Annotated in this window: 209 protein-coding genes, 1 tRNA gene and 2 riboswitches; of the genes, 96 read left to right on the top strand and 114 right to left on the bottom strand. The window is 61.1% G+C overall.

Features of this window, described 5'->3' with window-relative positions; translation table 11 throughout:
- The first annotated feature begins 334 nt into the window (after positions 1-334).
- Positions 335-1,099 carry a hypothetical protein gene (locus J3456_RS13015; protein WP_349580604.1) on the top strand — a complete coding sequence of 255 codons (765 nt, stop codon included), beginning with the start codon at positions 335-337 and terminating at the stop codon, positions 1,097-1,099.
- Positions 1,100-1,474: 375 nt separating this feature from the next.
- On the opposite strand, the gene J3456_RS13010 is transcribed toward J3456_RS13015, so the two are convergent.
- The 11 genes from J3456_RS13010 to cysQ all read right to left on the bottom strand — a co-directional run bounded on the left by J3456_RS13010 (position 1,475) and on the right by cysQ (position 14,775).
- Positions 1,475-3,664 (bottom strand): NADP-dependent isocitrate dehydrogenase, encoded by a 2,190-nt coding sequence (locus J3456_RS13010; RefSeq protein ID WP_349580603.1) that lies wholly within the window; start codon positions 3,662-3,664, stop codon positions 1,475-1,477.
- Between the two features lie 172 nt (positions 3,665-3,836).
- Complete coding sequence (gene yczE / locus J3456_RS13005) at positions 3,837-4,493, bottom strand: membrane protein YczE (protein WP_349580602.1); 657 nt, start codon at positions 4,491-4,493, stop codon at positions 3,837-3,839.
- Positions 4,494-4,578: 85 nt separating this feature from the next.
- Positions 4,579-6,006 (bottom strand): nodulation protein NodH, encoded by a 1,428-nt coding sequence (locus J3456_RS13000; RefSeq protein WP_349580601.1) that lies wholly within the window; start codon positions 6,004-6,006, stop codon positions 4,579-4,581.
- Between the two features lie 3 nt (positions 6,007-6,009).
- Complete coding sequence (locus J3456_RS12995; protein WP_349580600.1) at positions 6,010-7,707, bottom strand: DUF5927 domain-containing protein; 1,698 nt, start codon at positions 7,705-7,707, stop codon at positions 6,010-6,012.
- Entirely contained in the window at positions 7,704-8,690 is a 987-nt protein-coding gene (locus J3456_RS12990) for a glycosyltransferase family 2 protein (protein ID WP_349580599.1), read from the bottom strand. The genes J3456_RS12995 and J3456_RS12990 overlap by 4 nt, the downstream gene beginning before the upstream one ends.
- Positions 8,691-8,758: 68 nt before the next feature.
- Positions 8,759-9,955 (bottom strand): glycosyltransferase family 4 protein, encoded by a 1,197-nt coding sequence (locus tag J3456_RS12985; protein ID WP_349580598.1) that lies wholly within the window; start codon positions 9,953-9,955, stop codon positions 8,759-8,761.
- A complete protein-coding gene (gene galE / locus J3456_RS12980) occupies positions 9,948-10,931 on the bottom strand; it encodes a UDP-glucose 4-epimerase GalE (protein WP_349580597.1) in 984 nt (327 codons plus the stop codon). The genes J3456_RS12985 and galE overlap by 8 nt, the downstream gene beginning before the upstream one ends.
- A 17-nt stretch (positions 10,932-10,948) precedes the next feature.
- A complete protein-coding gene (gene galU / locus J3456_RS12975) occupies positions 10,949-11,842 on the bottom strand; it encodes a UTP--glucose-1-phosphate uridylyltransferase GalU (RefSeq protein WP_349580596.1) in 894 nt (297 codons plus the stop codon).
- A 61-nt stretch (positions 11,843-11,903) separates the two neighbouring features.
- On the bottom strand, positions 11,904-13,181 hold the full coding sequence (locus tag J3456_RS12970) for a glycosyltransferase family 2 protein (protein ID WP_349580595.1): 1,278 nt from the start codon (positions 13,179-13,181) through the stop codon (positions 11,904-11,906).
- Positions 13,178-13,978, bottom strand: coding sequence for a 3-deoxy-manno-octulosonate cytidylyltransferase (locus J3456_RS12965; protein ID WP_349580594.1), 801 nt, complete (start codon positions 13,976-13,978; stop codon positions 13,178-13,180). Before J3456_RS12965 ends, J3456_RS12970 begins: the two co-directional genes overlap by 4 nt.
- A complete protein-coding gene (gene cysQ, locus J3456_RS12960; protein WP_349580593.1) occupies positions 13,978-14,775 on the bottom strand; it encodes a 3'(2'),5'-bisphosphate nucleotidase CysQ in 798 nt (265 codons plus the stop codon). The genes J3456_RS12965 and cysQ overlap by 1 nt, the downstream gene beginning before the upstream one ends.
- A gap of 116 nt (positions 14,776-14,891) precedes the next feature.
- Here cysQ and J3456_RS12955 point away from each other — a divergent pair, with 116 nt between their 5' ends.
- Together J3456_RS12955 and J3456_RS12950 are read left to right on the top strand one after the other, a co-directional pair.
- Complete coding sequence (locus J3456_RS12955; protein WP_120349760.1) at positions 14,892-15,716, top strand: ABC transporter permease; 825 nt, start codon at positions 14,892-14,894, stop codon at positions 15,714-15,716.
- On the top strand, positions 15,713-16,321 hold the full coding sequence (locus tag J3456_RS12950; protein ID WP_349580592.1) for a COG3650 family protein: 609 nt from the start codon (positions 15,713-15,715) through the stop codon (positions 16,319-16,321). The genes J3456_RS12955 and J3456_RS12950 overlap by 4 nt, the downstream gene beginning before the upstream one ends.
- A gap of 51 nt (positions 16,322-16,372) precedes the next feature.
- On the opposite strand, the gene J3456_RS12945 is transcribed toward J3456_RS12950, so the two are convergent.
- Positions 16,373-16,975: an alpha-ketoglutarate-dependent dioxygenase AlkB family protein gene (locus J3456_RS12945; protein ID WP_349580591.1), complete on the bottom strand. Its 603-nt coding sequence runs from the start codon at positions 16,973-16,975 to the stop codon at positions 16,373-16,375.
- Between the two features lie 206 nt (positions 16,976-17,181).
- Here J3456_RS12945 and dnaK point away from each other — a divergent pair, with 206 nt between their 5' ends.
- The 3 genes from dnaK to radC all read left to right on the top strand — a co-directional run bounded on the left by dnaK (position 17,182) and on the right by radC (position 21,209).
- Entirely contained in the window at positions 17,182-19,101 is a 1,920-nt protein-coding gene (gene dnaK, locus J3456_RS12940; protein WP_067627843.1) for a molecular chaperone DnaK, read from the top strand.
- Between the two features lie 80 nt (positions 19,102-19,181).
- The gene (gene dnaJ / locus J3456_RS12935; protein ID WP_132443934.1) at positions 19,182-20,330 is read left to right on the top strand and encodes a molecular chaperone DnaJ; all 1,149 of its coding nucleotides are present in this window, start codon (positions 19,182-19,184) and stop codon (positions 20,328-20,330) included.
- A 165-nt stretch (positions 20,331-20,495) separates the two neighbouring features.
- Positions 20,496-21,209, top strand: coding sequence for a RadC family protein (gene radC / locus J3456_RS12930; protein ID WP_349580609.1), 714 nt, complete (start codon positions 20,496-20,498; stop codon positions 21,207-21,209).
- 12 nt (positions 21,210-21,221) lie between these two features.
- Here radC and J3456_RS12925 read toward each other — a convergent pair whose 3' ends face one another.
- From J3456_RS12925 to secA, 3 genes are all read right to left on the bottom strand, one after another.
- Complete coding sequence (locus J3456_RS12925) at positions 21,222-22,781, bottom strand: phosphate ABC transporter substrate-binding/OmpA family protein (protein WP_349580590.1); 1,560 nt, start codon at positions 22,779-22,781, stop codon at positions 21,222-21,224.
- Positions 22,782-22,800: 19 nt separating this feature from the next.
- Positions 22,801-23,772 (bottom strand): hypothetical protein, encoded by a 972-nt coding sequence (locus J3456_RS12920; protein WP_349580589.1) that lies wholly within the window; start codon positions 23,770-23,772, stop codon positions 22,801-22,803.
- Between the two features lie 102 nt (positions 23,773-23,874).
- Positions 23,875-26,577 carry a preprotein translocase subunit SecA gene (gene secA / locus J3456_RS12915; protein WP_349580588.1) on the bottom strand — a complete coding sequence of 901 codons (2,703 nt, stop codon included), beginning with the start codon at positions 26,575-26,577 and terminating at the stop codon, positions 23,875-23,877.
- A 173-nt stretch (positions 26,578-26,750) separates the two neighbouring features.
- On the opposite strand from secA, the gene J3456_RS12910 reads away from it, so the two are divergent.
- From J3456_RS12910 to J3456_RS12885, 6 genes are all read left to right on the top strand, one after another.
- Complete coding sequence (locus J3456_RS12910) at positions 26,751-27,599, top strand: peptidylprolyl isomerase (RefSeq protein WP_349580587.1); 849 nt, start codon at positions 26,751-26,753, stop codon at positions 27,597-27,599.
- 3 nt (positions 27,600-27,602) lie between these two features.
- Positions 27,603-28,829, top strand: a complete 1,227-nt coding sequence (gene argJ / locus J3456_RS12905; RefSeq protein WP_349580586.1) for a bifunctional glutamate N-acetyltransferase/amino-acid acetyltransferase ArgJ — start codon at positions 27,603-27,605, stop codon at positions 28,827-28,829.
- Between the two features lie 4 nt (positions 28,830-28,833).
- A complete protein-coding gene (locus J3456_RS12900) occupies positions 28,834-29,232 on the top strand; it encodes a (deoxy)nucleoside triphosphate pyrophosphohydrolase (RefSeq protein ID WP_349580585.1) in 399 nt (132 codons plus the stop codon).
- Between the two features lie 117 nt (positions 29,233-29,349).
- A complete protein-coding gene (locus J3456_RS12895; protein ID WP_271688600.1) occupies positions 29,350-29,472 on the top strand; it encodes a hypothetical protein in 123 nt (40 codons plus the stop codon).
- Positions 29,473-29,552: 80 nt separating this feature from the next.
- Complete coding sequence (locus tag J3456_RS12890; protein WP_349580584.1) at positions 29,553-30,470, top strand: diacylglycerol/lipid kinase family protein; 918 nt, start codon at positions 29,553-29,555, stop codon at positions 30,468-30,470.
- A complete protein-coding gene (locus J3456_RS12885) occupies positions 30,467-31,273 on the top strand; it encodes a metallophosphoesterase family protein (protein WP_349580583.1) in 807 nt (268 codons plus the stop codon). The genes J3456_RS12890 and J3456_RS12885 overlap by 4 nt, the downstream gene beginning before the upstream one ends.
- 9 nt (positions 31,274-31,282) lie before the next feature.
- On the opposite strand, the gene infB is transcribed toward J3456_RS12885, so the two are convergent.
- From infB to pip, 6 genes are all read right to left on the bottom strand, one after another.
- Entirely contained in the window at positions 31,283-33,751 is a 2,469-nt protein-coding gene (infB, locus tag J3456_RS12880; protein WP_349580582.1) for a translation initiation factor IF-2, read from the bottom strand.
- Positions 33,752-33,760: 9 nt separating this feature from the next.
- Positions 33,761-34,381 (bottom strand): RNA-binding protein, encoded by a 621-nt coding sequence (locus J3456_RS12875; RefSeq protein WP_349580581.1) that lies wholly within the window; start codon positions 34,379-34,381, stop codon positions 33,761-33,763.
- 20 nt (positions 34,382-34,401) lie between these two features.
- Positions 34,402-36,030, bottom strand: coding sequence for a transcription termination factor NusA (gene nusA, locus J3456_RS12870; protein WP_349580580.1), 1,629 nt, complete (start codon positions 36,028-36,030; stop codon positions 34,402-34,404).
- On the bottom strand, positions 36,030-36,608 hold the full coding sequence (rimP, locus tag J3456_RS12865; RefSeq protein ID WP_243266158.1) for a ribosome maturation factor RimP: 579 nt from the start codon (positions 36,606-36,608) through the stop codon (positions 36,030-36,032). The genes nusA and rimP overlap by 1 nt, the downstream gene beginning before the upstream one ends.
- Positions 36,609-36,759: 151 nt before the next feature.
- The gene (locus J3456_RS12860; RefSeq protein WP_349580579.1) at positions 36,760-37,626 is read right to left on the bottom strand and encodes an ABC transporter substrate-binding protein; all 867 of its coding nucleotides are present in this window, start codon (positions 37,624-37,626) and stop codon (positions 36,760-36,762) included.
- The gene (gene pip, locus J3456_RS12855) at positions 37,623-38,591 is read right to left on the bottom strand and encodes a prolyl aminopeptidase (RefSeq protein WP_349580578.1); all 969 of its coding nucleotides are present in this window, start codon (positions 38,589-38,591) and stop codon (positions 37,623-37,625) included. The genes J3456_RS12860 and pip overlap by 4 nt, the downstream gene beginning before the upstream one ends.
- A gap of 48 nt (positions 38,592-38,639) precedes the next feature.
- On the opposite strand from pip, the gene ubiG reads away from it, so the two are divergent.
- Complete coding sequence (ubiG, locus tag J3456_RS12850; RefSeq protein WP_349580577.1) at positions 38,640-39,410, top strand: bifunctional 2-polyprenyl-6-hydroxyphenol methylase/3-demethylubiquinol 3-O-methyltransferase UbiG; 771 nt, start codon at positions 38,640-38,642, stop codon at positions 39,408-39,410.
- Here ubiG and J3456_RS12845 read toward each other — a convergent pair.
- The 4 genes from J3456_RS12845 to J3456_RS12830 are packed head-to-tail and all read right to left on the bottom strand — an operon-like array spanning position 39,385 to position 41,693.
- Positions 39,385-39,825: a MarR family winged helix-turn-helix transcriptional regulator gene (locus J3456_RS12845; protein ID WP_067627893.1), complete on the bottom strand. Its 441-nt coding sequence runs from the start codon at positions 39,823-39,825 to the stop codon at positions 39,385-39,387. The two genes, ubiG and J3456_RS12845, sit on opposite strands and share 26 nt — an antisense overlap.
- 11 nt (positions 39,826-39,836) lie before the next feature.
- Positions 39,837-40,667: a carbon-nitrogen hydrolase family protein gene (locus J3456_RS12840; protein WP_349580576.1), complete on the bottom strand. Its 831-nt coding sequence runs from the start codon at positions 40,665-40,667 to the stop codon at positions 39,837-39,839.
- Positions 40,664-40,924: a glutaredoxin 3 gene (grxC, locus tag J3456_RS12835; protein WP_067941907.1), complete on the bottom strand. Its 261-nt coding sequence runs from the start codon at positions 40,922-40,924 to the stop codon at positions 40,664-40,666. The genes J3456_RS12840 and grxC overlap by 4 nt, the downstream gene beginning before the upstream one ends.
- 37 nt (positions 40,925-40,961) lie before the next feature.
- Positions 40,962-41,693: a ComF family protein gene (locus J3456_RS12830; protein ID WP_349580575.1), complete on the bottom strand. Its 732-nt coding sequence runs from the start codon at positions 41,691-41,693 to the stop codon at positions 40,962-40,964.
- Positions 41,694-41,707: 14 nt separating this feature from the next.
- Between J3456_RS12830 and J3456_RS12825 the strand changes: the two genes are divergently transcribed.
- Entirely contained in the window at positions 41,708-42,526 is an 819-nt protein-coding gene (locus J3456_RS12825; RefSeq protein ID WP_349580574.1) for a methyltransferase domain-containing protein, read from the top strand.
- A gap of 53 nt (positions 42,527-42,579) precedes the next feature.
- A complete protein-coding gene (gene hemH, locus J3456_RS12820; RefSeq protein WP_349580573.1) occupies positions 42,580-43,638 on the top strand; it encodes a ferrochelatase in 1,059 nt (352 codons plus the stop codon).
- Positions 43,639-43,742: 104 nt separating this feature from the next.
- Here the strand turns inward: hemH and J3456_RS12815 are convergent, their stop codons facing one another.
- Both J3456_RS12815 and J3456_RS12810 read right to left on the bottom strand, forming a co-directional pair.
- Complete coding sequence (locus J3456_RS12815; RefSeq protein WP_067261136.1) at positions 43,743-43,925, bottom strand: hypothetical protein; 183 nt, start codon at positions 43,923-43,925, stop codon at positions 43,743-43,745.
- A gap of 141 nt (positions 43,926-44,066) precedes the next feature.
- Positions 44,067-44,678, bottom strand: coding sequence for a L,D-transpeptidase (locus J3456_RS12810; RefSeq protein WP_067627906.1), 612 nt, complete (start codon positions 44,676-44,678; stop codon positions 44,067-44,069).
- 167 nt (positions 44,679-44,845) lie between these two features.
- Between J3456_RS12810 and dalA the strand changes: the two genes are divergently transcribed.
- Positions 44,846-45,343 carry a divisome-associated lipoprotein DalA gene (gene dalA, locus J3456_RS12805; protein WP_349580572.1) on the top strand — a complete coding sequence of 166 codons (498 nt, stop codon included), beginning with the start codon at positions 44,846-44,848 and terminating at the stop codon, positions 45,341-45,343.
- 66 nt (positions 45,344-45,409) lie between these two features.
- Here the strand turns inward: dalA and J3456_RS12800 are convergent, their stop codons facing one another.
- The 7 genes from J3456_RS12800 to hslO form a co-directional block, all read right to left on the bottom strand.
- Positions 45,410-45,907, bottom strand: coding sequence for a L,D-transpeptidase family protein (locus tag J3456_RS12800; RefSeq protein WP_259946743.1), 498 nt, complete (start codon positions 45,905-45,907; stop codon positions 45,410-45,412).
- 114 nt (positions 45,908-46,021) lie between these two features.
- Complete coding sequence (locus tag J3456_RS12795) at positions 46,022-47,245, bottom strand: class I SAM-dependent RNA methyltransferase (protein ID WP_349580571.1); 1,224 nt, start codon at positions 47,243-47,245, stop codon at positions 46,022-46,024.
- A gap of 37 nt (positions 47,246-47,282) precedes the next feature.
- Positions 47,283-49,115, bottom strand: a complete 1,833-nt coding sequence (locus J3456_RS12790; protein WP_349580570.1) for an ABC transporter ATP-binding protein — start codon at positions 49,113-49,115, stop codon at positions 47,283-47,285.
- The gene (locus J3456_RS12785; protein WP_349580569.1) at positions 49,112-50,950 is read right to left on the bottom strand and encodes an ABC transporter ATP-binding protein; all 1,839 of its coding nucleotides are present in this window, start codon (positions 50,948-50,950) and stop codon (positions 49,112-49,114) included. The genes J3456_RS12790 and J3456_RS12785 overlap by 4 nt, the downstream gene beginning before the upstream one ends.
- A gap of 165 nt (positions 50,951-51,115) precedes the next feature.
- The gene (locus J3456_RS12780; protein ID WP_349580568.1) at positions 51,116-52,297 is read right to left on the bottom strand and encodes a CCA tRNA nucleotidyltransferase; all 1,182 of its coding nucleotides are present in this window, start codon (positions 52,295-52,297) and stop codon (positions 51,116-51,118) included.
- Positions 52,273-52,869: a CoA pyrophosphatase gene (locus J3456_RS12775; protein WP_349580567.1), complete on the bottom strand. Its 597-nt coding sequence runs from the start codon at positions 52,867-52,869 to the stop codon at positions 52,273-52,275. Before J3456_RS12775 ends, J3456_RS12780 begins: the two co-directional genes overlap by 25 nt.
- Position 52,870: 1 nt before the next feature.
- Positions 52,871-53,845, bottom strand: a complete 975-nt coding sequence (gene hslO / locus J3456_RS12770) for an Hsp33 family molecular chaperone HslO (protein ID WP_349580566.1) — start codon at positions 53,843-53,845, stop codon at positions 52,871-52,873.
- A 76-nt stretch (positions 53,846-53,921) separates the two neighbouring features.
- Here hslO and J3456_RS12765 point away from each other — a divergent pair, with 76 nt between their 5' ends.
- A complete protein-coding gene (locus J3456_RS12765) occupies positions 53,922-54,359 on the top strand; it encodes an NUDIX domain-containing protein (RefSeq protein ID WP_349580565.1) in 438 nt (145 codons plus the stop codon).
- Here J3456_RS12765 and J3456_RS12760 read toward each other — a convergent pair.
- Both J3456_RS12760 and ilvA read right to left on the bottom strand, forming a co-directional pair.
- Positions 54,356-55,624: a PP2C family protein-serine/threonine phosphatase gene (locus tag J3456_RS12760; RefSeq protein ID WP_349580564.1), complete on the bottom strand. Its 1,269-nt coding sequence runs from the start codon at positions 55,622-55,624 to the stop codon at positions 54,356-54,358. The two genes, J3456_RS12765 and J3456_RS12760, sit on opposite strands and share 4 nt — an antisense overlap.
- Before the next feature lie 86 nt (positions 55,625-55,710).
- Positions 55,711-56,943: a threonine ammonia-lyase IlvA gene (gene ilvA, locus J3456_RS12755; RefSeq protein ID WP_349580563.1), complete on the bottom strand. Its 1,233-nt coding sequence runs from the start codon at positions 56,941-56,943 to the stop codon at positions 55,711-55,713.
- 124 nt (positions 56,944-57,067) lie between these two features.
- On the opposite strand from ilvA, the gene J3456_RS12750 reads away from it, so the two are divergent.
- Positions 57,068-58,294, top strand: coding sequence for an argininosuccinate synthase (locus J3456_RS12750; RefSeq protein WP_349580562.1), 1,227 nt, complete (start codon positions 57,068-57,070; stop codon positions 58,292-58,294).
- Between the two features lie 142 nt (positions 58,295-58,436).
- Here J3456_RS12750 and J3456_RS12745 read toward each other — a convergent pair whose 3' ends face one another.
- Positions 58,437-58,850 (bottom strand): DUF7282 domain-containing protein, encoded by a 414-nt coding sequence (locus tag J3456_RS12745; RefSeq protein ID WP_349580561.1) that lies wholly within the window; start codon positions 58,848-58,850, stop codon positions 58,437-58,439.
- A 67-nt stretch (positions 58,851-58,917) separates the two neighbouring features.
- On the bottom strand, positions 58,918-59,616 hold the full coding sequence (locus J3456_RS12740) for a sulfotransferase-like domain-containing protein (protein WP_349580560.1): 699 nt from the start codon (positions 59,614-59,616) through the stop codon (positions 58,918-58,920).
- Between the two features lie 155 nt (positions 59,617-59,771).
- Between J3456_RS12740 and msrA the strand changes: the two genes are divergently transcribed.
- Positions 59,772-60,437, top strand: coding sequence for a peptide-methionine (S)-S-oxide reductase MsrA (gene msrA, locus J3456_RS12735; protein WP_349580559.1), 666 nt, complete (start codon positions 59,772-59,774; stop codon positions 60,435-60,437).
- A gap of 16 nt (positions 60,438-60,453) precedes the next feature.
- On the opposite strand, the gene J3456_RS12730 is transcribed toward msrA, so the two are convergent.
- Both J3456_RS12730 and J3456_RS12725 read right to left on the bottom strand, forming a co-directional pair.
- Positions 60,454-61,329 (bottom strand): ribokinase, encoded by an 876-nt coding sequence (locus J3456_RS12730; RefSeq protein ID WP_349580558.1) that lies wholly within the window; start codon positions 61,327-61,329, stop codon positions 60,454-60,456.
- Complete coding sequence (locus J3456_RS12725) at positions 61,329-63,587, bottom strand: NADP-dependent malic enzyme (protein ID WP_349580557.1); 2,259 nt, start codon at positions 63,585-63,587, stop codon at positions 61,329-61,331. The genes J3456_RS12730 and J3456_RS12725 overlap by 1 nt, the downstream gene beginning before the upstream one ends.
- Positions 63,588-63,781: 194 nt before the next feature.
- On the opposite strand from J3456_RS12725, the gene mutS reads away from it, so the two are divergent.
- Positions 63,782-66,403 carry a DNA mismatch repair protein MutS gene (gene mutS, locus J3456_RS12720; RefSeq protein ID WP_349580608.1) on the top strand — a complete coding sequence of 874 codons (2,622 nt, stop codon included), beginning with the start codon at positions 63,782-63,784 and terminating at the stop codon, positions 66,401-66,403.
- Between the two features lie 29 nt (positions 66,404-66,432).
- On the opposite strand, the gene J3456_RS12715 is transcribed toward mutS, so the two are convergent.
- Together J3456_RS12715 and hrcA are read right to left on the bottom strand one after the other, a co-directional pair.
- The gene (locus tag J3456_RS12715; RefSeq protein ID WP_067630818.1) at positions 66,433-66,996 is read right to left on the bottom strand and encodes a nucleotide exchange factor GrpE; all 564 of its coding nucleotides are present in this window, start codon (positions 66,994-66,996) and stop codon (positions 66,433-66,435) included.
- A gap of 9 nt (positions 66,997-67,005) precedes the next feature.
- On the bottom strand, positions 67,006-68,070 hold the full coding sequence (gene hrcA, locus J3456_RS12710; RefSeq protein WP_120349793.1) for a heat-inducible transcriptional repressor HrcA: 1,065 nt from the start codon (positions 68,068-68,070) through the stop codon (positions 67,006-67,008).
- A gap of 110 nt (positions 68,071-68,180) precedes the next feature.
- On the opposite strand from hrcA, the gene rph reads away from it, so the two are divergent.
- From rph to hemW, 3 genes are read left to right on the top strand one after another with little or no spacing between them, the layout of a single operon-like run.
- The gene (rph, locus tag J3456_RS12705; protein ID WP_067630810.1) at positions 68,181-68,894 is read left to right on the top strand and encodes a ribonuclease PH; all 714 of its coding nucleotides are present in this window, start codon (positions 68,181-68,183) and stop codon (positions 68,892-68,894) included.
- Positions 68,891-69,502, top strand: coding sequence for an RdgB/HAM1 family non-canonical purine NTP pyrophosphatase (gene rdgB / locus J3456_RS12700; protein ID WP_349580556.1), 612 nt, complete (start codon positions 68,891-68,893; stop codon positions 69,500-69,502). The genes rph and rdgB overlap by 4 nt, the downstream gene beginning before the upstream one ends.
- Positions 69,495-70,649, top strand: a complete 1,155-nt coding sequence (gene hemW, locus J3456_RS12695; RefSeq protein WP_349580555.1) for a radical SAM family heme chaperone HemW — start codon at positions 69,495-69,497, stop codon at positions 70,647-70,649. The genes rdgB and hemW overlap by 8 nt, the downstream gene beginning before the upstream one ends.
- On the opposite strand, the gene J3456_RS12690 is transcribed toward hemW, so the two are convergent.
- The 7 genes from J3456_RS12690 to J3456_RS12660 form a co-directional block, all read right to left on the bottom strand.
- Positions 70,646-71,545, bottom strand: coding sequence for a ParB/RepB/Spo0J family partition protein (locus tag J3456_RS12690; RefSeq protein WP_067630797.1), 900 nt, complete (start codon positions 71,543-71,545; stop codon positions 70,646-70,648). The two genes, hemW and J3456_RS12690, sit on opposite strands and share 4 nt — an antisense overlap.
- A gap of 12 nt (positions 71,546-71,557) precedes the next feature.
- A complete protein-coding gene (locus J3456_RS12685) occupies positions 71,558-72,355 on the bottom strand; it encodes a ParA family protein (RefSeq protein ID WP_120349797.1) in 798 nt (265 codons plus the stop codon).
- On the bottom strand, positions 72,348-72,953 hold the full coding sequence (gene rsmG / locus J3456_RS12680; protein WP_349580554.1) for a 16S rRNA (guanine(527)-N(7))-methyltransferase RsmG: 606 nt from the start codon (positions 72,951-72,953) through the stop codon (positions 72,348-72,350). Before rsmG ends, J3456_RS12685 begins: the two co-directional genes overlap by 8 nt.
- On the bottom strand, positions 72,950-74,812 hold the full coding sequence (gene mnmG, locus J3456_RS12675) for a tRNA uridine-5-carboxymethylaminomethyl(34) synthesis enzyme MnmG (protein ID WP_349580553.1): 1,863 nt from the start codon (positions 74,810-74,812) through the stop codon (positions 72,950-72,952). The genes rsmG and mnmG overlap by 4 nt, the downstream gene beginning before the upstream one ends.
- A 13-nt stretch (positions 74,813-74,825) precedes the next feature.
- Positions 74,826-76,112: a tRNA uridine-5-carboxymethylaminomethyl(34) synthesis GTPase MnmE gene (mnmE, locus tag J3456_RS12670; protein WP_349580552.1), complete on the bottom strand. Its 1,287-nt coding sequence runs from the start codon at positions 76,110-76,112 to the stop codon at positions 74,826-74,828.
- A 32-nt stretch (positions 76,113-76,144) separates the two neighbouring features.
- On the bottom strand, positions 76,145-77,416 hold the full coding sequence (gene rho / locus J3456_RS12665) for a transcription termination factor Rho (protein WP_093927598.1): 1,272 nt from the start codon (positions 77,414-77,416) through the stop codon (positions 76,145-76,147).
- A 124-nt stretch (positions 77,417-77,540) separates the two neighbouring features.
- A complete protein-coding gene (locus J3456_RS12660) occupies positions 77,541-77,990 on the bottom strand; it encodes a CopD family protein (protein WP_349580551.1) in 450 nt (149 codons plus the stop codon).
- Positions 77,991-78,396: 406 nt separating this feature from the next.
- On the opposite strand from J3456_RS12660, the gene J3456_RS12655 reads away from it, so the two are divergent.
- Genes J3456_RS12655 through dnaQ form a run of 4 tightly spaced genes read left to right on the top strand, consistent with a single transcriptional unit; the run spans position 78,397 to position 81,098 of the window.
- On the top strand, positions 78,397-78,996 hold the full coding sequence (locus tag J3456_RS12655) for a Maf family protein (RefSeq protein WP_349580550.1): 600 nt from the start codon (positions 78,397-78,399) through the stop codon (positions 78,994-78,996).
- Positions 78,993-79,826 carry a shikimate dehydrogenase gene (locus J3456_RS12650; RefSeq protein WP_349580549.1) on the top strand — a complete coding sequence of 278 codons (834 nt, stop codon included), beginning with the start codon at positions 78,993-78,995 and terminating at the stop codon, positions 79,824-79,826. The genes J3456_RS12655 and J3456_RS12650 overlap by 4 nt, the downstream gene beginning before the upstream one ends.
- Entirely contained in the window at positions 79,826-80,416 is a 591-nt protein-coding gene (coaE, locus tag J3456_RS12645; RefSeq protein ID WP_349580548.1) for a dephospho-CoA kinase, read from the top strand. The genes J3456_RS12650 and coaE overlap by 1 nt, the downstream gene beginning before the upstream one ends.
- A complete protein-coding gene (gene dnaQ, locus J3456_RS12640) occupies positions 80,409-81,098 on the top strand; it encodes a DNA polymerase III subunit epsilon (protein ID WP_067623692.1) in 690 nt (229 codons plus the stop codon). The genes coaE and dnaQ overlap by 8 nt, the downstream gene beginning before the upstream one ends.
- Positions 81,099-81,101: 3 nt before the next feature.
- On the opposite strand, the gene secB is transcribed toward dnaQ, so the two are convergent.
- Entirely contained in the window at positions 81,102-81,584 is a 483-nt protein-coding gene (secB, locus tag J3456_RS12635) for a protein-export chaperone SecB (RefSeq protein ID WP_067623694.1), read from the bottom strand.
- A gap of 65 nt (positions 81,585-81,649) precedes the next feature.
- Complete coding sequence (locus J3456_RS12630; protein ID WP_349580547.1) at positions 81,650-82,153, bottom strand: FxsA family protein; 504 nt, start codon at positions 82,151-82,153, stop codon at positions 81,650-81,652.
- A gap of 104 nt (positions 82,154-82,257) precedes the next feature.
- Between J3456_RS12630 and J3456_RS12625 the strand changes: the two genes are divergently transcribed.
- The 3 genes from J3456_RS12625 to J3456_RS12615 are packed head-to-tail and all read left to right on the top strand — an operon-like array spanning position 82,258 to position 84,532.
- On the top strand, positions 82,258-82,917 hold the full coding sequence (locus J3456_RS12625; RefSeq protein ID WP_120349806.1) for a Tim44/TimA family putative adaptor protein: 660 nt from the start codon (positions 82,258-82,260) through the stop codon (positions 82,915-82,917).
- Positions 82,918-82,958: 41 nt separating this feature from the next.
- Positions 82,959-83,951, top strand: coding sequence for a murein transglycosylase A (gene mltA, locus J3456_RS12620; protein ID WP_259946791.1), 993 nt, complete (start codon positions 82,959-82,961; stop codon positions 83,949-83,951).
- Positions 83,948-84,532 (top strand): Smr/MutS family protein, encoded by a 585-nt coding sequence (locus J3456_RS12615; RefSeq protein ID WP_349580546.1) that lies wholly within the window; start codon positions 83,948-83,950, stop codon positions 84,530-84,532. The genes mltA and J3456_RS12615 overlap by 4 nt, the downstream gene beginning before the upstream one ends.
- On the opposite strand, the gene J3456_RS12610 is transcribed toward J3456_RS12615, so the two are convergent.
- The 3 genes from J3456_RS12610 to hslV are packed head-to-tail and all read right to left on the bottom strand — an operon-like array spanning position 84,529 to position 87,643.
- Complete coding sequence (locus tag J3456_RS12610) at positions 84,529-85,746, bottom strand: MFS transporter (RefSeq protein WP_349580545.1); 1,218 nt, start codon at positions 85,744-85,746, stop codon at positions 84,529-84,531. The two genes, J3456_RS12615 and J3456_RS12610, sit on opposite strands and share 4 nt — an antisense overlap.
- 38 nt (positions 85,747-85,784) lie before the next feature.
- Complete coding sequence (gene hslU, locus J3456_RS12605) at positions 85,785-87,086, bottom strand: ATP-dependent protease ATPase subunit HslU (RefSeq protein ID WP_349580544.1); 1,302 nt, start codon at positions 87,084-87,086, stop codon at positions 85,785-85,787.
- Entirely contained in the window at positions 87,083-87,643 is a 561-nt protein-coding gene (gene hslV, locus J3456_RS12600) for an ATP-dependent protease subunit HslV (RefSeq protein ID WP_349580543.1), read from the bottom strand. The genes hslU and hslV overlap by 4 nt, the downstream gene beginning before the upstream one ends.
- 100 nt (positions 87,644-87,743) lie before the next feature.
- Between hslV and J3456_RS12595 the strand changes: the two genes are divergently transcribed.
- Positions 87,744-88,646, top strand: a complete 903-nt coding sequence (locus J3456_RS12595; RefSeq protein WP_349580542.1) for a hypothetical protein — start codon at positions 87,744-87,746, stop codon at positions 88,644-88,646.
- Positions 88,647-88,726: 80 nt separating this feature from the next.
- Here J3456_RS12595 and trxA read toward each other — a convergent pair whose 3' ends face one another.
- From trxA to regB, 8 genes are all read right to left on the bottom strand, one after another.
- Positions 88,727-89,047 carry a thioredoxin gene (gene trxA, locus J3456_RS12590; protein ID WP_007118424.1) on the bottom strand — a complete coding sequence of 107 codons (321 nt, stop codon included), beginning with the start codon at positions 89,045-89,047 and terminating at the stop codon, positions 88,727-88,729.
- A gap of 36 nt (positions 89,048-89,083) precedes the next feature.
- Entirely contained in the window at positions 89,084-92,455 is a 3,372-nt protein-coding gene (gene addA, locus J3456_RS12585) for a double-strand break repair helicase AddA (protein ID WP_349580541.1), read from the bottom strand.
- Positions 92,452-95,409 (bottom strand): double-strand break repair protein AddB, encoded by a 2,958-nt coding sequence (gene addB, locus J3456_RS12580; protein ID WP_349580540.1) that lies wholly within the window; start codon positions 95,407-95,409, stop codon positions 92,452-92,454. The genes addA and addB overlap by 4 nt, the downstream gene beginning before the upstream one ends.
- Complete coding sequence (locus tag J3456_RS12575; RefSeq protein ID WP_349580539.1) at positions 95,402-96,094, bottom strand: nucleotidyltransferase family protein; 693 nt, start codon at positions 96,092-96,094, stop codon at positions 95,402-95,404. Before J3456_RS12575 ends, addB begins: the two co-directional genes overlap by 8 nt.
- Positions 96,067-97,080, bottom strand: a complete 1,014-nt coding sequence (locus J3456_RS12570; protein ID WP_349580538.1) for an aminoglycoside phosphotransferase family protein — start codon at positions 97,078-97,080, stop codon at positions 96,067-96,069. Before J3456_RS12570 ends, J3456_RS12575 begins: the two co-directional genes overlap by 28 nt.
- On the bottom strand, positions 97,077-97,550 hold the full coding sequence (gene tsaE, locus J3456_RS12565; RefSeq protein ID WP_349580537.1) for a tRNA (adenosine(37)-N6)-threonylcarbamoyltransferase complex ATPase subunit type 1 TsaE: 474 nt from the start codon (positions 97,548-97,550) through the stop codon (positions 97,077-97,079). Before tsaE ends, J3456_RS12570 begins: the two co-directional genes overlap by 4 nt.
- Positions 97,551-97,605: 55 nt before the next feature.
- Positions 97,606-99,132: a PAS-domain containing protein gene (locus J3456_RS12560; protein WP_349580536.1), complete on the bottom strand. Its 1,527-nt coding sequence runs from the start codon at positions 99,130-99,132 to the stop codon at positions 97,606-97,608.
- Positions 99,133-99,217: 85 nt separating this feature from the next.
- The gene (gene regB / locus J3456_RS12555; protein ID WP_349580535.1) at positions 99,218-100,609 is read right to left on the bottom strand and encodes a sensor histidine kinase RegB; all 1,392 of its coding nucleotides are present in this window, start codon (positions 100,607-100,609) and stop codon (positions 99,218-99,220) included.
- A 99-nt stretch (positions 100,610-100,708) separates the two neighbouring features.
- On the opposite strand from regB, the gene J3456_RS12550 reads away from it, so the two are divergent.
- Positions 100,709-101,323 (top strand): SCO family protein, encoded by a 615-nt coding sequence (locus J3456_RS12550; protein WP_349580534.1) that lies wholly within the window; start codon positions 100,709-100,711, stop codon positions 101,321-101,323.
- 52 nt (positions 101,324-101,375) lie between these two features.
- Positions 101,376-101,924 carry an ActR/PrrA/RegA family redox response regulator transcription factor gene (locus J3456_RS12545; RefSeq protein WP_067935816.1) on the top strand — a complete coding sequence of 183 codons (549 nt, stop codon included), beginning with the start codon at positions 101,376-101,378 and terminating at the stop codon, positions 101,922-101,924.
- Here the strand turns inward: J3456_RS12545 and J3456_RS12540 are convergent.
- Positions 101,921-102,400 (bottom strand): GNAT family N-acetyltransferase, encoded by a 480-nt coding sequence (locus J3456_RS12540; RefSeq protein WP_349580533.1) that lies wholly within the window; start codon positions 102,398-102,400, stop codon positions 101,921-101,923. The two genes, J3456_RS12545 and J3456_RS12540, sit on opposite strands and share 4 nt — an antisense overlap.
- Complete coding sequence (locus tag J3456_RS12535; protein WP_349580532.1) at positions 102,397-102,993, bottom strand: HD domain-containing protein; 597 nt, start codon at positions 102,991-102,993, stop codon at positions 102,397-102,399. Before J3456_RS12535 ends, J3456_RS12540 begins: the two co-directional genes overlap by 4 nt.
- 75 nt (positions 102,994-103,068) lie before the next feature.
- Here J3456_RS12535 and J3456_RS12530 point away from each other — a divergent pair, with 75 nt between their 5' ends.
- From J3456_RS12530 to J3456_RS12515, 4 genes are all read left to right on the top strand, one after another.
- Entirely contained in the window at positions 103,069-103,371 is a 303-nt protein-coding gene (locus tag J3456_RS12530; RefSeq protein ID WP_349580531.1) for an S-adenosyl-L-homocysteine hydrolase, read from the top strand.
- An 85-nt stretch (positions 103,372-103,456) separates the two neighbouring features.
- Complete coding sequence (gene ahcY / locus J3456_RS12525; RefSeq protein ID WP_259946817.1) at positions 103,457-104,848, top strand: adenosylhomocysteinase; 1,392 nt, start codon at positions 103,457-103,459, stop codon at positions 104,846-104,848.
- Between the two features lie 206 nt (positions 104,849-105,054).
- Entirely contained in the window at positions 105,055-105,966 is a 912-nt protein-coding gene (locus J3456_RS12520; protein ID WP_349580530.1) for a PRC-barrel domain-containing protein, read from the top strand.
- A gap of 178 nt (positions 105,967-106,144) precedes the next feature.
- Positions 106,145-106,486: a DUF2853 family protein gene (locus J3456_RS12515; RefSeq protein ID WP_349580529.1), complete on the top strand. Its 342-nt coding sequence runs from the start codon at positions 106,145-106,147 to the stop codon at positions 106,484-106,486.
- A gap of 268 nt (positions 106,487-106,754) precedes the next feature.
- On the opposite strand, the gene J3456_RS12510 is transcribed toward J3456_RS12515, so the two are convergent.
- From J3456_RS12510 to tsaD, 4 genes are read right to left on the bottom strand one after another with little or no spacing between them, the layout of a single operon-like run.
- Complete coding sequence (locus J3456_RS12510; RefSeq protein ID WP_349580528.1) at positions 106,755-107,174, bottom strand: EVE domain-containing protein; 420 nt, start codon at positions 107,172-107,174, stop codon at positions 106,755-106,757.
- On the bottom strand, positions 107,174-107,446 hold the full coding sequence (locus tag J3456_RS12505) for a YciI family protein (protein WP_259946823.1): 273 nt from the start codon (positions 107,444-107,446) through the stop codon (positions 107,174-107,176). The genes J3456_RS12510 and J3456_RS12505 overlap by 1 nt, the downstream gene beginning before the upstream one ends.
- 1 nt (position 107,447) lies before the next feature.
- Entirely contained in the window at positions 107,448-108,401 is a 954-nt protein-coding gene (locus tag J3456_RS12500; RefSeq protein ID WP_349580527.1) for an NAD(P)H-dependent glycerol-3-phosphate dehydrogenase, read from the bottom strand.
- Positions 108,398-109,501: a tRNA (adenosine(37)-N6)-threonylcarbamoyltransferase complex transferase subunit TsaD gene (tsaD, locus tag J3456_RS12495; protein ID WP_349580526.1), complete on the bottom strand. Its 1,104-nt coding sequence runs from the start codon at positions 109,499-109,501 to the stop codon at positions 108,398-108,400. Before tsaD ends, J3456_RS12500 begins: the two co-directional genes overlap by 4 nt.
- 75 nt (positions 109,502-109,576) lie before the next feature.
- On the opposite strand from tsaD, the gene J3456_RS12490 reads away from it, so the two are divergent.
- The 3 genes from J3456_RS12490 to J3456_RS12480 all read left to right on the top strand — a co-directional run bounded on the left by J3456_RS12490 (position 109,577) and on the right by J3456_RS12480 (position 113,443).
- Positions 109,577-110,275: a uroporphyrinogen-III synthase gene (locus J3456_RS12490; protein ID WP_349580525.1), complete on the top strand. Its 699-nt coding sequence runs from the start codon at positions 109,577-109,579 to the stop codon at positions 110,273-110,275.
- Positions 110,276-110,346: 71 nt separating this feature from the next.
- Positions 110,347-111,927, top strand: a complete 1,581-nt coding sequence (locus J3456_RS12485) for a hypothetical protein (protein ID WP_349580524.1) — start codon at positions 110,347-110,349, stop codon at positions 111,925-111,927.
- Between the two features lie 10 nt (positions 111,928-111,937).
- Complete coding sequence (locus J3456_RS12480; RefSeq protein ID WP_349580523.1) at positions 111,938-113,443, top strand: heme biosynthesis protein HemY; 1,506 nt, start codon at positions 111,938-111,940, stop codon at positions 113,441-113,443.
- On the opposite strand, the gene J3456_RS12475 is transcribed toward J3456_RS12480, so the two are convergent.
- The 5 genes from J3456_RS12475 to J3456_RS12455 all read right to left on the bottom strand — a co-directional run bounded on the left by J3456_RS12475 (position 113,433) and on the right by J3456_RS12455 (position 118,403).
- Positions 113,433-113,882 (bottom strand): GNAT family N-acetyltransferase, encoded by a 450-nt coding sequence (locus tag J3456_RS12475; protein WP_349580522.1) that lies wholly within the window; start codon positions 113,880-113,882, stop codon positions 113,433-113,435. The two genes, J3456_RS12480 and J3456_RS12475, sit on opposite strands and share 11 nt — an antisense overlap.
- A gap of 44 nt (positions 113,883-113,926) precedes the next feature.
- Positions 113,927-114,772, bottom strand: a complete 846-nt coding sequence (nadC, locus tag J3456_RS12470) for a carboxylating nicotinate-nucleotide diphosphorylase (protein WP_349580521.1) — start codon at positions 114,770-114,772, stop codon at positions 113,927-113,929.
- A complete protein-coding gene (locus J3456_RS12465; RefSeq protein ID WP_349580520.1) occupies positions 114,769-116,331 on the bottom strand; it encodes an L-aspartate oxidase in 1,563 nt (520 codons plus the stop codon). The genes nadC and J3456_RS12465 overlap by 4 nt, the downstream gene beginning before the upstream one ends.
- A 12-nt stretch (positions 116,332-116,343) precedes the next feature.
- Positions 116,344-117,396: a quinolinate synthase NadA gene (gene nadA / locus J3456_RS12460; RefSeq protein WP_349580519.1), complete on the bottom strand. Its 1,053-nt coding sequence runs from the start codon at positions 117,394-117,396 to the stop codon at positions 116,344-116,346.
- A gap of 134 nt (positions 117,397-117,530) precedes the next feature.
- Positions 117,531-118,403 (bottom strand): MurR/RpiR family transcriptional regulator, encoded by an 873-nt coding sequence (locus J3456_RS12455; RefSeq protein WP_349580518.1) that lies wholly within the window; start codon positions 118,401-118,403, stop codon positions 117,531-117,533.
- A gap of 140 nt (positions 118,404-118,543) precedes the next feature.
- Here J3456_RS12455 and J3456_RS12450 point away from each other — a divergent pair, with 140 nt between their 5' ends.
- From J3456_RS12450 to J3456_RS12420, 7 genes are read left to right on the top strand one after another with little or no spacing between them, the layout of a single operon-like run.
- Positions 118,544-119,290, top strand: a complete 747-nt coding sequence (locus tag J3456_RS12450; protein ID WP_349580517.1) for an N-formylglutamate amidohydrolase — start codon at positions 118,544-118,546, stop codon at positions 119,288-119,290.
- Complete coding sequence (locus tag J3456_RS12445; RefSeq protein WP_349580516.1) at positions 119,287-119,853, top strand: TRAP transporter small permease subunit; 567 nt, start codon at positions 119,287-119,289, stop codon at positions 119,851-119,853. Before J3456_RS12450 ends, J3456_RS12445 begins: the two co-directional genes overlap by 4 nt.
- A complete protein-coding gene (locus J3456_RS12440; RefSeq protein WP_067916408.1) occupies positions 119,853-121,178 on the top strand; it encodes a TRAP transporter large permease in 1,326 nt (441 codons plus the stop codon). The genes J3456_RS12445 and J3456_RS12440 overlap by 1 nt, the downstream gene beginning before the upstream one ends.
- Positions 121,179-121,228: 50 nt before the next feature.
- Positions 121,229-122,266 (top strand): TRAP transporter substrate-binding protein, encoded by a 1,038-nt coding sequence (locus J3456_RS12435; protein ID WP_349580515.1) that lies wholly within the window; start codon positions 121,229-121,231, stop codon positions 122,264-122,266.
- A 58-nt stretch (positions 122,267-122,324) separates the two neighbouring features.
- Positions 122,325-123,689 (top strand): glutamine synthetase family protein, encoded by a 1,365-nt coding sequence (locus J3456_RS12430; protein ID WP_349580514.1) that lies wholly within the window; start codon positions 122,325-122,327, stop codon positions 123,687-123,689.
- A 2-nt stretch (positions 123,690-123,691) separates the two neighbouring features.
- Entirely contained in the window at positions 123,692-125,065 is a 1,374-nt protein-coding gene (locus J3456_RS12425) for an aldehyde dehydrogenase family protein (protein WP_349580513.1), read from the top strand.
- Between the two features lie 3 nt (positions 125,066-125,068).
- Complete coding sequence (locus J3456_RS12420) at positions 125,069-126,214, top strand: iron-containing alcohol dehydrogenase (RefSeq protein ID WP_349580512.1); 1,146 nt, start codon at positions 125,069-125,071, stop codon at positions 126,212-126,214.
- Between the two features lie 62 nt (positions 126,215-126,276).
- Here J3456_RS12420 and J3456_RS12415 read toward each other — a convergent pair whose 3' ends face one another.
- The gene (locus tag J3456_RS12415) at positions 126,277-126,750 is read right to left on the bottom strand and encodes a c-type cytochrome (RefSeq protein WP_349580511.1); all 474 of its coding nucleotides are present in this window, start codon (positions 126,748-126,750) and stop codon (positions 126,277-126,279) included.
- A gap of 195 nt (positions 126,751-126,945) precedes the next feature.
- On the opposite strand from J3456_RS12415, the gene idi reads away from it, so the two are divergent.
- Entirely contained in the window at positions 126,946-127,476 is a 531-nt protein-coding gene (idi, locus tag J3456_RS12410) for an isopentenyl-diphosphate Delta-isomerase (protein ID WP_349580510.1), read from the top strand.
- 18 nt (positions 127,477-127,494) lie between these two features.
- Positions 127,495-128,376, top strand: coding sequence for an oxygen-dependent coproporphyrinogen oxidase (gene hemF / locus J3456_RS12405; RefSeq protein ID WP_349580509.1), 882 nt, complete (start codon positions 127,495-127,497; stop codon positions 128,374-128,376).
- A gap of 271 nt (positions 128,377-128,647) precedes the next feature.
- On the opposite strand, the gene hemE is transcribed toward hemF, so the two are convergent.
- Positions 128,648-129,679 carry a uroporphyrinogen decarboxylase gene (gene hemE, locus J3456_RS12400; RefSeq protein ID WP_349580508.1) on the bottom strand — a complete coding sequence of 344 codons (1,032 nt, stop codon included), beginning with the start codon at positions 129,677-129,679 and terminating at the stop codon, positions 128,648-128,650.
- An 84-nt stretch (positions 129,680-129,763) separates the two neighbouring features.
- On the opposite strand from hemE, the gene hemC reads away from it, so the two are divergent.
- The 5 genes from hemC to J3456_RS12375 all read left to right on the top strand — a co-directional run bounded on the left by hemC (position 129,764) and on the right by J3456_RS12375 (position 136,283).
- Positions 129,764-130,711: a hydroxymethylbilane synthase gene (gene hemC, locus J3456_RS12395; protein ID WP_349580507.1), complete on the top strand. Its 948-nt coding sequence runs from the start codon at positions 129,764-129,766 to the stop codon at positions 130,709-130,711.
- Positions 130,708-131,640 (top strand): LysR family transcriptional regulator, encoded by a 933-nt coding sequence (locus tag J3456_RS12390; RefSeq protein WP_349580506.1) that lies wholly within the window; start codon positions 130,708-130,710, stop codon positions 131,638-131,640. The genes hemC and J3456_RS12390 overlap by 4 nt, the downstream gene beginning before the upstream one ends.
- 62 nt (positions 131,641-131,702) lie before the next feature.
- On the top strand, positions 131,703-133,781 hold the full coding sequence (locus J3456_RS12385) for a hydantoinase/oxoprolinase family protein (RefSeq protein ID WP_349580505.1): 2,079 nt from the start codon (positions 131,703-131,705) through the stop codon (positions 133,779-133,781).
- 4 nt (positions 133,782-133,785) lie between these two features.
- The gene (locus tag J3456_RS12380; protein WP_349580504.1) at positions 133,786-135,495 is read left to right on the top strand and encodes a hydantoinase B/oxoprolinase family protein; all 1,710 of its coding nucleotides are present in this window, start codon (positions 133,786-133,788) and stop codon (positions 135,493-135,495) included.
- A gap of 98 nt (positions 135,496-135,593) precedes the next feature.
- Entirely contained in the window at positions 135,594-136,283 is a 690-nt protein-coding gene (locus J3456_RS12375; protein WP_317390396.1) for a fumarylacetoacetate hydrolase family protein, read from the top strand.
- Positions 136,284-136,298: 15 nt separating this feature from the next.
- On the opposite strand, the gene J3456_RS12370 is transcribed toward J3456_RS12375, so the two are convergent.
- The 4 genes from J3456_RS12370 to gabT all read right to left on the bottom strand — a co-directional run bounded on the left by J3456_RS12370 (position 136,299) and on the right by gabT (position 141,105).
- Positions 136,299-137,666, bottom strand: coding sequence for a tetratricopeptide repeat protein (locus J3456_RS12370; RefSeq protein ID WP_349580503.1), 1,368 nt, complete (start codon positions 137,664-137,666; stop codon positions 136,299-136,301).
- Positions 137,663-138,472: an alpha/beta fold hydrolase gene (locus tag J3456_RS12365; protein ID WP_349580502.1), complete on the bottom strand. Its 810-nt coding sequence runs from the start codon at positions 138,470-138,472 to the stop codon at positions 137,663-137,665. Before J3456_RS12365 ends, J3456_RS12370 begins: the two co-directional genes overlap by 4 nt.
- Complete coding sequence (locus J3456_RS12360) at positions 138,465-139,454, bottom strand: P1 family peptidase (RefSeq protein ID WP_349580607.1); 990 nt, start codon at positions 139,452-139,454, stop codon at positions 138,465-138,467. Before J3456_RS12360 ends, J3456_RS12365 begins: the two co-directional genes overlap by 8 nt.
- 250 nt (positions 139,455-139,704) lie before the next feature.
- A complete protein-coding gene (gene gabT, locus J3456_RS12355) occupies positions 139,705-141,105 on the bottom strand; it encodes a 4-aminobutyrate--2-oxoglutarate transaminase (RefSeq protein WP_349580501.1) in 1,401 nt (466 codons plus the stop codon).
- Positions 141,106-141,286: 181 nt separating this feature from the next.
- Between gabT and J3456_RS12350 the strand changes: the two genes are divergently transcribed.
- Complete coding sequence (locus tag J3456_RS12350) at positions 141,287-141,838, top strand: cupin domain-containing protein (protein ID WP_349580500.1); 552 nt, start codon at positions 141,287-141,289, stop codon at positions 141,836-141,838.
- 67 nt (positions 141,839-141,905) lie between these two features.
- On the opposite strand, the gene J3456_RS12345 is transcribed toward J3456_RS12350, so the two are convergent.
- From J3456_RS12345 to J3456_RS12330, 4 genes are all read right to left on the bottom strand, one after another.
- Positions 141,906-142,073, bottom strand: coding sequence for a hypothetical protein (locus J3456_RS12345; RefSeq protein WP_161487433.1), 168 nt, complete (start codon positions 142,071-142,073; stop codon positions 141,906-141,908).
- A 138-nt stretch (positions 142,074-142,211) separates the two neighbouring features.
- Positions 142,212-143,936, bottom strand: a complete 1,725-nt coding sequence (locus J3456_RS12340) for a sensor histidine kinase (RefSeq protein WP_349580499.1) — start codon at positions 143,934-143,936, stop codon at positions 142,212-142,214.
- A 2-nt stretch (positions 143,937-143,938) separates the two neighbouring features.
- Positions 143,939-144,496 carry an RNA polymerase sigma factor gene (locus J3456_RS12335; protein ID WP_067623982.1) on the bottom strand — a complete coding sequence of 186 codons (558 nt, stop codon included), beginning with the start codon at positions 144,494-144,496 and terminating at the stop codon, positions 143,939-143,941.
- Positions 144,496-144,666, bottom strand: a complete 171-nt coding sequence (locus J3456_RS12330; protein WP_201722086.1) for a NepR family anti-sigma factor — start codon at positions 144,664-144,666, stop codon at positions 144,496-144,498. The genes J3456_RS12335 and J3456_RS12330 overlap by 1 nt, the downstream gene beginning before the upstream one ends.
- A 94-nt stretch (positions 144,667-144,760) precedes the next feature.
- On the opposite strand from J3456_RS12330, the gene J3456_RS12325 reads away from it, so the two are divergent.
- The 3 genes from J3456_RS12325 to J3456_RS12315 all read left to right on the top strand — a co-directional run bounded on the left by J3456_RS12325 (position 144,761) and on the right by J3456_RS12315 (position 146,332).
- Positions 144,761-145,570 (top strand): response regulator, encoded by an 810-nt coding sequence (locus J3456_RS12325; protein WP_349580498.1) that lies wholly within the window; start codon positions 144,761-144,763, stop codon positions 145,568-145,570.
- Between the two features lie 104 nt (positions 145,571-145,674).
- Positions 145,675-145,980 (top strand): ElaB/YgaM/YqjD family protein, encoded by a 306-nt coding sequence (locus J3456_RS12320; RefSeq protein ID WP_067623987.1) that lies wholly within the window; start codon positions 145,675-145,677, stop codon positions 145,978-145,980.
- A 16-nt stretch (positions 145,981-145,996) separates the two neighbouring features.
- Positions 145,997-146,332: a phage holin family protein gene (locus J3456_RS12315; protein WP_349580497.1), complete on the top strand. Its 336-nt coding sequence runs from the start codon at positions 145,997-145,999 to the stop codon at positions 146,330-146,332.
- Here the strand turns inward: J3456_RS12315 and J3456_RS12310 are convergent.
- Positions 146,283-146,654 (bottom strand): hypothetical protein, encoded by a 372-nt coding sequence (locus J3456_RS12310; protein WP_349580496.1) that lies wholly within the window; start codon positions 146,652-146,654, stop codon positions 146,283-146,285. The two genes, J3456_RS12315 and J3456_RS12310, sit on opposite strands and share 50 nt — an antisense overlap.
- A 90-nt stretch (positions 146,655-146,744) precedes the next feature.
- Here J3456_RS12310 and J3456_RS12305 point away from each other — a divergent pair, with 90 nt between their 5' ends.
- Positions 146,745-147,473 carry a Crp/Fnr family transcriptional regulator gene (locus J3456_RS12305; protein WP_259946887.1) on the top strand — a complete coding sequence of 243 codons (729 nt, stop codon included), beginning with the start codon at positions 146,745-146,747 and terminating at the stop codon, positions 147,471-147,473.
- 3 nt (positions 147,474-147,476) lie between these two features.
- Here the strand turns inward: J3456_RS12305 and J3456_RS12300 are convergent, their stop codons facing one another.
- The 3 genes from J3456_RS12300 to J3456_RS12290 all read right to left on the bottom strand — a co-directional run bounded on the left by J3456_RS12300 (position 147,477) and on the right by J3456_RS12290 (position 150,761).
- Positions 147,477-148,406 carry a YihY/virulence factor BrkB family protein gene (locus tag J3456_RS12300; RefSeq protein WP_349580495.1) on the bottom strand — a complete coding sequence of 310 codons (930 nt, stop codon included), beginning with the start codon at positions 148,404-148,406 and terminating at the stop codon, positions 147,477-147,479.
- Between the two features lie 48 nt (positions 148,407-148,454).
- Positions 148,455-149,300, bottom strand: a complete 846-nt coding sequence (locus J3456_RS12295) for a formate/nitrite transporter family protein (protein ID WP_349580494.1) — start codon at positions 149,298-149,300, stop codon at positions 148,455-148,457.
- A gap of 198 nt (positions 149,301-149,498) precedes the next feature.
- Entirely contained in the window at positions 149,499-150,761 is a 1,263-nt protein-coding gene (locus J3456_RS12290; protein ID WP_349580493.1) for an Hsp70 family protein, read from the bottom strand.
- Between the two features lie 159 nt (positions 150,762-150,920).
- Between J3456_RS12290 and J3456_RS12285 the strand changes: the two genes are divergently transcribed.
- Positions 150,921-152,405 carry an ABC transporter substrate-binding protein gene (locus J3456_RS12285; RefSeq protein WP_349580492.1) on the top strand — a complete coding sequence of 495 codons (1,485 nt, stop codon included), beginning with the start codon at positions 150,921-150,923 and terminating at the stop codon, positions 152,403-152,405.
- Positions 152,406-152,481: 76 nt separating this feature from the next.
- Here J3456_RS12285 and J3456_RS12280 read toward each other — a convergent pair whose 3' ends face one another.
- The gene (locus J3456_RS12280; RefSeq protein ID WP_349580491.1) at positions 152,482-152,919 is read right to left on the bottom strand and encodes an HdeA/HdeB family chaperone; all 438 of its coding nucleotides are present in this window, start codon (positions 152,917-152,919) and stop codon (positions 152,482-152,484) included.
- A gap of 251 nt (positions 152,920-153,170) precedes the next feature.
- On the opposite strand from J3456_RS12280, the gene J3456_RS12275 reads away from it, so the two are divergent.
- The 11 genes from J3456_RS12275 (at position 153,171) to J3456_RS12225 (ending at position 168,538) form a co-directional block, all read left to right on the top strand.
- A complete protein-coding gene (locus J3456_RS12275) occupies positions 153,171-154,118 on the top strand; it encodes an ABC transporter permease (RefSeq protein WP_300051208.1) in 948 nt (315 codons plus the stop codon).
- Positions 154,115-154,930, top strand: a complete 816-nt coding sequence (locus J3456_RS12270; RefSeq protein WP_349580490.1) for an ABC transporter permease — start codon at positions 154,115-154,117, stop codon at positions 154,928-154,930. The genes J3456_RS12275 and J3456_RS12270 overlap by 4 nt, the downstream gene beginning before the upstream one ends.
- Complete coding sequence (locus tag J3456_RS12265; RefSeq protein ID WP_349580489.1) at positions 154,927-156,528, top strand: ABC transporter ATP-binding protein; 1,602 nt, start codon at positions 154,927-154,929, stop codon at positions 156,526-156,528. Before J3456_RS12270 ends, J3456_RS12265 begins: the two co-directional genes overlap by 4 nt.
- Positions 156,529-156,761: 233 nt before the next feature.
- A complete protein-coding gene (locus tag J3456_RS12260; protein WP_067940950.1) occupies positions 156,762-157,721 on the top strand; it encodes a TAXI family TRAP transporter solute-binding subunit in 960 nt (319 codons plus the stop codon).
- Positions 157,722-157,825: 104 nt separating this feature from the next.
- Complete coding sequence (locus tag J3456_RS12255; RefSeq protein ID WP_349580488.1) at positions 157,826-160,579, top strand: TRAP transporter permease; 2,754 nt, start codon at positions 157,826-157,828, stop codon at positions 160,577-160,579.
- 12 nt (positions 160,580-160,591) lie between these two features.
- Positions 160,592-161,023: a universal stress protein gene (locus tag J3456_RS12250; protein WP_093927672.1), complete on the top strand. Its 432-nt coding sequence runs from the start codon at positions 160,592-160,594 to the stop codon at positions 161,021-161,023.
- 67 nt (positions 161,024-161,090) lie between these two features.
- Entirely contained in the window at positions 161,091-162,173 is a 1,083-nt protein-coding gene (locus tag J3456_RS12245; protein WP_067629486.1) for a carbon-nitrogen hydrolase family protein, read from the top strand.
- Between the two features lie 65 nt (positions 162,174-162,238).
- A complete protein-coding gene (locus J3456_RS12240) occupies positions 162,239-164,974 on the top strand; it encodes an aminotransferase class I/II-fold pyridoxal phosphate-dependent enzyme (protein ID WP_349580487.1) in 2,736 nt (911 codons plus the stop codon).
- A 17-nt stretch (positions 164,975-164,991) separates the two neighbouring features.
- On the top strand, positions 164,992-166,449 hold the full coding sequence (locus tag J3456_RS12235; protein WP_349580486.1) for a biotin carboxylase: 1,458 nt from the start codon (positions 164,992-164,994) through the stop codon (positions 166,447-166,449).
- Positions 166,450-166,466: 17 nt separating this feature from the next.
- Positions 166,467-167,438, top strand: coding sequence for a C45 family autoproteolytic acyltransferase/hydrolase (locus J3456_RS12230; protein ID WP_349580485.1), 972 nt, complete (start codon positions 166,467-166,469; stop codon positions 167,436-167,438).
- Positions 167,435-168,538, top strand: a complete 1,104-nt coding sequence (locus tag J3456_RS12225) for a CaiB/BaiF CoA transferase family protein (RefSeq protein WP_349580484.1) — start codon at positions 167,435-167,437, stop codon at positions 168,536-168,538. Before J3456_RS12230 ends, J3456_RS12225 begins: the two co-directional genes overlap by 4 nt.
- A 51-nt stretch (positions 168,539-168,589) precedes the next feature.
- Here the strand turns inward: J3456_RS12225 and J3456_RS12220 are convergent, their stop codons facing one another.
- Positions 168,590-169,150 carry a type 1 glutamine amidotransferase domain-containing protein gene (locus J3456_RS12220; protein ID WP_132444011.1) on the bottom strand — a complete coding sequence of 187 codons (561 nt, stop codon included), beginning with the start codon at positions 169,148-169,150 and terminating at the stop codon, positions 168,590-168,592.
- A gap of 157 nt (positions 169,151-169,307) precedes the next feature.
- Between J3456_RS12220 and J3456_RS12215 the strand changes: the two genes are divergently transcribed.
- From J3456_RS12215 to J3456_RS12185, 7 genes are all read left to right on the top strand, one after another.
- Positions 169,308-169,955: a paraquat-inducible protein A gene (locus J3456_RS12215; protein WP_259946908.1), complete on the top strand. Its 648-nt coding sequence runs from the start codon at positions 169,308-169,310 to the stop codon at positions 169,953-169,955.
- Positions 169,913-170,572: a paraquat-inducible protein A gene (locus tag J3456_RS12210; RefSeq protein WP_201722075.1), complete on the top strand. Its 660-nt coding sequence runs from the start codon at positions 169,913-169,915 to the stop codon at positions 170,570-170,572. The genes J3456_RS12215 and J3456_RS12210 overlap by 43 nt, the downstream gene beginning before the upstream one ends.
- Positions 170,565-172,649, top strand: a complete 2,085-nt coding sequence (locus tag J3456_RS12205) for a PqiB family protein (protein WP_349580483.1) — start codon at positions 170,565-170,567, stop codon at positions 172,647-172,649. Before J3456_RS12210 ends, J3456_RS12205 begins: the two co-directional genes overlap by 8 nt.
- A gap of 3 nt (positions 172,650-172,652) precedes the next feature.
- A complete protein-coding gene (locus J3456_RS12200; RefSeq protein ID WP_349580482.1) occupies positions 172,653-173,219 on the top strand; it encodes a PqiC family protein in 567 nt (188 codons plus the stop codon).
- Between the two features lie 128 nt (positions 173,220-173,347).
- A complete protein-coding gene (locus J3456_RS12195; protein WP_067939715.1) occupies positions 173,348-173,818 on the top strand; it encodes a GbsR/MarR family transcriptional regulator in 471 nt (156 codons plus the stop codon).
- Between the two features lie 42 nt (positions 173,819-173,860).
- On the top strand, positions 173,861-175,102 hold the full coding sequence (locus tag J3456_RS12190; RefSeq protein WP_349580481.1) for an efflux RND transporter periplasmic adaptor subunit: 1,242 nt from the start codon (positions 173,861-173,863) through the stop codon (positions 175,100-175,102).
- A complete protein-coding gene (locus tag J3456_RS12185; RefSeq protein ID WP_349580480.1) occupies positions 175,099-178,230 on the top strand; it encodes an efflux RND transporter permease subunit in 3,132 nt (1,043 codons plus the stop codon). Before J3456_RS12190 ends, J3456_RS12185 begins: the two co-directional genes overlap by 4 nt.
- A 37-nt stretch (positions 178,231-178,267) precedes the next feature.
- On the opposite strand, the gene J3456_RS12180 is transcribed toward J3456_RS12185, so the two are convergent.
- The 15 genes from J3456_RS12180 to pcaF form a co-directional block, all read right to left on the bottom strand.
- Positions 178,268-178,732, bottom strand: a complete 465-nt coding sequence (locus J3456_RS12180; protein WP_349580479.1) for a PTS sugar transporter subunit IIA — start codon at positions 178,730-178,732, stop codon at positions 178,268-178,270.
- A gap of 40 nt (positions 178,733-178,772) precedes the next feature.
- Positions 178,773-179,339 carry a ribosome hibernation-promoting factor, HPF/YfiA family gene (gene hpf, locus J3456_RS12175; protein WP_349580478.1) on the bottom strand — a complete coding sequence of 189 codons (567 nt, stop codon included), beginning with the start codon at positions 179,337-179,339 and terminating at the stop codon, positions 178,773-178,775.
- A 308-nt stretch (positions 179,340-179,647) separates the two neighbouring features.
- Positions 179,648-180,406, bottom strand: coding sequence for an LPS export ABC transporter ATP-binding protein (gene lptB / locus J3456_RS12170; protein ID WP_120349865.1), 759 nt, complete (start codon positions 180,404-180,406; stop codon positions 179,648-179,650).
- Complete coding sequence (lptA, locus tag J3456_RS12165) at positions 180,403-180,876, bottom strand: lipopolysaccharide transport periplasmic protein LptA (RefSeq protein ID WP_386283852.1); 474 nt, start codon at positions 180,874-180,876, stop codon at positions 180,403-180,405. The genes lptB and lptA overlap by 4 nt, the downstream gene beginning before the upstream one ends.
- Positions 180,877-180,902: 26 nt before the next feature.
- Positions 180,903-181,511, bottom strand: coding sequence for an LPS export ABC transporter periplasmic protein LptC (lptC, locus tag J3456_RS12160; protein ID WP_349580477.1), 609 nt, complete (start codon positions 181,509-181,511; stop codon positions 180,903-180,905).
- Between the two features lie 6 nt (positions 181,512-181,517).
- A complete protein-coding gene (locus tag J3456_RS12155) occupies positions 181,518-182,486 on the bottom strand; it encodes a KpsF/GutQ family sugar-phosphate isomerase (RefSeq protein WP_349580476.1) in 969 nt (322 codons plus the stop codon).
- Positions 182,483-183,097, bottom strand: a complete 615-nt coding sequence (locus J3456_RS12150) for a ribonuclease D (protein ID WP_067630549.1) — start codon at positions 183,095-183,097, stop codon at positions 182,483-182,485. The genes J3456_RS12155 and J3456_RS12150 overlap by 4 nt, the downstream gene beginning before the upstream one ends.
- A gap of 55 nt (positions 183,098-183,152) precedes the next feature.
- Complete coding sequence (locus J3456_RS12145; protein WP_349580475.1) at positions 183,153-183,932, bottom strand: PaaX family transcriptional regulator C-terminal domain-containing protein; 780 nt, start codon at positions 183,930-183,932, stop codon at positions 183,153-183,155.
- Positions 183,922-185,946 (bottom strand): phenylacetic acid degradation bifunctional protein PaaZ, encoded by a 2,025-nt coding sequence (paaZ, locus tag J3456_RS12140; RefSeq protein ID WP_349580474.1) that lies wholly within the window; start codon positions 185,944-185,946, stop codon positions 183,922-183,924. The genes J3456_RS12145 and paaZ overlap by 11 nt, the downstream gene beginning before the upstream one ends.
- 10 nt (positions 185,947-185,956) lie before the next feature.
- Positions 185,957-187,021, bottom strand: a complete 1,065-nt coding sequence (locus J3456_RS12135) for a 2Fe-2S iron-sulfur cluster-binding protein (RefSeq protein ID WP_349580473.1) — start codon at positions 187,019-187,021, stop codon at positions 185,957-185,959.
- Positions 187,022-187,028: 7 nt separating this feature from the next.
- Positions 187,029-187,577, bottom strand: a complete 549-nt coding sequence (gene paaD, locus J3456_RS12130) for a 1,2-phenylacetyl-CoA epoxidase subunit PaaD (RefSeq protein ID WP_349580472.1) — start codon at positions 187,575-187,577, stop codon at positions 187,029-187,031.
- The gene (paaC, locus tag J3456_RS12125; protein WP_349580606.1) at positions 187,571-188,293 is read right to left on the bottom strand and encodes a 1,2-phenylacetyl-CoA epoxidase subunit PaaC; all 723 of its coding nucleotides are present in this window, start codon (positions 188,291-188,293) and stop codon (positions 187,571-187,573) included. Before paaC ends, paaD begins: the two co-directional genes overlap by 7 nt.
- A 32-nt stretch (positions 188,294-188,325) precedes the next feature.
- Positions 188,326-188,670: a 1,2-phenylacetyl-CoA epoxidase subunit PaaB gene (paaB, locus tag J3456_RS12120; protein ID WP_349580471.1), complete on the bottom strand. Its 345-nt coding sequence runs from the start codon at positions 188,668-188,670 to the stop codon at positions 188,326-188,328.
- A 5-nt stretch (positions 188,671-188,675) separates the two neighbouring features.
- Positions 188,676-189,668: a 1,2-phenylacetyl-CoA epoxidase subunit PaaA gene (gene paaA / locus J3456_RS12115; RefSeq protein ID WP_349580470.1), complete on the bottom strand. Its 993-nt coding sequence runs from the start codon at positions 189,666-189,668 to the stop codon at positions 188,676-188,678.
- A gap of 28 nt (positions 189,669-189,696) precedes the next feature.
- Positions 189,697-190,902: a 3-oxoadipyl-CoA thiolase gene (gene pcaF, locus J3456_RS12110; RefSeq protein ID WP_349580469.1), complete on the bottom strand. Its 1,206-nt coding sequence runs from the start codon at positions 190,900-190,902 to the stop codon at positions 189,697-189,699.
- Positions 190,903-191,109: 207 nt separating this feature from the next.
- Between pcaF and J3456_RS12105 the strand changes: the two genes are divergently transcribed.
- The gene (locus J3456_RS12105; protein WP_349580468.1) at positions 191,110-192,657 is read left to right on the top strand and encodes an alkaline phosphatase D family protein; all 1,548 of its coding nucleotides are present in this window, start codon (positions 191,110-191,112) and stop codon (positions 192,655-192,657) included.
- A gap of 59 nt (positions 192,658-192,716) precedes the next feature.
- Here J3456_RS12105 and cobO read toward each other — a convergent pair whose 3' ends face one another.
- The 3 genes from cobO to aroC all read right to left on the bottom strand — a co-directional run bounded on the left by cobO (position 192,717) and on the right by aroC (position 195,451).
- Positions 192,717-193,322 (bottom strand): cob(I)yrinic acid a,c-diamide adenosyltransferase, encoded by a 606-nt coding sequence (cobO, locus tag J3456_RS12100; protein WP_349580467.1) that lies wholly within the window; start codon positions 193,320-193,322, stop codon positions 192,717-192,719.
- Between the two features lie 70 nt (positions 193,323-193,392).
- Entirely contained in the window at positions 193,393-194,331 is a 939-nt protein-coding gene (locus J3456_RS12095) for a DMT family transporter (protein WP_349580466.1), read from the bottom strand.
- 10 nt (positions 194,332-194,341) lie between these two features.
- Positions 194,342-195,451 (bottom strand): chorismate synthase, encoded by a 1,110-nt coding sequence (aroC, locus tag J3456_RS12090; RefSeq protein WP_349580465.1) that lies wholly within the window; start codon positions 195,449-195,451, stop codon positions 194,342-194,344.
- Positions 195,452-195,543: 92 nt separating this feature from the next.
- A riboswitch (TPP riboswitch) is annotated at positions 195,544-195,645 on the top strand.
- A 34-nt stretch (positions 195,646-195,679) separates the two neighbouring features.
- Between aroC and thiB the strand changes: the two genes are divergently transcribed.
- From thiB to J3456_RS12075, 3 genes are read left to right on the top strand one after another with little or no spacing between them, the layout of a single operon-like run.
- Positions 195,680-196,657: a thiamine ABC transporter substrate binding subunit gene (thiB, locus tag J3456_RS12085; protein ID WP_349580464.1), complete on the top strand. Its 978-nt coding sequence runs from the start codon at positions 195,680-195,682 to the stop codon at positions 196,655-196,657.
- A complete protein-coding gene (locus J3456_RS12080; RefSeq protein WP_349580463.1) occupies positions 196,633-198,189 on the top strand; it encodes a thiamine/thiamine pyrophosphate ABC transporter permease ThiP in 1,557 nt (518 codons plus the stop codon). The genes thiB and J3456_RS12080 overlap by 25 nt, the downstream gene beginning before the upstream one ends.
- Positions 198,176-198,868 (top strand): thiamine ABC transporter ATP-binding protein, encoded by a 693-nt coding sequence (locus J3456_RS12075; RefSeq protein WP_349580462.1) that lies wholly within the window; start codon positions 198,176-198,178, stop codon positions 198,866-198,868. The genes J3456_RS12080 and J3456_RS12075 overlap by 14 nt, the downstream gene beginning before the upstream one ends.
- Here the strand turns inward: J3456_RS12075 and J3456_RS12070 are convergent.
- The gene (locus tag J3456_RS12070) at positions 198,865-199,347 is read right to left on the bottom strand and encodes a 6,7-dimethyl-8-ribityllumazine synthase (RefSeq protein ID WP_349580461.1); all 483 of its coding nucleotides are present in this window, start codon (positions 199,345-199,347) and stop codon (positions 198,865-198,867) included. The genes J3456_RS12075 and J3456_RS12070 overlap by 4 nt on opposite strands.
- 76 nt (positions 199,348-199,423) lie before the next feature.
- Positions 199,424-199,564: riboswitch (FMN riboswitch) on the bottom strand.
- Positions 199,565-199,623: 59 nt separating this feature from the next.
- On the opposite strand from J3456_RS12070, the gene J3456_RS12065 reads away from it, so the two are divergent.
- The 5 genes from J3456_RS12065 to J3456_RS12045 all read left to right on the top strand — a co-directional run bounded on the left by J3456_RS12065 (position 199,624) and on the right by J3456_RS12045 (position 204,393).
- Positions 199,624-200,238: an FMN-binding negative transcriptional regulator gene (locus J3456_RS12065; RefSeq protein ID WP_349580460.1), complete on the top strand. Its 615-nt coding sequence runs from the start codon at positions 199,624-199,626 to the stop codon at positions 200,236-200,238.
- A gap of 60 nt (positions 200,239-200,298) precedes the next feature.
- The gene (locus J3456_RS12060; RefSeq protein WP_349580459.1) at positions 200,299-200,907 is read left to right on the top strand and encodes a glutathione S-transferase; all 609 of its coding nucleotides are present in this window, start codon (positions 200,299-200,301) and stop codon (positions 200,905-200,907) included.
- A gap of 190 nt (positions 200,908-201,097) precedes the next feature.
- Positions 201,098-201,658: a ubiquinol-cytochrome c reductase iron-sulfur subunit gene (gene petA, locus J3456_RS12055; protein WP_259946958.1), complete on the top strand. Its 561-nt coding sequence runs from the start codon at positions 201,098-201,100 to the stop codon at positions 201,656-201,658.
- Positions 201,659-201,673: 15 nt separating this feature from the next.
- Positions 201,674-203,017, top strand: coding sequence for a cytochrome b (petB, locus tag J3456_RS12050; RefSeq protein WP_269341996.1), 1,344 nt, complete (start codon positions 201,674-201,676; stop codon positions 203,015-203,017).
- Between the two features lie 11 nt (positions 203,018-203,028).
- Positions 203,029-204,393 (top strand): cytochrome c1, encoded by a 1,365-nt coding sequence (locus J3456_RS12045; RefSeq protein WP_349580458.1) that lies wholly within the window; start codon positions 203,029-203,031, stop codon positions 204,391-204,393.
- 252 nt (positions 204,394-204,645) lie between these two features.
- On the opposite strand, the gene mtaB is transcribed toward J3456_RS12045, so the two are convergent.
- Positions 204,646-205,899 (bottom strand): tRNA (N(6)-L-threonylcarbamoyladenosine(37)-C(2))-methylthiotransferase MtaB, encoded by a 1,254-nt coding sequence (gene mtaB / locus J3456_RS12040; protein ID WP_349580457.1) that lies wholly within the window; start codon positions 205,897-205,899, stop codon positions 204,646-204,648.
- A complete protein-coding gene (dapF, locus tag J3456_RS12035; RefSeq protein ID WP_349580605.1) occupies positions 205,896-206,729 on the bottom strand; it encodes a diaminopimelate epimerase in 834 nt (277 codons plus the stop codon). The genes mtaB and dapF overlap by 4 nt, the downstream gene beginning before the upstream one ends.
- A 104-nt stretch (positions 206,730-206,833) precedes the next feature.
- Between dapF and J3456_RS12030 the strand changes: the two genes are divergently transcribed.
- Positions 206,834-206,909, top strand: a tRNA-Lys gene (locus J3456_RS12030).
- Positions 206,910-206,970: 61 nt separating this feature from the next.
- Here J3456_RS12030 and J3456_RS12025 read toward each other — a convergent pair.
- Genes J3456_RS12025 through J3456_RS12010 form a run of 4 tightly spaced genes read right to left on the bottom strand, consistent with a single transcriptional unit; the run spans position 206,971 to position 211,309 of the window.
- Entirely contained in the window at positions 206,971-207,819 is an 849-nt protein-coding gene (locus J3456_RS12025; protein ID WP_349580456.1) for an ABC transporter permease, read from the bottom strand.
- 4 nt (positions 207,820-207,823) lie between these two features.
- Entirely contained in the window at positions 207,824-209,053 is a 1,230-nt protein-coding gene (locus tag J3456_RS12020) for an ABC transporter permease (protein WP_349580455.1), read from the bottom strand.
- A 60-nt stretch (positions 209,054-209,113) separates the two neighbouring features.
- Positions 209,114-210,157: an ABC transporter substrate-binding protein gene (locus J3456_RS12015; RefSeq protein ID WP_348657038.1), complete on the bottom strand. Its 1,044-nt coding sequence runs from the start codon at positions 210,155-210,157 to the stop codon at positions 209,114-209,116.
- Positions 210,158-210,217: 60 nt separating this feature from the next.
- A complete protein-coding gene (locus J3456_RS12010) occupies positions 210,218-211,309 on the bottom strand; it encodes an ABC transporter ATP-binding protein (RefSeq protein ID WP_349580454.1) in 1,092 nt (363 codons plus the stop codon).
- A gap of 251 nt (positions 211,310-211,560) precedes the next feature.
- Here J3456_RS12010 and J3456_RS12005 point away from each other — a divergent pair, with 251 nt between their 5' ends.
- The 8 genes from J3456_RS12005 to J3456_RS11970 all read left to right on the top strand — a co-directional run.
- Complete coding sequence (locus J3456_RS12005; protein WP_349580453.1) at positions 211,561-212,643, top strand: NAD(P)/FAD-dependent oxidoreductase; 1,083 nt, start codon at positions 211,561-211,563, stop codon at positions 212,641-212,643.
- Between the two features lie 129 nt (positions 212,644-212,772).
- Entirely contained in the window at positions 212,773-212,952 is a 180-nt protein-coding gene (locus tag J3456_RS12000) for a hypothetical protein (protein WP_349580452.1), read from the top strand.
- Positions 212,953-213,027: 75 nt separating this feature from the next.
- Positions 213,028-213,423: a response regulator gene (locus J3456_RS11995; RefSeq protein ID WP_349580451.1), complete on the top strand. Its 396-nt coding sequence runs from the start codon at positions 213,028-213,030 to the stop codon at positions 213,421-213,423.
- A 267-nt stretch (positions 213,424-213,690) separates the two neighbouring features.
- Complete coding sequence (locus J3456_RS11990; protein WP_349580450.1) at positions 213,691-214,878, top strand: tyrosine-type recombinase/integrase; 1,188 nt, start codon at positions 213,691-213,693, stop codon at positions 214,876-214,878.
- Positions 214,879-214,951: 73 nt separating this feature from the next.
- Positions 214,952-215,131 (top strand): helix-turn-helix transcriptional regulator, encoded by a 180-nt coding sequence (locus J3456_RS11985; protein ID WP_349580449.1) that lies wholly within the window; start codon positions 214,952-214,954, stop codon positions 215,129-215,131.
- A gap of 55 nt (positions 215,132-215,186) precedes the next feature.
- The gene (locus tag J3456_RS11980; RefSeq protein ID WP_349580448.1) at positions 215,187-215,663 is read left to right on the top strand and encodes a hypothetical protein; all 477 of its coding nucleotides are present in this window, start codon (positions 215,187-215,189) and stop codon (positions 215,661-215,663) included.
- A gap of 61 nt (positions 215,664-215,724) precedes the next feature.
- Positions 215,725-215,904, top strand: a complete 180-nt coding sequence (locus J3456_RS11975) for a helix-turn-helix transcriptional regulator (protein WP_349580447.1) — start codon at positions 215,725-215,727, stop codon at positions 215,902-215,904.
- Positions 215,905-216,016: 112 nt separating this feature from the next.
- Positions 216,017-216,296 (top strand): hypothetical protein (locus J3456_RS11970; protein ID WP_349580446.1); only part of this gene is annotated, 280 nt, incomplete at its 3' end.

Genomic DNA, 216,296 nt, shown 5'->3' with positions numbered 1-216,296 from the left:
GCTGAGGCTGCAAAGAAAACACGAAAGGAGGCCAAAACATTGACCGCGTCATAAACCACGACGCATAACTGAGGGTGGGTCAAATCTCGGTGAAAATACCGGGTCAGTTCTCAGTGACAATCAACAGTCCCGCTGCCTCATTGTCGTCAGCACAGTGTGTGGCGACGCATACAAGACCCGTCGGCATCAGGATGGCGCGGCATGGATGAGCGCGGCCCACGCAGGAGATATCTTGGGCATACGCAGCGAGAGGATTGTCGAGGCAGTCCGTGCTGGGGTCATGGAGGGATCGCAGGGACGATCGGGCACGGGCCACCTTCATACGATCGTCAGAATGCAGGACATCGAAGAGGTCCGAGAGCAACGGGCGCGATCTGCGGCAAAGGAAAAAGTCCGGAACACCCTTGGGGTTTCGAGGAAGCAGTTCGAGCTCATGGAAGAGGCGAGGTTCTTCGGTGTTGAGTGCAGGATGTCGGCTCACCCCTGTGTCGATGGTAATTTCGACCTCAAGAACATCTGCACTGCGGTAGATGGAATCCGGAAAATGACCCGCGCTGAAAGTGCCGGAGCCGATGGGGTGGTGGCCTTTTGCAAGATCAACCTGCGCAGGACGACAGATCGGACCGCGATTTTGAAGATCTATCGTCTCATAGCGGACCAGAAGCTTCGAGCGGTCAAGTTCGCAGAGGGTGAAAGCCTCGGCGATGCACTCTTCGACGCGGCGGAGGTCGACCGCCTTCTACAAAATCATGGCGGCGCGCGGTCATGGACCGCCAGAGACGTTGCCGAATTCTCGGGATGGAAACCCGAATGTGTCACCGGATGGTGCGAGCAGGGTTTGCTTCAGGCGACCAAAGGGAAGCGAGGCTCGTTTTGCGTCTGGCAGATTACTGAGGAAGCGCTTTTGCGGTTCTGTCGTGAATTCCATGTGGCCTCCGACCTGGCAAAGGAAGGCAAGACTACTTCGCGAAAGCTGCTCGCATCACTTGCAGATCGAGGGATTTCCTCAGTCGGGTCGCAGGCGGTAGGAACATCGTCCCGGGGGCATCTAATCCGATCCGGAGATATCGCACGGATTATCGCGTTTCCCCCCACCTAACCGACACGCCTGCTCGCGCACTATATTTAAGCCGCCAAGGAATGCCTTGGCGGCTTTCGGCGTTTCTGAATGCTGGACTGCTGGTCGAATTTGACGTATCAGAATGCAGGGTGATCGCTGACGGCGAGCGGTACGCGGGAAGCGCAACATTATAGGCAAAACGCGCAAGACTTTGGGCGAGTTGTGCGCAAACTATTGGGCCTGAAACTGCGAATTTCTTCAAACATTAAGAGCAGAGTGCGCACGGTTACGCGGTGTCCTACAAGGGATGTAGGCAGGCGCAAAGACGCGCTTTCGCTCTGCTCAATATCTTGAAACGGATATCCGCCGCGTAGCTCAAGCAGCTACGCGGCGGATTTGTTTATATCAGGCTAATTACCCGATGATGCCATTCAGCGTCTCGGAGGGGCGCATCACGCGAGCGGTTTTGTCCGCGTCGGTGTGGTAGTAGCCACCAAGATCGACAGCAGCACCCTGGGCCGCCGCAAGCTCGGACAGGATGTCTGCTTCCTTAGCGGCAAGCTCTTTGGCGACGGGCGCGAACTCTGCGGCGAGCCCTGCGTCATCACCCTGCGCGGCCACAGCTTCGGCCCAGTAGCGCGCGAACCAATAGTGGCTGTCGCGGTTGTCGGGCTCACCCACCTTGCGCGAAGGGGAACGGCCGTGGTCGAGGATGCCCTGCGTCGCGGTCTCGACCGCTTTGCCCAACACGCGCGCCTTCTCGTTGCCGCGTGCGTCGGCGAGGAACATCAGGCTTTCGCCAAGCGCGCAGAACTCGCCGAGGCTGTCCCACCGCAGGTGATTTTCCTCAACCAACTGCTGCACGTGTTTGGGGGCCGAACCGCCCGCGCCGGTCTCGAACAAACCGCCGCCGTTCATCAGCTTCACGATCGACAGCATTTTGGCAGAGGTCGCCAATTCCAAGATCGGGAAGAGGTCGGTCAGGTAGTCGCGCAGCACGTTGCCGGTGATGGCAATCGTGTTCTCACCTTTGGTGATCGTCTCAAGCGAGGCGCGGGTGGCTTCGCGGGGGGCCATGATCTCGAACTTATCGGCCACGCCTTGGGCCTCAAGGATCGGCTTCACGTAGGAGATCAGCTCGGCGTCATGGGCGCGGCTTTCGTCCAGCCAGAAGATCGCCCGGCAGCCTTCGGCCTTTTGACGCGAGATGGCGAGGTTCACCCAATCCTCAATCGGCGCTTTGCGCGCGGAGGAAGAGCGCCAGATGTCACCGGCCTCGACCTTGTGCTGGTGCAGCACAGTGCCATCGTCGAGGATCATCTTGACGGTGCCCGCCTCGGCCAGCTCAAACGTGGTGGGGTGAGAGCCGTATTCCTCGGCCTTTTGGGCCATCAGACCGATGTTCTGCACCGTGCCTGCTGTTGCCGGATCAAGCTTGCCGTTCTCTTTGAAGAAGTTGATCGCCTCGTCGTAAACCGGCGCATAGGAGTTGTCGGGGATCACGCAATTCGCGTCATGCTCTTTGCCATCCGGCCCCCAGCCCTTGCCGCCAGCGCGGATCAGCGCGGGCATCGAGGCGTCGATGATCACGTCAGAGGACACATGCAGGTTGGTGATGCCCTTGTCGGAATCAACCATATACATCGGCGGACGGTCGTCCATGCAGGCGTCGATGTCGGCCATGATCTCCGTCTCGCCCTTCACGCGCTCCAGCAGGTCACCGAGGCCGGAGTTGGGGTTCACACCCAGTTCCTTGAGCTTTTGCCCATGCTTTTCAAACACCGGCGCGAGGTAGGCTTTGACCGCGTGGCCGAAAAGGATCGGGTCAGAGACCTTCATCATCGTGGCCTTGAGGTGGAGCGAGAAGAGAGTGCCGTCTTCTTTGGTTTTCTCGATCTGGGTGTTGAGGAAGTCCTTGAGTGCCGCGGCGCTCATGAAGGTCGCGTCAACCACGGTGCCGGCAGGATACTCAAGTCCGTGTTTCAGAACCGTCTCACCATCCGCGGTTTCCAGCACGATCTTCGCGCCACTCGCGGCGTCGAGCGTGGCGGAAACTTCGTTGGAGAAGAAATCATTGCCGGACATCGACGATACATGCGTCTTGCTGTCCGACTGCCAGTCGCCCATGCGGTGCGGGTTCGACTGGGCAAAGCTTTTGACGGCCTTGGCCGCGCGGCGGTCAGAGTTGCCTTCGCGCAGGACCGGGTTCACAGCCGACCCTTTGATGCCATCATATTTGGCGCGCACGGCCTTTTCTTCGTCCGTGCTGGGCTCTTCTGGGTAGTCGGGCAGCGCATAGCCTTGGGCCTGAAGCTCTTTAATCGCGGCGACCAGCTGCGGCACGGAGGCAGAGATGTTCGGCAGCTTGATGACATTCGCTTCGGGTGTTTTTACCAGACGGCCCAGTTCCGCCAGATCGTCCGACTGGCGCTGCGCCTCGGTCAGATGCTCGGGGAAGGTCGCGAGGATACGGCCCGCAAGGCTGATGTCTTTCGTGCCGACGCTCACACCAGCGGCTTCGGCGAATTTCTTGATGATCGGCAACAGCGACGCAGAGGCCAGCTCCGGCGCTTCGTCAACTTTGGTGTAGATGATATCGGACATGATTGCTCCAAATTGCTGCATTTGGTGCCCTGATAGCGGAAGAGGCGGCGAAGGTCGACGGTATACCGCAGTATGCGGTAGGGTCGTTTCGGGAAAATATGCGGAACTAGCGGATTTCAGCCTTTCGGCATGCTTCGAGGGGGCGCATCCCCCCGGTTCCCGCGCCTGTTTCTTAGCGGGTCACGCTGCGCGTTTGCAGAATCTGCATCCCGATGGCCATGGCCGGACCGATGCCGACCGCGAAAAGCAGCGTGCCAAGGCCCAGCGTCCCGCCCAAGGCCCAGCCAATCGCCACGACCGATAATTCGATGCTCATGCGGACAAGGGCGATGGGCTTGCCCGTCACCCGCTGCAGCCCCGTCATCAGCCCGTCACGCGGGCCGGGGCCGAGGTTTGCCACAAGATAGATCGCGCCGCCAAAGCCGGTCACGAAGACGCCGGTCAGCGCCAGCATCACATTGGCCAGATAGCTGTCAAAGCGGGGCAGGATCGGCAATGCATATTCCAGCACCAGCGCCACGATCACCGCGTTCAGAATGGTGCCGATGCCCGGCGTCTGGCGCAGCGGAACCCAAAGCAGCAGCACCGTGGCGCTGATAAGGAACGTGGCAAGCCCAAGGCTCCAACCCGTGATGTTGGTCACCCCTTCGGCAAAGACGGTCCAAGGGCTGACACCGACGCCAGCCTTGACCAAAAGCGCTTCGCCCAAGCCGAACATGACCAGCCCGAGGATCAGAAACACCATCGAGGCAAAGGGCGGCTTGAGGGTGAACGCCTTGGGCGAACTCCAGCGTAATGTCGGGACAGAGGTGACTGACAGGAAACTCACGGGCGGCGCGACCTTTGGCGATGCATTCAGGATGCATCCTTGTTCCAGTTTACGCCAAACCCGGCAAGGTCAATCCACCGCCAACTCAGCGCCAGCGGGTGAAGCCGAAAGTCATGTAATCTTTTTGATAGGCATCCGCCGTCAACGCCTCGATCTCATCGTCATAGATATCGGCGAGCGTGAAGGGACCGGGTTCCGCCGCCGCAGCCACGGCGGGGGTGGTCACATGACCTTGGCCCGCGGCCAAAGCGGGCAGCTCACTGGCCAGCTCCTCTTCGCGGATGATGCGATCCGGCAGGCAGAACTCGCCGAACCCCGCGATGGCTTGGGCCTGAGAGCACCATGCCGCATCCACCCGGATCGACGTCTGACCGGCCAGATTGCCTTTGAGAAACTTCAGAAAGGCGACAAAGGCGGTGCGATGCGCATCCCGGTCATACCCTGCATCGGGGCCATCTTTCGGCAGCGGCATCTTGTAGCGGCGCATCAGCGTGTTGCGCAATTGGCGATAGCTGCCCTCGCCCGTGGTCAGGATGTGGCGGCAAAAAGCATCATGCGCCCGTAGAGCGGGATGGCGTAGCACGGTAAAGCCACGATGCCCCGGCGTTTTGCGCTTCCACTGACGCAGATCTTTTTGCGACATCTTATCGCGCAGCGCCTCGCGCGGGACACCATCAAGGGCGGCCAGCCAATCCAACACCTGATCCTGCGGCCCGGATTTGATCGGCAGATAGATCAACCCGCTGGTCGCCGCCGCCACGTAGGAAGGCACATTCGGCCCGCGCCGCGGCTCGAAATTGGGGGTGCGGGTCAGGTCGAAACGGTCCAATCGCGCCAGCGCCTCTAGCATCTCGTCATAGTTGCTGACCTTGGCCGAGATCGGGCTGGGGTTTTGTTTCTTGAGGTTCTTGTCCAGCGCCTCCAACTGCTCATCCACGCCAAGATAGCGCGCAAGGCCGTTCATCACCTCAACGCTTTGCAGGTCTTCGTAGGCCACGTAAAACGCCGTCTGGCCCGAAGTCTGCAAGCTGTTCAGCAGCGTGATCTGAAAGCGCTGCAAGGCGTCCAGATGTGTGCTGAACTCATCGGCGTCAAAGACCGCCTGCGCCACCTTCTGCGCCTTCATATCGGTCAGTTTCCACTGCCCGGTCGCCTGCGCGATCTTCCAACTAACGTAACTGTCGACCGGATTGCGCGTGAGCACGATCTTGGCACAGCGGTGATCCTTGAGGATGGTCTCGAAAACGCGCGGATCATGATCGTGGAAATAGCGAAAGCCGCCCAAGGCATCCTGTTGTCCCCGGATGGCGGAGAGCAGCTTTTGGGGGTTCTCGTCCCGCGTGGCCTGATCAACCCTAAGGATCGGCTCGCTTTTGGGATAGCCCATAAAGAAAGGGTTAAAAGCCTCTCCATGACAGGCGATCCCCGCGAAAGCGTTTAGGTTCGCCTCCAGAAAATTTGACCCGGTCCGCATCTCGGCGAAGACCACGAAACTGTCGAATTTGTCGCGCATGGGTTATTTCACCAGATAGGGTTTGGGAGAGGGTTGGGCATCGGCACTGCTGCCGCGGGCGACAGGGAAATCGCCGACCAGATAGGGGTGCATGCCTTGGTTCTTGAGGTTCTGCAGGAACTGGCCGAAACCGTTCAGATCAACCATGCGAGGCGCCTCTGACAGGCGGCGCAGGCGGGGGCGGCCAATCTCATCCAGGATATCTTGCAGCGGCTCCATCGGCGCTTCGATGAAATCCGCCATGGTCCAGACCCGCACGCGCGCCTTGGTATAGGGCGAGTGCAGCACATCCAAATGCGTGCTTTCCGTCTTTTGCAGCTTGGCCGCCAGACGGCGTATATCGGCGAAATCGAGGTTCGAGCGGAACAGCGGCACTGCCCAAGCGCCGGTGATTACCGAAATATGCGCATTCGGGTCTTTGGCGATGCGCCAATTGATGTCTTGGTTGTCCATCGGGCCGAACTGAAAACACTGGCGTTCGCCACGGGTGTTCCAGATCAGGTTGGTCAAAAACGCACTGGCATTGTGATCGCGCAGCACCGGATTGTCCGACAAGGCACCGTTCAGCGCGGTCTGCCCGTCGGCAAAATGAACCCGGTCTGGCGCAAAGAGATGCCCATGCACGCGCCCCCCGCTGGCACGGCTCAGCCAATGTTCGAATTCCTCGAAAATCTCGGCAAAGCCCTGAAACACCGAATAGGGCGCAGCGGTGACGCCATTCTCCCAATCCTCATTGGGAAAACGGCTTTGCATATAGAGCCCCGCGCGCCCGCGGGTCCGCCGCTCGACGGCCTTGGCAAAGATGCGGTCGATCTTGCCGGGGTTCGGTTCGGTCTTTTTCAGCGCACCGGCTGAATCCGTCAAAAACGCTTGATAGAGCCTGTCTGCATGGGGCCAAATCTTGCGTGCGACAAAGCAATCCGAACGGCGCAATAGCTGCAGGTGGTCGTCGTAAAAGATATGCGGCTTGCCCTGAAAATCGAACTTCGACAGGGTCAGCGACCGGCTCTCGATCTTGCTGGAATAGAGCCGCGTTAGGGTCTGGAAATAGCTTTCGTCCGGGATCCAGACATAGCGAAAGAACTTGTCATAGCTGGGCCGGTCCGGGTCTTGCAGGATCGCCGAGAGCGTGCGCCGGGTCAGGCACCACCATTGCGAGCCCATATGCGGCACGATCCCGCGCGGCATCCGACGTTTGAGCCGCAGCAGACGCTGCACCTCGACCGCGCGGTCAAACAGATAGCGGTTGCGCCGCCAAGAGAAGGGGAAACGCAGGGTAAACCGCTCTTCATCCAGCCCGCCCACCGTCCAGGGCACGTCCGCCGTGGTGGCGCTTTCGATGAAATCGGTCCGCGGGCGGTCCTCAAGATAGTCGATCAATTCCTGCACCGGGCGCAGCGGCAGGCAGGAACCCGAGGCCAGATAGACATGGCGCACCTTGGGAAAGCGCGACAGCATCAATTCCGCCGCCCCCTGAGAGGCCGCAACGATCCCCCAGGTACCCCATTCGCAGCGTTTGCGGGGGCTGAAATGCACATCCTTCAGGTCAGAGAGTGCCGCCACGAAAGCATCATGCGCGCGCCGGGGCACGGCCTTGTCGATATGGATCACCACCGGGCAGCCCGCAGCGGCCCAATGGCGCGCGACCTGCTCGGCCCGGTCAAAGGCGTTGTGCACCAGCATGACGATCCCGACGCTCATGCCCAGTTCCCCTTGGACATCAGGCCGAGAATCTCAAGCTGCCGCCAGTTGATGTAGCGCTCCGACCACTTGCACCATAGCTGCGGGTCGTCCTTTAGCTGCGCGGCATAGGCTTTGTATTCCACCGAAGCCGCGTAATGCTCGCTGCGCTGCAACTCCTCCGCCGCCTTGGCACCGAAGGTGTCGAGGAACTTGGCATGCAGCAGCACACCCGAGGCTTTCTCTCCGCCCCATTCGTCATAGACCTGATTAAGCCCGCGCGGCAGCAGCATATGGGTCGAGCTGACATAGGCATAGCGCCGGTCCCACTTGACCAGCGGCACCTTGTTCAACGCCGGCGCCTTGGCGGGTTCATCTGGGAAGAACACCCGCGCCCGTGGCCCGCCCTGAATCCAGAGGTTTCCAAACCGCCGATTGCGCGAAATGGTGTAGTTGCCGCTGTCGAACCACGACGCAATCTCAATCGGATTTTGGCCCGATTGGTAGGGTTCTTCGTCCAGCCGACCTTTGGGATACATATCCAGCAGCATCGCGGAAAAGCTTTTGATCGAGGACGCATCAAGCCAATCGGTCAGCGCCCGCAGGGGCCGGGTGTCGCAAAAGGGATAGACCAGAAATTCATCGGGATCGACCGTCAGCGCCCAGTGGCCATGGGCGTATTTCATCTGCAGCCAGTTCAGCCAATCGACCCCGAAGCGCGCCCGTTTATAGCTGGCCTTGGCGCTCCAGACCGACACATCGGGTTGCTCGGCAAGATAGTCAAGCGAGCCATCGGTGCTGTCGTTATCCACGAAAAAGAAGTGTCCGACGCCCATCTCGCGGTAGTATTTCAGGAAATAGGGCAGCCGGATGCGTTCGTTGCGCTGCGTGCAGAACACAAGGATATCGTCGCGTTTGATCTGGGCGGTGCGGATCGCCACGCGGGTCAACTCGCGCCGTTTGCGGAAGGCGCGGATGCGCCAGCGCTTGCGTTGCAGCCGCAATCGATATGACTGAATTAAGCCCAAACCGCCCCTTACCTATCGGATCTGACCGCTTCTCTACCGCGCTATCACGTTGACTTTAACACGGTCTTGAAGTGTTCGGCCCATGTTGGCGCGATAAAAGTCGTCGCGGGGCGCGGGTCTGGCACAGATGCGGCCCATTCTTCGATTGTTCTGATCCATGAATAGGGCTCGCTCAGGGCCGCGTAAACGGCTTTGTCGCCTAGGACCTCGTGCAAGACCGGTAAATCGTTGCATAAAACACGCGTTCCACGGCTCAGTGCCTCGGCGGGCGGCAGGCCGAACCCCTCTGCATGGCTGGGAAAAAGCATCCCTGCCGCGCCCTGTACCAATGCGGCCAATCCGGCGTCGCTGAGGCTTGAGAACTCGCGCACAGGGCCGCTCGGGGGCAGCCGATCAAGTCGGTCAAAGACCGCGCTGTTGTTCCACCCCCGAGCGCCGCAAATCAGCAGCAGCGGCGCGTTAGGGCCCATCTGCTGCCATAGGTCCAGCAAGAAACCATGGTTCTTGCGCGGCTCGATGGTGCCGACGACGACGAAATAGGGCGGCTTTGGCGGCAGGCCCGCAGGCAGTTCACCGCTATCGGGCGTGGGCAGGTCGAGACCCAGATGCGCGACGATCGCAGGGGGGATCCGCCCCCGCATCTGCGTCTCGCTGCGCCGGCGCGTGTCTTGCGAGTTGTAGATCACCAGATCGGCCTGCGCAGACACCCGGTCAATCTTGGCCCGAAACGGCGCGACCGTGCCGGGACGCTGGTAGGCGGGATGGTCCAGCGGGATCACATCATGAATGAGAACCGAAATCCGTCCCTGCGCCTTTTTCACGGCGCCCAGAACCCGGTCCGTCAGGTTGCTGTGGCCGACATTGAGATAGGCAAAGCCCGGTGGCAGATGACGCGAGAGCAATGGCGGCAACCCGGCAGGCAGACACCGCCCCCGCGCCAAGCGCCTCAGGTCACTTTCCGCCCGCGTTAGAGCCACACTACGCCCCCGTGGCAAGCGCGACAGAAGGTCTGCCCGCCCCCAAGGGACGCGACCCTCAAGCCGATCATGAAAGCCCCGCATCCCGTCGCGGTCCAGCAAGACATAGCCCAAAGCCGTGCGCGCCACTCCAAAGAGCGGCGCGTCACCTGTCAAAAGATGTGAGAGATACGCCAGTTCGACCCGATCAACCCCCGTCGCGCCCCGCCCGACCCGACGCAAACTGCGCGTTAGGTCCAAGAGCCGCGTGGCGGGTTCAGCCATCGTAGTGGCCGGTCTGGTGCCATTTCCAAGCGTCGGCAATCATCTTGTCCAAGGTCGAGCGTTTGGGCACCCAACCCAACTCCTCTTCCGCGCGGGTAGAGCCTGACACAAGTTTGGTACAATCCCCCGGACGGCGCGCGCCGATCTCATGGGGCACCGTTTGATTGGTCACAGCGCGACTGTCGTCGAGCACTTCACGCACCGAAAAGCCACTGCCGGTGCCAAGGTTGAACACGCGGCTGCCCTTCCCGTCCTGAAGCCATTTCAGACCCAAAACATGGGCATCGACCAGATCGCAGACATGCACATAGTCCCGAATACAGGTGCCGTCGGGGGTGTCATAGTCATCCCCGAAAACAGTCAGCGCCGCGCGTTTTCCGGCAATCGCATCCAGCATCAGGGGGATCAGATGCGTCTCTGGCTGATGGAACTCGCCCACTTCGCCCTCTGGATCCGCCCCGGCCACGTTGAAATAGCGAAAGATCACATGCTGCAGCCCATAGGCCGCTTCAAAGTCGCGCAGGATGTCTTCGATCGCGCGTTTCGACGCGCCGTAGGCGTTGATCGGATATTGTGCGCTGTTTTCATCCAACACGACGTTATCCTGATCGCCATAGGTCGCACAGGTCGACGAAAAGACGAACCCTTTGCAGCCTGCAGCGACCGCCGCCTCGATCAGCGTAAGAGACCCGTTGACGTTGTTGCGCCAGTAAAGCCCCGGCTCCGCCATGCTCTCCCCCACTTGGCTGAGGGCGGCGAAATGCATCACCGCAATGGGCTGATGTTTCGCAAAGACCTCATCCAGCCGCGCGCGGTCCAGCAGATCGCCTTGCTCAAAGGGGCCGAATTTCACGGCATCGCGCCAGCCTGTCACCAGATTATCAAATGTGACGGGAATAAAGCCCGCCGCTTTCAATGCCTTACAAGCGTGCGAGCCGATATAGCCTGCCCCGCCCGTTACCAATACCTTTTCCATTTTGCGTTTTCCCGACCTTACTGCGCGGCCCGGTCGATTTGGGAAATACTTTGCAGATAGGCCGAAAGATCATCGCGCAATTCCTCACGGGCAAGACCAAAGGCCACGGTCGCTTGAAGAAAGCCTGCTTTGGAGCCGCAATCGAACCGCTGCCCGCGGAACCGGAAACCATAGACATCACGGCCTTGCTCGATCTCTTGGGCGATCGCATCGGTCAGCTGAATCTCACCACCCGAGCCGGATTTCAGTTTGTTGAGGTTCTTCAAAACGTTCGGCGAGAGGATATAACGCCCGATCACCGCAAGGTTCGACGGCGCTTCGTCGACGGCGGGCTTCTCTACCATCCCTTTGACCTTCACCATATCGCCGCGCTCTTCACTGGTGTCGAGAATGCCGTAGGAAGAGGCACGGGAGGGCTCGACCTCCATCGCGGCAACCATGCTGCCGCCGGTTTCCTCATAGGCTTCGACCATCTGCTTGAGGCAGGGTTTTTCCGCCGCGATCACGTCATCAGGCAGCATGACGGCAAAAGGTTCATTGCCGATCAAACGGCGGGCGCACCAGACCGCATGGCCAAGACCAAGCGCCTTATGCTGGCGGATATAAGCAATCGCACCGCTGTCCATATTGGTGCTTTGAAGCGTCTCTAGAAGCTCTGTCTTGCCCTTTTTACGCAACTCCTGCTCAAGCTGCGGGGCGTGGTCGAAATAATCCTCCAGCGCGCCTTTGCCGCGGGAAGTCACGAAGATGAACTCTTTGATCCCGGCCGCCCGCGCCTCATCGATTGCGTATTGAACCAAGGGGCGGTCAACGAGAGTCATAATCTCTTTGGGCACCGATTTGGTGGCGGGCAGAAAGCGTGTCCCCATACCTGCGACAGGGAAAACCGCCTTTGTTACCTTCTTGCGCATGTTAATCCTTACAACTTATTCGAAAAATACAGAACGCCACGGTAAATCCACCTGCGTCTTTTTAACGGCTACGATCATCGCTGAAACCGCGCTGTCTGGCAACTCGCTTAACTTCTCTTTTCAGCCGATCACACCGCCGCCTTAAGCGAAAAACCGCGTCATCCCGGGCGGATTTTCCGTATATCCCACCTGTTTGCTGCCAAATAGCGTGGGTCGGATCAAAGACAACGCGATGGTAGAGCGCCGTTGGCGAAAGGCTGATCAAGGTGACGATCTCTCCGGCTTGCGCCCGTTTTGCAGCTTTTCCCCGGTCCCGTGCCAGTTTTATAGGCCGGGTGAAGATCGCCACGCTGCGCCGCGCGCGGGCGGGGAAAGGGCGAAAGGGGCTGCTGGCGACGCGCGGTACGCTGGTGCTGACGAAGGGGCGCTTCAGCCCCTCGGCATGGCCTTCATCCAGTCTGCGCAGCAGACGGGGAACATCGCGCGGCTCTAACCCGCCGCTTATCAGATGGCGCAGCAACCGGCGGCGCTCTGCCGCGCGAAGGTGTGCCCATTGGGCGGCACGGTCCTGCGGGGGCAGATGTTTGCGATGGAACACGGCCCAGCTTGCCCCGATGTCGAAAAGATCACGCGGCACACGGTTGGCGCTTCGCATCGCATTGGCGGCGAAACCGTGATGGACCTCGGCCAGCGGCACGATTGCGGTGGCATGGCCTGCCCGCGCCAGCCGCATGTTCAGATCGGTTTCATCGAGATAGTAATGAAAGGCCGGGTCAAAACCGCCCATCTCCACCAAGGCATCACGCCGAAAAGCCATATTAGTGCCTTCGGTTTTGATTGCCCCCCCGGGCGGAGGGTGCAAAATGCTGGGCGTTTCGGGGTCTACATCAAGGTTTTCCGGCTCTCCCAATGCGTTCAGTTGGCGCGCGCGGTATTGGAAAGAGATGCCGTTTCGTCCCCGGACGAAACCGGTCATCGCCGCCACTTCGGGCTGTCGCGCAGGGTCCAGCAGGTGGCGCAGCCATTGCGGCTCTGGCACGGCATCATCGTCGATAAAGGCCACGACCTCCCCCGCGGCCTCGGCGATCCCAAGGTTGCGCGCGGCAGAGATGTTCGGCCTGTCGTAAGTGACCAGCTTTAGGGCCTCGGCAAAGGCCATGTCGCGGGCCACAGCGATCCCTACGGGGTCGGCCACGACGATGACTTCGAAAGGGGCGTATTGAAGCTGTCCCACCCCCGTCAGACAGCGCCGCAATGCCTCGGGCCGATTCCGGCTGACGATGACGATGCTGACAGGCACGCCGTTTTCCAGCGTGGCACTGACGGGGGTGGTGGTCATTCCAGACCCATTTTCGCCATCATGGCTTCGAGCTTCGGCACGTCTTCGGGGTTGTTCAATTCCCAGAACTCGCGGCCCTTGGCCTCGACCTCGGCGCAGAGCACCGGGCGGCCATTCTCAAGGAAACGAAGCTGTTCCAGCCCCTCCAACTGCTCCAAGGGACCGACAGGCCAGTTAGGGTAGCGCGCCAGCGCGTCGGGGCGGTAGGCATAGACCCCGACGTGATGGAAAACCGGGGTCATATCAGTCTCTGCGTAGAGCTTTCCGGTATAGGGAACGACCTCTTTCGAGAAATAGAGCGCTTGATTATCGGCCCCGAAAACCGCCGTCGTGCCGCCGACCCGGCCCGCCTTGCGGTCGCCCAGAAGACTGTTCAGCGTGACACCGTCGCAACGCAGAACCGGGGTCGCAATCTCGGCATTGGGATTGTCTTTCAGCCCCTGCACCAGCCCTTCGACGAACCAATGCGGCGTTAGCGGTGCGTCGCCTTGCAGGTTGACCACGATGTCATAGCCCCCGCCCAGCGCGGCATGGGCTTCGGCGCAGCGTTCGGTGCCGTTGGCGCAGGATTCCGAAGTCATCACGACCTCGGCGCCGAAACCCTCTGCGGCCTCGCGAATGCGGTCGTCGTCGGTGGCCACCACCACACGATCGACGCCCGAAACCGCGCTGGCGGCCCGCCAACTGCGCTCGATCAGGGACTGTTTTTGTCCCGTAGCTCCGGTGAGGGCCACAAGCGGTTTGCCGGGATAGCGGGTGGAGGCATAGCGGGCGGGGATGACGATCAGAACAGACATCAGCCCGCCTTCAGCTCAACACCCGGCGCATGGGCGATGAAGAAGGGGTTGGCGAAATCTTCCTTGCCGTAGGCCAGCGGGGTGAGGTCATCGAAACGCACCACAGCGCCGCCTGCCCCGTTCAGCACCGCATGGCCTGCGGCGGTGTCCCATTCCATCGTGCGGCCCAAACGCGGGTAGAGATCGGCCTCTCCGGTCGCGACCAGACAGAACTTCAGCGAGGAACCCGCCGAGGTCATGTCCCGCACGCCGTATTTTCCGATGTAGTCGTCGGTCGCCTGATCGCGGTGGGATTTGGAAGCAACGACCATCAGGGCCGCATTGTCCGGGTTAGAGACTGAAATCGCCTTGGTTTCGCCAAGCTGCCCTTTGGCAAATGCGCCCGTCTCCTCGACCGATTGACCGTCGGCTTGAGTAAAGAACATCCGGGATTTGGCAGGCGCATAGACCACGCCGCGCGTCGGCACGCCGCCTTCGACCAGCGCGATGTTCACCGTGAAATCCCCGCGGCGGTGGACGAATTCCTTGGTGCCATCAAGCGGATCGACGATGAGAAAGGTATCGCCCTTGGCGGTATGGGTCGCGGCCTGCTCTTCGGTGACCAGCATGACATCGGGAAAGGCAGCGCGGAGCCCTTCGGAAATGATCGCATCGGCGGCTTCGTCGGCGGCAGTGACGGGGCTGTCGTCGGATTTCGATTTCACCTCGAAATCATCCTGACCATAGATCTCCATGATCTTATCCCCGGCTTCCAATGCCAGCCGCCGCATTTCTGCGACCAATTTCTCGTAATCCATTTTGCCTCCGGCCCTGCGGGCTGTCGTTGCTTCAATTAACCATTTCCCTTATGCTGTGCAGCTAACGGAACAGCAAGAATTCCGTGCCACGTTAGGGCTTCGTCAAGGACGCGCGCATGTTCCAATCCTCCAGAAAGCCGAAATCGGGCTTTGGCTCGGCTCTCTCCATTGCAGAGTTGGTTTACCATTCCGTGGTGCGCAACGTGCGCAAGCAGCACAACAACGCCTTCATCGCCATCGCGATGAACATGCTGCAAACGGTGATGTTCGTGCTGGCCTTCTATGTGATGTTCTCGATCCTCGGGATGCGCGGGTCTGCCGTGCGCGGTGATTTTCTTGTCTATCTGATGTCTGGCATCTTTCTCTACCTCACCCATGTGAAGGCATTGGGCGCGGTCGCCGGGTCAGAGGGGCCAGCAAGCCCGATGATGCAGCACGCCCCGATGAATACAATCATCGCCATCGCTTCGGCGGCGGTCGGATCGCTTTATATTCAGGTGCTGTCGCTCTTTGTGATCTTGTTTATCTACCATGTGGCGGTGACCCCGATCTCCATCGATCAGCCCTTTGCCGCTTTCGGGATGATGCTCACCGCGTGGTTTACCGGCTGTGCGCTTGGGCTGGTGATGCTGGCGATCAAGCCGTGGTTTCCGTCCTTCGTGACGATTTTTTCGACCGTCTATCAACGTGCCAACATGATCGCCTCGGGCAAGATGTTCCTCGCCAACTCTCTGCCCGGCTATATGCTGGCGATGTTTGATTGGAACCCGCTGTTTCATAGCATCGATCAGGCGCGCGGCTTTGCCTTCATCAATTACAACCCGCGCTACAGCAGTTGGGAATACCCGCTCTGGGTTGGTCTGGTGCTTTTGATGATCGGGCTGATGGGCGAATTCTATACCCGCCGTCATGCGTCGATCAGTTGGAATGCCCGGCGGTGAGACTGCTTGCGGTCCTTCTCTGCCTCTGGGCGCTGCCTGCCGTGGCAACGCAGGAGGCATGGCCCGCTCTTTACGATGTCAGCGGGGTCGCGGCGGATGACGTGCTGAACATTCGCCAAGCACCTGACGCAAGCGCTGCGATTATCGGCAGCCTCAAGCCCGACGCTGAGAATATCGAAGTGATCCGCCCCGATGACCACCATAGCTGGGGCTTGGTTAACACCGGCGAAGGGAGCGGCTGGGTCTCTCTAAGCTACCTCACACGTCAACCAGGGCAATGGGATGGGGCGATGCCGCCCGTGGCGCGCTGTAGCGGGACGGAGCCGTTTTGGTCTTTTGATGTCACCGGAGCGAGGCTGAGTTACGATGCCATGGCGGACAGCCCGCGCGATTTCCGCATCACCCAGTCCGGCACGGCGCAGGGGCGGCGCGACAGCTTTCATCTGATTGCCGAGGGGGCCAGCGGTGCGGCAATCGCCGCGCTTACGGCGCGTGCCTGTAGCGATGGCATGTCGGACCGCGCCTATGGGCTTGCGGTCGACCTTCTTTTGCAGGGAAATGATGGCTGGCAACATCAGACAGGGTGTTGTTCACTCAGCCGCTGAAACGACGGACTTTTCAAAAAAGTCCGTCGCCGTTTTCTTTAAAAGAAAACGTCACTCCACCACACGAAGCGTCAGATTGATCCGCCCCCCTTTGGGCAGCAGCGTCGACGTGCCGGGCTTGATCCGGTCCACCCCGTGGTAGGTCAACCGCGCCTCACCGCCCATGACCACCACATCGCCCGACTGCAGCCAGATCGATTCCGTCTTGCCGCCTCGGGTCAGGTTGCCGATCCGAAACAACCCGTCATCTCCCAGAGAGACCGAAACGACAGGCCACTGAAAGTCCGCCTCATCCCGGTCCTGATGCAGCCCCATGCGCGCATCGGCATCGTAGTAGTTGATTAAGCAGCATTCGGGACGGCGCTCCAACCCCGTCAACTTGTCCCAGATCGCCAGAATCGGTTCGGGGATCTCGGGCCATGGCTGCCCATCGGGATGTTCGGTGACGTAACGATAGCCGCGCCGGTCCGAGAACCAGCCATAGCGCCCCGCCGCGCTCATCCGGACCGACATGCGCCCGCCGCGCGGCACTTCGGGGCGAAAGAACGGCGCCTCGCGCACCACACCGCGCACCGCGTCCAACACCTTCTGCTGGGCCGCTCTTCCCAAAAATTCTTTGTGGATATCGAAGCCCCGCAGGCGCAAAGCAGTCATTTTTCTTTCTTCCTCACTCGTTTGGCAAAAACATCACGGAATCGCGACCATCCTGACCAGCCAATGGTTGCAGGGTGCAAATACCCTCCCTATATACGCTCCGAACCGTCGAAGGCACGTGGTCTTCGATGTCAACAGATCGGGGCAGGATGCCGAAACGGGTCCGCGCCTCGTGTCATCGCCTTAGATTCAAAGAGGGATCGAACATGTCCAAAGTAATCGGTATTGACCTTGGCACCACCAACAGCTGTATCGCCATCATGGATGGCAGCCAGCCTCGTGTGATCGAAAACGCTGAAGGCGCGCGCACAACGCCGTCGATCGTCGCCTTCACCGACGATGAGCGCCTTGTCGGCCAGCCGGCGAAACGCCAGGCGGTCACCAACCCAGAAAACACTGTCTTCGGCGTCAAGCGCCTGATCGGCCGCCGCAACGACGATGCGGATCTGGCCAAAGACAAAAAGAACATGCCGTTCAACGTCATTGATGGCGGCAACGGCGACGCATGGGTCGAAGCGCGTGGTGAGAAATACTCCCCAAGCCAAATCTCAGCCTTCATCCTTGGTAAGATGAAAGAAACCGCAGAGAGCTATCTGGGTGAGGAAGTCACGCAGGCCGTTATCACCGTGCCCGCATACTTCAACGACGCCCAGCGTCAGGCCACCAAAGACGCCGGCAAGATCGCCGGTCTCGAAGTGCTGCGGATCATCAACGAGCCGACAGCCGCCGCGCTGGCCTATGGCCTCGACAAAGAGAACACGCAAACCATCGCGGTCTATGACCTTGGCGGCGGTACATTCGACGTGACCATCCTTGAGATCGACGACGGCCTGTTCGAAGTGAAATCCACCAACGGCGACACGTTCCTCGGTGGTGAAGACTTTGACATGCGCATCGTCAACTACCTTGCGGATGAGTTCAAAAAGGCCAACGGCGTTGACCTGACGCAAGACAAGATGGCGCTGCAGCGTCTGAAAGAAGCTGCCGAGAAAGCGAAGATTGAGCTTTCCTCCTCCAGCCAGACCGAGATCAACCAGCCCTTCATCTCGATGGGTAAAGACGGCTCGCCGCTGCACATGGTCATGAAGCTGACCCGCGCCAAGCTGGAAAGCCTCGTGGGTGATCTGATCAAAGCGTCGATGAAGCCCTGCGCCGCAGCGCTGAAGGATGCGGGCCTCTCGGCTTCCGACATCGACGAAGTCGTGCTGGTCGGTGGTATGACCCGTATGCCGAAAGTCGCAGAAGAAGTGACGAAGTTCTTCGGTAAAGAGCCGCACAAGGGTGTGAACCCTGACGAAGTTGTGGCCCTGGGTGCTGCCATTCAGGCCGGTGTTCTGCAAGGCGACGTCAAAGACGTGGTTCTGCTGGACGTGACACCGCTGTCCTTGGGCATTGAAACCCTTGGTGGCGTCTTCACCCGTTTGATCGACCGTAACACCACGATCCCGACGAAGAAGTCTCAGGTCTTCTCGACCGCCGAGGACAACCAGAACGCTGTGACCATTCGGGTTTTCCAAGGTGAGCGTGAGATGGCGGCCGACAACAAGATGCTCGGTGCCTTCAACCTTGAGAACATCCCGCCTGCCCCGCGCGGCATGCCGCAGATCGAAGTGACCTTTGACATTGACGCCAACGGCATCGTGTCGGTGGGCGCGCTCGACAAAGGCACCGGCAAAGAGCAGAAGATCACGATCCAAGCCTCGGGTGGTCTGTCGGATGCGGATATCGACAAGATGGTCAAGGACGCGGAAGAGAACGCCGAGGCGGACAAATCCCGTCGCGAGCTGATCGAAGCGAAAAACCAAGCGGAATCGCTGATCCACTCGACCGAAAAGTCGCTGGAAGAGCATTCCGACAAGGTTGACCCAACCACCGTCGAAGCGATCGAGCTGGCCATTGCCGCGCTGAAAGACGAGCTGGAAACCGACAACGCCGACAAGATCAAGTCCGGCATCCAGAACGTCACCGAAGCGGCCATGAAACTGGGCGAGGCGATCTATAAGAACGCTCAGGAAGAAGGCAACGACGACACGGCGCAGCCTTCGGATGCTCAGCAATCGCAGGGTGGCGACGATGACATCCTCGACGCCGAGTTCGAAGATCTGGACGACGACAAGCGCGCGTAAGCGTGAAACGGAACCTGTGAAAGGGCCGGTCCGTCAGACGGGCCGGCCCATCACGTTCCAGCGCAGGAGCATGATAACCCATGGCAAAACGTGACTACTACGAGGTGCTTGGCGTTGCCAAAGGGGCCTCTGCCGACGAGATCAAGAAGGCCTACCGCAGCAAGGTCAAAGACCTTCACCCCGACCGCAACAAAGACAATCCAAACGCCGAAGCCCAGTTCAAAGAAGTGGGCGAAGCGTATGACGTGCTGAAAAGCGACGACAAGAAAGCGGCCTATGATCGCTACGGCCACGCCGCCTTTGAAGGTGGCATGGGCGGCGGTCGTCCCGGCGGCGGCATGGGTGGCGGTCAGGGCGATTTCTCTTCGGCCTTTTCCGATGTCTTTGACGATCTCTTCGGTGACTTCATGGGCCAACGCGGGGGTGGTGGCGGACGCCGCGCCGCACGCGGTGCCGACTTGCGCTATAACCTGCGCATCTCGCTCGAAGATGCCTTCTCGGGCATGCAAAAGTCGATCACCGTTCCGGCCTCTGTCCAGTGCGATTCATGTGACGGCAGCGGTGCCGAGGGCGGCGCAGAGCCGTCGACCTGCCCCACCTGTTCGGGCATGGGCAAGGTCCGCGCGCAGCAGGGTTTCTTCACTGTTGAACGCACCTGTCCCACCTGCTCTGGCATGGGTCAGATCGTTAAAAACCCTTGCAAGAAATGCCGCGGCGCGGGCCGTGTTGAGAAAGAGCGCACGCTCTCGGTTAACATCCCCGCTGGTGTTGAAACCGGCACCCGTATCCGGCTAGCCGGTGAGGGCGAAGCGGGCATGCGCGGGGGGCCGTCGGGTGACCTCTATATCTTTATCGAGGTGGCCGAACATGAGCTCTTTGAGCGCGACGGGCCGAACCTGTTCTGCCGTGTCCCCGTGTCGATGAGCACCGCCGCTTTGGGCGGCAATATCGAGGTGCCCACCATCGACGGGGGTCGTGGCCGCGTGCAGATACCCGCAGGCAGCCAGTCGGGTCGTCAGATGCGTCTGCGCGGCAAGGGCATGCCCCCGCTGCGGGGCGGTGGCGTCGGTGATATGATCATCGAACTGGCGGTTGAGACCCCGGTGAACCTGACCAACAGACAGAAGGAACTGCTGCGGGAGTTTGAGGGCGAAGCCCAGAACAACAACCCGGAAAGCAGCAATTTCTTCTCTTCCGTCAAATCTTTCTGGGATTCGATGAAGGGTTAAAATTCTGCCGGGTGAGGCGTATCGCGCGCCTCACCTGCAACCCTAGGTGCACAAGGTAAATAGGACGTCAAAACCCTGTTAACCGAATCCTAACCACCTTCACGCAAAACTCTGGTCATGACCCGTGCCCCGAGAACCTCGGCTGATCAGCCCCTTCCCTTCCTGATGGACGAAGCGCACAGACCGCCGTCCAATACGGGAAAGCAACCCTCTTATATTGGAGACCACCGCCAGCGTTTGCGCAGCCGTTTCATTGATGGCGGCGCGGCGGCTATCCCGGATTATGAGATGCTGGAGCTTGTCCTTTTCCGCGCCATCCCCCGCCGTGATGTGAAACCGCTGGCGCGCGAACTTCTGGACCGGTTCGGTGACTTCAACCGCGTCATCACCGCCCCTGCCGCCCGCCTGCGCGATATCAAAGGTATTGGCGAAGCGGTGATTGTCGAGCTTAAGATCGTTGAGGCTGCGGCCCAGCGGCTGGCCCGGGCGAAGGTGCTACAGCGGCATGTCGTCTCCTCTTGGGACGCTCTGCTGGACTACTGTCACACCACCATGGCCCATCTGGAGATGGAGCAGTTTCGCGTTCTCTACCTCGACCGAAAGAACATCCTCATCGCGGATGAGGAACAGGCGAAAGGCACGGTGGATCATGTCCCGGTATATCCGCGCGAGGTTGCCAAACGGGCGCTTGAACTGAATGCCAGCGCGATCATTCTTGTGCACAATCACCCCTCGGGCGACCCCAGTCCGTCAAGATCGGACATCGACATGACCCGGCAAGTTGCGGCTGCCTGTGATGCCCTGGGGCTGACGCTGCATGACCACCTGATCATCGGCAAATCACGCGAGCTAAGCTTCCGGAACGAAGGACACCTGTAAGGAACCCGCTCCTCAGCGCACCCAAACCTCGACCCGCCGGTTGGCCTGACGGCCCCACTCGCTGTCATCGCAGGCAATCGGCATCGCTTCGCCAAAGGCATCCACCCGCAGATCAATGCGCGACAGGTTGGCGGTGACCGCGGCTGCGCTGACGGCACGTTGGACCGCCTCGGCCCGGCGCAGCGCGATCTCGCGATTGGCCTTTGCCGCGCCCTCCCCATCGCTGAAGCCCACGAACATCAACCGGCGCGCGTCATATTGGCCCTGCTCCAGCGCCCGCGCCAGTTGCTGAACGTTAGAGCGCGACTGCGCGTCAAGACGGATCGAGCCTGCCTCGAACCGGAAAGAGGTCGTGAGCCGGGCCATCGGCACCAGCGTCGCCGTCATGCGCTGCAATTCTTCCAACGGGGTTTCGATCCCCGCCGTGATAATGGCATTGGCAAAGCGGTTGCCCTGTTCCTCTATCGGGATTTCTTCGGGCGTCTGATCTACGAAACCAGCCCTGCGGATCACGATCTGCGCCGAGGGGCCGCGGGTAAAGGCGAGAAACTCGCGTGTGATAAGCGGCAGCCGACGCGCCGGGAAATAGAGGAACATCGGCGCGGTCAGCGGGTAATCTTCGGTCTTGATCGTGCGCCGCGCGGCATCCAGCGCAAAGCCGCAGTTGCCGCCAAGGGTCAGCACCTCGGTCCCGCCCTGTTCGGCATAGCTGGTGATCCCAAGAGCAAAGACATCCCGCGCGACCGCCTCTGCCAGCGCGTCGGGCATAGTGTGGCGCGTGACATCGGCGCTCAGTTCCAGTCCGGCGGGCGTTAATACCTGATCCACAATGGCTTGACTCAAGCCGCTGTCGGCGGTGGGTAGATGCAGTTCAATGGGCGCGTCCGGCCCGCCAAGGCGCTGCCAATTCTTGATCTCACCGGAAAACACCCGGGCCAAGGTCAGCGGCGAGATCTGTTTCACTGGATTGGACGGGGCCACCACAGGCACCACCGCATCAAGCGCCAGCACCCGGCTGCGATTGGCGCCGGTCAGATCGCCCAACCCCAACTCGCGGGCATTTATCCGCTCCTCGCGGCGCACTTCGCGCAGGGCCATCACCACATCGGCCTCATCCGCCAGAAGATCGGCAAAGCCTTCGTTGGTGTTGGTCGCCCGGAAATCGAATCGCGCGGCCAGTTTGCCATCATCTTGACGCGAAAGCAGCAGCGCGAAACGCCCGCCCTCCCCGTCTTCGCGGTTGACCGTATAGCCCTGCCGCGCCGCGAAGGCTTCGATCAGCGCGGGCATCAGCACCGCCCCCATGGTTGCCGAGCCCGAGAACCGCACCTCGGCCACGAAATCTTCAAGGTTGGGGCATCCCGGCCCGGCGCAGGACACGCCACTGCTGTCGACGGTCAGCTCGCCGTAGTCGGTTTCGACCCGATAGAATTCGCCGTCGAAACCCAGCAAGGTGCCGCTGAGTTCAACGCTGCCATCGCGCGAGGTCAGCGCGATATCCTGCGCCGTGCCTGTGACCGCCGTAAAAAGCAAAAGTGCGGCGCTGATCGCCGCACGTTTCAACCCGTTCATCAAGACCTACCCGGTTGCGTTAGTTCTGCGCGACTTTCAGGTCTTGGAGCAAATTATTCAACACCAGAAAGTTGCCAACCGCATCACACTCCGGCACGGCGAGGGTCAAGTTCTGAGTTTTCACCGGATCGTCGCCACGCAATTCCAGCGCCTGTGCTTCGATCTCAAGCCCGCAGTTGGCCTCGCTCACCTCGGCCTCGACACTGAGCGCAACATCGCCCTCCTGCGCCGCATTGGCGACCGGAAAGCTATAGACTTCAGCCATCAGCGGCTCAGCGGTATCGGTGTCGCCATTGCGGGTCATGAAGCCGCCTTCGCCCAGCACGGCAGCGGTCATATCGCGCGGGGCGCCGGACCAGACATGGCCCGCATCGCCGTAATCCGCGCCGAACTCACGGGCGTGAAGCTCAAACCCCGCGGTGCCTTTCCATTGCAGCACGACGCGGTTGAAATCAGACAATTCGGGCACGGTGGTCTGCGCCACAGCGCCGTCTCCGTTGCCAAAGGCAAGGATGAACACAGCCTCTTCCGCGAGGGCCGGGACGGAGACGGACAATCGCCCTTTGTCATCGGTGACTTCGGTAAAGATCATGCCGTTGTGGTGCACGGTCAGCCGTTCATTCGGCAGACAGGCCGCATCCAAGCTGAGTTTCACCATAGCGGCGGCCACGGCGTCTGCGGTGGCGCTGATATCGCAGGTCGCGGGGATCGCGGTGCTGTGGCTCTCAGGTGCAGGCGGCAGGCTTTGAGGGGCTGCGGCTTTGACCACCCGGTCATCCAGCGTCGGCAATGCGATGGGACTGTCCAGCGCGGCAGAGGTCAGGGTGATGCCCTCAACTTCGAGCAGCGCGCCATTGTCGGCCACCAGACGCTGCGCCTCAGCCGCGCCATAACGCTGCTGCGCCGTGTCAGAGCTTTGCATGACATAGCCGATGCCAACGGCACAGGTGAGAGTGCCGACAGCCGTCAGAATTTCTTTAGTGCGCCACATAACAAGTCTCCTTCAACGGATTCGTTGGAGACTTTATGGACGGGGATCAGGGCCGGGGTATGGCCCTGAAACGCCAAGTTATGGGCGAAAAGATGTCGCGGCTCAGGTGATCTGGCCGTGGCAGTGCTTGAACTTCTTGCCAGAACCACAGGGGCAGAGATCGTTCCGGCCCGGGTTGCCCCATGTGGCGGGATCGTTTTCATCAAAGCCCGGTGCGGCGGCCTCGGCCTGCTCAGATGCTTCATCTGCAGCCTCGGTGGCAGCGGCCTGCATGGCGGCCTGACGGCTGGCCATTTCCTGCATCATCTCGCGGCGCTGCTCTTCGCTCATCGGTTGGATTTGACCGAGCTTCTGGGTCACGTCCTGCCGCAGACTGTCGAGCATCGTCTCGAACAGTTGGAAGGCTTCGTTTTTATACTCGTTCAGCGGATCGCGCTGCGCGTAGCTGCGAAAGCCCACGACCGAACGCAGATGCTCCAGCGTCAGCAGGTGGTCGCGCCATTTGGTGTCGATGGCCTGCAACAACAGCTGTTTTTCGATGTTGCGCATGTTCTCTTCGCCGAAAGCCTCGGCCTTTTTCGCCATCAGCTCATCCGTGGCCTGCATCAAACGTTCGCGGATCACCTCGTCATCCACGCCGTCTTCTTCGCACCATGCGATGATCGGCACGTCGACGTTCAGTTGCTCGATCACCGCAGCATAAAACCCTTGGGTGTCCCACTGATCGGCGTAGGTCTTGGGCGGCATATAGGTGTCGATCAGATCGTCGATCACCTGCTCGCGCATGTCGGTGACGATCTCATTGAGGTCTTGCGCTTCCATGATGTCGCGGCGCTGGCCAAAGATCACTTTGCGCTGCTCGTTCATCACGTCGTCGAACTTCAGCAGCTGCTTACGGATGTCAAAGTTGCGGCCCTCGACCTTCGCCTGCGCGCGCTCCAGCGATTTGTTCACCCAAGGGTGCACGATGGCTTCGCCTTCTTTCAGGCCCAGCGTGGTCAGCACTTTCTCCAACCGTTCCGAGCCGAAGATGCGCATCAAGTCATCTTCGAGTGACAAGAAGAAAGAGGTGCGGCCCGGATCGCCCTGACGGCCCGAACGGCCCCGCAACTGGTTGTCGATGCGGCGGCTCTCGTGACGCTCAGACGCCAGCACGTAGAGACCACCGGCCTCCAGCACCTTTTGCTTTTCCTCGGCGTGCTGCGCTTCGATCTGCGCGCGGATGTTTGCCGGGTCTGCGTCGGGATCGGCATCCAGCGCGTCGAGCACTTTCAGCTCGACGTTGCCGCCCAGCTGAATGTCGGTGCCGCGGCCCGCCATGTTGGTGGCGATGGTCACGGCGCCCAGCTTGCCAGCTTCGGCGATGATCTGCGCTTCTTGCTCGTGCTGGCGGGCGTTGAGCACGTTATGCTCGATCCCGTCGGCGGTCAGCATGGCGCTAAGCTGTTCGGACTTTTCGATCGAGGTGGTGCCGACAAGGCAAGGCTGACCCTTGGCGTGGGCTTCCTTCACCTTTTCAATCATCGCCTCGTATTTCTCACGCGCGGTGCGGTAGACGGCATCGTCTTCGTCGACACGGGCAATCGGCACGTTGGTCGGCACTTCGACAACGCCAAGGCCGTAGATCTCGGCGAATTCCTCGGCTTCGGTCAGGGCCGTGCCGGTCATGCCGCCCAGCTTGTCGTAAAGACGGAAGTAGTTCTGGAAGGTAACGCTTGCGAGGGTCACGTTCTCTGGCTGAATCTCGACGCCTTCTTTGGCCTCGATCGCCTGGTGCAGACCGTCCGAAAGACGGCGGCCCGGCATCATGCGGCCCGTAAATTCGTCAATCAACGTAACGGAGCCATCGCGAACGATGTAATCCTTGTCGCGCTGGAACAGCTTGTGCGCGCGCAGACCTTGGTTGACGTGGTGCACGATGGTCGTGCTTTCGGGATCATAAAGGGTCATCCCCTCTTCGATCAGATCACGGGCGCGCAACTGCTCTTCGAGGAACTCGTTGCCCTCGTCGGTGAAGGTCACGTTGCGGGTTTTCTCGTCCAGCTCGTAATGCTCATCGATCAGCGAGGGGATCAGCGCGTCGATGATCTGATACATCTCCGAGCGGTCCTGCGAGGGGCCAGAGATGATCAGCGGCGTCCGCGCTTCGTCGATCAGGATACTGTCGACCTCATCCACGATGGCAAAGTTATGCCCGCGCTGCAGCATGTCCGACAGGTTCGACTTCATGTTGTCGCGCAGATAGTCAAAGCCCAACTCGTTGTTGGTCGCATAGGTGATGTCGCAGGCATAGGCCGCGCGCTTTTGATCTTCGGGCATGCCGGAATAGGCGACCCCGGTGGTCAGACCCAACGCGCCAAAGACTTTGCCCATCCATTCGGCGTCACGTTTGGCGAGGTATTCGTTCACCGTCACCACATGCACGCCTTTATGCGTGAGCCCGTTGAGGTAAGCCGCAAAGGTCGCGGTCAGGGTCTTGCCCTCACCGGTCTTCTGCTCGGCGATATTGCCTTGATGCAGGAAGATGCCGCCCAAAAGCTGGGTGTCGAAGGCGCGCAGGCCAAGGGTGCGACGCGCAGCCTCGCGGCAGTTGGCAAAGGCTTCGGGCAGCAGATCGTCAAGGTTTTCGCCCGCATTGGCCCGTTTGGCCAACTCTTCCGTGCGCAGCTTGATCTCGTCGTCGCTCAGCTTTTCGAATTCAGGCTCCAGCGCATTGATCCGTGCCACAAGCGGACGGGTCGCCTTGATCTTCCGGTCGTTTGGCGTGCCAAAGACCTTTTTGGCGATTGTTCCGATACCCAGCATGTAATCTCCCGCCGAAGTTATGATGTCTTGCGCCGATCTGGTTGCCGAGCGCCATGGCAGCCCATAGATAGTGGATGAGCCCGCGCCTCTCAGCGCCATAAGGCGATGTAAGGGGCGTGCCATACACTGTCAATGTAGCAGCCCTGCTACGAAGGAAGCGATTGGACCCAACCATGCAAAAACCCCTCACTTTTCTGTCGTCTTTGGCGCTTGCCGCCGCTGTGGCGCTGCCTGTTGCCGCCCAAGACGAACCGGGTGTCGACACGGTTGTTGCCACCGTCAACGACACTGAAATCACGCTGGGCCATATGCTTGTCGCACGCGCCAGCCTGCCCCAGCAGTACCAGCAGTTGCCCGATGACGTGCTGTTCAAAGGCATCCTCGACCAGTTGGTGCAGCAAACGGCCCTCGCCGACAGCTTTACCGGCGAATTGCCGCCGCGCGTGACGCTCTCGATCGAAAACGAGACACGCTCGCTCACCGCTGGTGAGGCGATCGAAGGCGTTATGGCCGAAGATGTCAGCGACGAAGAACTGCAAGCCGCCTATGACGCGCAGTACAAAGACGCCGAGCCTGAGCAGGAATTCAACGCCTCACATATCCTTGTCGAAACCAAGGAAGAAGCCGACGCGATCAAGGTTGAACTCGACGGCGGTGCGGACTTTGCCGAAGTTGCCAAAGAGAAATCGACCGGACCCTCCGGCCCCGGTGGCGGTTCCTTGGGGTGGTTCGGCCCCGGCATGATGGTCCCCGCCTTTGAAGAGGCCGTGGCTGGCATGGAAGCCGGCAGCGTGTCTGATCCGGTGGAAACCCAGTTCGGCTGGCATGTCATCAAGCTGAACGAGACTCGCACAGGCGAAGCGCCCGCGCTGGAAGATGTGCGCGAAGAGCTTGAGACCCAAGTGCGCCAGACCAAAGTGCAGGAAGCCATCGAAAGCCTTACCGAGGCCGCCGAGGTTGACCGCAGCGCCGCCGATGGCATCGACCCCACTGTCCTTAAAAACGTTGAATGGCTGAACTGACCCATGGGTAAATCACTGGCTGTCTCGCCGCTCGCCCCGGCCCGTTTTCCCGACCTTCCGGTTATTGACGGCGTGACATTCGCCACCATCGCTGCTGGCGTCCGCTATCAAGGGCGCACCGATGTGATGTTGGCGAAGCTGGCACCGGGCAGCGCTGTGGCGGGGGCGTTCACACGCTCTGCCACCCGCGCGGCCCCGGTGCTGGACTGCCAGGCAAAAATCGGCGGCGCCTCGGATGAGGGCGCCGCCATCGTTGTGAATTCCGGCAATGCCAACGCCTTTACCGGGCGGGGCGGCACCGAAGCGGTCGAGGCGATCACCGCCGCCGCCGCCGAAGCCTGCGGCGTGCCGCAATCGCGGGTTTTCACCTCGTCCACCGGCGTCATCGGCGAACCCCTGCCCCACGAACGGATCACCGCCGTGCTGGGCGATCTCCACGCGAAACTCGACCCTGCGGGCATCGAAGACGCCGCGCGGGCCATCATGACAACGGATACTTTCCCCAAGGGCGCCAGCGCGACCGTAGAGATCGACGGCAAAACCGTCTCTATCGCTGGGATCGCCAAAGGCTCGGGCATGATCGCGCCCGATATGGCCACCATGCTGGTCTATATCTTTACCGATGCGGTAATCGCGACAGATGCGCTGCAACACCGCCTTTCGACCCATACCGAGACGACATTCAACTGCATTACCGTCGACAGCGATACCTCAACCTCTGACGCGCTGATCATGGCCGCGACGGGGGCCTCCGGGGTCGAGGTCGCGGACAACGAAGCCTTCGACGAGGCGCTGCGAGACGTGATGCTGGACCTTGCACATCAGGTCGTCAAAGACGGCGAGGGCGCGCAAAAGTTCGTCGAAGTGGCCGTCACCGGTGCCTCCAACGATGACGAGGCCAAAGTTCACGCTATGGCCATCGCCAACTCACCGCTGATCAAAACCGCCATCGCTGGTGAAGACCCCAACTGGGGCCGGGTCGTCATGGCCATCGGGAAATCAGGCGCCGCGGCAGACCGCGATCGCCTGTCGATCCGCTTTGGGGATATCGAAGTCGCCCGCGACGGCTGGCGCAGCCCAGACTATTCCGAAGAGGATGCCGCCGCCCATATGAAGGGTCAGAATGTCGTCATTGGCGTTGATCTGGGCCTCGGCGAAGGCCGCTGCACCGTCTGGACCTGTGACCTTACCCACGGCTACATCGACATCAACGCCGACTACCGGTCCTGAGCGCATGAAAACAGTGCTCGTTTCCGCGGCGGCCCTAATCGATATCGATGGCCGCGTGCTTTTGGCACAGCGGCCCGAAGGCAAGCCAATGGCGAGCCTATGGGAATTTCCCGGCGGCAAGATCGAACCCGGTGAAACGCCAGAGGCGGCGTTGATCCGGGAGTTGCACGAAGAGTTGGGGATCGAGACATGGGCATCCTGTCTCGCGCCGCTGACCTTTGCCAGCCATAGCTACAGTGATTTTCATCTGCTGATGCCGCTTTTTGCCTGCCGCAAATGGGGCGGCACCCCGGTTTCGCGCGAAGGGCAGACCCTTAAATGGGTGCGTCCCAATGAAATGCGCGGCTATCCGATGCCCGAAGCAGACGTACCGCTTATATCAATATTGCGTGATTGGCTCTAGCCTAGAGTGGCAGAATTGCACTAGTGATCACCAATCACTCAGCATGTTGCGGATTTTTTAACCCAAAGCGCATCATACTGAGGCAGAGTTGTAACATCTGTATGAAAGGGTGCCGACATGTTGAGAACCATCGCCATCGGAAGTTCCATTTACGTTCAGGGTATTTTTGTAAAAATGTTGGCGGGCGGTCGCATGGCCGTTCAAGTCGACGGTAAGATCTTCGAAGGCAAACCAGTCTGAAAAATCTGCGTGGAACGCCTATTTTGGTGAACAAATAGGCGTTCCGCCGCGTTTCCCCTGAGCATTTGGCAGGGGATTTTATGTCATCGAAGCGCGCTATTGTCATCCTGAACCGCGGTTCGGGCCGTCAAAACGGTGACCAAGCCGAAAGCACTATCCGATCCGCCTTTGCGCGGCACGGGGTCACGGCGGAATTCATTCACATCGACAAACGGAACGATCCGGCCAGTGCAGCCCGGCAGGCTTTGTCTCAGCCTGAAGGCATCATTGCCGTGGCCGGCGGGGATGGCACGATCTCTGGCGTGTCCTCGGCCATGAAGGAGCAGGACCGCCCGCTTGGCATCATCCCACAGGGCACCTTCAACTATTTCGCGCGGTCGATGGGCATCCCAGAAGACCTGCAAGAAGCGGTTGATGTCATCGCAGGCGGCGAGAGCCGCGCGGTGCATGTGGCGACAATCAACGGCGAGACCTTCTTGAACAATGCCAGCATCGGCGCCTACCCGGCGATTCTTAAGACCCGGGAGGGCATCTATCGTCGCTGGGGCCGCAGTCGGATCGCCGCCTATTGGTCGGTGATCAAAGCTCTGATAGATTTCCGTACGTCGCTCAAGCTGACCATCGTGGTCGACGGCAAAGAGACCGACCTCCGAACCCCGCTGGTATTCGCGGTCAACAACGCCTTTCAATTGGATCAAATGGGGCTCGACGGGCAAGACTGTATCGCGCGCGGCGATATGGTGCTGCTGGTCGCCCCCGACACCTACCGTTTTGGCCTGCTGCGCCATGCTGTGGCTCTGGCGACGGGCCTGGCGAAACATCATACCGACTACGAAATGCTCTGCGGGTCGGAGGTCGAAATACGCATGAAACAGCGCAAACGATATGTCGCGCGGGACGGAGAGATTGCAGTGATGCAGGGCCCCTTCAGGCTCACCCGTGCAACCTCTCCCATCCATATTTTCGTCCCCCGCGCTTCTGGAAAGGACGTGAGATGAGCCGCTTGATTCACCTATCCGACCTGCACTTCGGCAAGGACCGGCCCGATCTTCTTATGCCCTTGTTGGAGGCCGTGAACGGCTATGACCCCGATCTGGTGATCATCTCGGGCGATCTGACCCAACGGGCGAGGGAAAAGGAATACCGTGCGGCGCGGGCCTTTATCGACCGGATCAACGCGCCGGTCTTGTGCGTGCCGGGCAACCACGATATCCCCCTGCATCGCCCCCTTACCCGGTTCTTGGCCCCTTGGCGCTACTACCGGCGCTGGATTGATCACGATCTGACGCCCGTGCACGAAGGCGCGGATTTCGTCGCGGTGGGGATCAACACCGTCGACCGCTTCAAATGGCAGACCGGCAAACTGGGCCTGCGCCGTTTGGGGCGGGCCTGCCGTGCCCTGTCGCGCGGCGGAAAGAACACGTTGCGCATCGCGGTGTGTCACCACCCGCTGGATCACCCCAATGAAACCCACAAGCGGCCCATTCCGGGCGCGCAGCGGGCCTTGAAGCGGCTTCTGGACTGTGGCGCGGACCTGATCCTGTCAGGCCATCTGCACATCTGGCACGCGGGCACCTTTGCCCACCCGGCACCGGAGCACGACGGCCATCTGGCGATCCAGTTGCACGCAGGTACCAGCCTGTCATCGCGCCAGCGGGGGGAGCCAAATGACTTCAATCTGATCGATATCTCGCCCCTGCACGTCAATCTGGCGCGGATCAGCTTTGACGATGGCAAAAAGGCCTTCGCAAAAGCAGAGGCCCGGCAATTTGACCGGGCCTCTGGGGAATTCGTTCTGTAAGCGCGTGGCTTAGGCCAAGGTGCGGGTCACTTCTTCGCGCTCGAAAATCTCGATCACATCGCCGGGGCGGATGTCTTCGTAGTTTTCGAATGCCATGCCGCATTCCTGACCGGACTGAACCTCGGGCACTTCGTCTTTGAAGCGCTTGAGCGTTTTCAGCGTGCCTTCGTGGATCACGACGTTGTCGCGCAGCAGACGCACACCGGCGCTGCGGCGGGCGACGCCTTCGGTGACCAGACAGCCAGCAACTTTGCCCACACCGGTGACCTTGAAGACTTCTTTGATGTTGGCGTAGCCAATGAAGTTCTCTTTGATCTCGGCGCTCAGCAGGCCGCTCGCAGCCGCTTTTACGTCATCCACAAGGTCATAGATGACCGAGTAGTAGCGGATTTCGACGCCCTTCTGGTTCGCAGTGTTCCGCGCCGAAGCATTGGCACGCACGTTGAAACCCATGATCGGGGCGCCGGAAGCTTCGGCCAGACCGACATCCGTCTCCGTGATTGCGCCCACACCGGAGTGCAGAACCCGAACGCGGACTTCGTCGTTGCCGATTTTCTCCATCGCCTGAACGATCGCTTCGGCAGACCCCTGCACGTCGGCTTTGACCAAGATCGGCAGCTCGCTGACGTCTTCGTTCGCCTTGGCGTTAGCCATCAGCTGTTCCAGCGTCGTGGCGGCACCGGCAGCGGCACGTTTGTCCTTGGCGGCGTTGGCGCGATACTCAGCGATTTCGCGGGCCTGCGCTTCGGTTTCGGTCACGTTCAATACGTCACCGGCCTCTGGCGTGCCGTTGATGCCAAGCACCTCAACCGGCACCGATGGCCCGGCTTCTTTGACGCGTTCGCCTTGGTCGTTGATCAGCGCACGGACCTTACCGTATTGCTCACCGACAACAAAGATGTCGCCCTGACGCAATGTGCCGTTCTGAACCAGCACGGTCGCCACGGGGCCGCGGCCCACGTCAAGCTGCGCTTCGATCACTGCGCCCACAGCGGCCCGGTTCGGGTTCGCCTTGAGCTCGAGGATTTCAGACTGCAGCGCAATGGCTTCAAGCAGTTCGTCCAGACCTTGGCCCGTTGCGGCCGAGACTTCGACATCCTGCACATCACCGGACATCTTCTCGACGATGACTTCGTGCTGTAGCAGATCGGTCCGAACCTTATCAGGATTCGCGGCAGGCTTATCGATCTTGTTGATCGCCACGATCATCGGCACTTTGGCCGCTTTCGCGTGGGCAATCGCCTCGATCGTTTGCGGCATCACGGCGTCATCCGCCGCGACCACCAGAACCACGATATCCGTTACCTGAGCCCCGCGCGAACGCATGGAGGTAAAGGCCGCGTGGCCGGGCGTGTCGAGGAAGGACAGAACCGCGCCATTGTCGGTCGTGACCTGATAGGCACCGATGTGCTGGGTGATGCCGCCGGCTTCGCCAGCAACCACTTTCGCATTCCGGATCGCATCAAGCAGCGATGTTTTCCCGTGGTCGACGTGACCCATGATCGTGATGACCGGGGGACGACCCTGCAGATCCTTCGGATCGTCTACAGCCTCTTTGATGACGTCTTCGACATCGGCATCGGAAACGCGCACCACTCTGTGGCCGAATTCTTCGATGATCAACTCGGCTGTATCGGCGTCGATGGTTTCGTTCTGAGTTACCATCAGGCCGTTTTGCATCAGCGCCTTGACCACCGCGCCGGTCTTTTCGGCCATGCGGTTGGCCAATTCAGAGACCACGATGGCGGGCGGCAGTTGCACGTCACGCACGATCTTTTCACGCTCGACCTGACCACCCATCGCTTTTTGGCGGGCACGTTCCTGCTTGCGCTTCATCTGCGCCATGGAACGTTGACGTCCACCTTCGCCACCGGCCAGCGCCTGATTGACGGTCAGCTTGCCCGCGCGGCGGCTGTCGCCACCTTTGCTGCGCTTCTTGCTGTCGTCGCGGTCACGGTCCGTGGTTTTGCGCGGCGTGGCGGCGGGCGCGGGCTTGCTGCCCGGCTCGCGTGCAGCGGCAGGTTCCGGTGCTGGCGCAGCGGCAGCGGCTTCGGCCTCTGCCTTGCGGCGGGCGTCTTCCTCGGCCTTGGCTTTGAGGCTTTCTTCGCGCTCGCGCTCTTCGCGTTCTTTGGCTTCGATCTCGGCCCGGCGGCGCTCACGCTCTTCGGCGCGGGCCTTTTCTTCGGCCTCGCGCGCAGCGGCTTCCTCAACCTCACGGGCTTTGGCGGCCTGAACGGCCTTCAGACGGCGCTCCATCTCGGCATCGGTGATGCCTGCGGGGCGCTTCTTGGGATCGCCAATCGGCCCGGCGCCCGGCCCGGTTGGTTTCTGGCCACCCGGCTTGGGCACCACAACACGCTTGCGCTTGGTTTCGACCACAACGTTTTTGGTACGCCCGTGGCTAAAGCTTTGCTTTACATTCCCCGGACGTGCGCCACCGCGCAGACCCAATGTTTTCTTGCCGTCACTATCGCTCATGAAGCTCGTCTATCCTTTCGGATGGCCGTTGCCACCCTCGTTTACGCGCACGCCTTTAAGTCGTCCGGCTTCCTCTACAACACGTTGCGTGAGTCCACCAGAGGCGAGCGCCCCATGTATCACAGTTTGGCGACCGAATGCCAAACCCAATTCATCGGCTGTCAACCAACCGATGTAATGGCCATAGTGTGGGGTGCTCAGCTTGGACTTACCGCGCCCTGACCCGTCTACGGCCTGTATCAATACTTCGGCCTCTTCGGTTTGCAACCAACCCTTGACCTTTTCGTAGCCGGCGACCGCCTTGCCTGCCTTGCGCTGGAGCGAGATCAAGTCCACCACCCGGCGCGCCAATTGCTGTTCGACCTCGTCGATCAACCCGTCTGGCAGCGTGACCGGCTGTTTCGCCGACCGAGCAAAGGCCTTTTTCTTTACCGCGAGTTCCAGCGCGGCACGGTCCGCCGAGACATAGATGCCCCGGCCCGGCAGTTTACCCAGAATATCCGGGTAAACCTGATTGTCCGGGCCGATCACAAAGCGGATCAACCCGTGTTTTGGCTGCACGTCGCCCGTGGCGATGCACTTGCGTTCCGCACCATCTTGCTGGTCATTCGAAGCGCCACCGCGTCCCATGTGCAACCCCCGAGGCCCGCTTAGGCCTCGGCCTCCTCGGCGGTCTCGCCGTCTGTTTCTACGTCGTCTTCCTCCGCATCGGCTTCAAGCTCGGTCGGGTCGACCCAGCCCAGCATGACGCGGGCGGTCATGATCATAGCCTGCGCATCTTCAAGGCTGACCTCAAAGGGCTCAAGCGCGCCATCGTCCTTAACACGCTCGCCGTTGACCGTGGTCCAGCCGCCAGCCAGTTCCCAATCGGCACAGGTGGCGAAATCTTCCAAGGTCTTCACGTCGTCCTTGGCGAGCGCTTCTATCATTTGGGGGGTCAGACCCTCAAATTCAACCAGGCTGTCTTCGACACCGAGCGCACGGGCGTTATCAAGCGCGGCTTTGTTCTGCGCTTCGAGCACATCACGGGCACGGGCCTGCAACTCGCCTGCGGTGTCTTCGTCCACACCGTCGATGACAAGCAGCTCGTCGACTTCGACGTAGGCCACTTCTTCGAGGTTGGTGAAGCCTTCGGAGACCAGCAACTGGGCAAAGAATTCGTCCAGATCGAGGTTGTCCATGAACAGCTTGGTGCGCAGTTCAAACTCGGCCTGACGGCGCTGGCTTTCCTGCTCTTCGGTCATGATGTCGATGTCGAGACCGGTCAGCTGGCTGGCCAGACGCACGTTCTGACCACGGCGGCCAATCGCCAGCGACAGCTGCTCTTCGGGCACGACGACTTCGATCTTGCCGGCTTCTTCGTCCAGAACCACTTTCGACACTTCAGCAGGCTGCAGCGCGTTCACAAGGAAGGTTGGCTGGTCTTCATTCCACGGAATGATGTCGATTTTCTCGCCCTGAAGCTCGTTCACAACGGCCTGCACGCGGCTACCGCGCATACCGACGCAGGCACCGACAGGGTCGATGGAGCCGTCATGCGAAATCACAGCGATCTTGGCGCGCGAACCGGGGTCACGGGCGACCGCCTTGATCTCGATGATGCCGTCATAGATTTCCGGCACTTCCATCTTGAACAGTTCAGCCATGAACTCAGGCGCGGTGCGGCTCAGAAAAATCTGCGGACCGCGCTGCTCGCGGCGCACGTCTTTGATGTAGACCCGGATACGGTCGTTCGGGCGATAGCTTTCGCGGCCGATCTTCTCGTTGCGGCGCAGGATCGCTTCGCCAGCGCCCACATCAACGATGACATTGCCGTACTCTTCGCGCTTGACCAGACCATTGATGATCGTACCGGCGCGGTCTTTGAATTCTTCGAACTGACGGTCACGCTCAGCTTCGCGGACCTTTTGCAAGATCACCTGCTTGGCCGACTGCGCCGCGATGCGGCCCATCTCAACCGGGGGGACTTCTTCGACGTAGGTATCGCCGACCTTGGGGTCGGCCATATACTGCTTGGCTTGGTCTACCGTGAATTCGGCCTGATAGTTCTCAAGCTCTTCGTCCTCGACCACGGTGCGAACGCGGGTGAAGGTCGCTTTGCCTGTCTTGCGGTCGATATCGACCCGGATGTCCATCTCGGCGCCGTAGCGGGACTTGGCGGCACGGGCGAGGGATTCTTCCATCGCTTCGACGACCAGACCGGGGTCGATCATCTTTTCGCGCGCAACTGCCTCGGCGGTTTGCAACAGCTCAAGCTGGTTTGCAGATGTAATGGCCATTAGGTGTCTCCCTCAGCAGACTCTTCAGTCTCGATATCATCAAATTCGTTTTCGTCGATCGCGCCGGACGCTTTGCGCTGGCGGAGCATTTCTTTGATCAGGTCGTCGGTCAACACCAGCTTGGCGTCGCTGAGCCAGTCGAACTGCAAGCCGATGGTGCCTTCTTCGACATTGATCAGCACTTCGCCACCCTCAACGCCAGCCAGCTCACCCTTAAAGCGGCGGCGGCCATCAATCAGCTCGGTGGTTTCGATCTTGGCCTCATAGCCCTCAAAGGCATCGAAATCCTTGAGCCGCGTCAGCGGGCGGTCGATGCCGGGGCTGGAAACCTCAAGCGAATATTCGTCCAAAATTGGGTCTTCAACATCCAAGACCGCGCCGATGGCCTGCGAAATCTTGGCGCATTCGTCCACTTCGATCCCGCCATCAGGCCGGTCGGCCATGACTTGCAGGATGGTGGATTTGCCCGACATCAGGCGGACGCGCACCAGTTCAAAGCCCATGTCCTCGATCACCGGGGTGATGATCTCGGCCAGACGGCGGTCAATGGCAGCTTTGGCAATCAGGTCATTCGACATGAGACATCCAATTTAATCTGGCAGTTTCGTTCAGGCATAAAAAAACGGGCGCGCGGCCCGTGTTCAGGATCGGTGGAGCCTTCGGTTTGGACCCGAAAGCGCCGCTGTTGAAAGGGGATATAGGCCGGAAAGCCTGAAACTGCAACCCCTCTCAGCCGAACCACCACCGCTCAGGCGCGCGCAGGTTGTCCATCGGCGCTTGGCGTCCGGGGTTCGGCGGTTGGCGCAGATCGTCCGACAGGGCGCTGACCCCGCCGGCGCTATCAGCCTGAAGTGTCACATCACCCCGCTCGCGATAGCGGGGCCGCGCGGGCAAATCCGCTGCATCCACAAGCCCTTCGCTCAGTGCTTGCACCCGCACCTCCCGCGCGGGGATCGAGACAAGCTCGACCGTATCGAACCAACCGGCGGTGCCGTCTTTGTAATGTGTCTCTACCCGCTCCGCCAAAACCTGACGCCCGGCGGAAAAGCGCCGCAGACGGTATAGCCCGGTGCCGATCCCGGCCTCGGGGGCGTGGGCGGGGCGGATCACATAGCGCGATTGCGCCAGCAGCAGCGGCAGGTCAGGATTCGCCGTGGCCAATGTGACCTGCACCTTCAGGTCGTCTTGCACCGCGACCTCAGCCTCGGTCAGGACGGATTGCAGACTGGCCACAACATCGCGGGCAGTCAGCGGGCTGCCGTCGTGAAAGCGCACATCGGGGCGCAGATCGAATTGCCACTGCCGCGCGCCGTCGCTGGCTTGCCAGCCAGTCGCTAATTCACCTTTGAGGATGCCATTACCGGTAACTTCGGTCAGCGTGTCAAAGATCAGCCCTTGCCGCGCGACCTGCATGAACAGCCCGTCGCCTTTGACCCAAGTGTCGTCACGCGTGGCACCCGAAAGCGCCAGCCGCAGACGGCCCCCGCGCCGGGGTGGCTCTCCGGCGCTGGCACCTGTCGCGGCCAGCAAGGCTGCAGCCGCACCGGTGGTGAAAAGCGCCCGGCGATCCAGCAGAGAGTTGCGCCCGCGCGTCACTGGCCAATCCTATCCATGGTCCGCACCAATTCGGCACTGATCCCCGGCTCCGAGAGCGCATGCCCCGCGTTGCGGATCATCCGCAGATCGGCTTTCGGCCAGCGTTCCGCCAGTGCGTAGGCCCCCGCAGGCGGGCAGATCATGTCGTAACGCCCCTGCACGATCGCCCCCGGAATATGCGCGATGCGGCCCATATGTTCGAGGATCTGACCGTCGAACTCCAGAAAGCCGTTATTGGTGAAATAATGGTTCTCCAACCGCGAGAACGCCCGCGCATAGGCCGATGGCCCGCCATGCGAAACGCCATCGGAATGCACCGAGGCCAGCGCGTTCTCCCAAGCCGCCCATGCGCGGCCATAGTCCTGCTCGACCCGCAGATCACCCGAGAACAGCCGTCGGTGATAGGCCGCAATCAGATCGTCACGCTCGTCTCCGGGGATCAGATCGACGAACCGCGCCCAAAGCTCGGGCCAGAACCGCCCGGCACCGCCGCCGTAGAACCAATCAAGCTCGGCCTGCGTCATCAGGAACACGCCGCGCAGGATCAGATGGCGCACGGCCTCTGGATGCGCTTGGGCATAGATCAGCGCCAGCGTGGCCCCCCAAGAGCCGCCAAAAACCATCCATTTGTCGATGCCGAGTGTGCTGCGAATCAGCTCGATATCCGCGACCAAATGCCATGTCGTGTTGTCCGTGACGGACGCATGCGGGGTGGAGCGCCCGCAGCCGCGCTGGTCGAACAGCACCACGCGGTAAACCTTGGGATCGAAATAACGCCGCATCGCCGGGCTACAGCCGCCGCCGGGGCCGCCATGGAGCACGACAACGGGGATACCATCGGGGTTGCCGCATTGCTCTACATAGACCTGATGCCCCTGCCCCACAGACAACATCTGCTGGTCGAAAGGCTCAACCGGCGGATAAAGATGCGCTGCGTCGCGTTTTTGGTCGGGATACTTGTCCATTGCCGCCCTATATAGTCATTAAACCCAAAAGAGCACAGGGAGATCAGAATGCAAGCGGATCAATCAACCATCGACCCCGCCGAGATCGCCAAATTCGAGGCGATGGCCGCCGAATGGTGGGATCTGAACGGCAAGTTCAAGCCGCTGCATATGCTGAACCCCTGCCGGTTGGATTATATCACCAGCCAAATCGCGGGCGAGTTTGACCGTGATCTAACTGCCGACGCGCCGTTTAAGGGTCTGCGCATTCTCGACATTGGGTGCGGCGGTGGGCTGCTTTCGGAACCGATGGCGCGGCTGGGGGCCGAGGTGGTCGGCGCGGATGCGGCGGCGGGCAATATCCCCGTCGCGCAAATCCACGCGCAGCAGTCGGGGCTGGAGATTGATTACCGCCACACCACCGCCGAAGCGATGGCCGAGGCCGGTGAGAAATTCGATGTCGTGCTGAATATGGAGGTCGTCGAACACGTCGCCTCCCCCATCGACTACCTGATCGCCTGCCGCCGCCTGCTGAAACCGGGCGGGCTGCACATCTGTTCGACTCTGAACCGCAATCCGAAATCCTTCATGATGGCGATTGTGGGCGCAGAGCATGTGATGCGCTGGCTGCCCAAGGGCACCCATGATTGGAACAAGTTCATCACCCCGGATGAGCTTTTTGACCTGCTGAACCGCGCCGGATTGGAGCCTGTGGACCGCAAGGGCTTCGTCTTTAACCCCGTCGCATGGTCTTGGCGTCTGTCTGATCGGGATCTGAGCGTGAACTACGTGACCGCCAGCCTTAATCCGGGCCTTAACCCTGGCTCAACTGACGCCTGAGCGCGCGCAGGATCGGCAGCGTGGCGCGGACCTGCTCTTCGCCCAGATCATCCACCACGTTGGAAATCATCGGCGTGATCGCGTTCACCGCTGCATCCCGCGCCTGTCGCCCGGCAGGGCTGATGGCGACCATCTTGCGCCGCGCGTCATCCCAATCGGGGCGGATATGGACGTAACCGGCCCATTCCAGCTTGCTCAGCGTGTTGGTCATCGCCCCGCGGGTGACGTTGAAAGTCTCGGCCAATTGCGCGGGCGAGCGTTCGCCGCCGTGCCACGACAGAGAGTTCAGCACCGAAAAATGCGAGATCTCCATCCCGCGCGGCAGAACCCGGGTGAGGCGGCTGCGCACCTGTTGATCGGCGGCCAGCAATTCACCGAACAGCATGATCGCAAGTGTGTTTTTATCGTCGGTCATCTTAGGTCCGGTCAGGGCGCGGCAAAGGGGCGGCGGTTGGCAAGGCTGGGCACTTTGGCGCGGGCCTTGTCACATTCTTCCATGTCTATGTCACAAAAGTAAACGCCGGGGGCCGTCCCGGCATCAAGCACGATCTCTCCCCACGGGGCCACAACCAGCGAATGCCCATAGGTATCGCGGGTCTTATGCTCGGCGCTGGCATGGGTGCCGGTCTGGGCCGGGGCCAGCACATAGCAGCCATTCTCAATCGCCCGCGCCCGCAGCAGACTGTGCCAATGCGCGGCCCCCGTCACCGGAGAGAAGGCCGCAGGCATCGTGAGGATACGCGCGCCCGACTCTGCAAGTGATTGATAAAGCGCGGGAAAGCGCATGTCATAGCAAACTGACATGCCGATCTTGCCAAAAGCCGTCTCGGCCACCACGGCCTTGTCGCCGGGGCGATAGCCTGCGGATTCGCGGTAGGTCTCGGTCGCGCTGATATCCACGTCGAACATGTGAATCTTGTCGTAGCGGGCCGCGATCTCCCCCTGCGGAGAGATCAAGAATGATCGGTTGGCAAAGCGCCCGTCGCCGCCCCGCGTCTTGAGCGCGAGTGAGCCGATCAGCAGCCAAATGCTCGCCTTCGCCGCCTCTTCGCGCAGGGCGGCGAGGGTGGCGTCATCTTCCTCATAGGCGAGCACCGCCTGCTGATGGGACCGGCTGGTGCTGACGCAATTCGTCACCTCGGGCGTCAGGACAAATGCTGCCCCGCCCGCCACCGCCTCGCGCAATAGGGCGCGGGTTTCGATCAGATTGGCGGCCGGATCGTCCGAGACGTTGAGTTGCAGCAGCGCGATTTTCATCTGTCTTGCAGCAGCGCGTCGAGCTTGCCCGCACGGTCCAGCGCATAAAGCTCATCACAGCCGCCCACATGCACATCCCCGATAAAGATCTGCGGCACGGTGCGGGCCCCGCCTGCACGCTGGATCATCTCTTTCTTGCGCTCGGGCTCTGACAAGACATCGACCTCATCAAAGGCCGCGCCCTTCTGGGTCAGCAGGCGTTTGGCGGAATGACAAAAACCGCAGAGCGGCGACGTATAGATTTCGACAGGTTGCATAGGATCACCCTTTGAACAGTTAACGTTGCACAGTGATCTAGGTCTCTTTGGCCACGCGCGCCAGTGCCAGCACGAAAACGGGGCCGGAACCGGCGGCAAGACATGCCTCTGTGCAGGCGGTCAGTGTAGCGCCAGAGGTGAACACATCGTCCACCAAAATCACCGGTCGCATGATGATACGGTGCCGCCGCCGGGGATGAACTGCGATCGCTTCCTGCAGGACGCTGTACCGTTCCGCCCGACCCAGCCCATCGAGCGACGGCGTGTGCCGGACCCGCTGCAACAGATCGGGACACCAACTGTGGCCGGTTTCAGCCGACAGGGCTTTGGCCAGCAAGGCGGATTGGTTGTAGCGTCGTTTCAGCAAACGCCGCCAATGCAGCGGCACCGGCGCGATCAGTGCCGTTTCCGGCAAGAGGCCCTGCGCCGCCTGCGCCATCCACCGCGCGCCCGGGCGCGCGATCTCTTGGCGGTCACCGTGTTTCAGCGCCAAGACCAGCCTGCGCCCCATATCGCGATAGAGCAGCGCCGTGCGGCCCTGTGCCCAAGGCCGCGGGGTGGCAAGACAAGCATCACAATGCGGTGAAGCCACATCCCCGCCGCCCGGCAGCGGCACGCCGCAGGCGTCGCAGACCGTGCCGCCGATAAAGCCCGTGTCGCGCCAACAGGTGCCGCAAAGCCCGAAATCCGCATCAACCAAACCGCCGCAGCCCAAGCAACGCGGCGGGTAGATCAGTGATACTGCTGTTTGAAGTCCTCGTGGCGGCATTCTATGTGTTCCCCATGACAGCACAGCCCACACTGACCGACCCCAAGGCCCTCGCCCATCGCCGCGCACGCGCGACGGTGCGGGGCATGTTCTTGCAGCAGGCAGCCGCCGATGAGGTTCAGGATCGGGTGGGATTGGTTAAAAAAGCGTTTACCGCTCCAGCCATCGTGACCGCTTTCCCGGAGGTCTGGGCGGCCTCCTTCCCCGAGGCCAAGATTACCCCCGAGGCCGAGGTATTGGCGCTAGAACCGCAGGGCCATGATCTGGTGATCCACGCCATGGGGCTGCATTGGGCAAATGATCCCATCGGCCAATTGATCCAATGCCGCCGTGCCCTGCGCCCCGACGGGCTGTTGCACGCCGTGGCGCTTGGCGGGCAGACCCTGCATGAGCTGCGGGCCTGTCTTGGCCAAGCCGAAGCCGAAGTGACCGGCGGCCTGTCGCCGCGCATCGCCCCGATGGGGGAACTGCGCGACCTTGGCGCGCTGTTGCAACGCGCCGGACTGGCGCTGCCGGTGGCCGATAGCCAACCGCTGACCGTGGAATACGAAGACGCTTGGGCTCTGATGCGCGACCTGCGCGAGATGGGTGAGACCAACGCCCTACAAGCCCGCCTGCGCCGCCCCACGGGCCGTGCGGTACTGACCCGCGCGGCAGAGCTTTACGCCACCCATTTCACCGCCGCATCGGGCCGGGTTACCGCGACCTTCGATATGATCTTCCTCGCCGGTTGGGCGCCGGATGAAAGCCAGCAGAAACCCCTGCGCCCCGGATCGGCACAACAACGGCTTGCAGATGCGCTGAATAGTCGCGAAGAGCCTCTCCCCGATTGACCCGACCCTCAGAGCGGCTATCTCTGCGCGGATCATATGTGCGAGGAAACCCCATGCAGGCAGCCCAGCCCGAGACGGCCCGACCCCAACACGGTCCCAGCGACCACCCCAAAGTCCCGCGTCCCAAGGTTGGCGTTCTGCTCGCCAACCTCGGCACGCCGGACGGCTATGACTATTGGTCGATGCGCCGCTATCTAAGCGAATTCCTCTCGGACCGCCGGGTGATCGATTACAGCCCGTGGAAATGGCAGCCGTTGTTGCAGACGGTGATCCTGACCAAACGCCCCTTCACCAGCGGCGCGGCCTATAAATCCATCTGGAACGAGGCCGAGAACGAAAGCCCGCTGGCGACGATCACCAAGTCGCAGACAGCCAAGATCAAGGCGGCGTTGCAGGCGCGTTACGGCGCCGATGTGATGGTCGATTACGCCATGCGCTACGGCAACCCATCGACCCGGTCCAAGGTCGAAGCGATGACCGTTGCAGGATGCCAGAAGATCCTGTTTTTCCCGCTGTACCCGCAATATGCCGGGGCCACGACCGCGACGGCGAATGACGCTTTCTTTGCCGCGCTGGCGAAAGAGAAATGGCAGCCTGCGTCGCGCACCGTTGCCCCCTATTTCGACCGCCCCGACTATATCGAAGCGCTGGCGCAATCGGTCGAGCGTGCCTATGCCGCGAAGGACAAAAAGCCCGACCTGCTGGTCTGCTCCTACCACGGTCTGCCGCAGCGCTATCTGATGGAGGGCGACCCCTATCATTGCCAATGCCAGAAAACGACGCGCCTGCTGAAGGAACGTTTGGGCTGGCAAGACAGCGAGATCATGACGACTTTCCAGTCGCAGTTCGGCCCCGAGGAATGGCTGCAGCCCTATACGGTCGAAGAGGTCGCCCGTCAGGCCAAGGCGGGCAAGAAAAGCATCGCCGTCTGCGCGCCTGCCTTCTCGGCCGACTGCATCGAAACGCTTGAAGAGATCAACGAAGAGATCAAGGAAAGCTTTGAAGAGGCGGGCGGCGAGGATTTCACCTATATCCCATGCCTGAACGATGATGACGCGCATATTGAGGCACTGACCACGATCATCAGTGAAAATCTGGCTGGCTGGGTCTAAGCCCGCCTTGGGGTCGCTGCGGCGGCCCCTTTTTCAACGCCATACGCAGAATACAAAAAAGGCGGTGCAGTGCACCGCCTTTTCCGTTTGATCGTCAGTTCCGATTAGTCGGAAGCAACAGCTGCGGCAACCAGTGCCAGCAGGATCAGGGGAACCAGGATGCCCGAGGACGAACCTGTTGTTTCTTCCACGATGACCGGTGCTTCGACGATCGGCTCGGCCAGCGAACCAGCGAAAGCAGTCGATGCAGCAGCGGACAGAGCAGCGGCGAGAACGAGTTTCTTCATAACATAACCTCCAGAATAGGCGTGCTGTATCATATACATACACGCACCCAAGACTTACCTCGTAATCTCGTTCTAAACAGTATCGGCAAAAGTTTGCAAACCCGGAATCAGCTATTGCATCAAGGAATCAGGGGGATGTCGTCAAATAAGCAACACCTGCGTACCGACCTTTGTCATGGCAAAAAGTTCGGCGATATGTTCATTATAGAGCCCAATGCAACCATTGGAAGACTTGCGACCAATTTTTCTTGTGTCGTGGGTTCCGTGGATACGATAATACGTCCAGCTGAGGTACAGCGCATGGGTGCCCAGCGGGTTATCCGGGCCGGGCCCGACATAGGGCGGCCACTCGGGATTGCGCTTGAGCATGGAAGGCGTGGGACGCCAGCTTGGCCCCTCGACCTTTTTGATGACACGGGTGCGACCCCGGCGCGTAAGGTCTTCGGTCAGCGGCACCGACGAGGGGTAGAGTTTGTAAACGCTCTGATCCTCGGACCAGTAATGCACCGCCCGGCTGTCGATATCGACCAGCACCGCGCCGTTGCGCGTGTTGCTGAAATAAGGGCGCCAATCCAACATCCGGAAGCTCGAGACATTGCGCTGGACCGATTCAGTCAGATCGCGCTCAGTCTCGGTCGTCGCGGAGGAGTTGAAAGAAGAGGTGCTTTGCGCCAGCGCCGGTGTGGCAAGCATCGCGGCGCTGCCAGCCAGAAAGCCACGGCGGCTCTTGATCGAAAAACGGTGAGCGGACATGGAGCGTCTCCAAACTGAAATTATGCTAATTATTGCCTTATATATGGCTCGAAAGACGCAGTTTCAATTGAAACCGGCCCCGCACGGCAGAGTCACGCCTATGTGCGTTTGAACTGCAACGCGCCCCGATGTAAGGCAGAAAAAATCTCATTGCGTGGAGCGCTCATATGATCCGTATCCTGTCCATCCTGCTGGCGCTGACGGTTGCGCTGTCTGCCTGTGCCCCGTCCAGCACGAGTGGCGGCAAAGCCAGCGGTTCCTACCGCATCAGCCGTTCCGACGCGGGTACCATCCAATTCCGCATGCTCGACTCGGTGAATGCGCTGCGCAGCTCGGCTGGGGTCACGCCTTTGGCGCTGGATGCCAAACTGAACGCCGCCGCCGCGACCCACTCGCGCGATATGTCGGTGCAAAACCGTCCTTGGCACTTCGGCTCTGACGGGTCGTCGCCAATCGACCGTATCCAGCGCGTTGGCTATACCGGCGGTCTGGTCGGCGAAGTCATCTCGGAAACCTATGAGACCGAGCTTGAGACCCTCGCCGCCTGGATGGAGCAGCCAGACACCCGCCGCATCTTGATGGCCCCCGATGGCCGCCAGATGGGTTTCTCTTGGTATCAGGAAAACGGTGGCAAGATCTGGTGGACGCTGGTCGTCGGCAACTGAACTTTCGCTGAACAGCGGTTTATCCGGCCCCTGCGGGGGCCGGTGTCGTTTTGACCGACCCGATGATCAGGGTGTGATCAGGATCGGCGTGCCATCGCGCACCATCGCATAGACATCTTCGATCTCTTTGTTGGTGACCGCGATACAGCCCCAAGTCCAATCGTTCTTTTCTTTCTGCCGCGGGTCTTTCTGCCCGTGAATAAAGATATCGCCGCCGGGGCTTTTGCCCATGGCGCGGGCGGTCTCGATATCCCGTGCGTTGGGGTAATCAATCCCGACAGACAGATGGAAGCGGCTGTTCGGATTGCGACGGTCGATTCGGTACAGCCCTTCGGGGGTGCGCCCGTCCCCCTCGAAGGTCTTGTGACCAACCGGAGCGAAGCCCAGCTTGATTGGATAGTCCTCCAGCACGCGGTTATGATGCAACAGCATCATGCGGCGTTGGCTTTTGTTCACAACCACATAGGTCACTTCGGGACCGTTGTATCGTTTGAATTTACTGCTGCTGCACGCACCAAGCGCCACCATAGCGGTGCCGCCAAGTATCATTGTCCTGCGCTTCATCACTGTGCCCTCAAAGCCCCGGCCATTCCGGCCCTTTTTACCTGAGCTACCACAATGAGGGATTAATTTCATTCAAAAAGCGGTGATGAACCACGCCAAATGCGGCCCGTTTGCCTAACCTTCCGGCAGTGTCAGGCAGGCGGCAAGCTCCACATGCGACGACCAGCGAAACTGGTCCACAACCTGCACCCAGTCCAGCCGATACCCTGCCGCCACCATATTTTGCACATCGCGGGCAAAGCTGACCGGGTTGCAAGAAACATAGGCCACGCGCGGCACCCCCGCGCGGATAATCTCGGTCACCTGCGCCTCGGCCCCGGCGCGGGGCGGGTCCAGCACGACGGCGTCGATCTTGGCCAACTCATCCGGCAAGAGCGGACGGCGGAACAGATCGCGTGTCTCAACGGTGAGCGGTTTGGCCCCCTTGGCCCGTCGCCAGCCGCCCTCAAGCGCGGCGGTCATCTCGGCATCGCCCTCAACCGCATGAACCCGCGCCTTTTGCGCCAGTGGCAAGGCGAAGGTGCCGCAGCCGGCGAAAAGGTCGGCCACGGTCTCGGCCTCCCCCACGGCATCCACGACGGCGGCGCGCAGGGCCGCTTCGCCATGGCGGGTGGCTTGCAAAAACGCGCCCGGCGGGGGCGTGACCGCTGCGCTGCCAAAGCGCTGCGCCGGCGGCGCGCGCATTGCGATCACCTCGCCATCCCACGTCAGCCGTGCCAGCGCCAAAGCCTCACAGGTCTGCGCCAACTGCTGTCTCAGCGGCCCGTCGAGAGGTTTGCCATTGGCAACCGACACGTCCAGCCCCTCTTCCGACAGCGTCACGGTCACGGCCAATTCGGCCTTGCGGCTGGTGCCGATCAGCGCCAGTTCCTCGGCAACCTTCAACCCCGGCAAAAGCGCAGGGTCGACCAACTGACAGCCCGGCACCTCGATCAGCACGTCAGAAGCGCGGCCATGAAACCCCGCCATGGCGCCCTTTTTCGTGCGGCGCGCAGCAAAGGTGGCCCGGCGGCGAGATTGCGCAGGCGAGGTTTGGATGGGGCGAAATTCTGTCTCTAACCCATGCGCCGACAGCGCATTGCGGACCACATCGACCTTCCACCCGGCCACGAAATCGTCCGCGGCATGCTGCAACTGACAGCCCCCGCAGGATTTGAAATGGCGGCACGGCGGCGCGACCCGCTGTTCGGACGGCGTAACGATCCGCACATCGCGCAGCTGTTGGCCCTCGACTTCACCACTGACGGTTTCCCCCGGCAGGGTCATCGGAGCAAAGATCGGACCTTCGGCGATGCCGTCGCCGTGGTGGCCAAGGCGCAAGATGTGATGTTCTGTCATAGCCTGCCCATAGCGCGGCAAAGGCCACAGCGAAAGCCTATTCCGCTGCCTTCACATCCAGAAACCCGCCCGACTGCCGGTGCCAATAGCGCGCATAAAGCCCGTCTTGGGCAAGCAGATCAGCATGGCTGCCGATCTCAGCAATGCGGCCCGCGTCCAGCACCATGATGCGGTCCATCTCTGTCAGGGTCGACAGACGGTGCGCGATGGCAAGCACGGTTTTCCCCTCCATCACACGGTCCAGGGTCTGCTGAATGGCGGCCTCCACCTCGCTATCAAGCGCGCTGGTCGCCTCGTCCAGCACCAGAATGGGCGCGTCTTTTAAAATGGCGCGGGCCAAGGCGATGCGCTGACGCTGCCCGCCGGAAAGCTTCACCCCGCGCTCCCCCAGATGCGCGTCATAACCGCGGCGGCCTTTGTGATCCTCAAGGTCTTGAATGAAGTCATGCGCCTCGGCCCGTTCGGCTGCCGCGATGACCTCGGCTTCTGTCGCGTCGGGCCGACCATAAAGAATGTTGTCCCGCGCCGAGCGGTTAAACATCGCAGTCTCTTGCGTGACCATACCGATGTTGCGGCGCAGGCTCTCTTGCGTGACTTCCGATGTATCCATCCCGTCAATCACAATCTTGCCCTGCTCCGGTTCATAGAGCCGTAAAAGTAGCGCCACGAGGGTCGATTTTCCCGCCCCCGAAGCACCTACGATCCCCAGCTTCTCGCCCGGTTTGATGGTCAGTGAAATCTGGTCGATTCCGCCCGTCTGGCGCCCATAGGCAAACCCGAGGCCCCGCAGTTCGATTTGCCCGGCCTTCACCATCAACGCCTGCGCATCAGGCCCGTCGTCCAACCGCACGCGCGGCGTCAGGGTGCGCATCCCATCTTCGACCTCACCGATGTTGGAATAGATCGCCATCAGCGTGAAAGACACCCAGCCGGTCATCTGCGCGATACGGATCGCGATGGCACCGGAGGCCACAATATCCCCCTCGCTCGCCATGCCGCGCTGCCACAGCAGGATCGTCCCACCAAGCAAAAGCACCGGCAGAAGCCCGGCAAGGCTCATCAATGCCAAGCGGAACCCGGCGGCGAGATAGCCAAACTCCAGCGCCCGGGCACGAAAGCTTTGCATCGCGGAAAGGGCTGCGCGGTCTTCGTGATCGGCATGGGCAAAGAGTTTCACTGTTTTGATATTGGTGATCGTATCCACCACCTGCCCCGAGACCATCGCCCGCGCCCCGGCACGGCCCGCCGCCCGTTTGCGCACGCGCGGCAAGAACCAGTTGATCAGCGCCAGATACATGACCAGCCAGACCGAAAACCCAAGTGCCACGCGCCAATCGATCGCCAAAAGCAGCGCCACTGACCCCACGAGAGAGGCAAGCGCAAAGGCCACCACGTTGATCACCTCGGCGGCCACATCCGTCACCGCCCGCGCGGCCTGCATCTGTTTTTGAGCAATGCGCCCTGCGAAGTCTTCGTCAAAGAAATTGACGTTCTGCCCCAGCGTCCAACGGTGCAAACGCGACAGCACCAGCGGGTTCACATTGGGCTGCACCATGATCGCATTCGAGGCCGATGACAGGCCGAACAGCACAGGCCGCGCCACCAGAAAGAACGCCACCGCGCCCAGCACCAGCACCAGACTGCTGCCTTCGAAAAACCGCTCTGGGCCCGCGCTGACCGTGGCGTCGATGACCTTGCCCAAAATCCACGCCGTGCCCGCCTCCATCGCGCCAGCGGCTGCCGATAGAAAAGCCGCGAGCCACAGCACCGGCCAAGCGCCCGACAGGCACCAGCGCATGAAAGCCCCCAGCGTTTGCGGCGGCGGGCCATCGGCGGGGTGAAACGGGTTGATCCAGTTCGAAATGCTCACGACTTGTCATCCAATGCGAGAAAACCGCCCGACTGACGGTGCCAGAAGGCTGCATATAGGCCAGCTTTCTGCAAAAGCGCGTCATGGGTGCCTTCTTCGACGACACGGCCCTGATCCAAAACCAGAATTCGGTCCATCTCGGCAATCGTGGACAGCCGGTGCGCGATGGCGATGACCGTCTTGCCCGCCATCATGCCATAGAGCGTTTCTTGAATGACCGCCTCCACCTCACTGTCGAGCGCGCTTGTCGCCTCATCCAGCAGCAAGATCGGCGCGTTCTTCAGGATGACGCGCGCCAGCGTGATGCGCTGACGCTGCCCGCCGGATAGCTTCACACCCCGTTCACCAACACGTGCCTCATAGCCCGCACGCCCCTCCGGGTCAGTCAGATCAAGGATGAACTCATGCGCCTGCGCCTGTTTCGCAGCCGCGATCATCTCAGCCTCGGTTGCGTCGGGGCGGCCATAAAGGATGTTCTCGCGCACCGAGCGGTGCAGCAGCGATGAATCCTGCTGCACGACACCGATATGCCGCCGCAGACTGTCTTGCCGCACCTGTGCAATGTCCTGCCCGTCGATGCGGATCTGCCCCGCTTCGGCATCGTAGAACCGCAGCATCAGCTTCACGAGGGTCGATTTCCCTGCGCCAGAGCGGCCAACAAGGCCAATCTTCTCGCCCGGCTGCACGGTGATATTGATGCCTTGGATTCCGCCGCTTTCGCGCCCGTAGTGGTGGCTCAGCCCTGCCATCTCGATCCGGCCTTCGGTCAGCTTCAAGGGGGGCGCATCGCGTCGGTCGGTCAGGGCGAGGGGCTGGGCAATGGTCTCCATACCCTCGGCGACGACACCCAACTCGCGGAAAAAGCTCGACAGAGCCCACATGATCCAGCTGGTCATTGAGTTGAGCCGCAGCGCCAGCGCGGCGGCAGCGGCCACGACGCCGACGCTCGCTTCGCCCCCCATCCAAAGCACCAACGCCCAACCGACGACACCCACGATCAGCATGCCGTTGAGAAGGGTCAGCACCACGTCCATGATGCTGAAAATCCGCATCTCGCCCTGAAAAGTACGCCGCGCCTCTTCAATCGCCTCTCCGGCAAAGTCGACCTCTAGATCATGATGCGCGAACATCTTGACCGAATGGATATTCGTATAGGCATCCACCACGCGCCCCGTCACCTGAGACCGCGCGCCTGATGCCGCCTTGGACGCAGGGCCGACCCGTTTGATCGTCCATGCCACCAAGCCAGCGTAGAGGATAAACCACCCCAAAAGCGGCACTAACAAGCGGATATCAGAGGTGGACAGCAAGATCGCCGCGCCGATCATATAGGCCAGCGAATAAGAGATCGCGTCAAAAACCTGAAAGACCACCTCCCCCGCTGCCGGGGGTGTTTGCATGATGCGATTGGCGATACGCCCGGCGAAATCGTTCTCGAACCAACCGACAGATTGCCGCAGCACATGCCGATGCGCCCGCCAGCGGATCAGGGTACCAAAGTTCGGCAGGATCGCATTGTTGAGAAGCATAACGTCGACCGCCTGCACCAAGGGCCGCAGGAACAGCACGGCAAGGGCCACGAGGGTCAGCTCGGTGCCGTAGTCCTCCCACATCTGCGCGGGGTCGCTGCCGAGCAGGTCAACGATACGGCCCATATAGTAGATCAGACCGATCTCAATCGCTGCGACAAGGATCGCCATCACCCCGGCGAGGGCAAAGACCTTTTTGAACGGCTGCGCGTAGTCCCGCAAAAAGGGCCAAAGCCCCTGCGGCGGGTGATCCTTTTCCCGATAGGCAACATAGGGATCGACGAGGTTTTCGAAAAAGCGAAACATGGGGAGACCTTGGAAATAGACGTGCAAAATACGCGGCAACGCCCAAAAGCAAGGCCGCAAAGGGGCAATGGTTATGCCAGCTTAGCTAAACCAGATCCCGCGGTACATCTCGCCCATCTCCCTTGTAATGCGGTATGGATAGCCGAATTTCCGCGCGATGTCGACCTAGCTGGACTTTCGCAGCAGTTCCGCGCGGGCCAGGGTGAAGCCGGAGTTGATCCAGATTTGCTCCAGCCGGGCAAGCTCTTGTCCCAAGGCCGGGCCCTTGAACGCTGGCATCAGATCTTTAGCCGTTACCGGAAAACGGGCAGCGGCGGCGTTCGAAATCGTCTCTAACACGGCGGTTTCGGGCATCTGTTCTGTCATAACGCCGCGTAGCAATACAGCGCCACGGGCGATCCCTGCCCCATGACGATAGGCAAGTTCGGCCAGCGGTGGCCCGGCAAAGCCTTGCTCTTGCAGCAACGTCAGGCGCTTGGCCTCCGCCTTGCTCAACCGCAGACGATCCGCCAAGGCTTCCCCGCCCAGCGCGGCCAGCCGAACCAGCCAATCAGGCTCAAGCCCAAGCATTTGTTCAAAATGAACCAGCATGGATAGGCAGCGGTCATCACTCCCCGGCAAAAGCACCGGCAAGGCACCGGTTTGCCGCATCAACGCCAAGGCCGGGGCGGGATCCGGCGCGCGGAGCAGCTTTTTGAACTCTTGCCCGACCCGCTCTGCCGAAAGCGTTTCTAACCCGTCCAAATTCGACGCGATGGCATCCAGCGCCTCCGGCTCTGGCCCCGCCTCCGGGTCGCCATACCACGCCATGAAGCGGAAATAGCGCAGGGTGCGCAGGTAATCCTCGCGGATACGCTGACCTGCATCCTCGATGAAACGCAGCCGTCGCGCGTTGAGGTCAGGCAGACCGCCCAACGGGTCAATCACACGGCCCTCGGGCGTGGCATAGAGCGCGTTCATCGTGAAATCACGGCGACGGGCATCTTCGGCGATATCGGTGGAAAAGGCCACGACAGCCCGGCGGCCATCGGTTTCCACATCGCGGCGAAAGGTGGTGATCTCAAACGGTTTGCCGCCCGACACGAGCGTTACCGTGCCATGGTCGATCCCTGTCGGCACGGCCTTGACCCCGGCGGCCTGGGCCAGCGCCATCACCGTTTCAGGCGTCGCATCGGTGGAGAGGTCCACATCGCTGTCCGGCAGGCCCAGCAGCGCATCGCGCACGCAACCGCCGACGAAATAGATACGGTGCCCACCATCCTGCACCACGCGGCAAACCCGCTGTGCGTCTGCGTTATGTAACCAGCGTGTCGGGGTTGGAATCATCTGTTCATACGTGTCGCCCATGCCCGCAACATACGCGCGGTCGCGCCCCAGATGTAATAGGGGCCATAGGGAACAGCGTAATAATACCGCCGCTGGCCCCGCCAACGCCGGGAATGCACAAGGTAGTTGCTCGGGTTCAGCACATGGTCAAGCGGCACGCGAAACACTTCTTCGACCTCTCCGGGTTCTGGCACCACGGTGAAATCGCGCGTCACATAGCCGATCACGGGGGTCACGCTAAAGCCGGTGACCGTCTCATGGGCCGGAAGAGCGCCCAAGACATCTACGATGTCGCTCGGCAGGCCGATCTCTTCGCGCGCTTCGCGCAGGGCGGCGGCAATGACATCCGCATCGCCACCGTCTTGTTTGCCCCCCGGAAAAGCAATCTGTCCGGGGTGATGTTTCAGCGCCGAAGACCGCTTGGTCAGGACCAGTTCCAGCCGCGTTCCGGTATCCACCACCGGGGCGAGCACACCCGCAGGCCGCAGACTGCGGCCCTCGGGCAGGGTGACCTCCGGGTTCAGATCGAAATCGGAGGATTCCACCCCAGTCTGGGCAAGCGCCTCGCGGAAGGACTGGAACCGGTCGCTCACCCTAGGCCTTGGCGTCGAAACCGACCGTGGCCGGATCAAGGTCATAATGCGCGCCGCAGAACTGACAGTCTGCGGTCACCCGCCCCTCGTCCGTCGTCATCTTTTCGATATCGCGGGCCGAGTAGATCGACAGGCTCTGACGCACGCGGTCTTCGGAACAGGTGCAGCCGAAACGCACCGGCTGAGGGTCATAGACCCGCGGTTGTTCCTCGTGAAACAATCGCAACAGAAGATCGGTCGGCGGTACGCTGGGGCCGATCAGCTCCAGTTCCTCAACCGTGCCGAGCAGGATGTTCACGCGGTTCCAATTCTCGGCCTCGTCGCCTTCAACCAAATCATCGGCCTTGAGGACCTCACCCGTCCCTTCGCCCGACGCCGATAGCGGCGAGGCTTTGGGCATATGCTGCAACATGATGCCACCGGCACGCCAATGCTCTGGCTCGCCCGGACCGGACGATTTGCCAAAGCTCAGAGAAAAGCGGGTCGGCAACTGCTCGGACTGGGCGAAATAGGCTTCCGCACAGGCCGCCAATGATCCGCCGGCCAGCGGTGTGATACCCTGATAGGGGGTCATGCCTTTGCCTTGGTCGATCATGATCGCGAAATAGCCTTCGCCGATCTGGTCAAACGGGGCGTCATCGGTCAGCCGATCTGCATCATAGCTGGCATAGGCGCGGATGCGCGCAGGCTCGCCTTCCTTTTCGGGGCCGTAGTAATCGGTCGCGATCATCCGAACGGCACCTTTGGATTGCACCTGTAGCGACAGTTTCCAACGCAGTTTGATCGTCTGACCGATCAAAGCGGTCAACAACGCCATCTCGGCCACCAAGGCTTCGACCTGCGGCGGATAGTCGTGCTGCTTCAGGATGCCTTCCAACACGCCATCAAGCCGCGCCACGCGGCCGCGCATGTCGACATCATCAAGCTGAAAGGGCAGAACGGTATCGTCCCACGCGATTTTAGTTCCTTGGGTCATCGGGTTTCCTTATCGGGGGCCGCTTGGCATACCGCGTCTATATAGGCGCAGCAACCCATGGAAAAAGGGGCAGCAGATGATCCGACGTACAGGTGAGACACCACAGCCCGGCCAAAGCTACACACCGCGGCCCGGGGTCTATGCCATTCTGCCGCTGCAACGCCGTTTTCTGATGACGCTGGAAATGGCGCAAGACACCGAGGTGCAATTGCCCGGCGGCGGTATCGAAGCGGGAGAATCCCCGCTCCAAGCACTCCACCGCGAGGTGCTGGAGGAAACCGGCTGGCGCATTGCCCGCCCGCGCCGACTGGGCGCATTCCGCCGCTTTACCTATATGAAAGATTACGACCTCTGGGCGCAAAAGATCTGCCATATCTACGTTGCGCATCCCGTGCGCCAGATCGCCGCGCCGACAGAGCCGCATCACGCCACCTTAGTGCTATCGGCCAGCGAAGCATTGGCGACCCTCGCAAACGAAGGCGACCGCCTGTTTCTGCAATGCCACCTGCGCTAAACGTTGCCCTGATACTCCAGCAATATCCCAGAAACATCATCGGGGAAATCACGGCTGCCCGCGAATTCGGAAAGCTTCCAGACCAGCGCACTGAGAAGCGCCGGACCGCTGAACCGGCGCAATTCCCCCAGCATCCGCGCCAAACCCTCTTCGCCCAACATCTCTCCGCCCGGATCGGGGCATTCCGTCACCCCATCCGATAGGATCAACAGCCTGTCCCCCGGCGCCATCTGAAGCTTATATTCCTCAAACCCCACCCCGGCGAGCAGGCCAACAGGAAAGCCCCCGGTGCCCGGCTGTTCGACCTGCCCATCGCCGCGCAGCAAAGCGGGATGCGGGTGCCCTGCCTGCGCGACAGTGACCTCCCCGGTGGTGAGGTCGGCAATGGCCAGCATCAGCGTGAAATAATGCTCCGTCTCCATCTCATGAAGAACAAGATCGTTAAGCTCTTCTATCACCTCCCCCGGGGGGCGGGCCGCATAGCTGCCCCCGGGCAATAGCGCGAGCGCGAGGTTCTGGTCCGGCGTCGACGCCGACAGATATCCGGCCAGCCGCGCCGTCATCAGGGCCGAGCTGATGCCATGGCCCGACACATCCAAACCGAAAAGCCCAACGACCCCCGGCCGCACAGGGAAATACCCCACCAAATCGCCGCCAACATGCCCGGCAGAGCGCAGCATCATCGACAGATTGCCCCCCTCCATGGCGCGATAGCGTTCGCGGAGCGGCGATTGCTGAAATTTCTTGGCCTCAATCAGATCCTTGTCGATCAGCGCGTGCACCTGCCGAAGAACATCCAATGTTTCGGTGATCAGCTTGTTTTTCTGCGTCAGCTCACGCTGCATGACCAGAAAACGCTCCCCGGCCATGACCCGGGCGCGCAGGTCCGGCGGACCGATCGGCCGAATCAATACATCATCAGCCCCCGCATCAAGGGCGCGGGCCACCGCGCCACCCTCAGGCTTGTCGGTCAGCAGAATGAAATAGCCACGGCGCTCTTCCGACAGGCTTCGGAAAGCCCGGCAGACGTCGAGCCCCGACAGCCCCGTCATCGCCCAACTGCAGAGCACAATATCAGGCAATCGGCGCTCGCAAAGCGTCAGAGCCACAGCACCCGACGCGGTAGAGATCACCTCATACCCCCATGCCCTCAGGGACGCCGAAAGAAACTCCCGATGGGTATCATCCCCCTCAACCACCAAAACCAATGGCGACACAGCAGGCGTCGCCACCGCTTCAGAGAGGCTGGGAATATCCAATTTCATGCGACACGATCCTGACAGGCCCGCTGATCTAAACAGCGATGCCTTACCGAAACGTGAATTCTTCTGTAAATCCGCGTCGGGCGCGCCTACAGCACGAACTGTGCCAAAGTCTCGTCGTTGGTGATATCGGTATAGGTAAAGCCAGATTGCCCCAACTGCTCAAGGAAGGGCTTAAAATTCTCAGGCCGCCGCGTCTCGATCCCAATGAGGACAGAGCCGAAATTCCGCGCCGACTTCTTTAAATACTCAAACCGGCAGATGTCATCCTCCGGGCCAAGCAGCATCAGGAATTCCTTCAACGCCCCCGGCCGCTGCGGCATGCGCAGAATGAAATACTTCTTCACGCCCGAATAGCGCTGCGCCCGCTCTTTGACCTCTGGCAAACGCTCGAAATCGAAATTGCCGCCCGAAGCCACACAGACCACCGTCTTGCCGACAATCTGATCGGCCACCTCGCCCAGCGCATCTATCGACAGCGCGCCTGCTGGCTCTAAAACGATGCCTTCGACATTCAACATCTCGTTGATCGTCACACAAATCCGGTCCTCTGGCAGATGCACCACATCCGCCGGGCTCACCCCGCGCAAACGCTCAAAGGTCCGCGCGCCAATCTTGGCCACCGCAGCGCCATCCACAAAGTTATCAATCGGAGAGACATCCACGGGCGCCCCGGCCTCCAACGCCCGCGCAAGGCTCGGCGCACCTGCGGGTTCGACGAATGTATAGTCGCAGGTGTCCCCAAAATAACTGACCACCCCCGAAGACAGCCCGCCGCCGCCCACCGGCAAGATCACCCGGTCCGGAACCCGGCCCAATTGCTCAGCAATCTCCACAGCAACAGAAGCCTGCCCCTCAATCACATCCTCATCGTCGAAGGGCGACAGGAAATGCGCGCCCTCATCCCGACAAAAATTCTGCGCCGCCGCCAAGGTGGCATCGAAATAATCCCCCACCAGCCGGATCTCGACATTCTCACCCCCGAACATCCGGGTCTTTTGCACCTTCTGCTGCGGCGTGGTCACCGGCATGAAAATCACGCCGCGCACCCCGAAATGGCTGCAGGCAAAAGCCACCCCCTGCGCATGGTTCCCCGCCGAGGCACAGACAAACAGCCCCTGCCCCGGGATCACTTTGCGCATCGCATTGAACGCCCCGCGCAGCTTGTAAGAGCGTACCGGGCTTAAATCCTCGCGCTTCAACCAGATGTCCGCGCCAAAGCGTTCCGACAGATGCTCATTGCGCAGCAGCGGTGTCGCCGGGAACAATGCCCGCAGCGCCTCTGCCGCCGCCTGTGCTTTCTGTGCAAATTCATCCGCCATCTGTGCTCTCCTTGCTGCCATTCGTCGATAGGCGCGCAGCCTGCATAGGTCAACGCAGGCTTCAATCTTGCCCGCGCCCACGAAAACCGCTACCTCGCAGAGCGAACTTGAAAGGAACCCCGTCATGTCCGCGCCCAAGAAAGTCGTGCTTGCCTATTCCGGCGGCCTCGATACCTCGATCATCCTGAAATGGCTGCAAACCGAATACGGCTGCGAGGTGGTGACCTTCACCGCCGACCTCGGCCAAGGTGAAGAACTGGAACCGGCCCGCAAGAAAGCCGAGATGATGGGCATCGCGCCAGAGAACATCTACATCGAAGACGTGCGCGAGGAATTCGTCCGCGACTTCGTCTTCCCGATGTTCCGCGCCAACGCGGTCTACGAGGGTCTCTACCTTCTGGGCACCTCCATCGCCCGCCCGCTGATCTCCAAACGCCTCGTGGAAATCGCCGAAGAAACCGGTGCCGATGCCGTGGCCCACGGTGCCACCGGCAAAGGCAACGATCAGGTCCGCTTTGAACTGGCCGCCTATGCGCTCAACCCCGAGATCAAGGTCATCGCCCCCTGGCGCGAATGGGACCTGTCGAGCCGCACCAAACTCTTGGAATTCGCCGAAGCGCATCAAATCCCCGTCGCAAAAGACAAACGCGGCGAAGCGCCCTTCTCCGTCGATGCCAACCTGCTGCACACCTCCTCCGAAGGCAAAGTCCTCGAAGACCCAGCCATCGACGCCCCCGACTACGTCTACCAGCGCACGGTAAACCCCGAAGATGCCCCCGACACGCCCGAATACGTCGAGATCGGCTTCGAGCGCGGCGATGCCGTCAGCATCAACGGCGAAGCCATGTCCCCCGCCACGATCCTCACCAAACTCAATGAGCTTGGCGGCAAACACGGCTGCGGCCGTCTCGATCTGGTCGAAGGTCGCTTCGTCGGCATGAAGTCCCGCGGCATCTACGAAACCCCCGGCGGCACCCTGCTGCTCGAAGCCCACCGCGGCATCGAATCCATCACCCTCGACCGCGGCGCCATGCACCTCAAAGACGAGCTGATGCCGAAATACGCCGAACTGATCTACAACGGCTTCTGGTACAGCCCCGAGCGCACCATGCTGCAAGCCGCCATCGACGCGAGCCAAGCCCATGTGACCGGCACCGTGCGCCTGAAACTCTACAAAGGCCATGTCCGCACCGTTGGCCGCTGGTCCGATCACAGCCTCTATTCCGAAGCCCATGTGACCTTCGAAGACGACGCCGGCGCCTACGACCAAAAAGACGCCGCAGGCTTCATCCAACTCAACGCCCTGCGCCTCAAACTCCTCGCCGCCCGCGACAAACGCACCAAAGGCTGAAACACGGGGGGCCTAATCCCCTTCATTCTTTCTTAAATACCCGCGGGGGTCCGGGGGCAGCGCCCCCGGTGGCTGGCCCCAAACAAAACGCAAAAGGCCCGGACACTTCCGCCCGGGCCTTTCTACATCTATCAATGCCAAATCAATCGGCGGTAATGACTTTCATCACCAATTCACCGTCTGGCTTGATCGGCCCATCTTCCTTGGCGCCCAGCGTGTATTCGAACACGCCAGTTTTCATGCCGCCATCTTCGGAATGCACCATCAGCATCAGCATATCACCCGAGGCGACGTCTTCTTGCAGGATCGCGAGCACGTCTGTGTTCTCACCCGCGCGCAGGGGCGCATAGCCCACAACAGGGCCGGGCTTCATGTCGGCATCGGTGCGGTGCACGACCAGCCAGCCATTTTCGCCAGCCATCACTTTATCGGCGCTAACGACGCCATTCGAAACATCTTGACCCGACGCTTCGACCATTGCCATGGCATGAGCATCGGCCCATGCGCCACCGGCGATCATGGACAGGGCGACTACGGTGCTTGCAAATTTTTTCATCTGGTTTTCCCTCCGTTTGAAATTACGGGGTAGTCACGACAGCGGCCCAACATAAGTTTCGCAGGTTTCAGAAATTTTTAAGACGTTCCGCAAATAGCCGCTCGTAATAAGGTAAGGCGGCCGCCAGAACCTCTGCATTCGCCCCGTCAAGCAGGGGCAAATCCCCCTCGGGCCCAGCAAACCCAGTGCTTTGATGGATCGCCCCATACCAATGCGAGGCCCAAACCCCATCCTCGGGACGTGGGCCTGCAGGCCAGTGCAGCATCGCAGGGTCGAAGGGCAGATCAATCGCGGCGCAGAGTTTGCGCAGCATCCCCTCCGGGTCCGCACGGATGTCGCCACTGTCGATGACCAGCCCGCCCAACCTCTCATACAGCATGAGTTGCCGGTCAAAGCCAATGTCCGCCAAACGGGGCGCTTCACGTTTCGCGGCGTAGCTGGCGATCACCCGTGCGGGATGCCGGATCAGATGGATGTTCACACAATCCTCCGCCCAGTCCAGCGGAAACCCGTCAATCATATGCTGCGCCATATGTTTCATATAAAGGTGCCGGGCACCGTCCTGCACAAACCCTAAGGGCACCCGCGCAGGGTCTTTTTCCTGTGCCGCCAGCACCGCGTCGCGCATCGGATGTTCCAACCCGGTCGCCTTCAGATAGGCTGCGTAAAAGGGCTCATCCATCGCGGTAAAGTCCCGCCGCGCCCCGAAACTATACATCATTGCGGTGCTTAGATTGCGTGGCCCAGACCACATCGCAATTCGCATGAAAGGTTCCCCCCATTGCCGTTGAACCCGGAACGCTAGAAAGAACGCGCCATCGCGCCAAGTGGTAAACTGCCTTCACCAGCGCGTGACTTCCCCTGCCCCGGCCTTGCGCTATCTCAGCTCCAGCGGCAACCCTACGCCAGAGGAGGACCATCATGTTCCGAAAATCAATGTTCAAACCCGCCATTCTGACCCTTGCCATCACTCTGGGCCTCGCGGCGCAGAACCGCCCCGCCGCCGCGGCACAAACCGAGGTGCTGACCGTCGCAGGCGGCTGTTTCTGGTGTGTCGAGGCGGATTTCGAATCCGTCAAAGGCGTGAAAGAAGCCGTCTCAGGCTTTGCCGGGGGGCGCACCCAGAACCCCACCTACAAACAGGTCACCGGCGGCAACACCGGCCATTATGAGGCCGTGCAAATCCAATTCGACCCAGACGTGGTCAGCCGCAAAACGCTGCTGGATCTCTTTTTCCGCTCAATCGACCCGACGGATGCGGGCGGCCAATTCTGTGACCGAGGGGAAAGCTACCGCACCGCGATCTTTGCGGGCAGCCCCGCCCAGAAAAGCGCTGCAGAGGCGGCCAAGGCCGAGGCGCAGAACGCCCTTGGCGCTAAGGTCGTGACCCCAATCCTTGGCAATGCGCCGTTTTATCCGGCTGAGGATTACCACCAAGACTACTACAAAAGCAGCGAACGGCTGGCCTTCAGCAGTGTCGGCGTGGCGGTCAAAAAATCAGTCGCCTACAAACGCTACCGCAACGGCTGTGGCCGGGATGCCCGTGTGAAACAGCTTTGGGGCAGCGCGGCACCCTTTGTGAAGTAACCGCGACACCGATCACTTAGGTACGAAAATCGTGATCCCGGATCTCTTTCAGGTCGGGGATCACATCCGCGGTGCCATGGCGCATGACCATCAGCGCCCCGGCGCGCATCGCCAAATCAATCGCCTGCGGCATGGTCATGCCCCGGTCCAACCCCGCGACCAGATAGCCGGTAAAGGTATCCCCCGCCCCGGTCGTATCCACCGCCTCGACCCGATAGGCAGGGTAGCTTTCCACCAGATGCGCCTTGTTAGAGACCCATTCGCAGCCCCCGGCGCCCAGTGTCACCATGATGTCATCGACAGGCAGTTGCCGCAGTTCGCCCCCCGTCGCGGCCCGAAGCTGCGCCGCTTCGACTTCGTTCAATACTAACAGATCGATCTGGTCTAGGATCGCCGTCACCGCCGCCGCATCGAAAGGCGCGGCTGCATAGGCCAGCCGCAGGCCCAATGTCTTTGCCGTCCGGGCCGCGAACCGCTGGCCGTTGGTCTCATTCTGCATCAGCAGCCAATCGCCAGAGGAGGCCTCACTCAGCGCCGCGCCGATCATCTCATCGGTAATTTCGTGATTGGTGCCGGGGAAGATGACGATGTTGTTCTCGCCCTCAAGATCAACGGCGATATTGGCGTGGCCGGTGACCCCCTCCATCAAGGTGATATGCGCCGTCTCGACCCCGTATTCCAACAACCGTTCCAGCGCCCAACCGCCATCGGCCCCAAGCGCGCCGACATGCATCACCCGCGTCCCGGCGCGGGCGGCGGCGACCGACATATTGGCCCCCTTACCGCCCAGCCCTTGCCGAAAATTGCGGGCCGAAATCGTCTCTCCCGGCCCCGGCAGATGGGGCAACAGATAGAAGTTATCCGCGTTGATAGAGCCGAGGTTCCAGATCATCAGCCCACCTTGCAGGCCGCGAGAATGGCCATGTTAAGAATGTCATTCGCCGTGGAGGTCGAGGAGCAGATCTGGATCGACTTGTCCAAGCCCGTGAGGATCGGCCCGATCACCGTGGCCCCCGCCATCTCTTGCATCAGCTTGACCGAGATGCTGGCCGAGTGCCGCGCTGGCACCACGAGGATATTGGCAGGCCCCGTCAGCCGCGAGAACGGGTAGTTCGCCTGACTGGCCGCGTTCAGCGCCACGTCGACGGTCATCTCGCCTTCGTATTCGAAATCGACGCCGCGCCGGTCGAGCACTTCGGGCGCGAGGTGCATCTTTTCGGCGCGTTCCGAGACGGGGTAGCCAAAGGTCGAGAAGCTGACGAAGGCAACCCGCGGCTCCAGCCCCAGATGCCGCGCCACACGCGCGCCGCTTTCGGCGATATTGGCCAGATCGTTCTCATTGGGCCATTCATGGACCAGCGTATCTGCGATAAAGACGATGCGCCCCTTGTGCAGCAACGCCGTGATGCCTGCGGCTCCGGCTTCGGCATTTGCGTCAAAGACGTGGTTCAACCGTTCCAACACATGCGCCGACTTGCGGGTGGCCCCGGTCACCAGACCGTCACCGTGCCCATGTGCCAGCATCAGGGCTGCAAAAACATGCCGGTCGCGTGATGCAAGGCGGTGGATATCCTTGCGGTCGAAACCCTTGCGCTGCAACCGACCATAGAGGAAATCTTTGTATGTTTCCAAATGCTGTGTATTGGCGGCATTCACCACCTCCAACTCGCGCACCGCGTCGGCCATGCCCGCTTCTTCGAGCTTGGCACGCACGTCATCCTCGCGGCCCACGACCAGCGCTTTGCCCAAGCCCGCACGCTGGTACATCACCGCCGCGCGCAGCACCTTGGGGTCATCGCCCTCGGCAAAGATCATCCGCGCCTGATTGGCCCGGGCGCGGGCGTTGATGCCGCGCAGGATGCTCGCCGTTGGGTCCATCCGCGATTTCAGACCCAGTTCATAGGCATCCATATCGATGATCGGCCGTCGCGCCGCCCCTGTGTCCATCCCCGCTTTGGCCACGGCAGGCGGAATGCGGTGGATCAGACGCGGATCAAAGGGCGTGGGGATGATATAGTCGCGACCAAAGCTCAGCGTGCGGCCATAGGCCAGCGCCACCTCATCGGGCACATCCTCACGCGCCAGCTGCGCCAAAGCATGGGCGCAGGCGATCTTCATCTCGTCGTTGATGGCGCGTGCGTGAATATCCAGCGCACCGCGGAAGAGATAGGGAAAGCCCAGCACGTTGTTGACTTGGTTCGGATAATCCGACCGCCCGGTGGCGACGATGGCGTCCATACGGACCTCATGCGCCTCTTCGGGGGTGATCTCTGGATCCGGGTTCGCCATGGCGAAGATCACCGGGTTATCGGCCATGGAGGCGACCATCGCAGGCGTCACCGCGCCCTTGACCGAAACCCCAAGGAAGACATCCGCCCCCTTCATCGCCTCTTCAAGCGTACGCAGCTCGGTGTTGGCGGCATGGGCCGATTTCCACTGGTTCATACCCTCGGTACGACCCTGATAGATTACACCTTTGGTGTCGCACATGATGCAATTGTCATGCCGCGCGCCCATCGCTTTGAGCAGTTCCAGACAGGCGATGCCCGCCGCCCCCGCCCCGTTGAGCACGATGCGCACATCTTCGATCTTTTTGCCCGACAGATGCAGCGCGTTGATCAGCCCTGCGGCACAGATAACCGCTGTGCCGTGCTGGTCGTCGTGGAAGACGGGAATGTCCATCTCTTCCTTCAGACGCTGTTCGATGATGAAACACTCGGGCGCCTTGATGTCTTCGAGGTTGATGCCGCCAAAGGTTGGCCCCATCAGCTTGCAGGCGTTGATGAAAGCCTCGGTATCCTCTGTATCAAGCTCGATATCGATCGAGTTCACATCGGCAAAGCGTTTGAACAGGACCGCCTTGCCCTCCATCACCGGCTTGGAGGCCAGCGCGCCGAGGTTCCCCAAGCCCAGCACCGCCGTCCCGTTTGAGATCACCGCGACCAGATTGCCCTTGTTGGTGTAGTCATAGGCTGTCTCGGGGTTTTCAGCGATCGCCTCGCAGGGCACCGCCACGCCGGGGGAATAGGCGAGGCTGAGGTCTCGCTGGGTGGTCATCGGCACCGTCGCCGAGATCTCGAATTTGCCGGGCGTCGGCTCAAGGTGAAAGGCAAGCGCCTCTTCAGAGGTGATACGGTTCTTTCTGGTCACGATATGGCCCTTCCCTTGCTTTGGAATCTTCTTAGCCACGATCGGACGCCTGCACAACGCAAGCGCCGCGTCAGAGCAAAATTGCCCGATAAAGGCCGCCCATCACGCCTGCACCCCCTTTCCCTGCTTCGGGGGGTTTTGTAGGGTCCGCGCTGCAATAGGGGGCCGCCGTGCAGACAGAAAAAGTAACGCCAATGATGGCGCAATATCTTGAGCTCAAAGCGGACCACGCGGATGCGCTGCTGTTCTACCGCATGGGCGATTTTTACGAGATGTTTTTCGACGATGCCGTGGCCGCCGCCGAGGCGCTGGACATCGCGCTGACCAAACGCGGCAAGCACCAAGGCAAGGACATCGCCATGTGTGGCGTGCCGGTCCATGCCGCCGAAGGCTATTTGCTGACGCTGATCCGCAAGGGCTTTCGCGTGGCGGTCTGCGAGCAGATGGAAAGCCCCGCCGAGGCCAAGAAACGTGGCTATAAGTCGGTGGTGAAACGCGATGTGGTGCGGCTGGTGACACCCGGCACCCTGACCGAAGAGAGCCTGCTGGAAGCCCGCCGTCACAACTACCTCGCTGCCTTTGCCGAGGTCCGTGATGCCTGCGCGATGGCATGGGTCGATATCTCGACGGGCGCGTTCCACGTGATGCCCTTGGCGCAGGTTCGTCTGGGGCCGGAACTGGCGCGGCTGTCGCCGTCTGAGTTGATCGTCTCTGAGGCGAAAGAGAGTGATTTGCACGAAGTCGTCTCTGATTTCGGGATCGCGTTAACGGGCTTGGCCCGCTCGGCCTTTGATAGCACCAGCGCGGAAAAACGGGTCTGCGACCTGTTTGATATCGCGACGCTGGAGGCATTCGGTAGCTTCACCCGCGCCGAAGTCTCGGCCATGGGCGCGGTAATAGAATACCTCACCATCACGCAACGCGGCAAGCTGCCCCTGCTCCGCCCCCCGCAGAAAGAGGCCGAAGCCCGTACCGTACAGATCGACGCGGCAACCCGGCGCAATCTGGAACTGACGCATTCTCTGAATGGAGGGCGCGGCGGGTCTTTGCTATCGATCATGGACAATACCGTCACCGCCGGGGGCGCGCGGCTGCTGGAACGGCGGATCTCAAGCCCCTCGCGGGTCGTTGACGTGGTGTCCGCCCGGGCCGATGCGGTTAGCTTTGCCCATGAGAATGCCCGTCTTGCCGAAGACATGCGCCGACGGCTGCGCAATGTTCCGGACCTCGACCGCGCATTGTCGCGGCTGTCGCTTGACCGGGGTGGCCCGCGTGACCTTGCCGCGATCCGCAACGGGTTGATCGAAGCCGAGGCTCTGCACCAGAGCCTAACACAACAGGATCTGCCAGATCTTCTGCGCGAGGCCGCCGAAGGTTTGCAGGGTCATGGCGACCTCATCGACCTGCTGGATCAAGCCTTGGTCGCCGAACCGCCGCTGATGGTGCGGGATGGCGGATTCATCGCCCCCGGCCATGATGGAGACCTCGACGCCGCACGCGAGTTGCGCGACGAAGGGCGCGGCGTGATCGCGGGGATGCAGCAGCAATTTGTTTCTGACACGGGGATTTCCTCGCTTAAGATCAAGCACAACAATGTCTTGGGCTATTTCGTCGAATGCACCGCGACCCATGCGGAAAAGATGCTCTCTCCGCCCCTGTCAGAGACCTTTATCCACCGTCAGACAACGGCGAACCAAGTGCGGTTCACCACCGTCGAACTGTCTGAGTTGGAGACGAAAATCCTCAACGCTGGCAACCATGCGCAGGAGATCGAAAAACGGCTCTATGAAAGCCTTCGGAGTGCCATTTTGGAACAAGCGGCAGAGATCGGCCAAACCTCTGCCGGGCTGGCCGAGGTCGACCTTGCGACAGGTCTGGCCGACCTTGCGCGGAGCGAGAATTGGACCCGCCCGCGCGTTGATATGTCTCGGGCATTCGACATTAAGGGTGGGCGGCATCCGGTGGTTGAGCGCGCTTTGACCCAACAATCGGGCGAGCCTTTCATCGCCAATGACTGCGACCTTAGTGCCGAGGGCGAAGCCGCGAACATCTGGTTGCTGACCGGCCCGAACATGGCCGGTAAATCGACCTTCCTGCGGCAGAACGCCCTGATTGCGTTGATGGCACAGATGGGCAGTTTCGTGCCCGCAATCTCGGCCCATATCGGCGTTATCAGCCAGCTTTTCAGCCGGGTCGGCGCGTCGGACGATCTGGCGCGCGGGCGCTCGACCTTCATGGTGGAGATGGTCGAAACCGCCGCGATCCTGAACCAAGCGGATGACCGCGCCTTGGTCATCCTTGATGAAATTGGCCGCGGCACCGCCACTTATGATGGTCTATCCATCGCTTGGGCCACGCTGGAACATCTGCACGACGTGAACCGAACGCGGGCGCTGTTTGCCACGCACTATCATGAAATGACTGCGCTGGCGGGCAAGCTGCCGGGTGTCGACAATGCCACGGTGGCGGTCAAGGAATGGGAGGGCGAGGTCGTCTTTCTCCATGAGGTGCGCAAAGGCGCGGCAGACCGGTCTTACGGGGTGCAAGTCGCGCAATTGGCGGGCCTGCCCGCGCCGGTGATCGCCCGCGCCCGCGTGGTGCTGGAGGCGCTGGAAAAAGGCGAGCGCGAAGGCGGCGCGACGCAAAAGACCCTGATCGACGATCTGCCGCTGTTCGCCGTCAGCCCGACCCCACAGCCGAAGCCCGCGGCAACATCGGCGGTCGAGGAAAAGCTGAAAGAGATCATCCCCGATGAACTCTCCCCCCGCGAAGCGCTTGAACTGATCTACAAACTAAAAGAGGCGGCCAAATCCTGACCGCCTCTTTCAAAGATATCTAACTGAGCTTAGCTCGCCGGGGTCGAAGACACCCCAACCTGCGCGGGGCGCAGCAGACGGTCGTGCAGCATGAAGCCTTCGGCGGCGACCTGAATGATCTCGCCCGCGACGGTGCCGGGCACCGGGGCCTCGAACATCGCTTCGTGATGCTTGGGGTCGAACTTGTCGCCCACCTCGGGTGCGATCACTTCGATGCCGTGCTTTTTAAAGACGTTCAGAAGCTCGCGCATCGTCAGTTCCACACCTTCCAGCAGCGGGCCAAAAGCCTCTTTCTGCTCTTCGGTGGTGGTTTCCAGCGCACGCTTCATGTTGTCGTAGACCGGCAGCATGTCACGGGCAAGCTTGGAGCCGCCGTAGTTCTCGGCCTCGCGCCGGTCCTTGTCGGAGCGTTTGCGCGCGTTCTCGGCATCGGCCAGTGCGCGCATGAAACGGTCGCGGTACTGGTCACGCTCGGCGCGCAACTCTTCCACCGCAAGGGCTTCTTCGTCGATCTCGGCCATGTCTTCGGCGTATTCTTCAGCTTCGGCGCTGTCGATCTCGTCCAAAAAGTCGTTTTCTTTCGGCTCTGCCATGTTCCACCTCTAGTTCCGGTCGGAAATCAGCTTCCCCACCAGTTGTGCCGTGTAGTTCACAATCGGCACGATACGTCCATAATTTAAGCGTGTCGGGCCAATGACACCCACGGCGCCGATCACCTTACGATCAGCGTTCATATAAGGGGAAACGACCAGAGAGGAACCCGAAAGTGAGAAAAGTTTGTTTTCGGAGCCGATAAAAATGCGCACACCGTCCCCATCTTCGGCCAGTTCGAGGAATTCGGCGATGTCTCGCTTGCGCTCAAGGTCATCAAAGAGGCTGCGGATACGGTCGAGGTCTTCGGCCTCCCCCTCCCCGCTCAGCAGATTCGACCGGCCCCGGACGATCAAGCGTTCGGAATGCTCCCCTTCTGCGTCCCACAACACGGCACCGCTCTCGACCAGTTGCTGGGCCAGCACGTCAATCTCCTGACGGCGTTTGGCGATCTCTTGTTTGATGCTGCGTTGCAATTCGCTGAGGGTCTTGCCTTCGACGAAAGCATTCAGAAAATTCGCCGCTTCGCGCATCGAACTGGGCGTTTGCCCCGGCGGAGGCGTGAAAAGCCGGTTCTCCACATGGCCATCGGAAAAGACGAGCACGACCAAAGCCCTATCGGGCGACAGAGACACGAATTCGATATGCTTTATCGGCGCTTCGTGCTTCGGCGTCAGCACAAGGGAGGCGCCATGCGTAACCCCCGACAAGGCCGAGCCAATCCGGTCCAAAAGCCCGCCCACATCGGACGAATTATTGCCCAGTGTCGCGTCAATTTTTTCGCGATCCAACTCCGTCGGGTCACCGATCTCGATCATGCCATCGACGAACATCCGCAGCCCCAACTGGGTCGGAATCCGCCCGGCCGAGACATGCGGGCTGTCGAGCAGCCCCATGTATTCGAGATCCTGCATCACATTGCGGATCGTTGCTGCCGAAACCTTTTCGCTGAAGTCGCGCGTCAGCGTGCGCGACCCGACAGGATCGCCACTTTCCAGATAGCCTTCGACCACCCGGCGAAACACTTCGCGGGATCGGTCGTTCATGTCTTTCAGCAATTCAGGCGTGTTTTTCATCGGTGCTCGCTCTCTTCCCCAATAAAGGTACAAGCCGGGCAAACGTCAATCGGGGTTGCATCAAAGCCTTGTGGGGCGGTATCCCCGGGCAACATCAAAAAGGATATGTCATGCGCCCCTCTGGCCGGAAACTCGATGAAATGCGCGCCGTCTCGATCGAGACAGGTTTCACCAAACACGCCGAAGGGTCGGCCCTGATCAAGATGGGCGACACCCATGTGCTCTGCACCGCCACGATCGAAGACCGCGTGCCGCCGTTTATCAAAGGCTCCGGTCTGGGTTGGGTCACCGCCGAATACGGCATGCTGCCCCGCGCCACCAATACACGGATGCGCCGTGAGGCCGCCTCGGGCAAGCAAGGGGGCCGCACGGTCGAGATCCAGCGCCTGATCGGTCGTGCCCTGCGCGCTGGTGTCGACCGCTCCGCTCTGGGAGAGCGTCAGATTACCGTCGATTGTGACGTGCTTCAGGCCGATGGCGGCACCCGCTGCGCGTCAATCACCGGCGGTTGGATTGCCCTGCGGTTGGCCGTGAACAAACTGATGAAAGCGGGCGATGTCGTCTCTGATCCGCTGGTTGATCCGGTCGCCGCGGTAAGCTGTGGCATCTATGCAGGACAGCCGGTGCTTGACCTCGACTATCCCGAAGACTCTGAGGCTGGCGTTGACGGTAACTTCATCATGACCGGGTCCGGCAAGCTAATCGAAGTCCAAATGAGCGCCGAAGGCTCTACCTATACGCGCGATCAGATGAACCAGCTGATGGATCTGGCCGAAAAAGGCGTCGGCGAGCTGGCCGCGATCCAGAAATCGGTCACCGCATGACACGCAAGTTCACCGAAAGCCGGATCCTGATCGCCACCCATAACGCGGGCAAGCTGGAAGAAATGGGCCAGCTTTTCGCGCCCCATGGGGTAGAGGTCGTCGGCGCGGCAGAGATGGACCTGCCCGAGCCCGCAGAGACCGAGACCACATTCGTCGGCAATGCCCGGATCAAGGCACATGCGGCGGCCAAGGCCACCGGCATGCCCGCCTTGGCCGACGATTCCGGCATTGAGGTCGAAGCGCTGAACAACGCCCCCGGTGTCTATACCGCCGACTGGGCAGAGACCGAGAATGGCCGCGATTTCATCATGGCCATGACCAAAACGCGGGACCTACTGGAAGAAAAGAACGCCCCACACCCGCGCCGCGCCCGCTTTTGCGCGACGCTGGTGCTGGCTTGGCCCGATGGCCATGACGAAGTCTTTGCGGGTAAGGTAAATGGCACGCTGGTTTGGCCCATGCGGGGCGCACAAGGGCATGGCTATGACCCGATGTTCCAACCCGATGGGCATGACATCACATTCGCCGAGATGGACGCAGAACAGAAAAACAGCATCAGCCACCGTGCTGATGCTTTTGCGAAATTGATTGCGGGCTGTTTTGGCTGAAGATTGGCAACAGGGCGGCTTCGGCCTTTATATCCACTGGCCATTTTGCGAGGCGAAATGTCCCTATTGCGACTTCAACAGCCATGTCAGCCGCCGGATTGACCATGCCGCATGGCGAGATGCCTATCTGGCAGAGCTTCAGCGAGCCGCGGATGAGACACCGGGCCGCGTCCTCAACGCAGTCTTTTTCGGGGGCGGCACACCCAGCCTGATGGACCCCGATGTTGTGGCCGATATCATTGCCGCGATCCGGCGGCACTGGCCGACCGCCAATGATCTGGAGATCACGCTCGAAGCCAACCCCGGTTCTGTCGAAGCAGGACGTTTCGCCGCCTACCGGCAAGCCGGCGTTTCACGTGTCTCCATGGGAATTCAGGCACTCAACGATCCAGATCTCAAGCGTTTGGGCCGCCTCCACTCTGCCAAAGAGGCGTTGACGGCTTTCGACATCGCCCGCAATACGTTCGAACGGGTCAGTTTCGATCTTATCTATGGCCGTCAGGATCAGACCGCGGCCCAATGGGAAGCCGAGCTCAAGCAGGCTCTATCCCTCGCAATAGACCATATTTCGCTCTACCAATTGACCATCGAACAAGGCACCGCTTTCGGCGACCGCTACGCCCGTGGCAAGCTGCGCGGCCTGCCCGACGAAGACCTCGGCGCTGATATGTTCACACTGACACAAGACATCTGCAACGATATGGGCATGCCCGCTTATGAGGTTTCAAATCACGCGCGCGATGGTGCCCAATCGCGTCACAACCTGATCTATTGGCGCTACGGCGATTACATCGGTATCGGCCCCGGCGCGCACGGACGGCTGACACTTGGCGGACAAAAGCTGGCAACCGTTGCCTATAGCAATCCGCAACGCTGGCTCAATGGTGTCGCGAAAGGCGAAGCGGAGAAACCCCGCACCGCCATCAGCCGGAGCGAACAGGCGACCGAGTTTCTCCTTATGGGTCTACGCCTGAAAGAAGGCGTCGATCTGGCCCGCTACACCGATATCGCCGGGCATGAAATCGACGAAAAGGCCGTCGATCACCTGCAAGATATCGGTATGGCAAAACGCGAAGCAGACAGATTTATCGTTACCGATCAAGGCGTTATAGTTCTGAACGCCGTGATCGAAACGCTTTTGCCCTAAGACCCGCCCAGCAAGCGGCAGATCTCGTCCAACTGGTCAAGCGTGGTATAGTGCAACGTCACCTTACCCGCTTCCTGGCCGGGTTTATGGTCCAAACTCACCTTCATACCAAGGTTAGCTGACAGATCGCCTTCAAGCGCCTGAGTATCGGCATCTTTCTCTGAGCGCTGCGAGAGACGCTCTTTATTTACCATATTACCGCGTTCGCCAGCCTGATCTTTCTTGACTAAGGCTTCGGTTGCGCGCACCGAAAGGCCACCCTTGATGACCTGTTGGGCCAATTTCATCGGGTCCTTCGCAGGGATCAGCGCCCGCGCGTGCCCTGCGCTCAATTCATTCTGACGCACCATTTCCTGCACGGGATCCGGCAGGTTCAACAGACGCAAAAGGTTCGCAATATGGCTCCGGCTCTTGCCAAGCGCCTCGGCCATCTTCTCCTGCGTGTGCCCGAATTTATCCATCAGCTGACGATAACCCGCCGCTTCCTCGACCGAGTTCAGATCGGCCCGCTGGATGTTTTCGATGATCGCAACTTCGAGCACTTCAACATCGGTGAACTCGCGCACAATAACCGGAAGACTATGTATCTTCGCGATCTGCGAAGCCCGCCACCGCCGTTCGCCAGCGACGATCTCGAAGTTACCATTGTCCAGCGCACGCACAATCAGGGGCTGAATGACCCCCTTTTCTTTGATAGATGCGGCGAGATCGTCAAGGTGCTCTTGCTCAAACCGTTTACGCGGCTGATCCGGGTTTGGCTTGATCCGTTCAATCGGAACGAACTGCTCCGCCGCCGCGGCCCCCTTGGCGGCCACGCTCTCTGTCTCAGCTACATCCGCCATCAATGCCGAAAGCCCCCGGCCAAGGCCCCGTTTACGCTCTTGTTTATCTGCCATACTGCCACCTTATTAACCATTGTTTCTCGTTAGCTCTGCCGCCAAATCGCGGTAGGCTTGGGCCCCTTTCGAAGTAGGATCATAACTCAAAACGGGCATCGCAAAACTTGGCGCTTCGCTTACCCGAACATTCCGCGGGATGACGGTCTGGAACACCAGATCTCCGAGGTTCGAACGCGCATCACTCTCAACCTGCTGCGACAGATTATTCCGCCTATCATACATCGTAAGAAGCACGCCTTCGATCCTCAGATCTTTATTCCCGCTCTGCCGCACTTCGCGTATCGTAAGCATAAGCTGTGAAAGACCCTCCAGCGCGAAAAACTCGCTCTGAAGCGGCACGAGAACAGAATGCGCCGCGATCATGGCATTTACTGTCAATAGGTTAAGAGATGGCGGGCAGTCGATCAGTATATAGTCGAACTCAAACTGATCCATCGCTGGCTGCCGCAGCGCATCGTGAAGAAGGAAGCTCCTTTTCTCATTTGAGAAAAGCTCGATATCCGCAGAACTGAGGTCTACCGTTGCAGGAACGATAAGCAATCCATCGGTTTCAGTGCGCTGGATGACATCCTGCGGCAAGCTGTCGTCAAGCAATAGATCATAGGTCGTGAACTCCCGATCCTCCACTTCAATCCCAAGCCCGGTAGAGGCGTTCCCCTGTGGGTCAAGATCGACAACGAGGATCCGCTTACCCGCCTCTGCAAGTGCTGCAGCGAGGTTGATCGTGGTTGTGGTCTTACCAACGCCGCCCTTTTGGTTTGCAATTGCAACAATTTTCGGTCCAGCCGGACGAGATAGGTCAGACACGGGCGATTTCCTCAATCTTCAAAATAGCGGCAGCTGGGTTGGTTTTGCTCTCTACGGCTTCGAGCGCGTAGGACCATACTTGCTTAGCATCACTGTCTTCGCTTTCCCAATTCTGCCCCTTGGGAAAAAGCGCAGTGCCATCAGAATTCAGGTGAAGTTCAGCGAAATCCAAGAGTTGAGTCAAATCGGCAAGGGCCCGTGCCGACAGAACATCGGCTTCGAGACCATCCAACTTCTCTATCCTCTCGGTTTGGACCGAGGCGGTCAGACCAAGTTCCCGAATAGCGGTACGCAGAAACGCGCATTTGCGCTGATCACTCTCGACCATGGTTATCCGAAAATTCTGTACTTCTTGATTAAGGATCGCAACCACAATACCCGGAAACCCCCCACCACTGCCCAGATCGACCCAATGGCCGCTGCCCTGTGCGAGTTCGAAAACCTGCACGGAATCGAGGATATGACGCTGCCAGAGATCATCTAAGCTGTTTTTGGAAACCAAATTGATCTTCGGATTCCATTTTCGCACCAACTCAGCGAAGGTTTCCAGCTTGTCAAATGTTTCACGTGAAACATTCAGCGTGTTCTCTATCGTCATGCAGACCTCTTCCCCTGTCCTCTTTTCACCCGCGCGAGGATCAAGGTTAGGGCCGCTGGCGTCATCCCGTCGATCCGGGCCGCCTGTGCCATAGTCTCGGGCCGGGCGGCTGCAATTTTCGACTTTAGTTCATTAGAGAGGCCGGCAAGGTCGTCAAACATGAAATCAGTTGGGATACGAAGACCCTCGTCCTTCTTGAGCAGATCGATCTCTTTCTGCTGGCGAGAGATGTACGTCGCGTAAAGCGCATCGCGCTCGACCTGGCGTCGTACCTCTTGCGAAGCTTCCTTTAGGCCGCTATCGAGCGGCAGAAGATCTTCGAACTTTACATCCGGAAACGCGAGTACCTGAAAGCCATTCCGCTTGGAACCATCTTGGTTGACGGCAATGCCGGCCGCCAAGAGTTCTTTCGGGGTGAAATATTTTGAGCGTAGTTGCTCTTTGACGGCTTCCAGAGACGACAGCTTATGCCGAAAGATCTTAATCCGACTTTCCGATACGCAGCCAAGTTCAATTGCCAAGGGCGTCAAGCGCTGGTCAGCGTTGTCGGCACGTAAAGACAACCGGAACTCTGCCCGAGATGTAAACATGCGATATGGCTCAGTCACGCCTCGGGTCGTCAGGTCATCAATCATAACGCCGATATAGCTCTCAGCCCGCCCAAAAGTGACCGCGTCCTTACCCTGTGACGTTAGCGCGGCATTCAGTCCGGCGACGAGGCCCTGCGCAGCGGCTTCCTCATATCCTGTGGTGCCATTGATTTGACCGGCCAAATAGAGGCCCGGCACGGTCCGCACTGCGAGGGTCGAAGACAGAGCACGGGGATCGATGTAATCATACTCGATCGCATATCCGGGCTGTAGAATTACCGCATTCTCGAGCCCAACCATACTCCGAACATAGGTCTCTTGCACGTCTTCGGGTAGGGACGTTGAAATTCCGTTCGGGTAAATAGTGTGGTCGTCTACGCCTTCAGGCTCCAAAAAAACCTGATGCGAGTCTTTGTCCGCAAACCGAACCACCTTGTCTTCAATGGATGGGCAGTACCGCGGGCCTACACCATCGATATGCCCTCCGTACATCGCAGACCTATCAAGGTTTTCTCGAATGATCTGATGGGTTTTCTCGTTGGTGTGCGTTATCCCGCAGGCGACCTGCTGCGCAGAAACTTTCGTTGAGAGAAATGAAAATACGACAGGCTCTTCGTCACCCGGCTGTTTTTCCAAGATATCCCAGTTAATGGTGCGACCATCTAGGCGCGGCGGCGTTCCTGTCTTCAACCGTCCCATAGGAAGGCCAAAGGAATCGATCCGTTCAGCGAGCCGAACGGAGGCTTTGTCGCCCATTCGTCCACCCTGGTGCGATACGTTGCCGATGTGAATGACGCCCCGCAGGAAGGTTCCAGTCGTTAGGATAACAGAGGTCGCTCGGATAGTAGCGCCATCGGCCAGTACCACCCCGGCAACCTTGTCGCCATCCATAGCGAAATCCACAACTTCGCCTTCAACGATGTCGAGGTTCTCTTGTCCTTCGATCTCCTTGAGCATCTCGCTACGGTAGATTTTTCGATCCGCCTGTGCTCGCGGGCCTTGAACCGCGGGGCCTTTGCGACGGTTCAGGAGGCGGAACTGAATACCAGCTTTATCTGCAACCCGGCCCATCACGCCATCCATCGCATCAATCTCGCGGACGAGGTGACCTTTGCCCAGCCCACCGATCGCTGGATTGCAAGACATCACACCGATGCCGTTCCGGTCCATAGTCACAAGAGCGGTATGAGCTCCAAGGCGCGCCGAAGCGTGGGCCGCTTCCGAGCCCGCATGGCCGCCGCCGATCACGATCACATCAAAATGTTTCACGTGAAACACTCCATCATTTACCTACGCAAAAGCTGGTGAAGATCTCATCCAGCAGATTCTCGACGTCTATGCGACCTACTAAAGCTTCAAGCGCGCGTATAGCGAATCGCAATTCCGCCGCGGCAAGATCATAGAAGTCGGGTCCTCGCTGCAGGATAACATCTACCTCAGCCAAACACGAGACGGCTTGCTCCAGAGCGACGCGATGTCGCTCATGAGTCGCAAGTCCGATGCTGGCGCTCTTCGTCGAAAGGGTCGTTTGAACCCGGGCAATAAGCTCGGAGATGCCCTGCCCGGTTTTTCCAGATATCCCGCTTTCCCCGATACCTGTGAGATCCGCCTTTGGTCGGACCACAATATCATCAGGCTCCGGAGCGATCATCAAAGTCTCATCCGGGGCGGCAAGGAAGACCCGCAAGTCGGCGGCTTTCGCGCGTTCGATAGCCCGCTCGATTCCGATGGCCTCAATCTTATCATCGCTATCGCGCAGACCCGCCGTATCCAACAGCGTCACTGGCAGACCGCCGAGGTCCATCCTTACCTCGATAACGTCGCGAGTCGTGCCGGCGATTTCAGATGTAATCGCTGCGTCACGGCCTGCGAGTGCATTTAGCAGGGTCGATTTACCGGCGTTAGGTGCGCCGATGATGGCAACTTCAAAGCCATTGCGGATGCGCTCTGCGACATAGGTGCCCCGCGCTTCGGCCTGCAACTCTTTCCCGACTTTGGTTAGCAGCGCGTCGACCTCTGGGGTGACATCAACGGGCACCTCTTCGTCTGCGAAGTCGATCGTCGCTTCTAGCAGGGCGGCGGCTCGAATCAGGTCTTTCCGCCACTCTTCGACCCGCGCGCCAAGGTGCCCGGAGAGAACACGGAGAGCTTGCTTTCTTTGTGCCTCGGTTTCTGCTTCGATGAGATCTGCCAGACCTTCGACCTGTGCGAGGTCCAGCTTTTCATTTTCTAGAGCGCGACGGGTGAATTCACCTGCCTCAGCCATTCGTGTTTCCGGGAATGTCGAGAGCAGTGAAAGCACAGCGCGGACGACAGCGATCGAACCGTGCACTTGCAGCTCGACAACATCTTCGCCGGTGAAGGAATTCGGCCCAGGAAAGCTTAGGACCAAGGCTTGGTCGATGACCTCCCCCTCAGCGCCCCGAAGATTGCGCAGCACGCTTTCGCGCCCCTCAGGGCGTTGGCCGGTGATCTTCTCTGCGATCGCAAAGGCCCGCGGGCCGGAAATGCGGATCACCGCAACCCCGGCACGGCCCGGCGCTGACGCTTGGGCGAATATCGTGTCCATATTTCACTAACCTATTGTTATTAATAAATAACTCAGGTGTTCATGGAGTCGAAGAAGTCAGAATTCGACTTGGTTTGCTTAAGTTTGCCGAGCAGGAACTCGATGGCGTCGGTGGTGCCCATCGGGTTGAGAATGCGGCGCAGGACAAAGGTCTTTTGTAGGTCCACTTTATCGACCAGCAGATCCTCTTTCCGGGTGCCGGACTTGAGGATGTCGATCGCCGGGAAGACGCGCTTGTCGGCGATCTTGCGGTCGAGCACGATCTCGGAGTTGCCGGTGCCTTTGAACTCTTCAAAGATCACCTCGTCCATGCGGCTGCCGGTGTCGATCAGCGCGGTAGCGATGATGGTGAGCGATCCGCCCTCTTCGATGTTCCGCGCAGCGCCGAAGAAACGCTTGGGCCGTTGCAGGGCGTTGGCGTCGACACCACCGGTCAGAACCTTACCCGAAGATGGCACCACGGTGTTAAACGCACGGCCTAGACGGGTGATCGAATCGAGCAAGATCACCACGTCGCGCTTGTGTTCGACAAGACGCTTGGCTTTCTCGATCACCATCTCGGACACAGCCACGTGGCGCGTCGCAGGTTCATCGAAAGTGGAGGAAACGACCTCCCCCTTCACCGAGCGCTGCATGTCGGTGACTTCCTCGGGCCGTTCGTCGATCAGCAAGACGATCAGATAGCACTCTGGGTGGTTCTTTTCGATGCTGTTAGCGATGTTCTGCAGCAGCACGGTCTTACCGGTGCGCGGCGGGGCGACGATCAGCGAACGCTGGCCCTTGCCGATGGGCGAAACCAGATCGATGATCCGCGCGGAGCGGTCTTTGATCGTGGGGTCATCAACCTCCATCGTCAGACGCTCGTCAGGGTAAAGCGGCGTCAGGTTCTCAAAAGCAACCTTGTGGCGGGCCTTCTCGGGAGCCTCAAAATTGATCTTGGTCACTTCGGTCAGCGCAAAATAGCGCTCTGTGTCGTCAGGCGCCTTAATCAGCCCCTCAATGGTATCCCCGGTGCGCAGCGACCATTTGCGGATCATGTCAGGCGAGACATAGATGTCATCGGGGCCCGGCAGGTAGTTCGCTTCAGGTGAGCGCAGGAAACCGAATCCGTCTTGCAACACTTCCAGCACGCCGTCCCCGGAGATTTCCCAGCCCTCATCCGCGCGTTCGCGGAGGATCTGGAACATCATCTCGCCTTTACGCATGGTCGAGGCGTTTTCGATCTCCAGCTCTTCGGCCATGGCGAGCAGGTTTTTCGGCGTCTGCGCCTTGAGATCAGCGAGGTTCAGCGTTTCGGTTGTCATGGAGCATCCTGTTCAGCCGCAGCAGAATGCGGGCTGGTCGATCATTTGAATGTGGCAAGCAGAAACCGCCCCGGACGGGACAGTGGCGCAGATATAGGCAACGGCGCTGCTTGAGTCAATTGCCTCAGAATTTCACAACGACCGAGAAGACAATCACGATCATCAGCAGCGTTGGCACCTCGTTCAAAAGGCGGAACTGACGGCCTGTCACCGTGCTGTCGCCGCTTTCGACGGATTTGACCTGTTTTTTTAGCCAAACGTGGAAAATCGTCATGGCGACGACGCTAGCACCCTTGGTCCAAGGCCAGATCATCGTCCAATCCACGATTCCCGGCGTCAGAACGAGGGCGAGGCCGAAACCCCATGTCGCCATCATCGCGGGACGCATGATGAACTGAGCGAGCTTAAATTCCATCATCGAGAAGGTCTCATGCATCCGACCTGCCGAGCCTGCCTGTTCGACATGATGCACGAAGAGCCGCGGCAGGTAGAACAGCGCGGCCATCCAACTGATGACGGACACGATATGTAGCGCTTTGATCCACGGATAAGCGAGGCTGAGAAGATCAAGCATGAGGACGGCTCCGGTGTGCGTGCTTCTTTCTTAATAAATAAGAAAAGAGAAAAGATGTAGTTGATTGTAGGGAGCCGGATTCCTGTGGATTAATGATTTATACCGCCGCTTATCAACAGGTGAGCAAACTTCACGGCACCCTGTGGAAAAAACCGCTTCGATTCGCGAATGTTCAACTTTCTCAGGATCTTGCCAGCGTATTTTCCGGGGGACAAAATGTATCAAAGCGGGGATAACCGGTGAAGTGCCGTGGTTATACGCACAAGCGGTTTATCCCTATCCATCGGGGTGGGAATCGGCGACAAAAACCGCGACTCGGGGCGAGAACTGCGGGCTTGTGCTGTCAACTTTTATCTCGCAGAACAAATCCTCAAGATTTGCGCCAGATCATCACAGGGTTATCCACATGCCGCAGAAAATCGTCCTCGCCTCCGGCTCGGAGATCCGCGCGAAACTCTTGGCGCAGGCCGCGATCCCGCATGAGGTGATCCCGGCGCGGATCGACGAAGAGATGATCACCGCTGCCCTGCGCGCAGAGGCGGCGAAACCGCGCGACATCGCCGATACATTAGCCGAGATGAAGGCCCGCAAGGTGAGCGAAAAACACCCCGGCGCGCTGGTATTGGGCTGCGATCAGGTCTTGGAGCATCGCGGAGAGATGTTGCACAAGCCGCGTGATCGGGATGAGGCCATCGCGCAGCTTTACCAGTTGCGCGGGGATCGGCATTCGCTGCTCTCTGCCGCCGTGCTCTATGAAGATGGTGAACCGCTGTGGCGGCATGTCGGCCAAGTGCGCCTGCGGATGCGTGATGCAAGTGACACCTATATCAAGGACTACGTTGAGCGGAACTGGGACAGCATCCGCCACGCGGTGGGCTGCTATAAGCTGGAAGAAGAAGGTGTGCGGCTGTTCAGCCAGATTGAGGGGGATTACTTTCACGTCCTCGGTATGCCATTTCTTGAACTGCTGAATTACCTGACACTGCGCGGAGACCTCACCACATGAGCCTGCCCAAAATCCCCCTTGCCGGTGTGATCGGATCGCCCATCGCGCATTCCAAATCCCCGCAACTGCACCGCCATTGGCTAGAGACCTACGGCATCGCGGGTCATTATGTACCGCTTGATGTGCCGCCCGATGATCTGGAGCAGGTTTTGCGGACACTGCCCAAGATGGGATTCGTCGGGGTAAACCTAACGATCCCCCATAAGGAGGCAGTGATGAAGATCGCGGATCTCATCACCGACCGCGCCACATTGATTGGTGCCGCCAATACGTTGATCTTTCGTCCCGATGGCAAAATTCATGCGGATAATACGGATGGCTATGGATTCATCGAAAACCTGAAGGCCGGAGCGCCCGAATGGGATCCAAAATCCGGACCAGCGGCGATCTTGGGTGCAGGCGGCGCGGCGCGGGCTGTGGTCTCGTCGCTTTTGGACGCGGGCGTGCCTGAGATCTGCCTGTCGAACCGCACCCGCGTGCGGGCAGAGCAGTTGCAGCGCGATTTTGGCAGCAGGGTCAAAGTCGTCGATTGGATGCAGGCAGGCAATATGATTGATCATGCCGCCTTGGTGGTGAACACCACATCGCTCGGCATGATCGGCAAGGGTGCTTTGCGTGTGCCGCTTGATGGGCTGCGTCCCGGCACCGTGGTGACGGACCTCGTCTATGCCCCGCTGCGCACACATCTGCTGGAAACGGCCGAGGAAATGGGCTGCGTCACGGTCGACGGCCTTGGCATGTTATTGCATCAGGCGGTGCCCGCGTTTGAGCGTTGGTTCGGCCAGCGGCCAGAGGTTGACCGCGCCACGCGCACGGCGGTGCTGCGCTGATGTTTCACCTCGGGCTGACCGGGTCGATCGGCATGGGCAAATCGACCACGGCAAAGATTTTTGCCGAAGAAGGCTGCGCCGTGTGGGATGCCGATGCAGCGGTGCACCGGCTTTATGCAAAGGGGGGCGCAGCGGTCGCGCCCATGCAGGCAGCGTTTCCGACGGCGATAGAGGCTGGCGCGGTTTCTCGCGCCGCATTGAAAGAGATCATCGCCGCTGATCCCGCCACCCTGCCCCGGATCGAGTCCATCGTGCATCCGCTGGTGGCCCAAGACCGGGCGACATTTCTGGCAGAAGCCCATAGCGACATTGCCGTGCTCGACATTCCGTTGCTGTTTGAAACCGGCGGCGACGCTGCGATGGACGCTGTGGTCTGCGTCACCATCCCCGACGCCGTCCAACGCGACCGCGTCCTCGCCCGTGGCACCATGACCGAAGCGCAATTCGATGCCATCCGCGCCAAGCAGATGCCCGCCAAAGAGAAGTGCGCCCGTTCTGACTATGTGATAGTAACCGACACGCCCGACCATGCCCGCGCGCAGGTGCGGGATGTGATCCGCGACATTAGGGAAAAGCTGCGTCATGCGTGAAATCGTGCTCGATACCGAAACCACCGGCTTTGACCCCGAAAGCGGCGATCGCATCGTCGAAATCGGCGCGGTCGAGCTGATGAACCACATGGCCACCGGCGAGACCTATCACCAATATATCAACCCCGAACGCTCCATGCCCGAAGAGGCGTTTCAGGTGCATGGTCTGGGCGATGATTTCCTGCGCGACAAGCCCAAGTTTGCGCAGATCGGCAAGTCATTCCTCGACTTTATTGGCACGTCCAAGCTGATCATTCACAACGCGGCTTTCGACATCAAATTCCTGAACGCTGAGCTGCGCTGGATGGGCCTGCCGCAAATCCCATGGGAACAAGCGCTCGATACATTGGAAATTGCGCGCAAACGCTTCCCCGGCTCGCCCGCGTCGCTTGATGCACTGTGCCGTCGCTTTGGGATCGACAATACCTCGCGAACGCTGCATGGCGCCCTGCTCGACAGTGAAATTCTGGCCGAAGTCTATCTGGAATTGATCGGGGGGCGGCAGCCCGACTTTGCGCTGTCATCGGCGCCCGAACGGAAATCCGGTGAGCCTGACACACGCTGGACCCCGAAACCGCGGCCCAATCCCCTGCCCTCGCGTCTGACAGAGGCCGAAGCCGCCGCCCATGCCGAATTTGTCGGCAAGCTGGGCGACGACGCGCTGTGGAAACAGCTAGGCTAACGCTTAGGCGTCGGCTTTTGGCGGGGTCTCGGCCTGGCGGCGGGCAACTTCGTTGCGGTAGAGCGACAGGAAGTCGATGTTCTCAAGGTTCAGCGGCGGGAAGCCACCGTCGCGGGTCACATCGCTGACGATGCGGCGCAGGAAGGGGAAGATCATCCGCGGGCATTCGATCAGCAGATAGGGGTGCATCTGCTCTTCGGGCACGCTTTCGACCTGGAAAATACCGACATAGTCGATTTCCAGAACGAAGAGCGTCGCGTCGCCGTCTTTCGCCTTTGAGGTGATGTTCAGCTTGATCGCGGTCTCATACTGGTTTTCCCCACCGCGCTTTTTCGCATCGAGGTTGACCTGAACCTGCACATCGGGCTGCACATCCGCAGGAGCGCCCTTTTGAGCCATGATGTTCTCAAACGACATGTCGCGGATGAACTGGCCCAGCACGCGCATCTGCGGCTGTTTCGGTTGCGCTGTTTCGTTTTCTGCCATTTTCTGTGTCCTGTTGTGGTGAATTTCTTAAATCTTCCCGGACTTAGCAGGTCGGCACGGGCCGCTCAATCCTTAGTCCAGCCCGAGGGGCCCTTGGTCTGGCGCGGCTGTTCGGGGATCTCATGAAAATCGCCATCGATCACGTCACCGGGACCGCGCGGGTCGCGTCTGCCCTGCGGGCCGGGGCGCGGGCCCATGCCGCCCGGCGTGCCAAAGCTCTGGACCTTCACCCGATCGCGGATCGCGCTATAGGCCGCTTGCCGGAAGCGCGGGATCAGGAAAGCAAAACCGACAGCATCGGTGAAAAAACCCGGTGTCAGCAGCAACGCGCCGGAAAACAGGATCATCGCGCCATGCACCAAAGGCTCTGTCGGGTCGCGCAGGTCATTGAAGGAACTGCGCAATTGACCCAGTGCCAGCGCCCCTTGAGAGCGCACCAACCATGTGCCCAAAATGGCGGTCAGCACCACCACGGCCAGCGTCCAGCCAAGGCCGATGGCGCCACCGACTTGGATGAAAAGCGTGATCTCAATCAGAGGCACGGCGATAAATGCGATCAATAGCCACATGTGGCGGGGTCCTTTCGCTGGGGGCAGAGTGGACTTGCCCCGGTCGAACACCTACATAAGAGCTTAACTCGCATGTTTCCATGCCACCCCTGAATGAGGTTTCGATGAATTCTCCCCTGATACAGCTTCTGGTGCTTGCCGGTATCGCCGTATTCCTGATCCTGCGGCTGAAAAACGTGCTTGGCACCCGCGAGGGTTTTGAAAAGCCCCCGGTAACCGATCAAACGCCAAGCGCCCGCAGTGGCCCTGCGTTTGAGGTGATCGAAGGCGGCCCCGATCTCGATATCACCGACCACGTTCCCGAAGACAGCCCCTCGGGCAAGGCACTGGCCGAGATGAAACGGGTTGAGCCCTCGTTCGGCGTCAGCGATTTTCTGCAAGGCGCACGCGGTGCCTATGAGATGATCGTCATGGGCTACGAGCGTGGCGATCTGGCGGAAATTCAGCCGTTTCTGGCCGACGATGTCTATGAAAGCTTTGTTGACGGTGTCGCGGCGCGTGAGGATCAAGGTCTGACGATCGACGCCAACTTTATCGGCGTGCGTGAAATGGAATTGGTCGACGCCACGATGGACGAGACCACGAAAGAAGCCGAACTCACCATTCGCTTCGTGGGAGAGCTGACCTCTGAGGTTCGCAACCGCGAAGGCGAGGTTGTTGAGGGTAGCAGCAACGAAATCAAACGCCAAAAAGATACATGGGTCTTCGCCCGTGTCATGGGCTCGGATGATCCGAATTGGCTGTTGGTTTCCACAGACGGGTAGCGCGTGCGCTCGGCGCACTTGCGCTGTTGGGCGGTGTGTCGATGAACACGCCGTCCGCAGCAGAGGTGCATTATACGGTGATGGATTTCGACCAGCTTGACGGCTGGGCCGAAGATGACCACGCCGCCGCCTTTGAGGTGTTCACCAGCACCTGCGGCGACATGAAAGATGTCGATTGGCGCGCGCTGTGCAAGCTGGCCAAAGATGGCCCCGACCCCCGGCAGTTTTTCGAATTGTTCTTCCGACCCGTGTTGATGGAAGACGGAAAAGACGGGCTGTTCACAGGGTATTTCGAACCTGAGTTGGACGGCGATCTCTACCCCTCTGCGCGGTTTCAGTACCCCATCTACGCCATGCCCCCCGAGGCCGAAGAGATCCGTCCCTGGCTCACCAGACGTGAGATCCTAGATGGCGACGTGATGCGGGACCGCGGATTGGAAATCGCTTGGGTCGATGACCCAGTTGAGCTTTTCTTTTTGCAAATTCAAGGCTCTGGCCGTATCCGTCTGCCCGATGGCAGCTACCTGCGCGTGGGCTACCGCGGGGCGAATGGCCATGATTACCGCTCTGTCGGGGTCGAACTGGTCCGGCGCGGGGTCTATGAGGCGCATCAGGTCAGCGCCGATGTCATCAAGAATTGGGTGCGCCGCAACCCCGAAGATGGCCGCGAATTGCTCTACCACAATCCATCCTATGTTTTCTTTCGAGAGGTCAGCCGGGTGCCCGCCGACAAGGGGCCGCTTGGGGCGATGAACCGTTCCATCACCACGCTGCGCAGCATCGCGGTGGACCCGTCGCATGTGCCGCTTGGCGCGCCGGTTTGGATCGAAAAAGACGGCAAGAAACCCATGCGGCGCTTGATGGTCGCGCAGGATACAGGCTCGGCCATCAAGGGCGCCCAGCGTGCGGATGTGTTCTTTGGCACCGGCGACAAAGCGGGCCGCGAGGCAGGCCGCCTGCGCGACGCGGGGCGGATGATGGTTTTGATGCCGATTCAACGCGCCTATGCTTTCCTGCCGGAGAGCGCGATATGAAACGTCGCCACCTGAACGAAGACGATCTTGCGCTTTGGCGCAGGGTCACGGAACGGACCGAAAAGCTTGAGCCGAGCAAGCTTTTCACGCCTGAAATTGACGCGCCCGCCCCTGCCCCGCCGCAGGTCCGCCGGGCCAAAATCGCGCTCCAAGGCAACAAGCCTCAGCCGGCCATGAATAAACGTAGCAATGACCTGCGCCCGACATTGTCAGAACAGATGAAAGCCGCCCCGGTTCAGATGGATCACAAAGCTTTCGGCAAGCTGAAGCGCGGTAAACTGCGCCCCGAAGGCCGGATTGATCTTCATGGCATGACGCTTGACCGCGCGCATCCGGCGCTGAACGGCTTTATCATGGATGCCCATGCGCGGGGCAAGCGGTTGGTGCTGGTCATCACCGGCAAGGGCAAGCGCCGCGACGATGGTGGCCCGATCCCTGTGCGCGATGGTGTTTTGCGTCATCAGGTGCCGCAATGGCTGTCGATGCCGCCGCTCAACGGCCTTGTGCTTCAGATTGCGCAGGCCCATGTCAGCCACGGCGGTGGCGGGGCCTATTACGTCTATCTCCGGCGTAACCGTTAGCCGCGCAGCAGCGGCCTGTAGCGTCTTATCGCCCATGCGGCCAAACCAGCCGCCAGCAGATAGTAAACCGCGATCGGCAACATCTGCTGCGGGAAATCGACGCCCAAGTCGATGAAAAGACCCGTCACCCCCGGCCCGATGGCCGAGCCAAAGACCATTAGCGCCGCGGCCACCGCTTTGATCGAACCCACATGGCGGGTGCCGAAATACTCGGCCCAGAACGCCGCCGGTGCGGTGGATTGCATGCCCTGCCCGAAGCCGAAAATCACCAAGCCGATCCCCGCCATCCACAGCGTATCGGCATAGGCCAGCACCGCGAATGAAAGGGCAAAGGGCAGCATCATCACCGGCACCACGCGGCTGACGCCAAAGCGGTCAATCGCCCAGCCCGAAAGGAAGGTCGAGGCCACCGCCGAGAGCGTGTAGACTGGCATGAGCGCCACGAATTCGACCAAGGCCCAGCCCTTCACTTCGGTCAGATGAACCTGCTGGAAAAACAGCGCGGTGCCCCATGCGGCGGGGCCGATGGCGAGAGGGATGATCATCCAGAACAGACCCGAGCGGAACATCTCTGCCCGCGTCCAATGCCGCCCCTTCATGCCCGCGCGCTGCGCTTGATCCGCCATGCTTTGCGGGGTGCGCTCTTGCCGCAGCAGCATCAGGATCACCGGGATGGTCAGCAGCACCACCCCGGCGGCCAGCACCCAAAGGCTGCGCCAGTGAAAGCTGGCGAAAAGCGCCACAAAGATCACCGGAAGAAACGCCTGACCGGCCGCAAATCCCATAGAGGATAGCGAAAGCGCTTTGCCGCGCGATGCCTCGAACCAGCGGACCATGGCGACCTGCCCAAGCTGAGACATCATGCCCTGCCCGGTTAGCCGCAAGGCATAGATAACGAAGATCAGCGCGACCCAATTCGGCACCGCCGCCATCGCCAAACAGGCTCCGGCAAGCGCCACCATCACGCCAAAGGCCAGCACCCGCACGCGAAAACGATCCGTCAGCACCCCGGCCCAGACCATGGTGATCGCCGAGAGCGTCGTGCCGATGGTATAGATGCCGCCCCATTGCCCGTCACTCAGGCCAAAGTCGCCCTTCACCGCCCCGGCAAAGAGCGAGATGAAATAGGTTTGCCCATAGGACGATGTGAATGTCAGCAGGAAACCGGCCAGCAGAAACAGCCAGTTGCGCCGCAAAAATGAGAGGTATTCCATGCCCCTTTCATCGCCGGGGCATGGAGGAAAGGAAAGCCCTAAAGAACGTAGCGGCTTAGATCGGTGGAGCGGGTCAACTCGCCCAAGTTCTTTTCGACAAAGTCGGCATCAACCGTGATCTCTTGCCCCGACCGGTCGGGCGCATCAAAAGAGACCTCCTCGAACACCCGTTCCATCACCGTATAAAGCCGCCGAGCGCCGATGTTCTCGACCGAGGTGTTCACATCCGCCGCGATCTTGGCCAGTGCCGCGATGCCCTCTTCGGTGAAGGTGACGGTTAGATCCTCGGTCCCCATCAGGGCCGTGTATTGCCGCGTCAGCGCATTGTCGGTCTCAGTCAGGATGCGAACGAAATCACCCTCGGTCAGCGCCCGCAGTTCGACGCGGATCGGCAGACGGCCCTGAAGCTCGGGCAACAGGTCCGACGGCTTGGCGATGTGGAAGGCACCAGAAGCGATAAAGAGGATATGATCGGTCTTAACCGTGCCGTATTTTGTCGACACCACGGTGCCTTCGATCAGCGGCAGCAGATCGCGCTGCACCCCTTCACGTGAAACATCACCGCCCCGCGCATCGGAACGGGCGCAGACCTTGTCGATCTCATCCAAAAAGACGATGCCGTTCTGCTCGACCGCTTCGATGGCGGCGCGGTTGACGGCTTCATCGTCCAGCAATTTGTCGGCCTCTTCGCCGACCAGCACCTCATAGCTATCGGCCACGGCCACGCGTTTTTTGGTGGTGCGGCCCCCCATGGCTTTGCCAAACATATCGCCAAGGTTCATCATCCCCATGCCCTGTTGGCCGGGAATGTCCATCATTGGGAAGGGGCTGGAGGTATCGGAGACCTCAAGCTCGATCATCGTGTCGTCCAGCTCACCACTGCGGAGCTTCTTGCGGAACATCTCGCGGGTGCCGTCGCGGGCGTCGGTGCCAGCGATGGCGTCGATCACGCGCTCTTCGGCGGCCTGCTCGGCCTTGGTTTTCACGTCTTCACGCATGAAATCGCGGGTCATGGCGATGGCGCTGTCCACAAGATCTCGGATGATCTGCTCCACGTCGCGGCCAACATAGCCTACTTCGGTGAATTTCGTCGCTTCGATCTTGATGAACGGCGCGCGGGCCAGCTTTGCCAGACGGCGGCTGATCTCGGTCTTGCCGACGCCAGTGGGGCCGATCATCAGGATGTTCTTGGGGTAGACTTCGTCGCGTAGGTCATCGCTGAGCTGCTTGCGGCGCCAGCGGTTGCGCAGGGCCACGGCAACGGCGCGTTTGGCGTCATTCTGGCCGATGATATAACGGTCCAGTTCGGATACGATCTCGCGGGGGGTCAGGTCGGTCATGCGTTGATTTTCTCCACGGTGAGTTTGCCGTTGGTGTAGACGCAGATGTCGGCGGCGATCGCCATGGCATCACGGGCAATGGTTTCGGCGTCGCGGTCACTGTCCATCATGCCGCGCGCAGCGGCGAGGGCGTAGTTCCCTCCCGAGCCAATCGCCGCGACTTCATGCTCCGGCTCCAGCACGTCACCGGCGCCGGTGATGACCAGCAGGTCTTTCCCGTCGGTCACGATCAGCATCGCTTCGAGTTTTTGCAAGTATTTGTCGGTGCGCCAGTCCTTGGCCAATTCGACACTCGCACGGGCCAATTGCCCCGGTGTCGCTTCGAGCTTGGCCTCCAACCGTTCCAGCAGGGTAAAGGCATCTGCCGTGGAGCCCGCAAACCCCGCCACAACGTCATAGCCGCCGGGGCTGAGCTTGCGCACTTTGCGCGCGGTGCCTTTGATCACGGTCTGGCCAAGGCTGACCTGTCCGTCACCGGCAATCACCACTTCGCCGCCTCTTTTGACGCCAATGATCGTGGTCCCGTGCCAACCGGGGAAATCGTCGTTCTGTGCCATGGGGCCTCCTGTCGCTTGGCGCTCTATATGGCCCCCGTGGCAGGGCAGGACAAGGGCAGCGCCGCTTGTGAGCGGTCGGGCGACGGGCTAGCCTTTAGCGATGCAGGATCACGCCCAAGTTGATATCTACCTCGAACCCCCGCTACGGCAGAGCGCCGAAGCCGGGACGCATAACTTCATCGGAAAATTGGCGCGTGTCCTCGAAAATGCTCAATTTAGGGTCACATATCGGGATATCGGCGCGCCCGCCCGCGCGTCCGATGCGCTTTCACTAAGCCATATGGCCCCTGCCCCAACGACCCGCGGTTTGGTCTTTCGGCGCTGCTATTACTACCCCTTTTGGCAGATCGAAGCGCGCCCTGAACGGTGGCTTTGGGATGTCGCCGTGGCCGAGTTTGACCCAAGCGGTGTCGATCCAAAGCAGGCGCAACGCTTCTACCGTTTCTGGCAAAAGCGCCTGTTCGGAGACGCGCCGCAACAGTCCAACCGCAACGGGCCGATCTACGTGCCGCTGCAGGGTCGATTGTTGCAACGGCGGTCTTTTCAATCTTGCAGCCCGCTGGAAATGCTGACCCTCACGCTTGCCCATAGCACCGGCCCCGTCGTCGCGGCCCTGCACCCGAAAGAAGTCTATAGCCCCGAGGAGCTAACCGCGCTTAAGGCGCTCGCTGCGCGCCATCCAAGATTGACCCTGACGATGGGTGAGATGGTGCGGCATTTGCAAAACTGTGCTTTTGTCGTGACGCAGAATTCAGCAGCCGCGTTCTCTGGCTACTTCTTTGGCAAACCGGCGTTGTTCTTTGGCGAGATCGATTTCCACCATATCGGCGTGCGGGCGGATCTCGCGGATCTCAGCCACAGCTTTGACGCCGTGAGGCAGGCTGCCCCGGATTTCGCCGCTTATATCTGGTGGTTCTGGCAGGAGCATTGCATCAACGCAGGCCGAGCCGAGGCCGAAGAAAAGATCGTTGCCCAGTTCAAGCGCTTTGGCTGGCCCCTTTGACTGGCTTTTGTGGCCGCAAATGAAAAGGGCGCTCCGAAGGACGCCCGTTTTCGTTATTCAAATCTGGTAAGGTACTGACCTTAGATGGATTCTTCGATCCAGCTTTGTAGGGCCGCCTTGGGGCGTGCGCCAGCAAGGTTGGACACGACCTGCCCGTCTTTAAAGATGAACAGCGCCGGAATACCACGCACGCCGACCTGAGCGGGCGAGTTCGGGTTTTCGTCGACGTTGACTTTGACGATCTTCACGCGACCGTTCATCTCATCCGACAGCTCTTCCAGCGAAGGGCCGATCTGTTTGCACGGGCCGCACCATTCGGCCCAGAAATCGACCAGAACCGGAATGTCCGAATTTTTGACTTCGGCGTCGAAAGTGTCGTCGGTGACTGCGACGGTTGCCATGATGCTCTCCTGACAGGAATGGGTTGAGGCCTGAACCTATGAACGCGGGGCGGTGGCGTCAAGATATGGCAGGGCACGCAGCGCATTTGTCACGATATCGTTGGGCAACACCATAAGCGCGGGGCGGGCGGTCCACAGAATGGCGGTCTTTATCCGGCGATCGGGGTAGATTTGGCGCAGCATATGGGCATAAGCGCCCATCTGGCGCAACAGCCCCTCCGGGCAGGCGTCGGCGGTCTCGGGGACCACGCGGTTGGTCTTGAAATCGACGGCAAGGATATGGTCCTCGGCGATCACCAATCGGTCGATCGTGCCGTGCAGACGCTGATGGCCCAAGCTGCCGGTCACGGGGACTTCGGCAATGGTCGTCTCGGTAAACAGCGGGGCGAGGGCAGGGGTGCGCAGCACCGTTTCGGCCTCACTTTCGGCGCGGGAAATCATTTCAGGTGGATGCGTGCGGGCCAAGCGGTCCAGAAATACCTGCCGCGCGTCCGGCCCCATGAGGGGCAGATGCTCCAGCAATTCATGGACCAAAGTCCCGTAACTCAGCGCGGTATCCATATCAAAGCCAGCCTCACCCGCCAGGGCCTTGGCGCCCCCAAGATCAGAGGGCGAAAGGGTCTTGTCTTCTCCCCGGGGGGACGGGGCCGAACGGGTGAAAATAGGGTCTAACACGGGCGTTGTGACGATTTTCTCTGGGGTCTCTACGATGTCGAGCGCATCCCAATCGCCCTGTTGATAGCGTAGCGTGCCATCATCGCCCAAGGGCTCGGCCCGGAGCCGGGCCAAAGCGGCAGCGGTGATCTGATACCAAGAGGATTCATCTTTCGACAATTCCCCCGCCGCCGCCACGATCAGCCATTTTTCGGCCCGTGTCATGGCGACATAGAAAAGCCGAAGCCGCTCTTGCAACGCGGCTTCTTTCATCTCGTCGAGCCGCGCGCGCATGGGCTGGGGCATGTCATCTGCCGGGGCTTTCCAGACGGGCGTGCCGTCGACGATGATGATCTCATCCTTGATCGTCACATCACGCCGCCCGGTATCGGGCAGGATCACGATCGGCGCTTCCAGACCCTTTGCCCCATGCACCGTCATCACGCGGATCTGGTTCGAAGCACTGTCGATCTGGCGTTTAATCTCCAGATCATCGGTCTGCATCCATTGCAGAAATCCGGTCAGGCTGGGCACCGTGCCGCGCTCGTAAGAGAGCGCTTGGCTCAGCATCGCATTGATCCCATCCTCGGCCTCTGGCCCCAGCCGCGCCAGCAGTTTGCGGCGCCCATCGTGGCGGGTGAGGATGCGTTCGATCAGGTCGTAGGGGCGCAGGTAATCGACCTGCCCGCGCAGATCGCGCAGCACGGCGAGGGTGGCGGCATGGGTCTCGGTCTGGCCGCGCAGCGCTTGCCAGAGGTGATCCTCTTTGCGGTAATGGGCGAGGGTGAAAAGGTCTTGTTCAGACCAGCCGAAAAGCGGTGATTTCAACGCGGTGGCAAGGGATAGATCGTCGTCCGGTGTGGCGAGGAACGACAGGATCGCCGCCAGATCGCGCACCGCCAGTTCGGCCCCGACCTTGAGCCGGTCCGCCCCGGCGATGGGCAGTTCCGCCGCCTTGCAAGCGCGGATGATTTCCGAAAACAGGGCCGAGCGGCGCTGCACGAGGATCAGGAAATCCCCCGGTTGTATGCGCCGCCGCGCCAAGCCGCCCTTGCTGTCGTCGGGCAGGTAATGCGCCTCGGTGGTTAGCTCTTTGATCCGCCGCGCGATACGTTCGGCCAGTTGCACGGTGTGATGCCGCGCGCTGCGGCGATCCACGGGGTCGGTCCAATCGCCCTCTTCATCGGGGCCTGCTTTTTCGATAAAGGGCCAAAGATCGACGCGGCCGGGCAGGCGGTCCTTAAAGGCCATATGGCCGTCATTGGTGAATCCGGTCTGGATCGCGGGATCGAAAACCCCATCGACCGCCTGCAAAATCGCCGAAGAGGACCGGAAGGAATAGGCGAGGCTACGGCGCTGAAAGAACTGCCCCGCTTCGCCGATTTTCTGCTCAAAGGTCGAGCCTTTGCGGTCCAGCTCTTCGGGGTCGGCGCCTTGGAAAGAGTAGATCGACTGCTTTTTGTCGCCCACGACGAAAAGCGTCCGGTCCACCTCATGACGTGCGCCAGCGCCTGAGTAAAATTCATCTGTCAGCCGTTCGATGACATCCCATTGCCGGGGCGAGGTGTCCTGCGCTTCGTCCACAAGGATGTGGTCGATGCCGCCATCGATGCGAAACAGCACCCAGGCCGCCACCGCCTTGTCGGTCAACAAAGCGCGGGCTTTGAGGATCAGATCGTCAAAGTCGAGCCAGCCGCGTTTTTGTTTCTCGTTGGCATAACGCTCAAGGAAACGGGCGGCGAAGCGGTGCAGCACATAGGATTTGCGCGCGGCCTTTAAGGCCAGCCGCGCTTCGCGGGCATCTTCGATGCGCTGCATCAACTGCTCAAGCTGCGGCATCTGTTCGGCGATGACCTTTTGCGTCGGCTTGGTGGGAAAACTGCCGATCTTGGCGGTGAAGGGCGCCTTGGCGCCGCTGCCGGTCAAAAGGGTATTCTCAAGCTTGGGCAGGGCAGAGAGATCGTAGCGGTCAATCTCTTGCAGCGCCGCGCCGGCCTTGCCGTCATTGCCGCCCTTGGCCAGCAGATGAGGAATGATCTCGGCCATCATCGCCGCTTCGCTGCCAAGAAAGACCGATGCCGCGATCTTCTCTTCGGTCAGGTCTTCTGGCTGGGCGAAAATCGTTAGGATCTCGGCCCATGACCGGGGATCGGTGAAAGCATCGCGCTGACCCACGATGCTGCGGGTAAGGCTGGCGAAATCTTCGCCCGTGTAATGCCGCGCAATGTCGGCCACCAGCGGGGCGTCGTCGCTCTCGGCCATCTCGTCGACGATCTCGGCCCGCAGCAGATCGGCGGCGCGGTCTTCGATCTCGGTGAATTGCGGGCTGACCTGCGCCTCCAGTGGGAAGCGACGCAGAAGGGCCGCGCAGAAAGAGTGGATGGTTTGGATTTTCAGCCCGCCCGGTGTCTCAATCGCGCGGGCAAAAAGGGTGCGGGCATTGCGCAGTTGCTCGGGTGTCAACTCTCCCTGCACGCCGAGATCGGCCAAAGCGCTGCGCAGCGCCTCGTCCTTCAGCATCGCCCATTCGCCCAAGCGTTTGAATAGACGGTTTTGCATCTCTGACGCGGCGGCCTTGGTATAGGTCAGGCAAAGGATGTGCTGCGGCTCCACATCATCCAGCAACAACCGCGCCACGCGGTCGGTCAGCACGCGGGTCTTGCCAGAACCTGCGTTGGCGGTGAGCCAAGTGGAGGCATCGGGCCGCGCCGCTTCGATCTGGGCGCGGGTGGCATCGTCAAAATCGCGCATCATTCCAAATCCTCTGGACGGGCAGAGCTGGTGCCGTCCCATTCGCCGAAACGGGCCAGTTGGTCATAATTTCCGGCAAAGGCATCGCTTTGCACCATGCGGCGCGCGGTGAAACCCTGCCCCTCATCAAGGTAGCGCGAGAGCAGCGCGTGCAGCCCGGCGAGCACCTCTTGCGGGTTCTCTTCTTCCAGCGGGGCAGGGACTTCGACGGGTTTCGACCCGAGCCCGATAAAGGCGGCATGGGCCACATGGGCCACGCCCACCTCGGGAAAACCGCCGCGCTCGACCATCGCCGCTTCGATCAGCAGTTGTTTGTCGAACAGCCGCTGTTCCTTTTTGCCCGGCGGCGTGCCGGTCTTGTAGTCATAGATCAGCACATCGCCATCATCGGTCTGGTCGATCCGGTCCGCAAAGCCGCTGAGGGTAAAGCCGAGGTCGGCAAAGGTGTAGCTGCCGCGCGCGCCCTGCTCAAAAGCGACGGGGCTGGAAAATCCGGCGCGTTGGCTTTCACGGGCGATGAACCAATCCGCGATCCGGTCAATCCGCGCCAGCCACATGGCGCGGGCAGCCGGCCATGGGGCTTCCTCCTCCAGCACTTCGGCGGCCACTTGCATCAGCGTGTCACGGGTCAGCCGCGCGGGGTCGCGGGCCACCAGCTTCACGAAATCCTCCATGATGCGGTGCAAAACGATGCCCCGCACCGGCGCGTCGGGAGATTGCACCAAAGGGTTGATCGGACGCAATTTCAGGCTGTGCTTGGCGTAGACGGCATAGGGATCACGGATCAGCGTCTTGATCTCGGTCACCGATAGTTTGCGGGGCCGCGCGGCACGGGGCGGGCGCGGCGAGGGGCGCGGCGCGGGGGCCGTACGCTCCACCGCCTCAAGGCCGCGCACCTGATCCAGCCAATAGCCGCCGCGTTGCTGCATCGCCTTCCACGCCTCCGGCCCGCCGGTGTCGCCCAAGCCGCCCAGCAGGTTGCCCAACCGGTTCAGCCAGCGCGAGGGCACCATTTCTGCCTCATCCGAGCGGATCGCGCGGGTGATCCAAACCTCGGGGCTGGCGATGGCCTGTTGGTAGTCATGCGCCGACAGGCCGATGCGCCGTTCGGGCAACAGCAGCCCGGCCTTCTCGCGCATTTGACGGTTGAGCCAAGGATCGGGCGGCGGGGCTTCGGGCCATGTGCCTTCGTTCAGTCCGCCGAGAATGACCAACTCGGCCCCCTGCACCCGCGCCTCCATCGTGCCCCAGATCATGATGTCGGGATGCGGGGTATCGGCCTCGCGCACCTCTTCTTGGGACAAAAGCGCGCCGAGCAGATCGGCATAATCGGCGGCATTCATCGCACCGCCATGGGCGGCATGCTCCGTCAGGTTGGCCATCACCGCAGCAGCCGCGATGCCCGCACCCTGCTGCCAGAGCAGGTGATCGGGGTCGGCGGTTTGCCCGGCGGCGATCCTTTCGGCCAGCGCCAAATGCGTGGCGACGCAATCGGGCAGGGGCCGCTCTCCGGAGGTGTCGTGGCCGGGGAAGGTCTCGCCCAGCCAAGCGACCCAATCGCGGAAACCGCTGGGGTCTTCCATCCGCTTCGCGGCGCGCTCTGCAATCTCGGTCAAGCTCTCGGCATCAGGATAGGGCAGCCCGTGACGGCGGATCTCGGCCTCAAGCCGCTGGGTATAGAGCTGGTGAAAGTTCCGCCCCGCGCCGCTGTGTGTCAGCGGGTGTTTCAGCAGGGTCAGCAGCGCCTCGGCGTCCAGTTTTCGGACGAACAGCGCCGCCACATGGCGCAAGAACCGCCCCGGTGGAGAGAGTTGCAGCGGCATCCCGGCGCTGTCGTCGGGCAGGATGTTCCAGCGATCAAGCGCCGCCGTGACTTGCCGGGTAAGCATCCGGTCGGGCGTGATCAACGCGGCTTTCACCCCATCTTCGGCAGCTTGGCGCAGACGCAGCGCGATGGCCAATGCCTCGACTCGCGGCGTGGGCGCTTCGATCAGGGTGATGTTGGCGGTGGCACCTTGCAGGTCTTCCAGTTTCGGCCCCTCACCCAGCCAAGCATGGGTGACCGGCGCGGGCCGGAGCGAAAGCGACACCAGCTTGTTGCGGGCCGTCGAAACCGGGGGCATCGCGCACCACGGCTCAACCGCGCCGCGCGCAACGCCGAGCATATTCATCAGCTTGCGAAAGCGGTATTGCGGATGATCTTCGGCCAGCAGCGCCTGATCCAATTCATTCCAAACGGCGGTCGGCATCTCAAAATCAAAACCAGGCAGGATGATCGCCCCTTGCGGCAGGCGGGCCACGGCCTCCATCAGCAGCGCGGTGGTCCCGCGCGACCCGGTGGAGCCAGCGAGGATGACCGGATGCTGCGGCGGCGCGTCCTGCCAACGGGCGATGATCCGGGCAACCAGTTGCCGCCGCCGCGCCTCGGCATCCGGGCGGGTTGTGGTCTGACCTAAATAGTCGTGGGCGATGGCAAGGAACCGCTGCGCGCGCTCCCAATGGGCCGAGAGATGGCCAACGTCCAGCCCCGCCACCGTCTCGGGCGAGACCCCTTCGCCCTGCATCTCGTCGATCAGGCCCGCAAGACTGTCCGACAGCGCATAAAGCGACGCGCGTGGCGCGAGATCCGGCGCGGCATCCAGCAGGCGCGACACCAGTTGAATGAGCTCCAGTCGCCGTTGCAGCGGCGGCGTTGGGGCAGGCAGCGCAATGCCGGGGCCCAAGGCATCAAGGTCGGTAATCAGCCGAATGCGGGGCAGAAACCCTGCCGGTCCTGCGTCGAAATCATGGCGCAACCGGCGTGCCATGCGGTTGGTGTTGACCAGCAGTTCAACGCGGGCCATCGCCTCGGGGGGGCCATTCTCCAACCGGTCGCAAAGCCCGCGCACCAACCCGCGCGGGAAGTCGACACCGGGGGCAAGGCCAAAGACGCGGGGGCTGTCTTGCGGCTCAAACATCGGCGCCCGCCAAAAGGCTTTCGGCAAGGGGAATACCGCCGGGATGGCCCACATCGCACCAACGTCCGGTATAGGACAGGCCAAACAACGTCTCGCGCTGAAGCATCATATCCCACAACAGGTTGAGCGAGAATTTCTTGGCCTCGATATCGGCCAGCAGATCGGTCTTGATGATCTGTATCCCGCCATAGACCTGCCCCGGCCCGCGCTTCAGGCGGCCATCCGCGGCGCGGGTAAAGTCGCCCGTTCCGCCATGGCCGAGGGCGTTTTCCAGCGGCACGGTCATCAATAGCGCTTCCATCCGCGCCGGATCCCACGCCGCTTGCAGCATCGCGAGCGGGTTCGACCCGGCCCAAACTGCGTCACTGTTCATGGTGAAAACCGGCCCCGCGCCCAGCAAAGGCAGGGCATTGCGCAGCCCGCCGCCGGTGTCGAGGATCTCAGGCGTCTCGATCACGGTTTTAACACCCTGCGCACGCAGATGGGCATCAAGCTGGTCGGGCAGATAGTGCAGGTTCGCCACGATCCGGGCGGGGGATATCCCGCGGGCGAGGTCCAGCGCATGGTCGATCAAGGGGCGACCTGCGACCGGCACCATGGGCTTGGGCTGGGTCTGGGTGAGATGCTTCATACGCCTGCCGAACCCGGCCGCGAACATCATGATGGCGTCGGGATAGTCGCGCATTGGCTTTTCAGTTGCTCCAAGAATTCGGGGGTCGGAGGGGGCAGTACGTTCGCGATAGAATCTGCCACCGCGGCAAGCGCGGGATGGCGCAGGTTATGTTGCAGATGTTGCCACACACGGGGGATCAGATCGACGTAATGCGGTTTGCCATCGCGCAGGCAAAGGCGCGCAAAGATGCCCAGAATGCGCAGATTGCGCTGGGCACCAAGCAGCGCATAGGCGCGGCGGAAGGGGGCGGCTTCTTGTCCGGTCTGGGCAAGGTAATAGTCGATGATCTGTGCCTCCACCGCGCGCGGAACATCACGGCGAGCGTCTTGCAGGATTGAGACCAGATCATAGGCCGGATGGCCCAGCAGCGCGTCCTGAAAATCCAGCAACCCGACGCGCGCTGCACCTTCGCGCTGCGGCAGCCAAAGCAGATTTTCGGCGTGATAGTCGCGCAGGATCACAACCTTGGGCGCGTCATCCAGCGCAGTGGCGAGGGGGCGGAAAGCCTGCGCGAAAGCGGCGCTTGCCACTTGCCCACGCTCGGGTGCGTAAAATTCGAATGCGGGGGCTGCCATGTCGGTCAGCCAATCGGCATCGCAAAACGGCAGATCCGGCATGGGGGCGCTATTCAGTTTGACCAATACGTCTGCGGCGGCGCGGTACAGCGGAAGTTCCCGAGCGGGATCAGCCGCCATCAGTCGCGCGAAAAGATCATCGCCAAGGTCTTCGATCAGCAGCAATCCGTGGTCGCTGTCCGCATGGTAAATCTGGGGGGCGCTGAGGCCGCAGGCCGTCAGATGCGCCGCGACCTCAAGGAAGGGGCGCACGTCTTCGCCGCGTTCGGGTGGGGCATCCATCAAGATGGCCCTATCCCCATTCGCTTTGCACAGCCGGTCATACCGCCGGTTGGAGGCGTCGCCCGCCAGCAGCTTGCGGGTGGCTCCGGCCCAGCCGGACGCTTGCAAAAAGGTCTCGATCAATGCGGCGCGTTCGGTCATCCGCGCCACTCTGTCAACTTGGCGGCCCAACCGCTGCCGGACCATTCGGCTGTCAGCGCGCGGCTGTCTTCATGGGCCCCGGGGGAAAGGCTGATCCGTAATGCCCCGGCGGGGGAGAGCGGGCCGAGACGATCTGGCCATTCCACCAGACAGATCGCGTCATGAAAGGCGTCGATCAGCCCCAGTTCCTCAATCTCATGGGTGGAGGTCAGACGGTAGAGATCGGCATGCCAGATCGCGCCGCTTGCCCCCTCATAGGTTTGTACCAATGTGAAGGTGGGCGAGGGGATGTCCTCGGGGTAGTCGAGCAATTCGGTGATCAGGGCGCGGGCGAAATGGGTCTTGCCCCCGCCGACATCGCCGCTGAGCAAAATAACATCGCCGGATGACAGGCGGCGGGCTAATTGCTGGGCGTGCCGAGCGGTGTCATCGGGGCCGCTGAGCCGGAGGGAAAGGGTATCGTCGGACATGCCCCATGCTTAGCGTGCCGACACGCAGCCGCAAGATTAAAGCGGCGGGAATGCCCTAGTTGGAGGGTTGCCGCCGGTCACATGCCGAAGGCATGGCGCTGCGGTCCGGGCGGGCCGTTCCAACCGGGGTCGGGCGAAAGCGCAAAAGCGTCGCGCCGGAAGCGATGGCCGAAATCTCACAAGTGAGGGCCCCGCCGTGGAGCGGAGCGACGGGCATGCTCCAACCCGCGCGGTCCCCTCTGCCCATGACAAACTCGGCCACGTCGGACCAAAGCGGATTGGCGGCCGACATCTTTTGCCAGACGCGGATCGCGTCGTTGATGGTAATCTCGGCAAAGCTTTTGTCGGGGTCTTGTTTCCATTGGTCGCGATAGGCGGCGTTGCAAAAGGTCAGCACGCCTGAGGCGGAGAAGACGGCGAAGCCATCTTCGAGCTTGTCCAGCAGGCTTTGGCTTTGCTCAAGCTCAGCGCGGAAATTGCGGGTCAGGGTGACTTCGGCGGTGATGTCTTCGATCAGGAAAGCGGTAGCCCCGTCGGGGTGGGGCCGGCCACGGATGCTATAGGTTTGACCGTTCTCAAGCGACCATGTCTCTTGATAGCGCCCATCGGTTGCGGCGGCGATGACCTCTGCAATCTCTTGACGCCAATTCTTGTAGTGCTTCGGTTCCGGCATGCGGCGGCTTTCGCGCAGCTGATCGAAAAAGGACACCATCGTCGGTCGGGCGCTGAGAAAAGGGGCGGGCAGGGCGGTCAGGTCAACCAGGGCAGGGTTGAACAGGGCCAATTGCCCGTTGCGGTCAAAAATCGCCAGCCCGATGGACAGATGCGCAAAGGTCTTGGCAAGGGTTTGAACGAAGTTGCGCTGCGCCTCTTCGGCGGCGACCACGGCATTGATGCAGGTGGCGTGATAGACCTGCACATTGTCTTCTGTCGTGGTGGTCAGCGCGTACCAATCGGGTTTGTCCCCGTCGCCGCAGCGCAGGCATACGCGGTTGGGATGTTCGGGCGAGGGCGTGCTGAACAATGCGGCGCCGCCGCATTCAGGATCGGCCGGAGCCTTGCGTTTCAGGGCCCCGTAAGCCCGGTTGTGCCAGATGATGCGGCCTGCGGCATTAGTCTGCCATGCGGGGTTGGGGCTGGTTTCGCTGGCCCGACGCAGCGCGGCGAGTTTTTGGAACGTCTCTTGCGTGATCTCTTCGGCCGCGCGGGTCTGGGGCAGGTGCAGCCAACATAGCGCGTCCCGCCATGTGATGCGAAGTTCCGAGGGGCTGTCGCCATCTTCTGCCGTGAGGGTCAGTTTGCCGGTGGCCCCGTGCCGGGCCGTGCGGGGAAATTCAGGAAACCGCGACAGCAGCGCTTCGCGGATGTCCTCCCACTGGTGGTGGCCGGGGGCGAGGGCAAAGCGGGTCAGCGCGCTGTCGGAGCCGTGGATCAATTCGCCGTCTTCGAAAAGCAGGCTCATATCGTCAATGCCGGGCGGTGCCGCAGCGGGGCGGCCCGTTGCTGTGCTAAGCCACCAAATGGCGGCCAGAGCGGTGGTGAAAGCGGCGGCAAGCACGATGATAACGTCTGGCAATGCCATGACGGATACCCCTTTCGGCAAATGCGACGCCCTATCTTGAGAGCCAAAGGTTAACGGCGGGTTAACAAAAGCATAGTTCCCCCTTTCAAGCCGTCAGGCGCTGGTTCTCGCCCATCACGGTATCATCGGGGCCAAGGTCCAGCAGGCGGCGCGGCCAGACGACTTCGACCACCGCACCGCTGCCTGCGGGCGGCAACCCGCGCAGCCAACCGCTGTCTGACCCATTGGCAAACCGCAGCCGCGCGCCGGACCGTTCGAGGAAGGTCTTGGCGATGAAAAGCCCCAGCCCCATGCCCTCATATTCAGGGCGCGCCGTCTCGCTTGCCGTGCCGCTACGGCGGCGCAGGAAGGGGTCGCCGATCCGCCCCAGATGCTGCGGCGGAAAGCCCGGCCCGTTGTCGATGATGCGCACCGAGATATCCTCGGCGGACCATTCGGTTTCGATCCAAACCGTGCTCTCGGCAAAATCCACCGCGTTCTGCACCAGATTGCGCAGCCCGTGAATGATCTCGGGTTTGCGCGGGATGGTGGGGGGGCGCGCGTGATCTCGGGCCATCGGGTTGTCAGAGAACATCACCGTCTTGCCGCGCTCCAGATGTGGCTCGGCGGCCTCTTTCACCACGGCGGTAAGTTGCGCGCGTTGCATATGCAGATCGTCTTTCCCAATGCGGCCCATATCGCGCAGGATATCGCGACACCGGTCAGCCTGATCGCGGATCAACGCGGCGTCTTCGGCCAGATCGGGCCGGTCTTCGAGGTCACCCAGCAGTTCGGTGCTGGCCAGTTTGATGGTGGCTAGGGGCGTACCCAATTCATGGGCGGCAGCGGCGACAACACCGCTGAGGTCCGACAGTTTCTGCTCCCGTGCCAGCACCATCTGCGTGGCTGAGAGCGCATCGGCCATGGAGTGGACCTCGGTCGTGACGCGCCGCGAATAGGCGCTGGTGAAAACGATGGCGATCAGCAGCGCTGCCCAATGGCCAAAGACAAAAATGCCGGGCTGGCGCAGCACATCGCCCGACTGAGTGACAAGCGGCAGATGCCACAGCGCCAGCACCGAAGCCGCGACAATCGCGGTAGCGCCCAAAACCAGTGTCGAACGCAGGCTGAGTGCGGTGGCCGAGATCGTTACCGGGGCCAGCAGCAGCAGCGCAAAGGGATTGTGCAGCCCCCCGGTCAGCCCCAGCAGGGCGGTCAGTTGCAGCAGGTCAAACAGAACCATGGCTAGGTTTTCGCGCTCGGACAGGCGTTTGTTCTGTGGAAAGACAAAGGCCGCGACGAGGTTGCCGACCACCGAGGCACCGATGGTCAGATAACACAGACCAAAGGCCAGTTGCAGCCCAAGCGCCCATTGCGCCACGGTGACGGCGGTCAACTGTCCGGCGATGGCGAACCAGCGCAGCAGGATCATCGTGCGCAGCCGGATCCAACTGGCGCGGGTGCGCCCGTCGAGGGGCCGAATATTTGCCTGCGTCATCTTAGCCCCATCACTTTATTGCGTCTTGCATCACCTGCGATCTAGCGTAGATCTGCGGCGAAACACGATCAAGAGCGGCCATCGGCGCAAAGGACTGACATGAAACAGATGATTGCATTTGGTGCGGTTGGGGTTGCAGCGGTATTTCTAGCGGGCACGGCCTTTATGGTGCTGCGCGGCGAAGATGATGCCTATGCCTCTTGCCGGTCAAGCCAAGTGGCGGGGGGCGATATTGGCGGTCCGTTCGAATTGGTCAATGGCGCGGGCGAAACCGTCACCGATGCCGATGTCATCACCGAGCCTGCTTTGCTCTATTTCGGCTATACCTCTTGCCCCGATGTCTGCCCGCTGGACGTGGACCGCAACGCCGCCGCCACCGAAATCCTAGATGAGCGCGGCCAAAGTATCACGCCGGTTTTCATCACCGTCGACCCGGCACGCGACACACCCGAAGTGGTCGGTGACTTTGCCGAGGTGATGCACCCGCGCATGGTGGGGCTGACCGGCTCGCCGGAACAAGTCAAAGCAGCCAGCCAAGCTTACCGCACCTACTACAAGGCCCACCCGGCAGATGAGAATGGCGAATACCTCGTCGATCACTCGACCTTCAGCTATCTGGTCATGCCCGAGGAAGGCGTCGTCGACTTTTTCCGCCGCGAGGTCCGGCCCGAGCAGATGGCCGACAGCATTGGTTGCTTCATCGATCAAAGCTGAAATTGACCCGCCGCGATAGCCGCCCCATATTAGCCTTGGAGAGGGGACGTTGATGCAGGATATTTCCGACTTAGGCCCAGACCGCAGCTTGCTTTTGGTCGATGACGATGAGCCGTTTCTGCGCCGCTTGGCCAAGGCGATGGAGAAACGCGGCTTTGAGGTGGAAACCGCAGGCTCTGTCGCGGCGGGCAAGGCCATCGCCACGGCACGCCCCCCGGCCTTTGCCGTGGTTGACCTGCGGCTTCAGGATGGCAACGGCCTTGATGTTGTGGAAGTGCTGCGTGACAAACGTGCCGATGCGCGGGTTGTCGTGCTGACGGGCTATGGCGCGATTGCCACGGCGGTTGCCGCGGTGAAATCAGGGGCCACGGACTACCTCTCAAAACCGGCTGACGCGAATGACATCGTGAATGCGCTTTTGGCAACCGGAGGCGATCTGCCCGAGCCGCCGGAGAACCCGATGAGTGCGGACCGCGTGCGGTGGGAGCATATCCAACGGGTCTATGAGCTTTGCGATCGCAACGTCTCGGAAACCGCGCGGCGGCTGAACATGCATCGGCGCACCTTGCAGCGCATCCTGGCAAAACGCTCGCCGCGCTAAAGCTCTAACCGTTTCCAGATTTTATCGACGCGGGTGCCATCGGCCAGCGTGCAATCGGGCAGGCGGCGGAAATCCTCGAACCCGCGGCTTTGGTAATAGGCCAAGCCACCCAGATTGTCGGTGCGGATAATCGCGTGGATATGGGCATAGCCGAGGTCGCGCGCGGCAGTCTTCGTCTGTTCGAACAGCGCCGAGCCAATGCCGAACCCCGTCTCGCCCACCCGCACAAAGGTCGCGACATCCACACCGCCTTCGGGCAGATCTGGGTGGGGCTCGATGTACTGAAAGCCTTTGATTTCTCCCCGCCCGTCTTCGGCCAGATGCCATGCGCTGTCGGGCGCGGCCATCCAACCTTGGAACTCGCGCGGGGTGACGGGGGTGACCATGGCGGTGGTGCCGCCCTTGGCGATAATCGCGTTCAGCAAGTCGGCCAAGGCGCGGGTATCAAGCGCCCCGGCACGGCGGACATGAATCACGCCATCTCGCGCAGCAGCGCCTCATGGCGTTGGGTAAACTCTGCCCGTACCTCGACCGGTGGGCGCAGCAGGATGCTCAGCCCCTCCATCAGCGCCGCGTCGGGGCGGCCAAAAAAGCGCGTCGCCTCGGTTTCGGAAAAGCCTGCGATCTGGCTGGCCTCCATCCAAGCACTGACGCGATCCGCCTTTTTGATCTGTTGCTTGACGCGCACCGGCAAACTGGCCGGCAGGCCAAACCGGACATGCACGGCGGTGGTCAGCCGGTCATCCAGCGCGCGATAATCCGGCCCCACTGCAGCCTTCACGGGCGAGATCATGTCCCCGATCACATATTCAGGCGCATCATGCAGCAGCGCGGCCAAGCGCCATTTCGCAGGCGCACAGGGGGCGATCCGGGCAAATATCGTTTCCACCAGAAGGGAGTGTTCGGCCACCGAATAGGCATAGTCTCCCCGCGTCTGCCCGTTCCACCGCGCGACAAAGGCCAGACCGTGGGCGATGTCTTCGATCTCGACATCCACCGGGGTGGGGTCGAGCAGATCAAGCCGTCGACCTGACAGCATCCTTTGCCATGCACGTGGTTTCTGCGCCATCCGCCGGAGTCCTTACCTCGTGATCCTTGGGAACAAATCCCTGTCAAACCTGTTCATCCCACGAAGGAGATAATCATGAAACCCGTTTTTTCCGGTACGATACTTGCAGTTACCTTGGCCACCCTCGCCGGTGCGGCGCAGGCAGAAGAAGTCTGCATGCCCGCCAAGGAAATGAAGTCGGCTCTGATCGATTGGTACGGCGAAAAGCCTGTGCCGGGTCAGCGGGACGACAACAGCCAACTCTGGGCATCGGATCAATCGGGCACATGGACCTTGGTCAAGACATTGGCCGACGGCAATGCCTGTGTGCTAGCCCAAGGCGATGACTGGATGGCGGGTCTTTCGGGCGATAAGCAATTGGCCGCTCTTCAGCGTTGACCCTGCGGGGGTCATTCCCCATTCACATTGAGAATTCGCGGCGAAGGTGCTAACCGCCCTCCAACACTTCAAACAGGAGCGCCGCATGGCCCACGACTATATTGTTAAGGATATCAATCTGGCGGCCTACGGGCGCAAAGAGTTGGACATCGCCGAGACCGAGATGCCGGGCCTGATGGCGCTGCGCGACGAATACGGTGAGAGCAAGCCGTTGAAAGGCTCGCGGATCGTTGGCTCGCTGCATATGACCATCCAGACCGCCGTTTTGATCGAGACGCTGGTCGCGCTTGGCGCCGATGTGCGTTGGGCGTCTTGCAACATTTTCTCCACCCAAGACCACGCCGCGGCGGCCATCGCCGAAGCGGGCGTTCCGGTCTTCGCAATTAAAGGCCAGTCGCTGGTTGAGCATTGGGATTACCTCGACAAATCCTTCATGTTCCCCGACGGCCCGAACCTGATCCTCGACGATGGCGGCGATGCGACGCTCTATATCCTGCTCGGTGCACGGGTTGAGAATGGCGAAGACGAGCTGATCTCCGTTCCCAAGTCCGAGGAAGAAGAAGCGATTTTCGCTCAGATCAAAAAGCGTATGGCCGAAAGCCCCGGCTGGTTCACCAAGATGCGCGACCAGATCAAAGGTGTATCCGAGGAGACCACCACCGGCGTGCACCGTCTCTATGATCTGGTGAAGCAGGGCCAATTGCCCTTCCCCGCGATCAATGTGAACGACTCTGTCACCAAGTCGAAGTTCGACAACAAATATGGCTGTAAAGAAAGCCTCGTCGACGGTATCCGCCGCGCCACCGACACGATGATGGCCGGTAAGGTCGCTGTTGTGATGGGCTATGGCGATGTGGGCAAAGGGTCTGCCGCGTCTCTGCGCGGTGCAGGTGCCCGCGTGAAGGTGACCGAGGTCGACCCGATCTGCGCGCTGCAAGCCGCGATGGACGGTTTCGAAGTCGTGCTGCTGGAAGATGTTGTCGGCACCGCCGATATCTTCATCACCACCACTGGCAACAAAGACGTGATCCGCATCGAGCATATGCGCGAGATGAAGGACATGGCGATTGTTGGCAACATCGGCCACTTCGATAATGAAATCCAAGTTGCCGCACTGAAGAACCATAAATGGACCAACATTAAAGAACAGGTGGACATGATCGAGATGCCGAACGGCAATCGTCTGATCCTGCTCTCCGAAGGCCGTCTGCTGAACCTTGGCAATGCCACCGGGCACCCGTCCTTCGTGATGTCCGCCTCCTTTACCAACCAAGTCTTGGCGCAGATCGAACTGTGGGAGAACACCGACAAATACGGCAACGACGTTTATATCCTGCCCAAGCATTTGGATGAGAAAGTCGCCCGCCTGCACTTGGATCGGATCGGCGTGAAGCTCTCAAAACTGAACCCCGAGCAGGCCGCCTATATCGGTGTAACGCCTGAAGGCCCGTTCAAGCCCGAGCATTACCGCTACTAAGCCGCAAAGAGTTCCCTCTTTGGTAAGGTTTCAACGCCGCCCCGCAGACCGTCGGGGCGGCGTTTTTGTATTAAAGTTCTGAAACTCCTAAGGAAATGCGGCCCATCGGCGGATTCAAGCACATATCTGCCGGTAGCAAATGGCGGGCGGAACATAGTCACCCGGGCGGTGTTTCTTCCCCAGACCACTGAAAAGGAGTATCGAAGATGAAACGTACATTCCTGAAATCCACCGTCGCCGCCCTTGCACTGACTGCGGGCACCGCATTCGCTCAGACTGCCGACACCGAAGCCGGTGCAGCAGCAGAGGCCGAGGCCACAATCTCGGGTGAGAGCGTGAGCAACACCGCCAACGATTTGACCGCCACTGTTGAGAAACAGGCCGAGCAAACCGCTGAGATGTCACGTGAGAATTCCGACGACTACGATGGAACCAACGACGCCAACAAAACCGACGAAATTCTGACCGCCCCGACTGAGAGCGCGGGATTCGACGGTGACACCGAAGTCGACAACGAAGCGGAGCTGACCGCCGAAACCGATGGCGTGACCCCGTTGACGGATGCCGAAGCCGATCTGGCCGGGAACGCAGATTCAGAGTCGAATTCGACCCTGAGCACCGACACCAGCGGCACTGTCACAACAGAGACAGACACCGATCTGGCAGCCGATGAAGACGCCGATATCGACAGCGAAATGACTGCCGAGATCGAAGGCGAAGCCGAAACCGATCTGGAAGAGAATGTCGCTTCGGACACCGAAGCGAACATGGAAACAGACGTCACACGCACCGACACCGGCATGAGCAATGCCTTCTCCGGTATGGTTGTGGGTGATCTGGTCGGCCTGACCGTCGTCGAAGCGGATGGGGATACCATCGGTGACATCGACTATGTGATCAAGACTGATGCTGGCTATGCCGCTGTCGTTGGTGTGGGTGGCTTCCTTGGCCTTGGCGAACACACCGTCGCCGTGCCGCTTGAGGAAATCTCCATGGCCGCCGAAAACGACCTGAAGCTGAGCTCTTGGACCAAAGCCGAGCTGGAAGCCCAGCCGGAAGTTGATGAAGATGCAATCGAAGGTCTCGAAGACGACGTCCGTCTTGACGACGCATCCTAAGCGACCCGCGATATCGAACTCAGAGGCGCCCTATCGGGCGCCTCTTTGCGTATGCGGGCGTGGTCGACGGGGGCAGCCAGCCGGGGTCGCGAAATAAATCTTTTGCAAAACAGGGTTATGGCCTTAGGCTCCGGTTTCAGGAACCCCTGAAGCCGAAGTTACTGTTGGAGAGAATTTTATGGGCAAGCGTGACGAATGGATCGCGAAATACGCCGAGGACCTGAAGAACAAATGCGGCATGGACCCGGATATGGACCTTTTGACCAAGGTGACCATCGGTTGCGGTCCGTCGATCTACAACGCCGACGCGCAAACGGTGTCTGCCAGCGATACGGCTGAATTGAACACCGTAAAGGATAACTTCCTCATTAAGAAACTCGGCCTGCCGGATGATGAGCACCTCATGGGCGGCATCCAGAAAGTGATTGAAACCTATGGCCGGTCAGAGCGGAACAAGTACCGCGCCGTGGTCTATTACATGCTGGTCAAACATTTCGGCAAAGAGTCCGTCTACGGCTGATCGCCGGAAAGACTTACCAAAACCTTACCTCGGACGCGCGCTTGGTTAAGCGCGCGTTTCGTTTTTGATGGGGCTTTGACACAGTAGAAAGTTGAGAAATTCAATGACTTCTGCTATCACTCTTTTATCGGCTTGATGCGCTGATAAGAGTTTAAAGAACATGTGTGGTGGTTTTGGGAGCACATGGGGTGAGAAGGGTTCTGGCGGGGTGCCGGAACCCTTTTTCGTTTCCCAACCGTTAGTTTTTGGCCGGTCTTAGGGCCCGACCCTAGGGCGCAGTCTTGCCCAAAGCGCAGATGAGGTCCCATTCCGCTTCGGTTACAGGTTGCACCGATAGGCGGGAGTTTTTCACCAGCACCATATCCTCCAGCCGTGGGTCGGCCTTGATCGTATCCAGTGTCACAGGCAGTCTGAACGACCGCACCGCTTTGATATCCACACATTCCCAACGCGGGTCATCGGTGCTGCTGTCGGGATGCGCTTCGGCGCAGACTTCGACGATGCCGACGATCTCCCGGTCCTTTTGCGAGTGGTAGAAGAACCCCAGATCGCCGACCTTCATCTCGCGCATGAAGTTGCGTGCTTGATAGTTGCGCACGCCGTCCCATTCCTCGCCCGCGTCGCCTTTGGCCTTCTGGTCGGCCCAGCTCCATGTTGCGGGTTCGGATTTGAACAACCAATAGGCCATTAGCCGATCACCCGGTTCCAATGGGTCAGGGTCACGCTTTGGAACAGACCGGCCTTGGCATAGGGGTCATTCGCGGCCCAATCCTCGGCTGCGGCCATATCCGCTACGTCCAAAATAATAAGCGAGCCGATCATGCCGCCTTCGGCATTCAGCAGCGGGCCAGCTTGGGCCACGGCATCGCTGGACTTGAGATAGGCCAAATGGTCGGGCCGGTTTTCCTGACGGATCGGCAGGCCATCGGCTTTGTCATGGGCGATCAAGGCAACAAACATATCATTCTTCCTTTAGGGGTCGGGTCAGTAGTGATTTCATGGCGCCAGCCACATCTAACTGGTTGTCGAGTAGCCCGGCAACTGCGCGGGTGATCGGCATATCGAGCGCGGCCTCGCGGGCCAGCGCATCCACAGCGCGCGCGGTGGCGGCACCCTCGACCGTGGTCGACGGGTCGAACGGCGTGCCTTGGCCAAGCGACTGCCCCAGCCGGTAGTTGCGCGATTGCTCCGACGTGCAGGTCAGCGTCAGATCGCCAAAGCCCGAAAGCCCGGCCAGCGTTGTCGGCTCCGCCTTCAGATGCGCGGCAAGCCGCTGCATTTCGGCATAGCCGCGCGTCATCAGGGCGGCCCGCGCGCTTTCCCCCAGACCCGCCCCAATCGCGGCCCCGCTGGCGATGGCGACAACGTTTTTCAGCGCCCCGCCCAGTTCCGCGCCGATGGTATCCGTGGTGCGGTAAAGGCGCAGGTTCGCCGTGGTCAGTTCCGCTTGCAGGTATTTGCCCGCCTTCGCATCAGCACAGGCTAAAGTCAGCGCGGTGGGCAGGCCTCGTGCGATATCGGCGGCAAAGCTAGGCCCCGTAAGGATCGCTGCCGTCGCATCGGGGATGGTCTGGGAGATCACGCTCACCGGCCCGACGCCGCTGCTGAGTTCGATCCCCTTGCAGCAGGCCACCAGATGTTTCCCGTGAAGCGCGTCTTTGTGGTCTTCCAAGACACTCCGCAGCCGCTGCATCGGCACGGCGAGCAACAGGATCTCGGCCGCGCTCGCTTGCTCAAGGCTATCGGTCACGGTAAGCGTATCAGGGAAAGGGCACCCCGGCAGGCGTTTGGCATTTTCACGGCGCTCGGCCATATCCCCCGCATCGCGCGCCCAGAGCGTCACCGGCCCTTTGCCCGCCAGCGAAATGGCCAGCGCCGTGCCGAATGCACCGGCGCCCAGAACAGATACACTCATGCCTTGGCCCCCTTCTTGCCACTGCCCAGCATCGAAGGCCGTGCGGTATCCAGCGGCCAGCGCGGGCGGGCCGAGAGCGTCAGATCATCGGCCTCGCGCAGGGCGGCTTGCTCTCCAGCAGCGAAGGCGATCATCGCGGCGTTATCGGTGCAAAGCGCCAGCGGCGGGGCGACGAAACGCGCCTGCTGTTCCTCTGCAACAGTCTCTAACGCGGCACGGATGGACTTGTTTGCCGCCACCCCGCCCGCCACACAAAGGCCCCGCGCGCCCTCTGCCGGATACTCGGAAAAGGCGCGGCGCGTCTTATGTGCGAGCACATCGACCACGGCAGCTTGAAACCCTGCCGCCAGATCCGCCTGATCTTGCCGGGTCAGCCCGCCACGCTCTGCCACGCATTTGTCGCGGGCGCGCAGCACGGCGGTTTTCAGGCCCGAAAAAGACATGTCGCAGCCGTCGCGATCCAACAGCGGACGCGGCAGGGCGAAGCGCGTGGGCTCGCCCTCCTGCGCGCATTTCTCAATCGAAGGCCCCCCGGGCTGCGGCAGACCCAACAGGCGCGCAACCTTGTCAAAGGCTTCGCCCGGCGCGTCATCAATGGTGCCGCCAAGGCGGTCAAAACTCTCCGGCCCGCGCACCAGCAGGAACTGGCAATGCCCACCCGACACCAGCAGCATCAGATAGGGATAGGGTACATCATCGGTCAGCCGCGGCGTCAGGGCGTGGCCCGCCAGATGGTTCACCCCATAAAGCGGTTTGCCCGTCGCCGCCGAAAGCCCCTTGGCACACATCACGCCTGAGACAACCCCGCCGATCAGCCCCGGCCCCGCAGTGACGGCGATGGCATCGATCTGCGGCAGGCCGATCCCAGCCTCGGCCAATGCCTCTTCGACACAGTGATCCAGCTTTTCCGCATGGGCGCGGGCGGCGATCTCGGGGACGACGCCGCCAAAATCGGCGTGCAGCTCGGTCTGGCCGGCCACAACCGAAGCCAGCACCGTGCCGCGCCCATCCGCGCCCATACGCACCACGGCGGCAGCGGTATCGTCGCAACTGCTTTCCAAACCAAGGATCAAGCGGGTCTGAGGCTGGGTAGAGGGCATGGGGGCTTTCCGTTGCAAGGCACCTGTACCGCAGGTAACACCGCTATCACGCGCAAACAATGCCGGAGCCTTGTGATGCCACAGCCAAGATTGCTTCTGACACGTCCACATCCCGGTGCCGCGCAGTTTCTGGATCGGCTCTCGCCCGCGTTGCGGGACGGGGCGGTGATTTCCCCCCTGATCGAGATTGCCCCGACCGGTGTAGGGGTCGATCTCGCGCCCTTCGCCGGGGTGATCTTTACCTCGGCCAATGGTGTGGCCCATGCGCCAAAGGGGGACGGGCGGCCTGCCTTTTGTGTCGGCCCGCAGACCACGGCGGCGGCGGCGAAAGCGGGCTGGCGGGCGCAGATGGCCGGGCTGGATGCCCAAGCGCTGATCGCGACCCTCTCGGGGCAGCCGCAGATTGCCCCGCTCTTGCACCTTGCCGGACGCCATCGGCGGGCGGATGTTGCCGCAATTTTGGGCGCTTCGGGTCTGACCGTTGACGTCGCAACGGTCTATGAACAGAACCTTTTGCCGCTCTCCGCCGCGGCGCAAACCCTTTTAAACGGGCCAAATCCTGTCATCGTGCCGCTCTTTTCCCCCCGCAGTGCACAGCATTTCGCCCGCGAGGCCAGTTGCACAGAGCGGGTCATCGCCCTGTCGATCAGCCCCGCCGCCGCGCAGGCGCTTGAAGCTCTGCCGCTCTATGCGCATGATGTCGCTGCGGAACCCACTGGCGAAGCCATGGCGGAGGCCGTTGAAAAACTTTTCCGCTGCACCACCTTGCCTTGAGGGGCATTGGTATGCCGGGTAAGCTCGCCACTGCGAGCGGATGATAGGTTCAGAATCGAAAGGCGTACGGCGTGGCAAAACCCAAAAAGACGGTCAGCAAAAGCGAAGCGGACAAGACCACGGCCGAACAGACGCCCCCTCAGGCGGATAAGGCAGTAGCGGCGGAGAAAGCTGACGCGCCGAAGCCATCCGAGACCGATGCCAAGGGTACGGACACGGTGAAGCCCGACGCGCCGAAGACCGAAGATGTCAAACCGGATGCAGCGAAAGCCGAGCCCGGGAAAACAGACTTGGGCAAACCCGAGCCGGGCAAAACAACCAGCACTGCGCCAGTAACGGACACTGCGCCCGCAGCGGAGAAAGCCACGGCGAAGCCGACCGCCGCAAGAGACGCGGTCAAGCGTGATGATAAGGCACCCGCTAAGGCGGAGAGCACCTCTACCGCCAAAGATACGACGCCAAAGACGCCCTCGGCTAAGGATGATACCAAACCAACGTCCAGCGGCGTTGCGCCTAAGGACAAACCGGTTTCCCAAGACAAACCAACGACCGATCCCGCGCCCTCGCGCGCATCGGCAGCCGCGTCTAAGCCGGGTGACAGCACATCGAAGCCCGCGGCAACAAAGACCGAAAAGCCAAGCGCTACGACCCCCAAGCCAACCCCGACGCCGACCCCCGCGCCCGTTCAGAAAGAGCGCAAGCGGAGCGTGTTTTTCCCCATGCTGCTCGGTGGGGCCATTGCTGCCGGACTGGGGTTTGCCGCATCAGAATACGACGTTCTTGGCTCCCGCGCGCAGGGGGCTGCGGAATTGCAAAACGCGATCGAAGCGCAGCAGGCCCGCATCGCTGAGTTGGAAGCCCGCGCTGATGAGCCTGCGGCCCTGCCAGAAAGCCTGCCGCAGGTCGACGCGATCAGCGCAGAGTTGACCGCCGCACGCGAAGAATTATCGGCGCTTCAAAGCCAATTGGCCGAGATCGACAGCCGCCTCGCCACGGTTGAGAAACAGCCCGTAAGCGGTGGCGAAAACGAGATTGCAGTCGCGGCCTTTGAACGTGAAATGGAAGCCCTGCGCGCCTCGGTGGCTGAGCAGCGCCGCGAAATCGAAAGCCTGCTGGATAACGCCCAAACCGCCGAAGAGGCGACCGCCGCCGCCGCAGAAGCAGCCCGCGCCCAGACCGGCCTGACCCAGATGAACGCCGCGATCAGCGCCGGACGCCCCTTTGAGGCCGCGCTGGCCGAGTTGCATGAAGCCGGGGTTGAGAACATTCCCCAAGCGCTGACTGAGACCGCCGCGGGCGGTGTGGTCACCCTCGCCAATCTACAGGCGCGTTATCCCGACGCCGCGCGGCAGGCCCTGGCCACCGCCCGCGCCGCCGTGCCGGAAGAAGGCGAAGGCGGCTTTGGCAGCTTCCTGAAACGGCAGCTTGGTGCCCGCTCGGTCGCGCCCCGCGAAGGGACGGACCCCGATGCTGTCCTCTCCCGCGCCGAAGCGGCGGTGCGCGATGGCCGTTTGACCGATGCACTGGCCGAGATCGAAACGCTGCCCGCCCCTGCGCAGGACGCGATGGCGGAATGGCTTGCCGATGCCCGCGCGCGTCAGGCGGCTGAAACCGCCGCCAATGAACTCTCCCAACGCCTGACGGCCAACTGAGGAACGAAAAATGCTCTGGTCTCTAATTAAAATCGTTCTGTTCGTCGTGCTCGTCGCCGCTTTGGCATGGGGTGCGGGCTTCTTACTGGAAAGCGAGGGCGGCATACAGCTGACCGTGGCGGGCACCGAATATACCCTTGGGCCACTTCAATCGGTGATCGCCGTGCTGCTGTTGATGTTCGCGGTTTGGGCGCTGCTCAAGATCGTGGCGCTGCTGTCGGCGGTCTGGCATTTCCTGAACGGGGATGAGACCGCCCTGTCGCGCTACTTTGACCGCAACCGGGAACGGAAGGGCTATGAGGCGCTGTCGGACGGGCTGATGGCGCTTGCCAGCGGTGAGGGTCAGGTTGCGATGGCCAAGGCCGCCAAGGCGGACCGCTATCTCAAACGCCCGGCGCTGACCAATCTGCTGACCGCGCAGGCCGCAGAGCTTGCAGGCGACCGTCGCAAGGCAGAGCGGACCTATCGCAAGCTGGTCGAAGACGAAAAGACCCGTTTCGTCGGCGTGCGTGGCATCATGAAACAAAAGCTGGCCGACGGGGATACCGAGACGGCGCTGAAACTGGCCGAAAAGGCCTTTGCGCTGAAGCCCAAACACGAAGAAACCGGCGATACGCTGCTGAAGTTGCAGGCCGAAAAGCATGACTGGACCGGTGCGCGCGGCACCCTGCAGGCTAAGTACAAAAACGGCCACCTGCCGCGCGATGTGCACAAACGCCGCGACGCGGTGCTGGCCCTTTCCGAAGCGCGTGACGTTATCGCCGAAGGCAACAGCATCGAGGCGCGCGAAGCCGCGATCGAAGCCAATCGCCTGTCGCCCGATCTGGTGCCCGCCGCCGTGATGGCCGCGCGCAGCTATATCGCGCAGGACAAACCGCGCTATGCCTCGAAAGTGTTGCAAAAGGCGTGGAGCGTGCATCCGCACCCCGATCTCGCCGCCGCCTTTGCCGAGATCCAGCCGGACGAGACCCCGCCGCAACGGATCAAGCGTTTCCGCGCGCTGACCAAATCGCAGCCTGACCATCCTGAAACCAAGATGCTGCTGGCCGAATTGCACATCGCCAACGAGGACTTCCCCGAAGCGCGTCGTGCGCTTGGCAATCTGGTTGAGACCGACCCTTCCGCGCGATCCGTCACGCTTATGGCCGCGATTGAGCGGGGCGAAGGCGCGTCTGATACGGTTGTGAAAGGCTGGCTGACACGCGCACTGAATGTCTCACGCGGGCCGCAGTGGATTTGTGAGAACTGCCACCATATCCACGCCGAATGGAAGCCGATCTGTGAGAACTGCAAAAGCTTTGACACATTGGAATGGAAGACCCCGCCGCTCTCCGAAGTCGCCATGCCGAGCGGTGTGCAGATGCTGCCGCTGATCGTCGGTGCCCCGGAAACGACACCGCCAGAAGGCGCGCTGACAACCCGGACCGACGACATCGAAGAGGCGGAGTTGGTGACAGACCCAGACGAGCCGACCAATCCCGAGGCCTCGAAAAAGGCGCCCGATCCTACAGCTTGATGTCGTAGGTGACCCAGTTGGTCCGCGTGGCCAGCTTGTCATACACCCCACGGCCGCGGTAGTTATCCTCGGCCGTGATCCAGCGCACGAGGCTCCAGCCGCGTTTCTGGGCGATCTTTTTCACCTCCCCGATCAGCGCGTCGGCAGCCCCGCTGCCGCGTGCTTCGGGTGCCACGAATAGATCGTCGAGGAAGCAGCCCGTCGCCGCCGCCAAGGGGCGCGCGAAATGGCGGAAATGGGTCAGGCCGATCACACGGCCTTCGGCGTCTTCGCAGACCAGCCCTTCGACCTCTGTCAGCGGATCATGCAGCCAAGACCAGACCCGCGCGCGCATCTCTGGCGTCTGCTCGACTCTGTAGAATTCGGCATAGCCTTGATAGAGCCGCTCCCAATCGGTGCGGTCATGGTCTTTCACGGTTCGGATCGTAAGGTCGGACATGGCGGGCTCCCTTCGCTGGCTGCGCGATCTTTGCCCCAGTTGGTTCAGAAATCCAGCCCAAGGTCCAGCGTTGTCGCAGAATGTGTGAGCGCGCCCATGGAGATATAGTGCACCCCCGTCGCCGCGACCTCGGCAATGCGCGGCAATGTCATGTTGCCCGATGCCTCAAGCACGATGCGGCCCTTGGCCATTTCCACCGCTTCGTGAAGCGTCGCCGTGTCCATATTGTCCAGCAGCACCACATCTGCGCCGCCTTCGTCCAAGACCTCTTCAAGCTGCGCCAGCGTGTCCACTTCGATCTCGACGCGGATCATATGCGAGGCGTTGCTTTTCACCGCTTGCAAGACAGGCCGAATGCCCCCGGCTGCCGCGATGTGATTGTCTTTGATCAGGATCGCATCCGAGAGCGAAAAGCGGTGGTTGAACCCCCCGCCATGCAGCACCGCCTGTTTTTCCACCATCCGCAGCCCCGGCGTGGTCTTGCGGGTGCAGGTAATCCGGGTCTCGGTGCCCTTAGTCTCTGCCACGCAGGCCGCCGTGAGGGTGGCGATGCCCGACAGCCGCCCGGCAAAGTTCAACGCCACACGTTCTGCCGACAGGATCGCGGCGGCAGAGCCTTCGATCTCCATCAGCGTGTCGCCTTTGGCGATCGTGCTTCCGTCTTCTTTTAGCGTGCGAACCTCAAGCGATGGGTCGACGAGATGAAAGGCCAGCCGTGCGATCTGCATGCCGGAGACGACCCCCTCGGCGCGGGCGCGCAGGCGGGCGGAATAGGTCGTGCCCTCGGGGATCACGCTGCGGGTGGTGACATCGCCATAGGTACCGAGGTCTTCCATCAGCGCGGCGCGGACCAGCGGCTCAAGGATCAGGTCGGGCAGGGCGGTGGTCATGCGGGAAGTTCCTCAGGGTTGGAGCGGAATGCGGTGGCCTCGGCCAGTGTCAGAAAACTGCGCGCGGCCTCGGGGAGCGTGTCGGGGTAATCAGTGCGGCAATGTGCGCCGCGGCTTTCGCGGCGGGCGAGGGCGGCGGCAGTGATCAGCGTCGCGGTGGCGGTCATATTTTGCAGCTGTGCACAGTGCGGCTGTGCGGCTTCGATCTGCGCAATCGTGGCGAGGGCGCGTTGCAGCCCTTTCGCATCGCGCAGAACGCCGACATGGGCGGTCATGGTTTGGCGCAACTGCGCGACGAGGGTCTCATCGGGTGTTTCGCTTGCGGGCAGGTCTGGCAGGGTCACCGTTCCGCTGTCGCCGGTGCTGCATTCCTCAAGCATGTCCTGCGCCGCGCGGCGGGCAAAAACCAGCGCTTCGAGCAGCCCGTTCGATGCAAGCCGGTTCGCGCCGTGCAGCCCGGTCGAAGACGCCTCTCCACAGACCCAAAGCCCGGCGAGGCTGGAACGCCCATGCGCATCCGTGGCCACGCCGCCCATGTGGTAATGCGCGGCGGCGGCCACGGGGATCGGTTGGATCACCGGGTCAATGCCGTTGCGGGCACAGGCGGCGGCCACGGCGGGATACTCGGCCAGTACCGCAGGACCCAAGGCTGCACGGGTGTCGAGCATGGGGCGCAGGCCCGCTTGGGTCTGGGCAAAGATCGCGCGGGCCACGATGTCACGCGGGGCGAGTTCGGCGAGCGGGTGGACCTCGGTCATGAACCGCGCCCCCTCGCTGTTGATCAGATGCGCACCGGCACCGCGCAGGGCTTCAGTTGCCAAGGGGGCGGGGTCTTCGCCGCAGTCGATGGCGGTGGGGTGGAACTGCACGAATTCTGCATCGGCGATGAGCGCGCCTGCCCGTGCCGCCATCCCGATCACCTGCCCGCGAATGCGAGCTGGGTTGGTCGTCAGCGCATAAAGCCCGCCCGAGCCGCCGCCCGCCAGCAACACTCCCGCGCCGCGCAGCAGGGCGGGGGCGGAGCCTTCGGACTGGGCCAATTCGATCTCAACCCCGGTCACCTTGGTGCCATCGCTGTCCAAACCGCGGGCCAGCACGCCTTCAAGCACTTGGATCGACGGGGTATTGCGCACCCGCTCGATCAGGGCGCGCATGATCTCGGCCCCGGCCTGATCGCCCTGCACCCGCACGACCCGCGCGAAACTATGCGCCGCCTCGCGGGACATGACATAGCCGCCATCAGGGCTGCGGTCGAAAGCGGTGCCAAAGTCGGTCAGGGCAAGGATATGGGCGCGGGCCTCTTCCGTCACGGTCGCCGCGACGCGCGCCTCTACCGTGCCGGCACCGGCGGCGATGGTATCCAGCGCATGTGCCTCTGGGCTGTCGGCCTGCGCCATGGCGGCGGCCACACCGCCCTGCGCCCAAGCGGAACTGGCCCCCGACCCGAGCGTGTCAGGCGAGATCAGCAAAACCGGGCGGGGCGCAAGACAGAGCGCGGCGTAAAGCGCGCCCAGACCGGCCCCGACGATGATGATCCTGCCGGTTGTGATGTCCTGCACGGAGCGCGGCCCTTAAAGGCCGAGTTCGCGGGAGAGGTCGATCATCCGCTGCACCGCCACGCGCGCTTTTTCAGAGACTTCCGCCTCAACCTCGACCGCGCCAGACATGGTGTGCAGCGACCACAGCACCTTTTCGAGCGTGATCTTCTTCATGTAGGGGCACATGTTGCAGGGGCCGACGAAATCGACTTCGGGCAGCTCATCCGCGATGTTCGACGCCATGGAGCATTCGGTGACCAGCATCGCTTTCGCCGGTTTTTCGCGGTGCACATAGTCCAGAATGCCGCTGGTGGAGCCCGAAAAATCAGCCTCTGCCACCACATCGGGCGGGCATTCGGGGTGCGCGATGATGCGGGTGTCGGGGTTCCACTCGCGGTAATCGGCGATATCCTTGGCGGTATAGCGTTCGTGCACGATGCAGGCCCCGTCCCACCAGACGATGCGTTTCTCGGGCACCTGTTTGGCGATGTTCTGGGCGAGGTATTTGTCGGGCGTCATGATTACCGTGTCGCTCTCCATCGCCGCGACGATCTGCGCGGCGTTGGAGGAGGTGCAGCAGATGTCCGACGCGGCTTTCACCTCGGCTGTGGTATTCACGTAAGTCACCACCGGCGCGCCGGGGTATTGCGCGCGCATCTGCGCCACGCCCTCGGCGGTGATGCTTTCGGCCAGTGAACAGCCCGCTTCCATGTCGGGGATCAGCACGGTTTTTGACGGGTTCAGGATTTTCGAGGTCTCGGCCATGAAATGCACACCGCATTGCACGATCACATCGGCCTCAACCTCGGTCGCCTTGATCGCCAGTTGCAGGCTGTCGCCCACGAAATCGGCGATGCCGTGGTAGATGTCAGGCGTCATGTAGTTATGCGCGAGGATGACCGCGTTACGCTCTTTTTTCAGTTTGTTGATCGCGGCAACATAGGGGGCGTGAATGGCCCAATCGGGGGGCGAAACGACACGGTCCATCTTGGCGAAGATATCGGCCATTTCAGCCGCCAGCGCAGGCGATGGCGCGAGGTCATAATGGCGCTCAAGCTCGCTGGGCGAAAAGATTTCATCACGCATGGTCGGTCCCCCTCCGGCCTTGGCGCGTGTCACGGCACCGCGCTGGACACCACACCCGGCGTGCTGGCCATAGACGACTGGCGGGGTTTGGGCAAGCCAATACCCTTTATGGCAGGGCGATCAGCCTCTGTGGATCAGGTGAATTTGCGGAACAAACGGGTCTGATCAAACATCTCTTCCAGCCGCTCGGCCCGGTCTTTGGTGTCGGCCCAGTTGATGTCCTGCATGGCCGAGATCACGCTTTCCACCAGCAAAAGCGTCGCCGCCGCACTGTCCCAAGCCGAGGGCGCGACGATCCGGCTGGAGAAACAGATATCGGCAAGGCTATGCACCGGAGAGCGCCACTGGTCGGTAAAGAGGATGATCTTGGCCCCCCGCGCATGGGCCATTTCGGCCAGTTTCAGGGTGTTGTTCTCATAGCGGCGCACGTCGAAGATGACGAAGACATCGCCTTCGCCCACGTCGAGCAGGTAATGCGGCCAAGCGTTCGAGGTGGATTGGATATGGGTCACTTTCGGGCGGATGATCTGGGCGTGCAGGAACAGATATTCCGCCATCGTATGTGTAATACGCCCGCCGACGATGTAGAGCGGATGCTTGGTGTCCGCGATCATGGCGCAGGCCCGATCAAAGGTGGCGGGCTCAATCTGGCCGAGGGTATGGCGGATGTTGTCGATCACCGCGTCGGTGAACCGGTTGAGCACATGGCCCGAGGGCGCGCCTTCGGCCCATGTGTCATGTTTGGCGATGGGGTTCTTGGCCTTGGCCTTCAGTTCCTCGCGCAGCTCGTTCTGGAACTCGGGGTAGCCCTTGAACCCCAGCTTTTGCACCATCCGAGCCACGGTGGGGGTCGAGACATTGGCGTCCTTGGCCAGCGCGGTCAGCGGGCCGAGTCCGGAGGCCGGGTAATTTTCGAGAATCGAATGAGCCAACTGCCGCTCGGCGCGGGTCAAACGGTCCAGTTCTTGCTGGATGCGGTCAGAAATCGTCAGTGCCGGTTCAGCCATGGGCGCCTCTCTTTTGACGAGTAATAGCACAAACTGCGCGAGGGTGTAATAAATCCGACATAATTTTGTTGACAGACGCGACCGTCCGCAGGAGGTTCGATGCAACACAGGGGGATCGTGTGCCGGGGAAAAGCAACGCAATGCAAGAGGCCGTTGAGGTGATCAACGCAGGCGCCAATGCGTCAGTGGTGCTGGTCTGTGAGCATGCGTCCCGTGATATTCCTGCCCATTTTGACGGTCTTGGCATCGATGCCGCAGCTCGGGAAAGCCATGTCGCATGGGACCCCGGCGCGTTGAGTGTTGCGCGTGAGATGTCGGATGAACTGGATGCCGTGCTGGTCGCAGGCCGCGTTTCGCGGCTGGTTTACGACTGCAACCGCCCGCCAGAAGCGCCCGGCGCGATGCCTGCGCAGAGCGAGATTTTCGCGATCCCCGGTAATGCGACACTCGACGAGGCTGCCCGCGCCGAACGGGTGGCGCGCTACTACGAGCCGTTCCGCGCCACGCTTGCCGCCACGATCAAGCGCGTCGACGCGCCGGTGATCGTGACGGTGCATAGTTTCACGCCCATCTACCATGGCAAACCGCGTGCAGTGGAGATTGGTATTCTGCACGACAGCGACACCCGTTTGGCCGATGCAATGCTCGCCGTCGCGGCAGATCACACCGACCTTAACGTCGAGCGCAACGAACCTTACGGCCCCCAAGACGGCGTGACCCATACACTGAAAGAACATTGTTTGGTGCATGGCCATCCGCATGTCATGTTGGAAATCCGCAATGACCTGATCACAACCGAGGCCGGGCAGCAGCAAATGGCCGCGATGATCAGCAACTGGCTCCGCGCCGCCTTGGCCCGGCCCGAGATGAAGGACGCCAAACCATGAAATTCATGCGTGGCTATATCCGGGGCATCGACGCGATGAACCGACGGATCGGGCGGATCATGATGTATGGCATCTTTGTCCTGATGGGGGTGCTTTTGTGGTCCACCGTGAGCAAGGCGTTTTTCGTCCCGTCGCTCTGGACGCTGGAAATGGCGCAGTTTGTGATGGTGGGCTATTACATTTTGGGCGGGCCCTATTCGATCCAACTGGGCTCGAACGTGCGGATGGACCTGCTCTATGGCGATTGGTCGCTCCGCCGCAAAGCGTGGTTTGACTTATTCACTGTCTTCTTCCTGATCTTCTATCTCTGCGTGCTGCTATATGGCGCAATCAGCTCGACGGCCTATTCGCTGGGATACTGGGGGACCGAGCCTTTCAGCTTCTTTAGCGGTCTGGTCACCGGCACTGAAGAGATCGGCCATATGGAGAAATCTAGTTCCGCTTGGCGGCCCTACCTCTGGCCCATCAAGGTCGTGATGATCGTCGGTATCTTTCTGATGCTGCTGCAATGTCTGTCGGAGCTCTTGAAAGACGTGCTGCGGCTCAAGGGTGAGGCCATCTGATGTCTTATGAAATGATCGCGACATTGATGTTCTCATCGATGATGCTGATGCTGCTGACCGGCCAGCGGGTGTTTGGCGCCATCGGCTTTATCGCCGTGGTCTCGGCGCTGCTGCTTTGGGGCGACAAGGGCGGATATGACATCGGCTTTGCCGCCGCGATGAAGCTGATGAAGTGGTATCCGCTGCTGACGCTGCCGATGTTTATTTTCATGGGCTATGTGCTGAGCGAGAGCCGCATTGCCGATGACCTCTATAAGATGTTCCACGTCTGGATGGGCGGCGTACGCGGCGGGCTGGCGATTGGGACGATTGGTCTGATGGTGCTGATCTCGGCCATGAACGGGCTGAGCGTGGCGGGGATGGCGATTGGCTCGACCATTGCGCTGCCGGAATTGCTGAAGCGCGGGTACGACAAAAGGATGGTGACGGGGGTGATCCAAGCGGGGTCGAGCCTTGGCATCCTCGTGCCGCCCTCGGTGGTGCTGGTGCTTTACGCGATGATCGCGCGGCAGCCGGTGGGGCAACTGTGGCTCGCGGGGGTGATCCCGGGGCTCATGATGGCGGCGATGTTCATTGCCTATATCGTGATACGGTGCCGCATGAACCCTGAGCTTGGCCCCATCCTCTCGGCCGAAGATCGCGACATTCCCCGCGCCGAAAAACTGCGCCTGCTGCGCGCGGGCATCCTGCCGCTAGTGATCTTTGCGGTGATGATGGTGCCGTTTGTGCGCGGCTGGACCAGCCTTGTGGAAAGTTCGGCCATCGGTGCGGGTGCGGCCTTCCTCGCCGCCGTTCTGAAGGGCCGGATGACGCGCGAAGTTTTTGAAAACTCCGTCCGCAATACGCTGGGTATCACCTGCATGTTCATGTGGATTATTCTCGCCGCGCTGGCTTTTGGCGCGGTCTTTGACGGGCTGGGCGCGGTCAAGGCGATTGAGAGCCTCTTTACCGAGAAGATGAACCTGAGCCCGTGGATGATCCTGATCATGATGCAACTCAGCTTTATCATCATGGGCACCTTCCTTGATGACACGGCGATGCTGGTCATCGTGGCCCCGCTCTATGTGCCCTTGGTCGGTGCGCTGGGCTTTGACCTGATCTGGTATGGTATCCTTTATACGATCACCACGCAGATCGCCTATATGACGCCGCCGTTTGGCTATAACCTGTTTTTGATGCGCGCCATGGCTCCGCCGGAGATTACCCTGCGCGACATCTATGCTTCGATCACGCCCTTCGTGCTGGTGATGGTCTTGGCGCTGATACTTGTCATGGTCTTCCCACAGATCGCGACATGGCTGCCCGATTACATCTACGACAAATAACAACGAGAGCCGCGCAAAGACGGCCTGATATTTCAACAAAGGAGAGACGTATGACCACTCGCAGAAAGTTTCTAAAAGGGGCCGCCGTTGCCGCCCCAGCGGCCCTCGCCGCGCCGTCCATTGTCCATGCCCAAGCGCCGATCAAGTGGCGCCTGCAGACTTACGCGGGCGCCGCATTAGGTGAGCAGGTGACCAAGCCTGCCGTCGACTACATCAACGCCGCCGCCAATGGCGAGATGGAGATCGAACTGTTCTACGCCGACCAGATCGTGCCCACCGGTGAGCTGTTCCAAGCCATGCAGCGCGGCACCATCGACATGGTGCATTCCGATGATGATAGCATGGCCTCGCCCACGCCGCTGCAGCAATTCGGCGGGTATTTCCCCTTTGCCACCAAGCACATCCTCGACGTGCCGGTGCTGTTCAATCAGTACGGGTTGGCCGACATCTGGAAAGAAGAATACGCCAAGGTCGGCGTCGAATGGCTGTCGGCCGCGGGCCAAGACCCTTGTAACTTCAACACCACCAAAGAGATCAAATCGGTCGCCGATCTGGATGGTTTGAAGCTCTATACCTTCCCCACCGCGGGCCGCTTCCTGTCGAAGTTCGGCGTGGTGCCGGTGAACATCCCTTACGAAGACGCCGAGGTCGCGGTGCAAACAGGCGAGCTCGACGGCATGGCGTGGTCGGGCATCACCGAAGACTACACCGTTGGCTGGGCCGATGTGACCGACTACTTCCTCACCAACAACATCTCGGGTGCTTGGATCGGGTCGTTCTTCGTCAACCAGCAACAGTGGGCCGATCTTCCGGATCACCTCAAGCAGTTGGTCATGGCGGGGATCGAAGCGGGCCATACCTACCGCAACCAGTGGTACTGGGGCGGCGAGGCGCGTCTGCGGGCGCAGGGCGACAAGCTCAAACTCAGCACAGTACCCGCCGACGAATGGGCCGAGGTCGAAAACGCGGCCAAGGAGTTCTGGACAGAGATCGCCGAAGAAGGCGAAGTGCACGCCAAGATCGTGCAGATCTTCCGCGACTATAACGACGTTATCAACAAAGCCGGTCCGCCCTATACAAACGGCTGAACCGACAACCGGGGGCGCGCTGCCTGCGCCCCCGCCTTACCCTTGAAGTGGACTGAACATGCCCGGCACCCTGACATTCGATGCGCTGAAGAAAATGGTCAAAGACGGCTCGGTGGATACCGTTCTTGCCTGCCTTGTGGACATGCAGGGCCGGCTGATGGGCAAGCGTTTCCACGCCGTGAACTTTGTTGAGACCTCCTACAAAGAAACCCATTGCTGCAATTACCTGCTGGCCACCGACCTTGAGATGAGCACGCCCGAAGGCTTTGCCTCCACCTCATGGGAGACGGGCTATGGCGACTACGTCATGCAGCCCGACCTTGATACGATCCGCCCGGTGCCGTGGCTCGAAGGCACCGTGATGGTGCTTTGCGATGTGATGGATCACGACACCCATGCGCCGGTGCCCCATTCCCCCCGCGCCATGCTGAAAAAGCAGATCGCGCGGCTGAAAGAACTGGGCTTTGACGCGATGATGGCCACCGAATTGGAGTTCTTCCTCTTCGAGCAGAGCTTTGACGCGCTGCGCAAAGATGGCTACCGCAACCTCGTGCCGTTCAGCGGCTACAACGAGGATTACAACATTTTCCAGACCACCAAAGAAGAGAACGTGATGCGCCCCGTGCGCAACCACCTCTTTGCCGCTGGCTTGCCGATTGAGAATTCCAAAGGCGAGGCCGAAGCGGGGCAGGAAGAGCTTAACATCCGCTATTCCCCGGCCCTCGACTGTGCCGACTACCACACAATCGCGAAACACGCGGTCAAGGAAATCGCGTGGCAGCAGGGTCAGGCGGCAAGCTTCTTGCCCAAGTGGGACAAGGACCGGGTGGGCTCCTCCAGCCATGTGCACCAGTCGCTGTGGAAAGACGGCAAGCCGATGTTCGTCGATTCCAACGATGAACTGGGCATGTCCGACCTGATGCGCCACTACATGGCCGGGCTGATCGCCTATGCGCCGGAATATACCTATTTCCTTGCGCCCTATATCAACAGCTACAAGCGTTTCGCCAAAGGCACTTTTGCCCCGACCAAGACCGTTTGGTCGGTCGACAACCGCACCGCGGGTTTCCGCCTGTGCGGGGCGGGGACCAAAGGCGTGCGCGTCGAATGCCGTATTGGCGGATCGGATCTAAACCCTTATCTGGCGCAGGCGGTCATGCTGGCCGCCGGGATCAAAGGGATCGAAGACAAGATGGAGCTGGCCCCGCCCACACGCGGCGATGCCTACGGTGAAAGCAAAGCCGTCGATATCCCCCAGACCCTGCGGGCAGCAACCGAGACCCTGCGCGGCTCGACGTTCTTGCGCGAGGTGCTGGGCGACGATGTAGTGACCCATTACACCCGCGCGGCGGAATGGGAGCAGGAAGAATATGACCGGGTGGTGACCGATTGGGAAATCGCCCGCGGCTTTGAAAGGGCCTGAGAATGACGACAGTAAAATGTATCTCTCCGATTGACGGTTCGGTCTATGCGGAGCGCGAAACCCTGAGCAATGACGTGGCGCTTGAGGCTGTTGCCCGCGCTCGCAAAGCGCAAAAGGCATGGGCGGCACGGCCCTTGCAGGAACGTGTCGATCTGGTGATGGGCGCGCTGAAAGAGATTGAGAATTCCACCGACCGGATGACCGAGGAACTGGCCCATCAGATGGGCCGCCCGGTGCGCTACGGCGGCGAATTCGGCGGTCTGCAGGAACGCACCAGCCACATGGCCAAGATCGCAGCCGATGCGCTGGCCCCCACGGTAATTGAAGACAGCGAAGCCTTTAGCCGCAAGATCATGCGTGAGCCGCATGGCGTGGTCTTTGTCGTGGCACCGTGGAACTACCCTTACATGACCGCCAACAACACCATCGCGCCTGCGCTCATTGCCGGGAATTCGGTGATCTTGAAACACGCCTCGCAGACCATTTTGGTCGGCGAGCATCTGGCCGATGCCTACCGCGCGGCGGGCGTGCCCGAGGATGTGTTCCAGAATGTGGTACTGAGCCATGACACCACCTCGGCGCTGATCGCCGACAATGCGTTCGATTTCGTGAACTTCACCGGTTCTGTCGGCGGTGGGCAGGCGATGGAGCGCGCGGCGGCTGGCACCTTTACTGGCGTAGCGACCGAGTTGGGCGGCAAAGACCCGGCCTATGTCCGGGCGGATGCCAACCTTGATGCCGCCGTCGATGGCGTAATGGACGGTGCGATGTTCAACGCGGGCCAGTGCTGCTGCGGGATCGAGCGGATCTATGTGCACGAAAGCCTCTACGACGCTTTCGTGGAAAAGGCCGTGGCTTGGGTGAACAACCTCAACCTCGGTAACCCATTGGAAGAGGCGACCACGCTCGGCCCGATGGCCAATGTCCGCTTCGCCAATGAGGTCCGCGCCCAGATCGACGAAGCGCTGGCCGATGGGGCCAAGGCCCATATCGAAAAGATGCCCGCCGATGATGGTGGCGCTTACCTCACCCCGCAAATCCTGACAAATGTGACCCATGAGATGCGCGTGATGCGCGACGAAAGCTTCGGTCCCGTCGTCGGCATCATGCCGGTGAAGGGCGACGAAGAAGCCATCGCGCTGATGAACGACTGTCAGTTTGGTCTGACCGCTGCGATCTTCACCGCCGATGCAGAGGCCGCCGATGCCATCGGTCAGCGGCTCGAAACGGGCACTGTCTTCATGAACCGCGCCGATTACCTCGACCCGGCACTGTGCTGGACCGGTTGCAAGCAAACCGGGCGCGGCGCGGGCCTGTCTGAACTGGGCTATCACGCGCTGACACGCCCCAAATCCTACCACCTCAAGAAAGCCTGAGACATGTCCCTGACTGCCAATTGGTCTTACCCCACCGCCATCCGCTTCGGCGCAGGCCGGATTAAAGAGATCGCCGAAGCCTGCGCCGCTGCTGGTATCAAAAAACCCCTGTTGGTGACCGACAAAGGGCTGGCCTATCTACCAATCACCCAATCCACGCTCGACCTGATGGAAGCCGCTGGCCTTGGCCGGGCGATGTTCTCGGACGTTGACCCGAACCCGACCGAGATGAACGCCGAAGCAGGCATCAAGGTCTACCGCGACGGCGGCCATGACGGCGTGATCGCCTTTGGCGGCGGCTCGGGGCTTGATCTGGGCAAGGTCATCGCCTTCATGTCCGGCCAAACCCGCCCGCTGTGGGATTTTGAGGATATCGGTGACTGGTGGACCCGCGCCGATGCGGACGGTATCGCGCCGATCGTGGCTGTGCCGACAACAGCCGGCACCGGGTCGGAAGTGGGCCGCGCCAGCGTCATCACGAATTCGCAGACCCATGAGAAAAAGATCATCTTCCACCCCAAAATGCTGCCCGCCGTCGTGATCTGCGACCCGGAGCTGACCGTCGGCATGCCGCCGATGATCACCGCAGGCACCGGGATGGATGCTTTCGCCCACTGCCTCGAAGCCTTCTGCTCGCCGCATTACCACCCGATGAGCCAAGGCGTGGCGCTGGAAGGGATGCGTCTGGTCAAGGAATATCTGCCGCGCGCCTATGCCGATGGCAGTGACCTTGAGGCGCGCGGGCATATGATGTCCGCCGCGGCCATGGGCGCCACGGCGTTTCAAAAGGGTCTGGGCGCGATCCATGCCATCAGCCACCCGATTGGCGCGGTACATCACACGCACCACGGCACCACCAACGCGGTTGTCATGCAACCCGTCCTGCGTATGAACCGCCCCGCGATCGAAGAGCGTCTGACCAAAGCGGCGGCCTATCTTGATATCGTCGGCGGCTTTGACGGGTTTTACGATTTCGTCGGCAAGCTGAACGAAGAGTTGAACATCCCCAGTTCACTGACCGCCCTTGGCGTGACGGACCCGGATATCGACGCGCTGGTGGCCTCGGCCTTGCAAGACCCAAGCTGCGGCGGCAACCCGATTGAACTGACCAAAGAGAATGTCACGCAGCTGCTGCGCGACTGCTTTTAAAACGCAAAACGGGGGGCCGGATCACCGGCCCCCCGTTTCTTAAAAACCAGTGAAACGTCGGATTATTCAGTCGTTTTGGCTTCTTCCATATCCGCTTCAGTAACCTCGGGCCCGACCAAAACCAGATACGCCCAAACATCCTTGGCGTCTTCTTCGTCTCTCAGACGGTAAGACATCTTGGATTTGGCGCGGTTCGTGTCGAGATAGCTGGCCAGAAACTTCTTGGGATCGGCGACGTATCCGGCGAAGTCTTCTTCGTTCCACGCCAGCCCGGCTTCGCCGGCTTCAACGAGGGAATCGCCATAGCGGTAGTCTTCGACCGACCCCGCCACGCGGTTGTAGATTCCATAAAGGTTCGGCCCGGTGCGGCCGCCTTTCTGGATGTCATTGCCCTCATCATCTTGGATCATGTGGCAGCTTTTGCATTTGCGAAATACTTTTTCCCCGGCTTCGGCATCCCCGGTGGCATGGCTTTCCGCCCAGAGGGGCGTGGCCCCAAGGCAGATGGCGAAGATCGACGCGATACGCATGTTCATTGTGAGTTCCTTTGTCTGGCTGATTTGAAACTAGCGTTTGGGGCGAGGGGGTAAAGCATATCGGCTGCGCCAAAAGGTAGCATGGGCGGGCCGCGGGCCGGTTAGCGGTTGAGACCAAGGGGAATTCCTCCGATAACTGCCGGTGAATTTCTTCTGCTTCGAGGGTGAGATGAACACAACGGCGAGCCGCCTCTGATGGAGATCATGGTCCCCGCTTGGGTCGACGGCACCCTGCAACCGGTTGAAAAACTCGCCGCGCATGAGCGCGGTTTGCGGCATATGGCGGTTTCGGTCTTTGTGATCGCGGACGGCAAGCTGCTGATGCAGCAACGCGCGCTTGGCAAATACCACACCCCCGGCCTCTGGGCGAACACCTGCTGCACGCATCCGCAATGGGATGAGCCGCCCCAAGCCTGCGCCACACGGCGTTTGGATGAGGAGTTGGGGATCACCGGGTTGGACCTTCAGCATCGCGGACAAGTCGAATACCGCGCTGATGTTGGTGGGGGGCTCATTGAGCATGAGGTGGTTGAGGTCTATCTCGCCCATGCCGCGCCAGATCTCACGATTACGGAAAATCCTGATGAGGTGTTGGCGACGCGCTGGATCACCCTTGGCGATCTACATGCCGACCTCGCGCAGCATCCCGATGACTATACGCCTTGGCTGCGGATTTACATGGCCGAACACAAAGGTCTGATCCTTGGCGACGGGGCGATGGAATAACAGAAAGGCGGGCCAGAGATGACCGACGACATGCAAGACCAAAAGACACGCGCGGCGGATTGGTTCCGCAAGCTTCGCGATGACATCGTGCAGGCGTTCCACGACATCGAAGCGCGTCATGTCCGCGAGGAAGAAGCCGGGCGTTTCGTGGTCAGCAACACCACGCGCACCGCGCCCGACGGGTCAGATGCGGGCGGCGGTGAGATGAGCGTGATGCGCGGCGGGCGGGTGTTCGAGAAGGTGGGCGTCAATATCTCCACCGTCTACGGCACTTTGGGCGAACGCGCACAGGTGGCGATGGCCGCGCGCAAAGGCCTGCCGGGCATGGCTGATGATCCGCGTTTTTGGGCCTCGGGGATCAGTCTGGTCGCGCATATGCAAAACCCGCATGTGCCTGCTGTGCATATGAACACGCGAATGTTCTGGACCCCTCATGCTTGGTGGTTCGGGGGTGGGGCGGATTTGAACCCTTGTATTGAGTATGACGAGGACACCGCCCATTTTCATGCTGAGATGAAGGCCGCCTGCGACCCCCATGGTGCCACGCTCTATGACGAGTTGAAGGCTTGGGCGGATGAGTATTTCTACATCCCGCATCGCAAACGGGCGCGGGGTGTGGGCGGTATCTTTTATGACGACCGCAACAGCGGTGATTGGGCGGCGGATTTCGCCCTGACGCAGGATGTGGGCCGGGCGTTTCTGCCCGCCTATGTGCCACTGGTCGACAAGCGGCGCGAGATTGAGTGGGACATGGACGACAAGGACGTGCAACTGCGCCACCGTGGGCTCTATGCGGAGTATAACCTCGTTTATGATCGGGGGACGAAGTTCGGGTTGGAAACGGGGCATGACCCTGACGCAGTGCTGATGAGCCTGCCGCCAATGGCGAAGTGGGTGTGAACTGAGGCTGGGCAACAAGCAGGCAGGAGGCGCTGCACAATCGAGAGGCAGCCTTCCGCCCTTTTCTGTTAGAGCGACAAAGAAACGGCGAAGGTGCCATCCAGCCCGGAATCAAGCCGCAGGCGCCGGGCAATCGCCTGCCCGCCCGGACGGGTAGGCGATTGAGTGAGGCTGGGTTGGACACTGAGGACGCACATCATAGTTGAGCCATAAAGTGGCATGAACCAGTGTCGCATCGCCGACCCGCGGGCAGGCGATGGCCCTCCGGGTCTTACCCGCGCACCGTGTCGATCATCAACTGCACATTCTCCGGATCCGCATCCGGCGTGATGCCATGCCCCAGATTAAAGATATGCGGCCCCTTCGACAGCGCATCGACAATCGCCCGCGTCTCTTGCACCAGCGCATCGCCGCCCGTCACCATATGCGAGGACTTCAGGTTGCCCTGCACGCAGCCATTGGGTTGCACATGTTCGGCCACCCATTCGGCGCTGACGCCATCGTCGATAGCGATGCAGTCGGCACCAGTGGCCGCATGGAGATTGGCAAATCGCGCGCCCGCACCACGCGGAAACGCAATGATCGGCACATGCGGGTGGCGAGCCTTCAGCGCACTGATGATCTGGCGCAGCGGCTCGGTCGAATAACGATCGAAATCGGTGCCTTGAAGCGACCCGGCCCAGCTGTCGAAGAGCTTCACAACCTCGGCCCCCGCTTGGATCTGCATGTCGAGGTATTCGATTGTGGCCAGCGTAATCCGCTCCATCAGCGCATCGAAAACCTCTGGGTTTTCGTCCTTCAGCGCATGGGCTGGGCCCTGATCCGGCGTGCCTTTGCCCGCGATCATATAGGTCGCCACCGTCCATGGCGCGCCTGCGAAACCGATGAGCGTGGTTTCCTCGGGCAGTTCGCGTGACAGGATGCGCACGGTCTCGTAAATCGGGGCGAGGTGGTCGTGAATGGCATCCGCCGGCTTCAGCGCTTCCATCTCGGCCTTGGTGGTGATCGTCGACAGACGCGGCCCTTCGCCGGTGACAAACCACAGGTCCGCGCCAAGCGCCTGCGGCACCAGCAGGATGTCGGCAAAAAGGATCGAGCCATCAAACCCATAGCGTCGGATCGGCTGCAAAGTCACCTCGGCTGCCAATTCAGGGTTGTAGCAGAGCGACAGGAAATCCCCCGCCTTGGCCCGCGTCGCGCGGTACTCCGGCAGGTAGCGTCCGGCTTGGCGCATCATCCAAATCGGTGGGGTCGGCAGGGTTTCGCCCGCAAGGGCGCGCAGGATGGTCTTATTCGCAGTCATTATGGCGTTCCTAATTGTGGCAAACCCGTAGGTAGCGCAGGTACAGCAGTTGTCAGTTCATGTCGACGGGGGTAGGGATGCGTCATGACGTATCAGCTTCCCACCCCGGCCCAACCTCTCAACATCGGCACACGCGGATCGCTTCTGGCGCTTGCGCAAGCGAATGAGGTGCGCGACCGGCTCGCCGCCGCCTTTGACCTGCCGTTTGAGGCGTTTACGATTGTGGTTATCAAGACCACGGGCGACAAGATCATCGACCGCCCGTTGAAAGAAATCGGCGGTAAGGGGCTGTTCACCCGCGAGATTGAGGCCGCGCTGCTCGACGGCTCCATCGATATTGCGGTGCATTCGATGAAGGACATGCCGACGCTGCAACCCGGTGGGCTGTTGATCGACACCTATCTCCCGCGCGAGGATTGCCGCGATGCGTTTATCTCGCCGCACCTAAAATCCATCGCCGACCTGCCGCAGGGTGCGGTCGTTGGCACCTCCAGCCTGCGCCGCCGCGCCCAGGTGAAACTGCGGCGGCCCGATCTAGAAGTAGTCGAGTTTCGTGGCAACCTGCAGACCCGTTTGAAAAAGCTGGATAACGGCGTGGCCGAGGCGACCTTTCTTGCCATGGCCGGGCTGAATCGGCTGAAAATGGACGATGTGCCGCAGGCCGCCGTGCATCCCGATGACATGCTGCCCGCCATCGCCCAGGGGGCGATTGGGGTTGAACGCCGTGTTGATGACAGCCGCGCCGCCGACATGTTGGCCGCGATCCATGACCGCGCCACGGGCGAACAACTCGCCGCCGAACGCGCGTTTCTGGCAACGCTTGACGGCTCTTGCGAGACGCCCATCGCCGGATTGGCCGAACTCAACGGCACCGAAATGCGCTTGCGCGGTCAGGTGCTGCGCCCGGACGGGTCAGACGCCATCGGCGACGATGTGACCTGCGCCATTTCCGACGGGGCCGAGGCGGGCGAGGCGATGGCCCGCAAGCTTCTGGCCGAGGCCGGGCCGGGCTTCTTCGACTGGCGGGAATGATCGGCACCCTCTTCACGCTGAAACAGCTTGAAGCGCTGATCTGGGTCGCGGACCTTGGCAGCTTTCGTCGCGCCGCTGCACATCTGAACACGACACAGCCCAATATCTCGGCTCGGATTTCCGGGCTGGAGGCGACACTGGGTGTCACCCTGATGCAACGCGACGCCGGGTCGATCCGGCTGACTGAAAAAGGCACCGCCCTGCTGGCCCAAGCCCGCCGCGTGCTGCGCGAAGCCGAGGCACTGGTCGAGACCGCCGCGCGGCCTGACTTGATCGACGACAGCCTGCGCCTTGGGGTGACCGAGGTGGTCGCCAGCACATGGCTGCGCCCCTTCCTGCGCGCATTGGCCGAGGTCTATCCCAACCTCACCGTCGAACTTACCGTCGACCTGTCCCGCGATCTGGACCAAGAGCTTGCCGCCCATGCGCTTGACCTGACGTTGCAAACCGCGCCTTTCTCGACCCCGGCGAGCGGGCAGGTGGACTTGGCGACCTATGACTACATCTGGGTGGCCGCTCCTGAACTCGCCGCGCAGATCGGTCCCGCCCCCGACTTCGCCGCGATGCTGCGCCATCCGGTGCTTGGCCATGCGCGGCACACGCAGGCCCATTCCGATTTGATCCGCCATTTCGATGGCACCACCGCGCCCAAGGCCCGTTTGGTGCCTTCGAGCAGCCTGTCGGCGGCGATGAACATGGTGCTCGACGGGATGGGCGTGGCGGTAATGCCACGTGTCATGGTGGCAGGCGCGCTGGCCGATGGGGCGTTGCAGACCCTGCCCGCCGCATGGCACCCGCGCCCCTTGCAGGTCGCTGCGCGCTATCACGCGGATCGCACGCCCGCCTATGTCACCCGCGCCGCAGAACTGGCCCGGGGCTGCGCCCGGGCTTTCGAGGCAGAGGATCGAAAAAAGCTTTCACACCCATAGAATATAATAATTTGCACCGATGCTACGCCCGCTTCTATCCTGCGCCCAAACAGGAGAATGACATGGCGGCATCAACCATCCGACTGGGCGTAGACATCGGCGGCACCTTTACCGACGTGGTTCTGGAAAAGGGCGGCGAAAGCTTCTCGACCAAGGTGCTGACCACCTATGCCGCGCCCGAGAACGCGATCATCGACGGGATGCATCAGGTCTGCACCAAGGCCGGGGTCACCCCTGCCGACCTGACCCAGATCATCCACGGCACCACGCTGGCCACCAACGCGCTGATTGAGCGGCGCGGGGCCAAGACGGCGCTAATCACGACCCAAGGTTTCCGCGATGTGATCGAGATGCGCACCGAAAGCCGGTTTGAGCAATATGACCTGAACCTCAATCTGCCCGAACCGCTGCTGCCACGGCAGATGCGCTACACGGTCAGCGAACGTGTCGATGCCACCGGGGCCGTGCTGGTCCCGCTGGACCGGGCCGAGGTTGAGGCGCTGGCCGACCTTATCGCGGACGCCGGCTATGACAGTGTCGCCGTGGGACTGATCCATTCCTATCTGAACGACACGCATGAGCGGATGATCCGCGAGGTGTTGGAAGAGCGCCTGCCGGGGGTCATGGTCTCGATCTCTTCCGAGGTCTCGCCACAGATGCGCGAGTACGAGCGGTTCAACACCGTGGTCGCCAATGCCTATATTAAGCCGCTGATGAAAAGCTACCTCGGGCGGCTTGAAGGGCGGCTGCAGGAGGAAGGCGTCGGCTGCAACATCTTCCTGATGCATTCGGGCGGCGGCATCATCTCGATCGAAAGCGCCGCCGAATTTCCCGTGCGGCTGGTGGAATCCGGTCCGGCGGGGGGCGCGGTCTTTGCCGCCAACATCGCCGCCCGCTACGGGCTCGACAAGGTGCTGAGCTTTGACATGGGCGGCACGACGGCCAAGATTTGCCTGATCAAGAACCAGACGCCCAAGACCAGCCGGGTGTTCGAAGTGGCCCGGACCTATCGGTTCAAGAAAGGGTCGGGCATGCCGATTTCGATCCCGGTGATCGACATGGTGGAAATCGGCGCGGGCGGCGGCAGCCTCGCGCATGTCGATGCGATGCGCCAAATCCGGGTCGGGCCGGAAAGCGCGGGGTCAGAGCCCGGCCCCGCCTGTTATGGCCGGGGTGGCGCGAAACCCGCGGTGACCGATGCCGATCTGGTGCTGGGCAAGCTCGACCCCGACAATTTCGCGGGCGGCTCGATCCGGCTGGATACCGCAGGTTCCGAGACGGCGCTGCACCAGGTCATCGGGCAAGAGCTCGACATGGACGCCGCCACCGCCGCCTTCGGTCTGGCCGAGGTGGTGGACGAGAACATGGCCAATGCCGCGCGGGTGCATGCGGTGGAAAACGGCGAGGATCTCAGCGACTACACGATGATCGCTTTCGGCGGCGCGGCCCCGCTGCACGCCGGGCGGCTCTGTGAGAAACTGGGCGTCGAACGCCTGTTGGTGCCGCCCGGCGCCGGGGTCGGCTCGGCCATCGGGTTCCTGCGCGCGCCGTTTAGCTTCGAGGCCAACCGTTCGGTCTATATGAAGCTGTCGGATTTCGATGCGGATCGCATCAAGACGCTGCTGGCCGAGCTACGCGACGAGGCCACCGGCTTTGTCCGCAACTGCGACGCCGGGGCGGAAATTCTGTCGGAATACAAAGTCTACATGCGCTATAGCGGGCAGGGCTGGGAGATCCCCATCGTGCTGGATGAGGCAGACGCCCTAACCCCCGATGCCGCGCGGTTCGAGGCGCTTTTCGAGGCCGATTACGCCAAGCTTTTCGGCCGCACCGTAGAGGGGTTGGATATCGAGATCACGGTCTGGTCGGTCAATGCCACCACCCCGCCCGAGGCGGTCGCCCGCACCGCAGAGCAGTCCCCGGGTGCGGCGGCAGATGTGGCTCTAACACGGCGTATGTTCGACCCGGCGCTGGCCGAATACTGCGACGCCGACGTGGTCCTGCGCGACCAAATGGCCTCGGGACAGACCGCTCAAGGCCCCGCCGCGATCACCGAGGATGAGACGACGATCATCCTGCCCGCGTCACGCCGCGCCATCTGCCAGCCGGACGGCTGCATCGACATCACCGTGAAAGGGTAAGCCTATGGCACAGACACATTCAAACGTCGCCTATCAAGTCATGTGGAACCGCTTGATCTCGGTGGTTGAGGAACAGGCGCAGGCGTTGGTGCGCACGGCCTTCTCGACCTCGGTGCGCGAGGCGGGGGACCTTTCGGCAGGCGTCTATGACACCGACGGTCAGATGTTGGCGCAGGCGGTCACCGGCACGCCCGGCCACGTCAACGCCATGGCCGATGCGGTGGCGCATTTTATCCGCCGCATCGGGCGGCAGAACATCTTTGAGGGTGATGTCTATATCACCAACGACCCTTGGGAGGGGACGGGCCATCTGCATGACATCACCATGGTCACGCCGTCTTTTCACCGTGGCAAGCTGGTCGGATTTTTTGCCTGCACCGCGCATATCGTCGACATCGGCGGGCGTGGCTTTGGCGCGGATGCGGCGAGTGTTTATGAAGAAGGGCTCTATCTGCCGATCATGAAGTTCGCCGATGCGGGCAAGGTCGACGCGACGCTGGTGCGGATCATTCGGGGCAATGTGCGCGAGCCGGATCAATTGGTCGGCGACATCTACGCGCTGACCACCTGCAACGAGATCGGTCATCGCCGCCTGATTGACATGATGGAGGAGTTTGCCCTCGATGATCTGACTGGCATCGCGGGTTTCATCCTCGACAATTCCCGCCGCGCCACCTTGGAGCGCATCGCCGCCTTGCCGCGCCATCAGGCGACCGGCGAGATGACCATCGACGGATTCGATACGCCGATCACGCTGAAGGTCACGGTGAGCATTACCGAGGACCACATCCTGTCGGATTTCGCGGGCACGTCCGGGATCGATAGGAAGGGCATCAACTGCCCGCTGGTTTATACCAAGGCCTATGCCTGCTACGCCCTGAAATGCGCCATCGCGCCCGAAATCCCCAACAACGCCGCCTCGCTGGAGCCGTTCCGGATCACCGCGCCCGAGGACACCATCGTGAACGCCGTACACCCCGCACCCGTGGCCCTGCGGCACATTGTGGGTCACTTCGTGCCCGACACGGTCTACGCCGCGCTCGATCAGATCCTGCCGAACCTCGTGCCGGCCGAAGGGGCGGGCTGCCTGTGCAACTTCCAAGTCAGTTTGCGCCCGCGCACGGATGCGCAAGCCCCCGCAGGCGCGCGCCGGGCCGAGGTGCTGACCTTCAACTCCGGCGGCTCGGGCGCGCGGCCGCAGCATGATGGGCTGAACGCCACGGCCTTTCCTTCGGGCGTGATGACCATGCCGGTGGAGGCCACGGAACATGCCGGTCCTGTGGTGATCTGGCGCAAAGAACTGCGCCCCGACAGCGGCGGCGCGGGCCGCCAGCGCGGGGGGCTGGGGCAGTACATGGAAGTCAGCGCCCGCGCGGGGCATGAGTTCGACATGCAGGCCATGTTCGACCGGGTCGATCATCCCGCCCGTGGGCGGCAGGGTGGCGCTCCCGGTGCCCCGACCACGATCGCCCGCGACGATGGCACGCCGATGCGCGGCAAGGGCAAACAGTTCGTGCCGCATGGAGCAAAGGTGATGATGGCCTTTCCGGGCGGCGCGGGCTACGGCCCCGCCACCGAGCGCCCCAAGGACTTGGTGAAACGCGACCTTCTGCGCGGCTACATCAGCGCAGAGGTGGCAGCGGCAGACTATGGGCTGAGCGCCGAAGACATCCGCGAGGTGCAAGAGGCGATCCGCAAAGGTACGGACCTGTGAAAGAGTTGCCGCTCAAGGGTTTATAAGCGCACGGGGGTCATTGACTGTTGCAAAGCGCGGGTGTTCCTTGGCCGCATCATGCCAAGAGGAACCCAGTGATGTATGTGATTGACCCCCCAAAGCAAAGCAGCCTTGCCGTTCAAGGCACCAGCGACCGTTTCCCGGTGCGCCGCGTCTTTTGCGTGGGCCGTAACTATGAGGCGCATGTGCTTGAGATGGGCAATGACATGCGCGACCCGCCGTTCTTTTTCACCAAACCCGCCGATGCCACGCTCGATACGCCCTGCACCGTGCCCTATCCGCCGCTGACGGAGGATTTCCACTTCGAGGCAGAGCTTGTCATCGCCATCGGCAAGGGCGGCGCGAATATCGCGGAAGCTGATGTGATGGATCACATCTGGGGCGCATCTGTGGGCATCGATTTCACCCGCCGCGACCTTCAGGCGCAGGCCAAGAAGATGGGCCGCCCGTGGGACTGGTCCAAAGCCTTTGACAATTCCGCGCCCATCGCGCCGATCCTGCCCATCGCCGATGTCGCCTCGGTCGAGAAGGGCCGCCTTTGGCTGGCCGTGAACGGCGAGATGAAACAGGAAGCCGATCTGTCGCAGATGATCTGGTCGGTGCGCGAACATACCGCCACCCTGTCGCAGGCCGTGACGCTGGCACCGGGTGACATCATCATGACCGGCACGCCCGCCGGTGTCGCGGCTGTGAAGCCCGGCGATGTGATCACCGGGGGTGTCGACGGCATCTCTGAGTTCGAGGTCACCGTCGGCCCACGCGCCTAAAGTACGCGGCCCGGTCTAGGCCCCGGCCAGCGTGCGTTCTGCCCGCGCGCGGGCTTGGGCGGCCAGATCGGGCAGGCCGCTCTTTTCATAGACCGCGCCCAGCATCAGGTTCAGCGGCACGCCTTCGGGGTCATAGGTGCGGCGCATCTCAAGCACCTGCTGCGCGGCAGAGGCGCGGCCATCGCGCACCAGCGCATCAAGGTGGATCTGCTCGAAAAGATCGCGCTGCGCATGGCTGCCGCCGCATTCGGCCATGCGGGGCAGGGCCATGCCAAGCTCGCGGATCGCTGCGGCCCAATCCCCCTTGGCATGGGCGGCGATGCCGCGGGCGGCGGGCAGCGCGACTTCGGCCCATGCGGCATGGTCATGGGCCGAGGTCTCACTCGCGCGGTTGTTGATCGCGGCAAGCATCTCTGCCGCCTCGGGCCGCCCGGTGCGACAGAGGGCATAGAGATATTGCAGCGTCAGGAAGGGGCTGACCGTATCCGCCCCCCGCGCTGCGACATGGTCTGCCACATCGCCCCAACGGTCGCCCACATCGACGCCCGCGAACTCCATCCGCGCCAGCAGGGACACCGCGCCGACTTGGTCTTGGGAATAGTCTTTCTCAAGCCCCCAGATATGCTGGTCATAGGCGGCGCGCACATCGGCGTGACGGCCTTGGGACAGGTAGAACAATGCCAGATGCCACCAATTGTGGCTCCGCATGAAGGAGTTCAGATCAGTCCATGTCTCGGCCACGCTTTCCATAAACCGCGCGCCTTCCGCCACGCGGCCTTGCGTTAGCATCACATGGGCGAGCGCGTGATGCGCCCAAGGCTCATCGTGGCGCAACTCCATCGCGCGGCGGGCGGCGGCCTCGGCCCGGTCGAGCAGGTGGCACTGCTCGTAGCCAAAGGCGATCATGCCGTGGGCATAGGCAATGTCTTCGGCCTCGGGCAGGGATTTCAGCGCAAGGCGCAACATGCCAGCGGCATCGCCTGAGTTGAACAGATGGTATTGCGCCAGTTTCAGCATCGCCAGATCGCGCGGCCATTTGTCGGTGATGGCGTCACAGGCAGCAACGAGAGCGGGCACATCGCCGTCAATCCAGTGGCCTACGGCGCGGATGATCTCTTGCTCGCGGGCGTTGGCCCCGGTCGCGGCTGTGGCGCGTTCCAGATAGGGGCGAGCTTTTTCCGGTGCGATGGGGTGCTCAAGGAACATCCACAAAAGGGCGGCATAGGCATTGACCAGCGGCCCCTCCGGGTCGGCATCGGCCGCGGTGATGATGCCTGCGGCTTTGGGCTGGTAGGACAGAAAGCCGTGGATGAAATCGTTGATCGCCTGCAGGGTTTCCGGGCGGCTGGCAGAGGTTTCCAATCCGTAAAGGTCTTGTGTCATCTTGGGTCTCCGGCGGTGGCGTGGAATTGGCGCAGGTGTTGGGCGACAGCTTCGGCAGCGTCCCAATGGATCGAATGGCCTGCGTTTGGCAGGGTGGTCTGCGTCACGTTCGGGATCTGTGCAAAGGCGTCCTCGGCGGCGGCGCGGGGGATCAGCAGGTCTTCGGCCCCGTGGAGCACTTGGGTCGGGCAGGTCAGATCAAAGGGCCGCACCGTGGGGCGAAAGCCGCGCAGCGCTTCGAGTTGATGGGCCATGGCATCCGCGCTTTGCACATGGGGATAGGCCAATGCGGCGGCAAGGGCGGTTTCAGTATTTGTTGGATCGGAAAAGAAGCCGGGGGCGAAGATCCAAGGGTAGAGCGCGCGCAGCCAAAGCTGCTCCCCTTGCGGCGCGCGGCGCACGGCGAGCAGCGCGTCGAACACCGCCATGGTGCGCGGCGCACGAACCGGGGCAGAGGCGAGGATGCTCATCGCTTGGATGCGCTCGGGCGCTAGGCCAAAAAGCTCCATCGCCATCAGGCCGCCCATGGAATGGCCGACAACGTGAAACTTTGCGTGCCCCAGTTCATCCATCAACGCCAGCGCATCACGGGCCATCTGCGCGACGGAGGTTTCCGCGTCCCACGGCGTTGTGCGCCCGGTGCTGCGGTTGTCGGGCCGGATCAGGGTGAAATGATCCGAAAGCAGCGGTGCCAAAGAGCCCCAGCTTGCACTGTCGCTGAGCATGCCTGCCAGCATCAGCAGTGGCGGGCCGCTGCCGTCGACCTCGTAATGAAGGGAGATATCCGAGAGGGACAGATCAGGCATTCAGCGTGCTCCAACAGGGTAGAAGATCCCCTTGGGAGGGGGAGGCGGCAAAGATCGCGCGGGCGATGGCGCGTGACAGGCAAAGGGCGGCGGCATGGCCGATCATCGCTACGTCCCCCGCAGGTCGCGCCGCGGTTGAGAGGGAGAAAACCAGATCGCCGTCATTGGGCATATGCGCGGGCACCACCGCGCGGGCGATGCCGTCATGGGCGGCCACGGCAACGCGCTGGCATTCGGCTTTGGTCAACGTGGCATCGGTGGCGACGATGGCGATGGTGGTATTGGCGCGGGCCGACATGGCCGCCATCTTGCGGCTTTCAAAGGAGAGGCCCAGCCCGGCGGAGGGGTCGGGCCCCAGCCCGCCAAACTCTGCGTCGATCTCAAAGGGGGCGGCGTGGAAATGGCGGTCGCCGGGGGTGGTGACGGCGCCCACCGGATTGGCCCCCACCAGCGCACCGACCATGCTGCCATCGGGCAGTTGCAAACTGGCCGAGCCGAGCCCGCCTTTGACCATCGCGCTGAGCGCGCCGGTGCCCGCGCCGACAGAGCCTATTTCAAACTCTTCGCCGGCCGCTTCCATGGCCTTGCGGCCCAGATCGGCATAGGGGTTCTGCGCCCAATCCTTGTCTCCGCCGTTGAGTAAATCAAACAGGATCGCGCCGGGCACCAGCGGGATCAGCGCATTACCGACGCGAAACCCGCGCCCCTGCGCGCGCAGGGCATCCACCACGCCCGAACAGGCATCCAGCCCATAGGCCGAGCCGCCCGAGAGCACCAGCGCATCGACCGCCGCCACGGTCTTGTCGGGGGCCAGCAGGTCGGTCTCTCGCGTGCCGGGAGCGCCGCCCATGACGTGGACGGAGGCGGTGAAGGGCGCGTCGCCGATCAGCACGGTGCTGCCGGATTTCAGTCGCGCGTCCTGCGCATTGCCAACCTTCAGCCCTGCCACATCGGTGATCAGGTTGCGGGGGCCGGGGCGCATCGGGGCGGTCATGGGCGGCACCCGCGGGCTGCCGCGCTCTTCACGTGAAACATCCCCGTAATGGTGCAAATGGGCGAGGGGTCTAACAGTGGCATCGTCACTCCGGCATTGATTTCGGGCGGAGTTTGCGCGCTTCCCCAGCGGATGCCAAGGCCTGTGCTGCCAGAGATCTGCCCAACCGGATGCGCGCCATAAAAATGGGCGCGCAGGTTGCCCCGCGCGCCCAATCCGTCCGGCATGGCCGGTTGGTTTACTTTTGCTCTTCGGCGACAGCGGCGGCGACGGCATCTTCAAAGATCGCGAGGCCCTCTTCGACGATGGCATCAGATGCAGTCAGCGGAACCATCACGCGCACGGCGTTGCCATGCATGCCACAGCTCAGCAGCAGCAGGCCGCGCTTGAGGGCGTGGGCGATGACGCGCTTGGTGAAGTCGCCATCGGGTTTGGCGCTGTCAAAGTCGGTCACGAATTCGACGGCGACCATGGCACCAAGGCCGCGGATATCCCAAAAGCGGTAGGGCGCCGACCGCGCGCCGATTTCGGCAAAGCGGGCTTTGAGCGTTTCGCCCATCGCGGTGGAGCGGGCCAGCAGACCTTCGTCTTCGATCGCCTCAATCGCCGCCAGCGCTGCGGCGCAGGCCACCGGGTTGCCGCCATAGGTGCCGCCCAGACCGCCGGGGGCCATCGCATCCATCACATCGGCGCGGCCAATCACCCCGGCCAGCGGGTAGCCACCGGCCATGGATTTCGCCACGGTGATGAGGTCCGGCGCGACGCCGGAATGCTCAATCGCGAACCATGTGCCGGTGCGGCCAAAGCCGGCCTGCACTTCGTCGGCGATCAGCAGGATGCCGTGCTGGTCACAGATTGCGCGCAGTTCTTGCATCATGTCGAAAGGCACAGGGGTATAGCCGCCTTCGCCGAGCACCGGCTCGATGATGATCGCGGCAACGCGTTCGGGCTGGGCATCGGTGAGGAAAAGGTTCTTCAACCCGGTCAGCGCGTCCTGCACGGTAATCCCGTCGCGCACCGAAGGGAAAGGCGCGCGGAAGACATCCGCCGGGAAGGGGCCCACGTCTTTTTTGTAGGGCGTGACCTTGCCGGTCATGCCGAGCGTCAGCAGGGTGCGGCCATGGTAGCCGCCGGTGAAGGCGATGATGCCCGGACGACCGGTGGCGGCGCGGGCAATTTTCACGGCATTCTCAACAGCTTCGGCGCCGGTGGTGACGAGCAGCGTCTTTTTGGGTGCCTCACCGGGGGCCAGCGCGTTCAGTTTTTCAGCCAGTTCGATATAAGGACCGTAGGGCACCACCTGAAAGCTGGTGTGGGTGTAGTGATCTTCTTGCGCCTTGGCGGCTTCGACCACTTTGGGGTGGCGGTGGCCGGTGTTCAGCACGCCGATGCCCCCGACGAAATCGATGTAGCGGTTGCCTTCGACATCCCATAGTTCGGCATTCTCGGCGTATTTCGCATAGATCGGCGCGGCAGAGGCCACACCGCGCGGCACGGCGGCGTCTCGGCGCGCGACGAGGTCGGCATTCGTCTGACCGTCGGGTTTGGTGGCGGGATTTGCTTCGACCACTGTCATCTGCGGCGCGGCTTTGGCCTTGGCTGAGGATTTGCGGTGCGATTTCTTGACGGTGCTGGACATGGAACAGATACCTTATTGCGAAAGAGAGAGGGGCAGTGACGTGTCGTTTAAAAAATCCATATTCCGTTTAATATAATTGTCAATCGCGAAGGCAGAGCCTATCTAACAATTCCCAAGATCATCGGTTGCCCCTCCGCCACAAGGCGCGGTCGCAACGCCGATGCCCACAAAGGACAAGTCATTGAACGTCGGCGATAAACTTAGAGCGATCCGAAAGAAACATGGGTTGTCCCAACGTGAGCTTGCGGCCAAGGCCGGGCTGACCAATGGCACGATCTCGCTGATCGAAAAGAACCGCACGAGCCCATCAGTCGCATCGTTAAAAAGCCTGCTGGACGCGATTCCCATCAGCATGGCGGAGTTCTTCTCGATCCTTGAGGAAGACGACAGCGCCAAGGTGTTCTACCGCGCGCAGGAACTGACCGAGATTTCGCCAAGCCACCAGGGCGGCGTATCGCTGCGGCAATTGGGCAATGCGGCGCATCACGCGCTTCAGGTGCTGCATGAAACCTATGAGCCCGGCGCGGATACCGGGCCGGAGTTTCTGAGCCATGAGGGCGAAGAGGCGGGCGTGGTGGTGCGGGGCAGCATAGAGGTGACGGTCGATGGCGCAGTTAGTCTGTTGAACGCCGGGGATGGCTACCTGTTCGACAGCCGCCTGCCGCATCGGTTTCGCAATATTGGCGCCGACCCCTGTGAGATTGTCAGCGCCTGCACGCCCCCCAGTTTTTAAAAGGCACCCTATAAATATCGACCGCCCCGAGCGTTCTGCTCGGGGCGGTCGATAGGGGTGTCAGGTCTTAGTAGTCTGACCGGTAGTTCGACCTTTGGGTCTCCGGTTGCTGTTTATCGCGCCCGGCACGGTCCTCATCCGGGTTAAGTTCCCGTCGGCCCGTGGTGAGGGCCAAGATGATGACCGCGGCTAAGGTCAGGATGGTCAGACCGCCGAGAAAGAGCTCCGTGGTCATCTCCGTTTTCCTTTTTAGCACTGCGTTTCAGGTGCTCAACCGCGCGCGGGCCAAAGGGTTCCGACAAATTTTTCGCCTATGACGAGTCTGTGACCTGTGGGCCACGTTTCCGGCCAGATTCCGCTGATCGATAGCGCGTCAGTAGTCGTAGACCATCTTGCTGTCGGTCGGGACGTGGAAATTCACCCGGATTTGGTACACGCCACCCATGGTCTCGACCTCGACCTGACCGTTTAACTGGCGGGTAAAGGCAAGGATCAAACGAGAGCCGAGCCCGGTGCCGGATTTCACCTCTTCAGGGTTGCCGATGGTGTTGCGCACTTCCAGCATCGCCTGTTCCGGCCCGGTTTGGATCAGCTTTAGCGATATGAACCCTTTGCCATGTTCGACCGTCGAGACGTATTTCAGTGCATTGGTCAGCGCCTCTGACACCAGCAGGGTCAAGGGGGCCGCATCGTCGGCGTCAATCTTGATCGGCTCAAAGGATTGCTCAACCTGCACGCCCGAACCAGAGGGCAGACCGACCGATAGCATCTGGCCCACAATCTCGTTCAGCAGTTCGCTGGCGTTGACCCGCACCAGATCGTCATTCTGGTAGAGGTTCTTGTGCACGGTGGCGAGGCTGAGGATGCGATCCTGCAAGCGCCGCAGGACAAAGCGCGCGTCTTCGCTTTTGGCCTGCCGTATCTGCATGTTCATGATCGACGAGATAAGCTGAAGGTTGTTTTTGACCCGGTGGTGGACCTCTTTCAGCAGAATGTTCTTTTGCCGAAGGCTGTCTTCGAGCGTCGCCTCATCTCGCAGGATCGATTCCGCCATGCCGACAAAAGCCGATTCCATCTCGACCAATTCGGTGGGCACCGAAGGGCCAAGCGTGCCGCGCGGCAGGGTGCGGTTCAGGGCAAAGCGGCGCATCTGCCGTCCAAGCTTGCGAATGTGATTGATCGCCAGCCGGTTCAACGCCCAGAAGGCCACGATCAGGCTGGCCAGCCACATGACGATGGGCAAAAGCGCGCTCAGGCGGGTGGAAACGCCGGTGTCCAGAAACGGTGTATTGCTGGGCCATACGCTCAGCGCAAAGACCGTGTCCGGCACGATTGGAACGATCACATAGGCGCGCTCTTGGCCGTCGAAATTCTCTGAAAGGAAGACGTTGGGTTCTTTGGTGGTCAACAGCGACAAGGCGACATCGCTGGGGTATTCCTTTTTGGCAACGGCCAGCCCGTTTTCGGCGGTCAGGATGTGCCCCATCTTATTGAGGGTCATCATCGCGACGCTGCTGTGTTTGCTCTTGGGTTCGCGTATCGCGTTTATGGCGTCTTCGGGGATGCTGAGCGCCATGAAGCCGATCAATTCGCGCTCTTCGTAGACCGGCGCGTTGATCAGCGTGACCATCTGGTTGCTGACCGCCCCCTGCAACACCGGCATCGCACGGCGGACCGGTGTTTCCAGCAGCGTTTTAAAATTCTCATCCTCGGAAAAGTCATGATCCTGCCCCGTGGAGGAGCAGGTCATTTTCCCGTCTAGCCCGATGAAACCCACAAGCGAATAGATGTCTGACGCTTGCTTATATTCCTTCAGGAAGGCCGTGCATTCCTCGGGATCGTCCCGCCTGAGACGCACGATAGAGGTGAGTGCTTCGGCGGCGCCGAAAGCCTCTTGGATCACCCGGCGTTCCGCAGCAGAGGCCTGCTCTGTGACAGCGATCAGCGATAGCTCTGCGCTTTGGCGGCTCTGATCCGCAATCTGACGTGTCTGCACAACCGCGATCAGCCCGATGGGCAAGAGCGCGAGAGACAGAAACAGCAGAATACGGATCGTCAGCCCACGCATCAGATCACCGCTGAAGAAGCCAGATGTCATATTTAGAAAGAAGAAACTTTAGAAGCGGATAGGACAGACATTGTCGCGTCATCGGTCATTTCAAGCGACTCGTCGTCATGGTGACCCAGCAGTTCGGCAAGGCGGGCACGGGCCCGGTTGGTGCGGCTTTTGATGGTGCCGACGGCAACGCCACACATATCTGCGGCTTCCTCGTAGGAGAAGCCAGAGGCCCCAACAAGAAGCAGCGCTTCGCGTTGCTCATCCTTTAGCAGGGCAAGCGCCTTGCGGAAATCCGTCATCTGCATGTGACCATCATGTGCGGGCTTTTCGGCCAGCCCGTCAGTCAACACGCCATCCACATCCGAGACTTCGCGTTTCGCCTTGCGGCGCGAGGAATAGTAGGTGTTCCGCAGGATCGTGAAGAGCCAAGCACGCATGTTCGTGCCCTCTTGGAACTTTTCAATGTTAGTCCACGCCTTGACCAAGGTGTCCTGCACCATGTCGTCTGCCGTGGCACCATTGCGTGTCAGGCTGATGGCAAAGGCCCGCATGGCCGGCAGATGTTCTACCAGCTCGTCGCGCGGATCGGGACGGGTCATTATGACGTTCCTTTTTCTGAATCCTGTTCCTTCAACTTCTGAAGCAGATCCTTGAAACGATCAGGGATGCCTTCATCGAGCGTCTCATCGAAGACACGCTTGAGGTTGTCGTCGATGACGCGCTCGCGCTCGTCCTTGTTTCCTGAATTCACTAACATCACCTCTGGCATCGTCGTCTCGTTTGAATAATTATGTACGCATACTGGAACCAAACACAATGTCGACGTGTTTGGTTCCAAGAAAAGTAAAAAAGGATTCGACTAGATGAACGATGCGACACAAAAGACCAGCATCAGCGATGAACTGGGTGCCAACATCCCCTACCTTCGCCGGTTCGCGCGGGCGATGACTGGCAGCCAGACCAGTGGTGACACCTTCGCCGCGGCGGCGCTGGAAGCCATCCTGGTTGATCGCTCGGTGCTCGATGGAGTAGACACAAAGACGGGTCTTTTCAAGGTATTGTACGGTATTTGGGCCAGCGCAGGTGCCCCGGTGGAAGAGGGCGAAAGCGGCCCCCGCGCCAAGGCGCAGCGGCATCTGTCGAGCCTGACCAACAACAGCCGCGAAGCGCTGCTGCTGCACACGATCGAAGGCTTTTCGTATGGTGAAATCGCCAAAATTATCGGCGTGGACGAGGCCGAGGCCGATGAGCTGATCCAGATCGCACACCGCGAAATGGCGGACAGCACCTCCGGTTCGGTGATGATCATCGAAGACGAAGCCATCATCGCGATGGACATTGAATCCATCGTCGCCGAGATGGGCCACCGCGTGACCGGCATCGCTCGCACCCGGGATGAAGCGGTGAAACTGGGCAAGGCCGATGTGCCTGACCTGATCCTCGCCGATATCCAATTGGCCGATAACTCTTCGGGCATTGATGCGGTGAACGATCTGCTGAACGAACTGGGGATGCGTCCGGTGATCTTTATCACCGCCTTCCCCGAGCGTCTGTTGACCGGCGACAAGCCAGAGCCCGCCTTCCTGATCTCCAAACCTTACTCGGTGGATCAGGTCGTCTCGGCTGTCTCGCAAGCGATGTTCTTTTCCTCCACGGAAACGCTCAACGCCTAAACCGGGCCAGAAAAACAGGGTTCCCCGCGCATCGCTTGCGCAGGGAACCCTTTGCATTCAGCGCCCGCGCTGCCTATCGTCAGTCAAACATTCAGGAGGCCCGCATGGCCAAGACCCCGACCGCTGCCGCAAAAGATCTGACCATCGACGATCTGTCGGACCAGATTGCGCTGCTTAAAAAAGACATCGCATCGCTGACCGAAACCCTGGGCGAATACGGCAAGGCCAAGTCGGAAGAGATGCGCGACAACGCCCGCAACGCGGCGAATGATTTTGCCGACACCGGGCGTCTGAAAGCGATGGAAGCCCAAAAGCAAGCCGAAGAATTCCTGCAAGCCCAGCCCGGTACCGCCCTCGGCATCGCCGCAGGCATCGGTTTCCTTGTCGGTCTTGTGACGGCCCGCCGCTAAGATGCTTTCCTCGGTGATGAACCACCTGCGCGGCTCCCTGCAGCGTGCGCTGCGCACCGCGATGCTCAGCGCCGGGGCCGCGCTCTTTCTGCTGATCGGGCTGCTGTTTCTCACGCTTGCGGCGTGGCTTTATCTCATCACCGTCACCACGACGCTCACCGCCGCGCTGATCCTCGGCGCGGTCTATTTCGGTGTTGGCTTTCTCTTGCTTGCCATAGCCGGATCAAACCGCGAGCCCGCGGCTCAGGCCCCCCGGCAAGAAGACCCGGCAGCGACCGAACATGACGGTCTGAAGAACTTGGTCATGGCATTTCTGGCTGGCATAACCGCGGGTCAGAAAGCGCGCCGTTAACAGCGCTGAGCAGATTGCCACTGGAAAAGGGGCGGGTGATGAACCTCAGACTCCTTTCGGCCTCCGCCAGACGGGGCATATCGTTCATGATACAGACGATCGGAAACCACTCACGCAGGTTCGCCAGATCGGACAGATGTTGGTGCAATTGATCCCGCCGCAGCGACAGGACCGCAAAGTCGATGTCGTTGATGTTTTCCACCAGCTTGCTGAGATCAAAGGTCTCTAAAACGCCAATTTGCGATTGCGGAAACGCAGCAGAAAGCGTTTCATTTATGTCTGAACAGACCAACGGGTCCGGTTCGTAGATCAAGATCGACATGGTCTTCCCCCGGGTTAGCAAAGTTGTCGATGTAGGGGGCGCGCCACGAGGGCGCATTAAACTAAGACATAAGAAGGCAATTTTTATCTGATGACGACACAATGCCGCTATTGCCCTCTCCGTCGCAAAGATGCCTTCCTGCCGATGTCGAAAGATGAAGTGAACTTCATGGAGAAGTTCAAGTCGGGCGAGCTGACAGTTGAGCCGGGCACGCCGATCCTGCTTGAGGGGTCAAACTCGCCTCAGCTTTACACCGCGCTGACCGGGATGGGCATCCGCGACAAGACCTTGGAAAACGGCAACCGGCAGGTCATCAGCTTTGTCTTCCCCGGCGATTTCATCGGCCTGCAGGCGGGCATCATGGGTGAAATGGGCCATTCCGTCGAAGCCCGGACCCATATGCGGCTTTGCGTTTTCAACCGCAGCGAATTCTGGAATTTCTTCAAGAACCACCCCGAACGCGCCTTTGACATCACTTGGTTGGCCGCCATCGAAGAGCATTTCATGGGCGAAGTCCTTGCCACCATTGGCCAACGCACCGCGATGCAGGCCATCGCTTGGGCGATGGTCAAGATCTTCGAACGTGGCCAGTCGCTGGGGATGGTCACCCACAATCAGATGCTGCTGCCCTATTCACAACGCGATCTAGCCGATGCGCTTGGCCTGTCGGTGGTGCATACCAACAAAACCCTCGGCGCCCTGAAAGAGCGTCAACTGCTTTCGTGGTCCGACAGGGTGCTTCAGATCAACGACCTCGCGGCCTTGGCGAAGGCGGGGGTAACCGAACTTGAAAGCCGCCAAAAACGCCCCCTTCTTTAACAGCTATTCCTGGGTGATATCGATAAAGGTATCCGCAGCCTCGGCCCCACGGTGGCCGCGCGGCTTTGCCGGGCCGATGGTGCTGTCCGGTCGCGTGCGTCGTTCAACCTGCGCGTTCAGGGCCGCGCCGAATAGGATCAGAAAACTGCTGATCCAAAGCCAGACCAACATCGCAATCACGGCCCCGATCGAGCCATAGACCTGATTGTAATTGCCGAAATTGGCGACGTAATAGGAAAACCCGATCGAAACCACGGCCCAAGACATCACCGCCAAAATCGCCCCGCTGCTCAGCCAAGGCAATCGCGCGGCGCGCCGGTTCGGCCCGAAACGGTAAAGCACACCCACACCGGCAAACAACACCGCCGTCGCAACGGTCCAGCGCAGCAGGTCGGCCACGGCGTTGCCAAAGGGACCAAGCGGGATGAACGCTAGAATTATGGGCGCGACCACCACCGCCAGCAGCGCCACGATCCCGACCCCCACAAGGCTTACCGTCAACAACAAGGCATGCAGGTAATGCTTCGCAGCATTGCGGTTGCGCTCATTATAAACAGCGTTCAGACCGATCACCATCGCACCCACACCTGCCCGCGCAGACCACAGCGCCACCAGCAGCGATACGATACCGGCCCAACCCAAGGTATCGGCCCGCGCGGTAACCAGCCCGGTCACCTGCGTATTGATAATGTCGTACACATCATCCGGCAGCAGCCCGCGCACATCCTCCAACTGGGCAATGACCACGACAGGGTCCGAGATCAGCCCCAACAACGCGATCAGCGCCGCCAGCGCCGGAAACAACGATAGCATCGCGAAAAACGCCACCCCGGCCGAGATCAGCGCAAGGTTGTCATCGGCCGCTTGCTTTAGGCTCGCCTTGAAAGCATCCCAATAGATCGCCGGTCGGGTCGGAGGTCTGCGCAGCACCAATGCCAATCCTTTCAATTCGGCCCCGGCCAAAACCGGGACCGCTTCGCGTTAGCTGTCCTCCACATCGTCGCGGACCTGCCCCCAAGCAACAAGGGTGAAGATCAACGTGCCGCCGATGATGTTGCCGACAAGCACTGGCAGGAAGAAGCCAAAGATCGCCTGACCAAACCCCAGCCCGCCATGCAGAATGAGCGCCGCCATCTCGACTGACCCGGCGACGATATGGGTGAAATCCCCCGCGGCAATAAGCCAGGTAAAGGTCAGGATCAGGAAAAACGCCGCCTCATCCGCCTCAGGCAGCATCCAGACGATCAACGCTACGATGACCCCCGCCGGAATGGCCCGCCAAAACCCCTCCGCCGCCGGCATGCCCGTCGCGTGTTCCGAAAGGCTGATGATGGCGGGCAAAACCTCCGCCGGGATGGCGGGCGTATAGATAAACAGCGCGGCCGCCGCAAAGGCGCCGATCACATTGGCCCCCAGCACAACCGCCCAAAGCCGCATGAGTCTGCACAGGATATTCAGGCTGCGTTCCTGCATTAGAGGCAAAACCGTGGTGATGGTGTTTTCGGTAAACAACTGCATCCGGCCCATGATGACCGCGATGAACCCCAAGGAATAGCCAAGGTTCTCCAGCAGAAAACGCCAGTTTTCATCCGGCAGGTAGGTCCGGAAAATCGCCTCTCCCAAGACCGAAAGACTGATCAGCATCCCCGCGGAAATCCCCGACCAGATCAACGACCGGTTGGTGCGATTCAACTCATCGCGCCCCTCGCGTCGGATCACCTCATAGATCAGCTTGGGCGACAGCGCCGCCGCATTACTGACAGAGCGTTCTTCCGCCTCTTCCTGCACAGCGGAGGTTGGGGGTTTCTTCTGGATCAGAGGGGCCATTCGCGTTCTTCCTGAAAATCATGGACATAATGAACATAGCCCGCCAGAGCCCCCTGCACAGTAAAAAGCCCCAGCCTGCTTAATTCGCGCGCCCCAAACAATAATACCCTGCCAATCTCGCCCCCACAGGGAGCGTCTCGCCCACCCTTCACCTTCATCCTTTCTTAAATACCGATCCCGCTCCCTCAACCAGACGGATCAGCCGCGTTCACCCCCACCGGCACTCAACGCCAACCCCTCAACAATTGCGGTCAGCGCCGCCCCCCGATGTCGTTCCGCGCGCGGAAAGCGTGCGCCCATTTCGGACTCAACCACCTCCATCAGGCTCGACCCGCCGACAAAGATCAGCCGGTCCACGGCGCCGGGCGCGATGCCTGCGTTCTGCGCTGTCGCCTCCGCTGCATCCCCCATCTGTGCCGCCAGTTTCGAGAGCCGCTTGCGCATCCAGTCACGGGGCAGGGGCAAAGTCGCCCGGGGTTTGAGCATCGACACGTCGATCACCGGCTCTGCATCCCCCTCGGCCCCTGCGCCATTGGCGCGGATTTTGCCCGCTTCGACGGCAAAAGCAAGATCATGACCAAGCTCTTCATCAAGCACTTTAACCAATCGTGCCAGACGCTTGGGGTGTTCGGCAAACTTATGCAATTCCGCCGCCGCCTTGCGGGTGTCAGCGCCGTAGAGAAACGGAATTTTCGCCCAAGTGGCCAGATCGTTGAAGATTGCATTGGGCGCGATGTGGGTGTCGCCCCCGAAAGCATGGCGAATTTCGCTGCCCATCCCAAGCTGCGGCATCACCCGCCCGATGGACAAGGACCGGTCAAAATCGGTCCCGCCCAAGCGGATACCGTGGCTTTCCAAAATGTCGATCTCATCATTCCCGCGCTGGCGGAAAAGCGTGAAATCAGAGGTGCCGCCGCCAATATCGATCACCAGCCCCAGATCTCCCGGGCGCAGCGCGGCGCGGTTGGCAAGCGCGGCGGCTTCGGGTTCGTTCATGAAATCCACATGGTCGAAACCGGCCCGGCCATAGGCCTCGCGCAGGTCTGTCAGCGCTTGTGCATCGCGGGCGTCATCGGCTGAGTGAAAGCGCACCGGACGGCCAGAAAGTGCTGTGTCAAATTGCATCCCCGTGGCGGCTTCGGCTTGCGTTTTCACCCGCGCCAGAAATCGCGCCACGATATCGATAAAGTCCAGCCGTTCACCCAAAAGCACCCGCCGCTCCCGCATCAGCCGGGTGCCAAGCAGGCTTTTCAGCCCGCGCATATAACGGCCCTCGGCCCCGGCCAGCAGCGCGTCAGAGGCGGCGGCGCCGATCCGCATTTCACGTGCTTCGAAATCGAAAAATACCGCCGTCGGCAGGGTCTGCGCCTCGGCCTCTAGTGTGATCAGTTGCGGGGTGCCGTTGACGGCGATGCCCGCCGCGGTGTTGGACGTTCCAAAATCAATCCCCAGCGTGGCCATGACGTTCTCCTAATGCCTTTTCACGGGCGATCCGACGCGCAGCGCACCCGTGCAAAGCACCCGCGATACCCTTCTCGCGCGGGCTTGGCAACGAAGGCTGGCGCGTCGTGCGGCTTTTGGCTAGCCTCGCAAAAAAATACGCCAATATGGGAGAACTTCATGAACCGTTTGAACCGTTTGATGACCGGTGTGGCCAGTGCTGCATTGGCTGTCGTCGCCACCAGCGCCTTCGCCAAGGACGACATCACCGTCGCCATGCAACTCGAGCCGCCGCACCTTGATCCGACCTCTGCCGCGGCCGGGGCCATCGACTCGGTGCTTTATACCAATGTCTTTGAAGGGCTGACCCGTTTCATGGGCGATGGCTCGGTCGTGCCGGGCCTGGCTGAGTCCTGGGCGATTTCCGAAGACGGGCTGACCTATACGTTCAAGCTGCGCGAGGGGGTCACCTTTCACGATGGCACCACGATGGACGCTGAGGACGTGAAATTCACCCTCGACCGGATCAACGCCGAAGATAGCGCCAATGCGCAAAAGGCGCTCTATGCCGCTATTTCCGAAGTGAACGTCATTGATCCGCAGACCGTTGAGGTCAAACTGAGCGAACCGAATGGCAACATGCTGTTCAACTTCGCCTGGGGCGACGCGGTGATCGTGGCACCTGAAACGGTCGAGACGATCAAGCAAACCCCGATTGGCACCGGCGCGTTCAAGTTTGAGAACTGGAACCAGGGCGACAAGATCACTCTAACCCGGAATGACGACTATTGGGGCGACGCGCCCGCGCTGGCCAGCGCGACCTTCAAGTTCATCTCAGACCCGACAGCGGCTTTCGCTTCGGTCATGGCCGAGGATGTCGACGTTTTCACCGGCTTCCCCGCGCCGGAAAATATCCCCCAGTTCGAGGCGGACCCGCGTTTCCAAGTGCTGATCGGCTCGACCGAGGGGGAAACGATCCTGTCGATCAATAACAAGCGCGAACCTTTCGATAACGTCAAAGTCCGCGAGGCCGTGGCCCATGCCATCGACCGTCAGGCAATCATTGATGGGGCGATGTTTGGCTATGGCACCCCCATCGGCACCCATTTCGCCCCACATAACCCGGACTACGTCGATCTGACTGAGATGAGCGGTTACGACCCCGAAAAATCCAAGGCGCTGCTGGCCGAGGCTGGTTTCCCCGATGGGTTCGAGACGACATTGCACCTGCCGCCCCCATCCTACGCCCGCCGCGGCGGAGAGATCATCGCAGCCCAGCTGGCCGAAGTTGGCATCAAGGCGCAGATCACCAATGTCGAATGGGCACAGTGGTTGGAAACCGTGTTCAAAGGCAAAGATTTCGGTCTGTCGATCGTCAGCCATACAGAGCCGATGGACATCAACATCTACGCCAACCCGGACTATTACTTCCAATATGACAATGCCGAATTCCAGTCGCTGATGACCGAGTTCAACAAGACGGCAGACCCCGCCGCGCGGACCGAGATGCTGGCCAAGGCGCAGCGCATGATCGCCGAAGACTATGTGAACGGCTATCTGTTCCAGCTCGCTTTCCCGACGATTGCCAAGGCGGGTGTCGAGGGGCTTTGGGTAAACGCGCCCACGCAAGCCACCGACCTGACCGGTGTAAGCTGGGCGGAGTGATCGATAGGATCGCGTTTAAGCATTAAAAAAGGGCGCGCCGTGAGGCGCGCCCTTCTTAATTAGATGCGAAGACCTATTAGTCTTTGCCACGCATGCCAGCAGCAGCTTCGCTTACCAGCGCGTCGGGGTTCTGGTTGCAGACAACAATGAAGTCTTCCATTGCCTGCTCCATTTCCGTATCGGCCATCTCGTCGGCCGCTTCGGAATCTTCGACAGCTTTTGTATCGTCAATCAGGGAATCTTCGGTTTCTTCAGCGTCTGTCGCTTCAGCAGCAGTAACGTCGCTCGGCTCGGAGCCATCGTTCTTGGTTTCGGTGATCAGGGAACCACCGTGGCCACCGTCTTCCAGCTCGGCGATTGCCATGGAAGCAACTTTCATTTTGTCTTCATCGCTCAGCTCTTGGTACTGGGCGCAGGTCATGGTGGCCATGTCCATGTGAGCAGCGGCGAAGGCGGGTGCGGAAACGGTGCCCAAAAGGCCAGCGATCGCAAGTGTTTTCAAAGTCGTTTTCATTTTTATTCTCCAGTTTTGTCTGTTCTCCCGAAGACAACACCGCATAACGGATATGGTTCCAGCGCATAGCGATTAGGAACGGGAAAACGGCAGTTTCAGTGCATAACAGGCTCACAATGCTGGATTCTTTCGATGTACGCTCCGGCCCCGCTCTACCTGAGTCTTAAAAATTCAGCATTTCTCTCATTCTCGTCGGGGAAACTGCACGCGGGCTCTGGACCCTTCCGAGCGTGCCGCCTAACCTCCGCGCTATGTTGCGCTACGCGTTGAAAAGATTTCTCTCCCTGCTCATCAGTCTCGCCGTCGCGTCGCTGGTGATCTTTGTGGTTATTGAGGTCGCCCCCGGCGATCCTGCTTCCTTTATGCTGGGCCTTAATGCTCAGCCCGAAACGCTGGCCGCTCTGCGCAGTGAGTTGGGTCTGGATCAGTCCCGGCCAGAGCGTTACCTTGAGTGGGTCGGCGGCATGCTGCGCGGCGATTTCGGCACGTCTTACACCTACCGCACCCCGGTGACCGAGATGATCGGCGATCGGCTTTGGGTTTCTGTGCCCTTGGCGCTCTATGCGCTTTTCCTCTCTGTCATCGTGGCCTTTCCGGCGGGCATCTACGCCGCCTCCCGCCGCGGACGGGCGGGCGACGTTGGCGTCATGGGGGCAACGCAATTGGGCGTGGCGGTGCCGAACTTTTGGTTTGCCATGATCCTCGTGCTGATCTTTTCGATCAACCTGCGCTGGTTTTCGGCAGGCGGCTTCGTCGGCTGGGACAAGGGGCTTTTCGCCGGGCTGCATGCCCTGACTCTGCCTGCCATCGCGCTGGCCTTGCCGCAGGCGGCGATCCTCGCGCGGGTCATGCGCTCGGCCCTGCTGGATGTCTTGGGCGAAGATTTCATGCGCACCGCGCGGGCCAAGGGGCTGACCGCGCGGCAGGCGCTTTGGCGTCACGGTCTGCGCAATGCGCTGATCCCGGTGCTGACGATCATCGGCCTGCAGTTCTCCTTCCTGCTGGCCGGGTCGATCATCATTGAGCAGGTCTTTTACCTGCCGGGCCTTGGGCGATTGGTGTTTCAGTCGATCTCGGCGCGGGATTTGATCGTGGTCGAGTCGGTGGTGATGCTCTTGGTCTTTTCGGTGATCTTGGTGAATTTCCTTGTCGATCTGGCCTATGCCGCCGTCGATCCCCGGCTGAGGGCACGCACATGAACCGCAACCTGCTGCTTGGGGCCGCGCTGACCTCGATCTTTCTGCTGGCGGCGCTGATCTCCTTTGTCTGGACGCCCTATGACTATGCTGGGCTCGACATCGCGAACAAGCTGCACAGCCCTTCGCTGGCGCATCCGATGGGCACCGATCACTTTGGCCGCGACATCCTCAGCATGATTATGGTCGGCGCGCGGACCTCTATCGCCGTGGCGTTGGTGGCGGTGGGCATCGGCATGGGCGCGGGCGTGCCGCTGGGGCTTTGGGCCGCAGCGCGGCGCGGGAGCCTCGTGGATGAGGTCATCATGCGCGGCAATGATCTGGTCTTTGCCTTTCCTGCCATTGTTATCGCCATTCTGATCACGGCGGTCTTTGGCGCCGGGGCGATCAATGCGATCATTGCCATCGGCATCTTTAACATCCCCGTTTTCGCCCGGATCACACGCGGGGCGGCGCTGTCTTTGTGGCAGCGTGAATTCATCCTCGCCGCGCGGGTCGCGGGCAAATCCGCTGCGCGCATCTCGGCTGAGCATATCCTGCCCAATGTCGCCAATCTGCTGATCGTGCAGGGGACCATCCAGTTCTCTCTTGGCATCCTTGCCGAAGCGGGGCTGAGCTATGTGGGCCTTGGCGCGCAGCCGCCGGTGCCGTCATGGGGCCGGATGTTGGCCGATGCGCAGACGATGGTCAGCATCGCGCCGCATATGGCCCTGATGCCGGGTTTCGCAATCATCCTGACAGTTCTGGGGCTGAACTTGATGGGCGACGGTCTGCGCGATCTGCTTGATCCGCGCCTGAGGGTGGCACGCACATGACGCTTCTGACTGTCTCCAATCTCTCGCTGTCGATCCACGGGCTGCGCATCCTCGACGGGGTGACCTTCTCTGTCGCGCCGGGAGAGATCGTGGCCGTGACGGGAGAAAGCGGCTCGGGCAAGTCGATGACCGCGCTGGCAGCGATGCAGCTTTTGCCCAAGGGGGCGAAGACCACGGGGCATCTGTTGCTGGGCGACGATGATCTGGCCCAGATGGACGAAACGGCCCTGTGCGGCGTGCGCGGCAATGACATCGGCATGGTGTTCCAAGAGCCGATGACCGCGCTGAACCCGGTGCAGACCATTGGCCGCCAAGTGGCCGAAACCATCCGCGTGCATGAACCGAGCGTGTCCCGCGCGGAGGCCGAGGCCCGCGCCGCCGATACTTTGACCCGCGTCGGCCTGCCCCAAGACCGCTTCCCCCTGTCGCGCTATCCCCATGAGCTGAGCGGCGGGCAGCGCCAGCGGGTGGTAATCGCCATCGCCATTGCCCTGCGCCCCCGCCTGCTGATCGCCGATGAGCCGACCACGGCATTGGATGTCACCACGCAGGCACAGATCCTTACCCTGCTGACCCGTCTGGCACGCGAAGACGGCATGGGGCTGTTGATGATCACCCATGACCTTGCTGTCGTGGCCGATATGGCCGACCGGATCATCGTCATGCGCAAGGGTCAGATCGTCGAGCAGGGAGAGACTCAGAGCCTGCTGCGCGACATGCAGCACCCCTATACCAAGATGCTTTTCGACGCCTCCCGCCATGAGGTGAACCTGCCCGTGCCACCCGCGCCCGTGCCGCTGCTGGAGGTCAAAGGCGTGTGCCGCGATTACCATCTGCCGCGCAAAACGCTGTTCGGTGCGCCGGGCAGGTTCCGCGCGGTGGACAACCTCAGCTTTACCCTGAACCGGGGGGAGCGGTTGGGCTTGGTGGGGGAATCCGGTTGCGGCAAATCGACCCTGACGCGGGCGATTCTGGGTCTGGAGCAGGTGCAAGAGGGCAGCATTACCGTCGATGGCCAGCCCGTCTTTACCGGTACGAAGCCGAACCTTGCCGTGCGCCGCAAGATGCAGGTGGTGTTCCAAGACCCTTTCGGTAGCTTCAACCCGCGCCACCGGGTTGATCGTCTGGTGACAGAGCCTTTCCACCTGCTCGACAGCCCGCCGCAGGGGGCGGAGCGGACCCGCGCGATTGATGAGGCGCTCACTGCCGTGGGGTTGCGCCCCGCAGATGCGCGCAAGTACATTCACGAATTCTCGGGCGGGCAGCGCCAGCGGATCGCCATTGCCCGCGCGCTGATCATCCGGCCAGAGTTGATCCTTTTCGATGAGGCGGTCAGCGCGCTCGATGTCTCGGTCCGCGCGCAAATCCTTGATCTGCTGGCCGAGCTTTGCAGCCATTACGACCTGACCTATCTCTTTATCTCGCACGACCTGTCGGTGGTGCGCACGGTGACGGACCGGGTGCTGGTAATGCAGTCCGGCAAGATCGTAGAGGCCGGAGAGACAACGCAGGTCTTTGACGCGCCGCAGCATGAATATACCAAATCACTTATCGCCGCCGCGCCGGTTCTGCCGGATTTGCCCCAGCGTGTAGGGTAGGCATTCGGGTCCGGGTTACGTCATGAAAGGGAGTTGCATTGATCGCGATGGCAATCCGACCTAACCTGAATTCGGGGATTCCCGCCACAAGGGCATGTCTGCTTGGGCCCTGAACGGCGCGTTAGAAATTTCCCTGCCCAGTCAATTGCCTAAAGGCTGCGGCGCTCTACTTGTGCATGCAATGGTGTCCGCCTAAAGGGTGGTCCGCCAAATATAACAATGGGAGACATCTTATGAAAATGTTCAAAATGCTCGCGATGACCGGCGCCATGGTGGCCGGCACTGCGGCCATGGCGCAGGAAAAGTTCATCACCATCGGCACCGGTGGCCAGACGGGTGTTTACTTTGTCGTCGGTCAGTCGATCTGCCGTCTGGTGAACCGCGGCACAGCGGATCACAACCTGAAATGCACCGCGCCCTCGACCGGCGGGTCCATCGCCAACATCAACGCGATCAAAGCGGGCGACATGGATATGGGCGTTGCCCAGTCCGACTGGCAGTTCCACGCTTACAACGGCTCCTCGCAGTTCGAAGGCGACAAGTTCGACAACCTGCGCGCGGTCTTCTCCGTACATGGTGAGCCGTTCAACGTCATCGCCCGTGCCGACAGCGGCATCGAGTCCTTTGACGACCTTAAAGGCAAGCGCGTCAACATCGGCAACCCCGGTTCCGGTCAGCGCGCCACCATGGAAGTCGTGATGGACGCCAAAGGCTGGACGCTGGACGATTTCGCCCTGGCCTCCGAGCTGAAGCCTGCCGAGCAGGCCGCCGCACTGGGTGACAACAAAGTGGATGCAATCATCTACACCGTTGGCCACCCGAATGGTTCCATCCAAGAAGCCGTGTCGACCATCGACGCCAAGCTGATCCCTGTGGATGGTGACGCGATCCAAGGTCTGATCGACGACAACCCCTATTATGCCGAGGCCACCGTGCCGGGCGGCATGTACAAGGGCACAGACAGCGACATCAAGACCTTCGGCGTGAAAGCGACATTCGTCACATCCGCGGATGTAGATGACGATGTGGTCTATCAGGTCGTCAAAGCCGTGTTTGACAACTTCGACCGTTTCAAGCGCCTGCACCCGGCGTTCGAGAACCTGACCCAAGAAGAGATGATCTCGGGCGGTCTTTCTGCTCCGCTGCACCCCGGTGCAGAGAAATATTACAAAGAGCAAGGTTGGATCGAGTAATCTATCCGTGACATGATAGCTCTGGCGGCGGTACGCTGCCGTCAGAGACCCGAAGAAAAACAATATGCGCATCCACCCCAAGGTGGAGCCGACAGGGGGACGATATGTCTGAGAAGGACCAGCAAAAGGCGGCGGCTGTCGAAACCGCCGCAACCGGTGACCGAGGCGGCTTGAGCCAGGCGGAACTGGACGAACTTGTCGCTTCTTCTGACACGGGCGGTCGTGCTGTCAGCGGGTTGATGGGCACTTTGCTGCTGTTGGTGGCATTGGCTTGGTCCCTGTTTCAACTCTACATTGCGTCGCCCATTGGTCTGTTCAACGATACGCTGGCGCGCTCCATTCACTTGGGCTTTGCCGTATTCCTCGGCATCATGGTGTTTCCGGCCACGCGCACAAGTTTTCAGGTGGCGCTTGGCGTAATCGTTCCCATCGTCCTTGCAGCCCTCTTTATGGTCAGCACCAAGGATTCGACCGCCGTTTGGTGGATCCCGATCCCAGCGGCCTTTGTCATCGCGACGGTGCTCCTCGGCTCGCCCAAGAACCGCATTCCGATCTGGGAATGGGCATTGGCCATCGTCGGTACCTTTTGTGCGCTCTACCTCTTTATCTTCTACCGCGAGATCGCCAACCGCGTCGGCGCTCCAATCCTGCCAGACTATATCGCAGGTGTTACCGGACTGTTAATTCTGCTCGAAGCCACCCGCCGTGCCCTTGGGCCTGCGCTGATGATCGTGGCGAGCGTCTTTCTTTTCTACACCGTGCTTGGCCCCTATATGCCCAGCATCATCGCCCATAAGGGCAACAGCCTGTCGGAGATCGTGAACCACCAGTGGATCACCACCGAAGGCGTCTTTGGCATCGCGCTTGGGGTCTCGACCTCATTTGTGTTCCTCTTCGTGTTGTTCGGCTCGCTGTTGGACCGTGCGGGCGCGGGCAACTACTTCATTCAAGTCGCGTTCAGCCTCATGGGCCACATGCGCGGCGGTCCGGCGAAAGCGGCGGTTGTGGCCTCGGCGATGACCGGCCTGATTTCGGGCTCCTCCATCGCGAACGTTGTGACAACAGGCACATTCACCATTCCGCTGATGAAGAAAGTGGGCTTCAACTCCGAAAAAGCCGGCGCAGTCGAGGTGGCCTCTTCGGTCAACGGGCAGATCATGCCGCCCGTGATGGGGGCTGCGGCGTTCCTGATGGTCGAATATGTCGGCATCCCCTATTTCGACGTGGTCAAACACGCCTTTTTGCCTGCGGTTATTTCCTACATCGCGCTTGTCTACATCGTGCACCTTGAAGCGATGAAGGCCGGGATGCAGGGTCTGCCCCGCGCCTATACGCCCAAACCACTGGTGCAGCAGTTGATCGGCATCGCCTTTGCGATCATCGCGATTTGTGCACTGTCCTTTGCGGTCTATTACCTGATGGGCTGGATCCGCCCTGCCTTCCCTGAGACTGCGGGCTACATCATCTTTGTCTTCCTCACGGCGGTCTATGTTGGCCTGCTCTATGTCGCCAGCAAAGAAGAGCCGCTGAAGCTGGATGATCCCAATGCAGAGGTAACATCGCTGCCGATGCCCGGACCGACCGCGCGCTCGGGGCTGCATTTCATCCTGCCCGTGGTCGTGCTGGTTTGGGCGCTGATGGTTGATCGCCTGTCGCCCGGCCTCTCGGCCTTTTGGGCGGCGGCTTACATGATCTTTATCCTGCTGACACAGCGCCCGCTGATGGCGATGTTCCGCGGCGAGAGCAAGTTTGTGAACGACTTGAAAGCGGGTGTTTTCGATCTGATTGACGGATTGGTCACCGGCGCACGCAACATGATCGGCATCGGCATCGCCACGGCAACGGCGGGTATCATCGTCGGCGCGGTCAGCCAGACAGGCGTCGGCTCGGCGCTGGCGGATGTGGTTGAGGTGCTCTCGGGCGGCAATATCCTTGCAATCCTTTTCCTGACGGCGGTGCTGTCGCTGATCCTTGGCATGGGCTTGCCCACCACTGCGAACTACATCGTGGTTTCGGCGCTGTTGGCGCCCGTCATCGTCACGTTGGGCCAGCAGAACGGGCTGATCGTGCCGCTGATCGCTGTGCACCTCTTTGTCTTCTACTTCGGCATCATGGCCGACGTGACCCCGCCGGTCGGCTTGGCGAGCTTCGCCGCCGCCGCTGTTTCGGGCGGTGATCCGATCCGCACGGGTCTCGTGGCCTTCTTCTACTCCCTGCGCACCGCGGCGCTGCCGTTCCTGTTTATCTTCAACACGGAGCTGCTGTTGATTGGCGTCACTTGGGGGCAGGGGCTGTTCATCTTTGTCGTGGCAACCGTGGCGATGCTCCTTTTCGCCGCCGCGACCCAAGGCTGGTTTTTGGCACGCAACCGTTTCTATGAGACCATCGCGTTGCTGCTGATTGCCTTTACCCTGTTCCGCCCGGGCTTTTGGATGGACATGGTCTATCCGCCCTATAGCGAAGAGGCCCCGACCGAGATCGTGCAGGCGGCTGAGGAAACACCCGCCGGTGAGCGGCTGCGCCTGCGCGTTGCGGGTGTGAACGATCTGGGCGATCCGCTGGAGTTCGTGGCGCTGCTGCCCATCGGCGAAGGAGAGACCGGGGCCGAGAAGCTTGAAGCCGCGGGCCTGATGTTCCGCGAGGACGGCGATAAGATGATCATCGACGATGTGATCTACGACAGCCCCGCGCAGGGGGCGGGCCTTGATTGGGACCAAGAAGTGCTGCGCGTGCTGAAACCGATGCCGCAACCCAGCAAATATTGGATGTTCATCCCCGCGCTGTTGCTGCTGGCACTGGTCGTCTTCCTGCAACGGGGCCGTGCCGGGCGTGACACCCGCAAGCCCGCGACAGCCTGAGGAGGGCGCACCATGTTTGACAATATCCTGCTGACTGTTGACCTGAGTGACCCAAAATCATGGGAGAAAGCGCTGCCGCAAGCGGTGGATATGATCCGCCTGTCCAAGGGCACCCTGCATATCCTGTCGGTCGTGCCTGACATGGGCACGCCGCTGGTCGAAGGGTTCTTTCCCGTAGATTATGAGAAACAGGCCACGGGCCGTGCGGCCAAAGCGCTTGAAAAGCTTGTCGAGCGTGAAGTGCCTGATGACGTAAAGGTGAAGCAGCACCTCAAGTTCGGCAAAATCCACCGCGAGGCGCTGAAAACGATAAAGAAATCAAACGCCGATCTGGTGGTCATGGGGTCCGAGCACCCCGACAGCCTGCGCGAATTCCTCGTTGGCTCCAACGCCGACCGCATTGTGCGCCGTTCGCCTGTTTCCGTTCTGGTCGTGAGGGCGTAAGACAGGTGCTTCGCGGAGATAAGCAGGGAAATGGTCCATTGCGCCGCGTTGTTCGGAGTATTCACGCATGACCCCTTTCGCGATTGCCGGCGTGCAGATGTACGTCAATGCCTTGCAGCCCAATGTCGACGGCATGATCCAGCGGCTCGACATCCTGATGGCACGCTTTCCTTGGACGCAGATGGTTCTGTTCTCTGAGCTGGCGCCTTTCGGCCCGCTCGACCGCTTTGCCCTGCCGCCTGAGAACGAAACGATTGAACAGTTTCAGGCCGCCGCGCGGCGGCACCGCGTCTGGCTGATCCCCGGTTCGATGTTTCTAAAGCACCCCGAAGATGGTCGGGTCTACAACACCTCGGTCGTCATCAACCCCGAAGGCGAAGTGGTACGCCGCTATGCCAAGATGTTCCCATTCCGGCCCTATGAGGCGGGCATCGCGGCGGGCAATGAATTCTGCATCTTCGACGTGCCGGATGTGGGCCGCTTTGGCCTGTCGATCTGCTATGACATGTGGTTCCCCGAGACGACGCGCCAGCTGACCTCTCAGGGTGTCGAAGTGCTGTTGCACCCCGTTCTGACCGGCACCACCGACCGCGATGCCGAGCTTGCCATCGCGCGGGCCACGGCGGCGCAGTTCCAGTGCTATATTTTCGACGTGAACGGTCTGGGCGCGGGCGGCGTGGGCAAGTCCTGTGTCGTTGATCCGACCTCGATGGTGCTGCACCAGTCGGCAGGCCAAGAAGACATGTTCCCGATTGAGATCGATCTCAACATGGTGCGCCGCCAGCGTGAGACGGGGATGAAGGGCTTGGGCCAGTTGCTCAAATCCTTCCGCGATCGCCCGACCGATTTCCCGGTCTATGACCGCGACAGCGGCGCGGATGCCTTCCTGCACACCCTCGGCCCGCTCGAAGTTCCGCAGCAGGGCAGCCGCGCGGGTCTGCATGTCGATGTGCCAGCCCAACAGGTGCCCGCCGAGATCCCCGCCTATAAGGGCAAGAACGGTTTCCCGCCGGAACCGCTTGCCAGCGCCACCGCCGGCACCGCGCCGGAAGTGGCACAGACACCGGCGCCCGCGGCACCTGCTGCGGCCATGCCAGACCCACAAACAACGCCCGAAACACCCGGGCAGAACGACAATACCAGCGGCTAGGCCGAGGTTAGGTTCGCAGACTGCGGTACCTAGGCATCGGTCGGCCCTCCAGCAGAGGACGACTGATGCATTCTATGAACGACTATTCCTCGGCCATTCAACTGCGGTCGGACCGGTGGAGCGCCCTGCGCGCCGCCGCCGCCGCCATGTCGCGTGACCCTAAGGGCAAAGGCGCGGCGCAGGGCCGCAAGGAAATCGAGGCGCTGTTCGACTCGCTGGCCCTGATCGAGCCCTATTGGGCCTTTCCGGGCATGTCCGCCTTTGACCACATGCGCCGTCAGTTCGCCCATGGCAATTTCGAGGATCTGGCCTTTGCCGTGAACCGGGTGACCCGTGCGCTGACCACCGGCGCTTACCGGCGCCGCACGATCCCGCTGGAACGCGACAGTCTGGATCAAGACGAACATGACGACGAGGCGATGCTCCCACCCGAGGCGCGCGCTCTGGCCAAGCCCTATTTCGAAGTGCTGATCGTTGACAGTGTGAACGAACAGCAAGAGCGCTGGCTGCGCAGCAATGTCACAAGGATGCGCCGCAGCGAAGACCCGTTCATCTACGAAGCCGTCGTGGTGCCGAGCCTCGAAGACGCGCTGATTGCGGTGATGTTCAACCACAACATCCAAGCCATCGTCGTCCGCCCCGGCCTGACGTTGAAATCAAAGGTCGATCAGCAGATCCTGACCCGCTACCTCGCCCGCGCGGGGGGGCAGGACGAAATCGACGCGCTTGAACCTGAAAGCTATGGCCCCGAACTTTGCCGGATGATCGCCAAGGTCCGGCCCGAGTTGGACGCCTATCTGGTCACCGAACGCTCGGTCGAGGATATCGCCGGGCTGGATCTGGGGATCTGCCGCCGGGTTTTCTACAACCAAGAAGACTTCATGGAACTGCACCTCAACATCCTGCGCGGGGTGCAGGCGCGGAATAAGTCGCCCTTCTTCACCGCGCTGGTGGAGTATTCCAAACAGCCCACAGGCGTTTTCCACGCCATGCCCATCAGCCGCGGCAAGTCGATCACCCGCAGCCATTGGATTCAGGACATGGGGGCTTTCTACGGGCCTAATATCTTCTTGGCGGAGACTTCGGCCACGTCCGGCGGTCTCGACAGTCTGTTGGAACCGCATGGCCCGATCAAAGAGGCACAGGAACTCGCCAGCCGTGCTTTCGGCTCTAAACAGACGTTTTTCGCCACCAACGGCACCTCGACCTGCAACAAGATCGTCGTGCAGGCGCTGGTGCGGCCCGGTGACATCGTGCTGGTCGACCGCGACTGCCACAAGTCGCATCACTACGGCATGGTGCTGGCCGGCGCGCAGGTTAGCTATCTCGACAGCTATCCGCTGAATGAATACTCGATGTATGGCGCGGTGCCGCTGCGCGAGATCAAGCACCGGCTGCTGGAGTTGAAAGCGGCGGGCAAGCTCGATCGCGTGCGGATGCTTTTGCTGACCAACTGCACCTTCGACGGGTTGGTCTATAACGTCGAGCGGGTGATGGAGGAATGTCTGGCGATCAAGCCCGATCTGATCTTCCTCTGGGATGAGGCATGGTTCGCTTTTGCCCGGTTTAGTCCCACATATCGCCAGCGCACGGCGATGAATGCGGCCAACACCCTGCGCGAGAAATTTAAGTCTGACGCCCATGCCGACGCCTATGAAGCGCAGCAAAAAACGTTGAAAGACGCGGATTATGAGACCCTGCTCAACACGCGGCTGATCCCGCCGCCGCAGGCGCGGGTGCGGGCCTATGCCACGCAATCGACCCATAAAACCCTGACCTCCCTGCGGCAGGGGTCGATGATCCATGTCAACGATCAGGACTTCAAAGGCGAGGTCGAACAAAGCTTTCACGAAGCCTATATGACGCACACGTCAACCTCGCCAAACTACCAGATCATCGCCTCGCTGGATGTGGGGCGGCGGCAGGTCGAACTTGAGGGCTTTGAGTTCGTGCAGCGGCAGGTCGAAGCGGCGATGTCGATGCGCCGCGCGATCAGTGAACACCCCTTGCTGCGCAAGTATTTCAAAGTGCTGACCGCGGGCGACATGATCCCCGAAACCCACCGCGAAAGTGGGGTGACCAGCTATTACGACACCGAGCAGGGCTGGACCGACATGTGGGATTGCTGGGAACAGGACGAGTTTGTCCTCGACGCCACACGCGTGACGCTTGCCGTGGGCGGCACCGGCTGGGATGGCGATACCTTCAAGACGCAGATCTTGATGGATAAATACGGCATCCAGATCAACAAGACCTCGCGCAATACCGTGTTGTTCATGACCAACATCGGCACCACGCGCTCTTCGGTCGCCTATCTGATCGAAGTGCTGGTCGAGATCGCCAAATCGCTCGACGATCTTTTGGACGATGCCAGCCGGATGGAACGGCTCTCGTTTGATCGGCGTGTCACCAACCTGATGGAAAACTACCCCCCGCTGCCAGATTTCAGTTGCTTCCACGAAGCCTTCCGCGCCGCGGATACGCCCGAGGGGGACATTCGCACGCCCTTCTTCCTCGCCTATGATGAGAAAAACTGTGACTACCTCGACCTGAACGGCTCACTCCAAGAGGTAATGGACGCGGGCGATACCGTGGTCTCGGCCAGTTTCATCATCCCCTATCCGCCCGGCTTTCCGATCCTTGTTCCCGGACAGGTCGTCAGTCAGGAAATTCTCGACTTTATGCGTGCCTTGGACGTGAGCGAGATCCACGGATACCGGCCCGATCTGGGCCTGCGCGTCTTTACCGCGGAGGCGCTGAAACGCGTGCGCCGCAAAGACCTTTCTTCTTCACCCGTTTGACCAAAAGGACCCACGACATGGTAAAAATTCTCAAGAATATCTCCGAAATCCGCCGGTTCTTTCACCGAAACGAGGACCCGGTCTATTTCATCTCGGCCACCAACTTCAATCTGTTGGGCCTTGATGAATGGGTGAAGAATTTCAAATACATCTGCTATATCGACTGCTACGGCGGTAAGCACCCCAACGTCTTTTGCCCCTCGGAACAGCCCCATGCAGAGTTCCAGAGCATCGAGGACATCAACAACTACCTGCTGCAGCACAAAGAGGTCATCGACTTCATCAAGCGTCGCGGCGGCAAGCCCAAGTTCGTCTTTTTGATGTTCGACGAAGAGACCGAGCGTCTCAGCAAGGAGTTGGGCGCCGAGGTCTGGTTCCCGAAAGCCAAGCTGCGCCAGTCGATGGACAACAAGATCGAAACCGTGCGCATCGGCAATAAGGCGGGTGTGCCCTCGGTGCCGAACGTTCTGGCCGAGGTGAAATCTTACGACGACCTGAAAAAGACCTGCGAAAAGGCCGGGATCGGCCATGATCTGGTGTTGCAGTCGGCCTATGGCGACAGCGGGCATACGACCTTCTTCATCAAGTCCGAAGCCGACTTCCGCCGCCACGAGAGCGAGATCATCGGCGAGGGCGAGATCAAGATCATGAAGCGGATCGATTGCCGTGGCGCGGCGATCGAGGCCTGTGCGACCAAGGAGGGCACCATCGTCGGCCCGCTGATGACCGAACTGGTCGGTTTCAAAGAACTGACCCCCTATCGCGGCGGCTGGTGTGGCAACGAAATCCTCGCCACCGCCTTCCCGCCGAAGGTGCGGGAGAAGGCCCGCGATCTGACCTTCAAGTTCGGGGAGCAGCTGCGCAAGGAGGGCTATCGCGGCTATTTCGAGCTCGATTTCCTGATCGACAAAAAGACTGGCGATCTGTGGCTGGGCGAGTTGAACCCGCGCATCACAGGTGCGTCTTCGATGACCAACCACGCCGCCTTCGCCCATGCCGATGCGCCGCTCTTCCTGTTCCACCTGTTGGAGTTCAGCCGCAAGAAGTTCAACCTCGACGTGGATGAGTTGAACGCCCGCTGGGCCGATCCGGACAACATCGATGGTTGGAGCCAGATGGTCATCAAACACACCGATGACAGTGTCGACATCTGCACCGAAGCGCCCGAGACCGGCATCTACAAGATGAAGGAAGACGGCAGCGTGGTCTTTGACCGCTTCGACTATCACCGCCGCGCGGTGGAGAGCGAGAACGAAGCCTTCTTCCTGCGTATCCTGCAACCGGGTGATTACCGCTACGAAGGCGCGGATATCGGCATCCTTGTGACGCGGGGGCGGTCGATGACGAAGTCTTTCCAGTTGAATGAGCGCGCGAAAAAGTGGATCCACGGGATCAAGCGCAGTGTGGACGGTAAACCCATCCCCTCCGCTTCCGCTGGTCCGGAGTTTTCTGATCCGGCGTTCAAGATCCTGTAGCAAGATGAAAGGCCGCGATGTACTGGCGCGCACTGTCCGAAGACCAGCCCGGCCCCAAGTGGGCCGGTCTCTTCGCGGCCTATTGGCCTGACTACCACGCGTGGTGGCTGAAGGAGGGGGAGGCCGCGCGCCCGACCTATGCCCAATGCCGCCGTGCGCTGGCCAAACACATGCCGGAAATGCTGCCGCTCTATGACGAGCTTTGCACCCTCACGGGCGGCGGCGATCATGCGGCGCGGTTTCTGAGCTTCTATTGCCCGCCACCCTATCTCTCGGCCTGTTCACAGGCGATCTGGGCCGGGAAAGAGCCGGTCATGGTGCGCAACTATGACTATAACCCCAATGCGTTCGACGCGATGGTGCTGCGCTCGGGCTGGCAGGGGCGGCAGGTCATGGGCACCTCGGACGGGCTATGGGGGCTGGTCGATGGGGTGAATGATGCGGGGCTGTCGATCTCGCTGACCTTTGGCGGGCGGCGCGTGGTAGGCGAAGGGTTCGGCGTGCCGCTGATCCTGCGCTATGTGCTGCAGACCTGCGAAACCGCGCAAGAGGCGGGCGAGGTGCTGGCACGGGTGCCCACGCATATGAGCTATAACGTCACCGTGCTTGATCGGAAGCGGAGCTACCTGACCGCGATGATGGCCCCAGATCGGCCGGCGGTTATCACGCGCGCGGCGGTGGCGACGAACCATCAAGAAAGCGTCGAGTGGATTAGCCACGCCCGTTTTACCGCCACGGTCGAGCGGGAGCGCTATCTTTTGCAACGTCTGCGTTTGCACCGCGATCCGGAGGAAAAATTCATCGGGGCGTTTCTGAAACCTCCGCTCTACTCCACGGCCTTTAACGCCGGGTTTGGCACGCTTTACACCGCTGTTTACCGTCCACGAAAACGCGAGATGGAATTGCGCTGGCCCGGCACGACTTGGGCGCTGTCGCTGTCGGATTTCACCGAAGGCGCGCGGCAGGTCTTGGTGCCGGGGGCGGCATGAGCGGGGCGACGCGCAAAGGGCCGCTGTCGTCGCTGCGGGTGGTGGAGTTTTCCGGCCTCGGCCCCGCCCCACTGGCGGGGCAACTGCTGGCTGATCTGGGCGCGGATGTCATCACGGTCGACCGCAAAGCCGCCCCGGCGGACCCGTCCGATATCAACCGGCGGGGCAAGCGGTCGGTGGTGCTGAATCTGAAAACCCCCGAAGGGATCGTGGCAGCGCGGGCGCTGATTGCCGCTGCCGATGTGCTGATCGAAGGGTTCCGCCCCGGCGTGATGGAGCGTTTGGGCCTCGGCCCGACGGATTGCTCTGACAAGCTGATCTATGGCCGCATGACCGGCTGGGGTCAGACCGGCCCATGGGCGCAGACGGCGGGGCATGACATAAATTATCTGGCTCTAACCGGGGCCTTGCACGCCATGGGCAGCGCGGGTGCGCCCCCGGTGCCGCCCTTGAACATGGTGGCGGATTACGGCGGTGGCACGATGTTCTTGCTGTTTGGCATCCTCTCGGCAGTGATCGAGCGGGGGGTGACCGGCAAAGGTCAGGTTGTCGATGCCGCAATGGTCGACGGGGTGCCTGCGATGATGGGGTTGATCCACGGCATGTTGGCCCAAGGCACATGGACCGAAGAACGCGCTGCCAATTGGCTTGACGGGGCCGCGCCTTTCTACCGCTGCTACACCTGCGCCGATGGGAAGTTCATCTCGGTGGGCGCGTTGGAGCCGCAGTTCTACGCCATTCTGTTGGAGAAGCTGGGTCTGCCTGCGGACCTTGCGGCCAGTCAGAACGACCGGGCGACTTGGGAGGCGCGGAACGCCGAATTCGCCGCGATATTCGCAGCCCGCGCCCGTGACGACTGGGCCGCGCATTTCGACGGTTCGGATGCCTGCGTGGCCCCCGTGCTCAGCTTTTCCGAAGCGCCGGACCACCCGCAGATGGCGGCGCGCGGCAATGTGGTGAAGGTGGACGATGTGCTGCAATCGGGCCAAGCGCCGCGTTTTGGCGACACTGCGCCCCAGATGCCAAGCCCCCCGCGTGCCATCGGGGCGGACACCGATGCGGTGCTAGCTGAGCTTGGCCTGCGTTTGGACCGCACATGAAAAACCCCCGGCGCATGGGCCGGGGGTCAACTTTAGATCGAAAGCTCAGGCTTAGGCCGCTTTGCGGTCGTGTTTGCCTTCTTCGATCTCCTCGACGATCTTGGCGACGAATGCGTCGAGATCCTCGGGCGAGCGGCTGGTCACGATGCCTTGGTCGGCCACCACTTCGCTGTCTTCGTACTGTGCGCCGGCGTTCTTCACGTCGGTCGCGATGGAGCTAAAGCAGGTTGCCTTGCGGCCTTTGATGATGCCTGCTTCGATCAGCAGCCATGGGGCATGGCAAATCGCGGCGACGGTCTTGCCGCTGTCGTGGAACTTGCGGATCAGGGCCACCGCGTCATCGTTGGCGCGCAGCAGGTCAGGGTTGATCTGGCCGCCGGGCAGCACGATGCCTTGGTAGTCATCAACATTTACGTCCCGAAGGGCGAGGTCTGCGGGCACGGTGTTGCCCCAGTCGTCTTCGTCCCAGCCCTTGATCTCATTCCCGTCGGGGGTGGCCACATGGACGGTGGCGCCGCGGTCGCGCAGATCGTTCAGGGGTTTTTCCAGTTCGGACTGCTCAAAACCGTTGGTGGCGAGGATCAGGATCTTTGCATTTGTGATATCGGTCATTGCTTTCTCCTTTGTGATTTCTGTTGGACCAACGATGTGCATGGCCGCCTGTTCCGCTCACATTCGCGCGAGTGCAATGATCCGCCGGTGCAGATGCGCCACAGGGCCGCGAATATTTGTTGATACAGCGAAGTGCGGCATCATATATGCGTTCAGAATGGATCACCCCGACACCCCCCTCGCCGATCTGCCCATGGACGAATTGATCGTCTGTCCGCAATGCGACGCCGTCTACCGGCTGCGCCGCCCCGCCCACGGGGAACGCGCGGCTTGTGAGCGGTGCCACACGGCCCTGATCACGCCGCGCAGGAACGCAGGTTTGCAAATCATCGCCGTTGCGGTGGCGGTGATGGTGTTGATCATCGGGGCGGCGGTCTTTCCCTTCCTTACGATTGACGCGGCGGGGGCCCGCAACGCGGTGTCGGTGCTGGATGCGGCGCTTGCCTTTTCCGGGGGGCCGATGATCTTTCTGTCGCTGGCCACGGCGGCGCTTATCTTTTTCATCCCGCTTTTGCGGGTATTGCTGACGCTCTATGTGTTGATCCCTGTGGTGCTGGATCGCCCGGCTGCGCGGCACGCCGTCGCCGCCTTTCGCCTGTCAGAGGAACTGCGCCCCTGGTCGATGGCCGAGGTCTTTGCCATCGGCTGTGCGGTGGCGCTGGTTAAAGTGGCCGATCTGGCCGATGTCGGCTTTGGCCCGGCGTTTTACATGTTCGGCGCGCTGGTGATCCTCGTCATCGCGCAGGACAGATTCTTATGCAAATGGTCTGTATGGAACTCTCTGGAACATCCCAAGACATCCTGAGCGCGCGGGAATTGGGCGTTGTGGCCTGCACCCGTTGTAGCAAGCCCGCGCCGATGGGCACGCAGACCTGCAGCCGCTGCGGCAGCAAGCTGGTCTCACGCGATCGGTTGAGCCTTCAGCGTGTCTGGGCGTTCTGGACCGTGGGGCTGATGTGCTACATCCCCGCCAACACCTACCCGATGCTCAAGACCCGAACGCTGTTTCAAGTTGAGGAAAGCACCATCATCGGCGGCGCGGTGGAGCTGGCGCAATACGGCAATTGGGGGATCGCCTTTATCATCCTCTTTGCTTCTGTTGCCATTCCGCTGGCCAAGTTCATGGCCGTGGCCTTTCTTGCGATCAGCGTCAAACGGCGCTCTGTCACCTCGCAGCGGCAGCGGCACTACCTTTACGAAGTGGTTGAGTACATTGGCCGCTGGTCGATGATCGATATCTTTGTGGTTGCGATTTTATCCGCTCTGGTGCAACTCAAGACACTGGCCGCCATCAATCCCGGTACCGCGAGCATCTTTTTCGCCCTCTCCGTGATCTTTACCATGCTGGCGGCACAAGCGTTTGATACCCGTATGATCTGGGACGCTCAGACCAAGGACGAGGGCCTGAAAACCGATGACTAAGACGCCTCCCGACGTACCGATTTCTCCGACACGCAAGATGTTCCTCAGCGGGGCGTCGGTGATCTGGATCATCCCGATCCTTGCACTTATCGTGGCGCTCTTCGTGGCGTATCGCTCTTATAGTGAACGCGGCCCGGTGATCATTGTGGAGTTCGAAGAGGGCGCGGGCATCTCTGCCGGAGAGACCGAATTGCGCTTTCGCGATGTGACGGTCGGCGTGGTCGAAAAGGTCGGCTTTACCTCGGATCTGGACCGGGTGACGGCGCATATCCGGCTCGACAAAGATGTGGCCCCCTATATCGACAACGGTGCAGTCTTTTGGGTCGTACAGCCTGAAGTCACCGCGCAGGGCATTACCGGCCTCAGCACGGTGCTGAGCGGTGTCTATATCGAAGGGTCATGGGACCAACAGGTCGGCCCGGCGGCGCAGCGTTTTCAGGGGTCCTCGACCGAGCCGTTGATCCGTGGCGGTCAGGGTGGGCTTGAGATTGCCTTTCGGTCCACCGCCAATGGTCAGCTGACCGACAACGCGCCGATCCTTTACAAGGGCATCGAAGTGGGCCGCGTAGGCTATGCCAAGATCGCCCCGCGTGGCAACTTTGCCATCGTCGAGGCGCTGATCTTTGAAGAGCACCGCCAACTGATCAATGAATCCACCCGTTTTTGGGACGCATCCGGCTTTAGCGTCAACATCGGCCCGGCGGGGGCCGAGATCGACTTTTCCTCGCTCGCGACCCTCGTGGGCGGCGGCATCACCTTTGACACCTTCGTTTCGGGCGGTGCGCAGGTGTCTGACGGGACGGTGTTTGAGATCTACCCCGACAAGGAAACCGCGCGGAACTCTGTCTTTAACGCTTCCGAAGTCGATCCGCTCAAGTTGAGCGTTGTGTTCGACGACAATATCTCAGGGCTGATCGTCGGCGCCCCGGTTGAAATGAGCGGGCTTGAGATTGGGGAGGTCGAGACCCTGTCGGGCCTCGTGGATTTCGAACGCTTTGGTGATAGCCGGGTTCGGCTCAATGCGATCCTGTCGATCCAACCGGCGCATCTGGGGTTGCAAGATGACGTAACCGCCGAAACCGCGCTGGCGTTCTTGCAAGAACGTGTGGAAAACGGCCTGCGCGCGCGGCTGGCCTCGGCCAGTCTGTTGACCGGCGGCCTGAAGGTTGAGTTCGTGACGGTGGAAGACGTGGCTGCGGCATCGTTGGAAGCGGCGGAAAACGGTCTTGCGCTGATGCCGACCACCGAAAGCGATGTCTCCGATGCGGCGGCCACGGTCGAAGGGGTCTTTAGCCGGATCAACAGCCTGCCGATCGAAGAGTTGCTCAACAGCGCGATTACCTTCCTCAATTCGGCAGAGGCTTTCGTCTCAGACGAAGACCTGCGCGAAACGCCGCAGGATGTGCGGACCCTCTTGGGTGAACTGACGGGGCTGGTCTCCTCAGAAGAGGTCAAGAACGTGCCGGTCGCCTTGAACGGAACGCTGGTGCGGATCGAAGAACTGGTGGCCCAGCTTGAGGAGGAGCGGATCGCCGAGCGCCTGTCCACCGCGCTTGAAGGAGCGTCGGAGGCGGCGAACGCGGTATCGTCTTCGGTTGAGGGCGTGCCAGAATTGGTAGAGCGCATTCAGGCCGTGGCGGCCAAGGCAGAAACGCTGGAAATCGAAGAGCTGGTCGTCGCGCTGACGGACCTTACCGAATCCGCTGATGCGGTGATCGGCACCGAAGACGCGGTGGCCCTGCCGGGCGCGCTCAAGCGGGCATTGGACGAGGTGAACGCCACGTTGGTAGAATTGCGCGAAGGCGGCGCGGTTGAGAATGTGAACCGCACCTTGGCCTCGGCCCGCAATGCGGCGGATAACATCGCCGTCTCGGCCCGCGATCTGCCGCAGGTGGTCGAGCGTTTGACCGCGCTTTTCGCGCAGGCCAGCCGCACCATCGAAGGCTATAACCAAGGCGAACAGCTCAGCCGCAGCGCCGAGCGCACCCTGCGCGACATCCAGAAAGCCGCCGATGCGCTTGCATCTTTGGCGCGGACCATCGAACGTAACCCCAATTCTCTATTGCTGGGACGGTAAAGCATGAATGTTGCAAGACCTCTGATCACCCTCGGCCTGCTGGCAGCCTTGGCGGCCTGTGGCGGCGCTGCTGAGCGTTTCACCGTGCGCGCCCCGGCGGTCACGGAAAAGACTTCGATCGCTTTTAGCTCGGTTGAGGTGCGCGATGTGTCCCTGCCGACCTATGCCGCCGCCGAAGAGATTTCGCTGCAGATGGCCGATGGCAGTCTGGTCAGTTCGACCGATGTGCTGTGGGCCGATGCCCCCGAACGGGCCGTGGCGCTGGAGCTGAGCCAGAACCTCGCGCGGATGACCGGGCGGCGCATCGCGTCTGAGCCTTGGCCTTTTGAGGCTTTCCCCGACGCCCGTCTCGAAGTGCGCTTTGCCGAACTGGTGGCCACCGAAACCGGAGAATTCCGCGCCTCTGGTCAGTATTTTGTGGCCGTCCCCGATGACCGTCGGGAGCGTTCGGGCCTGTTTGACCTCAGCGTGCCGTTCAACCCCGAAGGTGGGGCCAATGCCATCGCCACGGCGCGCGGCCAGCTTGTGCTCGATCTGGCCCGCTACATCGCGCAAAACGGGTTGAAGTAGGGCAGTTCGCCCGAAAATGACCTTGCGGCATGTCGTGTTCAGTCTGTTCGGAATTTTCTGAATAGACTTGATTTGTGCCGGGCCTTGTTTATCTACCGTCAACGCAGCGTGTCGTTGACGGGGAACAGATGGATACCACAGACCAAATCGACCAAGTCCGCGATGATTTCATCACGCGCATGGGCGTGATCGCCATGGGCGAGGGCTTGCCCCGCATGTCGGGACAGGTCTTTGCCATGCTCGTTTTCGAGGGCGAGCCGATTGCCTTTGGCGCGCTGTCGCGCCGTTTGTCCGTCAGCCGCGCCACGATCAGCACGTCCATCCGCGTGCTGGAAGAGCGGGGCCTGATCCGGCGGGTGAACAAGACCGGCGACCGGCAGGACTACTTCCAACTTGCCGATGACGCCTATGCCGCGATGACAAAATTCGCGCTGGCAGGCACGCGCCACGCCAAGGCCGAGATTAGCGACACGATCAGCAAACTGCCCGAAGAGGCCGACGGCGTACGCGCGAGGCTCGATTCCTTTGCCGAGTTTTACGACGCGATCAGCACCGCGCTTGATGATGTCGCAACCCGGGTGAGCAAACCCAAGAATTGACGCGCGACCTGTAAACAGGATCGCGGTGATGGAGTTCGATCAATGAGTAACACATCTCAAGAGCGCCAGACGCTTTCATTCGACAGCGATGCTGGCTCGAAACGGTCGAAATTCATCGCCGGTGGAATCGCGCTGTTGATCGGACTTTGGATGGGCAGCGGCTATATCATCCCCGCCGAAGAAACCGAGGAAGCCGCGCCTGCCCCGCTCTCGCCCGAGGCGGTGACAGTGGCCGTGCGCGGCTCTCAAGCCAAAAGCGTGACGCAGGTCTTTGTGGCCGAAGGTCAGGCCCTGCCGGACCGCGACACGATGGTCCGCGCCGAAGCAGGCGGAGAAATCGCCGAGGTGCTGGTTGCCAAGGGCGATGTGGTCGACGCGGGCGCGTTGATCGCACGGCTCAGCACAACGGCACGGGATTCCGATCTGGCCCGCGCCCGCGAGGAATTGAGCCGCGCACAGCGGGAATACGACAATGCCGAAGCGCTGCTGGACCGGGGCGTCTCGACCGTGGACCGGGTCAGCCAGGCGCGGGCGACCTTGGCCGCGGCGCAGGCGTCGGTCACTTCAGCCGAAGAGGCGCTGAACAACACCGAGATCCGCGCCCCCTTTCCCGGTCGGCTAGAGATGCTGGATATCTCTGCCGGAGAGTTTGTCTCTACCGGTGAGGAAATCGCACGTCTGGTCGACAACACCCCACTGACGATCCAAGTGCAGGTGCCACAGCAGTCGCTGAAAGACATCAAGGAAGGGCAAAGCGCCGAGGTCGTGTTCATCACCGGAACAGAAGCGCAGGGGAAGGTGCAATTCGTCTCAAGCAGCGCCAGCGCCGAAACCCGGACCTTTACCGCCGAGGTTAGGGTCGAAAACGCCGATGGTGCGATCCCTGCCGGTATCTCGGCCCGCGTGCGTATTCCTACGGGCGAAACCCGCGCGCATTTCGTCTCTCCGGCGATCCTGTCCTTGGACACCAATGGCACATTGGGCGTCAAAACCGTGAATGACGAAGACAAGGTCGTTTTCAATAAGATCGCGATCGTGCGTGCCCAGACCGATGGTATCTGGATTGCGGGCCTGCCGGATGAGGCCGAAATCATCACCATCGGGCAGGGCTTCGTGAACGACGGAGAGACGGTTAACCCCCAGCCCGAAACCGGCACGGATGCCAGCCCCGAGGGGCAGCCGATGGCGGGCGTGCCTGAGATTGACGAATTGGAGGAACAGCCAACCGGTGACGGGCAGATCACCGGCAGCGCCGAAGCCGCCCAGCCGGAGCAGGTGGAATGAACGCGCTGATCGACGCCGCTTTCAGCCGCGCCCGCGTGGTGATCCTAAGCTTGGTGATGATCTTGGCCGTCGGTGCCTATGCCTATATCGGCATCCCCAAGGAAAGCTCTCCCGAGATTCCGATCCCGACACTCTATGTCTCGACCTCGCTCGAAGGCATCTCTCCGGAAGATAGCGAACGGCTGTTGGTCGAACCGCTTGAGACCGAACTCAGTGCCATTACCGGGCTGAAACAGATCACCTCCAACGGCGCCGAAGGTCATGCCTCGGTGCAGTTGGAGTTCGAGCCGGGTTTTGATTCCGACGAGGCGCTCGACAAGGTGCGCGAAGGCGTGGACCGGGCCAAGTCGGACCTGCCCGAAGACGCCACCGACCCGGTCGTGACCGAGATCAACACCGCGCTTTTCCCGATCCTGACCGCAATCCTGTCCGGGCCGGTGCCGGAACGGACGCTCAACACCATTTCGGAGGAGTTGAAGGACGCGATTGAGGGGCTGTCAGGTGTGCTTGAGGTCGATGTCGGCGGTGAGCGTACGGAACTGCTGGAGGTGCTGATCGACCCCACAGTGTTCGAGACCTACAACATCTCTTTTGAAGAGCTGATCAGCCAGATCAACCGCAACAACCGCCTGATTGCGGCGGGGGCGATTGAAAGCGGCGCGGGGCGGCTGGTGCTCAAAGTGCCGGGGCTGATCGAGAATGTCGAAGATGTCATGTCGCTGCCGATCAAGGTGCGTGGCGATACGGTGGTGACCTTCGCCGATGTCGCCGCGATCCGCCGGACGTTCAAAGACCCCACCGGTTTTGCCCGTATCAACGGCCAGCCCGCGCTGGCGCTAGAGATCAAGAAACGCTCCGGCGCGAATATCATTGAAACTGTCGCCGCCGTGCGTGAGTTGATTGACGAGATGCGCGCGGAATGGCCCGACAGCATCACCGTCAAATACACCCAAGACGAATCCGAGCAGGTCCAAGACATGCTCAGCGATCTTGAGGCCAATGTCATCGCGGCGGTGATCCTTGTGATGATCGTGATCGTCTGGGCCTTGGGCGTCCGCTCGGCGCTGCTGGTGGGGCTGGCGATTCCGGGGGCGTTTCTGGCTGGGGTCACGGCGCTCTGGGTTATGGGCTATACGATGAACCTTGTGGTGCTCTTCTCGTTGATCCTTGTGGTGGGGATGCTGGTGGACGGGGCCATTGTGACCACCGAACTGGCCGACCGCCGCCTGCAAGAGGGGCATGCGCCCCGCGCCGCCTATGCCCATGCCGCCAAGCGCATGGCATGGCCGATCATCGCCTCTACCGCCACGACGCTCAGCGTGTTCTTCCCGCTGCTGTTTTGGACCGGCACGGTGGGGGAGTTCATGAAGTTCCTGCCCATCACGGTGATCCTGACCCTGACCGCATCGCTTTTCATGGCGCTGGTTTTTATTCCCGTGGTTGGCGGGATCATCGGCAAACGGCCCCCGCAGTCCGCCAAGGACAAGGCCACGCTCTATGCCGCCGAACAGGGCGATCCGCGTGACCTGAAGGGCTTCACCGGCGGCTATGTCAAACTGCTGCAATTCGCCATTCTGCGGCCATGGATGACGCTGATCCTTGCAATTGCCATGCTGATGGGCGGCTTCACCGCCTATGCGCAATTTGGCAACGGCATCACCTTTTTCCCTGAAGTGGAACCTGATTTTGCGCAGGTACAGGTGCGCGCGCGGGACAACTTCTCGATCTACGAACAAGACGCGCTGGTGCGGCAGGTCGAACAACGTCTCTTTGCCTATGACGAGATTGCCAGCGTCTATGCCCGCACCGGCAGCAGCAACCGTGACAGCGCCGACCTGATCGGCACCATTCAGGTAGAGTTCACCGAATGGGACGAACGGCGGACCGCCGCCATGATTGGCGAAGAAATCCGGACCGAGATGGCGGCCATTCCGGGGATCGACGTGCAGGTGCAAACCGCCTCGAACGGCCCATCGGCGGGCAAGCCGGTCAACCTGCGGGTCCAAGCCCATGATCCTGAGGTGCAGCAACAGGTGGTCGACCAAATCCGCGAAAAGATGGCCGATATCGGCGGCTTTACCGACGTGACCGACTCGCGCCCCCTGCCGGGGGTGGAGTGGCGGATCGCGGTGAACCGCTCTGAGGCGGCGCGGTTTGGGGCCGATATCTCGACCTTGGGCCAAGCGGTGCAATTGCTCACGCGGGGCATCACCGTGGCGGATTATCGGCCCGACGATGCCGAAGGCTCCATCGACATCAACGTGCGCTTTCCATCGGATGAGCGCACGCTGGAAGAGTTGCAATCGCTGCGCGTGCCGACCTCGGCGGGGCTGGTGCCGATCTCGAACTTCGTGACCTTTGAGCCAAGCCCCCGCACCGGTACGATCACGCGGGTGGATCAAGAGCGGGTGGTGACAATTGAGGCTAACGTCGCACCGGGCGTTCTGGTGAACGACCAAACCGTCGCCCTGCGCAGCGCGATTGACGCGATGGACCTGCCGCCGGGTGTCGAGGCCTCCTTCGCCGGGGAGGCGGAGGACCAGCAGGAATCGATGATTTTCCTCGCGGGGGCGTTTATTACCGCGATTTTCCTGATGTTCGTGATCCTCGTGATCCAGTTCAACAGCTTCTACCAAGCCTTTGTCGTCATGTCGGCCATCGTCTTTTCGATTGCCGGGGTGCTGTTCGGCCTGCTGGTCACCGGACGGCCCTTTGGGGTGGTCATGGGGGGGATCGGTGTGATCGCCTTGGCGGGGATCGTGGTGAACAATAATATCGTTCTGATCGACACTTATAATGACCTCAAAAAAGCGGGGCTTTCGCCGCTTGAGGCCGCGCTGCGCACCGGGGCGCAGCGTTTGCGTCCGGTGGTGCTGACCTCGGTCACCACGGCGCTTGGCCTGATGCCCATGGTGATCGGCCTCAACATCAACTTTTTCACCCGTGAGATCGTCTATGGCGCGCCCTCTACCCAATGGTGGACCGAGCTGAGTTCGGCCATCGCGGGCGGTCTGGTGGTGGCCACTGTGCTGACGCTGGTGGTGACACCGGCGATGCTGATGCTGGGAGAGAAGAAAGCGAAACGCACCGAGCCGACCCCGCAAGAGCCGGAACCGGTCGCGATCTAAGTCAAGGTCAGGCGGCCCAAGATCAGGCGGCTCAGGATCAGGCGGCCTTGTCGGCCTTGTCCTCGGTTAGGATGGTGTAAAGCGTGGCCGGATCGGGGTTCGACCGCAGCTTGGTACAGATGCTGGTGTCGCGCAGCGTGCGGGCCACCAGTGCCAGCGCCTTGAGGTGCTCCACCCCCGCATCTTCGGGGGCGAAGAGAGCAAAGGCCACATCGACTGGCTGACGATCGACCGAAGAGAAATCAATCGGTTTGTCCAAGAGCACGAAAGCACCGACCACGCGGTCGATCCCGTCCATCCGCGCATGGGGCAGGGCGACGCCGTGGCCGACACCGGTCGGCCCGAGGGTTTCGCGCGTCATCAGCGCATCCACCACTTGGCCGGCCGGCAGCCCATAGGCTTGCTGGGCGAGTTCGCCGATATCCTGCATCAGACGCTTCTTGCTCGAAGCCGAAGTCAAAACCTTCACGGCCTCTGGCTTGAGGAGTTTGCCGAAATCCATTCCGCTCGCCCTGCTCTTTGGCGGATATTACCGCCGTGGGTTACGAAGGGTCGATCCAGCCGATGTTGCCGTCTTCGCGACGGTACACGACATTCATCCCTTCCTGGCCTTCCTTGCGAAACAGCAGCACCGGGTCACCCGACAATTCCATCTGCATCACCGCTTCACCGACAGACAAAGTTGGCACCTTCGTCTGCATCTCTGCAATGATCATGGGTTGGAGGGTATCAGGTTCCTGCGCATCTGAATCGCTGTCTGACGCGAGGATATAGGAGGACGCGCCCAAAAGTTCAACCGGTTCGGCGCGTTCTTTGTGATGGTCCTTCAGGCGGCGCTTGTAGCGGCGCAGCTGTTTTTCCATCTTTTCGCAGCAGTTATCGAAGGCGGCATAGATCTCTGTCGCCTTGGCCTTGGCCGACGCATTTAGACCGGTGGAAAGATGCACGGTGGCCTCGCAGGCAAATTCGTGACCTGTTTTGGAAAACACCACCATAGCATCTGTCGGGCGTTCGGCATATTTGGTGACCGCCTCGTCCAGTTCGGTCCGGACATGTGTCCGGAGCGCATCGCCAATGTCGATCTGTTTGCCACTGATCTGATACCGCATATCGTCTCCTTGTCTTTCTTGTTCCGAACATTGCCAAACGGTCCACACGCGTGGAGCGCGACAACTTTCAGATATGGAGGAATGGTGCTGCGACCAGGATGATTTCGACCGTTCCTTCGCGGGAAGGGCGATGCAGGATCAAACAGGAACGCGATGTCACCATAGGTCAATGAGGCCGCGTTTCGGTTTGAAAGTCAATGGCGCCGATGCGTCGGGCGACTTTTAATGACTACAATCAGAGCGATTTTCGACAAAGGCTAAGCAATGCTCTGCCGAGGTCTGGTCGAGGCGCTGAAGGACGCTAAGTGTTAGGAAATGCGGAAGTTATCGCCAAGGTAGACGCGGCGCACATTCTCGTTTTGCACAACTTCTTCGGGCGTTCCGGACATCAGAACTTTGCCCTCATGCAGGATATAGGCGCGGTCCACGATCTCTAGGGTTTCGCGGACGTTGTGGTCGGTGATCAGCACGCCAATGCCCCGTTTTTTAAGGTCGGCAACCAATTGCCGGATGTCCCCGACAGAGATCGGATCGACCCCGGCAAAGGGTTCGTCAAGCAGCAGATAGTTGGGATTGGCGGCCAGACAGCGGGCGATTTCGACGCGGCGACGCTCCCCACCCGACAGGGCCAGCGCAGGCGCGCGGCGCAGGTGTTCGATGGAAAACTCGGTCAGCAACTCCTCGAGCCGTTCGCGGCGCTGGTGACGGTGTTTGACCCGGATATCGAGAATCGCGCTGATGTTGTCTTGCACCGACAGCCCGCGAAAGATGCTCATTTCCTGCGGCAGATAGCCAATCCCAAGCTGCGCACGGCGGTACATCGGCAGGGTGGTGACATCCTTGCCATCCACAGTGACGCGCCCGCCTTCGGGCGTGACCAGCCCGGCCACCGCGTAGAAAGTCGTTGTCTTGCCCGAGCCGTTCGGCCCCAACAGCGCCACGACCTCACCCCGGTCAAGCTCCATCGAAAAGTCGCGGATCACCGCTTTCTTGCGATAAGACTTGCGCAAATGCTGAATGCGCAGGCCGGATTCGCCCCCGGCGACCTTGAGTTCGGGCGGCATCAGTTGCCGCTGCCGGGCTGCAAGATTGTCTTCACGCCGCCCGACATCTGCGCCGTGCCGTCGTTCAGGTTTACTGTCATTTCCTGCGCGCTCAACGCACTGGGGCCTTGGGTCATCAGCACATCGCCGCTCATTACCAAGGTGCCTGCGTCGATATCATAGTCGGCCCGCTGCGATTCAGCGGCATCTTCGCCCGCGACCAAGACCACGCCGCCAGTTGCTTCCAGCTTGGCGATGCCTTGATCCGACGCGCGATAGATCACCTCGACCTTGCCGGCGGATAGGGTCATTTCGCCCTGCGAAATCAATACATTGCCGGTAAAGACAGCGGTGCCCGTGGCGTTGTCGACCGACAGGTTGTCGGCGGTCACTTCGACGGGCAGGCTGGTATCTTGCTCTAGCGCGCCAAAGGCCACATCGGCAGATTGGGCAGAGACAGGGGCGGCATGCAGCGCGAGAAACAGCGGCAGCATCAAAATAATCAAATGTCTCAAGGCAGTTACTCTTTCGTTGCTTGCGGCGTGTATATCAGTTTCACACCCTTTGTGAAAAGCAATTGCGATCCGACGCTGTTCTGGCGGTTGGTGATGACCATGCGCCCGGCGGTGATTTCGCCTGCGGGGCTGGTGGCTTTGACCGGGCCGGGTGATAGCAGATCTAGTGTGGTGAGGTTTGAAGTCATCCGGTCCGACAGAATCTGGTAGCCGGTTGAGGTGCTAACCCGCACATCGCCCGCCAGTTCCGCCTCTTCCGCGCCGGTGTCAAACCGACCTCTGTTGGATTGCAGGGTGATCTTGGCACCGCCCTGTAGGTCCAGCGTCGCCTCGATCTCTTCGGCCTCATTGGTGCCGGTTTCCCCGCCGGGGGTGGTCAGCTTTTCCGCCGAGAATGAGATCAGATCGCCATCCGCCGTGGTGCCGGAATAGAAGGGGCCGGTGATCTGCTGATCGCGCAGCCGCTCTTGCACTTCTTTATCCGCAAAGGGGATCACAGCCTGCGGCTCAATCGCGCGCGACAGCAAAAACAGGGTCGACAGCAGCGCCAGCGCGATCAGCGGAAAGAGCACTTTCAGCCAAGAGACGACGCGAGAGTGGCGATCCCCCTTCATCGCACGCTACCCCAGCCCAACGCGCAGGCAGTCGTGGATATGCAGCAGGCCCACGGGCGATTTGCCGTCGTTCTGGGCCGGGTCGGTCACGATCAAGCAGGTGATCTTGCGGTTGTTCATCACGCCCACGGCTTTTTCCGCTAGTTCGTCGGGGCCGATGGTGACAGGGGCCGGGGTCATGACCTCACGCGCGGTCATGGTCATCAACCCGTCAAGGTGCCGCGCGAGGTCGCCCATGGTGATGATCCCGGCCAGTGCGCCAGCGCCATCGGTCACGCAGACCACGCCAAAGCCCTTGCGGCTCATCTCGCTCAGCGCGTCGGGCATCGGTGCGTCGGCTGCGACCAGCGGCAGGGCACCGCCCACATGCATCAGATCGGCCACACGGCTCAGCCTTGCGCCCAGTTTGCCGCCGGGGTGGAAGTCGCGGAAATGCTCGGCGGTGAAGGCGCGGTTCTCCATCAGGGCCACGGCCACAGCATCGCCCATCGCCAGCGTCAAGGTGGTCGAGGTGGTCGGCACGACGCCGGTGCCGCAGGCCTCTGCCGCGCGGGGCAGTTCCAGCACCACGTCGCTATGGCGGCCAAGGCTGCTGTCGGGGCGGCTGGTGATGCCGATGAGCGGGATCGCATAGCGGCGCGAATAGGCGATGAGGTTGGCCAGCTCCGGTGCCTCGCCCGAGTTTGAAATCGCCAGCACCACATCAGCCGCAGTGATCATCCCCAGATCACCGTGGCTCGCCTCCGCCGGGTGCACGAATTGCGCGGGCGTGCCGGTAGAGGCCAGCGTCGCTGCGATCTTGTTGCCGATATGGCCCGATTTGCCGATGCCGGTGACGATCACGCGGCCCTTGCAGGCGCGCATCAGATCGACAGCGGCGCGAAAGCGGTCATCAAGGCTGTCGGCCAGCAGCGTCAGCGCCTCGGATTCGCAGCGGATGACGCGGCGGGCGGTATCAAGGAAAGGTGTGCTCATGCGTGTGCGAAGATGTCCGTGTCCGGCCATCCCTCCAGATCCAGCCGGGCGCGCATCGGCAAGAAATCGAAACAGGCCTGCGCCATGTCCATCCGGCCTTCGCGTATCAGGCGTTTGTTAAGTTCATCGCGCAGCCTGTGCAGATAGAGCACATCCGACGCGGCATAGTCGATCTGCGCTTGGGTCAGCTTTTCGGCCCCCCAATCGCTGGATTGTTGCTGTTTCGAGATGTCGACGCTCAGCAGTTCTTGGCACAGTTTCGCCAACCCGTGCCGGTCGGTATAGGTGCGCACCAGACGGCTGGCGATCTTGGTGCAATAGACCGGCGCTGCGGTGGCGCCAAAGGTGTTGCGCATCGCGGCGATGTCAAAACGGCCGTAGTGGAACAGCTTCAGCACATGTGGATCTTCCAACAGCGCGCAGAGGTTCGGCGCCTCGGTCTGGCCCTTGGCGACCTGCACCAGATGCGCGTGACCATCGCCGCCCGAAAGCTGCACAACACAGAGCCGGTCGCGATGCGGATGCAGCCCCATCGTTTCGCAATCGATGGCGACCATCGGCCCAAGGTCGAGGTCATCCGGCAGGTCGTTCTGATAGAGGAAATTTGTCATGAGCACGTCTATATCGTGCTTGTGCGGCATGGGAAAGCGGAGGCTTCGCCCCGGGTCAGGCGGTGGCCAGATCCTGCAATGCGGGGCGGGGATAGCGGCGCAGCAAGCGGGCGACCAGTAGATGGCACCGGTAACCGGACCACTCGGGGCGGATCAACCCGCCGGGCAGGGCGGGGTGTTTTAGCACCAGCCGCCGCCAATTGTGCACGATCAGACAGCGCAGAACCGCGACATCCAAGGCGCTCAACCTGTCTGCATCCGGCAGTTCGGCGTCCAAGGTAGAAAGCGCAGCCAGCAGCGCAGCATAGTCGGCCTCAAGCTCGGCAGGCTCCACCGCGCGGCGCAGCCAGTCGGGCGGCGGCCTGCCGGGCAGGGCAAGGCAGTCTTTGGGGGCCGCGTTACCGGCCCGCCCGACATAGGCGCGGGGCATGGCGGCGATGAAACCCGCGTCCCGCAGGGCGCTGTCGGTCTCGCGTCCGTTCTCTTCGGTCACCACCATCTGCCATGGCTCTGACAGGTCCGGCGGCGCGGCGTAGATGCGGGGGCTGGCGGCGGCACTTTCCGCGCGGCCTTGGGCGGTCAGGCTGTGCTGGCTGATCCGCCCGACCTTGTGTGACTGCAACCACCCGTCATTGCGCAGCCGATGGAGCGCCACGCGGCTCGCCTCTGGCCGCACGTCGAGCGCGCCCATGATCGTCGAGAGCACCGGCCCGTCGATCGCATCGCCCTCTCCCTGTGCCAGATCGCCAAACAGGCTGACCATCAGCGACCAGACGCGCTGGCCCCCCAAGCCCGCAAAGGCCGCGACAGCGGGAAGGGAGGGATCAGAGGGCATTCATCGTCAGCAGTTCATATTCCGCGACCGCCTCCTCGCGTTGGTTGGTCAGGGTCACATGCCAGCGCACCTCGCCATATTCCTCGGTGCGCGGCGTCTTGTGCTTGACCGAGAGCCGCACCTTGATGCTGTCGCCCGCCGAGACAGGCTCAAGAAAGCGCAGGTTGTCGAGGCCGGTATTGGCCAGCACCGGGCCGGGATCGGGCTGCACGAAAAGGCCCGCAGCGAAGCTGAGCAAGAGGTAGCCGTGTGCCACGCGGCCCGGGAAGAAGGGGTTCGCGGCGGCGGCCTCGTCGTCCATATGAGCGTAGAAAGTATCGCCGGTGAAATGGGCGAAGGTCTCGATATCCTCCAGCGTGACTTCTCGGGTGGGCGAGTAGAAGGTTTCGCCCAGATCCAGCTCGGTGAAACGGCGGGTGAAGGGATGCGCGCGGTCTGTGATCTCTTCCGCCCCCGGCACCCATTGTTTGCCGATCGTGGTGAGGATGTCGGGGCTGCCCTGAATGGCCGTGCGCTGCATGTAATGCATCACGCCGCGGATGCCGCCCAGTTCTTCGCCGCCGCCTGCCCGGCCCGGCCCGCCATGCACCATATGCGGCAGCGGAGAGCCGTGGCCCGTGGCCTCCCCCATCGACGTGCGGTTGTTGAAATAGAGCCGTCCGTGGAAGGCTGCGGAGCCCATGGTCAACTCGCGCGCCACCTCACCATCGTTGGTGATGATGGAGGCGACGAGAGAGCCTTGGCCGCGGTTCAGCAACTGCGAGGCGTGGGCCAGATCGCGGTAGGGCATGAGGGTGGACACCGGGCCGAAAGCCTCGGTGTCATGCACGCGCTCGGCCTTATCTGGGTCTGCACAATGGAACAGCATCGGCGGCAAGAATGCGCCCTTGTCTTTGTCAGCGCCTTTGACTGTGAAGTTGTCGGGGTCGCCAAAAACACGCTCGGCCTCGGCACTCAGCAGACCCACCTTTTCCAGCACGTCGCGTTTCTGGCTACCCGAGACCAGCGCGCCCATGCGCGTATCCTCGGCGCGGGGGGCGCCGATGGTGGTCTTGGCGAGCCGTTCGGACAGGGCCGCGATCACCGCGTCGACCTGCGCCTGCGGCACCATGATGCGGCGGATGGCGGTGCATTTCTGCCCTGCTTTCGCGGTCATCTCGCGCTGCACTTCCTTGACGAAGAGGTCGAACTCTGGCGTGCCGGGCACGGCGTCGGGGCCAAGGACCGAGGCGTTTAGACTGTCTTGCTCCGAGGTGAAACGCACGGAGTTCTGCAGCAACAAGGGATTGCTGCGCAGTTTCAGCGCGGTATCGGCAGATCCGGTAAAGGCCACGGCATCCTGACAGTCGAGGTGGTCGAGCATGTCGCCCAAGCCGCCGCTGACCAGTTGCAGCGCGCCCTTCGGCAGCAGCCCACTGTCGAGCATCAGCCGCACGCAATGTTCAGTGACGTAGCAGGTCGCCGTTGCCGGTTTTACGATCGCCGGGACACCTGCCAGCAGGGTCGGGGCCAGCTTCTCCAACATGCCCCAGACCGGGAAGTTGAAGGCGTTGATATGCACCGCCACGCCCTGCAGTGGGGTGCATATATGCCGACCCATGAACTGGCCCTCGCGGCCCAATTGCTCGGGCGCACCGTCGAGATAGACATGGGCGTCCGGCATCTCGCGCCGACCTTTAGAGGCGAAAACCAGCATGGTGCCGATGCCGCCGTCGATGTCGATCTTGTGGTCCGACAGCGTCGCGCCGGTGTCGTAGCTCAGATCATAAAGCGCTTGCTTGTGCTCCATCAGATGCAGCGCCAGCGCTTTCAGCATCCGCGCGCGGTCGTGGAAGGTCATGGCGCGCAAGGTAGGGCCGCCGTGGTCGCGGGCAAAGCCCAGCATGGCCTGCGCGTCGAGCGCATCGTTGCCGGCCTGCGCGATGACCTCGCCGGTGATGGCGCTGGCGATGTTGCGGGCGCCCGCGCCCGGGGCCAGCCATTCGCCTGCCGCGTAACTGTGAATATCGCGCATGTCGGCTCCTTTAGTGCGTGTCGTAGTCGATGGTGAGCGTATCGCTCAGCGGATAGCTCTGGCAGGTCAGCACATAGCCGCGCTCGACCTCGTAATCCTCCAGCGCGTGGTTCGAGATCATCTCGACCTCGCCCTCCAGCACCTTGCCCATGCAGGTCGAACAGACCCCGGCCTTGCAGGAGAACGGCGCTTCCTGTCCGTTTTCAAGCGCCGCTTCCAGCACCGATTGGCCCTTCTGCATGGTGAAACTGCGCCGCGCGCCGTCGATGATGACGGTGATTTCGGTGCCGCTCTGCCCCTCGCTGCGCTTGGCCATTTCCTGTTTGGCCAGACGGCCCTGCTGGCTTTCGCTGAAGAGTTCGAACTTGATCTGTTCGTCGGTCAGCCCATTGGTCTTGAGCGCCTCGGCAATCGCCAGCATCATCGGCTCAGGGCCGCAGATGAAGGCGGTGTCGATATTGTCGATCTGGATCCAATGTTTAAACAGCGCATCGCATTTCGCTTGATCGATACGGCCCTCAAACAACTCCATATCCTGACCGGATTCGAGGATGTGGATCACCGTCAGCCGGTCCATGTAGCGGTTTTTGAGGTCTTCAAGCTCCTCGCGGAACATGATCGTGTTCACCGCGCGGTTGGCATAGACCAGCGTGAAGGTCGATCGCGGCTCGCGTTTCAGCACTGTTTTCAGAATCGACAGCACCGGGGTGATGCCCGAGCCACCCGCGAAGCCGAGATAGTTCTTGGCCACCTCCGGCTCGATCGCGGTGAAGAATTTGCCCTGCGGCGGCATGGCGTGGAGCGTATCGCCGACCTTGAGCTCGGTATTGGCATAGGTCGAGAACGCGCCGCCATCGACCCGCTTGATCCCGACCTTCAACTCGCCGTCGTCGAGACCGGCGCAGATCGAGTAGTTGCGGCGCAGCTCGGTGCCGTCGAAATCCTGTTTGAAGGTCAGGTACTGGCCTTGGGTGAAGGCAAAGGCATCCGGGTTTTCCGGCTTCAGCGTCAGCACCACCGCGTCGCGGATGGTGTGGTGGATGTCGGTGACGGTGAGGGGGTGAAACTGGCTCATCGGGGCCTCAGATACATTTGAAATAGTCGAAGGGTTCACGGCATTCGGTGCAGCGCCACTGCGCCTTGCAGGGGGTCGAACCGAACTGGCTGACCCGCTCCACCGCGGGGGATTTGCAATGCGGGCAATGTTGCGGCCCACCGGCGGGGCGGGGTGGCGCGATGCCGTAGGCTTCGAGCTTGGCGCGGCCGGTGTCGGTCATCCACTCAGTAGTCCATGGCGGGGAGAGCTGGCGCTTCAGCTCCAGCTTTTCGATCCCGTGGCCGTGCAGCGCTATCTCGATATCGAGGTTGATGATGCTGGTGGCCGGGCAGCCCGAATAGGTCGGCGTGATGGTCACGACCAGCGTGTCGCCCTGCCAAACCACGTCGCGGATGATACCCAGATCAGTGAGTGAGATCGCGGGGATCTCCGGGTCCGGGATCGCCGAGAGCCATGCCCAAACCGTCTCTAACGCGGGCTTTTCGGCCAGCGCGGCACTGCGCGGGGCGGTATCGCGCACCACCCCCGGCACCGGCGCGGGGGCCGGCCGGCTGTGGGGGCTGGGTTTCACCATGTGGCGTCCGGGTAGGCGCGCTGCAGCCACTGCATCTGGGTCAGCATATGGCCGAGATGTTCGCTGTGCCGCGCGCCGCTTTTTCCGCCTTTGTGGGCAAAGTCGTCTTCCGGTTTGGTGAGGGTCGCGGCTGCCAGCGAGTCGCCGACCAATTGGTCATAGCTCGCGCGCAGGCTTTCCGGTTCGGGCGCGATGCCCGCCTTGACCATCGCCGTGTCGACGTCATCGCCGATGAACATCTCGCCGACATAGGGCCAAAGCAGATCAAGCGCCGCCTGCATCCGACGGTGGCTTTCCTCGGTCCCGTCGCCGAGGCCGATCACCGTGTCAGAAGAGCGCTCGAGGTGATAGGTCACTTCCTTGGCCGATTTCTCGGCGATGGCGGCAATTTCCTTGTCGCTGGAATCGATCAGCGCGGTCAGCTGCGCCAGATGCCATGCGTCAAACAGGAACTGCCGCATCATCGTCTGGCCGAAGTCGCCGTTGGGCTGTTCGACCAGCAAGACATTGCGGAAATCCCAGACGTCGCGGTGGAAGGCCAGCTTGTCGGCATCGCGGCCTGCGCCTTCGACTTCACCGGCAAGACCTAGCCAAAGCTGCGTCTGCCCGATCAGGTCCAGCGCCACGTTCGCCAGCGCGATGTCTTCTTCCAACACCGGGGCCACGCCGCACCATTCCGAGACGCGGTGGCCCAGCACCAGCGCGTTGTCGCCCATGCGGCAGAGGAATTCGAACTTGGGATCGGTGCTCACATCGCCCCCACTTCGTCGGGAATGTCGAAGAACGTCGGGTGCCGGTAAACCTTGTCATTGGCGGGCTCGTAAAGCGCGCCTTTTTCTTCCGGCGAGGAGGCGGCGATAGCGCTGGCCTCGACCGCCCAGATGCTCACGCCTTCGTTGCGGCGGGTATAGACGTCGCGGGCGTTCTTGATCGCCATTTCCGCGTCTGGCGCGTGCAGGCTGCCGACGTGGCGGTGGCTCAGACCGTGCTGGCCGCGGATGAAGATCTCCCACAGGGGCCATTCGGTGGTCCGCGCCTTGCCATGCGGGGCGGCTTCGGTGCCTGTGTATTCGCTGGATTCAGGGCTGCTCATGTCGCTTACTCCGCTGCCATTTTTCTGCTGCGCTTTTTCTCGGCGTGGGCCAGAAGCCCCTCGCGCACCCAACGGCCGTCGTCCCAGGCCTTGTTGCGCGCCGCCAGCCGTTCGGTGTTGCAGGGGCCATTGCCTTTGAGCACCTGAAAGAACTCTTCCCAATCCGGCTCGGCGAAATCGTAGTGGCCGGTTTCCTCGTTGAACTTGAGGGTCTCGTCGGGGATCGTCAGGCCGAGGTATTCGGCCTGTGGCACCGTCTCGTCGACGAACTTCTGGCGCAGCTCGTCGTTGGTGTTCATCTTGATCTTCCACGCCATCGACTGCGCGGAATGGACCGAGTCTTTGTCCGACGGACCGAACATCATCAGCGCCGGGAACCAGAAACGGTTCAGTGCATCTTGGGCCATTTTGCGCTGCGCCTCTGTGCCCTTGGCCATCTTCATCATGATGTCGAAGCCTTGGCGCTGGTGGAAGGACTCCTCCTTGCAGATCCGCACCATCGCCCGGGCGTAAGGGCCATAAGAGGTCCGCTGCAGCGGCACTTGGTTCATGATCGCGGCGCCATCGACCAGCCAGCCGACAGCGCCCATATCGGCCCATGTTAGGGTCGGATAATTGAAGATCGAAGAGTACTTCATCTTCCCCGACAGCAGATCGCGGGTCATCTGGTCGCGGGTCACGCCAAGCGTCTCCGCCGCGCAATAGAGGTAGAGGCCGTGGCCGGCCTCGTCCTGCACTTTAGCCAAGAGGATCGCCTTGCGCTCCAGCGTCGGCGCGCGGGTGATCCAGTTGCCCTCGGGCAGCTGGCCGACGATTTCAGAGTGGGCGTGCTGGCCGATCTGGCGGATCAGGTTCTTGCGGTAGCCATCGGGCATCCAGTCCTTGGGCTCGATCTTGCCGCCCGCGTCGATGCGTTCCTGAAAGGCGCGCTCTTCAGGCTCCATCTCGTCGAGGGACTTGATGCCCTTGCCGGTGGATTTGATCATCTGTGCATACATCGTTCTGTTCCTTTCTCGGAAAGAAGTCTCAGCCTGCGTTTTCGAGGATCAGTGCAACGCCCTGACCCACGCCCACACACATCGTACATAGCGCGTATTTGCCGCCCGTCCGCTTGAGTTGCAGCGCCGCCGTCATCACCAGACGCGCGCCGGACATGCCCAGAGGGTGTCCGATGGCGATGGCGCCGCCGTTGGCGTTCACATGGGGCGCGTCGTCCGGCACGCCAAGCGCGCGCAGGGTGGCGAGGCCTTGGCTCGCGAAGGCCTCGTTGAGTTCGATCACATCCATCTGCTCGATGGTGAGGCCCGCGCGGTCCAGCACCTTGCGGACTGCGGGGATCGGGCCGATGCCCATGACGCGCGGCTCGACACCTGCGGCAGACATGGCAACAACGCGGGCGATGGGGTTGAGGCCGTGGTCCTTCACGCCCGCCTCAGACGCCAGCAGCATCGCCGCCGCGCCATCATTCACGCCCGAGGCGTTGCCCGCGGTAACCGTGAGGTCCGCGCCATTGATGCCGCGCAGTTTGGCGAGCTTATCGCGCGAGGTACCGGGGCGGGGGTGCTCATCGCGGTCCACGACCACGTCATCACCCTTGCGCTGCGGGATCGTGACGGGGGTGATTTCCTCAGCAAAGATACCCTTTTCATCCGCCTGGGCCCAGCGTTGCTGGCTGCGCGCTGCAAAAGCGTCTTGATCTTCGCGCGACACGTCATGGTCGGCGGCGACGTTGTCGGCGGTTTCGGGCATGGAATCCACGCCGAACTGGGCCTTCATCTTGGGGTTCACAAAGCGCCAGCCGATGGTGGTGTCATAGACGGCATTGCTGCGCGAAAAGGCGGTTTCGGCCTTGGGCATGACGAAAGGCGCGCGGGACATGCTCTCGATCCCGCCTGCAATGGCCAAATCCATATCACCAGCGCGGATCGCCCGGGCGGCGGCCCCCACGGCATCCATGCCGCTGGCGCAGAGACGGTTGATCGTGGCGCCCGGGACATCGACGGGCAGACCCGCCAGCAGAGCGGCCATGCGCGCGACGTTGCGGTTGTCTTCGCCCGCTTGGTTGGCGCAGCCCATGATGACATCATCGACACGCGCCCAGTCCACCGAAGGATTGCGCTCCATCAGCGCCTTCAACGGGATCGCGGCCAGATCGTCGGCGCGAACCGAAGAGAGGATGCCGCCGTAACGGCCAATGGGGGTGCGCTGCGCGTCGCAAATAAATGCCTGCATGGGGGTGCTCCTGTTGTTGCCCCACAATTTACACATCAGGGCGATTCGTTTCAATCAAAATGTTACGGAATATAATTTCGGCGTTGATTTCGGTAACACGTTACAGCCCTGTCGCCAAAGCTTCGCCAAAGGGTCACGCAGCTGTCGGCGCTCTGTCACGCATAGGGGGTTCTGTGCGGCCATCGCCACCCTCAGAGGAAGCCCAAGATGACCAAACTGATCCGCCCGACCCGTCGCGCTGTGCTGGCGGGCTCCACCGCCTTTGCCGCAAGCCTTGCCATGCCCAGCCTCAGCCGTGCCGCCGCGCGCCCGGTGTTTACCCATGGGGTGCAATCGGGTGATGTCGACACGCAATCCGGCATGATCTGGACCCGCACCGACCGCCCGGCGCGGGTGCAGGTCGAAATCTCTACAACCGAAAGCTTCGCCAACGCCCGGCAGCTTGCACCGATGAACGCGCTGCCGAACCACGATCTGGCCGTGAAACGTCTGGTCGAAGGGCTGCCGTCGGATCAGGATATTTTCTACCGCTTCACCGCTGCTGACCTGAGCGACATCAACGCGACCTCCGAGCCGATCATCGGCCAGTTCCGCACCGCGCCGGCCGCCCGCCGGAATGTGCGCTTTGCTTGGTCGGGCGATACCGCCGGTCAGGGCTGGGGCATCGACGATGAGGGCATGCGCACCTATGCGACCATGGCCAAACACCGCCCGGATTTCTTCCTGCATTCCGGTGACACGATCTATGCCGATGGCCCGCTCGAGGATGAGGTGCAGCTTGAGGATGGCACGCTGTGGAAAAACACCACCATCATCGACGAGAAGCGCAAAGTGGCTGAGACGCTGGACGAATATCGCGGCCAGTGGAAATACAACCTGATGGACGATCATGTGCGCGAGATGAACGCCCATGTGCCGACCTTCATGCAGTGGGACGACCATGAGGTCGTGAACAACTGGTCCTCCTCGCGCAGCCTGATGGAAGACGACCGCTATAGCGAGAAGTCGATCCACGTTCTCGCCGCCCGCGCCTCGCAAGCCTTCCATGAGATGACCCCGCTGCGCATCACCCCCGCCGAGCCGGGGCGGGTTTACCGCAAGATCAACTACGGTCCGATGCTGGATGTCTTTTTCCTCGACCTGCGCAGCTACCGCGGGCCGAACAGCGAGAACATGCAGACCGAGATGTCGCAGGCCACAGAGATCCTCGGGGCCGAGCAGATGGCATGGCTCAAGCGCGAGCTGACCAATTCGGCGGCCACATGGAAGGTCATCGCCTGCGACATGCCCATCGGTCTGGTTGTCGGCGGCGGGGCCGAGGCGGTTGCCAATGGCGATAATGGTGCCGCCAAGGGCCGCGAGCAAGAGATTGCAGGGCTGCTGCGTTTCATCAAGACCGCGCAGGTCGACAACGTGGTCTGGTTCACGGCGGATGTGCATTACACCGCCGCGCATTACTACAACCCCGACAAGGCGCAGTTTCAGGACTTTGACCCGTTTTGGGAGTTTGTCTCGGGCCCGCTGCACGCGGGCACCTTTGGTCCGAACGAATTGGACGGCACCTTTGGCCCCGAGTTGAAATACGTCAAAGCACCGGAGGAGGGTCAGGTGAACCTGCCGCCTTCTGCTGGTCTGCAATTCTTTGGGTTGGTCGATATCGATGCCAAGACCCAGCAGATGAAAGTGCGCCTGATGGACCGTGCCGATACCGAGCTTTATTCGGTGACGCTCGACCCTAAAGGAGCGGCGATCTAAGCGCCCTCCGCTTGGCACAGTGAGAGGATCGCCCGGATGCGGGCGATCCTTTTCGTGTCTTAGTAGTCGACGCCGCGCTGCGCTTTTATCCCTGCTTTGAACGGGTGTTTGACCTCGGACATCTCGGTCACCAGATCGGCATAGTCGCAAAGCTCGGGCCTTGCGTCGCGGCCTGTCAGCACCACCGCTGTCCGTTTGTCGCGGGCATTAAGCCCGGCGATGACATCTTCGATCTTGAGGTATTCATAGCGGATGGCGATGTTAATTTCATCCATCACCACAAGGTCATATTCGCCGCTTGCCATCATTTCGCGTGCTTTGCCGAATGCGGCTTCGGCGGCGGCGATGTCGCGGTTGCGGTCTTGGGTGTCCCAAGTGAAACCTTCGCCCATCGTGTGCCATGTCACCTCGTCCAGCTGTTCAAAGAACAGCCGTTCGCCGGTTTTCCATTTGCCCTTGATGAACTGTACTACGCCAACGCGCTGTTTCCAGCCAAGCGCGCGTACGACCACCCCGAAAGCAGAGGAGGATTTGCCCTTGCCCGGCCCGGTATGGACCAGCACCAGACCCTTGTCAGGGTCTTGCAGTTCGGCCACCTTGGCGCGTTGTTCGGCCTGACGCTGCTGCATCTTCTCCTTATGGTCTCGCGGATCCGCGTCGCTCATCGGTCATCTCCTCTATCCGGTTTCGGGGCACCATAGGCAGAGGGCGAGCGGGGCGAAAGCCCGCAATGAATCACGCCTTGGGATCGGTGACAGACCGCGCCTTGCCGCGTTCCATCCCCAACTGCCGTTCGCGCCAGATCACCAGCGCGCCCGCGCTGATCACCAGCGCCGCGCCCGCCAGCATCATCATCGTTGGCAGTTCGGCAAAGAAGACATAGCCCAGCACGATGGCAAAAAGCATCGAGGTATAGTCATAGGGCGCCAGCATTGAGGCCGAGCCAAAGCGATAGGCCGAGGTGATCAGAATCTGCGCCACCCCGCCAATCAGCCCGGCCAGAACCAAGAGGCCGAAGGTTTGCAGATCCGGCATGACCCAACCAAAGGGCAGGGTGCAAAGCGCCAGCAGCGACGCGGTGCAGGAGAAGTAGAACACGATCGCGGCGGTGTCTTCGTTCTGCACCAATTGCCGGATGTGGATCTGCACAAGACTGCGCACCATCGTCGCCATCAGAATCAACAGCGCGCCAATGGTGGCTGTCTGTTCCATCGTACCGATGCTGCTGAAACGCGGCCAGAGGATGATCATCACGCCAACCAGCCCGATCGCCACGGCAGTCACGCGGATCAGACGGATTTGTTCGCCCAGCAATACGGCGGCAAGGATCACGGTGAAAATCGGTGTGGCAAAGCCGATGGCGGTGACCTCGGGCAGGGGCAGCAGGCCAAGGCCGGTGAAGGTCAGCCCCATCGCCGTGGTGCCAAACAGCCCGCGCCAGACATGGCCCATCGGGTTCTTGGTCTTAAGCCCGCTTTTCAGTTTGCCGCGTTGCGCCAGCCAAATCAGGATCACTGGAATGGCAAAGAAGGAGCGGAAGAAAACGGACTCGCCTGCAGGTACGTCGTCGGCCAGCGATTTGATGATCGCAGACATACAGGTAAAGAGCAGGATCGCCGTGATTTTCAGCCCGACGCCAAGGGCGGGGCGGGCGGAGAAATCATCGACTTTCATACTCTTGTCCTCATGCTTCGGGGCCGATCCGTCCGCGGTTGGTGCCGATCTGCCCGCGGTGCAGCAGCAGATGATCCAAAAGCACGCAGGCCATCATGGCCTCGCCCACCGGCACCGCGCGGATGCCGACGCAGGGATCATGGCGGCCCTTGGTGATGATCTCGGTCTCTTCGCCCTGTTTGGTGATGGTGCGCCGTGTGGTCAGAATGCTGGAGGTCGGCTTCACCGCGAAACGCACGACCACATCCTGCCCGGTGCTGATCCCGCCCAAGATACCGCCCGCGTGGTTGGAGGAATACTCCGGCCCCTCTGGCCCCATGGTGATCTCGTCCGCGTTCAGCTCTCCGGTCAGCATCGCCGCTGACATGCCCTCGCCGATCTCCACGCCTTTGACGGCATTGATGCTCATCATCGCGGCGGCCAGATCGGTGTCGAGCTTGCCATAGACCGGCGCGCCGAGGCCCGCAGGCACGCCGCGCGCGGTGACTTCGATGATCGCACCCACGCTGCTGCCGGACTTGCGCAGCCCGTCGAGATACGCGGCCCAGTCGTCCGCTGCCTTGGCATCGGGCACCCAAAAGGGGTTTTGGTCGATCTGATCCCAGTCAAACGCTTCGCGGTCGATCTTATGCGGGCCCATCTGTACCATATAGCCGGTGATCTGCAGGTTCGGGGCCAGCGCCTTGATCGCCTCACGCGCCAGACCACCCGCCGCCACCCGCGCCGCCGTTTCACGCGCCGAGGAGCGCCCACCGCCGCGATAGTCGCGGATGCCGTATTTCTGGAAATAGGTAATGTCGGCATGACCGGGGCGGAACTTGTCCTTGATATCGCCGTAGTCTTTGGAGCGCTGATCGGTGTTCTCGATCATCAGCTGGATTGGCGTGCCGGTTGTTACCCCTTCGAAGGTGCCCGAGAGAATCCGCACCTCATCCGCTTCACGCCGCTGCGTGGTGTATTTGTTCTGGCCCGGTTTGCGCTTGTCCAACCACTGCTGGATCATGCCCTCGTCAATCGGCACGCCGGGGGGGCAGCCGTCAATCGTGGCGCCAAGGGCGGGACCGTGGCTTTCGCCCCATGTGGTGACCCGGTAAAGATGGCCAAAGCTGTTGATCGACATGGGCGGACCTCCTGTTGTCAAACCCTTAGCCGGGGCAGCGCCCTGCCTCAAGGGGATTTGCCTTGCCAATTGTGCAGGTCCGATCTACCCCTGACGCTACCTCGGGGGGCCTTTGGGCTGAGATGTACGTGTTGTGCGGACCCGTTGAACCTGAACCGGTTAACACCGGCGGAGGGAAGGTCCGGACAGACATCCACCTTTTACCTTTCGCCGCAAAAGGAGGATGCGATGAAGTATCTTACACTTGCTGCGGGCGTCTTGGGCGCATCGGCTGCATGGGCCGAAACGCCTGAATTGACAGTCTATACCTACGACAGTTTCGTCACCGAATGGGGCCCCGGCCCGGCCATCAAAGAGGGGTTCGAGGCCGAATGCGGCTGCGACCTGAAATTCGTCGGCATGGGCGATGGCGCGGCACTGCTGGCGCGGCTTAAGCTTGAGGGCACGCGCTCTGACGCGGATATCGTGCTGGGGCTCGACACCAGCCTTGTCGCTGCCGCGAAGGAGACCGAGTTGTTTGCGCCGAGCGGGTTGCAGGCCGACTACGACCTGCCGATCACTTGGGAAGACGAAGTTTTCGTCCCCTATGACTGGGGCTATTTCGCCTTTGTCCATGGCACCGATCTGGACGCGCCCGGCGATTTCAAAGCGCTGGCTGAGAGCGATCTCAAAATCGTGATCCAAGACCCGCGCTCTTCGACGCCCGGTTTGGGGCTACTGATGTGGGTCAAAACGGCCTATGGCGATGAGGCGCCCGAGGTTTGGGCAGGGCTTGCGGATAACGTCGTGACGGTCACAAAGGGCTGGTCCGAGGCTTACGGCCTGTTCCTCGAAGGCGAGGCCGACATGGTGCTCAGCTACACGACTTCCCCCGCCTATCACCTGATCGCAGAGGAGGACGACAGCAAGACTGCCGCGCTCTTTGACGAAGGCCACTACATGCAGGTCGAAGTAGCGGGAAAGCTCGCGGGGTCGGATCAGCCCGAACTGGCGGATCAGTTCTTGCAATACCTCGTCTCTGACGCCGCGCAATCGGTGCTGCCGACGACCAACTGGATGTACCCCGCCGTGATGCCTGAGGGCGGTTTGCCCGATGGGTTCGACGGTATGATCCAACCCGCCAAGGCGCTGTTGGTGCCCAATGCCGATGTACCTGCGCTCCGTGAAGAGGCCTTGAACGAATGGCTGACCGCGCTGTCGCGTTAAGCGGCAAAACGGGGCCTTTCGCCGCCGCACTGGTCGCGGGCCTGATCCTTGCCGCCCTGGTCGCTGTTTTCAGGGCAGCCGATGTGGCGGCAGGGCTGGGGGCGGCGGATTGGTCGGCGGTGCGTTTTACCGTCACGCAGGCGATCTGGTCGGCGGTGCTCTCTGTGCTGCTGGCCGTGCCGGTCGCCCGCGCCTTGGCACGGCGGCGGTTTTGGGGGCGTGGGTTGCTGATTACATTGCTCGGCGCGCCGTTTATTCTGCCGGTGATCGTGGCGGTGCTGGGGCTGCTGACGGTCTTTGGCCGTTCGGGCGTGCTGAACCAGTTTGGCGCGGCTCTGGGCCTGCCGCCCGTGTCGATCTACGGGTTGCATGGCGTCGTTCTGGCCCATGTTTTCTTTAATCTTCCGCTGGTGACACGGCTTTTGCTGCAAGGCTGGCAGAGCATCCCGTCAGAGCGCTTTCGACTGGCCGGGCAACTGCAGATGACGCCGCGGGCGCTGTTTCTGGCGCTGGAATGGCCGATGCTGCGGCAAGTGCTGCCCGGCGTGGCGGCGCTGATTTTCGTGATTTGCCTGACCAGTTTCGCCGTGGCCCTGACACTGGGCGGCGGTCCGCGTGCTACGACGATCGAGCTGGCGATCTATCAGGCGTTTCGGTTTGATTTCGATCTTGGGCGAGCCGCGCTTTTGTCGGTGGTGCAGCTTGTGCTCGCCGGTGCTGCGGCGGTTGCGGCGCTTTGGCTGATCCCGCCGATCAGCATGGGCGGCGGGCTGGACCGCCCCTTGCGTCGCTGGGATGCGCTGGGCGGGGGGCAACGGTTGCTCGACATCACCGTGATTACGGTTGCCGCCTTGTTTTTGCTGCTGCCGCTGGGGGCTGTAGTGCTGCGCGGATTGGTCGGTTTGGGGCAACTGCCGCCTTCGGTTTGGCAAGCTACATTGAACAGCATTCTGGTGGCGGGCCTCAGCGTGATGGTACTTGCCGCACTGGCGTTGCCGATGGCGGGTTGGATCGCCACCCGGCGGCGCGGCGGTGTTGAGGCGATTGGCCTGATGGGTTTGGCCGCCTCGCCGCTGATGATCGGCACCGGCTGGTTCATTCTGATTAACCCAGTGCTCGACCCGGCGCGGTTGAGCCTCCCCGTTACGGCCCTCGTGAACGCGCTGATGGCGCTGCCCTTCGTGCTGCGCATTCTGGTGCCGCGCCTTCGCGAGACGTTGCAGGATTATGGCCCGCTGACCCAGACCCTCGACATGAAAGGTTGGGCGCTTTGGCGTCTGCTGGTCTTGCCGCGCTTGCGGCCGCAGCTGGGCTTTGCCGCCGGGCTGACGGGGGCGCTTTCGGTGGGTGACCTAGGCGTCATCGCGCTGTTCGCGGATCAGGACCGTGCGACGTTGCCCTTGCAGATGTTCCGTCTGATGGGCGCCTACCGGATGGAGGCCGCGGCGGGCGCGGCGCTGTTGCTGCTGGGCTTGGCGCTGGCGGTGTTTTTCATCTGCGACAAATGGGGGCGCTGGCATGCTGACGCTTGAAGGAATGCGCATTGAACGGGGCGAATTCAGCCTTGCCGCTGACATGACCCTCGCACCGGGGCGCAGCTACGCCGTGATCGGCCCCTCTGGGTCGGGCAAGTCGACCTTGCTGGCGGCGATCTGTGGGTTTGTGCCGGTGGCGGCGGGGCGGTTGTTGCGGGATGGCGCGGACATCACCGAACAGCATCCCGGCCAGCGCGGCATGACGATGTTGTTTCAGGATAATAACCTGTTCCCACATCTCACCGTGCGGCAGAACGTCGGGCTTGGCCTGCGCTCCGACCTGCGGCTGACAGCAGCGGATCGAGAGACGATTGACGCCGCCCTCGCGCGGGTGGGGCTGAGCGATTACGCCGCCAAACGCCCCGGCGCGCTGTCGGGTGGGCAACAGAGCCGCGTGGCGCTGGCGAGGGTATTGGTACAGGCGCGGCCTTGGGTGCTGTTGGATGAACCCTTTGCGGCGCTTGGCCCGGCGCTGCGGGTTGAGATGTTGGACCTTGTCCAAGACCTCGCCCGAGAGACCGGGGCGGGGCTGATCATGGTGACCCATGCACCAGATGACGTGCGCCGCATCGCGGATGAGGTGATCTTTGTCGAAGGCGGGCGCGCCCATGCCCCGGGGCCAGCGGCGGAATTGCTCGACAACCCGCCACCGGCCTTGCGTGCCTATCTGGGCTAGGCTGCGGAAATTTTCGAAATTTCCGCGGCGTTTTCTTTTGAAGAAAACACCTCCAGTGCTTGGGTCATGCCGAGGGCGGCATGCGCGGCCTCGCGTCCTTTGGTGACGAAATGCGCGCGGTAGATCGCGTTGTGATGGTCGGTTTCCTGATAATGATGCGGGGTGAGCGAGACCGACAGCACGGGCAGGTCGCAGTCCAGCCCCACGCGCATCAGCCCATCGACTACCGACTGCGCCACGAAGTCATGGCGGTAGATCCCGCCATCGACCACGAAAGCCGCGCAGATCACGGCGTTATAGCGCCCGGTCTTGGCCAAGCGCTGTGCCATGAGCGGCAATTCAAAGGCACCGGGAACGGCAAAACTGTCGACCTGAGCTGCGTCGATAACTTCGGTAAATCCGTCATAGGCGCGGTCGACGATATCCGCATGCCAACTTGCGCGCACAAAGGCGAAACGGGCGGAACGATCTTGTGTCATTGTGATCTCCTTTAGGTTCAGACACGTCCACCCAAGGCGATCACGAGCATAGGCAGGGCCGAGGCCCCACATCTGTTCGCATTCTCTTCCATCCGGACTGTGACCGTCGGCTCTGGAATCACACCAGATCTGCTGACACCTTCGAAAAGGCCGCTCGCGGGCTTGCGGAGGACCGCTTACCGCCGGTGGGGAATTTCGCCCCGCCCTGAGAATGATGCTAGGTTGCCAAGTTGGTGAAGGCTCTGCAATACCAAAAGAAACGCCCGAGGAGCCGCCATGCATCCCAATCCGATCTACCGCAAAGAGGGTCGAGACCGGAACCTCGCGTTTGCCCGCGATGTCGGTTTTGGCGTGTTGGCGATGAATGCCGACGACGGGCCGCTAATGGCGCATGTGCCCTTCATCCTGAACGACACCGGGGATCTGGCGGAGCTACATCTGGTGCGCTCAAACCCCATCGCGCGGGCGTTGAAGACCCCGCAGCCGGTGCGTTTGGCGGTGACCGGGGCCGACAGCTATGTCTCGCCCGATTGGTATGGCATCAAAGACCAAGTGCCGACATGGAACTATGTCGCCGTGCATCTGACCGGGATGCTAGAGGCGCGCCCGGCAGAGGAACTGCCCGACCTGCTGGCGCGGCAATCGGCGGTCTATGAGGCGCGGCTGGCGTCCAAGACCCCGTGGACGATGGACAAGATGACCCCCGAGGCGCGCGACAAGATGCTGCGGATGATCGTGCCCTGCCAGATCCGCGTCACCGGGATCGACGGCACGTGGAAGCTGGGCCAGAACAAGGATGACGCCGTGCGTCTGGCGGCGGCGGATCAGATGGCAGCGCATGGGTTCGGGACAGAGCCTGCGGTGATGGCGGCATTGATGCGCGGCGTGTGATCGCCGTTGCGTCAGGCGCGGCCCCGTTGAATAGTGCGGGCAACCAAGGGGGGACTTCACGTGAAACTATTTTATTCTCAAACCTCGCCCTATGTCCGCAAGGTCATGGTGCTGCTGCACGAAACTGGCCAGCTTGATGATGTCGCGCTGGAGCCGACCTCGGGCACGCCGCTGGCCCCGGCCGAGGGCTTTGCCGTGCGCAACCCGCTGACCAAAGTGCCCGCACTGGAGCGACCGGACGGATGCACGCTTTATGACAGCCGGGTGATCTGCGCCTATCTGGATAACCGCGCCAGCGCGGGGCTTTACCCCCAAGGCGCAAGCAGGTGGGACACTTTGACGCTGGAGGCCACGGCGGACGGGATGCTCGATGCAGCGCTCGCCATGGTCTACGAAGGCAAGTTGCGCCCCGAAGATAAACGCATGCCCGAATGGGTCGAGGGCCAGTGGGGCAAGGTTGAACGGGCCTGTAAAACGCTGAACAATCAATGGGCGGCGCATTTGGCGGGGCCTTTAGATATGGGGCAAATCGCGGTTGGCTGTGCGTTGGGCTATGTCGATTTCCGCCATGGCGCACGCGATTGGCGGGCTGGACACCCTGATCTGGCGGCGTGGTTCGATGCCTTTGATTCGCGTCCCGCGATGATGCATACGGCGCCGCCGCAGTAATCGGGCCGTAATGATATTGCCACAATCGCGGTATTTTTGCCGCGTTGTGGCAGGCTTGACCCAAGATGCGCGGCTTTGGCATCTGGACGGGCGCGGTCCATCCCGGTAGATAGCGGCGAGAAGTCAGGTGGCAAGGTGACGCCACCCCTATGTCTGACGGCCAGATTTGGCCAAGAATTGGAGTAAACCCGTGTCCCAAGCAGAAGAACACGCAGGCACCCGGAGGGATTTCCTGTATTACGCGACAGCCGGTACAGGTGCCGTCGCCGTTGGTGCCGCCGTCTGGCCGCTGGTCAACCAGATGAACCCCTCTGCCGATGTAAAGGCGCTGTCGTCCATTCGTGTGGATGTGTCCGGCGTTGAAGTCGGGACGCAGCTGACCGTGAAATGGCTGGGCAAGCCCGTGTTCATTCGCCGCCGCACAGAGGCCGAGATTGAAGAAGCAAGCGCTGTCGACGTGTCCAGCCTGCCGGATCCCATCGCGCAGAACGCAAACCTTGGCAGCGATGTGCCTGCCACCGACGCGAACCGCGCGTTGGACGAAACTGGCGAATGGCTGGTTCAGATGGGCGTTTGTACACACCTCGGCTGCGTGCCTTTGGGTGATGCTGGCGACTTTGGCGGCTGGTTCTGCCCCTGCCACGGGTCGCATTACGATACCGCTGGCCGCATCCGTAAAGGGCCGGCCCCACGCAACTTGCCGGTGCCTGTCGCCGAATTCGTGGACGAGTCCACGATTAAACTGGGTTAAGGGAGCGGAAGAAAGATGTCTGGAATTCCTCACGACCATTACGAGCCGAATTCGAACGGCGAAAAGTGGCTGCACCGCCGCCTTCCCATCGTTGGCCTTTTGTACGACACATTGATGATCCCCACGCCCAAGAACCTGAACTGGATGTGGATTTGGGGCATCGTGCTGACTTTCTGTCTGGCACTGCAGATCATCACCGGCATCGTTCTGGTGATGCACTACACGCCGCATGTCGATCTGGCCTTCTCGTCGGTTGAGCACATCATGCGCAACGTGAACGGCGGCTATATGATCCGCTATCTGCATATGAACGGCGCGTCGCTGTTCTTTATCGCGGTCTATGCGCATATTTTCCGTGGTCTCTACTATGGCTCCTATAAAGCCCCGCGTGAGATCACGTGGATCATCGGCATGTTGATCTATCTGCTGATGATGGCCACCGGCTTTATGGGCTACGTTCTGCCTTGGGGTCAGATGTCCTTCTGGGGCGCGACCGTGATTACCGGCCTCTTTGGCGCGGTTCCCTTCGTCGGTGAAACACTGCAGACATTCCTGCTGGGTGGACCTGCCGTTGATAACGCGACCCTGAACCGCTTCTTCTCGCTGCACTATCTGCTGCCCTTCGTGATTGCGGGCCTTGTGGTTCTCCACATCTGGGCCTTCCACACGACCGGCAACAACAACCCCACCGGGGTCGAAGTGCGCCGCACCTCGAAAGAAGACGCCAAGAAAGACACGCTGCCGTTCTGGCCCTACTTCGTGATCAAGGACTTGTTCGCGCTGGCCGTAATCCTCACGCTGTTCTTCGCGGTTGTTGGCTTCATGCCGAACTATCTGGGCCACCCGGACAACTACATCGAAGCCAACGCTCTGGCGACGCCTGCGCACATCGTGCCGGAATGGTACTTCCTGCCCTTCTACGCGATCCTGCGGGCCTTCACGTCTGAGGTTTGGGTTGTGCAAATCGCGTCCTTCGTGACCGGTGGCATCATCGACGCCAAGTTCTTCGGCGTGCTGGCGATGTTCGGTGCGATTGCCGTGATGGCGCTGGTGCCGTGGCTGGACACATCCTCTGTGCGCTCGGGCCGGTATCGTCCGATGTTCAAATGGTGGTTCGCCCTGCTGGTGATCGACTTCTTCGCCCTGATGTGGCTGGGTGCGATGCCCGCAGAAGAGCCCTATGCGACCTTCTCACTGATCGCCGCTGCCTATTGGTTCGCCTACTTCCTCGTGATCTTGCCCCTTTTGGGTGTGATCGAGAAGCCGCTGGCGCAGCCTGAAACCATCGAAGCCGACTTTGACGCGCATTATGCGCCCAAGGCAGGCGGCACCAAGACGCTTGTGAACCCGGCGGAATAAGGATCATGACCATGATGAAGACCAACCTCCTTTCTGCCGTGGTAACTCTGGGCCTTGCCCTGCCGGGGACGGCGGCGCTGGCGCAGGACACAGCGACAGAAGAAGAACTTCTGACAACTCCGGCGGAAACGCCGGAGGCTGAAACCGAAACCGCGCCTGCTGAAGCGCCAGCAGCGGAAGAAGCACCTGCCGAAGCTGACACCACCGCAGCCGAACCCGAGGTCAATGCGGCCCCGGCAGAGGAGCCCGCGGTTGAGGCAGCCCCTGCTGAGGAGACCGCAACCGAAGAGGCACCTGCTGCCGAGGCTCCGGTTGAAGAAGCTCCGGCTGAAACGGCGCCTGCCGAGGAAGCACCAGTAGCGGAAGAAGCCCCGGCCGAAGAGACCGCCACTGAGGATGCTGCCACCGAGGAAGCGCCCGAAGAGGTGTCCGCCGAAGACGCAGAAGAAGCGCCTGCCGAGGAAGTCGAAGCTACGGACGAAGCGCAATCGACAGCCGAAGAAAACGCTGAAAACGAAGTGATCGCCGAAGACGACGTCGACGGCCAAGCGCATGGCGATGACCCCAACGTAGGTGTCATGGAAGCGGATGATCACGGCGAAGAGCATGCCTCGGACGATCATGCCGGTGACGATGACCACGGCGGCGATTCCCACGCCACACCGCATATCGACAACATCGATTTCTCTTTCGATGGTCCGTTCGGCGGTTACGACGTAAACCAGCTTCAGCGCGGTCTGCAGATTTACACCGAGGTTTGCGCAGCCTGCCACGGTCTGGAATATGTCGCGATGCGGACGTTGGCGGACGAAAGCGGTCCGAACATGCCCGAAGAGCAGGTGATCGAATACGCCAAAGGCTATGACGTCTATGACGCCGAGCTGGACGACACCCGCCCCGGCACCCCGGTTGACCACTTCCCCGGCTCCAACCTGCCGAACGCACCTGACCTGTCGCTGATGGCCAAGAAACGCGCCGCGTTCCACGGTCCTTACGGACTGGGCATCAACCAGTTCCTGAAAGGGATCGGCGGGCCGGAGTATATCACCGCACTTCTGGCCGGCTACACCGGCGAAGAGAAAGAGCAAGCAGGTACGGTTCTTTATGAGAACACCGTTTTCCCCGGCGGTTGGATCGCGATGGCACCCCCGCTGTCGGATGAGCTGGTCGAGTTCGCGGATGACCATGCCAACGATGTGCAGCACATGGCCGAGGACGTCTCTGCCTTCCTGATGTGGACCGCCGAGCCCAAGCTGGGCGCACGCAAGCAGGCAGGCTTTGCCGGGGTCGTGCTGTTGGGTCTGTTGTCGGTGCTGCTGTACCTGACCAACAAAAAGCTCTGGGCTCCGGTCAAGAACCGCCGCAAGGACGACTGATCGGGCCACGGCTTTTGGAAATGAGAAGGGCGTCGGGAAACCGGCGCCCTTTTTTTGGCCATGCGTAATGACGGCGGCCATTTGGCCTAAAACCTCTCAACAGGTTCCGCCCGGTCGCACACCGGGCATCGCGCTCCCTCCCCCCGGAGGGCGATTTGGCGAGGTTTCATGATGCGGAGTCGTTTCGAGTACGGCAGCCGTTCCGGCCACAGCCTCGTTCCATCGCCCCCAGGGAGGGCGATGCCCTTCGCGCTAGGCGGTCAGCTGCGTGCCTGAAATTCCGGTGATCTCGGCCCGCACGATGTCGCCCTCGACCTGTGGCGCGGCAAAACTCACCTCGGTGAACTGCGCCGTGCGCCCCATGTGAGGGTTCTCCATCAGCACATCATGGGTCTGCCCCACCTGTGCCTCCAGATGCCGTTGCACTTGGCGCTCACCCGCCGCACGCAGCCGTGCCGCGCGGGTTTTGATTGCAGCACCATTCACCGCGGGCATCCGCGCCGCGGGGGTGCCAGGGCGGGCGGAATAAGGGAAGACATGCAGCCACGTGAGGTCACATTCCTCGACCAGTTTCATCGAGTTTTCGAACATCGCTTCGGTCTCGGTCGGGAAACCGGCGATGATGTCGGCACCAAAGGTCATATCGGGCCGCAGAGCGCGGGCTTCTTGGGCGAAACGGATCGCATCGTCACGAAGGTGGCGGCGTTTCATGCGCTTGAGGATCATGTCGTCACCGTGCTGCAACGACAGGTGCAGATGCGGCATCAGGCGTGGCTCCGTCGCGATGGCCTGCATCAGGTTTTCATCCACCTCGATGGAATCGATCGAGGAGATCCGCAGTCGCGGCAGATCGGGCACCAGACGCAAGATTCGCATCACCAGGTCGCCGAGCTTTGGTGTGGCGGGCAGATCGGCCCCCCATGATGTCAGATCGACTCCGGTCAGCACCACCTCGTTAAAGCCTTTGTCGACCAGCCGCTTGATCTGGTCCACCACGACCCCTGCGGGGACCGAGCGGGAATTGCCGCGACCGTAAGGAATGATGCAAAAGGTGCAGCGGTGGTCGCAGCCGTTTTGCACCTGCACATAGGCGCGGCTGCGGGTGCCGAACCCGTCGATCAAATGGCCCGCCGTTTCCGTCACCGACATGATGTCGTCGACCTGCACGGTCTCGGTCTCGCCGATGAAATCGGCGGCCATGCCCTGCCATGTCGCGCCCTGCATCTTTTCGGTGTTGCCAATCACGGCATCAACCTCGGGCATGGCGTTAAAGGTCTCGGGCTCGGTTTGCGCGGCGCAGCCGGTGACGATCAGCCGCGCCTCGGGGTGCGCCTTGCGCAGTTTGCGGATATCTTGACGGGCTTTGCGCACGGCCTCGGCCGTGACAGCGCAGGTGTTGACCACCACGGCGTTCTGCAGCCCCGCCTGTTCGGCGAGTTCCTTCATCGCCTCGGTCTCATAGGCGTTGAGGCGACAGCCCATGGTGCTGAAGATCGGGGCGCTCATGTCAGGCTCTCCAGAAACTCGGGGGTGAAGGTGCCGGAGAAAACATGGGCGGTCGGCCCCGTCATCCAGACGCCATCCTCGCGCCAATCGATGTGCAGTGTGCCGCCGTCGAGGTCGATGCGCACGGCACGGCCTGTCAGACCCCGGCGCGCGGCGGCCACGGCGGTGGCGCAGGAGGACGAGCCCGAGGCCAGCGTGACGCCCACGCCGCGTTCCCAAACGCGCATGCGGATGTGATCCGGCCCAACGATCTGCGCGACCTGCACATTGGTGCGTTCAGGGTAAAGCGGATCATGCTCGGCGCGGGGGCCGAGATCGGAGAGGTCCATCGCCTCGGCATCATCGACGAAGAAGGTGCAATGCGGGTTGCCCATGCCGGTGGCGACGGGGGCGCCATCAATCGGCAGGTGCAGCGTGTCCATTTCGCGCGCCAGTGGCACCTCGTCCCAATTCAACTGCGGGTGGCCCATATTGACGGAGGTCAGGCCGCCCCCGGCGTCCTTCGCCGCCAGATCGCCCCGCGCGGTGGTCAAATGCAGCGAATCGCGGCCTGTGTCGTCCATCAGGTAGCGCGCGATGCAACGGGTGGCATTGCCACAGGCGGCAGAGAGGGAGCCGTCGGAATTGTAAAAGGTCAGATGCGCGTCGCCCGTCCCGCGCGTAATCACCGCAAGCTGATCGAATCCCACGCCAAATTGCCGGTGCCCGATGGCCTGCGCCATCGCCGGGGTCACGTCGATTGCCTCCGCACGTGCATCAAACACGACGAAGTCATTGCCTAGCCCATGCATTTTCATGAAGGGCAATCCGGGGGTCTGATCGCTGTACATTCGGGGCATATAACCCCGGCATGAAAACTAATCCAGCATCTCGCATTATTTTCGTAATTAAGGGCTTGACCCTGCCGCCCGTAATTTCTAGTTACCCGCCTAGTGGGCCGTTAGCTCAGTTGGTAGAGCAACTGACTTTTAATCAGTAGGTCGATGGTTCGAACCCATCACGGCTCACCACTCACCCCCCCCGAATATAGTTGTGGATCAGGTGTTTGGTGCCGCCCGCGGGCGGTTTCGCCTATTCCTGACCGCGCAGCCGCGCCGAACGACGCCGCAGCGCTTCCAGCACGAAAAGCATCGTCGCCGAGAGCACCACCAGCAGCGTCGCCACCGCCAGAATCGTCGGGTTGATTTGCTCGCGCAGACCCGAGAACATTTGCCGCGGAATCGTGCGCTGTTCGGGGCCTGCGAGGAAGAGCACCAGCACTACCTCGTCAAAGGATGTGACAAAGGCAAAAAGGCCGCCCGAGATCACGCCGGGGCGGATGAGCGGAATCACCACATCCCAGAACACTTTGAGCGGCGAGGCCCCGAGGCTCAGCCCCGCGACAAACAGTGACCGGTCAAAGCCGCTGAGCGTGGCGGTGACGGTGATGATGACGAAGGGCACGCCGAGCGCCGCATGGGCGATGATCAGCCCGGTGAAGGTGCCGACCAGATTGAACTGCGTATAGAAAAAGAACATGCCCGCCGCGATGATGATCAACGGCACGATCATCGGCGACAGCAGCAGCGCGGTGATGACCCGTTTGAATGGCATCCAAGGCGAGGCGAGGCCGACAGCGGCCAGTGTCCCCAGAACCGTGGCGATGCTTGCCGCTGCGATGCCGACGAGGAAGGAGTTGCGGATCGCGATGCGCCATTTCTGGTCATCGACAATCTCTTGATACCAGCGCGTCGAATAGGCGTCGGGGTCGAGCGACAGCATGCCTTGGGTGAAGGTAAAGAACGGCTCGGCATTGAACGACAGCGGCATGATCACGAGGATCGGCAGCATCAGAAAGATGAGCACCAAGGCCGCCATGATGCGCAGGCCATAGTGGCCCGCTTTGTGCCAGATCGTGTAATAGTCGGGCAATGGGCTCATGGCGTCATCCCAGCTTGAGGTTGTCGGTGCCGACGAAACGGTCGAACAGCCAGTAGAGGACAAGGATCAGGATCAAGAGGAGCGAGCCAAGCGCCGCCGCCAGTTCCCAGTTGTTCGAGACCTGCATGTGGAAGGCGATGATGTTGGAGATCATCTGACCATCGGTGCCGCCCACCAGCGCGGGCGTGATGTAGTAGCCAACCGAGATGATGAAGACCAACAGCGCCCCAGCCGAGAGGCCCGGCAAGCTCATCGGCAGGTAGATCTTGTACCACGCGCCAATCGGGTTGCTGCCCATGGAGATCGCCGCCCGCATGAAGCTCGCGTCGATCCCGCGCATCACCGCATAGAGCGGCAGCACCATGAAGGGCAGCAGGATGTGGGTCATGGCGAGGATGGTGGAGAACTCATTGTAAAGCAGTTCAATCGGCTCATTGATCAGCCCCGCCCAGATGAGCGTAGAGTTCACCACGCCGCCCGCTTGCAACAGCGCGATCCAAGCGGTGGTGCGCACCAGAAGCGAGGTCCAGAACGGCAGCAGCACAAAGACCATCAGGAAGTTCGCCGTCGCCGGAGAGGCTTGGGACATGTAAAACGCCAGCGGATAGCCCAGCAACATGGTCAGCCCGGTGATGATCAGCGCCATCTTCAGCGTCTTGGTATAGAGCTGTTTGTAGATCTGCGTATCACGCATGATGATCTCGCCCTCGGCATCGTACTCCAGATCAACGGCGGTGAGGTAATAGCTTGAGGTATAGGCCTGTCCGGCGCTGCGGATCGCGCGCCATGTGGCGGGCTTGGCCCAGCGGTCATTCTCGGCCAGCAGCATCTCGGCCCCGTTAGCGGCGAGTTCCGCATCATCGGCGCGGCGCAACCCGCGAGCGGTGGATTTGATCACGCTCGACATGCCCGGCAGGGCGCGGTTAATCTCATCGGCGAATTTACCGGAGGTGCGGTTGCCCGCCATGCGCTTCATGTCGATGGCCATTTGCGTCACCACAGCCGGATCGGGCAGGGTTTCGCCGTCCCAGTCCTCCAGCATGGTCAGCGTCTCAGGCGCCAGTTCGGCGACGGTCGGGTTATAGACACTGCGAAACAGCATCGTGGTGATCGGGGCCACAAAGGCAAAGAGGATAAAGACCAGCAGCGGCACTACAAACAAAAACGCCTGCGTGCGGCGTCTGCGCAATTGGCGACGGGCGTTGGCGGCGTCTTCGGAACTGAGGCTGGGCACGCGATTACTCATCTGTAAGGTGTGGGGTCCCCGCGCCCGGAAAGGCGCGGGGCAGGGTGCTTATTGCAGCAGCCATTCGTTGAACTTCTCGCCAAGGCTTTCGCCATAGTCGGCCCAGAAGATACCATCGGCCTTCACGCCCTCATCAAGGTGCGCGGTGGGCAGGTCTTTCTTGACCTCTTCGGGCAGCAGCGCCTGAGCAGAGGCGCGGGTCGGGCCGTAGGCCACGTCTTGCATCCCCGAGAGCGGCACGGTGCCTGTGGCGAACTTGATGAACTCCATCGCCTCTTCTTTCTTCTCGGTGCCTTTCATGATCGCCCAGACGTCGAGGTCATAGATGTGGCTGTCCCAGACGATCTCAAAGGGCGCGCCATCGTCCTTGATCGCGGCAAAGATACGACCGTTGGCGGATTGCACCATGGTGGCACCGCCGTCGTTCAGCAGAACGGGGGCCTGAGACCAGCTGTCGTACCAAGTGATCTCATCCTTGATGGTGTCGAGCTTGGCAAAGGCTTGGGCTTGGCCCTCTTCGGTGGCGAGCACTTCATAGACTTCCTCGGGGGCAACGCCATCGGCCAGCAGCGCCCATTCCATGTTCACTTGGGGGCGTTTGCGCAGACCACGCTTGCCGGGGAACTTCTCGGTATCAAAGAAGTCTTCAATGGTTTTTGGGCCTTCGCCGTTTTCTGTGTTCACAGCGAAGACGACAGACCAAACGATGTTGCCGACGCCACATTCATTGGCCAGCGCGTCTTCGATGAAGTCATCCGCCGCTGCGGTGCCATCGTCACCATCGGGCAGAACGGATTGGTCGATCACTTCTAGATAGCCTTCGGCGCAGGCGCGCTCGAGGTCGATCACCTCGATGTCGACGACATCCCACAGGATGTTCCCGGCTTCGACCTGCGCCTTCATCTCGGCCACGCCGCCGCCGTAGTCTTCGAACAAGACGTTGGTGCCGGATTCCTTCATGTAGGGCTCAATCATGTGCTCCATCTGTGCCGCGCCATAGGCGCCGCCAAAAGATGTCACTGTCAGATCCTGGGCCAGAGCAGGGCTGGCAAGCAGCGCCGTCGTGGCCAGATACGTCAGATGTTTCTTCATCGGGTCTCTCCTTGTTGTGTCCAGGTCTTTTGCGGGGCCCCGGTTTGCCCTCGGTCGCCTTTAATTGGCAAAGGCGATGCAATCTTTCGTCAGGGACAACAGCTGCGCCGTCGCGCCGTCTTCGAACTCGGGCGCGGACAGGTCGTTGAGCACTTTGACGATAATGTCGGTGCCGTCGGGCAGGCGGAAATAATAGCGGATGAAATCGCCCACATAGATGCGCGTGACAAAGGTCGCCGTCAGCGCGTTGTCATGCGCATGGGTCGTGGGGTGAATGAACAGTTTCTCGGGCCGGATCGACACGCGGCATTGCGCGCCCTCGGTCAGCCCTTCGGAAGTTTGCGTGGTGATGGTGCCGGTGTCTGTCTCGACCTTGGCGATTTCGCCTTCGATCTGGCTGATCTTGCCCTGCACGAAGTTATTCTCGCCGATGAACTCGGCCACGAAGGCATTAACCGGGCGCTCATACAGCTCTGCCGGTGGAGCGCATTGTTGCACGACGCCATCGTTGAAGACCGCGATCCGGTCCGACATCGAAAGTGCTTCGGTCTGATCGTGGGTCACGTAGATCACGGTAAAGCCGATCTGCTTGTGCAGGCGGGTGATTTCAAACTGCATCTGTTCGCGCAGGTTTTTGTCGAGCGCGCCCAAAGGTTCGTCCATCAGGATCAGCGTCGGCTGAAAGATCATCGCGCGGGCCAGTGCCACGCGCTGCCGCTGCCCTCCCGAAAGCTGACCGGGGCGGCGGTCGCCGAAGGCCGACAATTCCACAAGCGCCAGATATTCCGCCACACGCTCTTTGATATCCGCCTTGGACATTTTGCGCACAGCCAGCGGATAAGCGAGGTTTTCGGCCACCGTCATATGCGGGAACAGCGCGTAGTTTTGAAACACCATGCCGATGTTGCGCTTGTTAGGCGCGGTTTTGTTGATTGAGCGGCCGTTGATCGCGATATCGCCCGAGGTGACGCTCTCAAACCCCGCGAGCATCATCAAAACGGTGGTCTTGCCGGACCCGGAGGGGCCAAGAAGGGTGATGAACTCCCCCTCCTGCACGTCCATGTCGAAACCTTTGACGACGAGGTTTTCCTGATCGTAGCTTTTCTTGACGTTGTCAAAACGCAGAAAAGTCTCTGCTTTGGTGTCTTTCATTGTGCCGCGGCTCTCCCTGTCGCTGGGGGGAGTTAAGCAGGTGCGATGATTCTAAACAATATGTTGTATCGTTTAAGAGAATCGGCCCCCCTTAAGGCGCTTATCGGGTGAGCATGTGACCACTTTGGCGGCACAGTCGGCGGGTTTTGGCATCTCGGGCGGGAATTTTATGACCCCGCGCCTATGTGGATAGCCAACCGCATGGGCAAGATTGTCCGGCAGACTGGGATGACCACAAGGAGACAGCACCGATGGGCAAACGTATCGCAATCGTAGGAGGCGGGTATCTTGGGGCGGAACTGGCCAAGGCGATGGACGACATCGCCGATGTCACATTGATCGAACCGCGCAGCCATTTCGTGCATGCCTCTGCGATGATCCGCGCCGTGGTCCAGCCCAGTTTGGTCGAGGACTCGCTGATCCCCTATGACCGCTTGCTGAAGCGCGGCCGCGTCGTTGCGGCGCGGGCGACGGGTGTAGACGGGGAGGGTGTGACCCTCGACGACGGCGCGCGGGTCGACGCAGATTACATCGTCGTCGCGACCGGCTCAAACTATGCCGCGCCCTTCAAGCCCAAGGGCGCAGACATCGACGGGCTGCGGGCCGCGAGCCAAGCCGCGCATGAAAAGCTGCAGGCGGCCAAAACCGTCGGCATCATCGGTGCCGGGGCTGTGGGGGTTGAGCTTGCGGGCGAGATTGCCCACGCCATGCCCGACAAAAAGATCACCGTGATCACCATGGACGACAAGCTCTTTGCGGCCAAGCCGGACAGCCTTGGGGCTTCGCTGAGCAAGAAGTTAAGGGCCAGCGGGGTGGAGCTTATCCTTGGCAAAAAGGTCGAAGGGCTTGTCTCTATGACAGAGCCGCATGCGGGTAGTGTGACTCTCGAAGGGGGGGCTGAGCGCACATTCGATCTGATCTTTCCCGTGTTGGGGGCGCGCGCCTGTTCTGACCTGCTGAAAAACCTGCCCGGCGCAGAGGTCGCCGCCGCAGAGCGGATCAAGACCGACGGCCATCTGCGCCCCTCGTCCTTGCCCAACGTCTTTGCCGCCGGGGACGTGGCGGACCCCGGTGATAACATGACCATCGTCGCGGTCAGCCGGCAATTGCCTTGGTTGAAAAAGACTCTCACCGGGCTGATCACGGGCCGTAAACTGGCGGATATGAAAACCTATCGCGCCTGGGGTGCGGAGGCGCCGATCGTGCTGCCCCTGGGGCCGGAGCGCGGCAATAGCTTTTTGATGCTGTTCACCGCAGGAGATTGGGTGACGAAAAAGGTAAAAGGCGCGGATCTGTTCGTGCCAAAGTACCAAAAGCTGCTGAACCGACGCTGACCGGGTGCTTTTCGTGGTCTGAAAGTGACGTGACATATACCTAAGAATAGGGCCGTTATCCTGACGCCAGCAGGCATTGAGCGGCAACATGTGCGAAGGTTGATTCACGTCAACTCAGGAGCACAAGCCATGTCCATTCAGTTCAGCCAAAGTTTCGATGCCGCGCAAAGCGTCACAGAGTTCACCCCGATCACCGCCTGCGTCAGCATGGGTAAATACGCGACCGCGCAGGGGGAGCTTGTCTGGCAAAAGGGTGAGATCGCCTGCATCCGCTCCGACACTGCGCTGTTTGTCGGCAAGCGCATTTAAGCATTCACACGATATTAAGTGCCGCACCGCTACGGTGGCCCTCGGGGCGTGATTCAGGATGCAAGGTGCGGTGAAATGAACTGGAATGCTATCGTTGTCGACGATTCAGAGATTGCGCGGCAGTTCATTCAGGCGTCCCTCGCCGAAGTCGGATTTTCATGCGTGGCGGATTATGGATGCCCCGCCCAAGCCTTGGACGCGCTGGCGAAAGAACGGATCGCGACAGACGTGATCATCACGGATTTCATGATGCCTGCGATGGACGGGCTTGAGTTCTGTAGCCATGTCAGAGGTCTGCCATTCTACCACGGCGTTCCGGTCGTCATGATCTCAACCCGAAAAGACGCGGATCTGCTGCGCCGCGCTTTGGCGGCAGGGGCAAGCGACTGTTTAAAAAAGCCTTTTAGCCTGTCAGAGCTTGGAAAGCGGCTGCAGTTATGTCTGAAAAACGCAGACGTTGCGGTTCAATAGCGGGTGCGTCTGCACGCAGACTGGGCGGCATAACGCCCCCTTGCGGGGCGCGTAGCGTCGGGGTCGCTTAAGACCTGATCTACAGTCAATCATTTGTCGGGGAATATTGGTGCCCAGGAGAGGCATTGAACTGACGTCTCATCTAGTGTCAGTCTGTTTCACCAAATAGCCAAGCCTCTGTTTTTAATGCCCCTGATTGTATCACCCTGTTTCATCCGATATCATGCTATGCTATATCTAGGGGTGGATTGAGAGGGGGATTGGATTTTGGCGGCATTGAACAAGCTTTCTTCGGCCAAGGTCAGAACCGCCACACCCGGCAAATATTCGGATGGGGGAGGGCTATGGCTCGTTAAGCGTGATGACGGCGGTGCTCAGTGGGTGCTGCGCGTTACTGTTCATGGGCGACGGCGTGAGATGGGTATCGGCAACCTTCAGGCCGTTTCCTTGAAAGAAGCGAGAGCGGCGGCAGAGAAGTGGCGGGCGGTGGTCCGAGAGGGCAAAGACCCCATTAAAGAGCGTGAGCGGCAGCGGCGACTATCAGAGCGGCAAGACCACACTCTGGCATCGGTTGCTCGTGAGGCGTTTGAATCTCGCAAGTCGCAGCTTAAGGGTGACGGTAAGGCTGGCCGCTGGTTCTCCCCTCTCGAACTGCATGTGCTTCCGAAGATTGGTAAGGTTCCCGTTGAGGAAATCGACCAGCAGGATATTAAGAACGCCTTGGAGCCTATCTGGCATGAGAAGGCAGACACGGCCCGCAAAGCAATGAACCGCCTTAACATCACGCTAGAACATGCGGCGGCGATGGGTCTCAATGTGGATCTTCAAGCAACGACGAAGGCGAGGGCGTTGTTGGGAAAGACACGTCACAAGGCGAAGAACATTCCCTACATGCCTTGGCCGGAGGTGCCTGCCTTCTACGGCAGCCTTACCGAGCAGACGCCCACACACCTTGCCCTGCGGTTGCTGATCCTGACTGCCGTCCGGTCATATGGCGTTCGCTTTTGTAACTTGGATCAAATCGACGGCAATGTATGGACCGTGCCCGAAGGTAACATGAAAGGGCAGGTGGGGGCCGTAACCGATTTCCGGGTGCCTTTGTCCGATGAAGCCCTAGCAGTCATTGAGTTGGCAAAGCCGCTGGCGCGTGAGGGCTACCTGTTCCCAAGCGTTCGTAAGGGTGTGATCTCGGACGCAACCATGAGCCGTCACATGGAGCGGAGGGAGTTGCTGGCCCGTCCTCATGGCTTCCGTTCGAGCTTCAAAACGTGGTGCGTGGAGACTACTGACATGCCGGAAGTTGTCGTGGAAACCTCACTGGCTCACGTGGTCGGCAACAAGGTCGAGCGGTCCTACCGTAGGACAGACCTACTAGAACGCCGTCGCCCACTCATGGCGCGCTGGGCGGATCACGTCACAGGCAAGAACGCCAGCGAGGTGATTAGAATTGCGTAAGTCCCGTTCCTTAAATTTTGCCTTAACCACAACCTGCTACGAATGGCATCATTCATTTAACAAAGAGATAACGATGACTGATAAAATTCTACGCTGCCGGGAAGTGCAGGAGGTGACAGGACTCAGCAGGTCTACAATTTATCGCATGATGGGTCGGGATGACTTTCCGAAGGCAACCAAGTTGGGGGTCCGTGCCATCGGCTGGCGACAGAGTGTTGTAGATATCTGGATTGAGAAGCGGAGCGATATCTGACCGAGCAAACAGTTCACTTTGATTGATGAATAGGGTTTTCGTTTGGTGGGGTGCTATGTACGACTGGTTTGAACTAACAGATGCGGAGCTCTCGGAGACCTACGGAGTTCCACTTCATATTTTGCAGGCTACGACAACTCCGGAAGCAAAGAGGCTAGTTGTGCTTGGAAGTTTGCAGGATCGGCTTGCTCAAATCGAACTCCGCCTAAAAAGAAAGGCCGGTAGGCCCGCTCACGACGATGAGCTCATGAGTGTAGATGCGGTCCGAGCTATGTGCTGCTGGGATATGGCGCATGTGGTCGGCGCTATCGTAGCCAAGAAAAAGGGCCGGTCGTATTCTAGGAAGGACGGAACCTCCATCTCGAACCGAGAAGTAATCGGCTTGGTCGATTTAGTCGAACAGGGGCCATACCTTTCGCAATCAACCGTGGAGGCTTCTGTATCGCGCGGAAAGAAGATCCTTAAAATCGATAGGCGCTGGAGATCAGAAGTTTGCGATAAACTCTGGGAGGGTTTCGCCCAAACGACATGACCATTTCTAACGGTTAGTTTGCCATGGAGCACCATGAAGCAACCGCCGAAGGAGATGATCCGTGAAGTACCTTAACTTGAACCAGTTATCCGAAAAGATGGGTGGCCGCTCTAGGTCTTCTATTTATCGGGACGTCGATGAAAATCGCATCCCTGCACCGATCAAAATTGGTAGCCGCCTATATTGGATCGAAAGTGCGGTGGATGAAGCTTTAAGCTCCGCACAACAGCACGCTGCATAATGCAAACCCCCGCCCAATCCAAAGGATCAAGCAGGGGTGCTAATCATTCGACAGTCTTGGCGGACTACCCGAATGTTAGCCGCGCTTGGTCCAAAATTCAAGGACCGAATGTATGAGCATTATCACTAAGAACTTCATTCCGACTGACCGACCCCCGGCGAATGCGCTGCGCGTAGAGCGCTGGAGCGACATGCCCAAAGGCACCGCCCCGGCGCGCTATGAAGTCGTCAGTGAGGATGGAACAACAAAGACCTTCACCTTGGCGAAGGGCAATCGCATCATCCTTGATGCGCTGATCCAGCAGCCTGTTTACTGCGCCAGCCCGGTGCGCATCTCGGACCGGGTTAGCATCCTGCGCCGCGACTATGGGGTGCCGATCACGAAGGAAATGT

This window comes from Sulfitobacter sp. NFXS29, from assembly GCF_040148765.1.
Classification (GTDB): Bacteria; Pseudomonadota; Alphaproteobacteria; order Rhodobacterales; family Rhodobacteraceae; genus Sulfitobacter.
This window is presented reverse-complemented; position numbering and strand designations above follow the sequence as displayed.

Excerpts from the sequence above, each read along its gene's own strand:
- thiB (WP_349580464.1), top strand. The coding sequence starts at position 195,680 with ATGAAGTATCTTACACTTGCTGCGGGCGTCTTGGGCGCATCGGCTGCA.
- J3456_RS12295 (WP_349580494.1), bottom strand. The coding sequence starts at position 149,300 with ATGGCCCCTCTGATCCAGAAGAAACCCCCAACCTCCGCTGTGCAGGAA.
- J3456_RS12455 (WP_349580518.1), bottom strand. The coding sequence starts at position 118,403 with ATGGCTGAACCGGCACTGACGATTTCTGACCGCATCCAGCAAGAACTG.
- J3456_RS12615 (WP_349580546.1), top strand. The coding sequence starts at position 83,948 with ATGAAACGTCGCCACCTGAACGAAGACGATCTTGCGCTTTGGCGCAGG.
- ubiG (WP_349580577.1), top strand. The coding sequence starts at position 38,640 with ATGCAAGCGGATCAATCAACCATCGACCCCGCCGAGATCGCCAAATTC.
- rho (WP_093927598.1), bottom strand. The coding sequence starts at position 77,416 with ATGACAACCGAAACGCTGAACCTCGCTGATCTCAAGGCGCAGACGCCG.
- J3456_RS12210 (WP_201722075.1), top strand. The coding sequence starts at position 169,913 with ATGGTCTGTATGGAACTCTCTGGAACATCCCAAGACATCCTGAGCGCG.
- regB (WP_349580535.1), bottom strand. The coding sequence starts at position 100,609 with ATGACGCAGGCAAATATTCGGCCCCTCGACGGGCGCACCCGCGCCAGT.
- idi (WP_349580510.1), top strand. The coding sequence starts at position 126,946 with ATGGAGATCATGGTCCCCGCTTGGGTCGACGGCACCCTGCAACCGGTT.
- J3456_RS12065 (WP_349580460.1), top strand. The coding sequence starts at position 199,624 with ATGCATCCCAATCCGATCTACCGCAAAGAGGGTCGAGACCGGAACCTC.
- hslV (WP_349580543.1), bottom strand. The coding sequence starts at position 87,643 with ATGGCACAGAACGACGATTTCCCCGGTTGGCACGGGACCACGATCATT.
- J3456_RS11995 (WP_349580451.1), top strand. The coding sequence starts at position 213,028 with ATGAACTGGAATGCTATCGTTGTCGACGATTCAGAGATTGCGCGGCAG.
- nadC (WP_349580521.1), bottom strand. The coding sequence starts at position 114,772 with ATGACCACCGCCCTGCCCGACCTGATCCTTGAGCCGCTGGTCCGCGCC.
- J3456_RS12430 (WP_349580514.1), top strand. The coding sequence starts at position 122,325 with ATGCCCGGCACCCTGACATTCGATGCGCTGAAGAAAATGGTCAAAGAC.
- J3456_RS12345 (WP_161487433.1), bottom strand. The coding sequence starts at position 142,073 with ATGACCACGGAGCTCTTTCTCGGCGGTCTGACCATCCTGACCTTAGCC.
- J3456_RS12200 (WP_349580482.1), top strand. The coding sequence starts at position 172,653 with ATGAATGTTGCAAGACCTCTGATCACCCTCGGCCTGCTGGCAGCCTTG.
- J3456_RS12730 (WP_349580558.1), bottom strand. The coding sequence starts at position 61,329 with ATGATCTGGAACCTCGGCTCTATCAACGCGGATAACTTCTATCTGTTG.
- J3456_RS12285 (WP_349580492.1), top strand. The coding sequence starts at position 150,921 with ATGAACCGTTTGAACCGTTTGATGACCGGTGTGGCCAGTGCTGCATTG.
- J3456_RS12815 (WP_067261136.1), bottom strand. The coding sequence starts at position 43,925 with ATGAAGAAACTCGTTCTCGCCGCTGCTCTGTCCGCTGCTGCATCGACT.
- J3456_RS12895 (WP_271688600.1), top strand. The coding sequence starts at position 29,350 with ATGTTGAGAACCATCGCCATCGGAAGTTCCATTTACGTTCAGGGTATT.
- J3456_RS12505 (WP_259946823.1), bottom strand. The coding sequence starts at position 107,446 with ATGTTTGTTGCCTTGATCGCCCATGACAAAGCCGATGGCCTGCCGATC.
- J3456_RS12380 (WP_349580504.1), top strand. The coding sequence starts at position 133,786 with ATGGCACAGACACATTCAAACGTCGCCTATCAAGTCATGTGGAACCGC.
- J3456_RS12255 (WP_349580488.1), top strand. The coding sequence starts at position 157,826 with ATGTCTGAGAAGGACCAGCAAAAGGCGGCGGCTGTCGAAACCGCCGCA.
- dapF (WP_349580605.1), bottom strand. The coding sequence starts at position 206,729 with ATGTACAGCGATCAGACCCCCGGATTGCCCTTCATGAAAATGCATGGG.
- J3456_RS12425 (WP_349580513.1), top strand. The coding sequence starts at position 123,692 with ATGACGACAGTAAAATGTATCTCTCCGATTGACGGTTCGGTCTATGCG.
- J3456_RS12365 (WP_349580502.1), bottom strand. The coding sequence starts at position 138,472 with ATGCCTGATCTGTCCCTCTCGGATATCTCCCTTCATTACGAGGTCGAC.
- cobO (WP_349580467.1), bottom strand. The coding sequence starts at position 193,322 with ATGAGCGACGCGGATCCGCGAGACCATAAGGAGAAGATGCAGCAGCGT.
- J3456_RS12310 (WP_349580496.1), bottom strand. The coding sequence starts at position 146,654 with ATGTCGATCTTGATCTACGAACCGGACCCGTTGGTCTGTTCAGACATA.
- lptA (WP_386283852.1), bottom strand. The coding sequence starts at position 180,876 with ATGCTGCCGCTGTTTCTCGCGCTGCATGCCGCCCCTGTCTCTGCCCAA.
- J3456_RS12435 (WP_349580515.1), top strand. The coding sequence starts at position 121,229 with ATGACCACTCGCAGAAAGTTTCTAAAAGGGGCCGCCGTTGCCGCCCCA.
- lptC (WP_349580477.1), bottom strand. The coding sequence starts at position 181,511 with ATGAAGGGGGATCGCCACTCTCGCGTCGTCTCTTGGCTGAAAGTGCTC.
- J3456_RS12045 (WP_349580458.1), top strand. The coding sequence starts at position 203,029 with ATGATGAAGACCAACCTCCTTTCTGCCGTGGTAACTCTGGGCCTTGCC.
- J3456_RS12810 (WP_067627906.1), bottom strand. The coding sequence starts at position 44,678 with ATGTCCGCTCACCGTTTTTCGATCAAGAGCCGCCGTGGCTTTCTGGCT.
- J3456_RS12875 (WP_349580581.1), bottom strand. The coding sequence starts at position 34,381 with ATGGGACGCGGTGGCGCTTCGAATGACCAGCAAGATGGTGCGGAACGC.
- J3456_RS12005 (WP_349580453.1), top strand. The coding sequence starts at position 211,561 with ATGGGCAAACGTATCGCAATCGTAGGAGGCGGGTATCTTGGGGCGGAA.
- msrA (WP_349580559.1), top strand. The coding sequence starts at position 59,772 with ATGTTCCGAAAATCAATGTTCAAACCCGCCATTCTGACCCTTGCCATC.
- J3456_RS11980 (WP_349580448.1), top strand. The coding sequence starts at position 215,187 with ATGTACGACTGGTTTGAACTAACAGATGCGGAGCTCTCGGAGACCTAC.
- coaE (WP_349580548.1), top strand. The coding sequence starts at position 79,826 with ATGTTTCACCTCGGGCTGACCGGGTCGATCGGCATGGGCAAATCGACC.
- hslO (WP_349580566.1), bottom strand. The coding sequence starts at position 53,845 with ATGACCCAAGGAACTAAAATCGCGTGGGACGATACCGTTCTGCCCTTT.
- aroC (WP_349580465.1), bottom strand. The coding sequence starts at position 195,451 with ATGTCGATCAACAGCTTTGGCCATCTTTACCGGGTCACCACATGGGGC.
- ilvA (WP_349580563.1), bottom strand. The coding sequence starts at position 56,943 with ATGGCGGATGAATTTGCACAGAAAGCACAGGCGGCGGCAGAGGCGCTG.
- J3456_RS12910 (WP_349580587.1), top strand. The coding sequence starts at position 26,751 with ATGCAAAAACCCCTCACTTTTCTGTCGTCTTTGGCGCTTGCCGCCGCT.
- ahcY (WP_259946817.1), top strand. The coding sequence starts at position 103,457 with ATGGCCCACGACTATATTGTTAAGGATATCAATCTGGCGGCCTACGGG.
- secB (WP_067623694.1), bottom strand. The coding sequence starts at position 81,584 with ATGGCAGAAAACGAAACAGCGCAACCGAAACAGCCGCAGATGCGCGTG.
- J3456_RS12550 (WP_349580534.1), top strand. The coding sequence starts at position 100,709 with ATGAAACAGATGATTGCATTTGGTGCGGTTGGGGTTGCAGCGGTATTT.
- rdgB (WP_349580556.1), top strand. The coding sequence starts at position 68,891 with ATGACACGCAAGTTCACCGAAAGCCGGATCCTGATCGCCACCCATAAC.
- J3456_RS13010 (WP_349580603.1), bottom strand. The coding sequence starts at position 3,664 with ATGTCCGATATCATCTACACCAAAGTTGACGAAGCGCCGGAGCTGGCC.
- J3456_RS12535 (WP_349580532.1), bottom strand. The coding sequence starts at position 102,993 with ATGGCGCAGAAACCACGTGCATGGCAAAGGATGCTGTCAGGTCGACGG.
- paaB (WP_349580471.1), bottom strand. The coding sequence starts at position 188,670 with ATGAGCAGCCCTGAATCCAGCGAATACACAGGCACCGAAGCCGCCCCG.
- J3456_RS12290 (WP_349580493.1), bottom strand. The coding sequence starts at position 150,761 with ATGGCCACGCTGGGGATTGATTTTGGAACGTCCAACACCGCGGCGGGC.
- J3456_RS12560 (WP_349580536.1), bottom strand. The coding sequence starts at position 99,132 with ATGGCATTGCCAGACGTTATCATCGTGCTTGCCGCCGCTTTCACCACC.
- J3456_RS12480 (WP_349580523.1), top strand. The coding sequence starts at position 111,938 with ATGCTCTGGTCTCTAATTAAAATCGTTCTGTTCGTCGTGCTCGTCGCC.
- J3456_RS12230 (WP_349580485.1), top strand. The coding sequence starts at position 166,467 with ATGTACTGGCGCGCACTGTCCGAAGACCAGCCCGGCCCCAAGTGGGCC.
- J3456_RS12075 (WP_349580462.1), top strand. The coding sequence starts at position 198,176 with ATGCTGACGCTTGAAGGAATGCGCATTGAACGGGGCGAATTCAGCCTT.
- J3456_RS12625 (WP_120349806.1), top strand. The coding sequence starts at position 82,258 with ATGAATTCTCCCCTGATACAGCTTCTGGTGCTTGCCGGTATCGCCGTA.
- addB (WP_349580540.1), bottom strand. The coding sequence starts at position 95,409 with ATGTTTGAGCCGCAAGACAGCCCCCGCGTCTTTGGCCTTGCCCCCGGT.
- J3456_RS12925 (WP_349580590.1), bottom strand. The coding sequence starts at position 22,781 with ATGAACGGGTTGAAACGTGCGGCGATCAGCGCCGCACTTTTGCTTTTT.
- hemE (WP_349580508.1), bottom strand. The coding sequence starts at position 129,679 with ATGACTGCGAATAAGACCATCCTGCGCGCCCTTGCGGGCGAAACCCTG.
- J3456_RS12830 (WP_349580575.1), bottom strand. The coding sequence starts at position 41,693 with ATGCCGCCACGAGGACTTCAAACAGCAGTATCACTGATCTACCCGCCG.
- J3456_RS12190 (WP_349580481.1), top strand. The coding sequence starts at position 173,861 with ATGAGTAACACATCTCAAGAGCGCCAGACGCTTTCATTCGACAGCGAT.
- J3456_RS12795 (WP_349580571.1), bottom strand. The coding sequence starts at position 47,245 with ATGACAGAACATCACATCTTGCGCCTTGGCCACCACGGCGACGGCATC.
- J3456_RS12420 (WP_349580512.1), top strand. The coding sequence starts at position 125,069 with ATGTCCCTGACTGCCAATTGGTCTTACCCCACCGCCATCCGCTTCGGC.
- mtaB (WP_349580457.1), bottom strand. The coding sequence starts at position 205,899 with ATGAGCGCCCCGATCTTCAGCACCATGGGCTGTCGCCTCAACGCCTAT.
- J3456_RS12890 (WP_349580584.1), top strand. The coding sequence starts at position 29,553 with ATGTCATCGAAGCGCGCTATTGTCATCCTGAACCGCGGTTCGGGCCGT.
- grxC (WP_067941907.1), bottom strand. The coding sequence starts at position 40,924 with ATGCAACCTGTCGAAATCTATACGTCGCCGCTCTGCGGTTTTTGTCAT.
- rimP (WP_243266158.1), bottom strand. The coding sequence starts at position 36,608 with ATGTCGAATGACCTGATTGCCAAAGCTGCCATTGACCGCCGTCTGGCC.
- J3456_RS12000 (WP_349580452.1), top strand. The coding sequence starts at position 212,773 with ATGTCCATTCAGTTCAGCCAAAGTTTCGATGCCGCGCAAAGCGTCACA.
- J3456_RS13000 (WP_349580601.1), bottom strand. The coding sequence starts at position 6,006 with ATGCGCGACAAATTCGACAGTTTCGTGGTCTTCGCCGAGATGCGGACC.
- tsaD (WP_349580526.1), bottom strand. The coding sequence starts at position 109,501 with ATGCCCTCTACCCAGCCTCAGACCCGCTTGATCCTTGGTTTGGAAAGC.
- J3456_RS13015 (WP_349580604.1), top strand. The coding sequence starts at position 335 with ATGCAGGACATCGAAGAGGTCCGAGAGCAACGGGCGCGATCTGCGGCA.
- hrcA (WP_120349793.1), bottom strand. The coding sequence starts at position 68,070 with ATGAAAAACACGCCTGAATTGCTGAAAGACATGAACGACCGATCCCGC.
- J3456_RS12440 (WP_067916408.1), top strand. The coding sequence starts at position 119,853 with ATGTCTTATGAAATGATCGCGACATTGATGTTCTCATCGATGATGCTG.
- J3456_RS12970 (WP_349580595.1), bottom strand. The coding sequence starts at position 13,181 with ATGACCACCACCCCCGTCAGTGCCACGCTGGAAAACGGCGTGCCTGTC.
- J3456_RS12610 (WP_349580545.1), bottom strand. The coding sequence starts at position 85,746 with ATGGAATACCTCTCATTTTTGCGGCGCAACTGGCTGTTTCTGCTGGCC.
- J3456_RS12490 (WP_349580525.1), top strand. The coding sequence starts at position 109,577 with ATGCCACAGCCAAGATTGCTTCTGACACGTCCACATCCCGGTGCCGCG.
- trxA (WP_007118424.1), bottom strand. The coding sequence starts at position 89,047 with ATGGCAACCGTCGCAGTCACCGACGACACTTTCGACGCCGAAGTCAAA.
- J3456_RS12235 (WP_349580486.1), top strand. The coding sequence starts at position 164,992 with ATGGTAAAAATTCTCAAGAATATCTCCGAAATCCGCCGGTTCTTTCAC.
- hemF (WP_349580509.1), top strand. The coding sequence starts at position 127,495 with ATGACCGACGACATGCAAGACCAAAAGACACGCGCGGCGGATTGGTTC.
- J3456_RS12510 (WP_349580528.1), bottom strand. The coding sequence starts at position 107,174 with ATGGCCTATTGGTTGTTCAAATCCGAACCCGCAACATGGAGCTGGGCC.
- J3456_RS12530 (WP_349580531.1), top strand. The coding sequence starts at position 103,069 with ATGAAACCCGTTTTTTCCGGTACGATACTTGCAGTTACCTTGGCCACC.
- J3456_RS12245 (WP_067629486.1), top strand. The coding sequence starts at position 161,091 with ATGACCCCTTTCGCGATTGCCGGCGTGCAGATGTACGTCAATGCCTTG.
- J3456_RS12570 (WP_349580538.1), bottom strand. The coding sequence starts at position 97,080 with ATGACCGAACGCGCCGCATTGATCGAGACCTTTTTGCAAGCGTCCGGC.
- J3456_RS12025 (WP_349580456.1), bottom strand. The coding sequence starts at position 207,819 with ATGAGCCCATTGCCCGACTATTACACGATCTGGCACAAAGCGGGCCAC.
- rph (WP_067630810.1), top strand. The coding sequence starts at position 68,181 with ATGCGCCCCTCTGGCCGGAAACTCGATGAAATGCGCGCCGTCTCGATC.
- paaA (WP_349580470.1), bottom strand. The coding sequence starts at position 189,668 with ATGTATGCACAGATGATCAAATCCACCGGCAAGGGCATCAAGTCCCTC.
- paaD (WP_349580472.1), bottom strand. The coding sequence starts at position 187,577 with ATGGTGAAACCCAGCCCCCACAGCCGGCCGGCCCCCGCGCCGGTGCCG.
- infB (WP_349580582.1), bottom strand. The coding sequence starts at position 33,751 with ATGAGCGATAGTGACGGCAAGAAAACATTGGGTCTGCGCGGTGGCGCA.
- J3456_RS12150 (WP_067630549.1), bottom strand. The coding sequence starts at position 183,097 with ATGACAAATTTCCTCTATCAGAACGACCTGCCGGATGACCTCGACCTT.
- nusA (WP_349580580.1), bottom strand. The coding sequence starts at position 36,030 with ATGGCCATTACATCTGCAAACCAGCTTGAGCTGTTGCAAACCGCCGAG.
- J3456_RS12780 (WP_349580568.1), bottom strand. The coding sequence starts at position 52,297 with ATGGGCGACACGTATGAACAGATGATTCCAACCCCGACACGCTGGTTA.
- J3456_RS12475 (WP_349580522.1), bottom strand. The coding sequence starts at position 113,882 with ATGTCCGACCTTACGATCCGAACCGTGAAAGACCATGACCGCACCGAT.
- J3456_RS12785 (WP_349580569.1), bottom strand. The coding sequence starts at position 50,950 with ATGTTTCGCTTTTTCGAAAACCTCGTCGATCCCTATGTTGCCTATCGG.
- gabT (WP_349580501.1), bottom strand. The coding sequence starts at position 141,105 with ATGTCCAGCACCGTCAAGAAATCGCACCGCAAATCCTCAGCCAAGGCC.
- argJ (WP_349580586.1), top strand. The coding sequence starts at position 27,603 with ATGGGTAAATCACTGGCTGTCTCGCCGCTCGCCCCGGCCCGTTTTCCC.
- petB (WP_269341996.1), top strand. The coding sequence starts at position 201,674 with ATGTCTGGAATTCCTCACGACCATTACGAGCCGAATTCGAACGGCGAA.
- J3456_RS12995 (WP_349580600.1), bottom strand. The coding sequence starts at position 7,707 with ATGAGCGTCGGGATCGTCATGCTGGTGCACAACGCCTTTGACCGGGCC.
- J3456_RS12800 (WP_259946743.1), bottom strand. The coding sequence starts at position 45,907 with ATGAAGCGCAGGACAATGATACTTGGCGGCACCGCTATGGTGGCGCTT.
- J3456_RS12185 (WP_349580480.1), top strand. The coding sequence starts at position 175,099 with ATGAACGCGCTGATCGACGCCGCTTTCAGCCGCGCCCGCGTGGTGATC.
- J3456_RS12390 (WP_349580506.1), top strand. The coding sequence starts at position 130,708 with ATGATCGGCACCCTCTTCACGCTGAAACAGCTTGAAGCGCTGATCTGG.
- J3456_RS12070 (WP_349580461.1), bottom strand. The coding sequence starts at position 199,347 with ATGACACAAGATCGTTCCGCCCGTTTCGCCTTTGTGCGCGCAAGTTGG.
- pip (WP_349580578.1), bottom strand. The coding sequence starts at position 38,591 with ATGGACAAGTATCCCGACCAAAAACGCGACGCAGCGCATCTTTATCCG.
- J3456_RS12015 (WP_348657038.1), bottom strand. The coding sequence starts at position 210,157 with ATGAAGAAACATCTGACGTATCTGGCCACGACGGCGCTGCTTGCCAGC.
- J3456_RS12415 (WP_349580511.1), bottom strand. The coding sequence starts at position 126,750 with ATGAACATGCGTATCGCGTCGATCTTCGCCATCTGCCTTGGGGCCACG.
- J3456_RS12370 (WP_349580503.1), bottom strand. The coding sequence starts at position 137,666 with ATGACACAAGACCTTTACGGATTGGAAACCTCTGCCAGCCGCCCGGAA.
- J3456_RS12240 (WP_349580487.1), top strand. The coding sequence starts at position 162,239 with ATGCATTCTATGAACGACTATTCCTCGGCCATTCAACTGCGGTCGGAC.
- J3456_RS12825 (WP_349580574.1), top strand. The coding sequence starts at position 41,708 with ATGACAGCACAGCCCACACTGACCGACCCCAAGGCCCTCGCCCATCGC.
- tsaE (WP_349580537.1), bottom strand. The coding sequence starts at position 97,550 with ATGTCCGACGATACCCTTTCCCTCCGGCTCAGCGGCCCCGATGACACC.
- J3456_RS12500 (WP_349580527.1), bottom strand. The coding sequence starts at position 108,401 with ATGAGTGTATCTGTTCTGGGCGCCGGTGCATTCGGCACGGCGCTGGCC.
- J3456_RS12135 (WP_349580473.1), bottom strand. The coding sequence starts at position 187,021 with ATGAGCCAGTTTCACCCCCTCACCGTCACCGACATCCACCACACCATC.
- mutS (WP_349580608.1), top strand. The coding sequence starts at position 63,782 with ATGATGGCGCAATATCTTGAGCTCAAAGCGGACCACGCGGATGCGCTG.
- J3456_RS12275 (WP_300051208.1), top strand. The coding sequence starts at position 153,171 with ATGTTGCGCTACGCGTTGAAAAGATTTCTCTCCCTGCTCATCAGTCTC.
- J3456_RS12250 (WP_093927672.1), top strand. The coding sequence starts at position 160,592 with ATGTTTGACAATATCCTGCTGACTGTTGACCTGAGTGACCCAAAATCA.
- paaZ (WP_349580474.1), bottom strand. The coding sequence starts at position 185,946 with ATGCGCGATATTCACAGTTACGCGGCAGGCGAATGGCTGGCCCCGGGC.
- J3456_RS12985 (WP_349580598.1), bottom strand. The coding sequence starts at position 9,955 with ATGGCTGAACCCGCCACGCGGCTCTTGGACCTAACGCGCAGTTTGCGT.
- J3456_RS12105 (WP_349580468.1), top strand. The coding sequence starts at position 191,110 with ATGACCAAACTGATCCGCCCGACCCGTCGCGCTGTGCTGGCGGGCTCC.
- galE (WP_349580597.1), bottom strand. The coding sequence starts at position 10,931 with ATGGAAAAGGTATTGGTAACGGGCGGGGCAGGCTATATCGGCTCGCAC.
- J3456_RS12740 (WP_349580560.1), bottom strand. The coding sequence starts at position 59,616 with ATGCGAATTGCGATGTGGTCTGGGCCACGCAATCTAAGCACCGCAATG.
- J3456_RS12945 (WP_349580591.1), bottom strand. The coding sequence starts at position 16,975 with ATGACTGCTTTGCGCCTGCGGGGCTTCGATATCCACAAAGAATTTTTG.
- J3456_RS12750 (WP_349580562.1), top strand. The coding sequence starts at position 57,068 with ATGTCCGCGCCCAAGAAAGTCGTGCTTGCCTATTCCGGCGGCCTCGAT.
- J3456_RS12335 (WP_067623982.1), bottom strand. The coding sequence starts at position 144,496 with ATGACCCGTCCCGATCCGCGCGACGAGCTGGTAGAACATCTGCCGGCC.
- J3456_RS12265 (WP_349580489.1), top strand. The coding sequence starts at position 154,927 with ATGACGCTTCTGACTGTCTCCAATCTCTCGCTGTCGATCCACGGGCTG.
- dnaJ (WP_132443934.1), top strand. The coding sequence starts at position 19,182 with ATGGCAAAACGTGACTACTACGAGGTGCTTGGCGTTGCCAAAGGGGCC.
- rsmG (WP_349580554.1), bottom strand. The coding sequence starts at position 72,953 with ATGACGATAGAGAACACGCTGAATGTTTCACGTGAAACATTTGACAAG.
- J3456_RS12385 (WP_349580505.1), top strand. The coding sequence starts at position 131,703 with ATGGCGGCATCAACCATCCGACTGGGCGTAGACATCGGCGGCACCTTT.
- mltA (WP_259946791.1), top strand. The coding sequence starts at position 82,959 with ATGAACACGCCGTCCGCAGCAGAGGTGCATTATACGGTGATGGATTTC.
- J3456_RS12215 (WP_259946908.1), top strand. The coding sequence starts at position 169,308 with ATGGATCACCCCGACACCCCCCTCGCCGATCTGCCCATGGACGAATTG.
- J3456_RS12225 (WP_349580484.1), top strand. The coding sequence starts at position 167,435 with ATGAGCGGGGCGACGCGCAAAGGGCCGCTGTCGTCGCTGCGGGTGGTG.
- J3456_RS12575 (WP_349580539.1), bottom strand. The coding sequence starts at position 96,094 with ATGCGCGACTATCCCGACGCCATCATGATGTTCGCGGCCGGGTTCGGC.
- J3456_RS12885 (WP_349580583.1), top strand. The coding sequence starts at position 30,467 with ATGAGCCGCTTGATTCACCTATCCGACCTGCACTTCGGCAAGGACCGG.
- J3456_RS12095 (WP_349580466.1), bottom strand. The coding sequence starts at position 194,331 with ATGAAAGTCGATGATTTCTCCGCCCGCCCCGCCCTTGGCGTCGGGCTG.
- J3456_RS12715 (WP_067630818.1), bottom strand. The coding sequence starts at position 66,996 with ATGGCAGAGCCGAAAGAAAACGACTTTTTGGACGAGATCGACAGCGCC.
- J3456_RS12955 (WP_120349760.1), top strand. The coding sequence starts at position 14,892 with ATGTTCCAATCCTCCAGAAAGCCGAAATCGGGCTTTGGCTCGGCTCTC.
- secA (WP_349580588.1), bottom strand. The coding sequence starts at position 26,577 with ATGCTGGGTATCGGAACAATCGCCAAAAAGGTCTTTGGCACGCCAAAC.
- J3456_RS12845 (WP_067627893.1), bottom strand. The coding sequence starts at position 39,825 with ATGACCGACGATAAAAACACACTTGCGATCATGCTGTTCGGTGAATTG.
- J3456_RS12765 (WP_349580565.1), top strand. The coding sequence starts at position 53,922 with ATGATCCGACGTACAGGTGAGACACCACAGCCCGGCCAAAGCTACACA.
- J3456_RS12180 (WP_349580479.1), bottom strand. The coding sequence starts at position 178,732 with ATGGATTTCGGCAAACTCCTCAAGCCAGAGGCCGTGAAGGTTTTGACT.
- J3456_RS12745 (WP_349580561.1), bottom strand. The coding sequence starts at position 58,850 with ATGAAAAAATTTGCAAGCACCGTAGTCGCCCTGTCCATGATCGCCGGT.
- J3456_RS12360 (WP_349580607.1), bottom strand. The coding sequence starts at position 139,454 with ATGCGCCCCGGCCCCCGCAACCTGATCACCGATGTGGCAGGGCTGAAG.
- J3456_RS12445 (WP_349580516.1), top strand. The coding sequence starts at position 119,287 with ATGAAATTCATGCGTGGCTATATCCGGGGCATCGACGCGATGAACCGA.
- J3456_RS12690 (WP_067630797.1), bottom strand. The coding sequence starts at position 71,545 with ATGGCAGATAAACAAGAGCGTAAACGGGGCCTTGGCCGGGGGCTTTCG.
- J3456_RS12375 (WP_317390396.1), top strand. The coding sequence starts at position 135,594 with ATGTATGTGATTGACCCCCCAAAGCAAAGCAGCCTTGCCGTTCAAGGC.
- J3456_RS12900 (WP_349580585.1), top strand. The coding sequence starts at position 28,834 with ATGAAAACAGTGCTCGTTTCCGCGGCGGCCCTAATCGATATCGATGGC.
- J3456_RS12965 (WP_349580594.1), bottom strand. The coding sequence starts at position 13,978 with ATGTCTGTTCTGATCGTCATCCCCGCCCGCTATGCCTCCACCCGCTAT.
- galU (WP_349580596.1), bottom strand. The coding sequence starts at position 11,842 with ATGCGCAAGAAGGTAACAAAGGCGGTTTTCCCTGTCGCAGGTATGGGG.
- dnaQ (WP_067623692.1), top strand. The coding sequence starts at position 80,409 with ATGCGTGAAATCGTGCTCGATACCGAAACCACCGGCTTTGACCCCGAA.
- J3456_RS12270 (WP_349580490.1), top strand. The coding sequence starts at position 154,115 with ATGAACCGCAACCTGCTGCTTGGGGCCGCGCTGACCTCGATCTTTCTG.
- radC (WP_349580609.1), top strand. The coding sequence starts at position 20,496 with ATGGACGAAGCGCACAGACCGCCGTCCAATACGGGAAAGCAACCCTCT.
- J3456_RS12515 (WP_349580529.1), top strand. The coding sequence starts at position 106,145 with ATGGGCAAGCGTGACGAATGGATCGCGAAATACGCCGAGGACCTGAAG.
- J3456_RS12655 (WP_349580550.1), top strand. The coding sequence starts at position 78,397 with ATGCCGCAGAAAATCGTCCTCGCCTCCGGCTCGGAGATCCGCGCGAAA.
- addA (WP_349580541.1), bottom strand. The coding sequence starts at position 92,455 with ATGATGCGCGATTTTGACGATGCCACCCGCGCCCAGATCGAAGCGGCG.
- dalA (WP_349580572.1), top strand. The coding sequence starts at position 44,846 with ATGATCCGTATCCTGTCCATCCTGCTGGCGCTGACGGTTGCGCTGTCT.
- mnmE (WP_349580552.1), bottom strand. The coding sequence starts at position 76,112 with ATGGACACGATATTCGCCCAAGCGTCAGCGCCGGGCCGTGCCGGGGTT.
- J3456_RS11985 (WP_349580449.1), top strand. The coding sequence starts at position 214,952 with ATGACTGATAAAATTCTACGCTGCCGGGAAGTGCAGGAGGTGACAGGA.
- J3456_RS12520 (WP_349580530.1), top strand. The coding sequence starts at position 105,055 with ATGAAACGTACATTCCTGAAATCCACCGTCGCCGCCCTTGCACTGACT.
- J3456_RS12315 (WP_349580497.1), top strand. The coding sequence starts at position 145,997 with ATGAACCACCTGCGCGGCTCCCTGCAGCGTGCGCTGCGCACCGCGATG.
- pcaF (WP_349580469.1), bottom strand. The coding sequence starts at position 190,902 with ATGCAGGCATTTATTTGCGACGCGCAGCGCACCCCCATTGGCCGTTAC.
- J3456_RS12080 (WP_349580463.1), top strand. The coding sequence starts at position 196,633 with ATGGCTGACCGCGCTGTCGCGTTAAGCGGCAAAACGGGGCCTTTCGCC.
- J3456_RS12595 (WP_349580542.1), top strand. The coding sequence starts at position 87,744 with ATGCAGGATCACGCCCAAGTTGATATCTACCTCGAACCCCCGCTACGG.
- J3456_RS12760 (WP_349580564.1), bottom strand. The coding sequence starts at position 55,624 with ATGAAATTGGATATTCCCAGCCTCTCTGAAGCGGTGGCGACGCCTGCT.
- J3456_RS12840 (WP_349580576.1), bottom strand. The coding sequence starts at position 40,667 with ATGAAAATCGCGCTGCTGCAACTCAACGTCTCGGACGATCCGGCCGCC.
- J3456_RS12280 (WP_349580491.1), bottom strand. The coding sequence starts at position 152,919 with ATGAAAACGACTTTGAAAACACTTGCGATCGCTGGCCTTTTGGGCACC.
- J3456_RS12260 (WP_067940950.1), top strand. The coding sequence starts at position 156,762 with ATGAAAATGTTCAAAATGCTCGCGATGACCGGCGCCATGGTGGCCGGC.
- J3456_RS12195 (WP_067939715.1), top strand. The coding sequence starts at position 173,348 with ATGGATACCACAGACCAAATCGACCAAGTCCGCGATGATTTCATCACG.
- J3456_RS12325 (WP_349580498.1), top strand. The coding sequence starts at position 144,761 with ATGAACGATGCGACACAAAAGACCAGCATCAGCGATGAACTGGGTGCC.
- hemH (WP_349580573.1), top strand. The coding sequence starts at position 42,580 with ATGCAGGCAGCCCAGCCCGAGACGGCCCGACCCCAACACGGTCCCAGC.
- J3456_RS12220 (WP_132444011.1), bottom strand. The coding sequence starts at position 169,150 with ATGACCGATATCACAAATGCAAAGATCCTGATCCTCGCCACCAACGGT.
- J3456_RS12010 (WP_349580454.1), bottom strand. The coding sequence starts at position 211,309 with ATGAAAGACACCAAAGCAGAGACTTTTCTGCGTTTTGACAACGTCAAG.
- J3456_RS12920 (WP_349580589.1), bottom strand. The coding sequence starts at position 23,772 with ATGTGGCGCACTAAAGAAATTCTGACGGCTGTCGGCACTCTCACCTGT.
- J3456_RS12545 (WP_067935816.1), top strand. The coding sequence starts at position 101,376 with ATGCAGGATATTTCCGACTTAGGCCCAGACCGCAGCTTGCTTTTGGTC.
- hemC (WP_349580507.1), top strand. The coding sequence starts at position 129,764 with ATGACGTATCAGCTTCCCACCCCGGCCCAACCTCTCAACATCGGCACA.
- J3456_RS12650 (WP_349580549.1), top strand. The coding sequence starts at position 78,993 with ATGAGCCTGCCCAAAATCCCCCTTGCCGGTGTGATCGGATCGCCCATC.
- J3456_RS12450 (WP_349580517.1), top strand. The coding sequence starts at position 118,544 with ATGCAAGAGGCCGTTGAGGTGATCAACGCAGGCGCCAATGCGTCAGTG.
- J3456_RS12205 (WP_349580483.1), top strand. The coding sequence starts at position 170,565 with ATGACTAAGACGCCTCCCGACGTACCGATTTCTCCGACACGCAAGATG.
- nadA (WP_349580519.1), bottom strand. The coding sequence starts at position 117,396 with ATGCGTGATGAAATCTTTTCGCCCAGCGAGCTTGAGCGCCATTATGAC.
- J3456_RS12330 (WP_201722086.1), bottom strand. The coding sequence starts at position 144,666 with ATGCCAGAGGTGATGTTAGTGAATTCAGGAAACAAGGACGAGCGCGAG.
- cysQ (WP_349580593.1), bottom strand. The coding sequence starts at position 14,775 with ATGGATTACGAGAAATTGGTCGCAGAAATGCGGCGGCTGGCATTGGAA.
- J3456_RS12145 (WP_349580475.1), bottom strand. The coding sequence starts at position 183,932 with ATGCCCTCTGATCCCTCCCTTCCCGCTGTCGCGGCCTTTGCGGGCTTG.
- dnaK (WP_067627843.1), top strand. The coding sequence starts at position 17,182 with ATGTCCAAAGTAATCGGTATTGACCTTGGCACCACCAACAGCTGTATC.
- J3456_RS12340 (WP_349580499.1), bottom strand. The coding sequence starts at position 143,936 with ATGACATCTGGCTTCTTCAGCGGTGATCTGATGCGTGGGCTGACGATC.
- hslU (WP_349580544.1), bottom strand. The coding sequence starts at position 87,086 with ATGACCGACCTGACCCCCCGCGAGATCGTATCCGAACTGGACCGTTAT.
- paaC (WP_349580606.1), bottom strand. The coding sequence starts at position 188,293 with ATGGGCGACAACGCGCTGGTGCTGGGCCACCGCGTCTCGGAATGGTGC.
- J3456_RS12660 (WP_349580551.1), bottom strand. The coding sequence starts at position 77,990 with ATGCTTGATCTTCTCAGCCTCGCTTATCCGTGGATCAAAGCGCTACAT.
- J3456_RS12320 (WP_067623987.1), top strand. The coding sequence starts at position 145,675 with ATGGCCAAGACCCCGACCGCTGCCGCAAAAGATCTGACCATCGACGAT.
- hpf (WP_349580478.1), bottom strand. The coding sequence starts at position 179,339 with ATGCGGTATCAGATCAGTGGCAAACAGATCGACATTGGCGATGCGCTC.
- J3456_RS12630 (WP_349580547.1), bottom strand. The coding sequence starts at position 82,153 with ATGTGGCTATTGATCGCATTTATCGCCGTGCCTCTGATTGAGATCACG.
- J3456_RS12155 (WP_349580476.1), bottom strand. The coding sequence starts at position 182,486 with ATGAGCACACCTTTCCTTGATACCGCCCGCCGCGTCATCCGCTGCGAA.
- J3456_RS12305 (WP_259946887.1), top strand. The coding sequence starts at position 146,745 with ATGACGACACAATGCCGCTATTGCCCTCTCCGTCGCAAAGATGCCTTC.